150 protein-coding genes and 1 pseudogene (1 of these 151 running past the window's edge) are annotated in these 199,141 nt (G+C 43.4%); 95 read left to right on the top strand and 56 right to left on the bottom strand.

All coding sequences use genetic code 11. The features are described 5' to 3' along the window. From BMX56_RS10180 to BMX56_RS10195, 4 genes are all read left to right on the top strand, one after another. On the top strand, positions 1-706 hold the 3' portion of the coding sequence (locus BMX56_RS10180) for an AGE family epimerase/isomerase (RefSeq protein WP_090645508.1). The gene continues 488 nt to the left of window position 1, outside the view; the window shows 706 of its 1,194 coding nt (coding positions 489-1,194); the start codon falls outside the window, past its left edge; the stop codon is at positions 704-706. A gap of 251 nt (positions 707-957) precedes the next feature. After that, the gene (locus tag BMX56_RS10185) at positions 958-2,235 is read left to right on the top strand and encodes a glycoside hydrolase family 27 protein (protein WP_090645512.1); all 1,278 of its coding nucleotides are present in this window, start codon (positions 958-960) and stop codon (positions 2,233-2,235) included. A 258-nt stretch (positions 2,236-2,493) separates the two neighbouring features. Beyond that, on the top strand, positions 2,494-3,426 hold the full coding sequence (locus BMX56_RS10190) for an Rpn family recombination-promoting nuclease/putative transposase (protein ID WP_090645516.1): 933 nt from the start codon (positions 2,494-2,496) through the stop codon (positions 3,424-3,426). Between the two features lie 5 nt (positions 3,427-3,431). Beyond that, positions 3,432-3,647, top strand: a complete 216-nt coding sequence (locus tag BMX56_RS10195) for a hypothetical protein (protein WP_090645521.1) — start codon at positions 3,432-3,434, stop codon at positions 3,645-3,647. 79 nt (positions 3,648-3,726) lie between these two features. Here the strand turns inward: BMX56_RS10195 and nhaA are convergent, their stop codons facing one another. Together nhaA and BMX56_RS10205 are read right to left on the bottom strand one after the other, a co-directional pair. Then, on the bottom strand, positions 3,727-5,025 hold the full coding sequence (gene nhaA, locus BMX56_RS10200; protein ID WP_090645525.1) for a Na+/H+ antiporter NhaA: 1,299 nt from the start codon (positions 5,023-5,025) through the stop codon (positions 3,727-3,729). A 338-nt stretch (positions 5,026-5,363) separates the two neighbouring features. After that, positions 5,364-7,232 (bottom strand): M1 family metallopeptidase, encoded by a 1,869-nt coding sequence (locus tag BMX56_RS10205; RefSeq protein WP_090645527.1) that lies wholly within the window; start codon positions 7,230-7,232, stop codon positions 5,364-5,366. Between the two features lie 140 nt (positions 7,233-7,372). Between BMX56_RS10205 and BMX56_RS10210 the strand changes: the two genes are divergently transcribed. Then, complete coding sequence (locus BMX56_RS10210) at positions 7,373-7,609, top strand: hypothetical protein (RefSeq protein ID WP_090645531.1); 237 nt, start codon at positions 7,373-7,375, stop codon at positions 7,607-7,609. Positions 7,610-8,053: 444 nt separating this feature from the next. On the opposite strand, the gene BMX56_RS10215 is transcribed toward BMX56_RS10210, so the two are convergent. Continuing rightward, on the bottom strand, positions 8,054-8,815 hold the full coding sequence (locus BMX56_RS10215; RefSeq protein ID WP_090645536.1) for an NUDIX hydrolase: 762 nt from the start codon (positions 8,813-8,815) through the stop codon (positions 8,054-8,056). Between the two features lie 198 nt (positions 8,816-9,013). Here BMX56_RS10215 and bglX point away from each other — a divergent pair, with 198 nt between their 5' ends. From bglX to BMX56_RS10255, 8 genes are all read left to right on the top strand, one after another. Next, the gene (gene bglX / locus BMX56_RS10220; protein WP_090645540.1) at positions 9,014-11,320 is read left to right on the top strand and encodes a beta-glucosidase BglX; all 2,307 of its coding nucleotides are present in this window, start codon (positions 9,014-9,016) and stop codon (positions 11,318-11,320) included. 927 nt (positions 11,321-12,247) lie between these two features. Next, the gene (locus tag BMX56_RS10225; protein ID WP_090645545.1) at positions 12,248-15,415 is read left to right on the top strand and encodes a SusC/RagA family TonB-linked outer membrane protein; all 3,168 of its coding nucleotides are present in this window, start codon (positions 12,248-12,250) and stop codon (positions 15,413-15,415) included. A gap of 24 nt (positions 15,416-15,439) precedes the next feature. Next, a complete protein-coding gene (locus tag BMX56_RS10230; RefSeq protein WP_090645550.1) occupies positions 15,440-17,203 on the top strand; it encodes a RagB/SusD family nutrient uptake outer membrane protein in 1,764 nt (587 codons plus the stop codon). Between the two features lie 82 nt (positions 17,204-17,285). Next, positions 17,286-20,900, top strand: a complete 3,615-nt coding sequence (locus tag BMX56_RS10235) for a VCBS repeat-containing protein (RefSeq protein ID WP_090645554.1) — start codon at positions 17,286-17,288, stop codon at positions 20,898-20,900. Positions 20,901-20,988: 88 nt separating this feature from the next. Continuing rightward, on the top strand, positions 20,989-22,230 hold the full coding sequence (locus tag BMX56_RS10240) for a vanadium-dependent haloperoxidase (RefSeq protein WP_255369815.1): 1,242 nt from the start codon (positions 20,989-20,991) through the stop codon (positions 22,228-22,230). Between the two features lie 18 nt (positions 22,231-22,248). Continuing rightward, on the top strand, positions 22,249-23,805 hold the full coding sequence (locus BMX56_RS10245; protein ID WP_090645563.1) for an FG-GAP repeat domain-containing protein: 1,557 nt from the start codon (positions 22,249-22,251) through the stop codon (positions 23,803-23,805). Between the two features lie 77 nt (positions 23,806-23,882). After that, entirely contained in the window at positions 23,883-25,436 is a 1,554-nt protein-coding gene (locus BMX56_RS10250) for an FG-GAP repeat domain-containing protein (protein WP_090645568.1), read from the top strand. Positions 25,437-25,593: 157 nt separating this feature from the next. Further along, positions 25,594-28,389: a glycoside hydrolase family 2 protein gene (locus BMX56_RS10255; RefSeq protein WP_090645573.1), complete on the top strand. Its 2,796-nt coding sequence runs from the start codon at positions 25,594-25,596 to the stop codon at positions 28,387-28,389. A gap of 195 nt (positions 28,390-28,584) precedes the next feature. Here BMX56_RS10255 and BMX56_RS10260 read toward each other — a convergent pair whose 3' ends face one another. From BMX56_RS10260 to BMX56_RS10270, 3 genes are read right to left on the bottom strand one after another with little or no spacing between them, the layout of a single operon-like run. Next, on the bottom strand, positions 28,585-29,646 hold the full coding sequence (locus BMX56_RS10260; protein ID WP_255369816.1) for an agmatine deiminase family protein: 1,062 nt from the start codon (positions 29,644-29,646) through the stop codon (positions 28,585-28,587). A 33-nt stretch (positions 29,647-29,679) separates the two neighbouring features. Next, positions 29,680-30,033, bottom strand: a complete 354-nt coding sequence (locus tag BMX56_RS10265) for a four helix bundle protein (RefSeq protein ID WP_090645583.1) — start codon at positions 30,031-30,033, stop codon at positions 29,680-29,682. A gap of 40 nt (positions 30,034-30,073) precedes the next feature. Beyond that, positions 30,074-30,943 (bottom strand): carbon-nitrogen hydrolase, encoded by an 870-nt coding sequence (locus tag BMX56_RS10270; protein ID WP_090645586.1) that lies wholly within the window; start codon positions 30,941-30,943, stop codon positions 30,074-30,076. 238 nt (positions 30,944-31,181) lie between these two features. Between BMX56_RS10270 and BMX56_RS10275 the strand changes: the two genes are divergently transcribed. The 4 genes from BMX56_RS10275 (at position 31,182) to BMX56_RS10290 (ending at position 36,341) form a co-directional block, all read left to right on the top strand. Beyond that, positions 31,182-32,144 (top strand): lysylphosphatidylglycerol synthase transmembrane domain-containing protein, encoded by a 963-nt coding sequence (locus BMX56_RS10275; RefSeq protein ID WP_090645589.1) that lies wholly within the window; start codon positions 31,182-31,184, stop codon positions 32,142-32,144. Positions 32,145-32,204: 60 nt separating this feature from the next. Further along, positions 32,205-33,977 (top strand): aromatic amino acid hydroxylase, encoded by a 1,773-nt coding sequence (locus BMX56_RS10280; protein ID WP_090645597.1) that lies wholly within the window; start codon positions 32,205-32,207, stop codon positions 33,975-33,977. Between the two features lie 134 nt (positions 33,978-34,111). Further along, a complete protein-coding gene (locus BMX56_RS10285; RefSeq protein ID WP_090645602.1) occupies positions 34,112-34,816 on the top strand; it encodes an SDR family NAD(P)-dependent oxidoreductase in 705 nt (234 codons plus the stop codon). 67 nt (positions 34,817-34,883) lie between these two features. Beyond that, a complete protein-coding gene (locus BMX56_RS10290; protein ID WP_090645607.1) occupies positions 34,884-36,341 on the top strand; it encodes a PAS domain S-box protein in 1,458 nt (485 codons plus the stop codon). Positions 36,342-36,354: 13 nt separating this feature from the next. Here BMX56_RS10290 and BMX56_RS30665 read toward each other — a convergent pair whose 3' ends face one another. The 3 genes and pseudogenes from BMX56_RS30665 to BMX56_RS10300 all read right to left on the bottom strand — a co-directional run bounded on the left by BMX56_RS30665 (position 36,355) and on the right by BMX56_RS10300 (position 38,851). After that, positions 36,355-36,975, bottom strand: a complete 621-nt coding sequence (locus tag BMX56_RS30665) for a sensor histidine kinase (RefSeq protein ID WP_369829635.1) — start codon at positions 36,973-36,975, stop codon at positions 36,355-36,357. Between the two features lie 57 nt (positions 36,976-37,032). Beyond that, positions 37,033-38,067, bottom strand: a pseudogene (locus BMX56_RS30670) (PAS domain S-box protein); the annotation flags it as partial. 445 nt (positions 38,068-38,512) lie between these two features. Continuing rightward, on the bottom strand, positions 38,513-38,851 hold the full coding sequence (locus tag BMX56_RS10300) for a single-stranded DNA-binding protein (RefSeq protein ID WP_090645614.1): 339 nt from the start codon (positions 38,849-38,851) through the stop codon (positions 38,513-38,515). Positions 38,852-39,001: 150 nt separating this feature from the next. Between BMX56_RS10300 and BMX56_RS10305 the strand changes: the two genes are divergently transcribed. From BMX56_RS10305 to BMX56_RS10320, 4 genes are all read left to right on the top strand, one after another. Continuing rightward, a complete protein-coding gene (locus BMX56_RS10305; protein ID WP_090645618.1) occupies positions 39,002-39,361 on the top strand; it encodes a hypothetical protein in 360 nt (119 codons plus the stop codon). A gap of 264 nt (positions 39,362-39,625) precedes the next feature. Beyond that, positions 39,626-41,155, top strand: a complete 1,530-nt coding sequence (guaA, locus tag BMX56_RS10310) for a glutamine-hydrolyzing GMP synthase (RefSeq protein ID WP_090645621.1) — start codon at positions 39,626-39,628, stop codon at positions 41,153-41,155. Continuing rightward, entirely contained in the window at positions 41,112-42,359 is a 1,248-nt protein-coding gene (locus tag BMX56_RS10315) for an ABC transporter substrate-binding protein (RefSeq protein WP_090645626.1), read from the top strand. The genes guaA and BMX56_RS10315 overlap by 44 nt, the downstream gene beginning before the upstream one ends. After that, the gene (locus tag BMX56_RS10320) at positions 42,356-43,525 is read left to right on the top strand and encodes an RsmB/NOP family class I SAM-dependent RNA methyltransferase (protein WP_090645630.1); all 1,170 of its coding nucleotides are present in this window, start codon (positions 42,356-42,358) and stop codon (positions 43,523-43,525) included. The genes BMX56_RS10315 and BMX56_RS10320 overlap by 4 nt, the downstream gene beginning before the upstream one ends. Before the next feature lie 161 nt (positions 43,526-43,686). Here the strand turns inward: BMX56_RS10320 and BMX56_RS10325 are convergent, their stop codons facing one another. The 6 genes from BMX56_RS10325 to BMX56_RS10355 all read right to left on the bottom strand — a co-directional run bounded on the left by BMX56_RS10325 (position 43,687) and on the right by BMX56_RS10355 (position 49,197). Then, positions 43,687-44,013, bottom strand: coding sequence for a hypothetical protein (locus BMX56_RS10325; protein WP_090645633.1), 327 nt, complete (start codon positions 44,011-44,013; stop codon positions 43,687-43,689). Further along, positions 44,010-44,606, bottom strand: a complete 597-nt coding sequence (locus BMX56_RS10330; RefSeq protein WP_090645637.1) for a hypothetical protein — start codon at positions 44,604-44,606, stop codon at positions 44,010-44,012. The genes BMX56_RS10325 and BMX56_RS10330 overlap by 4 nt, the downstream gene beginning before the upstream one ends. A gap of 64 nt (positions 44,607-44,670) precedes the next feature. Further along, entirely contained in the window at positions 44,671-45,240 is a 570-nt protein-coding gene (locus tag BMX56_RS10335; RefSeq protein WP_090645642.1) for a MarC family protein, read from the bottom strand. Between the two features lie 140 nt (positions 45,241-45,380). Then, entirely contained in the window at positions 45,381-46,937 is a 1,557-nt protein-coding gene (locus tag BMX56_RS10340; RefSeq protein ID WP_090645647.1) for an amino acid permease, read from the bottom strand. Between the two features lie 227 nt (positions 46,938-47,164). Next, on the bottom strand, positions 47,165-47,533 hold the full coding sequence (locus tag BMX56_RS10345) for a hypothetical protein (RefSeq protein WP_090645652.1): 369 nt from the start codon (positions 47,531-47,533) through the stop codon (positions 47,165-47,167). 761 nt (positions 47,534-48,294) lie between these two features. Next, positions 48,295-49,197, bottom strand: a complete 903-nt coding sequence (locus BMX56_RS10355; RefSeq protein WP_090645660.1) for an N-acetylmuramoyl-L-alanine amidase — start codon at positions 49,195-49,197, stop codon at positions 48,295-48,297. A gap of 290 nt (positions 49,198-49,487) precedes the next feature. On the opposite strand from BMX56_RS10355, the gene pxpB reads away from it, so the two are divergent. The 8 genes from pxpB to BMX56_RS10390 all read left to right on the top strand — a co-directional run bounded on the left by pxpB (position 49,488) and on the right by BMX56_RS10390 (position 56,503). Further along, positions 49,488-50,204, top strand: coding sequence for a 5-oxoprolinase subunit PxpB (gene pxpB, locus BMX56_RS10360; RefSeq protein WP_090645664.1), 717 nt, complete (start codon positions 49,488-49,490; stop codon positions 50,202-50,204). Position 50,205: 1 nt separating this feature from the next. Continuing rightward, the gene (locus BMX56_RS10365; RefSeq protein WP_090646216.1) at positions 50,206-51,219 is read left to right on the top strand and encodes a 5-oxoprolinase subunit C family protein; all 1,014 of its coding nucleotides are present in this window, start codon (positions 50,206-50,208) and stop codon (positions 51,217-51,219) included. Between the two features lie 9 nt (positions 51,220-51,228). Beyond that, on the top strand, positions 51,229-51,990 hold the full coding sequence (locus BMX56_RS10370) for a LamB/YcsF family protein (RefSeq protein WP_090645669.1): 762 nt from the start codon (positions 51,229-51,231) through the stop codon (positions 51,988-51,990). Continuing rightward, positions 51,991-53,172 carry an NRAMP family divalent metal transporter gene (locus BMX56_RS10375; protein ID WP_090645673.1) on the top strand — a complete coding sequence of 394 codons (1,182 nt, stop codon included), beginning with the start codon at positions 51,991-51,993 and terminating at the stop codon, positions 53,170-53,172. A gap of 212 nt (positions 53,173-53,384) precedes the next feature. Beyond that, on the top strand, positions 53,385-53,510 hold the full coding sequence (locus BMX56_RS30500) for a hypothetical protein (protein ID WP_255369817.1): 126 nt from the start codon (positions 53,385-53,387) through the stop codon (positions 53,508-53,510). Between the two features lie 99 nt (positions 53,511-53,609). Continuing rightward, a complete protein-coding gene (locus tag BMX56_RS10380; protein ID WP_090645677.1) occupies positions 53,610-54,266 on the top strand; it encodes a putative polyvalent protein kinase domain-containing protein in 657 nt (218 codons plus the stop codon). A 584-nt stretch (positions 54,267-54,850) separates the two neighbouring features. Continuing rightward, positions 54,851-55,402, top strand: a complete 552-nt coding sequence (locus tag BMX56_RS10385; RefSeq protein ID WP_090645681.1) for a hypothetical protein — start codon at positions 54,851-54,853, stop codon at positions 55,400-55,402. 147 nt (positions 55,403-55,549) lie between these two features. After that, entirely contained in the window at positions 55,550-56,503 is a 954-nt protein-coding gene (locus BMX56_RS10390; RefSeq protein ID WP_090645686.1) for an IS4 family transposase, read from the top strand. A 323-nt stretch (positions 56,504-56,826) separates the two neighbouring features. Here BMX56_RS10390 and BMX56_RS10395 read toward each other — a convergent pair whose 3' ends face one another. Then, entirely contained in the window at positions 56,827-58,644 is a 1,818-nt protein-coding gene (locus BMX56_RS10395) for a GAF domain-containing protein (RefSeq protein ID WP_090645691.1), read from the bottom strand. 352 nt (positions 58,645-58,996) lie between these two features. On the opposite strand from BMX56_RS10395, the gene BMX56_RS10400 reads away from it, so the two are divergent. Further along, positions 58,997-61,564: a M1 family metallopeptidase gene (locus BMX56_RS10400; protein ID WP_090645695.1), complete on the top strand. Its 2,568-nt coding sequence runs from the start codon at positions 58,997-58,999 to the stop codon at positions 61,562-61,564. A 95-nt stretch (positions 61,565-61,659) separates the two neighbouring features. Here the strand turns inward: BMX56_RS10400 and BMX56_RS10405 are convergent, their stop codons facing one another. After that, positions 61,660-63,909 (bottom strand): sodium-translocating pyrophosphatase, encoded by a 2,250-nt coding sequence (locus tag BMX56_RS10405; RefSeq protein ID WP_090645699.1) that lies wholly within the window; start codon positions 63,907-63,909, stop codon positions 61,660-61,662. Between the two features lie 272 nt (positions 63,910-64,181). Here BMX56_RS10405 and BMX56_RS10410 point away from each other — a divergent pair, with 272 nt between their 5' ends. The 4 genes from BMX56_RS10410 to BMX56_RS10425 all read left to right on the top strand — a co-directional run bounded on the left by BMX56_RS10410 (position 64,182) and on the right by BMX56_RS10425 (position 68,112). Further along, positions 64,182-65,591, top strand: coding sequence for an APC family permease (locus tag BMX56_RS10410; protein WP_255369818.1), 1,410 nt, complete (start codon positions 64,182-64,184; stop codon positions 65,589-65,591). Continuing rightward, on the top strand, positions 65,569-66,975 hold the full coding sequence (gene dacB / locus BMX56_RS10415) for a D-alanyl-D-alanine carboxypeptidase/D-alanyl-D-alanine endopeptidase (RefSeq protein ID WP_090645708.1): 1,407 nt from the start codon (positions 65,569-65,571) through the stop codon (positions 66,973-66,975). The genes BMX56_RS10410 and dacB overlap by 23 nt, the downstream gene beginning before the upstream one ends. 229 nt (positions 66,976-67,204) lie before the next feature. After that, positions 67,205-67,654, top strand: coding sequence for a hypothetical protein (locus BMX56_RS10420; RefSeq protein ID WP_090645712.1), 450 nt, complete (start codon positions 67,205-67,207; stop codon positions 67,652-67,654). A 56-nt stretch (positions 67,655-67,710) separates the two neighbouring features. Then, positions 67,711-68,112, top strand: coding sequence for a hypothetical protein (locus BMX56_RS10425; protein ID WP_090645716.1), 402 nt, complete (start codon positions 67,711-67,713; stop codon positions 68,110-68,112). 321 nt (positions 68,113-68,433) lie between these two features. Here the strand turns inward: BMX56_RS10425 and BMX56_RS10430 are convergent, their stop codons facing one another. Next, a complete protein-coding gene (locus BMX56_RS10430) occupies positions 68,434-68,853 on the bottom strand; it encodes an OsmC family protein (RefSeq protein ID WP_090646220.1) in 420 nt (139 codons plus the stop codon). Positions 68,854-68,961: 108 nt separating this feature from the next. After that, a complete protein-coding gene (locus BMX56_RS10435) occupies positions 68,962-70,032 on the bottom strand; it encodes an NADH:flavin oxidoreductase/NADH oxidase (protein ID WP_090645720.1) in 1,071 nt (356 codons plus the stop codon). A 205-nt stretch (positions 70,033-70,237) separates the two neighbouring features. Between BMX56_RS10435 and BMX56_RS10440 the strand changes: the two genes are divergently transcribed. Continuing rightward, positions 70,238-70,942 carry a dienelactone hydrolase family protein gene (locus BMX56_RS10440; RefSeq protein WP_090645726.1) on the top strand — a complete coding sequence of 235 codons (705 nt, stop codon included), beginning with the start codon at positions 70,238-70,240 and terminating at the stop codon, positions 70,940-70,942. A gap of 14 nt (positions 70,943-70,956) precedes the next feature. Here BMX56_RS10440 and BMX56_RS10445 read toward each other — a convergent pair whose 3' ends face one another. Beyond that, positions 70,957-71,400 (bottom strand): hypothetical protein, encoded by a 444-nt coding sequence (locus BMX56_RS10445; RefSeq protein ID WP_090645731.1) that lies wholly within the window; start codon positions 71,398-71,400, stop codon positions 70,957-70,959. Positions 71,401-71,549: 149 nt separating this feature from the next. Here BMX56_RS10445 and BMX56_RS10450 point away from each other — a divergent pair, with 149 nt between their 5' ends. The 6 genes from BMX56_RS10450 to BMX56_RS10475 all read left to right on the top strand — a co-directional run bounded on the left by BMX56_RS10450 (position 71,550) and on the right by BMX56_RS10475 (position 76,180). Then, positions 71,550-72,740 carry a cation:proton antiporter domain-containing protein gene (locus BMX56_RS10450; protein WP_090645735.1) on the top strand — a complete coding sequence of 397 codons (1,191 nt, stop codon included), beginning with the start codon at positions 71,550-71,552 and terminating at the stop codon, positions 72,738-72,740. A gap of 136 nt (positions 72,741-72,876) precedes the next feature. Next, positions 72,877-73,731 carry a bifunctional helix-turn-helix domain-containing protein/methylated-DNA--[protein]-cysteine S-methyltransferase gene (locus BMX56_RS10455; RefSeq protein ID WP_090645739.1) on the top strand — a complete coding sequence of 285 codons (855 nt, stop codon included), beginning with the start codon at positions 72,877-72,879 and terminating at the stop codon, positions 73,729-73,731. Between the two features lie 6 nt (positions 73,732-73,737). Beyond that, positions 73,738-74,445: a 2OG-Fe(II) oxygenase gene (locus tag BMX56_RS10460; RefSeq protein WP_090645744.1), complete on the top strand. Its 708-nt coding sequence runs from the start codon at positions 73,738-73,740 to the stop codon at positions 74,443-74,445. A 133-nt stretch (positions 74,446-74,578) separates the two neighbouring features. Next, positions 74,579-75,133, top strand: coding sequence for an RNA polymerase sigma-70 factor (locus BMX56_RS10465; RefSeq protein WP_090645749.1), 555 nt, complete (start codon positions 74,579-74,581; stop codon positions 75,131-75,133). A 137-nt stretch (positions 75,134-75,270) separates the two neighbouring features. Continuing rightward, complete coding sequence (locus BMX56_RS10470) at positions 75,271-75,543, top strand: hypothetical protein (protein ID WP_090645752.1); 273 nt, start codon at positions 75,271-75,273, stop codon at positions 75,541-75,543. Next, the gene (locus BMX56_RS10475; protein ID WP_090645758.1) at positions 75,527-76,180 is read left to right on the top strand and encodes a zeta toxin family protein; all 654 of its coding nucleotides are present in this window, start codon (positions 75,527-75,529) and stop codon (positions 76,178-76,180) included. Before BMX56_RS10470 ends, BMX56_RS10475 begins: the two co-directional genes overlap by 17 nt. Before the next feature lie 54 nt (positions 76,181-76,234). Here BMX56_RS10475 and BMX56_RS30125 read toward each other — a convergent pair whose 3' ends face one another. After that, entirely contained in the window at positions 76,235-76,405 is a 171-nt protein-coding gene (locus tag BMX56_RS30125) for a hypothetical protein (protein WP_177183768.1), read from the bottom strand. Positions 76,406-76,520: 115 nt separating this feature from the next. Between BMX56_RS30125 and BMX56_RS10480 the strand changes: the two genes are divergently transcribed. From BMX56_RS10480 to BMX56_RS10510, 7 genes are all read left to right on the top strand, one after another. Next, positions 76,521-77,684 (top strand): FecR family protein, encoded by a 1,164-nt coding sequence (locus tag BMX56_RS10480; protein ID WP_090645761.1) that lies wholly within the window; start codon positions 76,521-76,523, stop codon positions 77,682-77,684. A 193-nt stretch (positions 77,685-77,877) separates the two neighbouring features. Then, a complete protein-coding gene (locus tag BMX56_RS10485; RefSeq protein WP_090645765.1) occupies positions 77,878-81,267 on the top strand; it encodes a TonB-dependent receptor in 3,390 nt (1,129 codons plus the stop codon). 51 nt (positions 81,268-81,318) lie between these two features. Beyond that, positions 81,319-82,812, top strand: a complete 1,494-nt coding sequence (locus BMX56_RS10490) for a RagB/SusD family nutrient uptake outer membrane protein (protein WP_177183769.1) — start codon at positions 81,319-81,321, stop codon at positions 82,810-82,812. Between the two features lie 150 nt (positions 82,813-82,962). Next, positions 82,963-85,749, top strand: a complete 2,787-nt coding sequence (locus BMX56_RS10495; protein ID WP_090645775.1) for a glycoside hydrolase family 78 protein — start codon at positions 82,963-82,965, stop codon at positions 85,747-85,749. Positions 85,750-85,778: 29 nt separating this feature from the next. Then, positions 85,779-86,930, top strand: coding sequence for an acyltransferase family protein (locus BMX56_RS10500; protein ID WP_090645780.1), 1,152 nt, complete (start codon positions 85,779-85,781; stop codon positions 86,928-86,930). A 16-nt stretch (positions 86,931-86,946) separates the two neighbouring features. Beyond that, entirely contained in the window at positions 86,947-89,223 is a 2,277-nt protein-coding gene (locus tag BMX56_RS10505) for a beta-N-acetylhexosaminidase (RefSeq protein ID WP_090645786.1), read from the top strand. A gap of 9 nt (positions 89,224-89,232) precedes the next feature. Continuing rightward, a complete protein-coding gene (locus BMX56_RS10510) occupies positions 89,233-91,428 on the top strand; it encodes a GH92 family glycosyl hydrolase (RefSeq protein ID WP_090645789.1) in 2,196 nt (731 codons plus the stop codon). Positions 91,429-91,630: 202 nt separating this feature from the next. Here the strand turns inward: BMX56_RS10510 and BMX56_RS10515 are convergent, their stop codons facing one another. Beyond that, on the bottom strand, positions 91,631-92,470 hold the full coding sequence (locus BMX56_RS10515; RefSeq protein ID WP_090645793.1) for an SDR family oxidoreductase: 840 nt from the start codon (positions 92,468-92,470) through the stop codon (positions 91,631-91,633). 105 nt (positions 92,471-92,575) lie between these two features. On the opposite strand from BMX56_RS10515, the gene BMX56_RS10520 reads away from it, so the two are divergent. From BMX56_RS10520 to BMX56_RS10530, 3 genes are all read left to right on the top strand, one after another. Then, positions 92,576-93,121 carry a lipocalin family protein gene (locus tag BMX56_RS10520; RefSeq protein ID WP_090645796.1) on the top strand — a complete coding sequence of 182 codons (546 nt, stop codon included), beginning with the start codon at positions 92,576-92,578 and terminating at the stop codon, positions 93,119-93,121. 461 nt (positions 93,122-93,582) lie between these two features. Next, positions 93,583-96,306 carry an MBG domain-containing protein gene (locus BMX56_RS10525; RefSeq protein ID WP_090645801.1) on the top strand — a complete coding sequence of 908 codons (2,724 nt, stop codon included), beginning with the start codon at positions 93,583-93,585 and terminating at the stop codon, positions 96,304-96,306. Continuing rightward, positions 96,303-96,986: a hypothetical protein gene (locus BMX56_RS10530; RefSeq protein ID WP_143065423.1), complete on the top strand. Its 684-nt coding sequence runs from the start codon at positions 96,303-96,305 to the stop codon at positions 96,984-96,986. The genes BMX56_RS10525 and BMX56_RS10530 overlap by 4 nt, the downstream gene beginning before the upstream one ends. A gap of 445 nt (positions 96,987-97,431) precedes the next feature. Here BMX56_RS10530 and BMX56_RS10535 read toward each other — a convergent pair whose 3' ends face one another. Both BMX56_RS10535 and BMX56_RS10540 read right to left on the bottom strand, forming a co-directional pair. Further along, positions 97,432-98,910 carry an OmpP1/FadL family transporter gene (locus tag BMX56_RS10535; protein ID WP_090645810.1) on the bottom strand — a complete coding sequence of 493 codons (1,479 nt, stop codon included), beginning with the start codon at positions 98,908-98,910 and terminating at the stop codon, positions 97,432-97,434. A gap of 18 nt (positions 98,911-98,928) precedes the next feature. Continuing rightward, a complete protein-coding gene (locus BMX56_RS10540; RefSeq protein WP_090646224.1) occupies positions 98,929-99,849 on the bottom strand; it encodes a hypothetical protein in 921 nt (306 codons plus the stop codon). A 100-nt stretch (positions 99,850-99,949) separates the two neighbouring features. Here BMX56_RS10540 and proS point away from each other — a divergent pair, with 100 nt between their 5' ends. The 3 genes from proS to BMX56_RS10555 all read left to right on the top strand — a co-directional run bounded on the left by proS (position 99,950) and on the right by BMX56_RS10555 (position 103,576). After that, the gene (gene proS, locus BMX56_RS10545; RefSeq protein WP_090645813.1) at positions 99,950-101,422 is read left to right on the top strand and encodes a proline--tRNA ligase; all 1,473 of its coding nucleotides are present in this window, start codon (positions 99,950-99,952) and stop codon (positions 101,420-101,422) included. Positions 101,423-101,525: 103 nt separating this feature from the next. After that, entirely contained in the window at positions 101,526-102,677 is a 1,152-nt protein-coding gene (locus BMX56_RS10550) for a cystathionine gamma-synthase (protein ID WP_090645817.1), read from the top strand. A 20-nt stretch (positions 102,678-102,697) separates the two neighbouring features. Beyond that, positions 102,698-103,576 carry a TIGR02757 family protein gene (locus BMX56_RS10555; protein WP_090645821.1) on the top strand — a complete coding sequence of 293 codons (879 nt, stop codon included), beginning with the start codon at positions 102,698-102,700 and terminating at the stop codon, positions 103,574-103,576. A 9-nt stretch (positions 103,577-103,585) separates the two neighbouring features. On the opposite strand, the gene BMX56_RS10560 is transcribed toward BMX56_RS10555, so the two are convergent. Further along, positions 103,586-104,011: a hypothetical protein gene (locus BMX56_RS10560; protein ID WP_090645825.1), complete on the bottom strand. Its 426-nt coding sequence runs from the start codon at positions 104,009-104,011 to the stop codon at positions 103,586-103,588. A 356-nt stretch (positions 104,012-104,367) separates the two neighbouring features. Here BMX56_RS10560 and BMX56_RS10565 point away from each other — a divergent pair, with 356 nt between their 5' ends. Beyond that, positions 104,368-106,335 carry a KUP/HAK/KT family potassium transporter gene (locus tag BMX56_RS10565; protein ID WP_090645829.1) on the top strand — a complete coding sequence of 656 codons (1,968 nt, stop codon included), beginning with the start codon at positions 104,368-104,370 and terminating at the stop codon, positions 106,333-106,335. A 114-nt stretch (positions 106,336-106,449) separates the two neighbouring features. Here the strand turns inward: BMX56_RS10565 and BMX56_RS10570 are convergent, their stop codons facing one another. After that, on the bottom strand, positions 106,450-107,508 hold the full coding sequence (locus BMX56_RS10570) for a nucleoid-associated protein (protein WP_090645833.1): 1,059 nt from the start codon (positions 107,506-107,508) through the stop codon (positions 106,450-106,452). Positions 107,509-107,665: 157 nt separating this feature from the next. Between BMX56_RS10570 and mnmE the strand changes: the two genes are divergently transcribed. The 5 genes from mnmE to BMX56_RS10595 all read left to right on the top strand — a co-directional run bounded on the left by mnmE (position 107,666) and on the right by BMX56_RS10595 (position 116,271). Beyond that, the gene (mnmE, locus tag BMX56_RS10575; protein WP_090645837.1) at positions 107,666-109,057 is read left to right on the top strand and encodes a tRNA uridine-5-carboxymethylaminomethyl(34) synthesis GTPase MnmE; all 1,392 of its coding nucleotides are present in this window, start codon (positions 107,666-107,668) and stop codon (positions 109,055-109,057) included. A gap of 332 nt (positions 109,058-109,389) precedes the next feature. Continuing rightward, positions 109,390-110,478, top strand: coding sequence for a tetratricopeptide repeat protein (locus BMX56_RS10580; RefSeq protein WP_090645842.1), 1,089 nt, complete (start codon positions 109,390-109,392; stop codon positions 110,476-110,478). A gap of 44 nt (positions 110,479-110,522) precedes the next feature. Beyond that, entirely contained in the window at positions 110,523-111,704 is a 1,182-nt protein-coding gene (locus BMX56_RS10585; protein ID WP_177183770.1) for a sensor histidine kinase, read from the top strand. A gap of 341 nt (positions 111,705-112,045) precedes the next feature. After that, positions 112,046-114,304 carry a tetratricopeptide repeat-containing sensor histidine kinase gene (locus BMX56_RS10590; protein ID WP_090645851.1) on the top strand — a complete coding sequence of 753 codons (2,259 nt, stop codon included), beginning with the start codon at positions 112,046-112,048 and terminating at the stop codon, positions 114,302-114,304. Between the two features lie 17 nt (positions 114,305-114,321). Beyond that, a complete protein-coding gene (locus tag BMX56_RS10595; RefSeq protein ID WP_090645856.1) occupies positions 114,322-116,271 on the top strand; it encodes a sigma 54-interacting transcriptional regulator in 1,950 nt (649 codons plus the stop codon). Between the two features lie 13 nt (positions 116,272-116,284). Here the strand turns inward: BMX56_RS10595 and BMX56_RS10600 are convergent, their stop codons facing one another. Together BMX56_RS10600 and BMX56_RS10605 are read right to left on the bottom strand one after the other, a co-directional pair. Further along, positions 116,285-116,965 (bottom strand): YoaK family protein, encoded by a 681-nt coding sequence (locus tag BMX56_RS10600; RefSeq protein ID WP_090645861.1) that lies wholly within the window; start codon positions 116,963-116,965, stop codon positions 116,285-116,287. Between the two features lie 18 nt (positions 116,966-116,983). After that, a complete protein-coding gene (locus tag BMX56_RS10605) occupies positions 116,984-118,339 on the bottom strand; it encodes an alginate export family protein (protein WP_090645866.1) in 1,356 nt (451 codons plus the stop codon). A 407-nt stretch (positions 118,340-118,746) separates the two neighbouring features. Between BMX56_RS10605 and BMX56_RS30130 the strand changes: the two genes are divergently transcribed. From BMX56_RS30130 to BMX56_RS10640, 8 genes are all read left to right on the top strand, one after another. Further along, positions 118,747-118,887, top strand: coding sequence for a hypothetical protein (locus tag BMX56_RS30130; protein WP_177183771.1), 141 nt, complete (start codon positions 118,747-118,749; stop codon positions 118,885-118,887). Positions 118,888-119,195: 308 nt separating this feature from the next. Beyond that, the gene (locus BMX56_RS10610) at positions 119,196-119,462 is read left to right on the top strand and encodes an SDR family NAD(P)-dependent oxidoreductase (RefSeq protein ID WP_090645870.1); all 267 of its coding nucleotides are present in this window, start codon (positions 119,196-119,198) and stop codon (positions 119,460-119,462) included. 13 nt (positions 119,463-119,475) lie between these two features. Further along, the gene (locus tag BMX56_RS10615; RefSeq protein ID WP_090645875.1) at positions 119,476-120,258 is read left to right on the top strand and encodes an alpha/beta hydrolase; all 783 of its coding nucleotides are present in this window, start codon (positions 119,476-119,478) and stop codon (positions 120,256-120,258) included. Between the two features lie 4 nt (positions 120,259-120,262). Next, a complete protein-coding gene (locus tag BMX56_RS10620) occupies positions 120,263-122,026 on the top strand; it encodes an amidohydrolase (protein ID WP_090645879.1) in 1,764 nt (587 codons plus the stop codon). 19 nt (positions 122,027-122,045) lie between these two features. Beyond that, positions 122,046-123,041: an MBL fold metallo-hydrolase gene (locus BMX56_RS10625; protein ID WP_090645884.1), complete on the top strand. Its 996-nt coding sequence runs from the start codon at positions 122,046-122,048 to the stop codon at positions 123,039-123,041. 38 nt (positions 123,042-123,079) lie between these two features. Beyond that, a complete protein-coding gene (locus BMX56_RS10630; protein ID WP_218152399.1) occupies positions 123,080-124,006 on the top strand; it encodes an alpha/beta fold hydrolase in 927 nt (308 codons plus the stop codon). A gap of 199 nt (positions 124,007-124,205) precedes the next feature. After that, complete coding sequence (locus BMX56_RS10635; RefSeq protein WP_090645888.1) at positions 124,206-125,000, top strand: SDR family NAD(P)-dependent oxidoreductase; 795 nt, start codon at positions 124,206-124,208, stop codon at positions 124,998-125,000. A gap of 1,015 nt (positions 125,001-126,015) precedes the next feature. Then, positions 126,016-126,282 (top strand): hypothetical protein, encoded by a 267-nt coding sequence (locus BMX56_RS10640; protein ID WP_090645892.1) that lies wholly within the window; start codon positions 126,016-126,018, stop codon positions 126,280-126,282. Between the two features lie 424 nt (positions 126,283-126,706). Here BMX56_RS10640 and BMX56_RS10645 read toward each other — a convergent pair whose 3' ends face one another. Continuing rightward, positions 126,707-128,404: a cellulase family glycosylhydrolase gene (locus BMX56_RS10645; protein WP_143065424.1), complete on the bottom strand. Its 1,698-nt coding sequence runs from the start codon at positions 128,402-128,404 to the stop codon at positions 126,707-126,709. Between the two features lie 1,110 nt (positions 128,405-129,514). Between BMX56_RS10645 and BMX56_RS10655 the strand changes: the two genes are divergently transcribed. The 6 genes from BMX56_RS10655 (at position 129,515) to BMX56_RS10680 (ending at position 144,450) form a co-directional block, all read left to right on the top strand. Further along, positions 129,515-133,684 carry a hybrid sensor histidine kinase/response regulator transcription factor gene (locus tag BMX56_RS10655; protein ID WP_090645909.1) on the top strand — a complete coding sequence of 1,390 codons (4,170 nt, stop codon included), beginning with the start codon at positions 129,515-129,517 and terminating at the stop codon, positions 133,682-133,684. A gap of 604 nt (positions 133,685-134,288) precedes the next feature. Next, on the top strand, positions 134,289-137,450 hold the full coding sequence (locus BMX56_RS10660) for a SusC/RagA family TonB-linked outer membrane protein (RefSeq protein WP_090645914.1): 3,162 nt from the start codon (positions 134,289-134,291) through the stop codon (positions 137,448-137,450). Between the two features lie 8 nt (positions 137,451-137,458). After that, complete coding sequence (locus BMX56_RS10665; RefSeq protein WP_218152400.1) at positions 137,459-139,030, top strand: RagB/SusD family nutrient uptake outer membrane protein; 1,572 nt, start codon at positions 137,459-137,461, stop codon at positions 139,028-139,030. Positions 139,031-139,064: 34 nt separating this feature from the next. After that, complete coding sequence (locus tag BMX56_RS10670; RefSeq protein ID WP_090645922.1) at positions 139,065-140,285, top strand: glycan-binding surface protein; 1,221 nt, start codon at positions 139,065-139,067, stop codon at positions 140,283-140,285. Between the two features lie 185 nt (positions 140,286-140,470). Then, positions 140,471-141,931 carry a cellulase family glycosylhydrolase gene (locus BMX56_RS10675; protein ID WP_090645926.1) on the top strand — a complete coding sequence of 487 codons (1,461 nt, stop codon included), beginning with the start codon at positions 140,471-140,473 and terminating at the stop codon, positions 141,929-141,931. A gap of 362 nt (positions 141,932-142,293) precedes the next feature. Beyond that, entirely contained in the window at positions 142,294-144,450 is a 2,157-nt protein-coding gene (locus tag BMX56_RS10680; RefSeq protein ID WP_090645931.1) for a glycoside hydrolase family 3 C-terminal domain-containing protein, read from the top strand. Positions 144,451-144,573: 123 nt separating this feature from the next. Here the strand turns inward: BMX56_RS10680 and BMX56_RS30135 are convergent, their stop codons facing one another. From BMX56_RS30135 to BMX56_RS10700, 5 genes are all read right to left on the bottom strand, one after another. Continuing rightward, positions 144,574-144,717 carry a hypothetical protein gene (locus BMX56_RS30135; protein WP_177183772.1) on the bottom strand — a complete coding sequence of 48 codons (144 nt, stop codon included), beginning with the start codon at positions 144,715-144,717 and terminating at the stop codon, positions 144,574-144,576. 246 nt (positions 144,718-144,963) lie between these two features. Then, a complete protein-coding gene (locus BMX56_RS10685) occupies positions 144,964-145,302 on the bottom strand; it encodes a zinc ribbon domain-containing protein YjdM (protein WP_090645935.1) in 339 nt (112 codons plus the stop codon). A gap of 199 nt (positions 145,303-145,501) precedes the next feature. Further along, complete coding sequence (locus BMX56_RS10690; RefSeq protein ID WP_090646231.1) at positions 145,502-146,212, bottom strand: SDR family NAD(P)-dependent oxidoreductase; 711 nt, start codon at positions 146,210-146,212, stop codon at positions 145,502-145,504. A 330-nt stretch (positions 146,213-146,542) separates the two neighbouring features. Continuing rightward, the gene (locus BMX56_RS10695; protein ID WP_090645939.1) at positions 146,543-147,373 is read right to left on the bottom strand and encodes a helix-turn-helix domain-containing protein; all 831 of its coding nucleotides are present in this window, start codon (positions 147,371-147,373) and stop codon (positions 146,543-146,545) included. Between the two features lie 32 nt (positions 147,374-147,405). Next, complete coding sequence (locus BMX56_RS10700) at positions 147,406-148,428, bottom strand: SDR family NAD(P)-dependent oxidoreductase (protein ID WP_090645943.1); 1,023 nt, start codon at positions 148,426-148,428, stop codon at positions 147,406-147,408. A 984-nt stretch (positions 148,429-149,412) separates the two neighbouring features. Between BMX56_RS10700 and BMX56_RS10710 the strand changes: the two genes are divergently transcribed. From BMX56_RS10710 to BMX56_RS10735, 6 genes are all read left to right on the top strand, one after another. Then, a complete protein-coding gene (locus tag BMX56_RS10710) occupies positions 149,413-150,081 on the top strand; it encodes a BON domain-containing protein (RefSeq protein ID WP_090645950.1) in 669 nt (222 codons plus the stop codon). A 21-nt stretch (positions 150,082-150,102) separates the two neighbouring features. After that, positions 150,103-150,612: a nicotinate-nucleotide adenylyltransferase gene (locus tag BMX56_RS10715; RefSeq protein ID WP_090645954.1), complete on the top strand. Its 510-nt coding sequence runs from the start codon at positions 150,103-150,105 to the stop codon at positions 150,610-150,612. 76 nt (positions 150,613-150,688) lie between these two features. Further along, positions 150,689-151,531: a universal stress protein gene (locus BMX56_RS10720; protein ID WP_143065425.1), complete on the top strand. Its 843-nt coding sequence runs from the start codon at positions 150,689-150,691 to the stop codon at positions 151,529-151,531. Between the two features lie 39 nt (positions 151,532-151,570). Beyond that, positions 151,571-152,407, top strand: coding sequence for a universal stress protein (locus BMX56_RS10725; RefSeq protein WP_090645962.1), 837 nt, complete (start codon positions 151,571-151,573; stop codon positions 152,405-152,407). Positions 152,408-152,419: 12 nt separating this feature from the next. After that, positions 152,420-153,265 carry a universal stress protein gene (locus BMX56_RS10730; protein ID WP_090645965.1) on the top strand — a complete coding sequence of 282 codons (846 nt, stop codon included), beginning with the start codon at positions 152,420-152,422 and terminating at the stop codon, positions 153,263-153,265. Continuing rightward, complete coding sequence (locus tag BMX56_RS10735; protein ID WP_090645971.1) at positions 153,262-155,913, top strand: cation-translocating P-type ATPase; 2,652 nt, start codon at positions 153,262-153,264, stop codon at positions 155,911-155,913. The genes BMX56_RS10730 and BMX56_RS10735 overlap by 4 nt, the downstream gene beginning before the upstream one ends. On the opposite strand, the gene BMX56_RS10740 is transcribed toward BMX56_RS10735, so the two are convergent. Further along, positions 155,910-156,980 carry an AI-2E family transporter gene (locus BMX56_RS10740; protein ID WP_090645976.1) on the bottom strand — a complete coding sequence of 357 codons (1,071 nt, stop codon included), beginning with the start codon at positions 156,978-156,980 and terminating at the stop codon, positions 155,910-155,912. The two genes, BMX56_RS10735 and BMX56_RS10740, sit on opposite strands and share 4 nt — an antisense overlap. Positions 156,981-157,412: 432 nt before the next feature. Here BMX56_RS10740 and BMX56_RS10745 point away from each other — a divergent pair, with 432 nt between their 5' ends. Continuing rightward, positions 157,413-158,906 carry a glycosyl hydrolase family 28 protein gene (locus BMX56_RS10745; protein WP_090645980.1) on the top strand — a complete coding sequence of 498 codons (1,494 nt, stop codon included), beginning with the start codon at positions 157,413-157,415 and terminating at the stop codon, positions 158,904-158,906. A 137-nt stretch (positions 158,907-159,043) separates the two neighbouring features. Here the strand turns inward: BMX56_RS10745 and BMX56_RS10750 are convergent, their stop codons facing one another. From BMX56_RS10750 to BMX56_RS10760, 3 genes are all read right to left on the bottom strand, one after another. Further along, a complete protein-coding gene (locus tag BMX56_RS10750; RefSeq protein ID WP_090645984.1) occupies positions 159,044-159,703 on the bottom strand; it encodes a YdeI/OmpD-associated family protein in 660 nt (219 codons plus the stop codon). A gap of 154 nt (positions 159,704-159,857) precedes the next feature. Next, positions 159,858-160,394: an RNA methyltransferase gene (locus tag BMX56_RS10755; protein ID WP_090646236.1), complete on the bottom strand. Its 537-nt coding sequence runs from the start codon at positions 160,392-160,394 to the stop codon at positions 159,858-159,860. Positions 160,395-160,453: 59 nt separating this feature from the next. Continuing rightward, positions 160,454-161,620 carry a galactokinase gene (locus BMX56_RS10760; RefSeq protein WP_090645989.1) on the bottom strand — a complete coding sequence of 389 codons (1,167 nt, stop codon included), beginning with the start codon at positions 161,618-161,620 and terminating at the stop codon, positions 160,454-160,456. 203 nt (positions 161,621-161,823) lie between these two features. On the opposite strand from BMX56_RS10760, the gene BMX56_RS10765 reads away from it, so the two are divergent. Beyond that, the gene (locus tag BMX56_RS10765; RefSeq protein WP_090645992.1) at positions 161,824-162,114 is read left to right on the top strand and encodes a YciI family protein; all 291 of its coding nucleotides are present in this window, start codon (positions 161,824-161,826) and stop codon (positions 162,112-162,114) included. Positions 162,115-162,217: 103 nt separating this feature from the next. On the opposite strand, the gene BMX56_RS10770 is transcribed toward BMX56_RS10765, so the two are convergent. Then, entirely contained in the window at positions 162,218-162,643 is a 426-nt protein-coding gene (locus BMX56_RS10770; RefSeq protein ID WP_090645997.1) for a hypothetical protein, read from the bottom strand. Between the two features lie 86 nt (positions 162,644-162,729). Then, positions 162,730-163,593, bottom strand: coding sequence for an aldo/keto reductase (locus BMX56_RS10775; protein WP_090646001.1), 864 nt, complete (start codon positions 163,591-163,593; stop codon positions 162,730-162,732). Positions 163,594-164,291: 698 nt separating this feature from the next. Between BMX56_RS10775 and BMX56_RS10780 the strand changes: the two genes are divergently transcribed. Further along, the gene (locus BMX56_RS10780) at positions 164,292-164,723 is read left to right on the top strand and encodes a DUF6526 family protein (protein WP_090646241.1); all 432 of its coding nucleotides are present in this window, start codon (positions 164,292-164,294) and stop codon (positions 164,721-164,723) included. 111 nt (positions 164,724-164,834) lie between these two features. Here the strand turns inward: BMX56_RS10780 and BMX56_RS10785 are convergent, their stop codons facing one another. The 9 genes from BMX56_RS10785 to BMX56_RS10825 form a co-directional block, all read right to left on the bottom strand. Further along, on the bottom strand, positions 164,835-165,239 hold the full coding sequence (locus tag BMX56_RS10785) for a DUF1761 domain-containing protein (RefSeq protein ID WP_090646005.1): 405 nt from the start codon (positions 165,237-165,239) through the stop codon (positions 164,835-164,837). A 787-nt stretch (positions 165,240-166,026) separates the two neighbouring features. Then, positions 166,027-168,654 carry a sigma-54-dependent Fis family transcriptional regulator gene (locus tag BMX56_RS10790; RefSeq protein ID WP_090646009.1) on the bottom strand — a complete coding sequence of 876 codons (2,628 nt, stop codon included), beginning with the start codon at positions 168,652-168,654 and terminating at the stop codon, positions 166,027-166,029. A 165-nt stretch (positions 168,655-168,819) separates the two neighbouring features. Continuing rightward, positions 168,820-169,296, bottom strand: coding sequence for a SixA phosphatase family protein (locus BMX56_RS10795; protein ID WP_090646014.1), 477 nt, complete (start codon positions 169,294-169,296; stop codon positions 168,820-168,822). Positions 169,297-169,380: 84 nt separating this feature from the next. Then, positions 169,381-170,067, bottom strand: a complete 687-nt coding sequence (locus BMX56_RS10800) for a porin family protein (protein WP_090646017.1) — start codon at positions 170,065-170,067, stop codon at positions 169,381-169,383. Positions 170,068-170,121: 54 nt separating this feature from the next. After that, on the bottom strand, positions 170,122-171,090 hold the full coding sequence (locus tag BMX56_RS10805; RefSeq protein ID WP_090646022.1) for a glycosyltransferase family 9 protein: 969 nt from the start codon (positions 171,088-171,090) through the stop codon (positions 170,122-170,124). A 12-nt stretch (positions 171,091-171,102) separates the two neighbouring features. Then, positions 171,103-171,606, bottom strand: a complete 504-nt coding sequence (gene rfaE2 / locus BMX56_RS10810; RefSeq protein ID WP_090646247.1) for a D-glycero-beta-D-manno-heptose 1-phosphate adenylyltransferase — start codon at positions 171,604-171,606, stop codon at positions 171,103-171,105. 43 nt (positions 171,607-171,649) lie between these two features. After that, complete coding sequence (locus tag BMX56_RS10815) at positions 171,650-172,207, bottom strand: D-sedoheptulose 7-phosphate isomerase (protein WP_090646025.1); 558 nt, start codon at positions 172,205-172,207, stop codon at positions 171,650-171,652. Positions 172,208-172,303: 96 nt separating this feature from the next. Further along, positions 172,304-173,302 carry a D-glycero-beta-D-manno-heptose-7-phosphate kinase gene (rfaE1, locus tag BMX56_RS10820; RefSeq protein WP_090646031.1) on the bottom strand — a complete coding sequence of 333 codons (999 nt, stop codon included), beginning with the start codon at positions 173,300-173,302 and terminating at the stop codon, positions 172,304-172,306. A gap of 125 nt (positions 173,303-173,427) precedes the next feature. Further along, on the bottom strand, positions 173,428-175,107 hold the full coding sequence (locus BMX56_RS10825; protein WP_090646035.1) for a DNA polymerase/3'-5' exonuclease PolX: 1,680 nt from the start codon (positions 175,105-175,107) through the stop codon (positions 173,428-173,430). Positions 175,108-175,373: 266 nt separating this feature from the next. Here BMX56_RS10825 and BMX56_RS10830 point away from each other — a divergent pair, with 266 nt between their 5' ends. The 3 genes from BMX56_RS10830 (at position 175,374) to BMX56_RS10845 (ending at position 178,571) form a co-directional block, all read left to right on the top strand. Beyond that, a complete protein-coding gene (locus tag BMX56_RS10830; protein ID WP_090646252.1) occupies positions 175,374-176,123 on the top strand; it encodes an ankyrin repeat domain-containing protein in 750 nt (249 codons plus the stop codon). Between the two features lie 59 nt (positions 176,124-176,182). Beyond that, positions 176,183-176,971 (top strand): carbon-nitrogen hydrolase family protein, encoded by a 789-nt coding sequence (locus BMX56_RS10835; RefSeq protein WP_090646038.1) that lies wholly within the window; start codon positions 176,183-176,185, stop codon positions 176,969-176,971. A gap of 685 nt (positions 176,972-177,656) precedes the next feature. Beyond that, entirely contained in the window at positions 177,657-178,571 is a 915-nt protein-coding gene (locus tag BMX56_RS10845) for a hypothetical protein (protein ID WP_090646047.1), read from the top strand. Between the two features lie 82 nt (positions 178,572-178,653). Here the strand turns inward: BMX56_RS10845 and BMX56_RS10850 are convergent, their stop codons facing one another. Next, the gene (locus BMX56_RS10850) at positions 178,654-179,142 is read right to left on the bottom strand and encodes a hypothetical protein (RefSeq protein ID WP_090646052.1); all 489 of its coding nucleotides are present in this window, start codon (positions 179,140-179,142) and stop codon (positions 178,654-178,656) included. 65 nt (positions 179,143-179,207) lie between these two features. Then, on the bottom strand, positions 179,208-180,980 hold the full coding sequence (sppA, locus tag BMX56_RS10855; RefSeq protein WP_090646056.1) for a signal peptide peptidase SppA: 1,773 nt from the start codon (positions 180,978-180,980) through the stop codon (positions 179,208-179,210). Between the two features lie 87 nt (positions 180,981-181,067). Between sppA and folK the strand changes: the two genes are divergently transcribed. Next, positions 181,068-181,547, top strand: coding sequence for a 2-amino-4-hydroxy-6-hydroxymethyldihydropteridine diphosphokinase (gene folK / locus BMX56_RS10860; protein WP_090646060.1), 480 nt, complete (start codon positions 181,068-181,070; stop codon positions 181,545-181,547). A 24-nt stretch (positions 181,548-181,571) separates the two neighbouring features. Next, positions 181,572-181,949: an Hpt domain-containing protein gene (locus BMX56_RS10865; protein WP_090646064.1), complete on the top strand. Its 378-nt coding sequence runs from the start codon at positions 181,572-181,574 to the stop codon at positions 181,947-181,949. Between the two features lie 239 nt (positions 181,950-182,188). On the opposite strand, the gene purS is transcribed toward BMX56_RS10865, so the two are convergent. The 3 genes from purS to rho all read right to left on the bottom strand — a co-directional run bounded on the left by purS (position 182,189) and on the right by rho (position 184,872). Further along, positions 182,189-182,443 carry a phosphoribosylformylglycinamidine synthase subunit PurS gene (gene purS, locus BMX56_RS10870; protein WP_090646069.1) on the bottom strand — a complete coding sequence of 85 codons (255 nt, stop codon included), beginning with the start codon at positions 182,441-182,443 and terminating at the stop codon, positions 182,189-182,191. Then, the gene (gene pssA / locus BMX56_RS10875; protein WP_090646075.1) at positions 182,424-183,146 is read right to left on the bottom strand and encodes a CDP-diacylglycerol--serine O-phosphatidyltransferase; all 723 of its coding nucleotides are present in this window, start codon (positions 183,144-183,146) and stop codon (positions 182,424-182,426) included. Before pssA ends, purS begins: the two co-directional genes overlap by 20 nt. A gap of 91 nt (positions 183,147-183,237) precedes the next feature. Next, on the bottom strand, positions 183,238-184,872 hold the full coding sequence (gene rho / locus BMX56_RS10880) for a transcription termination factor Rho (RefSeq protein ID WP_090646078.1): 1,635 nt from the start codon (positions 184,870-184,872) through the stop codon (positions 183,238-183,240). A 353-nt stretch (positions 184,873-185,225) separates the two neighbouring features. On the opposite strand from rho, the gene pyrF reads away from it, so the two are divergent. Further along, entirely contained in the window at positions 185,226-186,056 is an 831-nt protein-coding gene (gene pyrF, locus BMX56_RS10885; protein WP_177183775.1) for an orotidine-5'-phosphate decarboxylase, read from the top strand. A 64-nt stretch (positions 186,057-186,120) separates the two neighbouring features. Here the strand turns inward: pyrF and BMX56_RS10890 are convergent, their stop codons facing one another. Further along, entirely contained in the window at positions 186,121-187,536 is a 1,416-nt protein-coding gene (locus BMX56_RS10890) for a B12-binding domain-containing radical SAM protein (protein ID WP_090646087.1), read from the bottom strand. A gap of 288 nt (positions 187,537-187,824) precedes the next feature. Between BMX56_RS10890 and BMX56_RS10895 the strand changes: the two genes are divergently transcribed. From BMX56_RS10895 to BMX56_RS10920, 6 genes are all read left to right on the top strand, one after another. Next, positions 187,825-189,792 (top strand): alpha/beta hydrolase family protein, encoded by a 1,968-nt coding sequence (locus BMX56_RS10895; RefSeq protein WP_090646092.1) that lies wholly within the window; start codon positions 187,825-187,827, stop codon positions 189,790-189,792. Positions 189,793-189,847: 55 nt separating this feature from the next. Further along, positions 189,848-191,839 carry an alpha/beta hydrolase family protein gene (locus BMX56_RS10900; protein WP_090646096.1) on the top strand — a complete coding sequence of 664 codons (1,992 nt, stop codon included), beginning with the start codon at positions 189,848-189,850 and terminating at the stop codon, positions 191,837-191,839. 164 nt (positions 191,840-192,003) lie between these two features. After that, positions 192,004-192,399, top strand: coding sequence for a hypothetical protein (locus BMX56_RS10905; RefSeq protein ID WP_090646101.1), 396 nt, complete (start codon positions 192,004-192,006; stop codon positions 192,397-192,399). A gap of 165 nt (positions 192,400-192,564) precedes the next feature. Next, positions 192,565-193,956 carry a TolC family protein gene (locus tag BMX56_RS10910; protein WP_090646105.1) on the top strand — a complete coding sequence of 464 codons (1,392 nt, stop codon included), beginning with the start codon at positions 192,565-192,567 and terminating at the stop codon, positions 193,954-193,956. A 12-nt stretch (positions 193,957-193,968) separates the two neighbouring features. Next, positions 193,969-197,223, top strand: coding sequence for an efflux RND transporter permease subunit (locus BMX56_RS10915; RefSeq protein WP_255369819.1), 3,255 nt, complete (start codon positions 193,969-193,971; stop codon positions 197,221-197,223). Positions 197,224-197,227: 4 nt separating this feature from the next. After that, complete coding sequence (locus tag BMX56_RS10920) at positions 197,228-198,310, top strand: efflux RND transporter periplasmic adaptor subunit (protein ID WP_090646113.1); 1,083 nt, start codon at positions 197,228-197,230, stop codon at positions 198,308-198,310. A gap of 116 nt (positions 198,311-198,426) precedes the next feature. Here the strand turns inward: BMX56_RS10920 and BMX56_RS10925 are convergent, their stop codons facing one another. Then, positions 198,427-198,963, bottom strand: a complete 537-nt coding sequence (locus BMX56_RS10925) for a pyridoxamine 5'-phosphate oxidase family protein (protein WP_090646118.1) — start codon at positions 198,961-198,963, stop codon at positions 198,427-198,429. Between the last annotated feature and the right edge of the window lie 178 nt (positions 198,964-199,141).

Here is a 199,141-nt window from a genome sequence, read left to right on the forward strand (position 1 = left end):
CGACTGGCAGCCCATTGGCGACCTGCGACTGAGCGCTAAGGATGCCAACGAAAAAAAGACCATGAACACCCATTTGCATGTACTGGAAGCTTACACCAACCTATACCGCATCTGGCCTGATAAGAAGCTGAGGATTCAAATACAAACCTTAATAGGCAATTTTTTCGATCATTTTATCGACCCGGAAACCAATCACCTGGTGTTGTTTTTTGATGAAGACTGGAACTGTAAATCGGACACCATATCGTACGGGCATGATATTGAGGCTACCTGGCTTTTGCTGGAGGCTGCCGAGGTAATAAATGATACTGTATGGGAAGAGGATATTGAAGAAATGTGCATACAGGTAGCCGATGCTACTATAACCGGTTTAGATACAGACGGAGGCTTATGGTATGAATATGAACCAACCGGGGGGCACCTTGTCAAAGAAAAACATTGGTGGGTGCAGGCCGAAGCGATGGTAGGTTTTTTTAATGCGTGGCAAATAAGCCGGGATCAAAAATATCTCGATATCGTTGTAAAAAGCTGGGCTTTTGTAAAGGATAATATCCTTGATCATAAAAAAGGCGAGTGGTTTTGGGGGATAAAAGCCGATGGCAGTATAATGCCCGGCGAAGATAAAGTTGGCCTGTGGAAGTGCCCCTATCACAATAGCAGGGCTTGTATTGAAATTATCAGGAGAATAGGCATGCGGAGCACTTAAAATAAGGAGGCACCTACGGAGCCAAAGGCAGCTTGGTATGTTTTTGCTATAAACACGTTACTCCTCACGGAGTAATAAATTGTGGCCGAACACATGATATGCCCGGGTTGCTATAGTTGCCATAAACAAAATAGAGCCAAGGCTACAGCGTAGCCCCGTGTTTATAGCAAAAAAAAATAAAGTGTATGGCTCCGTAGGTGCCTCCTGCAAAATATAAAAAACAACATCTTATTACAGTAAGAACTAATATTATGAAACTTAATCGGTATAAAAAACTATTCGTTACCGCGTCGATCATTGCATCCGCCTGCCCTAATTTATTAGCCCAAACTACCGATGCCGCGGCCCCTGTCGCGATAGCAAAAGAGGCCTCACCAAACAAGGCTGGTAATTTGGCGCCAACGCCCCCCATGGGTTGGAATACCTGGAACACTTTCCAAACCAATATTGACGAACCCTTGCTGAAAGGCATGGTTGATGCCTATGTATCATCGGGCATGCGCGACGCAGGCTATAAATATTTTGTACTGGATGATGGCTGGATGACCATGGAGCGCGACAAAAACGGCGACCTGGTGGCCGACCCTAAAAAGTTTCCGAACGGAATGAAGGCCTTTGCCGATTATGTACACTCCAAGGGGCTTAAGTTTGGTATTTACAACTGTGCAGGCAGTAAAACCTGCGCGGGCTACCCCGGCAGCCGCGGGCATGAATACCAGGATGCCCGGTTATATGCATCGTACGGCGTCGATTTTTTAAAGTACGATTGGTGTAATACCGATAGCCTGAATGCTCGCGAAGCTTATATCACCATGAGCCAGGCGCTAAAAGCATCGGGCCGGGAAATTACTTTTAGTCTTTGCGAATGGGGCAATCACCAGCCATGGCTTTGGGCAGGCGGCGTGGGCGAGCTTTATCGTACCACCGGCGATATTACCGCCAGTTTTGATAAAGACAAACACAATGGCACCTGGACAGCGCTTAGTGTTATGTCTATAGTTGATAAACAACCCGCCATTGCCAAATATAACGGCCCCAACCACTGGAATGATCCGGACATGCTGGAGGTAGGCAACGGTATGAGTTTTAACGAGGACAAAGCACATTTCTCGCTTTGGTGTATGCTGGCTGCCCCCTTAGCGGCAGGTAACGATCTGCGCAAAATGTCGCCCCAAACACAGTCAATACTGACTAATAAAGCAGCCATAGCTATTGACCAGGATGCATTGGGCATTGCCGCATCACGCATTTACCAGGCCGATAGTTTAGAGGTTTGGGCAAAGCCGCTGGCTAATAATGAGGTTGCCGTTTGTTTGTTAAACAGATCGACATCTGTAAAACAGGTAATCTACAACTGGAACGATCATCCTGTAAAGAACGAAGCCAACAATATCGATATAGATTTTGCAAAAGCATCATACAGGCTGCACGATATTTGGGTGAATAAGGATTTGGGAACTACCAAAAAAGAATTTAAACAAACATTGGTCGGACATAGTGTGATTTTGGTAAGGCTGACGAAGAATTAGATGTGCAGATTTCAGATTATAGATGTACAGATAAACTTCGTTAAGGGCTTCGCCGTTTTAGATGATTGCGTGAACCGGGATTGCTATAGTGTATAGATACAGATGTAATAGTTTACCAGCCAATTGGCCGGCAGTGCTGGTTTTTAGGCCTGTATTGGATAACTTGCTGTTACGGCGAATAAGAAATACGTGATTTAAGTTGCTTATGCTTTACCTTAAAATCGCTCTTTATAACAAAACAATGCTTTATATTTGGCTATGCCTGATTATAAACCGCCTGTCGCCGGGAAATATATTGACCCTTTAGTTGACTTTGCCTTTAAGAAAATATTTGGAAGTGAGCCTAATAAAGATTTGCTGATCGCTTTTTTAAATGAAGTGTTCAGGGGGCGCAAGCATATTGTTGACTTAGTTTATAACAAAAATGAACACCCCGGTGATTTAAGGGACGAAGGGGCAGCTATATTCGATTTGCTCTGTACAGGAGATAAAGGCGAGCGTTTTATAATAGAAGTACAACGGGGCAGGCAAGGCTACTTTAAAGAAAGAGCCCTGTTTTATACCAGCCGGCTCATAAGCGACCTGGCACCCAAAGGTAAACGTAGCGAATGGGCTTACAATCTTACAGAAGTGTACCTGGTTGCCTTACTGGAGGATTTTACGTTGGCAGCAAGCCCTTCACATGAATACCTGCATGATATTTGCCTGTGTAACAGGCATACGGGTGAAATATTTTACGATAAATTAGGCTACACTTATATTGAATTGATTAATTTTGTAAAGACGGAGGCCGAACTGGAAACCGACCTTGATAGATGGCTGTATGTTTTAAAGCATCTTAGCCAAATGAATAAGATCCCGGCTTACCTGCGTAAATCCATATTTGAAAAATTATTCAGTATTGCAGAATATACTAATCTGACAAAGGAGGAAAAAGAGATGTACGATAGCAGCTTAAAATACAAATGGGATAATAAGAATGTGCGGGACTATGCTGTGAAAGAAGGCATGGAAAAAGGCATAGCACAAGGTATAGCACAAGGTATAGCGCAAGGTATGGAAAAAGGCATAGCACAAGGTAAACATGAAGAAGCTATCACCATTGCCCGGGAACTCAAAAAAATTGGAATACGTTTGGAAGATATTGCTAAAGGCACCGGCTTATCTATTGAAGAAATAGAAAAGCTTTAACAACGATGTACGATAGCAGCTTAAAATACAAGTGGGATAATAAGAATGTGTTGGATTACGCTGTGAAAGAAGGCACAGCACAAGGAATAGAAAAAGGTATAGCACAAGGCAGAGTTGAAATAGCTATAGACATCGCCCGCGAATTAAAAAAAACGGGTATGTGTTTAGAAGACATTGCCAAAGGCACTAAACTTTCTATCGAAGAAATAGAAAAACTTTAACGTACTATCGAATAGTTGCTTAACTACAAATAAGGAAAATAAAGTGCCAATCTGGTAGAAACCTTAAATTGTGTTAAATCTATGTTTTTTTCAACGCAATCACCCCCAAAATCCCTGCAAGCAACGAAGCCAACAAGATCCCATACTTCGCCTGGTCAACCATCTCAGCATGCGTAAATGCCAGGCCTGATATAAAAAGCGACATGGTAAAACCAACACCAGCCAGTAACGCTACGCCGGTTATTTGTTTCCAGGTAGAGTTTGCCGGGAGTGGGGCGCCAAACTTTACCATGAGCCAGGTGGCCGATAGTACGCCTATAAATTTGCCTGCTACAAGGCCAATCATCACACCCAGGCTTACCGGGTTTAGTAACGACGAAAAGAAATCAGAACCAATAATGATACCTGCGTTTGAGAGGGCGAACAGTGGCATCACCACAAACGCCACCCAGGGATGCAGCCCATACTCTACCTTTTGCAGCGGGGTTTCAGCATCTGTAGTCATTTTCTTTATTTTTTCGATGGTCTGATGTTGCTCGGGCGTTGTAAGTGTGCTGTTATTGGGGATCTGCGCCTCAAAATCAAACAAAAGTTTGCGCAGGCTTTCGGCATAGTTTTTTTCGTTGATGCGGGTACGTGCAGGAATGGTAAAAGCAACCAATACGCCGGCAATTGTAGCATGCACACCCGAAAGCAAAAAGGCTACCCATACTGCAAAACCTATCACCAGGTAAAAAATAATACTGCGAATGCCCAGTTTATTACCAATAAGCAATATGGTTAACAGACATACGCCAATGGTTAAAGGCGCAAAATCAATATGCGAGCTGTAAAAAATAGCTATTACCAATACCGCACCCAAATCATCGGCCACAGCCAAAGCGGATAGAAACACTTTTACTGATGATGGGATATGCCTGCCTGCAATAGATAACAACGCCAGCGCAAAGGCTATATCTGTAGCCATAGGGATGCCCCAGCCATGTTCGGATGCTGTGCCTTTGTTGATGAAAAAGTATATCAGGGCGGGCACTACCATTCCGCCCAGAGCGGCTACCATGGGCAGGGAAGCTTTTTTTATTGTTGATAGTTCGCCGGCCATAAATTCCCGCTTCAGCTCCAGGCCTATTACAAAGAAAAAGACGGCCATCAGCCCATCGTTTATCCATAAGTGCAGGGAATGATCAAGTACGTGTGCGCCAAAACCAAGCGAAAACTTAATATCCCAAAGTTGATGATACGAGTGTGCAAACGGCGAGTTTACCCATGTTATAGCTGTCAAAACACCTATAAACAGTACAATGCCGCTGGTATGCTCCTGGTGTATGAACTTACTTGCCGGCTCGGTAATTTTATCAATAGGTAGTTTTTTTCGCATCTTTTTTATTAGAATCAAGAATTAAGAGGCAAGAATCAAGATAGCCGCATTTGTTGTTATCGATTTTTACAACACCGTCATTGCGAGGTACGAAGCAATCCCCGACATGCTAAGTCCCACATAGTTCGGGATTGCTTCGTACCTCGCAATGACGGTAGTTTAGTACATTCGTTTAACTATACGCGTTGTATGTCATAACGATTTTTTCAGGTTTTACCTGATAGATACTCGCAATGGCGCGATTTTTCTTTGTTGTTTTTTCTCCCTTCGGAGAGCCATAATTTAGCACTCTATGATGATCAATTCTTAATTCTTGATTATTAATTCTTGACTCTTCCTCACGGTTTCCAGATATTGTTGCTCTTATCTGAATCTACATCGTAAGTGGTGCCTAAAGTTATCTGTTTTATAGCGCCCTTGGCCCCAAAGTTAAGCGTTGTTGTTTTATTGCCCTTTGCCCAGGCTGCTATACTTGTTCCAACTGATTGTTTGCTGCCATCAGCATAAAAAATGGTAAGGTGCACGGGTACAGCTTTGTTACCAATGCTGGTAACGGTAACCGTATATTTTTTTGCCACATGCGCTACCTTGCTGATGGCCAGGTCGGGGATGCCGTTATCAAAGAACCAGTTTTTCCAAAACCAGTTCATGTTAATGCCTGCGCCGGTATTCATGCAATTAAAAAAATCATAGGGCATGGGGTGTTTACCGTGCCACAGGTTAATATAATTGTGCAGCGCTTTGGTAAAAAGTTTGTCGCCCAGCATTTCTTTTACATAAAGGTAGCCAAAGCCGGGTTTAGGGTAATTATCGGTAAAGGCTGCAATGCCTGTAAGCGCCGGGGTAAGCGTCATGATAGGTACATCCTGTTCGCTACCTGCCGAGTTTTCAACGGCAGTGATGCCATATAGGTCTGTTATTTTAGGATCAATATCGGGGCTGATCAGCCATTCGCCAATGGTGGCCCAGCCTTCGTCCATAAAAGCATACTTGGTTTCGTTTATACCCATGTAAAACGGGAACATGGTATGGAAAATTTCATGGTCGGTCAATTCTATCGCATCTTCGCTTTGCTCTAATGGGTTGTCGTTCACCATCATGGGGTATTCCATTTGGGCAAGGCCGTCAAAAACGGTTTCGTGCGGGTAGGGGTAGGGCCATTTAGGGAATTTGTAGCTCATACTCTCTACCGTTTTGCGGGCGTAATCTACCACCTCGTAATAATCCTTATGTGCCGGGTTAAATACCGCATCCACGCGGGTGCGCCTTTGGGTTTTAGGATCAACCACCAGGCTGCTGGCTTTCCAAATGTAATGGTTGCTGGTGGCAAAGGCCAGGTCGGTAACGCTGTCGGCTTCAAATTTCCAGGTGTTGGTAGCATTCTTTTTGGTGATATCGCCTGCGGCTACATCAGCTTCGGTAACAATATCTGTTATTTTATCGGCGCCGTCTGCGGAGGTAATCAGTTTTACATATTGGGGGTTGTAAACTTCATTCGCATTTTTCAGGTTGCCGGTTGCCCAAACCTGGTAATCGCCGGGAACGGTAATCTCGGCATTAAAATGGCAAAAATCGTTGTAAAACTCCTGCGAACCGGTGTACGGGAATTCGTTCCATCCGTCTATATCATCATAAACAGCCACCCGCGGAAAAAAGTAGGCAATGAAAAAAGCCCCCGGATCAACCTGCCCACCGCGTATGTGCGAGGTTTTGTTGAGAATAAAAGAGTAAGCAATATCTAAGTGTACTTTTTGTTTTGGGCTGATAGGTTTAACCCTTAACGACATATTGGTAGCATTAACACGGCGTTTGGTACTATCAACAGGCTGATTATCCAAAGTGATCGACTTTATTTTAACACCATCACTTACATCATTTGGCGAAATGGCGGCATCCCGCGGTGCTCCTTTTTGGTATACATTGGGATATAGCTTAAAGCCAAGTTTTTTAAGTGTATCGGGACTGTTGTTTATATAATCGATACCAACAGTGCCGGTAATTTCGAGGGTCTTAGGATCAAAATTTACTTTTATGGAATAGTCGGCAGTGTTTTGCCAGTAATTTTTACCCGGTGCGCCGCCCCGGGTACGTGTGCCTTTGGTATATGTTTTTTGCAGGGTAGTATTTATGGGTAAAGTTATTTGTGCCGATGCCATTGTGCTGCCAAGGAGTAAAGCCACCGGGAGTAATTTTTTAAGGTTGATCATGAAGGCAGTTTATATCTATATTTGACGTAAATATAATAAACAGGAATATACCCCGGTTAGCATAGCAGCTTTAATGCATAAATATTACATAACTTAAAACTATTTGTGCCCGTTTAAGTAGTACCAATTATAACAACCATATGACCGCAGAAAAAATGATCATTATAACAGGTAAGCAATACCTGGAACTTAAGCAAAGTTTAGAGAGCGGCGAAGGCCTTACTTATAATATAGGCACCGATAAGCACCCCGAAATGGTAAAAATTACCAATATGTACATGGATACCGATCCTGATTTTACGCGCAACTCGGGCCAGTTTGCCAAAATGAGCGAAAGCCTGAATGTACAGGTAAAAATGGAGTATTTGGCAGAGTAGGCTGTTGGGCGAATTCCTGCAAGTGGTTAAACTTGTTTCAAAATTTTACAATTCCAATTTCACTGTCATCCTGAGGTACGAAGGATCTATCAGTTGTGTATACCTGACAGAAAAGTTCGCGAGTAGATCCTTCGTACCTACCCATGACAGTTCTATTTTCGGTGTGTGTGGGCCTATCACCCTGAGCCTGTCGGAAGGGTCGCGCGGAGAGGCCTTTGCCCGCTATGGTTCGACAAGCTCACCATGACAGCCCTTTTCACGATGTCATTCCTCCTTCAGAATTTCGAGAAATTTTATCACTCAGGATGACAGTCTTTTATTTTTGAATGTCATTTCTCCTCCACAGCACCCGGATTTTAACACTCAGCGTTTACATTCGAATAGGGGCTTCCCTAAGGCCCAATTCACTAAATCACTAATTAAGTAATTCAATAATTAAAAAAATCACCATCCTCCTTTGAAGCCCTCAGTCAGCGCATGTTTATATCCTTCCAAATCAAACGAATATAAATAGGGCGCTTTATGGGCGCCTCCCTTACGGGGTTGTTCTGCACGGTTCAGGATGCCAAAGCCCAAAATTCGGCGCTGAAAGTTGCGGCGGTCCAGTTTTTTACCCAGTATGGTTTCATACAGTTTTTGCAACTCGGGCATGGTAAACTCTTTTGGCATCAGGTTGTAGCCAATAGGTTGGTAATTTAACTGAAGGCGTAAGGTATCAAGGGCGGTTTTAAATATCAGTTGATGATCAAGCTCCAATGCTGGCATGTCGTCCAGGTCGCGCCAGGTACATAACTCCGAAAACTTGTCATGTTGTGGGTTAACCTCAAAAAAATCAACCAGCGCATAATATCCTATTGTTAAAAAACGGCCCGAAAACCAGTTCTTTTCAGGTGGCAGCATATTGCTATACATCTCGTTGTGAACTTTCGACCTGTCGGGATCGCCAAATACGTGAAATTGCTGCAAAAATATCTGGTCGAGGCCGGTACGCTCTTTTAAAATGCGGTTGGCAGCCATTTCAATTGGTTCGCGTTTAAGCACAAAGCCACCTGGCAGGTACCATTTTTCTTCTCCTATGTTTTTAAGCAGCAGTATTTTCATCTGGCCTTCGTGAAAGCCAAAAACAACACAATCAATAGAAATATGCTCGAGGTAGTTTTTACGGGCCTCGTCGCTGTACTCAATAAGTTCTTCTCTGGTCAACATTTTTGCTATTCTACAAAAATACTTTGATTATTTAATTATAATAATTACAATTGTGTACTTTATACACAATCATTTTGTTGTTGTGTTATAGCCAATTATAAGCGATGATTTTTAATTAAATAGTTATGTAAGGGCTTAATCGCGCTTTTACCTGTCCAAATTTGGTTAATCATTATCCCTGCAACGTAAATTTAAAAAATGAACAAATATTTTTCAACTCAACTTATAGCCAGGGTTATTCCGCTTTGTGTAGCGTTGTTGCCTTTTAACAGGGTGTTGGCTCAAAACAAAACCGAGGATGCCAAAATGGATGTTTTTGTGAGCGGTTTGATGAAAAAAATGACCCTCGACGAAAAAATCGGCCAGTTAAACCTGGTAACCATTGGTGCCCCAACCACAGGATCGGTAGTTAATAAAGGTGTAGAGGATAAAATAAAAAAGGGCGCTATTGGCGGAGTGTTCGGCATTTGGGGTGTCGATCATACCAAAGAAGTACAGGAAGCGGCTGTTAAAAACTCCCGGCTACATATTCCGTTGATTTTTGGGTTGGATGTTATCCATGGCCATCGCACTATTTTTCCAATTCCGTTGGGCATGTCGGCAACGTGGGACCTGGACCTGATCAAACAGTCGGCACATATTGCAGCAAAAGAAGCAACTGCCGAGGGCTTAAGCTGGGTGTTTTCGCCCATGGTTGATATCGCCCGCGATGCACGCTGGGGCCGGATATCAGAAGGTGCTGGTGAAGACCCATGGTACGGCGGGCAGGTGGCAAAGGCTATGGTACAGGGTTACCAGGGTGCAAGCCTGAAAAATGCCGATGCGGTTATGGCCTGCGTAAAACACTTTGCTTTATATGGCGGCGCCGAAGCAGGCCGCGAATACAATACCGTTGATATGAGCCGTATTAAAATGTACCAGGATTACCTGCCGCCTTACAAAGCGGCCGTTGATGCGGGTGCAGGTAGCTTCATGAGCTCATTTAATACCGTTGACGGTGTACCCGCAACAGGTAACCAATGGCTGCTTACCGATTTGTTGCGCAAGCAATGGGGCTTTAAAGGTTTCGTGGTATCGGACTACACTGCAGTTAACGAAATGGAAGCCCACGGCCTTGGCAATTTGCAAACGGTATCGGCCCTGGCGTTAAAAGCCGGGCTGGATATGGATATGGTTGGCGAAGGCTTTTTAACCACGCTAAAAAAATCATTACAGGAAAAGAAGATAACCCAGTTTGAAATTGACCAGGCTTGCCGCCGGGTGTTGGAGGCCAAATATAAATTGGGTTTGTTTGATAACCCCTACAAATCAATGGATGCCGCGCGCGAAAAAACGGATGTGATGTCTGAGGCGAATCTGTCTGCCGCCAGGGAAATTACCAAACGTTCGTTTGTATTGTTAAAAAACGATAACCAAACGCTGCCGCTTAAAAAAACGGGCAGTATAGCGCTTGTTGGCCCGCTGGCCAATAACCAGCGCGATATGCTGGGCACCTGGATATTAGCCGGCGAATGGCAAAAGTCAATCAGTGTGATGCAGGGCATTAAAAATGTTGTTGGCGATGGTGTTACGATCAATTATGCCAAAGGATCAAACATTACCGAGGATACTGAATTTATAAAACGCCTCAATTTTGGCCCCGGAATGGTTACAATAGATCCTAAACCTGCTGATGAACTTTTGAAGGAAGCTATTGATGCTGCCAATAAATCGGATGTGATTGTGGCGGTGGTAGGGGAGTCGCAAAGTATGTCGGGCGAATCATCAAGCCGGTCGGATATTGATGTCCCGGAGCCGCAAAAAAATATGCTGAAGGCATTGTCTAAATTAGGTAAGCCAATGGTTATTGTGCTGTTTAACGGCCGCCCGCTTACTTTAACCTGGGAAAACGAGCACGCAAGCGCTATATTGGATGTTTGGGCGCCCGGCACCGAAGCAGGCAATGCTATTGCTGATGTTTTATTTGGCCAATACAACCCCGCCGGAAAACTCACAGCAACTTTTCCGCGCAGTGTAGGGCAGATACCTATATATTATAACCACAAAAACACTGGCCGTCCGTACACCAGCGGGCCAACTAAGTTTAAATCAAACTATCTGGATATTTCCAATGATCCGCTTTATCCTTTTGGATATGGGCTAAGCTATACAACTTTTGGCTACAGCGATGTTAAGTTGAGTAAAACCACGCTTAAGGGCAACGAAACGCTAACTGCAACAGTAACAGTTACCAATGCCGGCAAATATGCGGGCGAAGAAGTTGTACAACTATACATTAGCGACCCTGTTGCAAGTATAAGCCGCTCGGTTAAAGAGTTGAAAAATTTTAAGAAAATAAACCTACAGCCAGGCGAGGTTAAAGAGGTTAGCTTTGCCATTACGCCGGAGCAATTGAAGTTTTATAACAGCCAGCTGAAGTACGATTGGGAGCCAGGCAAATTTGTAATTGAGATAGGTACAAACTCAACCGATACCCATGCGGCATCAGTTTGGTGGAACAAATAAAAGCCACACATTTCAGCATGGATTATTATTTAAATAATATATAGCATATGGCCGATGTTCATTGGTTATATAACTAAGTCCATCATATAAAAAGCACCGCGCGTTTTAAAGTGCGGTGCTTTTTTGCTTATAAATAGGTTTTTTTTGACATTGTTTGCACGGGTTTATAAATTAAGAAATGTTGGCATAACACTTATTATTTTATTTATAAATGTTTGTATTACAGTTAAAAACCAATAGAATAATAAATGTTGTAATGACATTTTTGCTAAATCATGATGATATTTTAACACTAAGGTTCACCGGCTTTTGTAACATTATTATAGCATCAATACAGTAAAAAAAATGGAGGTTTAAAGGCAGCTGCATTAAAGATGCGCGATTAGAGCGTTCCTCAATTGCAAATTGTTTGTTGTGTGGTTATTTAACCTTTGCATAATTTTTAAATAATATGAGGTTTTATTAATGATTTATTAATAAAATATTCACAATTTGTAATTTTATTGTCTTTTAGGGTTTATAAATAATTAATTTGTAAATCTTCATTTTTCACTTGTGTAAACAATACACTCTCTTTACATTAGATGCATAGCCAATATAAATTTCTGGAATGCCAGGAACCATACAAATTCTGATAGTATTATAACATTGTTCACGTACACTTAAGTTTTAAGAGGCGTGAAACCAGGGTAACGGGGATAAGTTAAATTTGTTACAGGAAGTTCACATATGATAAGACTTTTACATTCCAACATTTTAAAATCTTCAAATTTCACCTGGCAGCATTATGCTGTCAAGCCTCATGATTTTTTTGTTCTCACCAAAAAAATCATAACGAGGCATGTTATAGTTCAACTGCAAACTTAAAAACACCAAAATCGTCCAAGATCTTAAATCAAATATATTAATCAACTAAATCTCAATCTCATGTTTAAAAGTTTACTCCTAAAAGGAAGAATGCTTGGCGTGCTATTATGCTGCCTGGTTTCTTCATTGGTAGTTACAGCCCAAACAAAGTACAAAGGTAAAGTTATCGGCAGCGATGACAAATTACCGATCATTGGAGCGTCGGTACGCATCCAGGGATCTACTACAGGCGCAGTAACTGATGTTAACGGTGAATTCACCCTTACATTAAGCCCGGGCCAAACGCTCGTGGTATCGTACATTGGCTATCAAAGCCAGGAAGTTAAAGTAGGTGCAGGTACCAGCATCACCGTTACCCTTGTTGCAGGCAGCAATGCGCTGAACGAGGTGGTAGTAACGGGTTACGGTTCGCAACGTAAAAAAGACATCACCGGTTCGGTTGCTGTTGTTAACGTTGCCAACTTAAAAACGGTACCAGGCGGCCAGGCAGCAGCGTTATTGCAAGGTCAGGCGGCAGGTGTTACTGTAATCAATAGTGGTCAGCCAGGTGGTGGTAGTGCTGTGCGCGTGCGTGGTATTACATCAACCGGTAACTCAAGCCCATTGTACGTAATTGATGGTGTGCAAGGAAAGTTTGAAGATATCAACGCTAATGATATTGAATCTATCCAGGTATTGAAAGATGCGGGTTCTGCAGCTATCTATGGTGTGCAAGGTTCAAACGGTGTGGTAGTTATCACAACCAAAAAAGGTAAATCGGGCAGAGCAACCATTACTTACGATGCTTATTATGGAAGTCAAAAACCGCTTAGCGATGGTTTCCGTATGGCAGGTAGCCAGGAATATGCCGATGCGCTCCAAAGATCAGTAGGTAGCGTACAATATCCTGGTACCGGCGGCGCAATATTGAAAGATTATATTACCCCAACTGCAGCCAATGAAGGCGATCCGGGTACAAACCCTGCAACCTATAACATTAACAGCAACCAGATCACCAAAACCAATAAAGTTGGTACAGATTGGTTTCATGAAGTGTTTAAATCTGCACCAAGAACATTCCATAACATCACTGCAAGCGGTGGTGGCGATAAATCGAGTTATTTAATGTCGGTAAATTACCTTAATGAAAAAGGTACGTTGCTTAACACCTATCTTAAGCGTTATGCAATGCGTGTAAATACAAATTTTGCAATTGGTGATCATATCCGCATTGGTGAAAATGCTTACTTATTTCATAAGGATAACCCAACAATTGGTAACCAAAATGAAGGTAATGCTATTTCATACACATATCGCCAGCCGCCTGTAATCCCTGTTTATGATATCATGGGTAACTTTGCAGGTACAAAATCAGCCGGTTTAAGTAACTCATCAAATCCTGTTGCGATACGTACACGCGCGCTGGATAATAAAGGTTATAACTGGACAATGCAGGGAAATATATTTGCCGAAGTTGATTTTCTGAAACATTTTACTGCCCGTACAAGCATTGGTGGTACATTTGAAAATTATTACTACTGGAGCTTTAACCCAACTGCGGTTGAAAACGCTGAGGGTAACACCAACCCTAATACATTCTCAGAGAGCGCCGGCTACGCCAGCACCTGGATCTGGACAAACACGGTTACCTACAATCAGAAATTTGGTAAACACGATGTTAAAATTTTAATTGGTGAAGAAGCCAAAAACTATAACCAAAGAGGTATGCGTGCAGGCAGGTCAAACTATACTGTATCTACCACTCCTGTTTATGTAGATTTGGATACTGGTTCACCTGCAGGCCAAAGCAACCAGAATATTGATATCAATTATTTGAGGCTTTACTCATATTTTGGCAAGTTAGATTATGCCTACAATGATAAGTACCTGTTGAGTGGTACCTTACGTCGTGATGGTGCATCAGTGTTTGCTCCCGCACATCGTTACGGTACATTCTACTCGGTAACTGCTGGCTGGAGGATTTCACAGGAATCTTTCCTGAAGAATGTTAGCTGGTTAAATGACTTAAAACTTCGCGGTGGTTACGGTGGTTTGGGTTCTATCAGTAACATTAATAAATTCAATGCTACTAATTTATTTGCTGCAAACCCACAGAATTCATACTATGACATTAACGGAACCGGTAACAGCGCTGTATTAGGTATTTACCGTTCACAAGTTGGTAACGAATTTACTACCTGGGAAACAGACAAGGTTACCAACGTTGGTTTTGACGCAACAGTGATGAACAATAAACTGGAAATTGGTTTTGAACTTTACAAAAAGGATATCAAAAACCTGCTTTTCCAGCCAAGTGTATCTAACGTAGGCGGTGGTGCTACACCAGCTTTCGTAAATGCCGGTAACATCAGTAACAAAGGTTTCGACCTTAACGTTACCTACCATGGTAATGTTGGCAGGGATTTTAAATTCGATATAACAGGTAACATAACCAGTTATAAAAGCCGGGTTGTCAGCTTACCAGAAGGAAAAAAATACTACGATTTTAATAGTGCCGGCTCAACCCGTATTGGTTCATTTACAAGGTTTCAGCCAGGTCAGCCAATGGGAGAGTTCTTTGGATACGTAGTTCAGGGCTTATTCAGAGATGCAGCCGATGTAAGCAGTTCTCCTACCCAGGAAAGCGCTGCTCCCGGTTTCTTTAAATACAAAGATGTTAATGGCGATGGTAAGATCACGACAGATGACAGAACTTTCTTCGGTAACCCTAACCCGGATTTTACTTATGGTTTTACGCTGAATGCTAACTATAAAAACTTTGATTTTAATGCGTTCTTCTACGGTTCAAAAGGTAACCAGAATATTAACTACGTAAAATACTGGACAGATTTTCCGCAGGTATTTAAAGGTGGTGTTTCAAAGGGAATCTTAGCTAACTCATGGACTCCTTCTAATCAAAATGCCTCAATTCCAGTTTTAACTGCAGCTGCAAACTTTAGCAATACTGCTGTTTTCAATTCATATTATATGGAGAGCGGATCATACCTAAGGTTAAAAACGTTAACTTTGGGCTATAGCATTCCAAATTCACAAGTTAAACAAATAGGTATATCAAGGCTAAGGATCTATTTACAAGGTGCCAACTTGTTTACCATAACAAAATATAAAGGTTTAGATCCTGAGATCCAGCCATCTGACCTGAACAACAACACTAACTTCGGTATTGATTTTGGTAACTATCCGGCTAATCAAAAAACTTACTTAATAGGTGTACAGGCTACGTTTTAACAACTATTTTAATAGATTAAAATCATGAAAAAATTTCAATTTAAATTAATTATACCGCTTTGCCTGCTGTTAATATGTGCAGTATATGCGTGTAAAAAAAGCTTTCTGGATAAGCCGGCATTGGGTCAAATAGATCCAGCTTTGCTCGCTAATAAAGCTGGTGTTGAGAGTTTGTTAATTGGTGCCTACTCCGAACTGGATGGTTATGGTGGTAATGGTGCGGGGCAATCTGCGGCGCCATCAAACTGGATGTTTGGTAGTATTACCGGTGGGGATGCATACAAAGGCTCAGATCCGTCAGATGGTGCAAATGACCAAACCCCGGTAGCTACATTTATTTTACCGGCCACAAATTCATTCATAGTAGGTAAGTATGCCGCGCAATATGATGGTGTTCAACGTGCTAACGATGTTTTGAGAGGAATTCCAAACGCAAAAGATCTTTCGGCTGATGATGTTAAAAGAATAACAGGCGAAGCAAGGTTTTTAAGAGGCTACTTCTATTTTGAATTGCGCCGTAATTTCTTTATGGTACCTTATGCAGACGAAACCGCTACAGATTTCGCAAATATCAAAAACGATAAAGACATTTATCCAATGATAGAAGCGGATTTTAAATTTGCAATGGACAACCTTCCCGAAACTCAGCCTCAAAGAGGTCGTGCTAATAAATATGCTGCAATGGCTTATTTGGCAAAGGTTTATATGGCGCAGTCTAAATACACAGATGCAAAACCTTTGTTAGCTACATTGATGACTTCCGGTAAAACGGCAGGTGGTCAAACATATGCATTGAATGATCACTTTCAGCAAAATTTCAGTCCTGAAGCAGGTCAGAAGAACAGTGCCGAGTCGGTTTTCGCAGTTCAAGCTTCTGTAAACGATGGTTCATTGGGTAATAACAGTAACCAAGGTGATAACTTGAACTTTCCTTATAATGGTGGTCCTGGTGGTTGCTGCGGTTTCTTTAACCCGTCACAATGGTTAGCAAACTCTTATAAAACAGACCCGGTAACTGGCTTACCATTACTTGATGATTTTAACTCAGCACCTGCTGTAACTGATGTTACTTATACTGGTACATTAGATCCTCGTATTGATATTACTATGGGTCGTAAAGGCATTCCTTACCTTGATTGGGGACCACACCCTGGCGATGCCTGGATTCGTAACCCAGGATCAGACGGTCACTTCAGCCCTAAAAAGAATGTGTATTCAAAAAGTGAGGTTGGTACTAACACAAGTACAGAAAATACCTGGACCTCTGCTTTAAGTACATCAAACAATGTTAACCTCATCCGTTATTCTGATATCATTTTATGGGCAGCAGAATGCGAAGTTGAAACAGGTAGCCTTGTAACTGCAATGACTCTTGTAAACAAGGTACGTGCCCGTGCTCAAATTACCAGTGGCTGGGTTTATTTAAATTCACCTTATGACGCTTCTAAATCAATCTATACGGTTCAAACTACACCCGCTGCTAATTATAAAGTTGGTTTGTATACCGTATTCGCGACTCAGGAATATGCACGTAAAGCTGTGCGTTTTGAACGTAAAATTGAACTGGCTATGGAAGGTCACCGTTTCTTCGATTTACAACGTTGGGGTAGTGCTTATCAGGCTGCTGAAATTAATGCGTTCTTTGCGAGCGATAAATCAATTGACATCACATTGAAGGATGCTCATTTTACGCAAAATCAGGATGAGTATCGTCCTATCCCTCAGGCCCAAATTGACATTTCAAATTCAAAAGGCCCAATAGTTTTAAAACAAAATCCTGGTTATTAATTTTTGATAACCGGTTCAATTATTCTAATTTAGGTGGAGATAATTTTCTCCACCTTTTTTTATAGCCTACTGCCCAAAATTCATGAAGTATACCTATATATTTTTCAGCCTGCTTGTGTTTTTATCAGCCTGTAAAAAGTCGGCCCTTTTTCAACAAATACCCTCGTCAGAATCGGGCATTACTTTTAGCAATACCATTGTTGAAGATGATAAAATAAACCCCCTTACCAAGCTCAATCTTTACAATGGCGGCGGGGTAGGTATCGGCGATTTTAACAACGACGGCTTGCAGGATATATATTTTGTTGCCAATACGCTATCAAACAGGCTGTATCTTAACAAAGGCGACATGAAGTTTGAAGATGTAACTGCAAAAGCCGGGGTTGGTGGTAAAGGCGGCTGGGGCAGGGGAGTTGCTGTTGTAGATATTAATAACGACGGCCTTGCCGATATATATGTTTGTAACACTTTGCTCGACGATTCTGTTAAGCGAATCAACCTGTTATACGTAAACCAGGGTGTTGACAAAGATGGCGTACCGGTTTTTAAAGAAATGGGTAAAGAGTATGGCCTGGATATTAACGTGCACTCTACCATGGCATCGTTTTTTGATTATGACAATGATGGCGACCTGGATATGTACGTTACTGTTAACGAAGCGTTAGCAAGCGACAATCAAAGTACCTTTAGGCCTACTATAAAAGATGGCAGTCACAAAAGTACAGGCAGGCTTTATCGTAACGATTGGAATGCCGCGCTTAAGCACCCTGTATTTACCAATGTATCAAAACAGGCGGGCATCACTATTGAAGGTTACGGGCATGCTACAACTATTGTTGATATCAACAAGGATGGTTGGAAGGACATATATGTGACCAATGATTTTTTACCTGATAATATACTGTACATCAACAATGGTGATGGTACTTTTACAGATAGATCGAAAGAATATTTTAAGCATACTTCATTTAGCGCCATGGGGCAGGATTTTGAAGATGTTAACAACGATGGGCTGGTTGATGCATTTGAAGTTGATATGAACCCCGAGGATAACTATCGTAAAAAGATGTTTATGCCCGGTAACAATTACCAGGTATTTCAAAATTTTGATAGATATAACCAACAATACCAATACACACGCAATACCTTACAAATAAATAAGGGCCCGCGCCTGGGCCAGAATGATTCAATAGGCGCACCAATTTTTAGTGAAGTAGCTTTTTTAAGCGGTGTGGGTCAAACCGACTGGAGTTGGGGCCCAATGCTTACCGATTTTGATAACGATGGTTTACGAGATCTGATAGTGACTAATGGTTATCCGCGCGATGTTACCGATCATGACTTTATTACTTTCAGGAACAGCGCTTTTGCAATCGCATCAAACAAACAAATCCTTGACCAGATTCCGATTGTAAAAATACCAAACTATGCATTTAAAAATACCGACGGGCTACAATTTACCGATGTAACTAAAGAATGGGGCCTTGGCACGCCATCGTTTTCAAACGGTGCGGCGTACGCCGATCTGGATAATGACGGCGCTATGGACATGATTATCAATAATATTGATGATGAAGCCTTTATTTACAGGAATACTGCCCGCGATAAAAATAAAACCAACAACAACTATTTACACATACAATTTAAAGGCGGCCCGCAAAACCTTGGCGGCATTGGGGCGTTTGCCAATATTTATTACAATCACGGCCAGCAGCAGGTGTATGAGAACACGCCATACCGTGGCTATTTGTCTACCATCCAAAACATAGCCCATTTTGGCCTTGGTAACGTATCCCAGGTAGACTCTGTTGTAATCAGTTGGGATAACGGAAAAAAACAGGTGCTGAAAAATGTAAAGGCCAACCAAACACTTAAAGTAAGCATGGCAGATGCCCGCGAGCCTTATTCGTTTAAACTCCCGGCCCAAAACACAGGCGCGCTTTTCCGCGAGATAACAAAATCGGCAGGCATTAGTTATAAGCACCAGGAAAAAGATTATATCGATTTTAATGTTCAAAAATTAATACCGCATAAATTATCGCAGTACACGCCGGCAGTAGCCGTTGGCGATGTGGATGGTAATGGTTTTGATGATATGGTAATTGGCGGTACAACTTTGTATCCGGCGCAATTATTATTGCAACAGGCCAGTGGCAAGTTTATTCAGCGCAATTTGCTGCCGCAATCAAAAACAAAGGTCCCAGCTTTAAACCCAATGGATATGGGGGCATATTTGTCGCAGGTTGCTGGTAATAAAGATGAAGGCGTACTATTGTTTGATGCCAATGGAGATGGCCATCCTGATTTATATATCGCCAGTGGCGGATTTGAAACCCAGCCAGGCTCCGTCAATTACCAGGATAGGTTTTACCTGAATGATGGCAAGGGCAATTTTATACTTCAGCCAGATGCTTTGCCCAAAAATCTCACCAGTAAATTGTGTGTAAAGTCTGTTGATTTTGACCATGATGGCAAGCTTGACCTCTTTGTATCGGGCCGGGTTGATCCATGGAATTATCCAAAACCGGTATCCAGCTTTATTTTGCGTAACGACAGTAAAAATGGTGTTATCAAATTTACCGATGTATCTGCTGCGGTGGCGCCCGCTTTAAAAAATATCGGCCTGGTATGTGATGCCACCTTTACCGATTTTAATAACGATGGCTGGCCCGATTTAATACTTACCGGCGAATGGATGCCTATAACCTTTTTGAAAAATGAAAAAGGGGTATTTAAAAACGTCACAAACAACACCGGGGTAGCCGATAAATTAGGCTGGTGGAATACCATTGCCGCAGGCGATTTTGATCATGATGGTGATATCGACTACATTGTAGGCAATACAGGCCTGAATACTTTTTACAAAGCATCAGACCAATATCCTATTTATATAACAGCTAAAGATTTTGATAATAATGACAGTTATGACGCCTTTCCATCGGTTTTTTTAAAAGATCAGGACGGCGTAAGGCAGGAGTTCCCGGCATTTGGGCGCGATGATATTGTAAAGCAAATGATTAGCATGCGTATCAAATTCCAAAACTACCGCTCGTTTGCTGTGGCTCCTATGGATTCGATAATCACCCCGAAAATGCGCGAAGGTGCTATCCGTCTGAAGGTAAACTACCTGCAGTCGTGCTATTTGCGCAACGATGGTGGCGGTAAATTTACAGTGACGCCGTTACCAATTGATGCCCAGCAGTCTGAACTTTGCGGTATCACTGTTGATGATTTTGACGGCGACGGCAACCTTGATGTAGCCCTGAGCGGCAATGATTACGGTACCGAGGTTGCAACAGGTCGCTACGATGCATTTAACGGACTGGTGCTAAAAGGTGATGGCAAAGGTGGTTTTAAACCCTTAAGTATTTTACAAAGCGGTTTATACATACCTGGCGATGGCAAAGGCCTTGTTAAACTAAGAAGCGCCAAAGGGAGTTATATGCTTGCAGCAACCCAAAACCGTGATGCCCTGAAGTTATTTGAGCTAAACCGAAGCGTTAAAACGGTTGCTTTACAGCCGTTGGATGCTTTTGCAACCATCAAATATAAAAATGGAAAAATGACCAGGCAAGAGTTTTATAATGGTAGTTCTTTCTTGTCGCAGTCAGGCAGATTCTTTAATATTGAAAGTAATATGGCATCAGTAACAATAACTGATAGCTATGGCCACCAACGAACCGTACAGCTTAACTAATTACTTGTTTATGAGATGTTTTAAAATACTTTTAGCCGTTGCATGCTTATTTTTGATTTATAGTTGCGGGCAGAAAAAAACAACACCCTTGTTAAAAGACGCGGACGTGTTACATAACAACGTTGATCAGTTAACGCAGGTTATCATTTATGATGTGTTTACACCGCCGGTTGCAAGCCGTATTTACGGCTATACTACGTTGGCGGCTTACGAGGCTGAGCGTTATTCTGATACCAGTTACAATTCTATAGCCGCACAATTAAAGGGTTTTGGCAATCCGCCGAAGCCAAAAAAAGATTTAAAATATAATTTTACGCTGGCTGCAACCAAGGCTTTTTTTACAGTAGCCCACAAAATAACCTTCTCGGTAGATACGCTGCAGAAATATGAAGATAAGGTTTATGCCATGTACAAGGACAACCTTGATGATTCTACTTATGCCCGCTCAATAGCATTTGGCACGCAAATGGGTAAATTCATCCTGAAACGTTCGGCAGTTGATAATTATCCGCAAACCCGTGGCAAACCTCGTTTTTTGGGTAACGATGGCCCTGGTCAATGGCGCCCTACGGCCCCCGATTACCTTGATGGTGTTGAGTTTTGCTGGGGCACTATGCATACTTTTGCTGTTGATACTTCAACTCAATTTAAATTGCCGCCGCCGCCCGCCTTTAGCGACGACAAAAATAGCCCATATTTTAAGCAGGTTGTTGAAGTGTACGAATTAAGCAAACACATAACTCCCGAGCAAACTACTATAGCCCGTTTTTGGGACGATAATCCTTTTGTAATTCAGCATAACGGGCACATGATGTTTGCCAACAAGAAGATAACGCCTGGCGGCCACTGGATTGGCATTGCAGCTATTGCTTGTAAACAAACCCATGCTGATGCTTTAAAAACCGCACAAACTTATGCGCTTACTTCCATAGCCTTGTTTGATGCTTTTATTTGCGGCTGGCAGGTTAAATATGAAACCAACTATATAAGGCCGGTTACGGTTATTAATGATAAAATTGACCATGACTGGCTGCCTATGCTGCAAACACCGCCATTCCCCGAATATCCAAGCGGACATAGCGATATCAGCGCTGCATCGGCAGTAATGCTTACCCACTTGTTTGGCGATAATTTTGCTTACCAGGATACCAGCGATTTAAAATATATAGGAATGCAGCGCCATTTCGATTCGTTTTTAAAAGCGTCCGACGAAACGTCAATAAGTCGTTTTTACGGCGGTATTCATTATCGTAATAGTGTTGACCAGGGAGCTGCACAAGGACGGCAGGTTGGCGAATACATCTGGAAGAAACTTAAACTAAAAAAATAACGGTACTTAACGCTTTATATGCACTTCAAAATAAAATACCTGGCTACTACTTACCTGCTTTTATTTACAGTTTTATTATCGTTTGCTACGTTGATTTATGGCTGCAAACCCAAAACAAATGAGCCCTATAAATTAACCGGTAATGTAAAGTTAGATGGCGAAACCCTGGTACGATTGAAATGTACGAGATGCCATGCATTAACACCGATAAATGCCTTGCCAAAAGATGTCTGGATAAATCACGTACTGGTGAGTATGGCGCCCATGCTCAAAATTTCTACCTACGGAGGGCAGTTTTTTAAACAGGATGCTAAAGATACAACCGGTGCGAGTATAGTGGAGTGGTTGGCTATTGTTAATTATTACAAAACGCTTGCGCCCGATACGCTGTTGCCCGCCAAAAAACCTACGCCGCTGGTTGAAGACTGGGCCGGGTTTACGTTAAAAAAGCCTTTGGCGTTTAGTTCAACCAGTTTTACTACCGCCATAAACTATAACCCGGCTACCAAAAAGCTGTATAGTGCCGATGCCGTTAACGAAAAATTATACAGCTGGGATAGTAATTTAAAAGCCGATTCGCTGGCATCGCTGCCATCAGCGGGCGTTGATATTAGCTTTGATAAAGAAGCTGGCAGTAACATTGGTTTTGTGTCGGCCATTGGTCGCATGGCACCAATTGATTTCCCTAACGGGAAAATTGTGAAGCTTAATCTTGACGCAAAAGATGTTCACGCTTCCGAAACTTATATAGCATCAGATTTGCCCCGGCCGGTGCAAACCATTGTGGGCGATTTTAACAAAGATGGCCTGAACGACGTAGTAGTATGCGGGCAGGGCGATAAGAAGGGCGGTGTTTACCTGTTGGTGCAAAATAAAGACAAAACCTACGCCCAGCAGGTTATTTTGAATAAAGCGGGATCGGTACAGGCTTTAAAAGGCGATTTTAATAAGGATGGCTGGCCCGACCTGATGGTTTTAACAGGAACAGGCGATGAAGGGTTATGGCTTTTAACAAACGATCAAAAAGGTAGCTTTACCACAAAAAAACTGCTTACTTTCCCGCCAACAAATAGTTCAACCAGTTTTCAGTTGGTTGATATGGATCACGATGGTAATCTTGACCTGGTTTATACCTGTGGATATAATTACCATGATTCGCGCATTTTAAAACCCTACCATGGCCTGTATATTTTTACCAACGCGGGCGACTGGAGCTTTAAGCAGAAATATTTTTATCCTATAAATGGCTGTACTAAGGCAATTGCTGCTGATTTTGATGCCGACGGCGATGTTGATATTGCCACAATAGCCTTTTTTGCCGATATGCAAAACACACCACAGGAGGAGTTTATTTACTTTGAACAAAACAAGCCGTTTGATTTTAAACCGCACGCTGTGCCTGTAAGTAAATATGGCCGCTGGATGTGCATGGAAACTGCCGATTTAAATAACGACGGTAAGCTTGATATTATATTGGGTAATTATGCCGACGGGTTTAAATTTATCCATGGCCTGCAACCGCAATGGGACAGAAATTTACCACTGATTGTGCTTGAAAATCATACAAAAAAATAGGTTTTACTATAATAGAGTATAAATAAGCGTCTATCTTCAGGCTTTGAAAACTGCGTCGGAAAACGGGATAAGTGTAAATGATTAATAAACAAAAGTATTTTTTTTTCTATTCATTAATCATAGCGCTATTTGCTTCACTCGCACTGTGCGACAGTTGCAATAGGGATAATGGGCGGGCAGACGATGAAAGGTATATTGAGGAGGGCAAGCAACTGGCTCAAAAGCGTTGTTCCACCTGTCACCAGGCGCCAGATGCATCTTTGCTTGATAAGGCAACATGGGACAAAGGCATTTTGCCTGCCATGGCGGCTAAGTTTGGGGTAAGGCCCTTTATGGGCGACTACCTGGTATACTCATCATCAGCCATATCAAACGCCGATTGGCATAAAATTGTCATGTATTACAAAAGTGCTGCGCCCGATAAATTGGTTATCCCTAAGCCCAATGCGGTGAAAGATTGGGCTATTTTTAGCCTAAAACGACCGGCAAAGACGGATACAGCTGATGGTATAGCCATGACAACCATGGTTGCGTTTAACCCTAATGATAAAAGTTTTTACACCGGGGGGGCGGGCGATAAGCTTTATAAATGGGATAGCGGCCTCAACGCCACAGTTGTCAAAAAATTCCAGTCGCCGGTGGTTGACGCCGAATTTTTTAAAACGGCTGCAAATCCTAATGGCGCGGTTATTACCTGTATCGGAGTATTACCCCCTAATGATCAGCTCAAAGGGAAACTGATCAGCATTAACCTTAATAGTAAATTAAAGGGTAAAGACTCGGTTTTAATTACCGATAGCTTGCCCAGGCCGGTAAAAAGCGCTTACGCCGATTTTAATAAAGACGGTTTAATGGATTATGTATCCTGCGGGTTTGGCCATAATAAAGGTGGCCTATTCCTGGTGCAGCAACAACCGGCACATCAATTCACAAAAAAAATCATCAGGGCAATGCCGGGGCCAAGTCAGCTTTATATAGATGATTACAACAATGACGGCTGGCCCGATATTGTATGCCTGTTTGCCCAGGCTGATGAGGGGGTGTGGTTATTTCTGAATGACAAAAAAGGAGGGTTTACTACGCAAAACCTGGTGCATTTTCCATCCGTGTATGGATCAAGCAGTTTCCAGTTCATTGATTTTAATAACGATGGCAAACCTGATATTTTGTATACTTGTGGCGATAATAATGATTACTCGCCTATATTTAAGCCCTACCACGGGGTATATATTTTTACCAACCAGGGCAACTGGAAGTTTAAACAAACTTATTTTTACCATATCAACGGTTGCTCAAAGGCTATGGCCGCAGATTTTGACCATGACGGCGATCTTGACCTGGCCGTTATCGCTTTCTTCCCCGATTTTAAATACCATCCTTCCGAAGGTTTTACTTACCATGAACAAACAAGCCCGGGTAAATTTAAAGTGCACGAAATCCCGGTTAACCCTTATGGCCGTTGGCTCGCCTTGGATGTGAACGATATTGATGGCGATGGCAACATGGATATAGTTTTGGGTAATTTTTCGGTAGGCGCAAAAGGACTTATCAACCAAAAAGATTACAATCCTAACTGGGACATGTATTCACCCATCACCGTATTGCACAATACCACCAAAAAGAGGCCCTGAAATTTGCATTTGTATCATTTGTATGATAAAATGATAAATAAGTACAATATCAACCTGCCGATTGTTAATTAGTTTTACCGTTGTTAATTATTGCCCAATGGGTGTTTCGATACCTATTCATTGATTGGCCGGCGGGCATCCCTGTTAAAAAATCATTATGATGAAAAAAACTATTAATGCGGTATTTGGTGTTGTTGCAGCCTGTGTTTTGCCCGCCTTTTTGTCGGCTCAAACTGCCCCTGTAAAGCAGGTTAAACTGGTTAACTTTGATTTGCAATCTTCAGCGTTGATTAACGCCAGCGGTGCCGAGTTATCAAGTATCCAATACCATTCGTCCATATACTGGTTTCCGGTTAGGGTACCTTCAACCGTGTTAACGGGGCTGGTGGCCAATAAAATTTATCCCGATCCATACCAGGGATTAAATAATATGCTGATCCCTGATGCATCAGATCAGTTTAATAAAGAATATAACCTGGAGCAATACAGCCATTTACCCAATGATCCTAATCCATGGAAAAAGCCTTACTGGTACCGTACCACATTTAAAGTTTCAGCGACAGATAAAGGCAAGCAATTTCAGCTGATATTTAAGGGGATAAACTACCGCGCAGCAGTGTATTTAAACGGCAAACAAATTGCCGATAGCACCCAAATGGCAGGCATGTTTGCCGAGCACAACCTGGATGTAAGTAAAGCTATAAACGCTGGTGGCGAAAACGCGCTGGCTGTAAAAATTTACCCATTGGATTATGCAGGTTATCCGGCAAAAGAACAGTTAAAGGCCCTTGGCCCATTCTATGAAAACGGTGGCCCTACCGGCGATATTGGTAAAAACGTAACCATGCTGTGCTCCGCCGGCTGGGATTGGATTCCGCCTGTACGCGACAGGAATATGGGTATCTGGCAGCCGGTTTTTTTACGTACTACGGGCGCAGTTACTATAGGCAGGCCAAAATTGGTAACCAATTTACCAAACCTGCCCGATACAGGTATTGCTAAACTATCTTTAAAACTTACTTTATCAAACAATACTTCGGTTGCCAATGCAGGTAAGCTAACCATCAGCATAAAGCCCGAAAACTTTGCAGGGGTGCCTGTGCAGTTTACGCAAGCAGTTTCCGTTCCTGCAAACTCGGGTAAAGCAGTTGATTTAAACGCCGATAATATTAGTCAGCTGATTGTTCATCAGCCTAAACTATGGTGGCCAAATGGCTACGGTAAGGCTAACTTATACCGTATCCGCCTGCAATATGCCGATGCTAAAGGTATAAGCGACGATACTACTTTTGTTTTTGGGGTGCGCACAGTATCATCAAAAGCCGAAAAAGTGAACGGCTTTGTACGCCGCCAGTTTTATGTAAATGGCAAGCTGGTACATTTAGTAGGAGGCGCCTGGGTACCCGATATGATGGTAAACCGCGATTCGGCCCGGTATGATTACGAGATGCACCTTTGCCGCAACGCCAACGTTAACCTGGTACGTATTTGGGGTGGGGGCGTTACTGAACCGGATGCGTTTTGGAATGCAGCCGACAAATATGGCCAGATGGTATGGTCGGATTTTTGGATCACCGGCGATACGCAAGGCGAGTTTAAAGGCTCTCCGGATTGGCCTTTGGAAGGCAATGTATTTACCAAAAATGTTCAGAGTACTATTTACCGTATCCGTAACCACCCAAGCCTGCTGGTTTGGACCGGGGGGAACGAAGGCCATGCCCGTAAGGAGTTGTACGACAAAATGCGCAACGATATCATTGAACTGGATGGCACCCGTCCGTTTATACCAAGTTCATCGGGCTTTGCCAAGCTACCCGAAGGTTGGAAGGGCTCGTGGCCGGATGATATGCCTTCTGGCGTTTATAGCGGTGGCCCATATGCCTGGAAAGATCCTAAAGAATATTACAAACTGGCCAATTTGGCTCATGATTGGGTATTTAAGGACGAAACCGGTTTGCCATCGCAGCCGCCTTATACCACGCTGCCAAAGATAATTCCCAACCTTACCTGGGATAAAACTTTGCCTTTCCCCTTAAATAATACCTGGGGATATCATGATGCTGCCACAGGCGCGGGTCAGTACGATAAGTACTATGACGAAATGGTAAAACGCTATGGCGCACCCAGCAGCATCGTCAACTTTTCGGATAAGATGCAGTTCCTGAACTACATTGGCTACCAGGGAATTTTTGAGGCCGATGGCCATAAGTTGAACGAAACCGGTGGTGTTATGCTTTGGAAACTGAATGCCGCGCTCCCAAGCGTTATCTGGCAAATTTATGACTGGTACCTGGAGCCAAACGCGGGCTACTACAGCATGCAAAACGCCTGCGAGCCGGTGCATATTCAATATAACTACGATAATTCGAGCGTGGCTATCATTAACCGCATGCACCATGCTACAGGTAGTTTAACCGCTACTGCCGATGTTTTTGATATCGATAGTAAACTCATCAAATCTATTAAGTTAGATCATGTTGGTTTGGCTACAAATGGTGTGCAGGAAATCATTCAGCTTAAGGATGTTTTGGCAGGTACACAAGGTGTAAGCTTTGTGATACTTAATTTGAAAACATCGGCAGGCAAAGCGGTATCGCACAATGCTTACTGGCTATCCGCAACAGATGAATTCAAAACGCTTAACGATATGAAACATGCACAAGTAAGCGCCAAAATTATCAAAACCGAAAAAGGTACCGTAGAAAGTAAATGGACCGTTCAATTCACCAACACATCAAATAAACTGGCATTCTTTGTACGCCCGCAACTAATGAAAAACGGCGAAGAAATTATGCCAAGCTACTGGACAAGCAACTATTTTACCCTGGCCCCGCATGAAAGTACAACAGTATCGGTAACCGCCCCGGCTGCCAAATTAGGTGACGTAACCCCAACCATATTACTGGAAGGCTGGAACCTGGATAAGCAAGTGATCAGGTTAGCTTCAAAGTAGTAAAGAAAGTTCCTATAATAGAAAAGCCCTTAAAAAAGGGTTTTTCTATTACCAAAAGTTATAATTGTTGCGGTTTGTAAATTATGACAATTTGTAATGTGTTGATTAATAGTGATATGTGATTTTACAGTGTTTCACCTGTTTCGCAACACAACACTTTTTCATCTGCACATCTGTAATCTGCACACCTGCACATCAAACCGAAGGTTCCTGCTGGCTTAAGCAATGGAAGCTACCCAGCCCCCAAATAATATCTGTCGAATCAATCCCCACAACTTCGCGGCCGGGAAAACATTGCTGGATGATCTGCAACGCTTTATCATCATTTGCTGAACGATAAGTAGGTACTACCACCGCCGAGTTAGCAATGTAAAAATTAGCGTACGATGCCGGCAAACGGGTGTCTTCGTAAATCACCTCGTCGGGCATCGGCAGCTCAACCACGTTAAGTTGTTTACCGTTAAGCAAGCGCATGGTTTTAAGTGCTTCAAGGTTTTCTTGCAGCAGATAGTAGTTATCGTCGTTTTTATTTTCTTCAACAACGGTAACAACAGTATCTTCATTTACAAAACGGGTAATATCGTCGATATGGCCATCGGTATCATCGCCAACAATACCATCTCCCAACCATAAAATTTGTTCGGCACCGTAATAGTTACGCAGGTAGCCTTCAATTTGCTCCTGGTTAAGGTGTGGGTTGCGGTTTTTGTTGAGAAGGCAGGCAGTGGTTGTTAAAATAGTGCCTTTGCCATTAAAATCGACAGAGCCGCCTTCCATGACAATCCCGGGATTAAATACCGGCAAGCCAAAGTGTTGCCCAATTTTAGTAGGGATTACATCATCCAGATCAAACGGCGGATATTTACCACCCCAGGCGTTATAGCCCCAGTCAACAATGGCTTTTTGTTTGGTATCCGGGTTTATCAAAAACGCCGGCCCGTGATCGCGGCACCAGGCATCGTTGGTAGCAAATTCAAATAACTCAATTTTGCTCATATCCACCCCCGCATTTTGCAGCTGGAAGGCTACCGAGGCTTTCATGTTTTCATCAACCACGTTAATGCGCACTAATTCGCCTTTGGTTAGTACTTTAATGAATTCAATGTACGCCGGATAGATCAAGTCTATTTTACCAGGCCATGAGGCTTCCTTGTGTGGCCAGCTCAACCAGGTGGCAGTATGTGGTGCCCACTCGGCTGGGAAATGAAAGCCAAGCGAAGCAGGAGTTTGTATAGTAGAAATTTTTTTATAGTCCATAGTCGATTGTCCATAGTCCATGGTAGGAATATGCTATAATGTTTTTCTTAACGACGTTATCATTTTACATAACGACTGATATTCGTTATATAATTTATCAAAGTCATCTTCCTTGATAATGTTTCTTCTTTTTGCGATAAATAAGCAAGCTACAACTTCTATTGCTGACCTTAACGAATAACCAAGGAAGGTGCTAAAAACAGCATTTGTTTGTCCCGTACATCCTTCCGCAAAATTAAGTACAACAGAATCTGCCGCTCTTTTTATTTGAGAAGTTAATATAAATAATTCTTCTTTTGGAAAGTTGTTTTTGGTTAGCGTATTAATCTCATCAGTTAACTCTAATGCCTTTTGCCAAACCTGAAGATTTTCGAATTTAAATGCCATTGCTTTTGCTATGGTCCATTGTCCATGGACTATCGACCAATTAATCCTCGTCCAGTAGACGCTTTGTTATCGGCTGGTAGCTGTCAATCCTTCTGTCCCTCAAAAAAGGCCAGTGGCTTCTATAGTAATCAGATTTATCCAGATCCAACTCCTGTACTACAACTTCTTCCTGGTCATGTGATGTTTGATGGATAATGGCGCCAAACGGATTGGCAAAAAATGATCCGCCCCAGAATTTTACGCCGGCTTCTTCGCCTACGCGGTTTATGCTTACAACGTGTATACCATTGGCAACAGCGTGCGAGCGCTGGATGGTTTGCCATGCGTTGTATTGTTCAGTATTTGTAGCCTCGTCCTGGGTGGTGGCCCAGCCAATGGCTGTTGGATAAAACAGGATATCGGCACCCATCAACGCAGTAATGCGTGCTGCTTCAGGGTACCACTGGTCCCAGCAGATCAATACACCTAAACGGCCGTATTTGGTATTGAAAACTTTATAGCCCAGGTCGCCGGGGGTAAAGTAAAATTTTTCGTAAAAACCCGGATCATCGGGAATATGCATTTTTCGATATTTGCCAAGGTAGCTACCGTCGGCATCCAATACGGCAGTTGTATTATGGTAGACGCCTTGTGCACGCTTCTCAAAAAGCGATGCAATGATTACTACGTTTAACTCAGCAGCAACTTTTGACAGTTCATCGGTTGATGGGCCGGGGATAGCTTCGGCCAGTTTAAAGTTGTCGTAATCTTCTACATCGCAAAAATAAAGCGAGGTAAATAGTTCCTGTAAGCAAACAATCTGCGCGCCTTTGGCAGCTGCTTCCCTTACTTTAACAATAGCCTTTTGCAGGTTCTGCTGCTTATCTGCAGTACAGCTCATTTGCACAATGCCAACTTTTACTTTGTTCATACCTATAAAAATTTGCGCAAAAATAACAATTGAAATCAGGATTGCGCCGATTTATGTTATTGATTACACTTATTTGAAACTGTTATTACGCTCAGGTTATAATTGATTACAGTGCCTTAACAAGCTAATGCAGGTTAGTTAATATTGGTTTTTAATTTTGTAAAATATTAGTGGCAGCATTTGTTAAATCACAATTCAAATTTAGCTAAATAAAAAAATACACATAGCTTTGCGGCACATGGCAGTAAACGAACAAGAAATACCCGCTCCCAAAACCTTTAAGCAGCAGCTATGGAACGCTGCCAAATTGGTGCTTAAAATTGCAGTTACATCGGGATTACTTTACTGGGTTTTTACCAAGGTAGATTTTAGCAAGGTAAAAGACAGGCTGCTGCATGCCAATTATTGGTGGATGCTGGTTGCCGTTATTTGTTACTTCTGCTCTATGCTGGCATCATCATGGCGTTTGCTTAGCTTTTTTAAATCGATAAAATTAAATTTAAATCCCTGGTATAATTTACGGTTATACTTCCTGGGCCTGTTTTATAACATGCTGTTACCCGGCGGTATCGGCGGCGATGGCTACAAAATATTTATATTAAACAAAGCCCATAAAGTTCCCGGAAAAAAGCTGTTTTGGGCCATAATGTTTGATAGGTTAAGCGGCCTTTGGGCAATAGGTTTAATAACTGTGGGGCTTATCTTTTTAATTCCGCAAATTGATATTCATATTGCCATCCCTGGTAGTATCTTCTTTGCTGCATCGGCTATTTATTATTTTGTAGCCTACAAGTTTTTTAGAGAATACACCACTTATTTTTTCCAGGCGCATTTAAAAGCGCTGATAGTACAGGGTATGCAGTTATTAGCCATTATTTGCGTAATGATTGGCCAGGACTTTACCGGCAAGTACTCGCCTTACCTGTTGTCGTTTTTGATATCGGCCCTGGCATCTATCCTGCCAATTACTGTTGGCGGCGCCGGTGCGCGTGAAGCCATATTTACCAAATTATCGGATATTTTCCCTATGGATAAAGGGCTTGCCGTATTTTTGCCATCCTCTTTTTACCTCATATCACTATTGGTAGCCTTGTTCGGGGTTTATTATGTGATCCGTCCGGCGCGTTTGGAAAAAGGATTAGACAAATCAATTTTTGAGGGCGAAACCGTTGATGAGAATAAATCCGCTGCCGAAAATTAAAGTTTGCGGGTAAACCTAATTAGCTAATTTTACGTTCTGTTTTAAACCAATTAAACGTAAATGAACTTTAATGATTTTAATAATCCGCAGGTTGCGGCATTGCCCGGTCATTTAAAACAATTTATAGTCGACCAACATTACGAGCATTACACGCCTATTGACCACGCGGTTTGGCGCTATGTAATGCGTCAAAATTATAGCTATCTTAAGGATGTAGCCTACTATCCTTACATACCCGGTTTAACCAAAGCCGGCCTTACCATCGAACGGATTCCCGATTTGCAGGAAATGAACGATGCTCTGGCTAAAATAGGCTGGGGAGCCGTTACCGTTGATGGTTTTATACCGCCTGCGGCCTTCATGGAATACCAGGCCTGCAGGGTGCTGGTTATTGCTGCCGATATCCGGCAATCGCGACATATTGAGTATACACCGGCACCCGATATTATACACGAATCGGCAGGGCATGCGCCAATTATTGCCGATAAGGATTACCACGAATATTTGAGCTATTTTGGGTCGATAGGGGCAAAGGCTATGTTTTCGGCACAGGATTTTGAACTTTATGAAGCCATAAGGACTTTATCGATATTAAAAGAAATGCCGGATGCAGACCCCGAGCAGATCAAAAAGGCCGAAGAGTTATTGGCCTACAGGCAGGAAAACATGGGCGAACCATCAGAAATGGCGCTGCTAAGCCGCCTGCATTGGTGGACGGTAGAATATGGCCTGATTGGTACACTCGAAAACCCGAAAATATACGGGGCCGGCCTGCTATCGTCAATAGGCGAGAGTGCCAGCTGTATGACGGCCGGCGTTAAAAAGCTTTGGTATACCATAGATGCCGTAAACTATAGTTATGATATTACCAAAACACAGCCGCAGCTTTTTGTAACGCCAACTTTCCAAAACCTGATAGATGTATTGGAGCAGTTTGCCAATACCATGGCGTTCCGCCGGGGCGGTGCTTATGGTTTAGGCAAGGCTGTCGAAAGTAAAAATACCTGCACCGTAGTTTATAGCTCTGGTCTGCAGGTTTCCGGCACCGTTACCGAATTTAAGTTGGATAGAGACGGCCAGCCCTGTTTTATTAAAATCACCGGGCCTGCTGCTTTGGCAGTAAATAATAAACAGCTAAAGGGGCATGGCAAAACCTATCATCGTAACGGCTTTAGCTCACCGGTTGGCAAGCTGAAAAACTTTGGCCCGATTGAAGATTTGGACGTTGCCGAATTGGAAAGTATCGGCATCAGCATAAACCAAAACGCGGTGCTGAATTTTGAAAGCGGTATTACTGTGAAAGGGAAAGTAAAAGGCATACTGGAAAATGAAGGCAAAACGAGCCTCATTACTTTTGCAGACTGTACGGTAACCGACCACAACGATACAATACTGTTCGACCCATCATGGGGTGTTTATGATATGGCTGTTGGCCAACATGTAACCTCGGTGTTTTGCGGCGCTGCCGATAAAGAAGCTTTTGAGGAGGCTGTTTATAAATCAAAAACGGCAACCCATCATGTGGAATATGATTTTAAAAGTAAAGAACTTCATAAGCTTTACAAACAGGTTCGGGATTGCCGCCAAAAACAAGGCGATTATGGTTTTTTAGGTAATGTTTGGCTCAAACTGCAAAAAGACCATCATGACGACTGGCTTTGTGCCCTGGAAATACTGGAACTTTTGGAGCATGAGGATATTGAGCCACTATTAGCATCCGACATCCGGAATTTTCTGCAACAAAAAGCAAAAGATCAGCCCGAGCTAAAAAAACTGATTGACGATGGTTTTTACCTGATAGCACATCCGGTTGAGCAAAAATTGGTATTTTAGGCCGGGTTTTATTGCTATCGGTGTTGATGCCGCAAAGTAATAAAGGATGGTTTGCGCCCGGTAATCAGTGCTGCAAATAACTCATTTTATATCAAACTATCGTTCCCCCTTCAGGGGGTTAGGGGGCTTAACTTATGAACATCATTATAACAGGCGCCAGCAGCGGCGTAGGATTTGAAGCTGTAATTGAATTGATACTATCCGGTAATCATAAAGTAATAGCCCTTGCGCGATCGCAGGATAAACTGGAGCGTTTGCTGGAAATAGCCAATGGCCTTAACCCCGATTGCCAGTTGTACGCGCTTACATTTGATATCGTACACGATGATTACGAAGGCCTGCTTCAGTTTATTAAAGCCAACTTTGATAACCGGGTTGATATTTTAATTAACAATGCCGGCGTACTCATCAATAAGCCGTTTATGGAATTGCAGGAAACCGACTTTGTAGAAATGCTGCAAAGTAATTTTATAGGACACGTGCGCATAATACAAGCTTTATTGCCCCTGGTACCAGGGGGCGGTCATATTGTAAATATTGGTAGCATGGGCGGCTACCAGGGCAGCGCTAAGTTTCCGGGCCTGGCGGCTTATTCGGCAAGTAAATCGGCATTACACACTTTAACCGAGTGCCTGGCCCAGGAACTGGCCGGCCAGGATATTAAAGTGAATTGCCTGGCATTAGGATCGGCACAAACCGAAATGCTGGAAAAGGCTTTTCCTGGTTATGAATCGCCTGTTTTGGCTTTTGAAATGGGGAAATATGTTGCCGATTTTGCGCTTACCGGTCATCGGTTTTTCAATGGTAAAGTTTTGCCTGTTGCGGTGAGTACGCCCTAAATTAATATTTGATTATTATAAATATTTTATAACTTAGATATAGTAAAATATGCCATAATCATCTGCTATGGATACAAGATTCATATCCTTTTTTACGCATTCAAAAGATATATTTTTTGTAATGGATATGAGCGGTGTAATATTGCACACTAACCCGGCTTTCCAACATTTATTTAATTATACTGAAGCCGAACTGGCTGGAATAAATATTGCCGACATATGCCACCCGGCCGATAAGGAACGCAAAGAAGAATCAGTTGCCAGGTTAGTTGCGGATAAAAAACTAATAGGATATCAAAGCCGTGTTAAAGCCAAGGAGGGTTGTTATTACAACGTTACCTGGTCTATCCTGCTTAACGACGACAACCTTATTTATTCAACAGGGAGCCCTGTTATCGGCATTGTTGACGCTGTAAGCGATGATATAGTGCAGCATACCATCCAAAGTCTTAACGAAGGTTTTATTGTACTTGATGCAGGGTGGAATGTTTTGGCTTTTAATCCGGCTTTTCTGGCAATGACCAATTTAGATGCAGGCCAGGTCGCGTTATCGAGGCTTACAGAGATCGAAAGCCTCGGTTTAACACCCAGGGTAACCGACGAATTTCAGCGGTCGCTGACCAGGAAACAATCATTACAGGTACAGTATTTAAATTCGTTTTCCAGCTCGTGGTTGCGTATGAATGTATATCCATACGATAATAAGTTGGCCGTTTTTATCCGGGACATTACCGAAATTATGATCCAGCAATGGGTTTTAACCCTGGAAAAGAAGGTGTTAGAGTTAAATACTGCATCAAGATACACCCTTGCGCAAACAACCAACGAATTATTAATGGGAATTGAAGGTATTTTTCCGGAAATGATATGCTCGGTTTTGGAGGTTGATGATGCGCAGGAAAAATTACATAATCTTGCTGCCCCGCAGCTACCTAAAGCTTATTGTGATGCAATTGAAAACCTATCGGTAGGCCCACATGTTGGTTCATGTGGTACAGCGGTGTTTCATAGGAGGCAGGTTATAGTAACCGATATTGAAAATGATTTTCTTTGGGCCGATTATGCCGGCCTGGCTAAACAGTTTGGATTAAAAGCATGTTGGTCTACCCCGGTTATCAGTTCAAAAGGATCAAAAGTTTTGGCGGTGTTTGGTATTTATTATAACTGTGTACGTGAACCCAATGATAGCGAACTTCAATTGATTGGGCGCACCGTAAATATTTTGCGGGTTTTGATAGAAAGCAAAAGAAACGAGGAAAATATACTGGATCAAAACAACCGGCTACACTCGATAGCTAATATAAGCTCGCATGAACTCAGGCGGCCGGTGGCTACCATCCTCGGTCTTGTCAATTTATTCGATCGGGATGATATGCTAAACCCTTTGAATAAAGAAATAGTTACCCACCTTGATACCACTGCTCGTGAACTGGACGAAGTGATTCACAATATTGTCGAAAAAACCGTTTATATGCGGGTTAATGATACAGAGATGTATGGCGAAGAAGTAAAAGGGGGAAGGTAAATTCGTTTGATAATTAAATCTCTATCGGAATAGTAAACCAAAAAGTACTTCCTTTCCCCGGTTCGCTTTCAACGCCTATCCGCCCTTCATGTTTTTTAATAATTTCGGCGCTGATATATAATCCTAAGCCTAATCCACCTGTTTGAAAGCCGGCTGTTTCAACCCGGTAATAGCGCTCAAAAATGCGCTTTGCTTCTTCCGGCCGGATACCAGGCCCTTTATCTGTTACGCTAACCCTGGCCATATCGTTTATTTTTTCAATCGATACAATAATATCTTTTGAGCGGGGGGCGTATTTTACCGCGTTGTTAATAAAGTTTACCAACACCTGGTCAATCTGGTGCTCGTCGGCAAATACCTCCAGTTCAAGATCACCTGTTACTATTATTTTATATTCTTCGGCCAGCCGTATTTCGCTGCTGCCGGCGCTTACTATTTTTGAAAGTACAAAGGCCGATTTGGTCAATTGCAGGCGGTCCTGGTTTATTCTGCTTAAGTTTAACAGATCTTCAACAAGGGCTGTTATTTTATGCATACTCCTGCTTGATTGGGCTATCAGCTTAGGCAGCATGGGCGAAGTAAGATTGTTAACCAACCGCTCCAATAATTGCAAAGATCCTTTCAGGCTGGTCATAGGGGTTTTAAGCTCATGACTGGCAATGCTAATAAAGTCGTCTTTTTGCTGTTGCAACTCCTTAAGCTGGTTTATTTCGGTTGCTGTGCCAATCCACATTTCTGTTTCGCCTTCTTCGTTTTTAACCGGTACCATCCTGGTTAAATGCCAGCGAAATTCCCCATCGGTACCTTTAATCCTGTTTTCGAAACCGCCACCATCACTTAAGCCCAATTGCATATCCCTGAATTTGTTAAGGGCTGCTTCCACATCGTCAGGATGCATCGCTTCTTTCCAGCCATATCCTTTACTGGCTTCAAAATCGAGGCCGGTATAGTCGTACCATCTTTTGTTAAAAAAAGTTGCTTCGGCTTTATTATTAACAGTCCATGCCATTTGCGATATGGTTTCAAACATGGTCCTAAAACGGGTTTCACTATCGGCCAAAGCCTTGGTACGCTTTAAAATACGGTCTTCCAATTCGGTATTAAGCAGCTGCAAGCTTTCGCGCGATTGTTCCAGCAGTTCATTTGATGTGTACAACTGTTCGTTTGTAACGGCAAGTTCTTCGTTGGTACAAGCCAATTCTTCATTTACAGCCCGTAGCTCTTCATTAAAGTTTTGCAATTCATTATTGGCGTTGGCAAGTTCTTCGGCCATCTCCAATTCTTTTTTCCTTGATTCTGCCAGGGCCAGTTTATTCAACTCCTGTTCCGTTACATTTTTGGCGATACTTAGCAGGTATGCTACCTTGCCTTCGCTATCAAAAATGGGTGTAATTTCGGTTTGCGCCCAACCCTGAACGGTAGTACCCCCTGGAACAGGAATTTCGAAATAAAGCAATGGGAGCTTAACGTGTTTTTTTTGTTCTACGGCTTCAATGAGCCCGTTTTTTAACAGGTTTAGTTGTTCTTCGCTGTTTGTGTCCCAGGGTTTAAAAACATCAAAGGTATCCTTACCAATCATCGCATCTGCGGGCATAGCGGTTGCATTTATCCGCGCCTCATTCATGGCTATTATAGTAAACCGGGGTATGTTTGGCTCAATAATAGTCAATGGAAAATTAATCTGATTAAATACAGTTTCAAACATGTGGGCTTGTCCGGCATCCATACGGGTAGATATAATTGGACTCAAATATACTATTCAAAACCCAAAGCCACTTATTAGCGTGGCCTATAATATAGGGAAATGTTATTTGAGATATTTAAAATACGAATAAGGCCATTTCTGTAAAAAGGTAACTTATTTTTGGCGCAAGACGTTAAGAAAACCAGCGCCTTTTCTTGAGCCTGTATGCGAAAGACATCAATAATACACACCTCTTACAATCGGCCGGAACGGGAAACAACCATAAGTTTTTTCCCAATCCGGCGTCATGTGGGTAAATGGATGTAATTGACTACAAGCCCCCTCATTTCTCATCGTCCTTGTTTACGGGTGCAACAAACCACCTACCCGAAACCTTTTTTACTTCCCTGGCTTTCTCTTCATCAATACTCGCATCAGGGGCTTTGGGATCTTCGGCCGCCTCGGGTTGGTTTCCGGTTTTTGCTCTTCAGCCTTTCGCGCCTACTTTTAAAAAGTCGTTTACCACAATTTCAGATACGTAGCGTTTAATGCCGTCTTTATCCACGTAATTGCGGTTAGCCAGTTTACCCTCAATAGCTACTTCATCGCCTTTTTTGAGTAAATCTTCGGCACGTTTGGCTGTGGCGTTCCAGAAGACCAGGTTGTGCCAGGTAGTATCGGTTATTTTTTCGCCTTTGTCATTTTTATAACTTTCGTTGGTGGCAAGGGATAACCGCACCATTTTTTTATCGCTGTCAAAAGTTTTTACTTCCGGGTCCATACCTAAGTTGCCTACAAGGCGTACACTGTTTCTTAATGTGTTCATCGTTTTATTTTTTAATGTTTGATATATGTTTTGATAACGATACAAAGGTGCAGCTACACCGAAAATTTAACCGGATAATAACCGTTTACAGTCGATAGTATCCATTTGTAAGCGTTTGCAAACGGATAAATAATTATCTATCTTTATCACATGAACCAGGAAAGAAACTGTTTGGATTGCGGCGAACCCCTGCACGGCCGGGCCGATAAAAAATTCTGTAACGACCTATGCCGAAACAATTACAACAACCAGCTTAATAGCAACAGCTATAACCTGGTGCGCAATATCAATAACATATTACGCCGTAACCGCCGCGTGCTGGAGGAGCTAAACCCCACCGGCAAAACCAAAACCACCCGCAAAAAAATGGCAGCTAAAGGTTTTGATTTTGATCATATTACCAGTGTCTATCAAACCAAAACAGGGTCGACTTATATGTTTTGCTATGAATATGGATATTTGTTATTGGATGGGGATGAGGTGTTGTTGGTGAAGAGGGAAGAGAGTTGATGTGCAGATATGCAGATTTCAGATGTGCAGATGATTTTGTCTGAATCAGAATTGACAGAATTTTATAATTATCAGAATATCGCTTTATTAATTCTGTTCATTCTCTAATTCTGAAAATTCTGATTCAGACAAACGCACGGTTCGGACAAAAATCATCAATTAAAAAAATCGGAAATCCCAATTCCGAATTCCCAAATCAAAACCGCCAATCAAAAATCTCAAATCTCATATCTCACATCTCATATCAAAATCCTATCTTTGCCCATGCAAGAAAAAATCCTCATTCTTGACTTTGGCTCGCAATTCACCCAACTTATAGCGCGCCGTGTCAGGGAGCTCAATATTTACTGTGAGATCCACCCCTTTAATCATTATCCCGAAATTGACAGCAGCGTAAAAGGTATTATCCTTTCCGGCAGCCCGTATTCTGTACGGCAGGAGGATGCACCCCGCTTTGATTTTGACCAGTTTCATAACACCCGCCCAATTTTAGGGGTTTGTTACGGGGCGCAGTACGTGGCGCATTTTCACGGTGGCGAGGTATTGGCATCGAGCACCCGCGAATACGGCCGTGCTAATTTAGATTACGTTAACCGCGAAAACCCGCTGTTTAAAAATATTCCCGAAAATTCGCAGGTGTGGATGTCGCATGCGGATACCATCGCGCGCATTGCCGATAATTTTGAAGTTATTGCCAGTACCGATACCGTGAAGGTTGCGGCTTACCAGGTTACAGGCACCCAAACTTACGGCATCCAGTTTCACCCCGAGGTTACCCACAGTATTGATGGCAAGCAGTTGCTGCAAAACTTTTTGGTTGATATTTGCGGCTGCCACCAGGACTGGACACCCGATTCGTTCATTGAAACTACCATTGCCGCTTTAAAAGAAAAACTGGGCGATGATAAAGTAGTTTTAGGCTTATCAGGTGGCGTTGATTCATCGGTTGCGGCGGTATTGCTGCACCATGCTATTGGTGCAAACCTGCATTGTATTTTTGTTGATAACGGCCTGCTACGTAAAGGCGAGTATGAGCAGGTGCTCGATTCGTACAAACACATGGGCTTAAATATAAAAGGCATTGATGCCAAACAACGCTTTTACGATGCGCTGGCCGGCTTAAATGACCCCGAGAAGAAACGTAAAGCCATTGGCCGTGTATTTATTGAAGTATTTGATGATGCAGCGCACGAGGTGCAGGACGTAAAATGGCTTGGCCAGGGTACCATTTACCCGGATGTTATCGAATCGGTTTCTGTTAAAGGGCCATCGGCTACTATTAAATCGCACCATAACGTTGGCGGACTGCCCGATTTTATGAAGCTGAAAGTAGTTGAACCTTTAAACACCCTGTTTAAAGACGAAGTTAGGCGTGTTGGCAAGGCATTAGGTATCGATCCTAATATTTTAGGCAGGCATCCTTTTCCTGGTCCGGGCCTGGCTATCAGGATATTGGGCGATGTTACACCAGAAAAAGTTGCCATATTACAGGAAGCCGATGCGATTTATATCAACAATTTACGGTCATACGGTGTTTACGATAAAGTTTGGCAGGCAGGCGCCATATTTTTACCGGTACAATCGGTAGGGGTAATGGGCGATGAGCGTACTTACGAGAATGTAATTTGCCTTCGTGCTGTTGAATCGTTGGATGGAATGACCGCCGATTGGTGCCATTTACCGTACGATTTGCTGGCCAAGATCAGCAACGAGATCATTAACAACGTAAAAGGAATTAACCGGGTAGTATATGATATCAGTTCGAAACCACCTGCTACAATTGAGTGGGAATAAATGGTTACTGTTTTTTATAACGGCGCTGGTACTGGCTGCATGTTCGCCAAAAGTGCGGCAGGTAGCGCCTGTTAAAAAACCAACTGACACCGAAGCCGAAAAGCCGAAGGTTGCCGAAAAGCCACCTGTAAAGCCTGTAAGTGCCAGGCCTTTAACCATTGCTATGGTATTGCCGCTGGGCTTAGATCACCTGAAACCCGGCGCCAGGTATACTTCGCCCGGCTTAACCAAGGCCAATATGAGCGTGGAATATTACCAGGGCTTTAAACTTGCCCTGGATTCGCTAACAGCCGGCGGCGCCAATTTTAAACTCCGGCTGTACGATTCAAAGGACGAGGCCGCGCAGGCGCATAGCCTCGGCTTTAATCCCCTCATCAAAAACAGCGACCTGATTGTGGGCCCGGTTTTTCCTGATGGCATGAAAGTTTTTGCTGCAGTGCTTAATACAAAGTCGCCGGTTGTTTCACCGCTTTCGCCTGCATCTCCGGGCACCATCAACAGCGATAATTTAATTACGGTAATGCCCCCCCTGGAGTACCATGGCTGGGGTGCTGCTCAGTACATTAATGATAAGCTAAAACCCAAAAAAATATTTATCCTGCGCTCGGGCTTTAGCCAGGAGCAGGATTATGTACGGGGCTTTAAAAATGCTACGGATAGTTTGAGCAATAAGAAGGTTAAGGTAATTATAGTCACCATTTCAAAGGGCCAGTTAGGTGGATTAATCCCTCAGCTATCTAAAAAGGAACAAAATATATTTGTAGTAGCCGCCACCGACCAGGCTTTTTTAACAGTTACATTAAAATCACTGGATACATTAAACAGGCATTATCCCGTAACCCTGTTTGGCCACCCCAGTTGGGAAAAGTTTAGTTTTTTGAAGATAGATATTTTGCAGCGGCTTAAAACCCATATTACGTCCGGCGATCAGGTTGATTATAAATCGGATGCCAATATGGAATTTGTTAGGGTTTATCACCGCGCGTACCATGTGGAACCTACCGACTTTGCCATTAAGGGCTTTGACGAGGGGATGTACTTTGGCCGCCAATTGATTGATAATAACTTTGCAACATTGGATAAAACCGACTATGTAGGCCTGCACAACCGGTTTCATTTTATTAAGAAAAATGGACTGGGATGGGTAAATACGCATGTAAATGTGTTAATGTATGCTAACTTTGAGCTTAAACAGGTAGAATGAAGGCTATAAACCAGCTTAAAACGTTTCAGCGCATAATAGGGGAGTACCCGGTTGATACGCCCTTAAGTAAATTTTTACCCGGTTTTTACAGGCAAAACAAACAAATGGGCTCAACCGACAGGCGGGTAGCCAGCCGTTTGGTATATAATTACTTTCGCCTGGGGCAGGCATTGCCCAACCTGGCAACTGACGAACGGCTGATAGTTGCCGAGTTTTTATGCAATACCCAAAGCAATTCGTTTTTACTGCATTTTAAGCCCGACTGGGCGGCTTGCATTAATTTTACTATTGATGATAAGCTTATGCTGATAAAGAGCGCCTACCCCGCGTTTAAGCTGGAAGATGTATTCCCCTGGACGTCGCAGATCTCGGTGGGAATTGATAAGGATGCATTCCTGAAATCATTTTTTTGCCAGCCCGATTTGTTTATCCGGGTACGCAACGGCTACGACCACCTGGTTAAAGCAGAACTGAATAAGGCTGGAGTTGTATTTAAAGATGAAGGCAACGGCTGCTACGCTTTGCCTAACGGAACCAGGCTCGAAACCATCTTTGCAAAACAAAACTGGTTCGAGGTGCAGGACCTTTCCTCGCAGCAAACCGGCGATTTTTTTAGGCCACAACGCTGGGACAACTGGTGGGACGCCTGCGCGGCATCGGGCGGTAAGTCGCTATTGTTGCACGAAGACGAACCCAATATTAAGCTGGTTGTATCCGATATCCGCGAATCGGTTTTAGCCAACCTGGATGAGCGCTTCCAATTAGCCGGTCTAACCAAATACCAAAAAAAAGTACTCGACCTTACTACCAATATCGATCAAACCCTGCACGATTACGAGTTTGACGGGATCATCCTCGACGCCCCCTGCAGCGGCTCGGGTACCTGGGGCCGCACCCCCGAAATGATAGCCCAGTTTATGCCGGCTAAAATCGAATTCTTTCAGCGCCTGCAAAAAGGCATCGCCCAAAACGTGGTGAAATACCTTAAGCCCGGCAAACCGCTTATTTACATTACCTGCTCGGCCTTTAAAGGCGAGAATGAAGATGTGGTTGATTACCTGGTTGAAGAGTTGGGCTTGAAGCTGGAAGAAAGTAAGGTGTTAAAGGGGTATGAACATAAGGCGGATACGATGTTTGTGGCAAGATTGAGCCCCCCGGCCCCCTGAAGGGGGAGTGAAAGTCACGAGGTTTGATCTGCTTCAACTCAACCGTCACGAGGTTTAAACTCGTGACAAAGGCGGGTTTCAGCTTAGCTGAACTGCGTAAGCTTACCCCGGTTTACCCACGAGTTGCGCTTCGCTAACCTCGCGGGAGTTGAGCAATTTGACTATTTGGGTTTAAATAAAAACGCAGCTGCAATACCTGTACCTATTAATCCAATGGGTAAATAAACCTGTCCTGGTATCAAAATGGCAGATATAATAGCAAGCAAAATTCCAATTCCTATTTTTATCAGGGCGATGTTAAAGAAAGGCTTGTTCTCTTTAGTTACTTCGACTATTTGTTGAACTGTCAGATTTTTGATCACCTGTTTAATCATTTCCTCAGGTATGCCTTCTTTATCCATCCGCGCTCCGATTACTTCATAATCATACCCTTGTTGCAGTAATCTTGATGCCAAAAGATAGGCCCTCTTTTTTAGTTCTTCGCTCATGATAAACTTTCAATGTGATTTTTGATGTGTTTTAGGGCTGTCGCTTTTCTCTTAACTTCTTCTTCAAAATCATCAACTATTTGAAAATCATTAATCAACCACATAAAATCCTCTTCGCCTAAGTAGCCGGTTAAAGCAATGTTAATAGCTTCCTGTTGAATTTCCCTGTTGCCGTCAAGTTGGGTTATCTTAATATCGATAGCAAAGGTTCCATCATCAAACTGGTATAAAATATATTGCCATGCGCTGGTATCAACTGTTATTTTAATACCTCGTTCGTTTTCCAATTGCACGATACCTTTCCAATCTTTAACCGGTTTGGATGGCAAAAAATGCCAGCCTTTGCAATTTGGAGCTAAGGCAATCACTTGTTGGGTATATTCCAGCAGATCGATGTTTAGGTTGGGTGAAATAGCCAAAAACTGTAGTTCATCTGTCCATGGGCCGATCTCCCAGCTAACAGCACCAAGACGGTTCACCCGATCATCCAACTGGTAAATAAGCGTTTGATTATTGGCGTGATCTAAAAGTGCATCGGATATGGTTTTAAACCAATCCCAAAACTTGTTGATTTTGTTAGCGTCAAATGCCATTTATGAATAAGATAAAGTTTAAGCTAATAGAAAAACTCCCCTTCAGGGGGCCGGGGGGCTTCGCCTAAAGGTGCGTATTGGCCCTAAACAACTTTATCGCTATCGCCAGCAAAATTATCCCAAACGATTTACGCAGTATACTCAACCCAACCGGGCCTAAAAGTTTTTCTATCCATTTCACATTTTTAAGCACAAGGTAAACTACAATGGTGTTTAGCACAATGCCTACAATAATGTTTTGGGTTTGATATTGAGATTTTAAAGATAATAGTGTAGTCATGGTTCCCGCACCCGCTATCAGCGGGAAAGCTATGGGCACTATCGATGCAGAAAGCGGTACCTCTTCCTTAAAAAAGTCGACACCCAATACCATTTCCATGGCGATGATAAAGATCACGAGCGAGCCGGCTATTGCGAAGGAAGAGATATCCAGGCCAATAATGGCCAGCAGTTCATCGCCCACAAATAAAAATACTACCATTAATATCAGTACCGCTATGCTTGCTTTTTCCGATTCGATGTGCCCTACACGCTGGCGTACCTGTATAATTACAGGTATGGCGCCAAGGATGTCAATAATGGCAAACAGGATCATCGTAACAGACAATATTTCCCTGAAAATTAATGGGTGCATGGCTTTAGGGTTTTGTGTTTTTTTAACTTTAACCGGAAACTGAGCAAAGTTGCAATTAAAGCTCCGGTATAAAAAGAACTTAACAAAAAAGGTCCTGAATTTTCAGAACCTTTTTTGTTTGTATTGATATTGTTTATCAGTTACTCAATAAATTTGGGGTTGATAGGGTCAACGGCGGCTTCAACCTTGCCATGCCTTACATGCGAACGTTTGACGCTGTAACCAAAATATACAACAAAGCCTATCAGTAACCAAACAATAAGCCTTGCCCAGTTTTCCCAGCCTTCACTGGCTATCATACATAAGCAAATGATTGCGCCCAGCGGACAAACCACCATATACCATGGCGTTTTAAACGGACGAACAATATTTGGATCGGTTCTTCTTAAAATGAATATACCCAAGCATACCAGCACAAACGCAAACAAGGTACCAATGCTCACCATATCTCCAACATATTTATCCGGAATAAAACCGGCAAATAACGATACGAAAATAAAGAACAACCATTGCGATTTGTAAGGGGTACGGTATTTGGGATGTAATTTTGAAAACACTTTAGGGATTAAACCATCGGTGCTCATGGTATAAAATACACGGGTTTGGCCCATCAGCATCACCAGGATAACTGAAGAGAAACCTGCAAGGATAGATACCGTTACAAATGACGCCAACCATCCATAGCCAGGCATGGCAGTTTTAATGGCATAGCTCACCGATGCTTCTTTACCCTGGATCAGGAAATCTTTATATGATACCAAACCGGTTAATACATGTGAGAACAGGATATATAGAGCTGTACAGATAACCAGTGATATCAGGATCCCTTTTGGCATATCGCGTTGTGGGTTTTTAGCTTCCTGCGCCGCGGTTGATACGGCATCAAAACCAATAAAGGCAAAAAATACTACACTCGCCCCGCGTAATACACCCAGCCAGCCGTGGTTAAAAGTATCGGCATAATCAACAATACCCGCGCTAACTTTAATTTTACCGGCATCGGCAGGAATAGTATAAGGGGTATGGAAAGCCGGATTAATAAAATGCCAGCCTAAGCCGATGATCATTAATACAATAGCTACTTTAATTACAACAATGATGTTATTTACAATTGCCGACTCGGCCGTACCGCGAATTAACAGCAAGGTAAGCAGGAAAAGGATGAGGATAGCGGGCAGATTTACGATACCTCTTGTGCCTAATTCGCCAACGTACATGCCGGCGGTAGTATTTGAGGTTTCCATAAACGAGTGCGACCAGGCGTAGGGAATATGTACATTAAAAAATGTATGCAAAAACTCGTTAAAATACTGCGACCAGCCTATCGAAACAGTAGCAGCGCCCAAAGCATATTCGAGCACCAAATCCCAGCCGATGATCCAGGCGATGAACTCGCCCATGGTGGCGTAAGAGTAGGTGTAGGCTGATCCTGCGATGGGGATCATACTGGCAAATTCTGCGTAACATAAGCCGGCCAATGCGCAACCCGCTGCCGCTATCAGAAATGAAATGGTAACAGCCGGACCGGCATGTTCGCCTGCTGCCGCTGCCGTTCGTACAAAGATACCGGCACCTATAATTGCGCCAATACCCAGTGCTATAAGCGATCCAACGCCTAAAGTTCTTTTAAGCGTTTTCTCCGTTTCTGCCGAAGCAGCCATCAATTGCGCAATAGGTTTTTTAATAAATAACTTCATGTTTAATTAGTAAGATCAGTCGTAAAAAAATTAAAAATTCACATTTCCCCAAACGTACTTAAATTTATTGAAAAGTTAAAGGGCAGAATGTAACAATGGGTGCGAATTAATATCCCAAATTATAGTTTGAAAATGAAGCGTTTACAGTTGGGTTCAAACCATGATTAATACTTTGTTGTTACAATATCGCCGGGTAACACGCGCCACATCAGGCCCTGGTATAGCGATTACTCAAAGTTATGCAGCTTTTTTAATGCTATTAAGCTGTAGGCCGTTGTATAGGTAACCTTCATCGTGTCTGCCTGTATCACATTATTATCAAAAATGTATTGTTTTTCTTCCGACAGCACCGTATCCCCTTTTACTTTACAATCAATATAACCCGTTTGGTCATCATAGGTGCCCAATTTAAGGCTGAAGTTTGCCGAATCGGTAAGGTAGGCGGTAGTGGATGTTTCAAACAAACCCGTGCGGTAAATCTGGATGTACAGGTTGCTGTCTTTAGCTATGGTGTATTTGAACCTGTTTGGGCTTTTGCCGTTTTTGCAGGAGGCGAGGGCAAGGGCCAGTATAAAAGCTAAATACCGATGATTCATTGTTTGAGCGCAAAATAATTTGGAGAGACATCGGTTAATAATTTGAACGAAATCAAAAAAGCGATAATGAACAGGACAGATTTCATGATGCCCAATTTAACTAAAATAGGTTAATAAGATAAAACGCAACTAAAGATTGACTTTCATTCTGTTTATTCTCAAATTCTGCCAATTCTGATTCAGATAAGTGTTAGGGATAGCAGCGGATACCGGCCAGCGTGGTTAAGGCCTGTGCAGTATGAGCGGATAGCCCGGCCGCAGGCAACACCCAATTACGTATAAGTGGTGTTTACCCAAACTCAGGGGCCTTTTGAAAAGATACCCTGAGCGAAGATCATATGGATGGAAATACTTTTTCATTTAGAGGACGGTACAGAAACACCCTAACCTATCGAGAATGCTTATCTCGCGGTAAACTTACTAATGTCGGTAATTATCACTATAGCAAACCCTATCAGTATAACCAGAAAAAACAGGTGCCCTGCAAAATAATACATTCTAAACCTGTTAAAGGGTTCTTTATGTGTGTAACTTTTAATTATATAAAAAAGCCCCATTGGAACAAGTACATAAACTGCTAATACCGGGAGCAGAATGGCAAATGCGCCAATGATTGGATTGATGCCGTTAAATAAGGATGAATATAAAGCAATCCATACGCACGTATAAAATGCCAGCCTATAAAAAAGTCTGGATTTTTTATAGTATTTATAAGCACTGTTACCGGCTTCCATTTAGCTCAAAACTTTTGAATTTAATCTCTACTGACCAGCCTTTAAAGACAATAACGAGCTAAATATCCACCCGATGGTTTTAATGCTTCTTGATTTACCATCTACCTTTTGTAATACCTCGGCCTGGCTGTTTACCAGGTATACTTTACTCCATTGCCCGTTTGTTTCTATCAAGCCCACCTCATAACCTTTTGTTAATTTTTTAAGGACAGGGGCATTAGTAGAAAATGAGTTTCTGAAATTGGTGCCATCGGTATTTACCACATAAATTCTGCCTGTATTGTTCGAATGGCCATACACATTTGTTTTAAATGTATCCCATGGAAATGCTGGTCCGGGATCTGGTTTGCGCGCCGGGGAGATATCGTCATGGCCAACGGCTGCAATCAAATGATAGGTATCAAACAATACTTTGCAAAGCTTGTACAGGGCTTGTAACTGGGCATCCGGAAACGTGCGCCAGTAATGGTTGTTTTTGCCCGTCCAAAATTTATGCTTATGATCAATTTTCATAAACTTATCGCCGTCGGTAGCCGGGTAAATTTTTACACCGTCGTCTGTTACGCGTTTAAAAGTATTATCTGCCAGCTTTTCTGCAAAGCCCGGGTTTACAATTTCGATACCTATGGCATGATAGTTAAAACTATCTACCCCATCCCAGGTGCTGGTACCCGCATGATTTGCCCTGTGATTAAAAGGCACCAGTTGCGTAATGGTGCCATCGGTGTTTAAAACGATATGCGCGGCAATCCTGTCGGGGTTCGAGTGGGTATCAATAAACCAATTTATTGCCGATTGTGCGGTATCGGTGGCGGTATAATGAATTACCAGGTAATCGGGATCAATAGGGTCCCTGGCATTCCCGGATTTAGAAATTTTTATTTTTTCGGCATTCGAGTCGGCTTCTAACCAGTGATTTGTAATTTTCATATAGATGCAGGTAAGGTTTAACTAATTGATTGTGTTTGGGTTATTAAAGGTAGATAGAAATAATAAAATAAAACCACTTTTCAGATCTTTTTTATAATTGATGATGTTGAAGGGGATATAGGCGGGTATTCGCCATATTTATAAAATAATTTTGCCCCGCTTATTATTAAATAAACAGATACTATTATGGGCGTAAAATTTATGGAATCGCGGTATATGATTGCAACTGTAAGCAGTATTGCCGAGATTTATCCAAATAAAATTCAGTTGTTTTACAGCTAAACACAGCGATGCCCAACAAAGCGTTCAAAATTTATTATTTAAGCGAAACAGCGGTTACCGTTGAGTTTGGGCAGCAAATTGCCGAAGAATTGCTAAACGCGGTCAACAGCTTAAACCTGTTGCTTCACCAACAGCCATTTCCGGGTTTTAATACAACGGTGCCGGCCTATTCTACTTTAACTGTTTTTTATGATCCTGTTATAGTGATCAAATCTGATTTACCGGGCGCAGGCTGCTTTGCCAAGGTATCGGGCTACCTGGATGATTTAAAATTTCAAAAGAAAACGGCCAAGCCGGCCGGGGGGGATATTATCACGATCCCGGTATGTTATGGTGGCAGTTTTGGTCCTGATTTGGAAGAGGTTGCCGATTCACACCATATCAGCATAGCCGAGGTAATTAAATTGCACAACGCGGCCACTTATAAAGTTTACATGATAGGTTTTGTTCCCGGCTTTGCTTATTTAGGCGGTATGGATGAACGATTGGCAACACCCCGTAAAGCAGCGCCGCGAAAATTGGTACCGGCAGGGGCAGTGGGTATAGCCGGGCAGCAAACGGGCGTATACCCATTGGATACACCGGGCGGCTGGCAAATTATTGGGCAAACACCCCTCAAAATGTTCGATCGTGATCGCAGGCAGCCATCGCTGCTAAAGGCTGGTGATATGGTTGTTTTTAAAGCTATTGATATACAAGAGTTTAATGAATTATTGGCCGGGTAATATGCAGATCAAAATATTAAAACCCGGCTTAATGAGCACCATACAGGATTTGGGGCGCTACCAATATCTTTCGCAGGCGGTGCCGGTGTCGGGAGCTATGGATACGTTATCGGCCCGTATTGCAAACATGGTCGTTGGTAATGGCGACAACGCCGCCGTAATTGAATTTACCTATGCTGACGCGGAATTTATTGCCGAAACCGACCTGCTGATTGCTTATGCAGGTGAGGGCGCGGTATTTCAATCAGGCGACCAACCATTATCACCGGAGCGTCCTCTTTTTGTCCCATCGGGAGCCATCATAAAATTAATAAATAACCCATCGGGCAGCCGCACTTACCTGGCCATTGCCGGTGGCTGGGATGTGCCCGAAATTTTGGGAAGCAAAAGTACCTGCCTGGTCGCCGGGTTTGGCGGGTTGGAAGGCCGGGTGTTAAAACGCGGTGATGTGCTCATAAATGAGCAAAAATTAACAAGTATTGCACAAGTAATAGTAGAAAAATTCAGAGAAATACAAAAAAGTGTAAAGAAAGATCAGGTTTTTTACCTTCCATGGAGCATTCCCCGGCGCGCGCATTTGCCGGCCGATGGTAAAACAATAAGGGTGGTGCCGGGTAACGAATTTGGCTGGTTTAATGGCCGCAGCATCGCCAATTTTTTGTCGGAACCATACATCATTGGCAGGCAAAGTAACCGCATGGGCTACCATTTGGAGGGCGCAGTGATGGAACGTTTAAAAAAGGATGAATTGTTAAGTACCGCCGTAACACCAGGCACCATACAGGTTACCGGAAACGGCAGCATGGTGCTTTTGATGGCCGATTGCCAAACTACCGGAGGGTATCCGCGAATAGCGCAGGTAGCCGCTGTAGATATGACTTTATGCGCCCAGCTTAAACCCGGCGACGCCATTTATTTTAAAGATATCACCCGGCGTGAAGCAGAAATGCTGTATATTGAACGTGAACAACTATTGCACCAGCTAACCATTGCTGTGCAAAACAAATTTTTATAAAATACTACCATGCAAAGCATAGACCTGAACTGCGATATGGGCGAAGCATTTGGCAACTACCCCATGCCCAACGACGAAACCCTGATGGACTACATTACATCGGCCAACATAGCCTGCGGCTTTCACGCGGGCGACCCGGAGGTAATGCAGCATACCGTTGGCATGGCGGTAAAAAAAGGCGTGGCCATTGGCGCCCATCCCGGCTTGCCCGATTTGCAGGGCTTTGGCAGGCGCGAGATGAAGATATCGGCAAATGAGGCCTACCAGATGACCTTGTACCAGGTAGGTGCCCTATCGGGTTTTGTTAAAGCTGCTTACGGTAAACTTCATCACGTAAAGGCGCATGGGGCATTATACAATATGGCCGCAAAGGATGTTAGCCTGGCCAAAGCCATTGCCGAAGCCGTACACGATTTTGATTCTTCGCTAATATTGTACGGACTGGCCAATAGCGAAATGATTACCTGGGCCAAAAAACTGGGTTTGACAACCGCATCCGAAGTATTTGCCGACCGTACTTACCAGGACGACGGGTCGCTTACCCCGCGTACCCAGAGCAACGCGTTGATAACCGACGAACAGCAATCCATCAGCCAGGTGCTGATGATGGTAAAGCAACAACAGGTGATTTCGGCCAATAACAAAACCATCAGCCTTAAAGCCGAAACGTTATGCTTGCACGGCGATGGCGCATATGCCGTTGAATTTGCCAAAAAGATAAACGAAAAACTGAAAGCCGAAGGCATAAGCATTAAAGCACCGGCGCAATAAATGAAAAAGCAGCGCAACTGGAGTGTTTTAATGGGCGCCGCCTTCCTGATGGCATCATCAGCTATAGGGCCGGGGTTTTTAACGCAAACAGCTGTTTTTACCGCGCAGTTGGGTGCAAGTTTTGGTTTTGTGATATTGCTGTCGGTGGTGCTGGATGCTATTGCTCAACTCAACATCTGGCGTATTATTACCGTGGCCGGTAAACCCGCGCAGGATATTGCCAACCAGCTTTTGCCCGGCCTGGGTTATTTTATTTCGCTGCTGGTGTTTTTGGGTGGTATGGCGTTCAATATCGGCAATATAGCCGGGGCCGGGCTGGGCCTCAATGTGCTGTTTGGTGTGAGCGTAGGGCAGGGGGCTGTCATGAGCGCCATTGTGGCCATTGGCATATTTATTTATAAAGAATCGGGCAAAGCGATGGATTTGTTTGCCAAATGCATGGGCTGCCTCAAAATAGCGCTGGCCTTATACGTTGCTTACATCAGCAACCCGCCGCTGGCCCAGGCGGCCATCAGGGCGGTGAATCCAACGCAGTTTAGCTTTACTGCGGTACTAACCATTGTTGGCGGCACTGTTGGCGGCTACATTACCTTTGCCGGAGCACACCGCCTGCTGGATGCAAAGATCACCGGGCAACAGAATTTGCCGGTGGTTAACCGGGGGGCTTTAAGCGCCATCGGGCTTGCATCGCTGATGCGGTTGTTGTTGTTTATAGCTGCTTTGGGTGTTATAACTGCAGGCGGCAAGCTCGATCCCGCTAATCCGGCGGCTTCCATATTTCAGCTGGCTGCGGGGCAGGTTGGTTATAAGCTTTTCGGGGTTATCATCTGGGCGGCCGGGATCTCTTCGGTGGTGGGCTCGGCTTATACATCGGTTTCGTTTATCAGGAGTTTTAGTCCGCTGATATTGAAATGGAACCGCGAAATTATTATCGGTTTCATTATGATATCCTGCTGTATATTTTTGGCTATAGGCAAACCGGTGAAAATACTATTGGTAGTTGGGGCCATCAACGGCTTTATATTGCCAGTTGCCCTGGGCGTAATGCTGGTTGCGGCTTACTGGTCAAAAATCATCGCATCCTACAAACAGCCTTTATGGCTTACCGTTTTAGGCGTGCTGGTAGTTGGCACCATGACCTGGATGAGCATCGGGGCGATAGGGCAGATGTTGGGGTGGTGAGTAGTGAGTGGTGAGTGGTGAGTTGTGAGTTGTGAGTTGTGAGTTGTGAGTGAGTCAGTTCGCTGTCCGATTCTCTGGTTTCGGATGATTATGCAGATAGTCTCCGACTATCGAATGATCAGGGAAAACGCATTTTGTTGGGTTAACATAACTTAACACATTTCAGATAAAATATTTATAAGTAATTGGTAATCAATATATTGTATTTTATCATGGTTAACACTAAACTGATAGCGCAATTTGGGCGCATCCACATATTTGTGCCTGTTGCTGACCAATACCAGTCCCTTTGGTACCTGTTGCCCGATTCTCTGGATGATTATGCCGATAGTCTGTGACTATCGAATGATAAGGTGATGGATCGGCAATTGAAGCAACATGGATTGCCTATTTTAAAAATTGGTCAAAAAAACTTATTTTTGATCAATTGATCATTAATGAAAAACATCAAAGATGAACTACAAAATATCATTCTCGGAGATGAACCTGCTGGCCAGGCAAATAAACTCAAAAAAGCCCAATGTTTCCTTAGATCAGATGCGGCAGCAGGCTTCGCAGCTAAAAAACAGCAGTACGTCAAAAGTAAAGAAACAGCAAAACTCTTAACTTTCGCCGAAAGGGAGAATCTTTTCTATACTCCGCTAATCCTGCAAAGTGATTTTATCAGCGAAGGCGCCGAACAAAAAGTATACAGGCTTAATGGAACCCACGTTGTTAAAACCAATGCAGGTATCTTTTATGAAAGCTGGCTTGATTATTTCAATAGTCTAATTATTCACAATTACTTTTTCCCAGCTACTGCATATACATTCCTCGGTTTCAAAATAATTAACGATGAGCTTAATGCAGTAGTTATGCAAGAGTTTATAGTTGCTTCCGAGCCAACAGACCTTACTGCCGTTAAAAACTTTTTAGAATTCAATAATTTTCGCAATAATCGCAATAACGATTATATCAACAATAAGCTGGGTTTAATTTTTGAAGATCTGCATGATGAAAATGTGCTCTCTTTCAATGGCGTCCTTTTCTTTATTGACACTATATTTTATTTAACACCAGAATTTTATTTAACACCAGGTTTTTATATTTCCTGAGTTCCTCCGCTGTCCGATTCTCCGACTTCGGATTTAGAATTTACAACACGTTCGCTTGAACGCGGGCTACGACTCACCCGGTCGAGGCTACGCCCGACCACCCTCTCTTCACCTGCGGTGGAAAGATGGTTTTGTATGTAATTATTTTATAATCAGCCATTTAAAAATATATATTTCCACGCCCCTCTTTCCGGCGAAGCCGAAGAGAGGGTGGCGGGCGCAGCCTCGCCGGGTGAGTCTTCGCCGTCACGCGATATGGATCATCGTCCCTTCATTGGAAGCATAAAAACATTGGCAAACCAAATTTAAACAGCCTCTAATAATCCTGTAGTCGGAGAAACAGGCGTAATGGTTCGAAGTCCAGAGAATCGAACAGCGGGAGTATTAAGTCAACAGTACTAAGTCTTAAGTCAACAGTGTTTTTTGGGGCTTAGAGCTTAACACTTTGGGCTAAAGGCTATCCGTCAATGGGTAACTCACCTACTATTTACCATTATTTACAAAGTTTACATTTTTATTTACAATCCAAATTCGTCGCCCCGCAAAATATCAAAGTAGGTTTGCTGAATCAATTTTAACAGGATATGAAAAATAAAAGAAATGTTTTGTACAGTATGGCTATCATGCTGGTTGGCGTAATTTATTTTCCCGCACAGGCTCAACAAAAAAACGGCACTCATCGCGCTGATTTTTCTGGCGAATGGAAATCCAAAGAGTCGATAAGTATGGGTGGAAATATTGTTTGCACATATGATGAGGGTGATCGTATGCTATCTAAAACAATGAAAATAACAGCGCAGGCAGATTTTATGACCATAGAGGTGCCAAACCCGTCTGCTGGCGCAGCGCCTGTTACAAGCCAGGAGAAACTGGCCTTCGACGGTAAAACAAGCGAAATTAATCATGGCCGGGGAAGAGGAAAGAAGTTTACCGTAAAGTTGTCGGCTGATGGACAAACGATGACTGTTAACTCAATTGTATACCTGATGATTGGTCAAAAACAAAAATTTGTTACCGTTATAGAGGTTTGGAAGTTGAGCAATGATGGCAAGTCTATTTCTGTTCAGACCAATGCAAAATCAACCATATTCGACAGCGGGCGTTCCTGGAAGACCGTATTCGATAAAGCCGGTTAGTATTCAAAAACTCCGATAGTTTTAGCGCAAGTCTTGTGCGTTTGGATGTGGGTGGCTGACTTGTGATATGGGGAACTTTTTTAGGACGAGACACTTCATAGAATCAAAACTTTCAGACTAAGAAAGTCACAAGTCCACCATCGCTCAATGTCCACAACACAAGACTTGCGCCAAGGAGGGGTTACTTTTTTTGATGCCACCTACTTGCTACGAAGCCCCCTTTGCAGGTTGAAACAGGGCGTATACTTAGCATGCGGGCCACAAGCCGGGGACGCTTGCGGCAGCGGAGCGCGAGAAGGGCAGCGTAAAAACAGCTTGCTGGAGCGGGGAGACTGGGTAAATATAGAGTTGACCAAGGCTACTCAAAACGATCAAAGTCAGTCTAAAAAGACTTTGGATCGCATTGGCAAAGGTGAGCTGCATATTCGGGATCTTGGATTTGTTACTATGAAGTACCTTGTAAAGGTGATTAAGGAAGGGGCCTTTTTCTTAAACAGGCTGCATCCCCAGTGGAAACCAACTCAATGTGATAATGGCAAAAGAATAGATTGGACATCGCTCTCTAAAAGAATGATCAATAGCAGAGAAAGCCATTTTGAAACTAATGTTAATATAGGAACCGGAGAAAATGCGTTTAGCTGCCGATTGGTAGCGGTTCCCGTTTCTGAACAGGTCTGGACAGAACGAATAAGAAAAGCACAGAAAAAACTTAAAAGCATGGGCTCTGAACTTTCAGACGAGTATAAAGCCCGTTGTCGTTTCAGCATATTCATAACCAATGTAGGTGAGCAACAGTTCAAAACAGCAGATGTGATCCAAGTGTACAGATTAAGGTGGCAAATTGAACTTGTATTTAAATCATGGAAGTCGCTCCTCAGTATTCATAAAGTTAAGGCGGTTAAAAAGGAAAGGTTAGAATGCCAATTGATAGCTAAATTTATTTGGATACTATCAAATTGGAAAATATTTCGATGCATTAACTCCTTTATTCAAAAAACTTCAAAAAGGAATTACGCATGCTCAATGTTGAAATTCTTTAAACAAGCCCGGAGATACAGCCAGGCTTTCAGAGTGGAGATTTCGCTCAATCTGACCATCTGATTCCGGTTTAAAGTGACCACCTGTTCCTGGTTCAAACTGACCAGGGTATTCCGGATCAAACTGACCACCCTTTTTTGGTTTTATGCTTTAAACACTGATTGCCCCGTTTAAATGCTCTATACAGTTGCCGGTTGAACAGGTTTATGTGGAGCCTCATAAACATATACGAAGTTGCTCTGTAACGTCTATTAAAGCAATGAACGGCCATCGCCAGAAGGACATACCTGGTAATTATCCAATTTTCTAAGCTTCTAAAAATATAAAGAGAGATTACAGCTTGAGCGGCGGCAGGCCAAATGGAAATGGGTAAATAATTATCTTTGTTATGCTGCTAAAGCATAAGCTGCATTTCTTTGCCAGCAAAATAGGTGGTCAGTTTGCCACGGAACAGGGTGTAACATATTTCCGAAACATCCAGCTTGACGAGCAAAGCTCTCAACCCTGTCAATGTCAGCTTTGGAGAAACTATTTGCGTGTGGACTTTCGGTATTAAAAACCCCAATAACCTCATCATTTACAATCAAAGGAATTACAAGTTCGCAATTTATCTCAACGCCGGTAAAATTTTGATAGAGACTGGTTAAACCTGAAGCATCGTTCGCAAAATCTGGAATATAAACATAATCTTTTTTAGTAACGGCTAACCCGCTAATGCTGTCGTTAATCTTGTAAGTTTGCCCCTTGAATGCTTTTAGCGAAGCCTCTGCAACGATGGTCAGTTCGTCCCGACTTTTATCCAATAATGCGATGTTGCCGATTTGATTTTTGGCCAGATTTAATGCTTTATCAAGTATGAATTCCAATATGTCTTCCAAATTCCTTTCCTTGCCAGTCATTAACATATCAATATGCATCAGACCATTTAGTAATGATCTACTAAGTGAAAGTTCCTGCACAAGCTGAAAATTTTTAATTGCAGTGGTTGCTTGCGAAACCAAAGCGGACAGTAAATTAATATCAGCTTGGCTAAAAAATCGTTCCTCGTCACTTTCAAACATATAAACCCCTATCGGCTCATCATCTATCAAGACTGGAAAAGATGCCGCGGATAAGACATTCTTATCGACATTAGTTGGGTTTTTCTTAGAAAGGAACGAACTGAACCTTTTGTAATCGGCTTTCTCCCCAATACGATTATTTACTTGCTTTTTCCTTTCTAATACAGCTTTGCCACTCATACCATCTAATATAGAATATTGATATCCGACTTGATTTGAGTAAGCGTCAGAAGTATATTTGATTATTAATGTCCCCTGATTTTGATCAAGGCTGGCGTAATAACCGAGTGGAATGTCAAGCATTGCAAGACACTCTTTTAAAATGGCTTCGAGTATGCTATTTGTCTTTAAATCAGCATCTTGGCCGCTTGTTAGGTCCTTGACATTTAATATCGTGGTCGAAAAAGAAAGCTTCCTCAACAATTTCTCCTCTTCCTTTCGTGCGGCATAACTTGTTGCCCGTATCAATGAAATTGATAGACAGACCAATATGCCAGTTTTCGCCACCAAGCCTATCGCAAAGCCTACATTGTCAATTTTCATTAAGATATTTGCAGCGTCGGGCTGTTCGCCCTGCAAAATCCATAGAAATTGGATAGACGCATACAGCAATGCGAAACCATACAGTATTTTTTTTCGGTGCAATTTCTGTGTGAAATTCTTGAAATATATCGCGAGTGTTACAAGTGCACCAAAATCAAATAGAGCTGCTGGAATATATCGTAAATGTATGAGTGGAACCAAATGGAGTGATCCAGGGATTGATTTGGCGACACAAGCAATAATCCCTATGAGGTAAATCAACCAATTGGGTACCTTCTTCAGTTTATAAAGAAATCCTTTTTCAAAAGTATCTTTAACTGCAAAAAGGAAGAACGACATGCACACAATGTCTAAAAAGGTTCTTGTAGGAACACTAATGATGGGATCGATTTTCAATTTTCTCATTAAAGCGTTCACGAAAAGATAACCAGCATTAATGCACCATCCTATACAGATAAGTTTAAAAGCTTTAAAGTTAAGACGGTAGGCTTGGAAGCTTTGTATAGCAAGACAAAGGACAATCGGGATTTGAATAAGCGTTAAATAATAATTAAGCTTCGGGTCAAAGAGGATGGATTTTAGAAAAAATACTATTGACATTGGGATAGGTTGGGTTTATTAAAGTATTAATTTTCTGTTAATTATAAAAAATAAAATTCATATTTCCTAATACAGAAGATGACACGCCGCCCCACGAGATATTTTTATTCCGAGCTGATTGGGTAACAAAGATGTAATGGGTTTTAATCTGTCTAAAGTCGGAGACTTCGGATGACTATGCCGATAGTTAAAGACAGTGGTTTGAGAACTGAAGACCGAATAGAAGTTTTGGATTTAAAAGTTAATAAAGACAGGCTTTGCTTACCCCAAATTTGCTAATGACTAAATGAATCGCCAACTTGAGGCAGCGATTTGCGACTTGTTGTAAAACAACCACAAAACAACCAACCATATGAAATTATATAAACTGATCCTGTTTTTATTGAGCTTAAATGTTGTGGTATATGCCCAGCAGCATGTTAAACCTGTACCTGTTGAAACGGGGGTATCGTACAGGTTGGCGCAGTACAGGCATTCGGTAATCAGTAATGTGGAATATGACCTGTCGTTTTTGGTGCCGTTGAAACGGGCTGATGATATCGCCGGTGTGGCGCATATCGCATTTGATTTAAAAAATGCCGGCCAGCCGCTGCAAATTGATTTTAAGCAGGACGCACAGCACATTAAAAATGTACGGTTGGCCCAGGGGCGGGTAATCCCTTTTGAGGCGAAGGACGAACATATCATTATAGATACTAAATATTTAAAGGCCGGGCGTAATGATATCACTGTTGATTTTGTGGCCGGTAACGGATCATTAAACCGTAACGACGATTATTTGTATGCGCTATTTGTGCCCGACCGCGCCCGTACTGTTTTCCCTTGTTTTGATCAGCCTAATTTGAAAGCTACTTTCAAATTAGGCCTGAGGGTACCCAAGGAATGGAAGGCATTGGCCAATGGCAGCATAAAGGATGTAACTGATGAGGGCGACTTTAAGCGTTATGTTTTTAATACCAGCGATAAATTGCCCACCTACCTGTTTTCTTTCACCGCGGGGGCGTATGCTGATGTAAGGCAGTTGATAGGCGGGCGCAGTGTCGAGTTTTTGCACAGGGAAACAGATTCGACCCAGATCAGGTTGAGTGTCGATTCGATATTTAAAGCCCACCGGGATGCCATTAGCTTTTTAGAAAACTGGACGGGCATACCTTACCCTTTTCAAAAAGTAGGCTTTGTGGCCATACCCGATTTTCAGTTCGGCGGCATGGAGCACCCGGGCGAGATGCAGTACAAGGCCTCGGGTTTGTTTTTGGATGAGGGAGCTACCAAAGATCAGTTCATCGCCCGGTCGAACGTAATCTCGCACGAGACAGCGCACATGTGGTTTGGCGATATGGTGACGATGGAGTGGTTTAACGATGTGTGGATGAAGGAGGTGTTTGCCAATTTTATGGCCGATAAGGTGACCGAAAAACTAATGGGCGCCGAAACCTTTAACCTTAAATTTTTGCAGGACCATTACTCGGCAGCTTACGGAATTGACCGCACCATGGGTGCCAATCCAATTAGGCAGCAGCTGGATAATTTGCAGGATGCGGGCTCGCTTTACGGCAATATTATTTACCACAAAGCCCCCATTATGATGCGTCAGCTGGAAAGCCTGATGGGGAAGGCCAATTTTCAGAAAGGCATTCGCGAATACCTGAAAAAGTATGCTTACGGCAACGCTACCTGGCCGCAGCTGATTGCTATCCTGCGCAAATACAGCACCGCCAACCTGTACACCTGGAACAGAGTTTGGGTAAGCCAGCCCGGCAGGCCGGTGTTTGATTATAAAGTGAGTTACAACGATGGTAAAATCGGCGCTTTTACCATCAGCCAGCATCCCGAAGTTGGCGCGCCACGCATATGGCCGCAGGTGTTTAATATTACGTTGGTGTATCCGGGTTATAGCAAAAACATCCCGGTGAATATGAACGCGCGGCAGATTGTACTAAAGGCGGCTGCGGATTTGGCGAAGCCGCTGTTCATTTTATTTAATGCGGACGGGATGGGCTATGGATTGTTCCCGGCGGATAAGGCGATGACAGCCAGTCTGTTTAATTTAGAAAGCCCGCTGCAACGGGCTTCGGCTTATATTAACGGGTACGAGAATATGCTGGCCGGGCGTGCTTTTAAACCGGCTGAACTGTTAAAGCTTTACCTGCACGGCATCAGTATCGAGAAAAATGAAATGAACCTGCGCCTGCTTACCGGCTATATTACCAGCATATTCTGGACGTTCACCTTGCCAAAAGACCGGCTCATTATAAGCACCGAGTTGGAGCACACCCTATGGCAGGCCATGGAAAAACAAACCGCCGCGAATAACAAGAAAATACTGTTTGGCGCTTACCAAAACACCTGCTTAAGTGCCGAAGCTAAAAGCCGCATTTACCAGGTATGGCTAACCCAAAAGTCACCGGCCGGTGTTAAACTGGCCGAGGATGATTATACCGGTATGGCCCTTTCCATAGCCCTGAAAAGCGATACCCTCACATCTGTACTAAAACAACAGCAAGCCCGGATAAGCAACCCCGAACGCAAAAACAGGCTGGCTTTCCTGGCGCCCGCCCTCTCGCTGAATGTGCAGGAACGCGACGCCTTTTTCAACAGCCTGGCCGAACGAAAAAACAGGGCAAAAGAAGCCTGGGTTACCACAGGGCTGAGTTATTTAAATCATCCGTTAAGACAAAGCACCTCCATCAAATACCTGCCCAAAAGTTTAGATTTGGTTGAAGAGATCCAGTGCACCGGCGATGTGTTCTTCCCGCAATCGTGGCTGAGCGCGGTATTTGGGAGTTATCAAACCAAAGAAGCTTATCAAATTGTGCGCGAATTCCTGCAACGGCATCCTGGTTATAATCCTAAGTTGAGGGATAAAATATTGCAGGCTACTGATAATTTGTATAGGGCGCAGGGGATATTGGGGCGGTGATTTATTCTGTCAATTCCATTAATTTGAGTAATCCTGATTCAGACAAAAAAAGCCACCCTCAACAGGTGGCTTTTCCTAAATATCCTAAAAAGTAATTATCCTTTTTTATCAATCTTAGTCACGGGAGATACATAAGCCTGTACGATAACATGTTTTATAACCTCCTGTTTCATAGCGGTTGGCGCAACATGGTTCGCATTTAAATGCGGCGCGATAACCAGCGAAACTATCGACATCAGCTTGATCAGGATGTTCATCGACGGGCCCGAAGTATCCTTAAACGGATCGCCTACGGTATCGCCGGTTACGGATGCTTTATGTGGTTCTGATTTTTTGTAGTACATCTCGCCATTGATCAGGCAGCCTTTTTCGAACGATTTTTTGGCGTTGTCCCATGCACCGCCGGCGTTGCTCTGGAAGATACCCATCAACACGCCCGATACGGTTACACCGGCCAATAAACCTCCCAATACTTCGGGGCCAAAAGCAAAGCCGATAATGATTGGGGTGATCAGCGCGATTAAACCAGGGGCAACCATTTCGCGGATGGATGCTTTGGTTGAGATAGCCACGCACTTTTCGTATTCGGGCTTGCCTTCATAGGTCATAATACCCGGAATTTCGCGGAACTGGCGTCTAACCTCTTCAACCATGGCCATGGCAGCACGGCCTACTGCCGAGATACACAATGCCGAGAAGATGAAAGGGATCATACCACCCACAAATAAGCCAGCCAAAACATCGGCCTTATAAATATCAATATGCTCGATACCTGCAACACCCACAAAAGCAGCAAATAAAGCCAGTGAGGTTAACGCAGCCGATGCAATGGCAAAACCCTTGCCAGTAGCGGCGGTAGTGTTACCTACAGCATCTAAATTGTCTGTACGGTGGCGAACTTCTTCGGGCAGGCGGCTCATTTCGGCAATACCACCAGCGTTATCGGCAATTGGTCCAAAGGCGTCAATAGCTAATTGCATAGCTGTTGTTGCCATCATACCTGCGGCCGCTATAGCTACCCCGTATAAACCCGCAAAATGGTACGAGCCATAAATGCCCGACGCCAAAACCAGGATCGGTAACACGGTTGATTCCATTCCTATAGATAAGCCACCGATAATGTTGGTAGCGTGGCCTGTAGATGACTGGCGGATGATGCTCAATACCGGGCGCTTACCCATGGCAGTATAATATTCGGTAATGATGGACATCAAAGTACCCACAACCAAACCTACTACTATCGACATAAACACGCCGTTTTTGGTAAACGGAATTATACCCGCTTTAACAGCTCCGTTAACTTCATCGCGTACCATGTGAAATTCGCCCTCGGGCAGCATCCATTGTACTACAAAATAAGTGGCTATCGCGGTTAAAATGATAGATGCCCAGTTGCCTATGTTCAGTGCTTTTTGCACACTGTCTGTTTCGCTTTTAATCCTCACCATGGCAGCGCCAACGATCGAGAATATCAAACCTAAACCGGCTATAACCATAGGCAACAGGATAGGGGCAATACCCCCAAAAGCATCATGAGACACAATTTCGCGGCCCAGCACCATGGTAGCCAGCATTGTAGCCACGTATGATCCGAATAAATCGGCGCCCATACCGGCAACGTCGCCTACGTTATCGCCTACGTTATCGGCAATGGTGGCAGGGTTACGCACGTCGTCCTCGGGGATGCCCGCTTCTACTTTACCCACAAGGTCGGCGCCCACGTCGGCAGCTTTGGTATATATACCGCCGCCAACACGCGCAAACAATGCGATCGACTCGGCACCTAACGAAAAACCGGCCAAAACATCAAGGGCTTTTGCCATAGCCTCGCCGTTTACGGTGCTGCCTGCAACATTAACTACATAAAACTGGTAAAATAATATAAACAGCGACCCTAAACCAATGATGGCCAAACCGGCCACACCGAGTCCCATTACAGTACCGCCGGTAAATGATACTTTTAATGCCTGCGCCAAACTGGTACGGGCTGCCTGTGTAGTGCGCACATTGGCTTTGGTTGCAATGCGCATGCCCAGGTAACCGGCAAAGGCCGATAAAAATGCTCCTATGATAAATGATACGGCAATTACCGGGCTTGATGTGGCCACGGTAGTACCACTCCAGGCCAACAGCAGGGCTGCTACGGCAACAAAGCCGCCAAGTACTTTCCACTCGGCGCGTAAAAATGCCATTGCTCCATCGGCAATGTAGCCGGCCAGCGTAACCATATCGCCATCGCCGGCATCTTGTTTGGTAACCCAGGCGGCTTTAACAGCCATAACGGCAATGCCGATGAGCCCAAACACCGGAATTAAGTAAATTAAGTAAGAGTTCAAAAAGTCCATAGTAACAATTTTGGTTTTATTAAGTAAGTTGCTAAGTCACGAAGTCTTCAGTCGCAAGTCAAAAGTTTTATTCCTTTTTCTTTTAGTACTTAAGACTACTGACTTAAGACTAACGACTCAATACTACACTGGCTATAGCGGGGTTTAATTGGTGCTTGCAAAATAGTAAATTTATTTTCTTTACAATAGCCTCTCAATATTAAAGTTTTTTGAATAGTTTAGGGCTTTAAACCCTTTTTTAATTTATGGCAAAAGATTCCGGACAACCAAAAATGAAACATGAACTTGGCCTGCTTGATGGCACCATGCTGGTAGCAGGCTCGATGATAGGCTCAGGTATATTTATAGTTGCTGCCGACATTGTACGCAATGTGGGCTCAGCAGGTTGGCTGATAGCCATTTGGCTCATCACCGGTTTTATGACATTGACAGCAGCATTAAGTTACGGCGAGCTGAGCGGCATGTACCCCAAAGCAGGCGGACAGTACGTTTACCTCAAGGAAGCCTACAATAAACTTATAGCGTTTTTATATGGCTGGAGTTTTTTCGCGGTGATACAAACCGGCACTATAGCTGCAGTTGGGGTGGCTTTTTCAAAATTTACAGCATATTTGATCCCGGCGGTAAGTGAAGATAATATTCTTTTTCAGCAGGGCTTTATAAAAATCAGCGCGGCACAGCTTGTTTCTATCGGTGTTATTTTAATATTAACATTTATAAATACCCGCGGTGTTAAAAGCGGCAAACTGATACAAACTACTTTTACATTAACCAAACTGTTAAGTTTATTCGGGTTGATTATTTTTGGTTTCGTAGCCCTGAAGCCGGATGTATGGCATGCCAACTGGAGTAATGCCTGGGATTTACACAACCTGAATAAAGATGGCACTTTCACAAAATTGGGCCTTGGGGCTGCATTGGGGGCAGTAGCTTCGGCCATGGTAGGTTCGATATTCAGCAGCGATTCGTGGAATAACGTAACTTTTATAGCGGGCGAAATGCGTAATCCCAAGCGTGATGTAGCATTGAGCTTGTTTTTGGGTACCATGATAGTTACGATTATTTATGTAGCTGCCAACGTTGTTTACACAGGCGTATTACCGTTGCATGAGATTGCTACAGCCGAAAAGGACAGGGTTGCGGTAACTGCATCGCATGTTATTTTTGGAGATATTGGTACTAAACTGATTGCTGTGATGATTATGATATCAACCTTTGGCTGCAACAACGGTTTAATTATGGCGGGAGCAAGAGTGTATTATACCATGGCAAAGGACGGTTTGTTTTTTAAGAGGACAGGTGAGTTAAATAAGTCTGCAGTGCCTGAGTTTGGTTTGTGGATACAGGCTGCGCTCGCATCGGTACTTTGCTTAAGCGGACGTTATGGCGATTTGCTGGATATGATATCATTGGTAGTGGTAATATTTTATGTGCTTACCATTATTGGTATTTACATTTTGCGTGTGAAGAAACCCGGGTTAGACCGTCCTTATAAAGCTTTTGGATACCCTGTGTTGCCTGCCATTTATATTTTAATGGGAATTGCGTTTTGTATCCTGTTGCTTATTTACAAAAGCACCTATTCGGTATTTGGCCTGGGTATAGTGTTGATTGGTATCCCGATATATTATTTGACCAAGGGGAACGTTAAAGAGCAGGATGAAGCGGCTATTGATAGTTAGTTTATTTTTAATTACCGGGCAGGCTTATGCCCAGGACCTTCAATCAAGATTATCGGCGGCATTTGGCCGGTTACAGGCCGATAGCCAGTGCCGTTATGCATCGCTTTCGCTAACTGTTTTGGATGCCAAAACCGGCGAACAGGTATTTGCCGCCAACCCCAATATGGGGCTGGCTACGGCATCAACCCTGAAAACTATTACCAGCATTACAGCCTTTAATGTTTTAGGGGCCGATTTCAGATACCAGACCCAATTGGGCTACAACGGCGAAATTGCTGCTGACGGTACGTTGAACGGCGATATCATCATCAAAGGCTCGGGCGACCCAACCCTGGGCAGCTGGCGGTATGAGCAAACCAAAGAAGCACATGTGCTGGCCTTAATGGTTGATGCACTTAAAACTGCCGGCATCAAAAAAATAAACGGGCGCGTTATTGGCGACGATAGCATCTTTGGCACCCAATCTATCCCCGAAGGCTGGATTTGGCAGGATATTGGCAACTACTATGGTGCCGGAACATCGGGCCTTTGCTGGCGCGAAAACCAGTTTGATATTAAGCTGCGCACCGGCGCTGTGGGCAATCCTATTGGCGTTTCGTACACCGTGCCCAACGTATCGTACCTTACTTTTAAAAGTGAATTGGTTAACGGCCCCGCGGGCAGCGGCGATAATGCTTACGCCTTTTTGCCCGTTGGCAGTAAAGTAATGTACCTGCGCGGCAGTTACGCTATTGATAAAGATAAAAAAAGTATTTCGGCCGCCATACCCGACGCGGCCTACGATGCGGCCCTACGATTGTCGGATACGCTGAAAAAATTAGGTATCGCGGCGGGGTTCGACCCCGAATCTGTTGCAACTTTAACCGCGAAAGGCTTAAAAGCGCCTTCAATCTCCAAAAATCTCACCGCAATTCAATCGCCGCCATTAAGCCGGATCATTTACTGGCTCAATCAAAAAAGTATTAACCTGTATGCCGAGCAACTGCTTAAAACTATCGCCTGGAAACAGGGCCGTAAACCTACCACAACAAATGGGGTAGAGGAGGTACAAAAATTCTGGCAGGCCCGGGGGATAGATGCCAATAGTATGAACACCTACGATGGCAGTGGCCTGTCGCCCGGCGATAGGGTAAGCACCAATACCATGACCCGCATTTTGCAATCGGCCAAAAAAGAAAGCTGGTTTCCTGATTTTTACGAAAGCCTGCCCGTTTACAACGACATGAAAATGAAAAGCGGCAGTATCAACAGCGTGCTTTGCTATGCAGGTTACCAAACCCACAACGGCCGCGAGCTTTGTTTTTCCATCATGGTTAACAACTTCAGCGGATCGGGCAGGGGGATAAAGGAAAAGATGTTCAGGGTGTTGGATGTGTTGAAGTAGGAGGCCCCTAACCCCCTGAAGGGGGGACTTTTTGATTGGTGTGATTGTATTCAGGTTGTGAGAAATAAATAGAGCGTGAGAATGTGCGATTCCTTACCTTGGGGAAGGAGGAGGTAGGGGTTTAGCCACCTGTTATTAGTCTTTTCAATTCACCGTTTTTAGTTATAATTTACTGCTCTGTAATTCGTTATGTGTTGATATTAGCCTAATTTGTTTTTAAACCTGAATCATGAAAATATTAACCTTAACCCCGCGCAAACCCATTGTTTACTCACCCGGAATGATCAGCCTTGTATTGTTGCCATTATTTTGCCTGGTTTATTTAAAGCAGCACAAAGCATTTGTGCGTTACAGTGCCATGGATATAGCGGTATGGAGTCCTGAATGGAACAGCCGGTTACCAAAGCGGCTTCAACGGGATTTTCCGCCGGTTAGAAACTATCTCAGAATAAATTTAGATGGCAACGAAATTGGCGATAAGGCCCGCCTCGATTTCGCCCGCCTTGAAATCAGAAAAATGCTGGCTTCGGGAGATACTGAAAGGGGTATAGATTTTCATTTCTGGAATACCGCGAAATACCAGGCATTTATTACCGCTATTGATATTTGCCAAACGGAGAATGCCGGCATTTATATTCCTTATAAAGACGATATTTACGTAATAGTTCCAAAACGATAGTTTTAAAAAAGCCGGATTATACCGGCCGTCCTAAGTAATTTACAAATCAATATATTATGAAAAAATTAAACACGGTGATAATCCTTTTTGTGTTTTTTGCCTTGTCGGCCTGCAAATCCAAACCCAACCCTGCCGACGCCGTTCAAAGCATCCGCTTTAAGTTTACGGAGCTGGGCCGCGAAACACAGTTCAGGATCCCCTGTGATAAATTCAGCTATTATTTTCCGGCAAGCAGGATTAAGATTTTTACAAAACCCACAGCCATTGATAGTGTGATGCACTTGCTCGATGGCATGAAACCGGCCGGCGAAGGCGTTCAGCCCGATGTACGGGGGCAGATTCTCATTACCCATGTGGGCAATGCCATAGATACTGTATGTGTAGGGGTAAAGGCCCTTGAATATAAGGGTGCCACTTACGAAACGCCGCAGGAGTTATTGGTGTTGATACAGAAATAAAAACTCGGAAGAATGTGTCATCGCGAGCGTAGCGCGGCGATCGCGGACATTGCAGGTCATTCACGCGTAACTAAGAGATCGCCACGTCGTTCCTCACTATAATGGCGTGTTTGTAAGTTTATTGATTACCAGTATAGAAAACCGTCATTGCGAGGTACGAAGCAATCCCTGATATGCTAAGTCCCACATAGTTCGGGATTGCTTCGTACCTCGCAATGACGGAGGTTTAGGACATCAATTTAATTATATTTTGTTGTGCGTCATAACGTTTTTTTTAATTTTTACCTGATCGGTACACGCAATGACATGATGAAATATTACTTACGCGTAAGTAACATTCAAAGTAAATGGTACGCTCAGCGCTTTTGATATAATGCAATTTGCTTTTGCATCTTCGGCGATGGCTTTAAATTTAGCTTCATCAACACCGTCAATAACCGATGCTTTCAGTTCTAAATGAATACCGGTGATGCTCAGGGCCTGCATATCCAGGTCAAGAATGGCATCGGTGGTCAGGTCGCCAGGGGTAAAGCCGGCTTGTGACAGGGCAGCGCCAACAGCCATGGTAAAGCAGCCTGCATGAGCGGCGGCAATCAGCTCTTCGGGATTGGTGCCAATGCCATCGGCAAAGCGGGTTTTAAATGAGTATTGAGTTTTGTTAAGCACGGTGCTTTGCGTAGTGATTTCTCCGCTGCCGGCCTGTAAAGTGCCGTTCCAATGGGCGTTTGCTGTACGTTTCATAGTTTGTGGTTTTTGTTTGTCCATGGTCCATAGTCGATGGTCCATGGTATTGTTGTGATTAATTGATTCTAAATGCATGTCTATGGACTATCGACCATAGACTATCGGCTAATTCCATTTCGCCCGAACGTACTGCTCCGGCCATTCTACTTCATGCCCCAGCTCATGAGCGGCACGTAAAGCAAAATGCGGGTCGCGCAGCATTTCGCGGGCTATAAATACAACATCGGCTTCGCCTTCCTGTATAATTTCATCAGCCTGGTGCGGTTTGGTTATTAAGCCTACTGCTCCGGTAAGTATACCGCTTTCTTTTTTAACTTTCTCGGCAAATTCAACCTGGTAACCTGGTTTTAACGCTATTTTAACCCCGGCAATGTTGCCGCCGGTCGAGCAGTCAATAAGGTCGATACCTTTATCTTTTAATATTTTGGCAAGCGCTACCGAGTCATCAGCCGCCCAGGCGCCTTCCGTCCATTCGGTTGCCGATATGCGCACAAACAGCGGGTTTTCGGCAGGCCAGGCTTCCTGTACACTTTCAATTACTTCCAGTAAAAAACGGATCCGGTTCCCGAACGGGCCTCCGTATTCATCTGTACGTTTATTACTTGCCGGCGATAAAAACTCGTGCAATAAATAACCGTGCGCGCCATGTAGTTCAATTACGTCAAAACCTGCGGCCAAAGCCCTGGCAGCGGCGGCTTTAAAATCAGCTTTAATTTTGTCGATGCCGGCTTTATCCAGTTCTAAAGGCGCCTCTTCACTGTCGATAAAAGCGATTGGGCTTGGCGCGTATGATTTCCACCCGTTAGGTTCATTGGATGGCACCTGCTTGCCCCCCAGCCAAGGCTGCAGGTGGCTGGCCTTGCGGCCGGCATGTGCCAGCTGTGTGCCTGCATACGCGCCATGAGCGTGCAAAAAATCGGTGATTTGTTTTAATTTGGTAATATGTTCGTCCTTATAAAGGCCAAGGTCGGCAGATGAAATGCGGCCTTCGGGCGATACGGCGGTGGCTTCGGTGATAATTAAAGCAGCACCGCCAACGGCCATGCTGCCCAGGTGTACCAGGTGCCAGTCGTTAGCGAAACCGTCTTCGCTGGAATACTCACACATGGGCGATACCACGATGCGGTTTTTAAGTTCGATGTTCTTTATTTTAAGCGGTGAGAATAGATGCGGCATATGTTTTTGTTTGGTACAAATATGGTAAGTAACATTGATTGTAACCACACTGTTTTGTAAAATAGATATAAGCTGAAAGCCAAAGGCCTAAAACAGAAAGCTAATTGCCGGAAAAAAGTTTTTAGCACCGGGACCTGGTTTTATGCCTTTCCGTCGCGCGTAAATTCTTTAGCTTTGAAAATCATCGGAGATTGCTCAACCAGTTATGGATAACAAAAAATATATCGAACTAACAGTTGCTGACGGAAGTACAATGGCTGTTTACATAGCTGTTCCCGAAGACAATAAGCCGAGCACGCCAGCTATTATTGTATTGCAGGAGGCATTTGGCGTAAATAACCATATTCGACAAGTTGCCGAAAGATTTGCAGCCGCGGGCTATGTAGCGGTGGCTCCTGAGCTTTTCCATCGTACGGCCCCAAAAGGTTTTGCAGGTGATTATGCCGATTTTAGTACGGTAACACCACACACATCAAAACTAACTAATGATGGTTTTAAGGCCGACCTGGAAGCTACCTGGGGATGGCTAAATACGCAAACCAATGTAGATATAAGCCGGGTTTATGCCATTGGTTACTGCATGGGCGGTCGGGTAGCTTTTATAGCCAATGCCTTACTGCCCCTAAAAGCTGCTGTATCCTATTATGGCGGCGGGCTTGATAAAGTTGCGCACATGGCGCCCAACCTGCATGGCAAACACTTGTTTATTTGGGGTGGTAAGGATGCGCATATTAAGGATGACAACATCAATGTTGTTATAGGTGCAGTTGAAGCTGCCGGCAATGATTACATGAACGTAAAAATATCTTATGCCGACCACGGTTTTAACTGCAACGAGCGGTCAAGTTATCATGAAGCTGCATCCAAAGAAGCCTGGGCTTTAGTTATGGCTTTTTTGGAAGGGGCTTAAAATAGCGGGTTGTTTCAGGATGCAGTTTCTTCTTCTTCCTCGTCCTCATACCTTTCATCTTCCAAATCCAGCCGGCAAATCCAAACCCCCAACAACAAAGGGAGTAAAAATGGCAGCAGCATGGCCGATAGTTCAAATGGCGAATAGGCGTTTTTAGCCGCTGATGCGCCAAGAAATACCAAAATAACAACAATACCTAAGGCAACCGACACCCGTTGTTTAACAGCAATTACGGTTGAATTCCTGGTCATTCGTGGGATAATAAAAGTAAGCAACGCGCCCAGCGGGCAGGTAAATACCATTAACACGCCAACCGATAAGGGATATTCTTTAATAAAGGCGATGGATAGTATACTCCCGGTGTGAAAGAAAAACTGGCTGATAAGAATTTGCAGCACAGGCGCTATGATCACCATAGTTAACCACACCTTAAAACTGTAAAATTGCGCCGGATCCATAGGCTGTTATTGTTAAAAAAGTAAATATAAAAGATATCAGCTTTCAAACAAGGGATGCGCCGTACGCGGCAAAAAATAATGCGAAACAATGCTTAAGTTTGAAATGTTAAGGCTGATTTATGTACTCACACTGTTAAATAATTGGTAATTTGACTACATATACAACCCTGATTATTTTAAGCGGACTGGTCATTTTCTCGTACCTGTTCGATTTGATAGCCGGTAAAACCAAAATCCCTTCGGTTATTTTATTGCTGATGCTTGGCATCGCGATACATTTTACTGTTGATTATTTTGGGGTGAAAATGATCAATTTTAAGGTGATTCTGCCTACGCTTGGCACGTTGGGCCTTATCCTTATTGTATTTGAGGGAGCGCTGGAACTGCGGTACAACAGCGATAAAAATGCCATCATCAAAAAAGCGTTCTTTTCGGCATTTGCCATTTTATTGGTTAGCGCTTTTGCCATTACATTTATCATCAGGTATTTAACAGGGCAAAGCTTTTATCTGTGCTTTGTAAATGCCATACCTTATTGCGTGGTCAGTTCGGCAGTGGCTATTCCATCGGCATCCAATCTTGGTAAAAACAAAAAGGAATTCATTATTTACGAGTCTTCTTTCTCGGATATCCTTACCGTGGTGCTGTTTAACTTTATAGTTCGTAACCAGCAAATTGATGTGGTATCGTTTATAAAACTCGGCGCCGAACTTACAGGCATTATTATTGCAGCCATTATATCCTGCCTGCTGTTGCTTTACCTTATTGGCCGGTTAACGCATCACATCAAATCGTTCCTTATTATCGCGTTGCTCATATTGGTTTATTCGGTAGGGCAATCGTTCCATTTATCGGCATTGATAATTGTACTGGCACTGGGCCTGTTCCTGAATAATGCAAACCAAATCAGTTTTCCGTGGTTCAGGAAACTGTTTATCTATCCAACCTTTCAACACGATATCAAACAGCTTTTCCAGCTATCTGCCGAGAGCGCTTTTTTAATGCGCACGTTCTTTTTCATAGTATTTGGTTATACCATGGATATTTATGAATTGCAGGATATTACCTTGCTGGCAACCGGCGGTGCCGTACTGGTATCCATTTACCTGGTCCGCTTTTTATACATCAAATTCGTATCCAAAACCGACCTGATGCCCGAGTTAGTAATAGTACCCCGGGGGCTAATCAGCGTACTGCTGTATTATAACCTGCCGGATAATTTGAAGATACCGCAGGTTGGTACGGGGCTGTTGTTTATTGTAGTATTGGGTACAAGTTTGATATTGAGTTTAGGGTTGTTTGCGACGAGGAGGAATCTGAATCAGAATTTACAGGATTAAAGAATTTGCAGAATATTCGATGCATACATTCTGTTCATTTTAAAATTCTGTAAATTCAGATTCAGACTTTAGCAAGTTCCGGGTTTTATCGCATCCGCTATCAGCCTACATTTGTTTATAAATAACAAATAATATTATGAACACACAGGAAAATATTAATTACGACCGTATTGCCGAGGCAATAAATTACATAAAACTCAATTTTAAAACCCAGCCAAATTTAGATGAAGTTGCCGAAAAGGTTAACCTCAGCCCCTTTCATTTTCAGCGTTTGTTTACCGATTGGGTGGGCATCAGCCCTAAAAAGTTTTTGCAATACTTAAGCCTGGAATATGCCAAAGGTATTTTAAAAGATAAGCAGGCAACCTTGTTTGATACCGCCTATGAAACGGGCCTGTCGGGTACCGGGCGTTTGCACGACCTGTTCATCAACATTGAAGGCATGACCCCTGCGGAGTACAAAAACGGCGGCAAAGAGTTGAGCATAAACTACAGCTTCGCCCAAAGCCCCTTTGGCAATATCATAGTGGCATCAACCCCCAAAGGTATTTGCTATATGGCCTTTGCCGACGACCATGCCGACGCTTTAGATCAACTTAAACAGCATTTCCCTAACGCGGCCTACACACAGGTAGTTGATATGATGCAACAGGATGTTTTACATATCTTTAAAAAAGACTGGTCGCAATTGCCGGCAATTAAATTGCACTTAAAGGGCAGTAGTTTTCAATTAAAGGTGTGGGATGCCTTGTTAAAAATACCTATGGGGGGCTTATGCAGCTATGGCGATGTTTCGCAAAAAATACAATTGCCAAATGCCAGCCGGGCAGTAGGCAGCGCCATAGGGGCCAATCCGGTAGCGTTTTTGATCCCTTGCCATAGGGTCATCCGGTCGACAGGCGAATCAGGGCAATACCATTGGGGGGCAACCCGTAAATCGGCAATTATAGGCTGGGAGGCAGCAATGGTTAATCAACCGGTATCAATATAAAAGGTGATGGAAATTAAAGAGCGAATTGATAATTTAAATTGGGCTGATATTAAAGCCGGTATGGATGCCCGTGGATATGCCATTGTAAAAAACGTTTTAGCTGCGGATGAATGCGCCGCTCTGGCTAATCAATATATTGATGATGGGCTTTACCGCAAAACCGTTGTGATGGAACGCCACCATTACGGCCGGGGCGAGTATAAATATTTCAAATATCCATTGCCGGCAATCATTCAACAGTTACGGGAGCATGTTTATCTAAAGCTTGCACCTATCGCCAATAACTGGATGGAATTGCTAAATAAGCCCACGCGTTTTGCTGATACTTTAGATGAATTGCTGCAGTATTGCCATCAGCATGAACAATTGCGGCCAACTCCGTTGATACTGCAATACACCGAAGGCGGTTACAATGCCATGCACCAGGATTTGTATGGCGAGGTGTTTTTTCCCATTCAATCGGTTTTTATTTTGGATGAACCCGGCATAGATTACGAGGGAGGCGAATTCATTTTGCTGGAACAAAGACCGCGCGAACAATCAAGGGCGATGGTGTTAAAACCCGGCAAGGGTGATATGATATTATTTACCACCAGTTACCGGCCTGCAAAAGGCAGCAAAGGGTACCATCGGGTAAATATGAAACACGGCATAGCCGAGATTACCAATGGTCGGCGGCACAGTATGGGCATTATTTTTCATGATGCCAAATAACTGTTGCAACCCTGAATTTGATGTGAAACAAAGCTTTACAACTCCTGCGATTGCGATTGATTTATGCCATAAATTACATCAATAGTTAATTTTTGCTAAATTTATCGCAATTCTATGTTAACCCCCTTTCAGGATGGCAGAAAAGGTAGCTATAAGCGATGTGCAATTGATCGACCGGTTAAAATCGGGCGATGAAAGTGCGTTGACCGCTATCTACAAAAAATACTGGCAGCAATTGTTCCTGTCGGCCTACAATGTTTTAAAAGATAAGCAGGCCTGCGAAGATGTTATCCAGGAACTGTTCATCAAGCTTTGGAATAGCAGGGATAATATCCAAATAGCCGTATCGTTAAAAGCATACCTGTATGCATCCATCCGTTATGAAGTTTACAGGCAAATCCGTGCCGGGGTTGCAACAAGCGATGTGTTTGATGCCCTTGCCAACAGTTTGCAAAGCCCTGACACCCATGAAAATTTAGAATACAAAGAGCTGGTTTCACAGGTAAATTCGGTAGTTGAAACGCTACCCGAAAAATGCCGCGAAGTTTACAAGCTTAGCCGCGAAGAGTACCTAACCCATAAGCAAATTGCATCAAGGCTCAATATATCTACCAAAACAGTCGAAAATCATTTAACCAAAGCGCTTAAGCATTTGCGTACTTCGTTGGGGACTTTGTTTTTGTTGTAGATTGGGGTGTTTTCTGTTGTGGATGGGTGAAAAAGATGTGTTATTGCAGGAGTTCAAAAATGCCGACCGATGTTCAATTGATTAGTTATGGCATTTATCGTAACTTTATACTTAATTAAAAATATACGGAAGTGAAAATGAAGCCTAAAAACGATCAACAGGATAACCGCTTATTTGCCATGCAGCAGGTTATAAAAAAACTCAGGAATGATGATCTGAACCAGGGACATTGCTTTATGATTTTTGATGATGAATTGCCTGATGATGAAGCCTACTATGAATACCCAGATGGCCAGATAAAAGTAGAAAGATTGGATAAAAGTAATTTAGATGCCCCGCGCGAAGTGATCAAGGTACTCACAAAAAGTGAAATTGCTGCCGTAAAGGAAAAACATGAAGTTTTCCATTAAGCCTAAACTATTTATTATTACTGGGAGCAACGGTGCCGGCAAGTCTACCTACAAACAAACGTTGATCCCATCCGAATTTGCTGATCTCGATATATTTGATGGAGATGTTTTTTACACACAAAAAAGCATTGAGTTTTATAAAATAAATAAATCGTCAAAAGAGTCAAGAAAGCTTGCGGAAGAAGCACTTGAACAAGAATTTCTTCGTCTTGTTAACTTAAATATTGAGAACAAAGCTAACTTTGCCTATGAGGGGCACTTTACAGGCCCAGGTGCTTGGGCAATCCCAAAGAGATTTAAAGAAGCTGGTTTTGAAACCCATTTAATTTTCTGCGGGCTAAATACTTTAACAAGATCAATCCAAAGGGTAGAAATGCGTGTTAAAAAAGGAGGTTTCCATGTTCCCCCACTTGCAATCGAGAACAACTATTGGGGAAATATGGAAATGCTCGATAAGAATTTCCCGATGTTTGATTCTGTTGAACTAATTGATACGTCACTAAAAATGATTTCTATTGCTAAACTTCTAAATGGAAACGTCGGAAGATCCATACCTCCAGATCAGGTACCAGAATGGTTAAAAAGCGGAATGCCAATTATGTTTGAACTAATCAAGAAGTTTTACAATGTTGCATGATTTCTGCCATCATTCATCGTGAGAAAGAAGTATATAGCATAACTGTATTTTCAGCTATGCTATATATGCTATATTGTATTGATGTTTGCTCTGAAAAAAAGCATCCAAAGCTTTCTTTTCATCAAAGTCAATTGGAAGTTTAACACAGCCTGCTATCCTTTTTAATTTTGGGGATAATTTCTTTATACTTGTTTCTTCCGCCACTAACTTCTGCTTCGTTTTCATAATATTTTGCCTGTAAAACAAATTCACTTATCCGGACAATCTTCCCAATTTTATTTTTTTTCTTCCCAGATAGGGGATACCCCTGTTTTTATACTCTTACTATAAAAACCAGGTTGTGCAAAAGCAGGAATTTCAACAATTGATTGATAAATACCTTAACGGGCAGGCTACTGCCGATGAGGTGCAGCTGTTAATGGAATTGTTTGACAACGCCCAAACCAATAATGATTGGGACGAGCAAACCCTGGGCGTGAAGCAAGACCTGGAAGATAAAATGCTGCAACGTTTGCAATCGGCAGTTCAGCAATCGTCAGCAAAGCATCAACCTAAAGTATTCAAAATCTTTGCTTCCAGGAATGTAGCTGCGGCGGTAATCGGCCTTATGATTATTAGCGCCGGTGTGTATTACGGTACGCGGCACACGGCAAAAGAGGTAGCTCTGGCAAAAAACAAAACGGTGGTTAAGCACGATGCCGACCCCGGTAAAAATGAAGCAGTCCTAACCTTAGATAATGGCGAAAAAGTGGTGCTCGATTCTGCAAGGATCGGCACCCTTGCCAAAAAAGGCAACATCAGCATTAAAAAAACTAAAGATGGGCAACTGGTTTACCAGGTTGAAGAAGGCAAGGCTTCAGCGGCAAATGGCCCTGTAGCTTATAATACCATCAGCACACCACGTGGAGGTCAGTACCAGGTTATATTGCCCGATGGTAGCAAAATTTGGCTCAACGCGGCATCATCGCTCAAATTCCCCACGGCATTTACCGGCAGCCAACGTGATGTGGAGCTAACCGGCGAGGCCTATTTTGAAGTGGCTAAAAATCCGTCGAAGCCATTCATGGTAAATGTTAATGCGCTTAAAGTAAAGGTATTGGGCACCCATTTTAACATTAATGCCTATGCCGACGAGGACGATATTAAAACAACTTTGCTGGAAGGATTGGTACAATTAACCAGCGGCAATAACCATAACTTGCTAAAACCAGATGAGCAGGGTATTGTTAAAGGCGATAATATCCAGGTTGTTGAGGTAGATGCCGAAAGGGCCGTGGCCTGGAAAAACGGTTTTTTTGATTTTAACCGGGCCAGTATCAGGGATATCATGAAACAACTATCGCGATGGTACAACATCGAAGTGGTTTACAACGGAAAAGTATCTGACGACGAATTTATGGGCAGAATTGAACGAAATGTGAAGCTATCGCAGGTACTGCACGTTCTGGAGCTTAGCCATGTGCATTTTAAAGTTGAAGATAAAAAGATAACAGTATCACCTTAACCATATCCGTTTTTACATTAACCTTTAAAAAACATCTACCTATGAAAAAAAACATACATCTCCATTAACGCCCTACAACTACCTTACCCATGAAAAACGCCGGGAGTACTGCAATACTCCCGGCTTAAATGTATGGGCTAAGCTTTTACTGAGTTTCCTTAACAGACACATTCACCCAAAACACGACGAAGTTATGCAATTAAACTTTAGGGGTAAAGTATTTTATGTACCCCAAACATCAACCTCCAAACTGTTTTTGACAATGAAGTTAACGGTTATCCTGATTATGATTGGCTGTTTACAGCTTAGCGCCAAAAGTTACTCGCAAACCATAACGCTAAGCACCAGCAATACCGCTATTGATAAAGTATTTACCGCTATTGAAAAGCAAAGCGGTTTTTATTTTTTTTACAAATACAATGAAATTAAGCATGCCAAACCCGTTACAATTTCTTTAAAAAATGCCACGCTTGAACAAGCCTTACACGAGTGTTTTAAAGACGAACCTTTTACCTATACCATTGATAACAAAACCATTATTGTAAATAAAAAGGAAGAGCAGTTGGTTATACCCGATAAAATAACCGTTAGCGGGCAGGTTCTTGACAATACCAAACAGCCATTGCCCGGTGTAAGCATCACCATTAAAGGTTCAAATACCGGGGTAATAAGCGGAATCGATGGTAAATACAGCATCCAGGTTGATGATAACGCGGTGCTGGTTTTCAGGTTTGTAGGATTTAAAACAAGGGAAGAGCCTGTTAACAAACGTGCGGTTATCAATGTGTCCCTTGATGAAGATAACCAGCAAATGAGCGAGGTTGTAGTAGTGGGATATGGTAACCAGGAACGTAAAAACGTTACCGGTGCGGTTGGAACCGTAAAAATGGCCAATATTAAAGAGATAAAAGCTGCCAGCCTTGATCTGAAACTGGCAGGGCAACTGGCCGGCGTTACAGTAAACCAGGTTACAGGCACGCCGGGTGGCGGTGTTGCGGTTAACATCCGCGGCGCCGGTTCAGTGGGCGCCGGTGACAACCCGCTGTATGTGGTAGATGGTTTTCCACTCTCGCCTGGTTTCGATCAATATTCGAACCCCCTGAGCACCATTAACCCCGATGATATTGAAAATATAAGCGTACTTAAAGATGCTGCTTCAACCGCAATATATGGTTCGCGCGGTGCAAATGGGGTTATCATGATAACTACCAAGCGGGCAAAAAAAGGGGAGTCGTCTGTTACGGTAAATACTTCAACCGGTCTGCAATCGGTATTGCCTAAAAGCAAACTTAAAATGATGACGGCGACCGAATTTGCCCAATGGCGTACAGAAGCTATCCAGGATGCAAACGCGGTTAATGGTACCAATAACCCCATACCCAACGAGTATAAAAACCCTCAATCGCTTGGCAAAGGCACCGGTTGGTTTGATGCTGTAACCCGTGTTGCGCCGATGCAAAATTACGATGTTACCATAGCTGACGGTACAGAAAAAGTACGGTCGTTGTTTTCATTAGGATACTTTGATCAGCAGGGTACTGTGCTTAATACGGCTTTTAAGCGCTATTCGTTAAAAGCTACAATTGATGCAGATATAGCTAAAGGCTTGACCGTAGGGTTAAATATAGCGCCCACTTACAGCTTCAGGAATTTACAGGAAACAGACGGCCACTTTCTTTCGGCAGCATTAAGCCAGGCCTACCTGGAAAGCCCGCTTGTGCCGGTGAAACAACCTGATGGCTCGTATACCAACGTTGTCGGGTCGCCAGGTACTTTTCAAAATAATAACCCGGTAAGTTCCCTTGTAAATACAACCAACAAGCGCAACGAATTCAGGGCCCTTGCCAACACTTATATTGATTATGAAGTTGTTAAAGGGCTGAACATAAAATCAACGTTTGGGGTCGACTATCAAACCAAATCACAGGATTACTACAGGCCATCGTACCTGGGCGGGTTTAATGTCCCAAACCGCGATGGTAACCAGCAAAAAGCAGTAGCTTCATTCACCTCGCAAAATGTTTTTAACTGGCTCAACGAAAACAGCATCAACTACAAAAAAAACTGGGGCAGCCATACATTAACTGTATTGGCCGATTACTCCATACAACAGGAAAACTCACATGATCGTTTTACTTTCGGCACCGGCTTTCCTGATGATGCCATACGGTCTGTTGCCAATGCAACCATCATTACTGCTGATGCCGGCGACGCCGAGTGGCGTTTACAATCGTTAATTGGCCGGGTAAATTATGCCTATAAAGATAAATACCTGTTAAGTGGCTCTATTCGCCGCGATGGCTCATCAAGGTTTGCACCCGGGCACCGTTGGGGCACTTTCCCGTCGGTATCAGGCGGATGGCGCATTTCCGACGAATCTTTTTTTCCTAAAACGGCGGCAATTGACCAGGTTAAGTTTACCGCCAGCTACGGCCTTGCCGGTAATAACGATGTAGGGAACTATGATTACATTCCCGTTGTTGATGTAGCCAATTATACATTTGGCGGCGGGCTTGCACCGGGGGCTTCAATAACCGACCAGATTGGCAATACCGAGCTTGGCTGGGAAACCACCAAACAGCTGGATATAGGTATGGATGTATCGCTGCTAAAAGGCCGCGTTTATTTAATTGCCGAATATTATAACCGGTATACCCAACGGATGCTGCAGTATATCCCGATTCCTATCGTATCGGGCTATGGTTATGCTTTATCAAATGTGGGTAATGTACGTAACCGCGGATGGGAGTTTACGTTAACCACAAAAAATATAGTGGAGCGTAACTTCAACTGGTCAACCGATCTTAACATATCATTTAACCGCAATAAGGTGCTTGATTTAGGCCCTACACCATACATTTACGATGCACCTAAAAACGACAACCCTACAAGTATTACCAAAGTAGGCCTGCCCTTAGGCCAGTTTTATGGTTATATTTTTGAAGGTATATTTCAAAACCAGGCCGAGCTTGATAAATACTCTCATTTTGACGGCGAACAGGTTGGCAATGTCAGGTATAAAGATGTTAATGGCGATGGCGTAATTGACGGTAACGACCAAACCAATATAGGCAACCCCTGGCCCAAATTTACATTTGGTTTCAGCAATCATTTTTCGTACAAAAAGTTTGATCTGAATATCATTACAGCAGGATCGGTTGGCGGGCACGTGTTTGATATGTACAAGCAGTTTACAACCAATTTAGATGGGGTTTTTAATGTCGAGGAATCGGTTATTCATCGCTGGCGGTCTGCAAGCAATCCAGGAGCTGGAATATTGCCAACCACCGTTTCAAACACCAATCTTGCGCGTGATTATTACCCATCGTACTGGGTTGAAAGTAACTCGTATCTGTCGGTTAAAAACATTGATTTTGGATACAACTTTAAAACAAAGTTCACCAGGAATTTCAGGGTCTATTTCAGTGCCCAAAACGCCATCCTCCTAACCGGTTATAAAGGCGGTAACCCCGAGGTAGGGATTGAAGGGCAGCAGGGCAACAGGTCGCTGTCGCCCAACGTAAATTTTACGGGCTATCCTGTTTCGGCAGTTTACACGTTGGGGTGTAACGTGACATTTTAATTGAAAATGAGTATTCAAACTAACGATGGTGAAACCATAACAACAGAAATCATGAAAAAATACATATATGTTTTCCTGGTACTTATTGCATGTGGCACGTGGAGCTGTAAAAAGGATTATCTTAACCTTCAGCCTGCCGATACTCAAAATACAACCAATTTTTTCAAGACAAAGGCACAGTTTATACAGGCGGTTAACGGAGCTTATGCACCGTTACAAGGGCTGTATAACGGCAGTTTTTGGGCAATGGGCGAAATGCGGTCTGACAATACATCATACGAGTTTGATCCTTATGACCGCTCCGGTACCAACAAAGAGGAAATAGATGAGTTTAGGGAGTTGAACAATAACGATATGGTAGGCGCTTTTTTTGAGGCCAGCTATACAGGCATTGGCCGTTGCAATGCTATTTTAGCACGTTTGCCCGCGGCCAAACTTGATGTGGCAGTTGCCGATACCATTGCGGGGCAAGCCAGCTTTTTACGCGCATTCAACTATTTTAACCTGGTGCGTATGTTTGGCCGGGTGCCGCTGGTACTTAACGAGGTAGCATCGGTAAGCGAGGCTTACAAGGTAGCAACAAAGGCCGAGGTAGATGCTGTTTACGCGGCTATTATTGCCGATGCGCAGGTTGCAGTTGCCAAACTGCCGGTAACCTATGCCGGCGCCGCAAATAAAGGCCGGGTAACCAAGGGAACTGCCGAAACCATGCTTGCCGAGGTGTACATGACCCGGAAAAAATTTGACCTGGCCATTCCCTTGCTGCGGAATATTATTGCATTAAATGCTTATCATCTGAATACAGATTATGCCGATAACTTTGATAATAATAAAGAGAACGGCCCCGAGTCTATTTTCGAAATACAATACATTGAGGGTTCAAACGGACTGGGCAGCGATTTTGTAGATACTTTTATCCCCTGGGATTATTATGACTCGGATGTAACCGGTTTTGAGATAGCCAACGGCGCGCAAAACGGCTGGAATATTCCAACCCAGGACCTGGTTAACGCCTACGAGGATGGCGATAACCGTAAGGATGCCTCGTTAATTGAATTTACATCTGATGAGTACGGCGTGGATTTGCCGTTTATTAAAAAGTTTGCAACCACCAGCGCCGTGCAGGGTGTAACCGGCAAAAATTTCCCGGTGTACCGCTATGCCGATGTTTACCTGATGCTGGCCGAATGCCTTAACGAGCAGGGATTTGTGGGTGGCGGCGATGCTTTTAAATATTTAAACATGGTACGCGAACGGGCCGGCCTGGCCGCTAAATCCGCCGGGAATGATGACCCTGCTTTAAATGTTTCGGGCCAGGATGCCTTTCGCGATGCCATTGCGCATGAAAGGCAGGTCGAATTGGCGTTTGAAAATCACCGCTGGTTTGATCTTTTACGTACCGGTAAGGCCGTTGCTGTAATGACAGCCCACGGCGCCCGCGAAAAAGCCTTTAAAAAACCTTACTGGAATGTTAACTCGGCTGCATACTCAAATATCCGCCTGCTTTTTCAATACCCGTTAACCGAAGGCACCCTGGAACATTAGCCCGTGGGACCTACCGGTCCCCGCGAAACTTTTGCGGGGCCATTTTCGTTTACTGATAGATATTGCAATTACCACATCATTTTTACTTGTTTTATAGCTAAATATGTACGGTACTTAAAACAAAAATCGTTCTAAAGCTATATTTAATGCATGAATTATATTCAACAAGTAAGCGTGCTCAAAAAAGGATGCTTCAGTATCGTTTTATTATTTTCTGTTTCCCTAAGCTGTTTCTGCCAGGTTAAGTCATTACCACCACCCATCACGGTTGATAACCTTATTTGTGAGTATAAAACCAACCCCATATCGGTTGCAGTTGCTAATCCGCGTTTGAGCTGGAAACTGGTATGCCCCGAGCGTGGCATTCAGCAAACATCCTACGAAATAAGAGTTGGAAGCAATGCGGTATCGTTAACCAAAGGCAAGGATATCATTTGGGGCACCGGCCGTATTTATTCCGATCAGTCCATCCAGATTTACTATGGCGGGCCTATGCTTGCTTCGCGCCAAAAAGTTTACTGGCAGGTTAGGGTATGGGACAATAAAAACAGGGTAAGCCCCTGGTGCATGGTCAACTTTTGGAAAATGGGTTTGCTAAATCGTGCCGACTGGTCGGCCAAATGGATCCAGGATACTTATGTATCCGATACCACAGGTGGCCCGGCGCCCATGTTCCGTAAAAGTTTTAAGTTAGATAAAAAGGTACGTGCTGCACATTTATACATTACAGCGCACGGCGTTTTTGAAGCGCAAATAAACGGCAAGCGCGTTGGCAACGATTATTTTGCACCGGGCTGGACGAGTTATAACAAACGCATTCAATACAATGTATATGATGTTACCGCCAATATGCTAAAAGGCGATAATGCCATTGGCGTAACCGTTGGCGATGGCTGGTACAGGGGCTATACTTATAACCGTAAAAAAAATATATATGGCAGCAAACTGGCCCTGCTTTGCCAGTTGGAATTAGTATATACTAATGGTAAACGGGAGATTATTAATTCTGATAAAAGCTGGAAAGTGGCCTACGGCGCGATACGCTCGTCCTCATTTTTTGATGGCGAGGTTTATGATGCCCGAAAAGAAAAAATCGGATGGACAAATCCGGGTTATAAAGATATGACCTGGGATACGGTTAAAACCGATTCGACTATTAAAGATAACTTGATTGCCACCGCCGGCCAGACTGTAAAAAAACACGAGAAGTTTTTACCGCTTAAGGTATTTACCACACCAGCGGGCGAGCGGGTAGTTGACTTTGGACAAAACCTGGTAGGCTGGGTGCAATTTAAACTGAAAGCAAAGGCAGGCGATACCGTCAGGCTTTACCATGCCGAAGTGCTGGATCAAAAAGGAAATTTTTACACCAAAAACCTGCGTACCGCCAAACAGGAAATTACCTATATTTTTAAAGATGACAGCCTTGCCACTTTCGAACCTCATTTTACCTTCCAGGGGTTCAGGTTTTTAAAGGTGGTGGGTTATACCGGCCCGCTGGATTCCACAAATCTGGCTGCTTATGCCGTTTACTCGGATATGGCACAAACAGGCAAATTTTCCACTTCAAACCCATTAGTTAACCAGTTACAACATAATATTCAATGGGGGCAAAAAGGAAATTTTATTGATGTGCCTACCGATTGCCCGCAGCGCGATGAGCGCATGGGCTGGACGGGCGATGCACAGGCCTTTTGCCGTACCGCCACTTTTAATATGGATGTGGCAGGCTTTTATACCAAATGGCTAAAAGATTTAACAGTCGATCAGCATAAAGATGGCGCGGTGCCTTACGTGATACCCAATATGCTGGATAGCGCTTCGTCTGCCGCATCCGGCTGGAGCGACGTGGCCACCATAGCCCCATGGAATATTTACCTGGCCTATAACGATAAGCAGGTGTTGCAGCAGCAGTACGAAAGTATGAAGGCATGGGTGGGCTACATTCAGCTGCATAGCCGCAATTACCTATGGGATACAGGCAACCACTTTGGCGACTGGCTGTTTTATGCCGGTACCAATTACGAAGATGGTGCCGCACTAACCGACAAAAACCTGATAGCACAGGCTTTTTATGCCCACTCAACGCAATTGCTCATCAATGCAGCCAAAATATTGGGTAAAAGCGATGATGTACAAAAATATTCGCAACTGTTGTATAATATCAAAAAAGCTTTTAACAGCGAGTATGTAACACCCAACGGGCGCATGATATCGGGTACGCAAACATCCTACGTACTGGCATTAAATTTCGATTTACTGCCCGAGAACCTGAGGGTATCGGCAGCAAAAAGGCTGGTAAAAAATATTGATGATTACGACGAGCATATCACTACCGGCTTTTTAGGCACACCCTATATTTGCCATGTTTTGAGCCGCTTTGGCTTTACAGATATTGCTTACGACCTGCTGATGAAAGAATCGTACCCATCGTGGTTATACCCGGTTAAAAACGGCGCTACCACCATTTGGGAACGCTGGGATGGCATTAAGCCCGATGGCAGCTTTGAAGATCCCGAAATGAACTCCTTTAACCATTATGCCTATGGCGCCATAGGCGATTGGATGTACCGGGTAATTGCCGGCATTAATACTGACGAGGCTGATCCGGGGTTCCACAAAATTATTATTTCGCCAAAGCCGGGCGGTAAATTAACCAGCGCGCAGGCCGAACTGGAAACCCTGTACGGCAAAATAAAATCGGCATGGAGTATTGATAATGGCATATTCACGCTGGATATTGTAGTGCCACCAAACACTACTGCGCATGTTATTTTGCCATCGGTAACCGATCAGATTACCGAAAGCGGGCTGGATATTAACAACGAAGAAGAGATTACCGAAATAAAAAAGGTTGGCAACGATGAACAGATGAACGTAGTATCGGGCACTTACCATTTTGTATATACGCTTAAGCTTCCGGGGAAAAAAAGCTGACAACCGGACGATTTATGGAATAATAAAGCATGGCAAATACAATAGTTGGCGATAAGGCCACCAGTACCAGCAGGCCGCGACTACTTTCGCTCGATTTTTTTCGCGGCTTTACCGTTGCGGCTATGATCCTGGTAAATGATCCCGGCGATTGGGGGCATATTTACTGGCCGCTGGAACACTCTAAATGGAATGGATGCACCCCCACCGACCTGGTGTTTCCTTTCTTCCTTTTTATGGTGGGGGTATCCATCGTTTATGCCACGCAGGGCAAAAAGTCAGATGAAGCAAATCATGGTAAAGCTATCGTTTCTATACTGCGACGCACATTAATCATCGTTGCATTAGGCGTTTGCCTGCCATTGATCAGCGATTTTCAGTTTGCGCATCTGCGCTTACCCGGCGTATTACAGCGCATAGGGGTGGTGTTTGGCATTACTGCCATTATGTACCTGAAAACGAATACCCGAACACAAATTATGATAGCTGTGAGTTGTTTAATTGGCTATTATTTAATCATGACTTTTGTGCCGGTGCCTGGCGTAACTCACCCCAACCTTGAAAAGGAGACCAATTTGGGCGCTTACATTGATAGGATGGTTTTTACCACCAATCACCTTTGGCAAGCCTCTAAAACATGGGACCCCGAAGGGTTGTTGGGTACCGTACCCGCTATTGGTACCTGTTTGTTAGGCGTATTTACAGGCACCTGGCTTAAAAGCGACCGGCTTAAAAACGGCAACGAAATTTTTAAACTTACCGGCGCGGGTGTGTTGCTGGTTATACTTGGCTTAATATGGAACACGTTTTTCCCTATCAATAAACAATTGTGGACAAGCTCATTCGTGCTGTTTACCGCCGGGCTGGCTATTATTATCCTGTCGTTATCGTACTGGCTTATCGATGTAAAAGGCTATAAGAAAATCCTGCCGCCATTCCTTGCCTTCGGCCGCAATGCCATAGCCGCCTATGTTTTAGCCGATGTAATCCCGGAAATACTATCCATTATTCAGGTTACGGACAACGGGCATAAAACAAATGTCTGGTCGTACATGTACTTTCACCTCCTTACGCCCAATTTTTCGCCAAAGAATGCGTCGCTGATATCGGCCATACTTACGGTTATCATTATATTTATCCCTGTTTGGATATTGTACGTCAAAAAAATCACCGTAAAAATTTAAGCCCCCCTTACATTACATGAACAACATCAGCATAAAGTATTTAGCCGCGGTTTTTATAGTTACTTGCATCAGTTTACAGGTAAGGGCGCAACTACACATTATACCCCAGCCTTTGCACTTAACCGAACAAAAAGGCAGCTTTGTTTTAAGCAGTAAAGCAGTTATCGGGGTTGATAAAGAAAGTGAGGCTGTAGGTAAATACCTGCAAACCTATCTCGCTACGTATTATAAGCTTAATTTAAAGCTGAAAGTTTACCCTAAAATTCCGGCTGCTGCGGCAATAAAATTGGTAACCGCGGTAACCAATAAAGAAGGTGCTTATAACCTGGATGTAACTCCCGGCACTGTAAAAATATCGGGTAATGGAGCCGGCGTGTTCTATGGGGTACAATCATTTATTCAATTATTACCTGGGCGGGCTATTGCTCCTTTAAAATTAGCGGCATGCCGTATTGCCGATGAGCCCCGCTTTCAGTGGCGTGGGTTAAGCCTGGATGTAAGTCGCCATTTTTTTACAGTTGATGAGGTTAAAAGGTATATTGATGTAATGGCCCATTACAAGCTGAATGTATTTCACTGGCATTTAACGGATGATGAAGGCTGGCGCATCCAGATTAATAAGTATCCAAAACTGACCGAAATAGGTGCTAAGATTACCTATTATGAAAAACAAGGGAAATTTCGCAAGCTGGATAATTTGATAGATGGTGGTGGCAAGGATGGGTTTTATACCCAGGCCGAGATTAAAGAAGTGGTAAAATACGCGCAGGACAGGTTTGTAACCATCCTGCCCGAAATTGAGATGCCCGGCCACAGCGAGGCGGCCATATTTGCCTATCCCGAATTAGGCTGCCAGGATTCAACCGGCGCCAAACACCGTGTACGCATGCTGGATCCAAGCGAATATACTTTTACCTTTATGGAAAACGTGCTTACGGAAGTGATGGCATTGTTCCCTAACCAATACATTCACATTGGCGGCGATGAAGCCGAAATGGAGGCCTGGCTGAAAAGCCCGACAGCCGTTGCCCTAATGAAAAAAGAGGGCTTGAAAAGTGAAAAGGAAGTACAAAGCTATTTTATCAAACGCATAGAAAAATTCCTGCTCTCCAAAAATAAAAGATTGGTAGGGTGGGACGAGATATTGCAGGGTGGCCTGGCCGAATCGGCCACGGTAATGAGCTGGCAGGGCGAAGCGGGCGGCATAGCGGCGGCAAAAATGCACCACCATGTGGTGATGACACCATTGCCTTATATGTATTTTGATGCTCCGCAGGCCGCCGAGGATTTGGAACCGGTGGGATGGAACCCAACGGTAACCTGGCAAATGGTGTACAACTACGAACCCATGTCTAAAGAGCTTAACGCCGAAGAGGCAAAATACATTTTAGGTGCCCAGGGTAATATTTGGGCCGAGAAAGTGCCCACTGCCACACATCTGCAATACATGGTTTATCCGCGTGCTTTAGCTGTAGCCGAACTCACCTGGTCGGCAGCGGAAAATAAAGATATAGATAGATTTGCCTACAAAATGAAACAGCAATACGGCTACTTCAAACTCTGGAACTGGAATGCCCGCCTGCCCGATATTGTAGGTATGGACAATATTGTAACCAACAGCAACCAGTTTGGGCTGGTGCTTAAATACCCGCTGTTAGGCGCGCAGGTACGTTATTCGCTTAACGGCAAAATGCCCGATAGCACCGCTAAACCACAATCGTTCCCCGTAAAAATCAATACCATGCTCCGGGATACCTTCAGTATTAAAACTTATACCACCTGGACACTAAATAAGCAGCATATTTTGCAGGAGGCCATGATCAGGCATGTGGATATTAAGCCCGTTATTATCGACCAGGCGGCGTTTACCCCCGGCTTCAGCTACCGGCTGATTAAGAGCAAGGAATACAATATTGATAAAGTGGATACCACACAGGTGGTGACAACTGCTATCATTAATTCGGCTACGCCGATGGTGCTGCCGGTAACAGACGGAAACCTCACCTGGGTAAAAGTAAACGGCTTTATCCGGATTAATGCCGATGGTGATTACCAGGTTACTTCGGGCTTTTTAGTTAGTCCGGCGCTGTTTATCAATGGCGAGCAGATCATATACCGGGGTAAGGATAAGTACGCGCAGCCGCAAAAAGGGATGCTGCATCTAAAAAAAGGTGCTTACGCCCTTAGTGGTCATTATATTGCCGATAACACTAACCGTAACGAGGATTTGCTGATCATCAAAGCTGCCGATGGTAAGGTGATAGATCCTCAGGTTTATATGTTCTATCAATAAGCGTTTAATATGAGGTTATCCTGGTGGCCGAAAGTTGTTTTGTTGCTATTTTGCCTTGTTGCGGGTAGTACAGCCTATGCCCAAACATATGGTAAATATGTAAACCCTTTTATTGGCACATCGGCAACCGGTCATACATTTCCCGGCGCTACCGTTCCCTTCGGATTGGTGCAGCTAAGTCCCGAGACCGGCAACTTTGGCTGGAATTATTGCTCGGGCTATCGTTATGAAGATAGCGTGATTACCGGTTTTGCCCATACCCATTTAAGCGGCACCGGCGGTGTTGATTTGGGCGATGTATTATTCTTTCCATTCCAGGGGAATGCCCCCCCAAAATTCACGAGCAAATTCTCGCACCAGACAGAAAAAGCATCCCCGGGGTACTATGAGGTTGTTTTAAGCGATCACAACATCAAGGCACAGCTTACAGCCACAGCACATGCCGGTTTGCACCGTTATACATTTAGCAAACCCGGCAAGGCGCATTTGCTCATTGATATGCAAAGTGGCCTGGTTGAGGATGCAGAACAATTAAAAGAGCATGTATCTGAAGGTAGCATTACCGTCAACAGTAAAAACAATATCAGCGGGTATGCTTATACCAGTCAATGGGTTGAGAAGAAGGTATTTTTTACCGCTACGTTCGGTAAAGCCTTTACCGGCTATCATTTTATCGATGACGACGCCCACCGCCGCCTGGTTGTTGATTTTGACACCCAGCCCGGTGAAACTATTGAAGCCAGGGTTGCCATATCCACGGTGAGTATAGATGGAGCCCGTAAAAATCTTGCTGTCGAAATAGGCAATAAAACCTTTGCACAGGTTAAAGCCGGGGCGGCCAAAGTTTGGGAAAACTATTTTTCCCGGTTGAAGGCCGAGGGAGGAGACGAGCAGAAAACAGCCTTTTATACCAGTGTTTACCATGCCCTCATCCAGCCCAATAATATTGCCGATGTAGATGGTAAATACCGCGGAGCTGATGGCTTAGTGCATCAGTCTGCCGATAAGGTTTATTATTCTACGCTATCGCTATGGGATACCTACCGGGCCGCTCATCCACTGTATACACTCATCTGTCCTGATAAAGACGGGCAGATGGTTGAGACGATGCTGCAACACTTTAACGTAGCTAAATTATTGCCTGTATGGACATTGTTTGGCAAAGAAAGCTACGCCATGATAGCCAATCACGCCATTCCGGTTATTGTGGATGCCAGCCTGAAAGGGATTAAGGGCTTTGATAAGGAACAGGCATTTGCGGCCATTAAAGCTACGCTTACCACCAATAAAAACCCTAAATACAATTGGGATTTGTACATGAAGTGTGGCTACCTGCCGTCTGATTCGGTAAAGCGCGAGGCGGTATCACGTACGTTAGAGGCTGCTTATGATGATTGGTGCGCCGCTCAGTTAGCCAAATTGCTGGGCAAAATAGCAGATTATAATTACTTCAGTAAACGGTCTTCCTTCTACAAAAACCTGTTCGATAAATCAACAAACCTGATGCGGGGCAAACTGGCTGATGGCAATTGGGTACAGCCCTTTGCCAACCTCGATAGCGGGCAGCTGGCCATCGGTGGTGACTATACCGAAGGGAACGCCTGGCAATACACCTGGCAGGTACAACAGGACATTCCGGGGTTAATCAACTTAATGGGAGGGAAAAAGGCTTTCTTAATCAAGCTCGATTCCCTGTTCAGTATGGATTCCAAAGTTTTTGGTAAAGGCTCAACACTGGATGTTACCGGGTTGATAGGGCAGTATGCGCATGGCAACGAGCCTAACCATCACATAGCTTACCTGTACACGCTCGCCGGCGATCCTGCCAAAACGCAACGGCTGGTAAGGCAAATTGCCGATCAGTTTTATCAGAACAAGCCCGACGGCTTATCGGGGAATGATGATTGCGGGCAAATGTCGGCATGGTATATTTTTACAGCCATGGGCTTTTACCCGGTTAACCCGGCCGATGGCAAATATGTGTTTGGTGCACCCCAGTTGAGTAAGGTTAGCCTGGCATTACCCGGTAATAAAAGTTTCCTTATCGAGGCCAGAGGCCTGTCGGTAACCAATAAATACGTGCAGAGTATCAGCCTGAATGGGAGGCCTTATCTGAAGAACTACATCAGCCATAAAGATATTTTGAAAGGCGGGAAGCTGCTTTTTGTGATGGGGGATAAGGGAAACGAGGCCTTAAAAAAATGAAGGCTTGCACTGTTGGGTCAAACGCATCTAATTGGGTTAACATAACTTAACATATTTCAGATAAATATTTATAAGTATTTAATAATCAATATTTTATAATTTATCATGGTTAACACTAAACTAATGTATTGCGCAATTTCGGCGCATCCAAATATTGGTGCCTGTTGTTGGCCGATACAGGTGCCGGATCTTTTTACCCAGATTAGGCAAATGTATCAGAGCTTCTCAAATGCTGCTTAAATTGATATTCCAGGATAGCTTCCAAATTCACGCTCTTTACAATTTTCCACTCTTTCAATTCATCTATAAAGTCGGGCTTATCAAGTCCGGAATTTACGGCTGCCTGGGTATAGAACGCCGATTTTACAGGATGATCTGGTGCACATCCGTTAAAAAGATATCCAAAGGCATGGTGGCCAATAATAGCTTTTGTTAGTCCTATGCAATCATCCAGGTGAATGAGGTTAACCGGCGCATTCCCATTTGGGATATTTTTTTTACCCGCAAAGAACCGTCCGGGATTTCGGCCGGGGCCGATTAATCCCGCGAAGCGGATAATGGTTGTTTTAAATGCCGGGTCATTTTTGAACAAGTTTTCGGCTTCCAGCAGAATTTTGCCCGATTCTGTATCCGGCAACGGAGGGGTGCGCTCATCTACCTCGCAGTTCAAATCGGCATATACTCCCGTCGAACTTATAAAAACAACCTTTTTTACACTATGCCGCTCAATAGCGCTTATAATGCGCTGTATTTTAGGAATAAATTCGGCACCGGCGCCCGATCTGGCTTTTGGGGGTATCGCGATAAAAAGTACTTCGCAATCAAAGAAATCAGCGTTATAGGTTTCGTCATCTGCGGAGAAATTGACCAGGTATGGCTCAATTCCTTCATCAGCCAGCAAAGCTATTTTTTGCTCCGATGTGGTTGACCCTTTTACCTTTATCCCATCGTTAATCAGCGCTTTTGCTAATGCCAGGCCATACCAGCCGCAGCCTAATATACTGATGGTGTTTTTGTGCTGAAATGCGGTTGTACTCTCCAAATTTAATACTTTGTGACAAAGGTAATTAAATATTTCAGGGCGTTTAATAACATAAATATCTGTACCGGGGTTAAACTTTTTGCCAGACCTAATCGTTATTGGAGTATGAAGAAAGAAATCTTGGCAACTTCTGTAGTATTGGGTTTGGCCGCTGCTGCTGCTTTGGCATTGCAACAGGCAAAAGAAAAACCTTTGGAAACCGTAAATTACGTCGACATAAAAAAATACCTGGGCACCTGGTTCGAGGTAGCCGCTTTTGAGCAGCCTTTTGAAAAAGGATGTTCCTGTACATCGGCAACCTATGGCCTAAATAAGGATGGCAGCATCATTGTTAAAAACAGGTGTATAAAAGGCAATAAACTTAAAGTAACCGAGGGGCGGGCTACCGTGACCGATAGAGGCGTTAACTCCAAACTTGACGTGCAGTTTTTTTGGCCTTTTAAAGGAAAGTATTGGATTATCGACCTGGCTAAAGATTACAGCTATGCTATGGTTGGACACCCTAATCGCAAATTTTTGTGGATTTTGAGCCGCAGGCCAACGCTGGATGACCAAACTTATAACCAACTAATGGTGCGTGCTGCAAACAAAGGATTTGACATACGGCGGCTGGTAAAAACCGAGCAAATAGGGGATCTGTCGGGGATATAAATAGTAGTAAGTAGTAAGTATCAAGTAACAAGATTTTTTGATTTCGGATAACGAATTTTTGAACTTGAAACCTTGCTTAAAGTCTTACTACTTGATTATAATCAGCTATTGGTACGTGCCGCAAATAAAGGGTTTGACATACGGCGGCTGGTAAAAACCGAGCAGACAGGCGATCTTTCGGGGATATAATAACTGATTTTTAATATCTGCAATGGCTTAATCAAAAATGGTTAGGCCATTGCTGTTTTTAGTGCAACAGGTTTGATGTTAGTTTATGTAATAAAGTGCTGATTGAAAATTAACTTAATGATAATGTTGTAATAACCTATCTAAATAAAATATAGGTTATTAATATCTTTTAAATAAACAGTTCATAACTATTTGGTACTTATCGCAATTTTTGATAATTTTCCGTAAAATTTTTAACTCAAACATTCTTTAAAATTCCTAAACCGATATTAATGAGGAAACTTTACCTTATCGCTATTTGCTTTATCCTGTTGTTTTTTTCAGAACACATTTATGGCCAGGCTCCCGCAATCAGTTACAGCGGTGCAGTGAAATTTACAGTAGGCACAAAAGCAACCCTGGCAGCGCCAAGGAATACAGGCGGTGCAATACCCAAAGAAATTTATTCAAAAGTTAGTACATTGGCCGGCAGCGGATACTATGGCTACAAAGACACCCTGGTTAAGTATGCCAGGTTTGAAAATCCTACCAGCCTGGCTTTTGATAGTAAAGGAAACATGTTTATAACAGATGCCAATTTAAACATGGTAAGGAAAATTTCGGTTAATGGTGTAGTAAGTACATTTGCGGGCAATCCCAAAAAAGGTGTGAAAAACGGTCAGGATACCGCCGCAAGGTTTAACTACCCAACCGGTGTTATTGTAGATAAAAACGACAATGTTTATGTTGCCGATTTTGGCAATAACATGATCAGGAAGATTACGCCCAAGGGTTTGGTAAGTACTTTTGCCGGTGGTGTTAATGATGGCTACAAGGACGCTAATGGTACTGATGCCCGTTTTAGCCATCCATATGGACTGGCTTTAGATCCTTTGTCCGGTGGTATCATAGTTGCCGATACTTATAACAATAGGATAAGGATGATTTCATCGACAGGAGATGTTATAACTCTTGTGGGAACGGGTGCACCGGGCAGGAAAGATGGGTATCCCGGGCAGGCAACGTTTTATGTGCCGTATGCAGTTGCGACAGATAAGAAAGGGAATATTTATGTTGCCGACCAGGGCAATAATTGCATCAGGAAAATTTCCAACTACACAACTGTCTCCACTTTTTCTGATACCACTTACACATCGGCTTATGGCATCGCCGTAGACAACACGAACCGTGTATATCTTTCAACCGTGGAAGCATTTAGCATTATTCAGTTTGACAATACCGGTAAGCAAACCAGCCCGCTGCCATTTTCAGGCGGCTCTTATAAAACTTATAATGATGCTACCGATACGCTGAGCAGTTACCGGGGCAGCATGGGCTTAACGTTTGATGGCCAAAATAATATCATTGTTGCGGACGCGGGTAACGGCCGTATTCGTAAAGTGGCTGTAAACGGTTACACTGTTCATCCGCGTTTGCCGGCGGGCCTTGGCATTGATAGCACGGGGGTAATTAGTGGGGTACCTTTATCTATATCGCCTGCAACAGATTATACCGTTACGGCCTATAATAGCTCGGGCTCGTCAAGTGCAAAAGTAAATATTACGGTCGGTATCGGCTCGCAAACTATTACATTTAATAAACTACAGGCTGTTACCTACGGTGCTGTTGATTATAGCCCCCTTGCCACAAGTACCGATACCGTGATCAAGATTCGTTACAGCAGCAGTGATACCGCTGTGGCAACCATTGTTAAAGACAAAATACATATTAAGGGCGCGGGTACAACCACCATAACGGCCAACCAGGATGGGAATGCCAATTATAAGGCCGCCTTGCCTGTTAGCCAGCCCTTAACAGTTAATAAAGCGGTTTTAACGGTTACTGCAGATGATAAAATAAAAACCATACTGAAAGACAATCCGCCTTTAACAGTTAGCTATAAAGGGTTTGTTTATGGGCAGGATACAACTGTACTTGTTACCAGGCCTTCAATCAGTACCACTGCAACCACAAATTCGGCAGCGGGTTCTTACCCTATAACGGCAAAAGGGGCCACTGCAAAAAATTACACATTTAATTACGTGGCCGGCAAGCTGATTGTGGCACCTGTGCCTGTAATTACAGCTACAGGGTCAACAACTATCGTTAAGGGTGGCAGTGTTACGCTGTCGGCTTCCCCATCAACCGGCTATACCTATCAATGGGCGGTTGACGGGAAGGAAATAACCGGAGCCACAACTAATTCCTATATAGCTACCAAAACAGGGGCTTATACAGTTGCCATCACCGCAAATAATTACACTACCTATTCCTTATATATCAGTGTTTTATCGCAGCTGCAACTGCCGCCCAATAATTTCAATATCAGCGTTGTAAGTGCAACCTGTAAGGGAAGTAACAATGGGCTCATCCATATAGCGGCATTGCAAAAACTTAAATATACTGCGGCATTAACAGGAAACGGGCTGAGCAAATCTTATCCCTTTACCGATTCATTAACGGTGAACAACCTGTCGCCAGGCGAGTACAGTATTTGTTTTTCGGTTGACGGCGAAATTTTCAGCCAGTGCTTCCAGCTAAAAGTTACCGAACCGAAGGACTTGTCGGTTTACTCCACTGTTGATCCAAAGCTTAATAATTTGAATTTACAGCTGGATGGCGGTACATCGTTCCAAATAGTATTGAATAGCGTAACGTATAATACTACACAAAAGGAAATTAGTCTTCCGCTGTCTGCCGGTTACAATAAACTCAGCATAACAACAGATAACCTATGCCAGGGCATAATTGAAAAAGTTATTATAGTTGCCGATAAGGTTGTACCATTTCCCAATCCGTTTCAAAATGTGCTTAATGTTAATATTGGTAACCAAACTATTAATAACGTGGGTGTAAACGTGATTAATACCATGAGCGGTAAAACTGTGTTGAATAGCAAATACACCAATCAATCGGGCGTAATACAGCTTGATATGTCGGCCCTTCCAAATGGGGTGTATTATCTTAATTTAAACCTGGATAACAATAAATCCGGCTATAAAATTGTAAAAAAATGATGAAGCGTATTTTAAGTGCAGTAGCAATATTGGTTATCGTATCGTGCGGAAAAAAAGCGCCAGCGCCTGCGCCGGGTATAGCAACTTTATCCGCGCCGCTAAAAGATCAGCCCTGCCTTACCGGTACAGTACTATCGGCCACAGAAAGTTCGGTGTCTTTTTCATGGAACGCATCTTCGAACACAAACCAATACGATTTAACGATTACAAACCTGCTAACCAAAGCGGCAACAACGCAAACCACATCTGCAACCAGTGCAACGGTAAAACTGCTCCGCAACACTCCTTATTCCTGGTACATCGGTTCCAAATCGAATAAATCTTCGGTTGTAACCAAAAGTGATACCTGGAAATTTTACAACGCAGGGCCAGGAGTTGTAACTTATGCACCCTTCCCTGCCGAAATTACAGCACCTGCATTTGGCGCCGTTTTAAGTGCCGGTACAACCAAAGTAAACCTTACATGGAAAGGAAGCTCGGTAAGTTCAAATATTGTAGCTTACGACGTGTATTTTGGCCCATCGGGTAATCCTGATTTGTTCAGGAACCACATTACGGATACTTTTGTTAATGATGTAACGGTAGGAGCAAATACCACTTATTACTGGCGTGTAGTTACTATAGATGCCAACGGTAATATCTCCGATTCAGGGACATACAATTTCTTTGTTCAGAAATAACAGAACTGTAAACGAGAGCTTAGAGGTCTGTCTAAATTGGGTTCGCTAATGTTTTTGATACAGCTAATGAAGAGACAATGACGTATATGGCATGGCGGCGACGACTCACCCCGGCTACGCTGCGCTGGCCGACCCTCTCTCCGGCTGAAGCTGCAAAGAGGGTTTATTATTTAAAGAAGTTTTATAGTCAGGCATTTACATCGGAATGGTTTCCCAAACCCTCTTTGCGGCTTCAGCCGGAGAGAGGGTGGTCGGGCGTAGCCTCGACCGGGTGAGTTGTAGCCTGCGTTCAAACGAATGTTTATGTAAATTCCGATACGTTATTGGTGGGTATGAAGCAATGACGTTTTTTTATTTTTCAGACAGCTTATTTCAGACAGCTTATTAAAAGAAAACGTCGCCTCATTATAAAAATGCAGGCGGCGTTTGCTATATATTACATTTCTTAAAACGCGTAACCCAATGTCAGGAATGCGTTATTGTTGGTCTTTTTCAAATTGGCTCCGGGGCTGCCTGTACCTATTTCATAGGGGTAAACTGTTTGGTTGCCGCTTAAATGCGCATAAGTGGCATCAACATAATAGCTACCAAAGCGTACACCAATACCACCAGTTACGGTTTTAATATCGCTGCCGTTGGTTTTTAGCGGGCTACCTTGTATGCCATAACCGCCGCGCAGGTAAAACATGCTGTTCAGGCGTGCCTCGGCGCCTATATGCGCGTTTACAGTTGAGCGGTACAAGGCTTTTATATTGCTGTTATCAAAATCGGCGCTATAGCTGTCGTTGCTGCTGATGTGGGTAGTAGTGTAATCAATATAATCCACATCGCCCGATATGAAGCCGTATTTGCCTATAAAAATGGCAGCACCGCCGGTTAATTTTAAGGGAGAGCGCATGTTATAGGATAGAGGATACTCTACCGGGCCGTTTTTAAAGCTGCTGTTATTGGCAAAGTTGGTGTTTAGGCCTTCGGAGTACGAGTCGTCAATGGTATAATAGGTAGGTGATGTAAAGGTAAAGCCCAAACGTAAGGCGTTAACAGGTTTATAAATTACCCCCAGCTTAACATTAGCGCCAGAGCCCTTGGTAACCTGGTCTTGAACAAAATTGGAATTAAAGCCAACATTTGTGCCTATATTGTTAACCAGAATATTTGCTGTACCTGTTTCGTTGAACACGTTATAGGAATTGTAACGGATGTCGGAAAAAGATACTCCCAATCCCAAATATAGCTTGTTGCTGTAGTTGGCGCCAAATGCCAGGTTAACTTCCGATTGCCCGCCGGTACGGATGGTGTTATTTAATTGATTTACAGTTCCAAATGCATTTCTGCGATATTCGCTGCCGCCGCCGGTGGTGGCATAGCTATCTATCAGGTTTTGTTGGTAGGCCCAGTCATCCAACCCACTATCGCTTAGCTGGCCGTTTGAATTGGCAATTCCCGCGTAATAGTCGCCTATGGAGTTGCTTGTGTTTTTACCGCCGTAGGTAATGTTTTCATAAAAATTATTGGTACGGCTGTATGCTGCGCCGTAGTTGATACTTAGCCATCCTTTGGTTTTATCACGGCCTTTTGGCGTGCTCAGCCGCTGGTAAATTACAACCGAGGCGTTGCTGAAATTCAGGTTGCTTTTGCTATCGGTATTAAACTGGGCAAGGTAGGTTGAATTTACTTTCGACCCATCAAACTCAGGCGTAATGCTTGCCTCAGAGTGGGTAAAAAAGCCCAAACCTGCAGGGTTACCGCTGATAGAGCTCAAATCGCCGCCAATAGCTGTCCCCGCGTTCCCTATTCCTTTGATGCGTGATGTTGAACCTGTTTGAAAGGTGCTGAAGCGAATAGCATCCTGCGAATATTGCGCAAAACTATCTTTAGTAATTGCTACTATAGCAATCACACTAAGTAAATATTTAATCTTCATAGATTTAAGCTGATAAAATTATGGTCTAACTGGTCTGCCGCCGCCACCGCCGCCGCCACTGTTACCGCCGCCACCTGAACTTGAAGATGATGGCGATGGGGCAGGAGATGGTGAAGAGCGCTCAACACTTTGGGTTTGTGGCCTGGTATCTTGTTGCCTTACAGGGCGTGAATCGCGCGAGTAACTGGTATTGCTGTTGTTTGAATTGCCGCGGGTAATAGTACCATCGGTTGTTCTGTTTGCACGGCCGCCAGGTATATAACCAATACCGGTACGCGTAGGCGAGCCTGCACCTACCGGACGGGCAGTACGGGTAAATGAACTTGGCGTGTAACCACGGCCGCTAAACGGACTGCCGGTACCGCGCACAGGGCGCGGCGTACCTGATGAAGCATAACCCCCACGGCCATAACCGCTGCCGTATCCATAACCGCCGCCATAAAGGCCACCGTATCCATAACCGCCGCCGAAACCGCCGTAACCATAACCGTACGGGTAGCCATAACCTAAACCGAGGCCCCAGCCGCCACCGTATCCATAACCGAGACCCCACCCGCCGTAGGCGTAGGGAGAGTAACCATAACCATAAGGGCCATAATTAAAGCCCAAGCTAAAACCGCCGTTGTAATAGGGGTTGCTGTAGCCGTAATATAAATTATCATAATAACTAAACGGAGAGTAATAACTGAAACGGTTTATCCGCGATGCATAATCATCGTAGTAAAAATAATCGTCGTCATCTTCCTGCTGCACTTGTTGGTTATCAGCATCAGTTTGGTTGTAAACAGGCTGCACGGCATAAATAGGCTCATCTCCTGCCTTCGCATTCGAAAAGTATACATCGTCGTTACTGGCAGTGGTGGCGAGTTTTTGAGTGGAGCAGGAACTCAGTGCCAGGGCGCTGATGAGAAAAATTCCTATTGCAATATTCCGTTTCATATGCAGGTTTGTAAAAGTTCGGGTTCGAATAAGTTTTAAATTTATAAATTTGGGCGCAATATACAATAATTGCAAAGTCAAAAATTCTATTCCAATCAATATGAGCAAAGGTGTTATCAGTAAAGACGAAGATTATTCGCAATGGTTTAACGACTTAGTAATTAAATCTGACATGGCCGAATATTCGCCGGTTAGGGGCTGCATGATCATTAAACCGTACGGCTATTCTATATGGGAAAAAATACAGGCCGTGCTTGACGGCATGTTTAAAGATACAGGGCATAGCAATGCCTATTTTCCGCTGTTAATACCCAAATCCTTTTTCAGCAAAGAGGCCAGCCACGTTGATGGTTTTGCCAAGGAGTGCGCTGTTGTTACCCACTACCGCCTTAAAAACGATGGTAATGGCAATATTATAGTTGATGAGGACGCTAAGCTCGAAGAAGAGCTGATCATTCGCCCTACGTCAGAAACCATTATCTGGAATACTTACAAAGGCTGGATCCAGTCATACCGCGATTTGCCTATCCTGGTTAACCAATGGGCCAACGTAATGCGCTGGGAAATGCGTACCCGTTTGTTTTTGCGCACCAGCGAGTTTTTATGGCAGGAAGGCCACACCGCCCACGCTACAGCCGAGGAAGCGATAGCCGAAACCGAGCAAATGCTGAACGTATATGCCGATTTTGCCGAAAACTGGATGGCGCTACCGGTAGTAAAAGGCCGTAAAACAGCTAACGAGCGTTTTGCAGGTGCTTTAGATACTTATTGCATTGAGGCTTTGATGCAGGATGGTAAGGCCTTACAAGCAGGTACATCGCACTTTTTAGGGCAGAATTTTGCCAAGGCTTTTGATGTAAAATTTACCACCCGCGATAACAAACAGGATTTTGTTTGGGCAACCTCATGGGGGGTGTCAACCCGTTTGATAGGGGCTTTAATTATGGCCCATAGTGACGATGCCGGGCTGGTATTGCCACCAAAGCTGGCGCCTATACAAGTTGTAGTTGTGCCTATTTACAAGCACCAGGAAGAGCTTGACAATATATCGGCTTATGTAGATTCTTTAAAGAAAGAACTAAAGGCCAAAGGTATTTCTGTGAAGTTTGATAACCGCGATACCCATCGCCCCGGAGCAAAATTTGCCGAGTACGAGTTGAAGGGCGTTCCCTTGCGCGTAGCCATTGGCAGCCGCGATATGACAAACGGAACCGTTGAACTGGCCCGCCGCGACACCAAAACCAAGAATACCGTTAACCAGGAAGGTTTGGCCCAGCATATTGAAGCTTTGTTAGAAGAAATTCAGAACAATATCTATAAAAAAGCTTTTGATTTCCGCGCCGAAAACATGACCGAGGTTGATACCTACGACGAGTTTAAACGCATGCTGGATGAACAACCAGGCTTTTTAAGCGCCCACTGGGACGGAACACCGGAGACCGAGCAAAAAATAAAAGAGGAAACTAAAGCGACAATCCGTTGCATACCTTTGGATAATAAACAGGAAGAGGGGAAGTGTATCCTTACCGGTAAGCCCTCTACGCAACGAGTTTTGTTTGCCCGGGCATATTAGAAGAGTCCATAGTCGATGGTCGATAGTCCATAGCTATGAAATAATTTAATTTTTACTATGGTCCATAGACTATCGACTATGGACTGTGCTTACAGCACACACCATGAAATTCGCAACTAAAGCAATACACGCAGGGCAGGAGCCCGATCCAACCACCGGTGCTATCATGACGCCGATATACCAGACATCTACCTATTGGCAAAAATCGCCGGGGGATAATAAGGGATATGAATACTCGCGTGGTACCAACCCAACCCGTAAAGCGCTTGAGGGCTGTTTGGCCGCATTGGAAAATGTCGAATTTGGCCTGGCTTTTTCAAGCGGAATGGGCGCCACAGACGCCGTGATGAAATTATTACAGCCCGGCGACGAGGTGATTACCGGGAATGACCTGTATGGAGGCTCGTACCGGATTTTTACAAAAATTTATGCTCACTATGGCATTAAGTTTCATTTTTTGGATCTGTCTGATCCCGAAATTGTTGCTGAGTACACCAACTCATACACCAAACTGGTTTGGATAGAAACGCCTACCAACCCAACTATGCAAATTGTGGATATTGAGGCTATAGGCAAAATAACCAAAGAGAAAAATTTGCTGTTTGTGGTAGATAATACCTTTGCCTCGCCATACCTGCAAAACCCTATCGACCTTGGGGCCGACCTGGTAATGCACTCTGTAACCAAATATATTGGCGGCCACAGCGATGTGGTAATGGGTGCCCTGATGACGAACGACGAGGACCTGTACAAAAGGCTTTGGTTTATTTACAACGCCTGTGGTGCCACACCCGGCCCAATGGACAGTTTCCTGGTGCTCAGGGGTATTAAAACCCTACACCTGCGCATGAAGGCACATTGTGAAAATGGTCGCCTGGTGGCCGAGTTTCTGAAAACACACCCCAAAGTCGAGAAAATTTACTGGCCGGGCTTTACCGACCATCCAAATCATGAAGTTGCCAAAAAGCAGATGCGCGATTTTGGCGGCATGATCTCTATTGTACTGAAAGATGCCGACCTGCAGGAAACTTTCCGTATTGCTTCATCATTTAAAGTATTTGCCCTTGCCGAGTCATTAGGCGGTGTAGAGTCCCTGATTAACCACCCCGTAAGCATGACGCACGGTTCTATCCCCAAAGCCGAACGCGAAAAAGCCGGCGTGGTTGATAACCTGCTGCGTTTAAGCGTAGGGGTTGAGGATATTGAAGATTTACTGGAAGACATAAAGCAGGCGCTTAGCCCCCTAACCCCCTAAAGGGGGAACGATAGTTCGGTATGTTAGATCAATTAAAAGCATCCCCTTTAGGGGACGGGAGGGGCTTGGAGGCTTTGCAATCCTTCCTCGACGCTAAAGTTGCCCAGTACAACCGCCCCGAATTTATTGAGAACGACCCTATAGTTATCCCGCATATGTTCAGCAAAAAGCAGGATATCGAGATCATGGGTTTTTGGGCAGCTACCCTGGCCTGGGGGCAGCGGGTTACCATCATCAAAAAGTGTCGGGAACTAATAACCTTGATGGATGGGGCACCCTATGATTTTATCATCAACCACGAAGAGCCCGATCTTAAAAAGCTGCTGAGCTTTAAGCACCGCACTTTTAACGATATCGATACACTGTACTTCATCAGCTTTTTTAGGTATCATTATGAAAATTTTGATTCGCTGGAGGATGCATTTATGCCGAAGCCCCCTAACCCCCTGAAGGGGGAACAAGCGGCTAAATTTCCTAATCAAGGAACTCCCCCTTCAGGGGGCTGGGGGGCCGAAGATCATCTCAATCACTTCCGTTCCTATTTCTTTTCGCTGCCCGATTATCCGCATCGCACAAAAAAGCATGTATCCTCGCCTTCGCAAAAATCAACCTGTAAAAGGATCAATATGTTTTTGCGTTGGATGGTTCGTAAAGACGACAACGGTGTGGATTTCGGCATCTGGAACCGTATCAAACCTGCCGACCTGATTTGTCCGCTCGATCTGCATGTAGACAGGGTTTCCCGCAAACTGCTGCTCATCACCAGAAAACAAACCGATTGGCAAACCGCGCTTGAACTAACAGAACGATTGAGGGAGTTTGATCCGCTCGACCCGGTGAAGTATGATTTTGCCCTGTTTGGTTTGGGCATTGAGGAACGGTGGGGCGTGCAGTTTTAAGCCCTCATTTTAATTCGCCGCCTTTTTGATCCCAAAATCTATCAAGGTTATCTCGTCTCTTCTTATCTTTCTGCCTTTTAATTCCTCATAAAAACCGATGATGTCGCTTTTTTTGATGCCTGATTTACTAAGCGCATATGCCCATTTTATAACTGCAATTTCCCGGTTGGTAGCATAAATGTTATCTTTTGTACTTGCACCCGTTTGAATCCTTTGGCCATCATATTCATGGCCTTTTATAGGTGTCCAAAAATCAAACCTGCCACCATCTTTTGATTCGGCTAAAATTTTGCTTTTAACGTCTGCAGTAATAGTTGTAGAAGTATCCGTGTCATTTGTTTGGGCAAAAGCCGTTGTTATGGTTGTTAAAAGACCAATGGTAACGATTGTTTTCAGGAGGTGTTTAAATATCACCTTTTTATGGATGTTACTCATACTGCTTAGTTTTTAAAATACAAAGTTAAATACAATCTAACGGTTGTGGCAATGCGATTTTATTGATTTTAACGAGTTAATTTTCTTGCTATCATTCTGATAAAACCTATCAAAATGATAGGTTTTTCGATATTTATAAATTCGTATATTTTACAGTTAATTATCTGTAATACAGATTTTTAGTTTTTATAATCGCCCTGTAGGCATATGTTTTGAATACGAGGGTTCGTTATTAAAAACAGTTTATGGCGATAGTATTTCTTTGTTGCGGCGGTCAATATTCAAAGTGGCTGCAAAAAAAATTCCTGGCAACAGTATTGTCACCTTTTCAATCCCCTAATTTTTTTATTTATTAAATGAACTCACACGTTAAGCACCTCACATTTGCGGGCATGATTGTTACGCTCGGTATCATTTTTGGCGATATCGGTACCTCCCCGCTATATGTATTTCAAACCCTGCTGGTTGAAGGCGGGAAAGTAAATCCGGCCCTGGTTTTAGGCTCCATTTCTTGCATCTTTTGGACGCTTACCTTGCAAACCACCTTTAAATACATTGTGATAACCCTACAGGCCGACAATAAGGGCGAGGGTGGCATTTTCTCTTTGTATGCCCTGGTAAGGCGCTACGGCAAGTGGCTGGCTATCCCGGCTATTATAGGCGCAGGCACCTTGCTTGCTGACGGTATAATTACGCCACCAATATCTGTAACTTCAGCTATTGAAGGATTGAACCTGGTACCTTATTTTTCGGATGTTATCATTCCTGGTAATAACCTTATTTTGATTATAGTAATTGCGATAATTATACTGCTTTTCTTTTTCCAACAGTTTGGCACCAAAGTGGTTGGTTCGGCTTTTGGTCCTATTATGCTAATGTGGTTTTTGATGCTTGGCATTTTAGGCAGCATCCAGGTGATGCATTCTCCTGGTATATTCAAAGCGTTGAATCCTTACTATGGTGCGCGCTTACTAATGGATCATCCCAAAGGGTTTTGGTTATTGGGCGCGGTTTTTTTGTGTACCACTGGTGCCGAAGCTTTATACTCCGATTTGGGCCATTGTGGTCGCAAAAATATCCAGGTAAGCTGGATATTTGTTAAAACCACGCTGGTTATTAACTACCTTGGTCAGGGTGCATGGGTATTGGCGCAGGCACCAAACAAGAATTTTACAGGCGTAAATCCATTCTTCGAGATAGTGCCTCACCAGTTCCTGATCCCGAGTATTGCATTAGCTACTATGGCTACTATTATTGCCAGCCAGGCTTTAATCAGCGGGTCGTTTACACTAATCAGCGAGGCGGTGAGCATGAACTTCTGGCCGCGCATTACTATCAAATATCCATCTAACATTCGCGGACAGATTTATATCCCCAGCATCAACTGGATACTTTGTGTAGGTTGTATCCTGGTATCGTTGTATTTTAAAACATCAAGTGCCATGACCGCTGCTTACGGCTTTAGTATCACCATTGCAATGCTAAGTACTACCGTTTTAATGTACTATTTTATGCGCTATGTTAAACACTGGCCGGTGTGGTTGGTCACTATTATTTTGTGTCTGTTTTTAACCGTTGAGTTCTCGTTTTTTGTAGCCAATGCGGTTAAAATAGTTAAAAGGTTATTCTTTGTAGGCTTTGAAGTTGGGTTGATATTTACCATGTATGTTTGGTTCAGGGCGAGGAAGATTAATAACCGTTTCCTGCATTTTGTAGATATTAAAGAAAAATTACCCCTGTTAAATGCACTTAGTGCCGATACTACCGTAAATAAATACGCTACACATTTAATCTATCTAACTAAAGCTAATAACAGCAAACAGATAGAAGAAAAGATCATTTACTCCATTATGAGCCGCCGCCCTAAACGTGCTGATACCTATTGGTTTGTGCACATTGAACGTACAGACGAGCCATACACCATGGAGTATAGTGTTGACCATATTGAGCCCGGTAAGGTTATTCGTATCGAATATCGTTTAGGTTTCAGGATTCAGCCGCGGGTAAATGTGCTGTTCCGCAACGTGGTTGAGGATATGGTGAAACGTAAGGAAATTGATATTGCCAGCAAGTACCCATCCCTTAACGAATATCATATCCCGGCCGATTTCAGGTTTGTAATTATGGAAAAATTCCTGAGCTATAATAACCTGTTCAGCGTGAGCGAAGGGTTTATCCTGAACAGCTACTTCGCCATTAAAAAGCTGGCCCAGTCAGAAGCCAAAGCCTTTGGTTTGGATACCAGCGAAACCCGCATTGAAAAAATACCGCTGGTGGTTAAGCCGGTGAGTAATTTGCATTTGAAGAGGGTAGAGGCGGTATAGGTTTTTTGGTGGAGTGGTTGATTGAGTTGATTAGGTGAGTGGTTGATTAAGTTTAAAATGCTGATCATCTGTCAACCACTTAACCCAATCAACCACTCACTTAATCAACCAACCCTACGCCTCTTCCTTAAAATAAACCTTATAAAAGTTCATCGCTTTATCATTGTCAAAACCTTTTTCGATGAGTTGTTTATCCCCATGGATATAGATGTGGAAGTTTTTGTCCAGCTTTAAAACGCTTTTGTAGTCGCGGGCTTGTTTTTTTACGGCATTGCCGGATATTTCGAAGGTGTTGCCAATGGGGCTGTCAAACTCCTGTTCGTATTGGTTTTTGAAGGTTTTGAATGATTCGATGGCTTCAGGGTTACCTATTACCTCGTTGCCAAATTCGTCCATATCAAAAGTTTCCTTTTCTTTAAAGTACCTCATCGACCGGTTAAGCAGGTCTATCTTATCGGCCTTACTCATTTCAAACTGATCGTCGAGTTTTTGGGTAACAAAGTTTTTGTAAATGCCCAGGGTATTGTTGGTTTGGTTAAAACTATCGTTACGGATCTTGAGCTGTAAAAAATCGTCTTTCCAGTATACGGCCGCATCCTGGCCTCCGTTGGTTTTATCAACCACCACTACTTTATAACCGTTTTCTTTCTCGATGTTAAAGATAAGCACCCCTTTATCCAGCTTGTTAATGTTGATGGCGTCCTGCTCATAATCAACCTGGAAACCACCTTTATCCGGGTAAACTTTCAGGTAGGTTTCTTTATTTTCCGATTTAAATATGCCAATGGTATCCAACGGGTTACCTTCAATTTGTACGCTGTTAAAGTAAACCACGTACAGCTCGCCACCTTTAATGTTGGGGTGTGTGGTAACCTTAAACAGGTGTTTGGCAATTTTTTCTGATGCTTCGTGAAATTTTTCCTGATCCTCAAACACCTGGGTAGCAAAGTTATGCAACTCGTTAAGCGCCAGGTCGCCGCTGCTGTGTGTCAGGTGATAAACTTCGTTAACCTTTTCAAAGGGCTTTAAAAAGTACTGCATCAGCAGGTTAGGAATAATCTCATCCTTCAATTCCAACGGACTATCCGACAAGGCGTATAACTCATCCTGCAAAGGATTACCAACATGATGTACCGAAATAGTATCGAGCGAAGCTTCAAAAAAAGTTACCATAGTGGCGGCAAAGGTAGTTTTTTTAGTCCATAGACCATGGACGATGGTCCATAGTTAGGTTACAAATGGATGATAGGAAGATTGATCTTAAATTGCGACTTTTGTGCTTTGGTCCTTTTACCATGGGCTATCGACCATCGACTATTGACCACCGACTATGAACACTCACCACTCACCACTCACCACTCACCACGAAGATACCATCGTTGCCCTTGCTACCCCAAACGGGATTGGCGCTATTGCGGTTATCCGCCTTTCGGGGCCGGATGCCATAGCTATTGCCAATAGTGTGTGGAAGGGTAAGGATTTAACCAAACAGGCCTCGCATACCATCCACTTCGGCCATATTGTTGATGGCGACCTGGTGTTGGATGAAGTACTGGCGTCGCTGTTTGTTGCCCCACGGTCATACACGCGCGAGAATGTTGTAGAGATAAGTTGCCATGCCTCGGGCTATATCATTGAATCTATCATAAAGCTATTTATCAAAAAGGGAGCACGATCGGCCAAACCGGGCGAGTTTACCCTCCGGGCTTTCCTGAACGGGCAGCTTGACCTATCGCAGGCCGAAGCTGTTGCCGATTTGATAGCCTCCAATTCCAAAGCATCACAGCAGGTAGCTTTACAACAATTGCGTGGAGGCTTTAGTACCCAGCTGCAAGCCCTGCGCGAGCAACTGGTAAATTTTGCATCACTAATTGAATTGGAACTTGATTTTGCAGAAGAGGATGTAGAGTTTGCCAACCGCGACCAGCTGAAAAACCTCATTCATGAGATAACCAAAATAGTTGGCAGGTTAATCCAGTCATTCGAACTGGGTAATGCCATCAAGAACGGTGTAAATACAGTTATAGCCGGCCGGCCCAACGCTGGTAAGTCGACGCTGCTGAATGCGCTCCTGAACGAGGAAAGGGCCATTGTAAGCCATATCCCTGGTACCACCCGTGATACTATTGAAGAGGTGCTTAATATCCAGGGCATCAATTTCCGGTTGATAGATACCGCCGGTATCCGCGAGGCCACTGATGCTATTGAGCAGATAGGGGTACAGCGTACAATGGAAAAAATAAGCCAGTCGGCATTGCTGGTTTACGTGTTTGATGCCGCTGAAATTACTACCGAAGAATTGAACAACGACATTGAAAGCCTGCAAAAGCCAGGAATTTCCATGCTGCTGGTAGCCAATAAAGCCGATTTGCTTACCGATGCCCAGCTAACAGCCCTACCGCATGGCGATAAGCTGACCATCATATCAGCTAAAGAAAAACAACATATCGATGAGTTGAAACAACGCATCTATTCCTCATCCATTAAAGACCAGCTAAGCGGCGATGAAACCATGGTAACCAACATTCGCCACCTGGAGGCACTACAAAAAACAGAGGAGGCCCTTGTACGGGTGCTTGGTGGGATAGACGGGAGTATAACATCCGATTTTCTGTCGATGGATATTAAACAAGCGCTTCATTACCTTGGCGAGATTACCGGTGTAGTTACTACGGATGATCTGCTGGAAAATATATTTAGTAAGTTCTGTATCGGCAAGTAGGCCGTAAAAAAAATAAATTCAATCTATCTTAGGTTTCTTAATTACAGTAAATTTCCTGGTTTTTTGCCCGCTTATTATTTTGTGATGATGATTGACTTTTTTAAATCATCACGAAGAACGATTTTATTTTTTTTAAAAATTATTGGTTGATAATCAATAAAATATATGAATATGCTGTTATTGGTTAGCGGTATGCTATAAATCGATTTTTTGAATCACGTGATATATTTCTTATGACGCCCGGAAACAAAAATGTTTATATTGGTATGCTATTTGGGTAAGCACGTTCGCCACCAACTCATTAACGACTTAACTTTCAGAAAATAAATTCGATGGGTCATCAGTTACCAGGCCTTGCCAAACAAGAAGGCAGAGAGGCGAATAGCCCCAAAAACTGCTGGCTAACTGTGGCTGTCGATAGCAAATATGTTAAACTCCTGATAGCAATTTTATTGCTGATTTTACCAGAGTTTTGCCCCGCCCAGGAGATAAAGGAGCAACTGTACACGCAGCCAGCTCATCACCAGGTTGACACATCGCATATTAATGCTTTATACCGATTGGGCCTTTACTATTTATCGCATTATAATCAAAAAAATCATTTAGATAGTGCGCAGTTCTATTTAAACAAAGCACTCGTGATGGCTAAAGTAGCATACCGAAGCACAGATGCAAGCAGATATAATTTGCAATTGGGTAATGTGTACCTGGCACGCAATAATATGCCTGTTGCAGAAAAATATTACGCCCTGGTCGCACAGGCACATGAAGCAAAGCTGGAAACTACTAAGCAGGCCCAAACCTGGGTAAAATTCGGTGCAAATGTGTTAAATAAAATGACAGATACAGGTAAAAGAAATTCTGAATCAGCAGCCGAAACTGCAGAATTGTATTTTAATCGCGGTATAAAGATACTGCAATCCGTGAGAGATACTGCGGCTCTTATTAAGATGGAGATTTATATAACTATGTCTTATCATGACGGAGGCTATCGTCAGCGTTATAGGAAAAGATTTATAGATATCATTAAAAAATTTGAAAACTCCCGTTTTGCTGAAGTTAATATACTGTATGCAAATTTATCGGTGGTTTACAGGAATGAAGGTAATAATAATATGTCGCTTTTTTATTTGCTGAAAGCGATGAACCGCATGGAACGGTTACGCGATACAGTTAATAAAGATGTGCTATATGGCGAACTGGCACTGATTTATGACGAACTGGGCCAAACAGATCAAAGCATACAATGGTATAAAAAAACATTAGCGTTACGTGAAAATATACCTAACACATCACCGGCGGGTTTATATCGTACGGTTGGTTTTTTGGTGCTTAACCTCAACAAACAGGGGCGCAGTTCCGAAGGGCTCAGCTACATTATAGATCTGGAAAAAAGCATCCGCCTAAAGATGGTAATGTAAAGGGTATGGCCGCCCAGGTAAAAGCCTATTGTTATGATGGGCTTATGCAATATAAGTTAGCCGAGAAATACTTCCTCCTAATGATGGCTTATTACAGAAACTCCGATGTTCCTTACCTTCCGGCCTATGGCATGTACGATATTGCCAATTTTTATGTACAACAAAAAAAATACAGCAAGGCGGCTTATTACCTGAAAGATTTGCACGAGGGGAATTTTAATTTATCCCGAGAAAGGGATATCAATTTGATGCGTTTTAAAATTGATTCTGCTGCTGGGAAAACCTGGTCTGCTATTAAATATTTTCAGCAGTATAAACGGTTGAACGATTCGATTTTTAATGCCACAAAAAGCGGGCAAATAGAAGAATTGCAAATAAAATATGCCACCGAGCAGAAAGAGCGCGACCTTGCATTTGTTACCAAAGACCGGCAATTACAGTATGAAAAGGCGAACCACGCCACCAACGCACGCAATATTACATTGATAGGCATAGGTATGCTTTTAATAGTTGTTGGTTTACTTTACAATAGTTACCGCATAAACCAAAAAAAGACTATTGAGATAGATCGTAAGAATAAAGAACTGAGCCAATTAGTGAGCGAAAAAGATAGTTTATTAGAAGAAAAAGAATGGCTGATAAAAGAGGTTCATCACCGGGTGAAAAACAACCTGCAAATAGTAATGAGCCTGCTTCAGCGACAATCATCATTTATTAATAATAAAGAGGCGCTGGCAGCTATTCGCAATAGCGAACATCGCATGCATTCAATAGCCCTTATACACCAAAAGTTATATCAGTCAGATAGTTTAATGCTGGTCAACATGAATGATTACATAAATGATATGGTTGGGTACCTGCAGGAATGCTTTGATTTGGGCAACCGCATCAGGTTTGAGAAATTAGTTGCCGATATTAACTTTGAAGTAAATGTAGCAGTACCTATGGGACTTATTCTGAACGAAGCTATTACCAATTCAATCAAATATGCTTTTAATGGTCATCGGGATGGTTATATAAGGATAGCCCTTGAGCAAACCGGGGAAAACGATTATTTATTGGCAATAGCCGACAATGGGCGGGGCCTTGCTGTTGACATTGACCTTGAGAAAATGAATTCGATGGGGTTTAATCTCATGCGGGGGTTAAGCAAACAACTTGGTGGGAAATTATCGGTGTCAAATGATCATGGACTGGTTATAATAATAGCAGTTCGTACACGCTAAAATTATAAAACAACACCTGTTAAACAACGATATATCGTTGTTTAACAGCTAAATATCGCTGCCATCGTTACACGGTAACATATTTTACGTAGGCCGCGAAATAAAAATACATCTCAATTTATAATTGTGTTTGCTAATAAAAATCCGGCGGCTATCACGCTCAGTTGTGGCAAGGTTTATGAATAAGCATTGCCGTCCGTTATAACTTGCCGCCGGAACGGCAATAATTATCGAGGTAATGGATTTTAAATTTTAAATTATAGCCAGGTTTAATAGCAGATCCGGGAAACTTCATCAACAAGTTGCCGGATGCAGAAGCAATTGGCTATTAACAATAAATTATGTTTAAAGCGACGGTTCTTCTGTCATTATTTATTGCTGCAACCTATCCATGCTTTTCCCAAACGGCGCCTAAGGATAAGGTAAGCAACCTGCTTGCCCAATTACGTACGGCAAGGCCGGATACCAATCAACTAAACATGCTTCACCAACTTGGCAGCTATTACCTTGAGCGGCACTTCAGGTTAAACAAGCCCGATCTCGACAGCGCTTTCGTTTTTTTTAAAAGAGAGAACAGCTTAAGTACAAAGCTACATGTGGAGGCTGGGTCTGGCCGCTTAGAAAGCCTGTGCAGTTTAGGTACAGTTTACCTCTCGAAGAATATGCTCGATAGCGGAAAGGCATGTTTTATGCAAGCAGTAGATTTTTATAAAAAAAACGGCAACAAACAACAGGAAGCAAAAACATGGGAAAGGTTTGGTAAAACAACCGAATTGGCAAACTGGCCCCTTGTGCCCGCAAATTTAGTAACGGAAATAATTGGCGCGTATAACAACGCTATTACTTTATTTATAGCTACCAATGACAGGCAGCGTGAAATTATGGCCCGATACAATCTGGCCCATGGACATTTTAAATTCGGCCTTATATATTTGGCCGAAAAAGATTGCATACAAGCCATTGAGAAATATGGGAATAGCTCATTTAGCAATATGGGGGCCATTTACTTTATCCTGGCCCATATAAACAGGTACCGTGGCAATATGAATAAAGCCCTGCTTTATATTTTAGAAAGTATAAGGCGGATAGATAAAAGCCATGATACCACCAACATTCGTGTAAGGCAAGCTTCTATGTTTGGCGAATTGGCCGAGGTGTACGATGCGCTTGGGCAAACCGATAACAGTGTTGCCTGGTATAAAAAAACACTGGCACTGCGCGAAAACCTAAATTTACCACTCCAGCAAAAATACAGGACAGCCGGGTTTATTGTTAAAGGGTTAATAAAGCAGAAAAGGTATTCGGAAGCGCTTGCCCTTACAATTGGCATCGAAAAAAGACACCCGCCGGATGACAATTACGATAAAGCTATTATTACACAAATAAAGGCTTATTGTTACGAAGCTTTGAAAGACTATAAAAATGCAGAGGTTGCCTACGTTGAAATGATGAGGCTGTACCCCAAGACCACAGCAGACGAGATTGTTTCTTTGGCCAAGTATGATATTGCCAAATTTTATATAACACAAAAAAAATTTGAAAGAGCTGCATTTTATCTTGATGAAGAAATTTCGAAAAGTGCTGCTGTTACACGGTCGAGGGACTTTTATTTTATAAAGTATAAAATTGATTCGGCAAAAGGGAACTATTTATTGGCACTACAGCATCAATATTTATTTAAGCAGTTTAGCGATTCTATTTTTAATAGTAATAAAAGCAAGGAAATTCAGGAGCTGCAGATTAAGTATGAAACTGACCAAAAGGAACGCAATATCAAATTCTTAACAAAAGAAGGCCTGCTGCAACATGAAAAGGCGGTACGGGCCAACAATACACGCAACCTTACCCTGGCAATTAGCGTGCTGCTTATTTTTTTGATGTGCTTGATTTTTAATAGTTACAGGATAAAACAGCGAACCAACGTGGCGCTGAACGCACTTGTAAATGAAAAAGACAAGTTATTGGCAGAAAAGCAATGGCTACTAAAAGAGATCCATCACAGGGTAAAAAATAATCTGCAAATAGTAATGGGGCTGTTGCAGCGGCAATCGGCTTATATTGATAATGACGAGGCGCTGGCCGCCATACAGAATAGCGAAAATAGGATGCACTCCATTGCGCTGATTCACCAGAAACTTTACCAGTCCGAAAATCTCGACCTGATTTGTATGCAGGAGTATATTGATGAAATGATCGGTTATTTAAAAGACAGTTGCGGCCTTTATAACCGCATTTTGTTTGAAAAACAAATAGATGAACTTTACTTGGACGTGGCGCAGGCAGTACCGCTTGGTTTAATACTGAACGAAGCCATCACAAATTCCATTAAATACGCTTACAAGCCCGATGAGGCCGGTACTATTTATATTTCACTGGTTAGTAAAGCTGACGGGAACAACCAGTTAACTATAGCCGATAACGGGCCTGGCCTGCCTGCTGCCTTTAATATAAATAAAGTTGAATCGTTAGGTATAAATTTAATGCGGGGATTGGCCAAGCAACTGGGCGGAAGTTTTGATATCATCAGCGAACAGGGATGTATAATAAATATTGATTTTAAAACAGAAATATTTAACAGGGTTACAGCAAAACAGAAATAACACTAACTTAGAATGTCATGAATCGGAAAAAAATTCTTGTTGTTGAGGACGAGTTTATTATTGCAGATGTATTAAGCAATATTTTAAAAACTGCAGGCTACGACGTTTGCGGTATTGCCGACAGCGTGCCAGAAGCGCTGGAAATGATTGATGAATTTGCGCCGGGATTTGTATTGCTGGATATTTATTTAAAAGGGAAGCTTACAGGTATAGATCTGGCACATCGTTTAACCGAAATGAATACCCCGTTTATTTATATTTCGGCCAACTCCAACCAAAAGGTACTTGAGGCCGCAAAGATTACCAATCCGTATGGGTTTGTGATTAAGCCATTCCGCGAAAAAGATGTATTGATTGCCTTGGATATAGCAATGTACCGCTATGAAAACCAACTGGAGAATGGCCTGCGTCAAATTGCAGTATTACAAAAAAAAGCTGCCGAAATACTGGCTTCAACAATTGGCTGGGAGCATAAAATATTGCAGATGGGCAAAACTTTACAACCCTATATTCCCTTTGAATTTTTGTCGGTGGGTATGAAACAGGAGGATACCGGGAGTTTTTATGAAATCGGCTTTTCGAGGATAGGTTTTGATGAATACCAACTGATAGGCGGTACAGAACTGATGATTGTTACCAACCACAAGCAGCATGAACTGGCCAAACTAAAGGCTAATGACCTAACCGACCTGATAGCAACCTGGTATGACGAAAATGAATTAGAAGTTTTGCTGAAAAAACCTTCGTTAAAAAAATTGTTTGCCGATACGTACAACTTAAAGTCGCATTTGTCAATGCCTATTTCATTAAGCAATGGCAAAGTGTGTTATTTTAATTTTTATAGCCGCCGACCAGACGCATACCAGGCCGATCACTTAGTGCTATGCAATAGGTTGCAGCTTATGTTAACCAGTTTTATGGAAAGCATGCAGCATGCTCCTAACAGTCCACTGATTAACAAGCCGGGTAATTATACGCCAAACCCGCAGGTTAAAACAACAGAACAGCCAAATCCCTTCAGTGGTATTATTGGCAGCAGCCATTTGTTGTTAACGGTGTTTGATAATGTCGTCCAGGTATCTAAATCAAATTCATCGGTACTTATTTTGGGCGAAAGCGGTACCGGCAAAGAAAAAATAGCAGAGCGTATTCATTCACTATCACTGCGAAAAGACAAACCTTTCATCAGGATAAATTGCGCGGCTTTACCCACGTCGTTAATTGATTCTGAACTATTCGGCCATGAAAAAGGTGCATTTACAGGTGCCCACGAAAGAAAAATAGGGCGGTTTGAACAGGCACATACCGGCACTATATTTTTGGATGAAATAGGCGAATTGCCGCTGGAATCGCAATCAAAATTGCTTAGGGTATTGCAGGAAAAAGAAATAGAACGCATTGGTGGTCGTGTTACCATCAAAACTGATGTACGGATTATTGCGGCTACCAACCGTAATTTGGATAAAGAAGTGGCCGAGGGTCGTTTCAGACTCGATCTTTTTTACCGCATCAATGTTTTTCCTATACTAATGCCCCCGTTGCGCGAACGAAAAGAGGATATTGCCGACCTGGCCAGGCATTTTTTAAACATCTACGCCCGTAAAACCGGTAAAACTGTGCGCGGTATATCCCCGCAGGTTTTGGAGAGTATGAAACGTTACCATTGGCCGGGCAATATCCGCGAACTGGAAAATTTAATAGAGCGTAATGTACTGCTAACACGCGATGACATGATCAATAGCATGGTGTTGCCCACCCAGTTAGAGCAACCTATAGCTGTTATGCCTGCCGAAACCGTGGTTACCACCATGGTTGAAGGAGAACGTGCCCACATACTGGCAGCGCTGAAAAAGTGTAATGGCAAAATATGGGGAGAAGGCGGAGCGGCCGGTTTATTGAATATCCCCCCAACCACGCTCAACTCTAAAATGAAAAAGCTGGGAATTCGGAAAGATTTTGGTACGTAGGCAGGGAGCAAAATCAGGCCGCTTTTTGTTTAAACAGATTATTTGCTCCCAGCCAGGCCAGCATCATTGCGCCCGGCAGCAAAACCGAAACCAACCCGTAGTGTTTAGCCATAAGCGCACCTGCAAAACATCCTGCTAAAAAGCCAATAATTAAAGTAGCCTGTTTTTTGAAGCTTATCCATGTTTCGGCATCTGCCGGGCGGGTGGTTATGCCTTTTATCAAATTAAGGGAAGCCTGGGTTACGTTGCCGGTCATTACTGTTGTTAAACCATAGGTAGCTTTGCTATACAGCTTGCCAAACGTATTTTGAAACGCCATAGCCGTTACAAGGGGTATTACAATTAGTTGTACCTGCCAGCCCGTATTTTGCCCGCCGCTTATCAACAGCGCCGATAGTATGCCGCTAATAAGTAGCAGCAGTCCTTCCAAAATTATCAGCGTGTACATATTAGCCGATTTTTTGCCTATACGGCCGCCCAGCATTACGGCCAGCACAAAAACAGGAAAGGTGAGCAGCTTTTGCCAGTCATGCGGGTTATTATGCTTAATAAGGTCGTAAGCAAACACAATAAAGTTGCCGGTAACATGGGCCGAAGATAATTCGCCTGCGGCAACAAAAGTAAGCGTATCACAAAACCCGGCTGCAAAGCATAATAGCAACGTTGTATTCCTAACCAATTTTTCAGTTTCCATCTTATTAATATTACCGGCTCAAAATTTCAGCGTAATGGTGCTGCCCGCCATTAAAATATCTTTACCGAGCCCGGCTTCTTTCAGGAAGTCGCCGGCGCTAAACCATGTTATTTCCTGCCGTAAATACAGGTACTTGTTTATGGTATATTCCAGCGCGCCCCCAAGCTGGCGGCCTATCTGCTTTGAACTACCTGCTTTACCGCTATAGATGACCTTGCCATTTACCGCATAAAGCCCGTCGTTACGGTTCATGCGCCAAAATAAATCGTAATCTGCCGAAAATACCAATTTTTTAGTCAGGTTAACCTGAAAGTATGGGTGAGCATCCAGTAAGTTGTAGGGCCCGATCAATGCTGCAAGACCAAAATAAGCACCTTTGGGAAATAATGGATTGAACGTATTTAACCTGCCGTCGCCATAATTTTTATCCCCGCTGATAGCTTCCGTTTTTAACCCTATTTGTGGCTTTAGCTTGGTTTGATAAAATGTGTGCGAAATATTTGCTGATAGGGTCCAGGCCGAAATAGCGCCAGCTGCAAAATTACCAAACTGATAGAGGCTTTCCAGGTCATATTGCCAGTAAGGTGTAGTTCTCCATATTCGTGTACCTATGGAGTGGCGGGTTTCGGCCCCTTTCCCGTCATCAAACGTAGCCGCCTTTTTATGGATGCCGAGGTAATAAATGTCGAAATTTTTGACTACAGGTATTTGGGTAAAGGCCCCGTAAGCGCCCCAAAACTGCGTTCCGTTGTTAAAGCCATCATCAAATATATTTGGTTTGGCAGGCACATAGTACGAGTAAAATACATCGAGTTTGAGATTTTTGCTGCAATACATCAGTTTAGCTGCATCAAATGCCTGCCTATTGTTTGGCGCTTCGCGTACCGCTATCAGGCGCTGCGATCCGTAAGATAATTCCTGCCTGCCAAGTCTAAGCGTTAAGTCCTTAGTCATCACATCAACAAAGGCCTGGTGCAGATCAAGTAGGTTTTGATCTACCGGCGACGGTTTTTCTGCCTCGCCGCTGGCCAAACTGCTCTGTAGCTGCACAAACGTACGAAAGTGCTTGCCGGCATGAAAATCCACATGCCCCAGGTACCGGGTTAAAATAAAGCCGTCTTTATCCGCTGGTGCGGCTCCCCAGTCCTGGTTGTCAAAATGAAAATATTGGTAGCGTACCTCGCCACCGAAACTGAGGTAAGCAGCTTTATGTTGAGACACAGGCTGAAATTTTAACCGGTTGTACCAATTGGCTGATGTGTCTTTTGCGAGATAGGTGTAATTTTCATCGTATCGCAATTGTTTAAAGGAAGTTTCCTGCGCCAGGCAGGTGCAGGAAACTATACTGAAAAATAGGGCTGCAATGGCTTTCATAGGTGTAAGGATATAGAGCGGTTTGAGCGATGAATTTAGAAATAGCTAATTTTTGTTATTCATTGTTCGCTAAAGAATCAATAGTAGTGCCTTGTTGGTAATTATTTAAAAATCAATTGTTTGTGTTTTGACACTGTGGAGGTTATCGCTTTATTTCGGAGTCTGTCCGGTTTTTCTACGAAATAGCGTTGTTGCCCAAGGCAATATTGAGTTAGCAGATAACCATCAGGTTATCAGTTAATTTAACTACATATCGTTAAGAGGGGACGGAAATTGCGACATGTCGTTTTTTTATTGGCAGTTGTAATGTTGTAAGTATTTGATTTTTAGTTATTTAAATAGGTGGAATAGCGCTTGTCATTGATAAAGGAAATAATTATGACATGAAAAAGCACTCTCTTAAAAAAATGAACTCATCCCTAACCAACTGGGTGATCCGCCTCCATCAAATTGGATACACCGACGATTTTTTACCATTAAAAAGCGGCGAGGTACAATGCGCCCAAAACGGTGAGAACTTTGCCATCAACGACCGCGCGTCAGTTTGATTGATTGTAGTTATGACATGCTTACCGGTTCCTATCAATATATCCATACCATTGATACCCAGGTTGGCTATCGGGGGGTGTTAATTACCAACAGAATATTAGGACTAAGCAGTTAACATATGATGATAGCCGGCAAACCTACTAACGGCAAAATGGATTGTGTTACCTTATTTCGTTGCAAAACATGGGCATTTTAACGACATACCGCCAATGAGATATGTTGACATGAAATAAGTTGTTGATTTTTAGAGTGTTAGATAAGTGGCTTTTGGATTGCACCAGGTGGTTCATAACAAATATCATAAATCATGAACACGTTAAACCAAAAAATAGCTATCGTCGCTGGCGCGGACAGCGGCATGGGTTATGCTACGGCAAAACTATTTAAAGCAAAAGATGCAACCGTTTTAGTTACCGGCAGAAATTCGTCGACGATTAACAAGGTAACATCAGCGTTAGCGGTAACCGGTTATAAATCACGCCACCGAGATCTAAACTCCCGTAACTCTTCTTTTATCACAGGTACAAAAATCCCCATTAACGATGGTTTACTTGTCAACCCGGTAGTGCAATAAATCTAAACCAATCATGAAAAAAATTAATTCAAAAACCGTGGTATTTATTACCGGCGCCTTTGTGAGTAGTGATTGCTGGGCCGAATGGAAAAGCTATTTTGAAGAACGAGGCTATCAAACATTTGCACCGGCCTGGCCATACAAAGATGCCCCCGCGTGCACATTGCGCCAGCTACACCCCGATGCCGATGTTGCCAGCCAGCGCCTGGATAAGCTGACTTCTTATTTCAGGGACTTTGTGAAGTCACTGCCGGAAAAACCCATCCTGATTGGCCACTCTATGGGCGGCCTTATCACCCAGTTATTGTTGCAAAACGGGCTGGCAGCAGCGGGTATCGCCATTCATTCGCTTCAGCCGCAGGGCATATTTACTTTCAAGTTCTCCTTTTATAAAGCCGGGTGGCCTGCGTTGGGTTTTTTTACCGATACAAGTAAAACCTACCTGATGTCTTTCCCCGAATGGCAATATGCTTTCACAAATGGTATGCCTTACGAAGTGCAAAAGGATGCTTATTACAAACTATTGGTGCCGGAGTCGAAGCTGCTGGTGCGCGATGCCACAACGCCTGCTGCCAAGGTGGATTTTGCAAAGCCGCACGCACCACTCCTTTTTCTCTCCGGTAGCCAAGACAATTTCATTCCGGCCTCGCTCAACTATACAAACTATAAAAAATACAGCCATGCCCAGTCTGTGGCCGATTACAAGGAATTCCCCGGGCGAAACCATTTTGTGTTGGGCCAGCCGGGCTGGCAGGAGATAGCAGAATATATTTTAAACTGGTTAACAAAAAAATAAGACCATGAAAAAATTATTAACCTTATTGTTCCTGGTAACGTTGCTAACAGCTGCAGCTCAGCAAAAAGCCGACCTGATAGTTTACAACGGAAAAATAGCGACGATGGCCGGTCCGGGCGAATTTAAACAAGCGATTGCTGTAAAAAATGGCTTAATCCTGGCGACAGGTAGTACCCAGGCTATCTTTAAAACCTATAAAAGTAATTCAACTAAGCTGGTTAATGCTGCCGGCAAAACCGTTATTCCGGGACTGAATGACAGTCATATGCATGCAATCAGGGAAGGCCTGAACTTTAATATGGAGCTGCGATGGGACGGCATTAAAACGCTTAAACGCGCCATGGAAATGCTGAAGGAGCAAGCCGCCAGGACACCGCCCGGCGCCTGGGTAAAAGTAGTTGGCGGCTGGAACGAATTTCAGTTTGCCGAAAAAAGACAGCCTACTATAGACGAGATCAATGCGGCGGTGCCGGATAAGCCCGTATTTATCACTTACTTGTATGGCAAAGCTTTTTTAAATAAAAAAGGCATTGAAGTGTTGGGTTATGATAAAAACACCAGCTATCCCGGCAGTATAGTTGAACTGGACAAGGATGGCAACCCTACGGGGCTTTTGTATGCCAAAGAAACCCCGATGGCTATTTACCGCACGCTTGCCCTAACGGGGACACTGACAGCCGAAGAAAGGATCAATAGCTCTGAACAATTCTATCGCGAGATAAACAGCTTCGGTATCACCAGTGTTATAGACGCCGCCGGCGGATCACAGAATTATGATGCCGATTACCATGCCTCATTAGCGCTGGCCAAGGCCGGGAAGCTAACTGTACGCACCGCCTATTATTTATTTGCGCAACAAAAAGGTAAGGAATTAGCCGATTACGAAAAATGGATAGGGCAAACTTATCCAAATAAGAATGATCATATCCTTATGGCCAATGGCTATGCGATGGAAGGAGCCGGTGAAAACCTCATCGCCTCGGGTGCCGACTTTGAGAACTTTCTGGAACCGCGCATAATACTGGCCCCGGAAATGGAAAGCGACCTGGAGCCGGTTATCCGGTTATTGGTTAAAAACCGTTGGCCATTTAGGCTGCATGCTACCTACGGCGAATCCATTGACCGTATGCTAAAAGTGTTTGAAAAAGTAAATAAAGATACGCCTTTTAATGGCCTGCGCTGGTTCTTTGACCATGCCGAAACCATCACTGATACTGAACTGGCCCGTGTAAAAGCGTTGGGCGGGGGGATAGCCGTACAGTTCCGCATGTATTATCAGGGCGAACTATATAACAAAATGTACGGGCAGCCTAAAACCCAGTTGCCGCCCATCAAAAAAATGCTGGCTATGGGCATCCCTGTGGGTATGGGTACCGACGCGCCTCGTATTTCAACCTATAACCCATGGATGGCCTTGCATTGGTTGCTAACCGGTAAAACCATTGGAGGTATGCAGTTTTGGCCAAAAGACCAGGTGCTGGATAAGTTCACTGCCCTAAAACTTTATACCTCAGGCAGCGCATGGTGCTCGGGCGAGCAGGACGTTAAAGGCAAACTTGTGAAAGGTATGTATGCCGATATGGTCATTCTTTCTGACGATTATTTTAGTGCAACTCCAGAAAAGGTAAAGCATATTTCGTCGCTGATAACCATTGTTAACGGCAACATAGTATACGCTGCTGGTAAATATGCCGCGCGGTGCCCACCAATAGCGCGCGCAATTCCAGATTGGTCGCCAATTAATTATTACGGAGCTTACCAAAGATAAAAACCAAGTTCAAATCAATATGAAAACAACATTTATCAGATTGTTAACGGCCTGCCTGGTGCTCAGCAGCAGCGTTTTTGCCCAAATGCCGCCCGTGGTGCCTATCTGGGACGCCAATAAAGTCACCCTCGGCCTGCACAAAGTGGCAACGGATATTTACGCTATCATCCCGACTACTGCAGAAACAGAAACAACTAAAGGTATTCCTCAGGCTACTACAGGTGGTTTTATCGTCGGAGATAAAGGGGTGCTGCTGATCGAGGTGATGATGACTAAGCGGCTTTACGACCAGGAAGTGAAACTCATCCGATCGGTGACGGATAAGCCCATTATCTATGCGGTTAACACCAGCGATCATGGCGATCATTGTTTCAGTAATTACTTACTTCCTCCTTCTACCCGCATCATTCAAAATGAATTTGCCAGGAATAACCTTTCAAAAAACTATGATGGCATTAAAACATTTATGGTCGGGCTTTTCGGCACCGGCAGGGAAATTGAAAATACTATTTTCCGGACGGCGGATATCGTGATCCCGAAGAACAGTGATCTTAAGGTAGATATGGGCGGTGGCAAGATTGTTGAACTTCTGAACATTAGCCCTGCGCAGTCTCAGGCCGATTTGTTTGTGTGGATGCCCAATCAAAAGATATTCTGGGCCGGTAACCCCTTCATCGCTGAAAGTCCTGCTATCCCCTGGTTATTCGATGGTGTCTTTTTGGAGCCTGTCGTTAACCTCAAAAAAGTATACGACTTTTTACCTGACGATGCCACTATTATTCCCGGCCATGGCCGCATTACCAATAAAGCCGGTATTAAATATACGATTGATTACGTCGAAAAATTAAAAAGCGAAGTGGAAGCGGCGGTTGACAAAGACTTGAGTCTGGAACAAACCAAAACGGCGGTGCCGATGAAAGAGTTCGATAAAGGTTATGTGCTGTTCAATTGGCTGCACTACAATTTCAACCTCCCTAATGCCTATAAAGACATTAGCAATAACAAGAATAAATAATCATAATTCCATATCAAAAACAATAAAACTATAAAACTATGAAAATCAAAACAACAATGAAGCAGCTGTTAGTCACCCTGCTGTTCACCGCTTTAATGGGTAATGTTTTTGCGGTTAGCCCGGCTAATCCGCCATTAAATTTTAAACACCAATACGCTACTGTAAACAATGTAAAAATTCACTACGTGATAGGTGGTAGGGGCGAACCCTTGTTGCTGATACACGGGTTTGGCCAAAATTGGTATATGTGGAACAGGCTGCTGCCCGAGTTATCAAAACACTATACCGTTATCGCACCCGATATGCGCGGCGTTGGTGAATCGGGTAAGCCAGCCGGTGGTTACGATAAAAAGAATATGGCAGTGGATATGCATGAACTGATGAAAAAATTGGGCTATCAGCATATTAACCTCGCCGGTCATGACATCGGATTGATGGTGGCTTATGCTTATGCAGCCCAGTATCCAGGTGATATAAAAAAACTGGTTTTGATGGATGCATTGTTACCCGGCATTGAGCCTGTTTGGAGCCAGGTTAAAGCCCAGGCCTGGTGGTTTGGTTTTTTTGCACAGTCGCATGCGGGAGAATTGGTTTCCGGTAAAGTCGGCGTATTTTTTACCGACTTCTGGCCCGTTGTAGGTTTTCAAAAAAACGCTTTTACCAAGGCAGAGACAGCTGAATTTATCAGGGCCTATTCTGCACCCGGCGCTACCACCGGTGCATTCCATTGGTTTGGGTATTTTAACCAGGACGCCAAAGACAATGTTGAATTTGCCAAGAAAAAACTGCCGATGCCTGTGCTGGCTATGGGTTCAGATCATTTTGCCGGAGCGTTCCTGGCAACACACATCAGCTTGGTGGCTACTAACGTGCAGGAATCTGTCATCAAAGATTCGGGCCACTGGGTGGTGCAGGAAAACACACCGCAGGTTCAAAAAGACCTGCTGGCATTTTTAATGAAGTAATTATTAAGCCCGGGCTTCAACAATTGGGCCTATGTAGCTGTTAAACAGGCGGCAGTTATCACAATACGGGCGTACAATAAGAAGGTTCAAACCAATTCAACGATGTTGAGCATGGCAAGCATAGGCCGGATACATCTGGCTTATGTTTTCTCAGGTAAATAACAATATTAGTTTTATATCGCATTAATTTTTAAACATTATGGATCTGCAGTTACAAAACAAAAAAGCGCTGGTCACTGGCTCTACCGCCGGTATAGGTTATGCCATTGCTCTTCAATTAGCTAAGGAAGGCACCGAAGTTATTGTCAATGGTCGCACTACAGAACGGGTGGATAAAGCAGTAGCACAAATTAAAACCGAAAGCGCCAATGATAAGGTAAGCGGCATAACTGCTGATTTTAAGAGCCTCGAATCTATTAACAATTTGATTAGTCAATTACCACAGGTAGACATCCTGATCAATAATGTAGCCATTTTTGAGCCCAAAGCTTTCGCCGATATTACCGATGAAGACTGGCTGCGCTTCTACGAAATAAATGTACTGAGCGGTATCCGTTTGTCCCGTGCTTATTTCGGTCAAATGCTAAATAATGGCTGGGGACGGATCATTTTTATATCGAGCGAATCGGCCGTGCAGATTCCCGAAGAAATGATACATTATGGAATGACCAAAACCGCCCAGTTGGCAGTTGCCCGCGGCCTGGCTGAATTAACCAAAGGTACCGCGGTTACTGTAAACTCTGTGCTGCCGGGGCCCACATTATCAGAAGGCGTTGGCGGCTTTATTGATAACCTGGCCAAAGATCAAAACAAAACTATTGCACAGGTGGAAGCAGATTTCTTTAAAACTATCCGGCCCACTTCCATTATCCAGCGGTTCCTGAGCACCGACGAAGTGGCAAACATGGTCACTTACCTAGCCAGTCCGCTGGCCTCGGCTACCAATGGTGCTGCCATTAGGGCCGAAGGTGGTTTGTTAAAAGGCGCTGTTTAAGGTTAGTCAGTATATTTTGCTATTCGTTATAGAAAAAGCTGTAGGGTACTCCACGGCTTTTTCTGTGTCATTTAATTAAACCTTTGCTACCAAATATCTGAACTGTCAGATATTTTTTCTTCGGGTGCGGTGATAACATAAATGATCGCGGCCAGGCAAATCAATAACACAATTCGGGTGACAATGTAAACAATGAATTCCATGGAAATTTAATTTATTTACCGTCGCGATTCAAAGAAAATCCCAGTATTTTAATATTCTTATTTATAGGTAGTTGCGAATAAGTTCCTTTTTTTTATTATGATATTTCGTAATACTTGTTTGATTAAGACGATATTCCGTTAATGTCAGATCGAATTCTTTAAACGGTATCGGCGAAACCTGATATCATTTTGATCAAAGTAGCAATAACCTGAGAACCCTATCTAAATAGCCTCCAGTTCAAAATCTTATAGAAAAGTGCTTATCGGAAAGAAACAAGCGGGTACGAAATACAGCTTATAGTTTGATAGCTTAGCAACCTATTAACCATCAATAAAAAATTATGAGTTATTAACATTTTATTCTATATTATGTCTTTGTTACCCCTTTGTAACTTAAAATTTATAAATAATTGATAATCAATGCTTTGTTGTTTTATGTATTGGGCAGGTATCAGATATAACTAATTGATTATTAATTAGTTGAAATTTAAAACAGAAAGTAAAAATCGCCATTTTGTTTTACTAAATATCATGATATCAGGTTTTTTATAAATAAAACCAATGGGTATATTTATGCTTTTTATTACTATTATAAAGTAATTTCGTTGCTTTTGGGCTTCTGAAATTATCTTTTGTTTCTCATTTTTAGGCTACTTAAAATCGTTGTAACTATCGGTAAATAAATAGCACTAAACGATACTAAATGCCACAGAATACTACAATTTAAGGAGAAACAACAACGGATATCGTTACAGTGATTTTCTTGGAGAGAGTGTTAATGTGGATAATTAGATTGTGGAAATTTAAAATACATGAGTTCAAATTTCACGATCCAAAGAAAACGTGTGCATTGTAAACAAACATTCAATGCCAAGACCACTGTCACTCGATTTTGTGGCAAGCTGCGTAATAAACGGTTTAACGCTACAAAACAGAGAAATGAAAAGACTGAAGCGGAAAGTCTGGGCCTTTCTGTTTCAACTGTTGCCCAACAACTACAGTTTAGCGATCAGCTTTCTTTAGTAAATTTTTCAAAACACACACGGGCGTTAATCCAAGCAAGTATAAAGGCGCAATAAAATAAACCAGGATGCTCAATAATTCGGGCCTATCGGTAACGCTATGGTTTGCATCGTGTTGCGTGCTAGCCGGGTTTTGTTATATCTGCCGTTATTAGTTCGCGGTAATTCACGATTATTATTAAAAATTAAAACGTTTAAAAATTTTTATGCAAATTATAGCTGAGTTTTTGATGTTCCTATTATCGCGGAAACGATGGTGGCTTTGGTCTTTATTTGTTTTTGTTTATCCTGAACCTGTTTTTGTTTCTGGCCCAGGTATCGGTGCTCTGTTTTAATCCTTATTTCAGACCATTTTGGGGTCAACCGAATTAAGCCGTCAGCATCTAATATTAAAAAAATCTCTAATACCTCATTTAAAACAGAGGCATTAGAGATTTTTGGCGATTGGTGAAATAACTTAATTGATCGCTTTGTATTTATCTTATATTTTCACAAATCCCCATTGTTGATTACGGCCTCCGGAATAGGTCCATTGGTCAAGCGCGCCGCCGTTATTGAGCGAAGATGCTGCAACATCCAATGCCTTTCCGCTATTTGCGTTGATGATTTTATAATATCCGTTGTCGGTTATCTGAATTGACCATTTTTGGTTTGCACCGGCGTTGTAGTCCCATAAATCCACCTGCCCACCATTACTGGTATTCCAGCCATACATTTCCAAGCATTTTCCGGTGGCATGCATCGGGGTTAACCGATAGTAACCTCCTCCGGCATCTTCTATTTTAAATTGCTGGTTTGCACCGGCTAAATAATCCCATTGGTCGGCCAGTGTTTGATTTGCAGTACCCCAGCCGGCAAACTCCAAAGCTTTAAAACTGTTCCTGTTATAAATCTGGTAAACCTGTCCAACCTGGATGGTTGAGGATGTACCGTTTTGCGCGCCTTGTACTGCAGCGGCTAAACCTTGCTGATCGGCAACTCCGTTAGTTTGCCTGTTAATAATTCTGAATGCATTATTCCCCGTCGAGCCATCATCAAAATAAAATGGGCGCAAGCCGTATTGCAAAGCCTGGTGTGTTATATAATTAATATAGTAAGCCCTGCCGGCCTCATGTAATGTTAATGCATCTCCCGAAAGCGTTTGCAGCCTGCGGATAGCTCCATATTCTCCCAATATAACCGGAATGCCCTTGTCAATGAACTTTGTTTTCATCTTCGGAAACTCTGCAGTGGCATCCGACTCCTCGCCCCAGGTGGCATTTCGTGAAGCATCGGTTGTAGAGTGGTATCCATTACCCCAATAATAAAACATATTACCCCAGTTTGCATCCGCGCTTAAACCGGCAAAATTAAAGGGAGTGTAATAGTGCACTTCAACCATCAGGCGATTGGAGGCCGGATCGGTGGGAAGGGTATTCATTAAAGTATTTGAGTAGTCGATACTTGTAGATGGCCCCTGGATAAGCAGCACCCGGTAGCTATTGTGCCCGCCTGTCGATCTTACTGCGTTTACAAACGTTTGATGATAAGAAAGCAGCACTCCCATCCCTGTAGCATCTGATACGGCGGGTTCGTTGGCGCTCGCAAAAATAACATGTTCGTCAAAACCACGCATTTGAGTAGCAATCTGCTCCCAAAAAGCCTTTTGTTTGGCGTTAACGGCTGCCTGTGCGCTGGTAGTGCAATTGTTCTCCAGCCATCCGCCGTCCCAGTGTATATTTAATATTACGTACAAACCGTCGTTAACGCAGTACTGAACAACCTGCTTCACCCTGTCAAGCCATGTTTGCTGAATTTGAGCCGTGGTTGCGTTAGCAAACTGGTCCCAACTGCAAGGGATACGCACCGCGGTGAAACCACTTCTTTTAACCTGATCAATAAGCGCCTGGGTTACTGTAGGATTGCCCCATGCGGTTTCGCCGCCTGTTGCCTCCAGTGTGTTGCCAATATTCCAACCTAACTGGAACTTTGCAGCAAGCTGAGTTGCCGTACTTGCAACACCGGTTTGATCGGGGGGAAGCGGCGAAATATTATAACTGGGATAGCTGGTGGCGGTCAGCTTTTTGGTGCTCGTTTTAACGAGCGGCATAACATCAGGAGAAACGTTTTTTTGCTTCGTGCACCTTGTAAATGCCGGAATTGCGAGAATGCATAAAAAATAACTTAAAGTGTTCTTCATAAAAAAATGGTTAAACTGGGCGGCATATAAATTTGCCGCTATTAATAAATTGGTTAATTGCATCTGAAAGTGTTAAACAGCCAGGTAAAGCAAGGATATATATCGTTTTGCCTTTACGGTTTATATGGATAGTGTTATAAATAGTTGTATTTATAAATACCTTCAGCCAGTAGGGTATTAAAAAAGCTAATAATAAAGCAGTTGACATTCCGCATAAGGCAGAGTTTAACAGTAGTTTCATTTTTCGATAGGATAAAACGGGTCCGAACCGGTTTATTTGTTTAATTGGTTAAATCTTGTTTTTCCGAAGCAGGTAGATAATTAATGAAAACAATACAATCAAAGTCAACAAAACACAGCCGTTGGAATAACAGGTATATTTTATTTAGCAATATTTGAATTGTTAACAGGTTTATTAATTGAGTAGTAAAACTACAGAAGAAATAAATGAATGATGGGGGCACAAAAGTTAGAAAATAGGGCGCTCAATGTTAATTTGTCAAAAAGAATATGGAGTCTGTAAGGATTTTGGCTAAATAGCCACCTTAGCTGAAAGAAAAATGATAAAACGGTATCGAAAATGAGTGTCTATCGTCTTTCGATAACCATATTAGGAAGCCTAATAATACTTAAAGTGAATATTCCTTGAGGCTGAAGATCAGGGTAACTACAACATATTGTTCATTTTTAAAGTGATGGTTAGCAACTGAGACTTTTATCTCCAGGGCAAACACATGTAATTGGGTTAACACAACTTAACACATTTTAAGTAAAATATCTATAAATATTTGATAATTAATGCTTTGTGTTTCAATATGGTTAACACTAAACTGATAGCACAATTTAGGCGCATCCTGATACTTATGTCTGTTTTTGGCCAATATAAGTCCCTTCGGCAGGTGGATAATTAACCACAATCAGCCGATAAAAAAAGGTGTCGTTTGATGTTTAATCGTACCGACGACATAAGCTCATTCCATTATCTATTTTGATGCTTTTGCCCTGCTTTTATCCCTTTAATTACAACTTTATCTTACTTTTATACTACCTTAGTATACCGGCTTGCTAAAGGGCCAGGTTCCCGATTTCGAAGATTTCAACTAATTTTTAATGCGCGTAAAACTTTATATTGTCGTTTCAGCATTGTTTTTTGCTTACACCAACAATTTTGCACAAAACAGCCAATACCAGTTTTCGCGGCTCAATATAAGTAACGGACTATCTCACAACCAGGTTAATTGCATATTTAAAGACCCCAAGGGCTTCATGTGGTTCGGTACGGCTTCGGGCCTTAACCGTTATGACGGTTATACTTTTAAAGTATTTAAGCACGATGTAAATAACAAATACTCCATTAATGATGATTATGTAACTAATATTTGTGAAGGGCCTGGAAAAAAATTATGGATAACAACCCGGGCCGGATATTCCTTTTATGACCCCGAAACGGAGCAGTTTAACAATGAGGTATGGTCAGTAGTCTATCCCTTCAAACTTCCGGGGTATCCGATAGTTTCCAAAACACTTCACAATGGGAATGGCGACTTCTGGTTTTTATGCCCCGATTCGGGCCTTTACAGGTATAATGAGCTGAAAAAAACTGCCACGCGTTATTATCATCACCAAAATTCCAGCCCATCATTATATTCAAATTTCGTTACAGACATTGTGCAGGATGCAAGCGGCAATATATGGCTTGCATATAACGATGGTGAAGTAGAGCTATTTGACATAAAACGCAATGCAATTACGTATCATACCGATATTTTTAGAAAGGCAGCTAATAATAAGGGTAGAAATTACTCAATAACTATTGACAGTGACGGCGATCTTTGGGTATTTAACCCAAATATAGACTCCCGCGCCTATTATTACAGCCCCCGGACGGGACGGTTCCGGCAGATTGCAAAAGAATCGTCAGAGACACCACTTACATCGAACATCATTACAAATATTATCCAGGCCGACGACGGACTCATGTGGATCTCCACTGATCATGGCGGGATAAACATATTGGATAAAAAAAGTGGCAAAATCACTTATTTATTGAACAGGGAAGATGATGCAAAATCATTGGCACAAAACACTGCATCTGTTTACAAGGACAATACAGGCATTATGTGGGCCCGTACTCTTAGGGAAGGAGTAAGTTATTATCATAAAAATATTATCAGGTTCCCGTTATACAGACACTTTGCCTCAGATTCCCGGAGTGTTACTTTTGAAGATGTTAACAAATTTGTTGAGGATAAAAACGGTAATTTATGGATTGGGACCAATGGAGGCGGTTTAATTTATTTTGATCGCAAAACAGGCAAGTTTATCCAGTATAAGCACGATCCGGGAGCCCCGAATAGCCTTAGCAGTGATATTATTGTAAGCTTATGTATCGACCATGATCAGCAACTATGGATCGGTACGTATTTTGGCGGGCTGGACCATTTTGACGGAAAAAAATTTATTCACTACAAACATAATGACAAGGTTCCCACAAGCATTGCCGATGACCGGGTGTGGAATATCCTGGAAGATTCATCAAACCGGTTATGGATAGGCACTTTTGATAACGGTTTGGAAATTTTTGACCGCTCGAAAAATATATTTTATCATCCGTTCGGCCAAACCGAAATCAGGTGCCCGTATACAGCCGCTTTGTTTGAGGATAAGCGGGGAGACATTTGGGTGGCGGGATATTTTGGGATAGATAAAATATTAAAAAATGGACATGGCGTTATACATTATAATAAAAAGAACAACGACCCTAACAGTTTGATTGGCGATAACATCAATAGTATCACTCAGGATAGCCGCGGCCTGATGTGGATAGCAACAAGGGACGGACTGAGCATATTGAACCCTGAAACCAACCGTTTTATTTCGCTGACGAAAAAGGATGGGTTGCCCGACAATCAGGTTTTGAATGTATTGGAGGATAACAGGGGGGCCATGTGGCTAAGTACATCAAAGGGGCTTGGCCGGATAACACTGCAACCTGGCAATGGAACCTATAAGTTTGAATTTGAAAACTTTGATGAAACAGATGGCCTGCAGGGCAGAGAGTTCAGCATAAATGCAGCCTTAAAAACCAATAAAGGGGAATTGGTATTTGGCGGCTCGCATGGCTTTAATATTTTCGACCCACTGAGTATACATCCGAATATAGATGAGCCTAAATTAATTTTCACCGGTTTTCAGCTATTCAACAAAAGTATAGCAGCCAATGAAATAGTTGATGGCCATATCATATTATCTAAAGCCATCTCGGCCACGCAAGAGATAACGCTGAATCACAGCGAAAATGTGTTTACGATTGAATTTGCCGCCTTAAATTTCTTTAACCCCAATAAAATAACGCACCAGTATATGATGGAAGGTTTTGATAAAGGGTGGCTTACCGCAGACAATGCTACCCGGAAAGCTACCTATACCAACCTTGATGCGGGCAATTATACTTTTAATGTAAGGGCTATTGGCCAGGAGGGAAAATGGAAACCCATACATATAAAATTAAAAATTAAGGTATTGCCCCCGTTCTGGAAATCTACTTTAGCTTACGTCATTTACCTGTTCCTGATAGCCGGAACGCTTCTTTTTATACGCCGGCGCGGAATACAAAAAATAAGAAGGGAATTTATAGCCGAAAAAGAAAAACAGGAAGCAAAGCTGTTAATTGAACAGGAACGGCAGGAGGTTAAGCGTATGCTGGAGCTTGATCAGTTGAAAACTAAATTTTTAACCAATGTAAGTCATGAGTTCAGGACTCCATTATCATTAATTATGGCACCTGTTGATAAAATGCTTATTGATGCCGATAAAGAGCGGGGCGAGCAATTGAATATGATAAGGCGAAACGCTAAAAGGTTGTTAAACCTTGTAAACCAACTGCTTGATTTTCGGAAGATGGAAGTGCAGGAACTGAGGTTACATGCCCGGAGCGGCGATATCGTGAGCTTTATTAAGGATATGTCTTATTCCTTCTCAGACATTGCCGAAAAAAAACATATCGGGTTTGTGTTCGACTCGGAAATTGAAAACCTGGTGATCAATTTTGACCACGATAAAATAGAACGTATCATATTTAACCTCCTTTCCAACGCATTTAAATTTACACCCGAAGGCGGGCACGTTAGTGTATTATTATCAACCAAACAAACACCCGGGCAGCAAATGCTCGAAATAAAGGTTATTGATACAGGCATAGGTATTCCCACCGATAAAAAGGATAAAATTTTTGAACGTTTTTTTCAAAACGATATTCCCGGATCTATGGTTAACCAGGGTAGCGGTATTGGCCTGTCAATAACAAAGGAATTTGTAAAGCTGCATAATGGTGAAATATATGTAGAAAGCGAACCCGGGCAGGGAAGTTATTTTACCATTTTACTGCCTGTGCACCTAACGGCCGAGGCAGAAGGACAATGGCCCGATGACGGGCTTAGCCTGGCAGAACTTTCAGGGACCGACGAACAAGCCTTGCAACAACCCGGGGCTGTTGCTGCTGCTAAAAAACTGACTGTTTTACTGGTTGAAGATAATGAGGACTTCCGGTTTTATTTAAAAGACAACTTAAACGATTTTTTTCATATTGTTGAGGCCGCAAACGGCAAGGAAGGCTGGCAAAAAACGCTGGCCCTGCACCCCAACCTGGTAGTTAGCGATATAAGTATGCCCGAAATGAATGGGATAGACCTTTGCCGCAAAATACGTAACGACAAACGGACATCGCACATACCGGTTGTTTTACTTACCGCTATAACCGGCGAAGAGCAACAGTTAAAGGGCCTCGAAACTGGCGCCAATGATTACCTCACCAAACCTTTCAACTTCGAGATACTGCTATCCAAACTGAAAAACATACTGGCCATACAGCAGGATATGCGCAAAACCTATCAAAAGCAGCTTGACGCCAAGCCAACAGACGTGGTGCCCGAGTCGTTCGATGAGGCTTTTATTAAAAAAGCCTTATTGATTATCGAAAAAAATATTGATAATGCCGATTTCTCCGTAGAAGAACTCAGTAGCGAATTATGTGTGAGCCGTGTTACGCTATATAAAAGGGCGCTCACCTTAACCGGAAAGTCTCCGGTTGAATTGGTCAGGTCTATCCGTTTAAAGCGTGCCGCGCAGTTGCTTGAGAACTCGCAGTTAACCATATCCCAGATATCATACAAGGTAGGCTTTAAAAGCCAGAAGTATTTTGTGCGATCCTTTAAAGCTGAATTCAATTGTCTTCCGTCGGCGTATCAGCAAAAAAGTAGGCAACAGGCTGATAAAGCCTGATAATTGCGGCGCATAGCCCTCAATTTCTCCTCTCTTTTGGCCCATTTTGTTAATCTTCCTGCCGGTATTTTTCTGATTTTTTACCATTAAATCAATATTTTTTATATTAACTATCTGAAAATAAGTTAGTTAAAATGATTTAACATTTGTGCCCCTATTTTTAAACAATCGATTGCGCCACCCCTTGTAGTTTTAACCTATACAAAGCGGTATAAATTCAACATAGCTGCCGCAGGCCTGTCATTATGTAATGATGCAGGCACATAACCAATTTTAATAATAACCTGATTAAACTGAGCATTATGCCAAAACGTGTACTTATTAGCGCCTGTTATTTGCCTGTCTGGCAGTTACCAAAAATCGTTCGGGAGCCATCAGTAATACCCCACATACATCGGGCAGCGTAGGCTGTTGCAACAATAACGGGCTTTTTACATGAATTATCTTATTTGATCTGAGTGTTAGCAGTGTGCCATTCGGCCATTGCACGCAGGTAATAAATTCAATTTAACAATAAATACGATGGGAGGAAAACAATGCAGGGAAGCTAACCAATAACCAAATAAACAAACCAATTATCAATTAATTATGAACCCCAATTAACATGGAAAAAAATTTACGAAAAAGATTAAGACATGGTGCATTGCTGCTAATGGCTATGCTGTTGCTAAGCCTCACGGGCTATGCGCAAACCATAAAAATTACAGGTAAAATTACCAGCGCCGATAATACCGGACCATTGCCCGGTGTAACCGTTAAAGTAAAGAATGCAGCAACCGGCACTTTATCTGGTGTTGATGGCAGCTATGCCATTAATGCAAAACCCGGCGATGTGCTGGTATTTAGTTTTTTAAGCTTTACTACCCAGCAAATATTTGTAGGCTCATCTTCGGTTATCAACGTAGTGCTTAAACCATCAACCAACGATTTGAACGAGGTTGTGGTAATTGGCTATGGCACCAAAAGGCGAAGCGACCTTACCGGATCTATATCGTCAATTACATCGGCCGATCTTCTTAAAACCCAGCCAACAACCTTTGATCAGGCCATGCAGGGCAAGGTTGCAGGTGTTGTAATACAGCAGGTATCTGGCCAGCCGGGTGGTGATGTAAACGTGCAGATCCGCGGTTTGGGCGGTTTCTTAGGCGCGCCGCCATTATACGTTATCGATGGTGTGCAAATACCGCCCAACGGACAGTCGGCTATACCGGGCAACGGTACCAATCCGCTATCCAGCATAAACCCTTCGGATATTGCCTCTATCGATGTGTTAAAAGATGCTTCGGCCACAGCTATTTATGGTTCACAGGCATCCAATGGTGTTATTATTATTACCACAAAAAAGGGAGCCTCCGGGCCGCCGCTTATCAGCTATGATGGTTACCAGGGCTGGCAAAAATTACCCAAGTATTATGATGCAATGGATTTGCGGCAATACGCCACTTTCATGAATGAAAAGAGCGACATCATCGGTTACGATAAACGGCCGCAGTTTGCCAATCCGCAATACCTGGGGGTAGGTACCAACTGGCAAAAAGCCCTGTACCGTACAGCGCCAATGCTAAACCATAATATAGCTATCAGCGGCGGTGATGACCGGACAAAATATTATTTATCGGGTACCTATTTTTCACAGCAGGGGATTGCGCTGGGCTCTGATTTTAAAAGAACTTCTATAAAGGCAAACATCGATAACAAAACCACCAACTGGTTAAAGGTTGGCGTAAACCTGAATATGGCGCACGTGGCCGAAAATGTGGCTACTTCCAATACCGGGGTAATTTTACAGGCCCTTAACCAAACCCCGGATGTAAATGTAGTAAACCCCGATGGCACATGGGGCGGCAATGATCCTAACATTTATGGCGCAACCGGTACCAATCCCTTTGCGATAGCTACTATTGTAAAGGATTTTAAAAGCCGTTACCAATTAATGGGTAATGCTTATGCCGAAATACAATTTACCCGTGAACTTACCCTGCGCAATGAAGTAGCCGGAAACTTTGACTTTGCCACTGAGGATTATTTCAATCCATCGTATGTTATGGGTGCTTACTCCAAAACCACCAATAGCGGCACGGCAACAAGCGCGCAAAATTTTTACAATTCAATCTCCAATTATTTAACTTACCAGCATACGTTTGCCAAAAAATACTATGTTAACGTAGTGGCGGGCCACGAAGCCCAATTGCTCAAAAGCAGCGGTGTTTCGGGTACGCGCACCAATTTTGCAAGTAATAACGTGCAAACGATAAGCAGCGGCGATGCAACAACCGCTACCAATACCGGTGTAAAAGGGCAGGGATCTTTAGAAGCCTATTTTGGCCGGGCCAACTTTACCTATGATGACCGGTATTTGTTAACGGCTACGGTACGTCATGACGGCTCATCAAAATTTGCCGAAGCACACCGGTGGAATACTACTTACTCTGGCGCGCTGGCATGGAAGATAAACCACGAGAGCTTTCTTAAAGGTGTAAGGGCTATTAATGATCTTAAACTTAGGGTTGGTTATGGCCTGGTAAACAATCAAAATATCGCCGAATATGCTTATGGTTCAACATTAAGCACAATCCCCACCGGCTTGTCGGGCAACTCGCAGATAACCAGCACAACGGGTAATCCTGATATCAAGTGGGAAACTACAAGATCGTACAACGTTGGTCTGGATGCGTCTGTGCTAAACGGGCGGATAGGATTTTCTGTCGACGCGTACTACCGCAAAACAAATAACCTGTTACTAAGCCTTACCATGCCTTACTACTCCGGCACATTCGCTTCGGGCGGATTTTCGCCGGGAGCAGTGCAGGCGCCTTACGTAAATATAGGCGCGGTGGGCAACCGGGGATTTGAGTTTACATTGTCGACCCAAAACGTGAGATCAAAAAACTTTAACTGGAACACCAATATTAACTTTTCCAGGAATGTGAACAAAGTACTCGCTTTGGTTGATGGTACCCCCGCAATAAACGGCTCAGTAACCAAAACTGTAGTTGGCCGGTCAATCGGCGAGTTTTACGGTTACCAGGTATTGGGCATTTACAAAAACGCCGCCGACTTTACTAAATATCCGGCGCTATCCCAAAACGGAGGCGGCTCCATACCTATAACTCCCGGATCGGGCGGTGTTTGGGTAGGTGATGTTATTTTTAAGGATATTAATGGCGACGGGATAATTGACGCCCGTGACCAAACCTTTTTAGGATCGCCTTTACCCAAGTTCCAGTTCGGGATCAATAACGGCATTAACTATAAAAATTTCGACCTGAATGTTTTTATGGTGGGCAATTACGGCAATAAAGTTTATAACCAGATAAAGGTAAACGGCGAGAATCCTAACCAAAATTTTGGCTATTTCCCTTCTGTGCTCAACTATGCCAAGATCGGGCTGATTGACCCGACCGGCTCTGCATCGGATATTAACAACGTATATATCACAAACCCATCTACCAATATTATGCGGATAAGCCAGAGCAGTGGTAACGACAATCAGCGTTTTTCTGACAAATACATCGAAAATGGGTCGTTTTTAAAATGTAAAAGTATCGCCTTGGGGTACAGCTTTTCAAACAACATTTTAAATAAGATCAAACTACGGTCATTACGGGTGTATGTTAACGTTACCAATGTTTTCACCATTACCAAATATAGTGGCTATGACCCGGAAATTGGTTCCTGGAACCCTTTAGCTGCAGGTATTGATAACGGATATTATGCTCAGCCGCGTGTTTACACAGTTGGTCTTAACGTATCGCTAAATAATTAAAATTCAAGATGATGAAACTCATAAAAATAAATATGGTACTGCTGTTTATCGTCATGATAAGCAGCTGTAAAAAGGATTACCTTAACAGGCCGCCTTTAACCGGCATAACCAAAGATAACTTTTATAAAAGTGGCTCGGATTTAAGATTGGCTACTGCGGCGCTTTATGCCCAGCCCTGGGCTAACTGGAACAATTTTCCATTGCTTGGTGTTGGCGATATCATGAGCGGCAATATGTTGCAGCCTTATAACGCCGATCTGGTTCAGTTTACTACCTTTTCTATTACAAGTCAAAACTCTTATATCACCCAGTCATGGCAGTCTTTTTACGATATAGTTGCCCATTGCAACATCAATATAAAGGCCATTAACACCAGCCTTCCGGATAGTGTGGCTGCAAGCAGTAAAAAAGGCGCGCTTGGCGAGTTGAAGTTTATAAGGGCAACGTCTTATTTCTTTATCGCCCAATTATGGGGTGCTGTGCCAATTATTGAAGATAATGATAAGCTGATAGCAAATCCGCTGGTGCCCCGTCATAAGCTTACCGACGTTTATAAATTCATTATAAATGATTTAAGATATGCTGCAGCTAATTTGCCAAGAGCAGATCAGCCAGGACGCGTAACTACATGGTCGGCACAGGGCTTGCTGGCAAAGGTATATTTAACCAGGGCAGGTTTAGGCCAAAACGGCACCCGCAAACAATCTGACCTTGATAGTGCCGCGTATTACGCCGGCAATGTTTGCAACACCAGTGGTTTAACGTTGTTACCAAGCTATTACAACCTTTTCAGGACCCAGTATAATGATAACCCCGAATCATTATTTGCTTTTCAATGGGCGCCAGGTGTAGGCTATGGGCAAGGTAACGCTATACAGGCTCAATTTGCCCCCAGCGGCAGCCTGGTTACCGGCGGCGGTGGCTGGGGCGGCGCCATTGGCCCAACCCTTGATTTGGCTAACGAGTACAGCATGGATGACTCCGTGCGCCGCAAAGCCACATATATGCTTACCGGCGATAAATATCCTGAGCTTAACGCCGCAAATGGCGGGTATACCGCTACGGGTGTAAATGTTAAAAAACACATTGTTGGTACTGCTGCAGATAATAATTCGCCTACTATGGACCTATGGTCGTCCATCGAGCATAACACCGTTTTACGCCTGGCCGATGTATACCTGGTATATGCCGAAGCCTTGTTAGGCAACAACGCTTCTACTGCTAACCAGCAGGCGCTACAATATTTTAATGCTGTACGCAGCAGGGCCGGGGTAAGCACGGTTACGAGTATTACGCCAGATATGATCTGGAAAGAACGGCGGATTGAACTGGCATTTGAAGGCCAGTACTGGTTTGATTTAGTTCGTTTATCTTACTATAAACCGCAGGCAGCCATTAATTCTCTTAACGGTCAAAAAAGGCAACAGTTTACCTACAGTCAAGCTACAGGCGTAAAAACGCCGTCGCCTAACGGATTGATCATCACCCCGGCCACAGTTGCAACATTTACGCTGCCTATACCGGCAAATGATCAAACCGCCGATCCCAAGCTGCTGGAGGAACCTGTAGCTTATTATTAACAGTATTCTTGATCATTGATATAATTTAAACATCATGAAAAAATTAATTTATCATATTAAAGGCTGCCTGGTGCTTGCCTTGCTTGCCGCGGTGGTTGTTATGCAGCCGGGCTGTAAAAAGGATGCTTCACCATCAAAAGGCACCCCGGTAATTACCGCTATACGCAATTATGTAGCCCATCCCGGTGATTCGCTTTTAAGCAGCGTAGGCACGGGCCAGTGGGTTGTAATTTCAGGTAAAAATTTAAAAGGTGCGCTCGCTATTAATTTTGACGGGGTAAAAGGCTCTTTTAACGATGCCTGGTTTTCAGATACCAGTGCAATCGTCTTAATCCCGGCGGTTATCGCGTTCCCTTCGGTACCTTCAGATAAGCTGAATACTATTCAGTACGTTACCAACCATGGGCAAACTACGTTTTCGTTCCCTATTGTTGCACCAGCGCCTACAATTACCGGCGTTTCTAATGAAGATGCCAACCCTGGCGACTCGGTTAAAATCAACGGCCTAAGCTTTTTCTTTATAAAAAGCGTTACCTATGCCGGGATTAATATTACCAGTTATAAATCATCAAATGATGGTACCAGTATCAGCCTGGCAGTACCTGCGGGTGTTACGCAAACAGGCGGTATTGTAAGTGTTACAACAAAATCAGGTTCGGCCACCTCTGTTTATAAGGTGCATGACTTTGTAACAGGCGTGTTGAATAATTATGATAATGTAAATAACTTTTCATGGGGATCGGGCACGTCTAACAGCTCTGCAGCCTATCCTGGTAATAATGGCTATTATGGGCTATTGCAATCAACTAACATTCCCGCGGGAGACGGATCCTGGTGGAATGGCGGGCGGTCCATCAATACAAATGGGGCGCAGTGGGTACCTAAAGCCAGCTTAAAGGATACAGTGGACCATTATGCTTTAAAGTTTGAAGTATCTGTAACTACGCCATGGTCGGCCGGTGCTATCCAGATTGTTAAAGATTACTCCTGGACATATTCGGCCATTTATCGCCCCTGGAAGAATGCCAACGGTTCAACAACGCAGTTTACTACAAAGGGCTGGCAAACGGTAACCATACCACTATCAGAGTTCAGAACAAATAATGGTACGGGAATCCCAGCCGCCAGCCTGACGGAGTTGCTTGGGGCCGAGGGGGCGGGTGCTATCAATGTTACATTTATTAACGACGGCACAACTACCATCAAAACTTCTGAGATAGCTGTTGACAATATCAGGGTAGTAAGAATAAAATAAGAAGAGAGTTTTAGTTGAATATAAGTGGATGCCTGGGGCCTTTACCGAGAGGTCCCGGCATTTTTTTAGGCCTCATCGGCTCAGCACTTTCTCAGACGGGTGTCGTCCTTATTTGTTTGGTCATAAATAGTCTGAAAAGTGCGCAAAATGTGTGGTTCTGCTAAAAGGGCTTAAATATTATAAAAATGAAAACATTGAATTTTTTAAGAGTATTATTTTTTGTTGCGATTGCTTCTTTTTTTTCCTGTAAAAAGGCGAATAATCCAGCCGCAGAATTAACAGTTAATCAGTCCGTAATTACATTTACGCCCGAAGGCGGAACGCAGGACTTTTCTGTTGCAAGCAATGCCACATGGAACATCAGCAATCCGGGTTCTTCGTGGCTGCAATTGAATACAACATCTGGTAACAGCGGCAGTACTGTCATTCATGTAACAACGCTGTCGCAAAATGCCACAGGGCTAACACGCTCCATCGTTTTAGAAGTTAGTTCGTCTAATGGCCAGTCAAGAAGGGTAACGGTGTCGCAGGCAACCACTATCTATCCAACTTATAATACCTCGCCAAAAGCAGCTGACGCAACGGGAATGAGCAGTAATGCTGTTCAGTTGGCCGCTAAAATAAAATTAGGATGGAATATCGGTAATACCCTGGAAGCTTCTGGTGGCGAAACAGGCTGGGGCAATCCGCTTATCACCGAAGATTATGTAAAATTTGTAAAACAGCAGGGCTTTAACGCTATACGCCTTCCATGTGCCTGGAACATGGGCCATCTAAGTAACCAGGCAACTGCACAAATAGACGCCAACTGGCTTAACAGGGTGAAAGAAGTGGTGGGGTATTGCGTAAAAAATGATATGTATGTCTTACTCAATATACATTGGGATGGCGGCTGGCTTGAAAATAACATTACCAAGGTAAAGCAAGATTCTGTTAACGCTAAACAAAAGGCACTATGGGAACAAATTGCAACGGCCATGCGCGATTTTGACGAACACCTGATGTTTGCCAGCGCCAATGAGCCGGCTGCAGATGATGCCGCGGCAACAGCAATACTTTCTACCTATCATCAAACCTTTATTAACGCAGTCAGATCAACCGGCGGTAAAAACGCTTATCGGATATTGGTGCTTCAGGGCCCTTCTACCAACATGGAAAAAACAAGTGATTATATGACATCCCTTCCGCAGGACCAGGCGGCAGCCCGGTTGATGGTTGAGGTGCATTATTACTCGCCGTTTCAATTCTGCTGCCTGCTGGACAATGATGCCAGCTGGGGTAAAATGTTTTATTATTGGGGTGCGGGGCACCATTCAACTATCGAACCTGAACGAAATGCCACCTGGGGCGAAGAAAGTGATGTTGATGCCTCTTTCAATAGAATGAAGACAAAATTTGTCGACAAGGGAATTCCCGTCCTTTTAGGGGAGTATGGCGCCTACAGGCGTGACAATAGCGCGCATGTTCCTTTAGATCTGCCAACGCACGAGGGCGCAGTAGATTATTGGAATACCTATGTTACGAAGCAAGCGAAATCCAACGGCATGCTGCCATTTTTTTGGGATACAGGCGGCGCTTTAGACAGACGAAATTATACAGTAAAAGATCAGCGTACTATTGTTGCCATCAAGGCAGGCGCCAATTAAATGAATGCCTGTGGCTTTTACCAAAAGGCCCGGGCATTTTTTACACCACACCGGTTTTATTTATCAGCATAACCAATGCAGGCTGGTAGTTTACAATAGAAAGTTTAAGGGAAATTGATAAGAAAAAAATTCCCGACGGTGCAGGGTGGAGCCATCAAATTATTCAAAGCTTACTGCCAGTTCGGGATGGAAAAAATAATCACATGTTAATATAGCAGCAACAGCGCTCTTGGTAATTATCTCCACATTATCTGTAGCAACAATATTCATGGTAAAGCAATATCGCGGGGGTTAAAAGCATCTGCTGTCGAATCACAGCTGCAGATAAATAGCACCGACAAGAAGAAAAGAAATAACATTTTATGAAATATACCATTGCCTGTTTTATGGCATTTTTCGTGGCCGGCGGAGTTTCGGCACAAAACAAAAGCGAGGTTGCACTTAAAGGGAAGATCAACAGCATCGTCAGTAAAATGACATTGAAAGAAAAAATAGACATGCTTCACGGCAACGCGTTATTTTCTTCGGCAGGCGTAAGCCGTTTAGGTATTCCGGAGCTTACCTGCGATGACGGCCCCCTGGGTGTACGTGAAGAAATAAAACGCTTTGACTGGGCATCGGCTAACTGGACAACCGATTCTGCCACGTTTTTACCAAATGGTTCGGCAATTGCAGCCACCTGGAACCCCATAATGGCCAACCGGTACGGTGTGGTTATAGGCGAGGAAGCCAATGCCCGTAAAAAGATTGTAATGCTTGCACCTGCATTCAATATTTGCAGAATGCCCCTATGCGGCCGCACCTATGAATATTATTCGGAAGATCCTTATTTAAACAGCCAATTGGCTGTTCAATCAGTAAAAGGGATTCAAAGCCAGCATGTAGCAGCCTGTATAAAACATTTTGCTGCCAATAACCAGGAACTTAACCGCGATAGCGTAAACACCATAGTCGATGAAAGGGCTTTACGCGAAATTTATTTCCCGGCATTTAAAGCAGCCGTACAGCAGGGTAATGCCTACACCATTATGTCGGCCTACAATAAGCTGAACGGCTATTGGTGTTCCGAGAATGATTTTTTATTAAATAAAGTGCTAAAAAACGAATGGGGCTTTAAAGGATTGGTCATGTCAGATTGGTCGGGGACGCATCATACCGTTGCAGCGGCCAACAACGGGCTGGATATTGAAATGGGATCAAGCGGACCGTATGATCAGTGGTATTTTGCCCAACCCTTACTAAAAGCTGTTAAGGAAGGCCAGGTTCCGGTAAAAACAATTGATGATAAAGTGCGCAGGATTTTGTGGGTAATGTACCACACCTCCATGAGTACTAACCATCCTAAAGGGTCTATCGCTACACCGGCGCATGCCAAAGCCGCCTATGATATTGCCTCGGAATCCATCGTGTTGTTAAAAAACGACAACCATTTGTTGCCTTTAAAAACGGGTAACATTAAAAGTATTGCTGTCATCGGCGATAATGCTACCCGCACATTTGCTTTAGGCGGTTATGGGGCCGGCGTAAAAGCGCAACACGAGATAACAGCATTAGACGGTATAAAATCAAGGTTTGGTAAAACGGCCGGTATCAGCTTTGCCCAGGGCTACAAAGCAAACTACCTGGCAAGTAATAGTGATGAACAAAACCGCGGTTATGACCAACCCGATCAAAAACTGATTGATGAGGCAGTAGCGCTTGCGAAAGTTAGCGATGTAGCCATTTTATGCATCGGTTCCAATCGTGAATATGAAAGTGAAGCCCATGACCGTAAAAACCTGGAACTGCCTTTTGGCGAGCAGGCCTTGGTTAACGCGGTTACCGCAGCCAACCCCAATACTATTATTGTAATCATGGCCGGCGCTCCGTATAATCTGAATGAAATCAAAAAATCCAACCATGCAGTTGTTTGGTCGTGGTTTAACGGTTCAGAGGCCGGTAATGCACTGGCCGATGTATTAAAAGGTGTTGTAAACCCGTCAGGCAAATTGCCATTTACTTTTCCGGTATCGTTAAAAGATTCCCCTGCTTTCGCTTTAAATACTTATCCGGGTAAAGACGCTACGGCCGAATATAAAGAGGGTATACTGGTTGGGTACCGCTGGTACGACACCAAGAAAATTCAACCGCAGTTTCCATTTGGTTATGGGCTTTCCTATACTGAATTTTCTGTCAGCAAACTTTCTACAGATAAATCAAGCTACGGGAAAAATGAAACCATCCGTGCAAAATTTACCATCAAAAATACAGGCAACCGTTATGGCGCCGAAGTTGCGCAATTGTATGTAAGCGACCCGGTTTGTTCGGTTCTGCGTCCTGAAAAAGAGCTTAAAGGTTTTAAAAAGATATTTTTAAAGCCCCGTGAAACAAAAACCGTCGAACTGGATGTAAAGGTTGGCGATCTGGCTTTTTATGACGAAACAAAAAAAGGATGGAATGCAGAAGCCGGAGAATACATCCTTCAGTTAGGTAATTCGTCGCGTAACATCATCCAGAAAGTGAAAGTATCGGTTAAATAAATATTGGATGGGGTCACAACTAAGTGTCTTATTCTATAATTCAAAAACACGCTCATTTTTATGAAAGTGATATTGATGACCTTTTTTTGTTTTGGCCGGCACCGTTTTTAGTCTTGCTCAAAATCAAGGGTGGTATTGAACGAAAATAATTATTTTATCGCAAATGATCCGGAATGCGTCACTATCTTCAATAATAATTGTAGCCATAGCGTTGTCCCATACGCCGGCACCTGGCGTAGCCAGGCATCCATCGCTTGATCCAATCAAGCGATTTTAACCGTCGGCTATAATTTCAAAACCAGGCGTGCAGCACCACCACCAAAGAGGCTTATAATTTAATGGAAGGCCCTGCTGCGCACAAACAATTGGAGAACCCCGAAAGCACCTACAACCGGCTATTACATCATTCAAACTCCGTTTACCTCTTCAAGCGAGCCATTGGGAAATGTGCCAGGTAAGGCGCCAATAAATTGAGCGGAACGATGAGCTCCTATTGGCTACAGGAAACAGTGATCAGGCTTTTTTAACGAATTCTGATTTTAGCGCCATCGCGCCGAAACCCTCGATCTTACAGTCGATATTGTGATCGCTGTCTACCAAACGAATGTTTTTGACCTTCGTGCCGGCTTTGATAGTTTGGGAGGTACCTTTTACAGGGAGGTTTTTAATTGTCACCACCGTATCGCCATCCTGCAGCGTATTACCGTTACTGTCTCTTACTACAAAGGATTCCTCAACTGGAAGCTCTCCCGAAGAACTCCACTCATGCCCGCATTCGGGACATACGAGTAAGCTCTCTTGTTCATAAGTATAAGGGGATTGGCAGATCGGACAAGGTGCAAGTTCAGTCATAGCTATTCAATATATTGAAAGCCCAAAGGTAACAATTAACGCCCAAACATTTACTGGTAATGAACAGGCAAAGGACGAAACCATCCAGGAGGCGGATACGCTCCTGACCATACCGAATGCTTTTGAGTGGAACGCAAATGTTCATGCGCTGTCGGCTATTTTAGAATACATTGACCCGGGTCGGTTGGTGATAAGCCGGTTAAAGGGAAATACCTGTCAACCGGGCACAATTGACCAGCAGTTCATCCTGCCTGCCGGCATCATCCGCCGAACGGTTATAAGGTGCCTGTTTTTGGTGGTGAAAGTATTGCCCGCTGACCAGTGCGCCTGGTTCATTGCTTGCAGCCAGCCAAACCTGCGTTTGATAGCCTTGTTCCAGGTCATCAGGTGCACCTGCACCGCCCATCCTGGTGGGTACCCAGCCCGGATCGACGGCATTGGCCTTCAACCCCGGCCATTTTCTGGCCAACGCTTTGGCTAACATGAGCACATGCAGTTTGGTATCGGCATAGGAAGGCTTAGCTGTCCATTCCGGGTGACCTGATAAATGCATTCCTGAACTTAAATAAATCAGCCGTTCAGGCTTGTGCATCAAAGCAGTTAATATATACGGTGCCAGCGTATTTACATGTAACAATTGTTGTGCACTGGTTTGGTAAATGCCTGCGTTATGAATTACCGCATCAAAAGTCCCCAATGCATTAGCGTTTTCGGCCAATGTCTTCATGGCCTCCATATCTGCTAAGTCTGCTATAAGTATATCAATAGCGCCGGGCAAGTTTTCCAGCGCCTCTTGCCCTCTTTTTTCATTACGGGCATGCAGCACCACTTCATGTCCCTGTTTTACTAATTCCCTGGCCGCCAGCTGGCCCAAACCATCCGCGGAACCTGTGATAAATATCTTTGCCATTGTATTTGACAACAAAGCTAAATTATCTTTGTTGCGATGAAAAGGCCAATGCCTTTTTTCTGGATTTATTAAACCTACTACAGCTATTTTGAGGGCGAGATGGTCCCCGTCTTCCGCAAGGTCAATAAAAACCGCAATATAATGAGGTCTGTATTGCCACCTGGCGGGAAGATCATGCCAGTTTAAAAACGGAAATTCCTGCGGTAGCTGATAGGTTTTTGAAGTCAACTAAATCCAACTCCAGGATACCCGTGAAGGGTTTGAAGAAGCGGCAGGGTGGTTGTGAATTAATCTCCAGCCGCGACAAACAACCCTGCCAAGCTGCCCGGCTTACCTGTATACGCGCGGAACGCTTTTTATCAATAGGGCGTTAGGCGAGTAACCAAACTGATTTTTAAAAGCATAAGAGAAATGCGACAGGTTTTCAAAGCCTGCTTCCATATATACATCGCTGGCTTTGCGCTGCTTTTCCGATAACTGGTAATGCGCCAGCTCCAGCCTTTTTTTGGTGAGCCAGTTTTGCGGTGTGGCATTGAATGACTTCTTAAAATCCCGACGGAAAGTGGCCAGGCTACGCCCGGTCAGGTAGGCAAATCTATCCAAGGTCATATTGAACATATAATGCCGCTCCATAAAATCCGTCAGGTTTATTTTACCAGGCGGTTCGAAGTCAGCCAGTAAACCGTCGACATTTTTATCCACCGATCTTAATATTCGAATGGCTTCTTCAATTTTCAGCTCAGCTATATCCGGCGGCAGATTTTCACCCAAGTCAAAATAAGGGATCAGGGATGCCAGGCAGCTTTCCAACAAGGGATGTTTTGAAAAACTATAGATTTTTTTAAAAGGCTCCGCTCTGCCGACCGCCTGATGCCTGGCGTAAAAATCCTTTAACCGCTCCTGGGTCAGGTGCATCGCTACCGCCGCGTGTGATCGCCCGTCCTTTGGATAATTAATAACAGTAGCCAACTGGTTACGGGGTATTAAAAAAATATCACCGGCATTAAACACTTGCGTTGCGTCAGCTTGTATGATCTTTGTTTCGCCGGATAAGAACCAAACCAGGATATGGTGCTCAAACATCACTTCGGTTTTAAAGAGTTTACCTTTAAATTCCGAAAGCTTAATGTCAGCCGTAATATATTTGGTTTCAAATGTCATACTTAAGTGTAAATCTACAAATTAAAAAAACGTCACTTAACCGGAAACCGTACCGCGGTCATTTCTTCCGTCAATGTCCACAACTTTTGCGCGTTTTCCGCATCAACGGAATAGGGCTGCACCCCTCTCAGGGATGAAGGGTCATTATAATGATGTTCAATATTTCCTTTATCCAGCTCGGCTACATCTGAATTTTCACAATAAACGCCGCCAATGCCGTTCAATTGCGGGCTGGTAGCGCACCAAACCGATGTGGCGGCCCCTTGAGCAACATTTTTTAGTTTGGCCGCTACATCAGGAAATAGATTTCCATTTTGATCATGGGTACCCATTTGCTGAAATAAAGTGACCGGCGCAACACGCGCAAGGTCGGTACCGATCACAGCACCGGGGTGCACGGAAAAGGCCCTGACATTAAATTCTTTCCCGCGATAGTCAAGTTCTACGGCGAAAAGGTTATTGGCCGTTTTGGATTGCCCGTAACCCTGTAAAGTTTCGTACGGGCGATGAATAAAATTGGGGTCTTCGAAATTGAACGGAGCTATCTGATGCCCGAAGGAAGACACATTTATCACGCGCGCGCCATTGGCTTCCTTTAAAGCTGGCCAAAGTTCCGCGGTAAGCTGAAAATGGCCGAAATGATTGGTAGATAATTGTGATTCATTTCCATCCTTATCGCGCAGCAGCGGCACCCACATAATACCGGCATTATTGATAAGGATATGAAGGGCATCATTCGCTGCCATGAACCGCCCGGCAAAGGCCGTTATAGATTTAGCATCCATCAGGTCCATTTGTTCGATGGTTACATTATTCATACCTGCTAAATTGTTTGCGGCCTTATTACTATCGCGGGCCGGTATAATTACTTTAGCGCCGGCCGCCACAAGGGTTTTCACCGTTTCAAGCCCTATACCTGCGTAGCCACCGGTAACAATGGCCGTTTTACCATTCAAATCAATTCCTTTGATAACATCCCGGGCGGTGGAGGCAATGCCAAACCCGGAATGAAGGGATTGCTGCAGGGCTCCGTTGTAATTGTCGTTTAATTTCATTTTCGCTGTTTTTATAAGACAAAAGTAGCTGTCCATGCATCAGCCTGTTTTGTTTAAAGCGTCAAATTACTTTGTTCAAAACGTCAATTATATCTTGACTTTTCGTCAACACATTTTTTTGCATTGTGCTTAAATTTGAATGTTAAAGATTTTTATATTCCTTTTCTACCGCAGGCAATCGGCTACCTGCTGGCTTTTTTTGAAAAAGTTTGCCACACAAAGCCGGCCGGCTGCTCCGCAGATAATCAGTCATCAGCGTGAAGGATTGACCTCACTTGAATTGCTAAGCGTAAAAGCTCCGCGAAACTATTGGGAGCATCTGATAAGAGCAGCAGTTAGTTATCTCGCCAAATTTCGTTTGTTATTGCGGCAAGGTTATAAGCAAGACTTATTGACGACTGATCTTTTTCGGGTGGTAGATGAAGGTTTAAAATTAACACCAGGTAAAAATTCCAGGCATTGCTTCGGGCACTTTGGCTATTCCCCAGGCTGTGCCGCCCGAAAGTTTTAGTCGACCGGTACCAATGCCAGAGGTTTTCCCCTATACGCCTTATACATCACAGATTTATGCAGAGGATTGCACCGGATGCAATCTTTTTGCAGAAGTGTGCCCGGTTATCGTTAATACTGATAACGACAGGAAAGCCATCAACTTCGGCAAAAAGACAAATCACACTGAAATAAGGGATAATATTAGCTTTTTTGAGCAAATCCCGATAAATGAGTGCTCCTCTGTAGATTTTTCGTCGGTGCGACGGGGACAATTTCTCGAATCATTGTTTGAATTTTCTGGAGCAAAGTTCCTGTTGTAGGAAACTGTCCCCGGTTATTCCGGTTCCTGATCAGCCTCTGCAAGTAGGCTCGGCTTTAAAGCAACCAACGTGACCAGGATCATACCCGATACTGACCGTCATCATGTTCTTTACCACTGGTTTAGTCGTTATTTGACTTTATGATTTACATCTTTTATTAATTATTGAAGTTATGAAAACAGATATTCAAATTCAAAAAGACGTGATGGATGAACTGAAATGGCAGCCATTTTTAAATTCATCAGAAATTGGCGTTGCCGTTAAGAACGGCATAGTGACCCTGTCAGGGACCTTGGATTCCTACGCCAAAAAGTTAGATGCCGAAAGAGCGGCAAAAAAAGTAGCCGGTGTTAAGGCGATAGCCGAAGATATCCGGATTGGCGTATCGCCCGGCGCCGGTAAAACAGATGCGGAGATTGCCGAGGCGGTTTTTAACACCCTTAAATGGCATTCTGCCGTGCCGGAAGAAAAAATTAAAATAAAGGTAGAAGATGGCATCGTAACGATGGAAGGTGAGCTGGAGTGGGAATATCAGCGGGTGAATGCCAAAACGGCCATTCAATCTCTTTCTGGCGTGCGTTCGGTAATTAACCTGATCACGATTAAACCGAAGTTAAACGCATTTGACATGGAACAAAAAATCATGGCTGCCTTTCGCAGAAACGCCACTGTTGATGCCAGCAAAGTAAACGTTAGCACAATTGGCAACAAGGTTGTTTTGACGGGTAAAGTGCGCTCATTTGCCGAAAGCGAAGATGCGGAAGACGTAGCCTGGGCGGCACCCGGCGTTTATCACGTTGAAAACAAACTGACCGTTGAAGAGCCTGAATATGCATTTTAATTCACCATTAAATTAAAGATCATGAAACGATTTAAAATAGCACTTATACTGGCAACGCTCTTAACCGGCGCTGCCGTGCGGTCATTCGCACAAGTTATCCTCCCCGAAGTGAAGATTATCGCATCAACTTATAAATATCTGAATGCAACTGATAACCGCGAGATGGCGCAACCTGTGAGGATGCTGGAGTTTAAGGCGGCGGCTTACGATGTGAAAAAGTCGGAATTTTATGACGATGATTATGACGGATATTATATATCTTTTTTTATCCCCGATGGAAAGATTCTGGCTGCCTACGATAAAAATGGCAAACTGCTGCGCACCGCGGAAAAATTCAAGAACACCAAGCTGCCCGCTGCAGTAAAGGACGCCGTTACCCAACGGTTCCCTAACTGGCATATTTCGGAGGACGTTTACCAGGTTCATTATTTTGACCAGAAAGAGAAAGCAGATAAAACCTTTAAGCTGCTGCTGCAAAACGGCGATAAGCGCATGAAAGTAAAATTGAATGGAGAAGGAAAATTCATTTAACCCTTAACGGAAACCAAACAATCAAACAGCTTTCGTGAACAACGTTCGCGAAAGCTGCCTCTTAAATATAGAAGATATGAAAAAGATCATGATCGCACTCGGCGCAGAAAAAACAGAGCAGCAAAGTACCGCCTTTGCATGTTACCTGGCACGGCTAACCGGCTCCCGGCTAACAGGAGTTTTCCTGGAAGATTTACCCACAGAAGATGTTCCAGGGGTAAAATTTGCCTACGGCAGCGTGTTTGTGGAAACCATTGACACGGGCAACGTACCTGAAACAGAATTTAAGGGCCGGGCTGTTGCCGAAAATATTAGCGCATTTAAAAGGTACTGCGAAGAACAGGGTGTTGACTGCCAGATACACCGCGATCAGGGTGTTCCTGATGCGGAACTGATAGGCGAGAGCCGATATGCAGACATTATTATTACCCCGCCTGGATTGTTTGCATCCTCGCCGCTTGAGGTGCCTGCCGGTTTAGTAAAGGAGTTGCTGGCGAAGTCTGAATGCCCGGTTATGATCGCTCCGCACCATGCCGAACCGGTCAATAAGATCCTGTTCGCCTATGACGGAAATGCGTCATCGGTATTTGCGATTAAGCAATTCACTTATTTATTCCCCGAATTAAAAGACGCCGAAATCACCGTATTGCAAGCGAACAAGGATGCCGTATTCAGCGGGGATCAGAAAGAAAAACTGTACGAATACCTGAAAGAACATTATCACCGTATCGATTTTAAAGACCTTCGCGGTAAACCGGAAGATGAGCTGTTTGATTATACACTGCGGCAGCGTAGTGCCTGCCTGGTCATGGGTGCCTTTGGCCGCAATTGGTTATCAAGGTTGTTTAAAGCCAGTACGGCCGACCTGCTGATCAAGATCAACAACCTGCCGGTTTTTATTGCCCATCCTATGGTTTAATAAAATTAAGTAACACACATCTGCATTAATTCCAAAATCATGAAAAAAATAAGCGCAGTATTTGATGGATTAAAATTCGCGGATAGTACGCTGGCTTACGCTATAAAACTGGCCGAAAGCAGCAGGGCGCTTCTCTCTGGTGTATTCCTGGAGTCATTGCTGTATAACAGTTACCGGCTGGATGACCTCATCGGGAGCAGCGGGCTGTCTGAAGTGAAAATTAAACATCTTTTGGAAAAGGATAAAGCTACCCGGGATAAATCGGTCGGTATCTTTGAACAGGCCTGCAAAAAAACACATATCAGCTATGCTATACATCGCGATCAAGGTTTTTCTTTACAGGAAGTACTTAAAGAAAGTATTTATAGCGACCTGCTGCTAATTAACGTAGAAGAAACGTTCAGCCATGTGCGTGTCCAGCCTCCTACACATTTTATCCGGGAGCTGCTTGCAGCAACGCAATGCCCGGTCTTTATTACACCCCGGGATTACCAGGAGATTGAAAAAGTAGTGCTGCTTTATGATGGCAAGCCGCCGGCTGTATATGCAATAAAGATGTTCAACTATATGATGCCCTGGCTGCGCGGTAAACCAATTGAAGTAGTTTCGGTAGCCGATGACGGCGATGTGGCCGAACTTCCTGATGAAGCTTTGGTTAAGGAATTTATTGCCTGTCATTATCCGGCGGCAAGCTATGCCTTGTTGAACGGTAACCCTGAGGAAGAGCTGACCACCTTTCTTAAAAGCCGTAATAAACATACCCTTGTTGTGTTAGGGGCCTATCAGCGCGGAGGTGTTTCCCGCTGGTTTAAATCCAGTATGGCCGACAAACTTATAAAAGATATAGAAGCGCCCTTGTTTATAGCTCACCACTAACCCCCAAAACTCATGGAAAAGATACTCGTGACTACCGACCAATCCGCTAATTCAAAAGCGGCAATTCGCTTTGCTATTAAGCTGGCCAAACAACGCCAGGCTGAATTAGTTATTCTGCATGTTTACCATCTTTTAAAACCTTTCAAATGGACAGCGGAAGCCTTTGATCAATATATTGTGCAATTCAGAGAAAAAACGATTGAAGAACTATCCTCATTTATTGCCGAAATTTATAAGGCGATAGAAGAGCCCGAAATCACTTACCAATTGGCCCTGGTATCCAACGTTGATGTGGTGGATGGGATCAGGGATTATGCCAGTAAGCACAGTTGTGACTATGTATGCATCAGTACCCGCGGCGCAGGCACGCTAACTAAAATATTCGGTACACATACCGCCAAACTGATTAGCAGTTCTGCAGTACCTGTTTTGTGCATACCAAGTTCTTATCATTTAAAAGAATTAAAACACATTCTTTATGCATCGGATATGACCGATTACGAAAACGAATTGAAAAAGGTAGTTGATTTTGCGAAGCCCCTTGGGGCCAGTGTAGCCATGATGCATATTTCATACCCCTATGAATTTGCGTTTGATAAGGAACTTGCGGAAGCCACGCTACAAAAAAAAGCATCCTATCCAGTGAGTTTGTTAACCCCCAAAAGAGACATCAACCATGCTTTGCTGGAAGATATGGACCAGGCCATCAAGGCCAGCAAACCATCACTCCTTGTATTATTTACCCATCAGTCAAGGTCAATGTTTGAGAAATTATTCTTTCCATCCAATGCTGAAGAATATTCTTTTTACGGCAAAATTCCATTACTTACTTTTAATAAAAGCGAAGAAAGTAAATGAAATACCCAATAGATCACCCCTTTTCTTTAACGGCAACGGAGGTGGTCGGGTTGGCTCAAACAAATAGCAATACAGGGATTTCTGAACATGAGGCCACGAAACGCCGTAAAGCCTATGGCCCCAATGCTTACCAAACGCAAAAACTAAAAAGCCGATGGATGATATTACTGGCCCAGTTCAGGAGCCCCATTGTTTATCTTCTGGTTTTTGGCGCAGCCGTTTCGCTGTACTTTAAAGACCGGTTAGAAACCATGTCTATCCTGGCGGTTATCATCATTAATGCCATGATTGGTTTTTTTATGGAAATGCAGGCACGCAGTTCAATGAACGCCCTGAAAAAAATGGAGGTGATACGGGCCAAAGTGATTCGCAACGGCGAAGCCAGGCCGATTCCGGCTGATGAGCTGGTGCCCGGCGACCTGGTTTTGCTTGAGGCTGGAGATATGATCCCTGCAGATGGACGCCTGGTTGCTGTAAGCAGGCTACAATGCGATGAATCTCCGCTAACCGGTGAATCACTTCCGTCTGATAAAATAACAGAACGGCTAAAGGAAGATAGCAGTATTGGTGACCAGCGAAACATGGCTTTTAAAGGCACTTCTGTAATGAACGGAAACGGGAAAATGGTGATTACCGGGATAGGCGCAAATACACAGTTAGGTGTCATTACCGCTTTGGTTGAAAGTTCGGCCGAAACGATTACCCCGCTGGATAAAAAGCTGAACAAGTTAAGCCGGAAACTAATCTGGATTACCCTGACCATGACCGTTATTTTTGCGGTAACAGGGTTTATACAAGGCAAAGCTTTCCTGACTATTATAGAAACCTCCATTGCGCTGGCTGTTGCTGCGATACCTGAGGGCTTGCCAATTGTAGCGACTGTTGCCTTGGCATACGGGATGTTGCTGATGGCCAGGCGAAATGCCATTGTAAAGAAAATATCCGCCGTAGAAACGCTGGGCAGTACCGGGGTGATCCTGACGGACAAGACCGGCACCCTGACCGAAAACAAGATACATGTGGATACGTTTGCGTTTCCGGAGGAAAGTGTTAAGGTTCATATCGAAAATAACCTCCTGAAATTTCCGGGTGGCACTATCAAGTTGAGCGCCGAAAACTTGGATAAACTCTTATTAGCTGGGATTCTGTGCAATAACGCTGATGAAACGACAGGGGATCCCGTGGAAGTGGCATTAATGCAGATAGCCATAGCTACGGGGTTAGATACCGACGAATTAATTAAGCAATACGTACGGATTGGCGAGGTGCCATTTAACTCGGAAATTATGATGATGTGCACCCTGCACCAAACGCCGTCCGGATATTTTGCCGCGGCTAAAGGTTCGGTTGAACGGCTGTTAGAAAAATGCAGCCAAATACAATCGGGGGCATTTTTCAAGGCTCTTGACAACGAATCCCGTAATGCCATACTTTTAAAATCTGAGAAGATGGCTGCCAGCGGCCTGCGGGTGTTGGCATTTGCCTACCGGCTGGACGATGCGCTTACCAGGCATAACTATTTGAATGATCTGATTTATATTGGTATGGCTGGTTTTATTGACCCGCCCCGGATAGACATCAAAGGAGCAATCCTGGCTTGTAGAAATGCAGGCATTAAAGTGGTGATGATTACAGGCGACCATCCGCAAACCGCATTAAACATTGCCCGTAAGGTAGGTTTGATTGATGGTAACAGCAAAGACGTAATCACCGGAAAAGAACTGCCTGAAAATGCTTCCCTGACTAAAGCATGGAGACATCGGGTATTGGGCACTTCTGTTTTTGCACGCACTTCCCCCAGGCAAAAATTGGAAATAGCGGAGGTCTTCCAACAGGCCGGATTTGTAGTTGCCATGACAGGTGATGGTGTAAACGATGCGCCAGCGTTAAAAAAAGCAGATGTAAGTATTGCCATGGGCCAGCGGGGAACACAGGTGGCTAAAGAAACAGCCAGTATCATATTGAAAGACGATTCGTTCACTTCCATCGCCCGGGCAGTTGCACACGGCCGCGAGATATTTCAAAACATACAAAAGTTTGTGGTATACCTGGTGTCCTGTAACCTGAGCGAGATATTTATAGTTACTATTTTAGGTGTTATCACTCCCGCAGCTACCTTATTGCCGCTACAGATCCTTTTCTTAAATATGGTGACCGACATCTTCCCTGCACTTGCACTGGGTTTGGGTACGGGCGATACTACCGTAATGCTGCGGCCCCCGCGCGATCCCCAAAAAGATATCATCACCAACAAAAAATGGCGGGTTATAGCGCTATACGCAGCTGTTGTTGCCTCTACGGTCATCCTTGCGGTTGTTTATGCCAGTAAAGTGCTGCACAGCGATGATAGTACCTGCAATAATGTAGCGTTTATTACTCTTACCTTCGCCCAGTTATTTCATGTGTTCAACATGTCATCGAAAGGTTCCGGCTTTTTGAATAATGAGATCACGAGGAACAAATGGATATGGATTGCTATTTTGCTCTGCAGCGGCCTTATCCTGATGGTTTATGCTGTGCCTGGCCTGCGGTTGGTTTTAGGGCTTTCTGTACTTCCTTTTAAAGTGTGGCTGACCGCTATATGTGTTAGCCTGTTGCCGTTAGCTATTTTTCAGGTTCATAAAGCTATCCAAAAAATGGTACACTAAATTTGCAGCTCGCTTTTTATCGGCCGTTCGTCGCCCAGTAGTACACCCCATTGCTTATAATTTTCAGTACGGTCAAACATGATTTTTAAAATAGAAAGCACCGGCATTGCCAGGAACATCCCCGACAAGCCCGCCATAACACCGCCAACGATAATACCAACGATAGAAACAAGCGGGTTGATTTTTACCTGCGAACCCACAATACGCGGCATGAGGATATTATTGTCCAGAAATTGTACTGCTGTAATGGCTCCTAATACGATCAGCACATCCAAAAGGCTCTCTGATGAAGCCAGGGTAAGGAGTACGCTCAAAATATTGCCAATTAATGCACCAAGGTAGGGTATCAGGTTTAGAAAAGCGAAGATGATACCAATGAGTAAGGCGTTGCGGATACCGAAAAGCCACAATGTGCCCCCTAAAAGAACAATGATGTAGGTAATCTGTATCAACAATCCCACCAGGTAGCTTTTAATCATTTTTTCGGTCTGCCGTACAATCTCTTCTACATTTTGGTATTCATCTTTTTTAAACCACATCAGCAGGAACTTTAAAAAAAGGTTCCGGTACAGGATGATAAAGTAGATATAAATAGGCAGTAAGCCTATAAATATAATGATGCCCGATAAAGATCCGGCTGCACCACTCAATACGCCGCCCAACGAACTGAATAGTTTTTTGCTCTGCTCATTAATGAATTTAACTTGCTCTGCCGGGGAATAGCCAAATGAACGGCTTATCCAGATACTCAGGTCATCCAGGTGCTTGGCCACGGTACGTTGGATCTGCGGAAAATCATCCAACAAGGCCCCCAGTTGACTTGAGAACAGCCAAATGATTAACACCACCACGATGGTTAATAATAAAATTGGTAAAAAAACAGCTACCACTTCAGGTACCCTTATTTTTTTAAAAAACCGGAATACAGGCAAAAGTACCAAACTGAAAAAAAAAGCCATTAATAAGGGCATGATGATAGTATTCCCAACAACTACGATCGTTCCTAAAACAAACAGACCAATGAGTTCTATGGCCCGTTTCACGGATTCCGGCATTACTTTTACCATGGGGTGCAGTTTTTGCGCTCTTGCGGGGATTAGCCGGTTTACGAGCTTTTCGACTTAATATTTTCTTACCAAATGTCATCATTTGCAGGTGCTATTTTGCCAACTGGCATCAGGTGAAATAATGATCATAATCATTATTTACGGCAAAACCAGCTGTACAGGGCAATTGGCAACGGGGGCAAATAGATTGGCATTTTCAAGCTAATAATTGTCATTCAGGCTATTTTATATTGAAACGCATGCAGATAAAGCATTTTTTTCGTTTGGGATAAACATTTATTAAATATACCCCCTGTATTTGACCCCATAACCGCCTTTCTCTCCGTTTTTTTCGGGCGACTTTTATGGCTTCTTCAAAGGCAATAATTATTGACGTAATGGAGGGCTGCCCCGGTGTCAGGTACACGCCGCAAGTTTTAACTTTTATATTTAATGAAAAAAAGAATTATTAAACTGTTTTTATTGTTGCTTTGTATTGTAAGCCATGTAAATGCCCAACTTATTACTTACAAAGCTCCTGTTGGCGCTGCCTTAACTACCGATTTTATAGTAAAAGTAAGGCAAAAGGGAGGTGAATGGAAAACACTGCCTACATATAAGGCTACAGTTACCAATATAGTTAACACCAAAAGTGAACATCAGACTACCTCTTTTGCATATTTTGATTTTTCGGGTATTGTAGAGGTTGCTGTTACTTACAATAAAGGTACCGTTGAACAAGCCAGGGTGAGACCATTGGGCTTTGGTATAGTCCCCAGGATACAATTTAACACACTCTCCTTTTTTCTGGATAAGCCCCGTAATCTTTCCGTTGAAATAAATGGGGATATACTTCATAACCTCCAGTTATTCGCAAACCCGGTTGAAACTTTCCATCCGTCACCAGCCGACACCAATATAACCTATTTTGGCCCTGGGATACACCAGGTAGGTGTTCTTAAGGCGCGGTCAAATCAAACCATCTACCTGGCAGGCGGTGCTATTGTACAGGGGCAAATACTTATCAGTAAAGCCGAGAACGTTCGTATTTTGGGACGCGGAATATTAACTCAGCTGCCCGTTTTTCAGAAGCAAAATGCCGCCAAAGCCGAGCTTCCGACCGTACAGAGCTCCCGTAACGACCAGTTGACTGTAGCGTTTTCAAAAAATGTTGAAGTGGATGGTATCATCGTTTTGCCACATAAGTATAGTATACTTATCGGCCAGTCGGCAGGTGTGAAGATCAGTAATTTTAAGTCAATCAGCTTTGAAGGCAATGCCGATGGTATTGACGTTTTTTGCAGCTCGGACGTTGCCATCAGCGATATTTTTATGAGAAACTCAGACGATTGCATAGCTATTTACGGTCATAGGTGGAATTATTATGGCAATACCAGGAATATCTCAGTTTCCAATGCTACACTTTGGGCAGATGTTGCCCACCCCGTACTGATTGGCACTCATGGCGATACCGACAAGCCGGACACACTTGAAAATATGACTTTTAAGAATATTGACGTTCTGGAACAGCACGAGCACCAGATAGATTACCAGGGTTGTATTGCGCTGAATGCCGGAGACAGCAACCTGTTAAACCAATTGCGTTTCGAAAATATCAGGGTCGAAGATTTCAGAGAAGGGCAACTTGTTAATATCAGGGTAATGTTTAATCACTATTACAATACTTCGCCGGGCAGAGGAATACAAAATGTATATTTTAAAAATGTTGATTTCAATGGACATCACTCCAATATTTCGGTCGTCGCGGGCTACGATAATGAACGCCGGATAAAAAATGTTGTATTTGAAAATTTAAAGATCAACGGGGTAAGCATAGCAGATGATATGCCAGGGAAGCCAGGTTATTATAAAACAGGGGATATGGCGAATATCCTTATCGGGGAACATACCGATGGCATTCGCTTTATTGCGACTAAGGACAAATAGTTAAATTAAGCCGGAAAGTATATATCATCATACATTCTGCTGCCAGTTCATAGGAAGTTCGGGCAATAGATTGGCACATTCAAAAAATGTCAATATATAAGTTAGTAATGCCCGGAAAATCGAATTAAACAAAAGACCTATTTATCCGCCGGGTTTTTCTTTTTATTTGCCAACATGTCCATCATTTTTAATAAACGTTCGTTCCTGGTTTTTTCCTGTTTGGCGGTCAGTATCCAAAGCACGTACTCTTTTTTATTGCTGTACGATAGCTGTTGGTACCAGGCCATAGCCGCGGGTTGTTGTTCAAGGGTGGTTTTTATATAGTGCGGAAGGGTAATAACTTTGTTGTCAACGTCAATATAAGCGTTATGCTCATTATTACGGATGCCGTCGTTTCTTCCTTCGGATACTTTTACCTTATCGTGGGGGCGGAAACGTAACGCAGTCCAGGTTTCATTTACGGCGGCAGATGCAACCGGGCGCAGACCATAAACGGCAGGTTCGGTCCAGCTGCTCATCATCTCCAGATCGGTGGCGATTTTAGAAGTTTTTTTTGGGTAGATGATCCAGAAAACAGCATCGTCATTTAATACCGGGATAATTACTTTCAGCTCTGATGCCAATTCCTGGCTGTTGATGATAAATAAAAGTATCCCGTTAAAACTGCCGACGCTATTAAAAACAATTTCGGCATCATCGGGTAGCGGCAATAAGCTATCCAGAAAATTAGCAGGTGCGTTATGCAACAACCAGCGTGAATTGGGTTTTATCTGGAGTTTTTTTGTTAAGGCGTTCATTTTTGTTCATGGTTCATAGATCATAGTTAATAGTTCATGATTCATGGGGGAGCAAGTTATAAACTTTAAAAGAAACTTTGAACTATAGCGATGATCGGGTTTATCCGAATAAGTTAAAAACGCAAAAAGAAAACTATGAACCATCAACCATGATCTATGAACCAGCTACCAGCTTGGCAAAAAAGTCCCACAGTACAATGCCGGCGGATACTACAATATTAAAAGAGTGTTTGGTGCCAAACTGGGGGATTTCGATACAGGCGTCTATGGATTGCATAACCTCGTCGCTTACGCCGTTTACCTCGTTGCCAAATATGAGGGCGTACTTTTGGGCAGGATCGGGAACGAATTCATTGAGCATGGTGCTGTTTTCGGCTTGCTCAACGGCAATAATCTGGTAGCCCTCACTGCGCAATTGTTCAACAGCCTGTAACGGTGTTTCGTAATAGGTCCAGTTTACAGATAGGGTGGCGCCGAGCGCGGTTTTTTCAATTTCGCGGTGTGGCGGCTGGGCGGTGATTCCGCAAAGGCAAATTTGCTCAACCGCAAAACCATCTGAAGTACGAAAAATGGAACCGATATTGTGCATGCTACGCACATTATCCAATACTACAGCAACCGGCAGTTTGGCTTGTTCTTTAAATTCATCAACCGAAGCCCGGTTTAGCTCATCTAACTTTAGTTTACGCATTTTTTTATTTGTCCATAGTCTATGGTCCATAGACCATGGACAAAAGTATAAAAAGAGAATTAAATAGCCACTTCGTTTAACAGGCCCACGCCATTGCCTATTAGCGAGCTGTACACCGATGGGGCGTAACCTATTTTGCTGGTATAGTATTCGGTAACGCCTTTGCTATAGTCTTCAAAGGCATCGCCTTTTACCAAAGCTATGGCGCAGCCGCCAAAACCTGCCCCTGTCATGCGGGCACCGGCTACGTTGGGGTTGGTTTTACTGTATTCGGCAACGGTATCAAGTTCAATGCCGCTTACCTCGTATAAATCGCGCAATGAATCATGCGAAGCGTACATCAGCCTGCCAAATTCATCAAGGTTATTGCCGGCCAATGCTTTGGCAGCAAGTTTTACCCGGTCGTTCTCTTCAATAACGTGTTTGGCGCGTTTAAGTACTGTAGGATTGGTAATCAGGTGCTGGTATTTGCCGAAGGTTTCGGCATCAATATCGCATAAGTAATTGATATCCAATTCCTGCTGTAATGCTTTCAAAGCGGTTTGGCATTCTTCTACACGTTCATTGTATTTTGATTCGGCCAGTTTGCGGGGCTTGTTGGTGTTGATAATGGCCAGCACATATTCGCCCAGGTTGCTGTCAACTGCTTCGTAATCAAGTGTGTCGCAGTTTAGCATCAGGGCTTTGTTTTTTTCGCCAAAGGCAACAGCAAACTGGTCCATAATGCCGCAGTTTACACCAATAAAGTTATTCTCCACCGACTTAGATAGCTTAACCAAATCAAGTTTGCTATAACCGCTGTTAAAAATATCATTCAACGCAAAAGAGGTAACCACCTCGATAGAGGCCGACGACGACAGGCCCGAACCGATGGGGATATCGCCGTAAAAAAGCATGTCAAGTCCTTTCAAATCATGGCCTTCCTGTATAAAGCTGTTGATTACACCGATTGGGAAATTAAACCAGGTTTCGCCAACTTTTTCATATGATGCCTGTAAAGGGGTATCTTGCTGCTCATTGAAATTTAAGCTCCTGAAACGGAAAACACCATCCTCATTAGGCGATGTTAACAGGTAAGTGCCAAAAGTGATGGCGCAGGGCATAACCAGCCCCCCGTTATAATCGATATGTTCGCCGATAAGGTTTACGCGTCCTGGTGAGAAGTAGGCGTTGTCGGCTTCTTTATTAAAGATGTTGATAAATTCCTTGTGCAGATTATTCTTCATTATTCGGTTTATATTACAATTGGAAAACAAATATTGTAAAAATTGTCAAGTTTACATTTATAAAATTAAATTAATTTCAAAAAACATCAAATTTTAGGTAAGAAAATAGAAGTTTCGCCTGGATTTTTAATTTTATAGCTTTACATCTATCAAAAACATAAATTAACCCTATAAGTTAAATTACGACAATCAAATTTTAAACTATGAAACAATACCTGGTTACCGGCTACGATTATACCGACGAAGGTGCCCTTGAACGCCGTATGAATACACGTGCACATCATCTTGATGGGGTGAAAGCGCTTAAAGCCAATGGCAATTTTATTGCTGCCGCGGCCTTTTTAAACGAAGAAGGTAATATGATAGGTTCGGTAATGATGCTGCAATTTGAATCGGAAGAAGAATTAAATGCCTGGAAACTGGCCGAGCCCTATGTTACCCAAAGCGTTTGGGAATCTGTAGATGTGAAACCTATTAAAGTGGCGGTTATTTAGGTAGTATCAAGTAGTAAGTATCAAGTAGTAAGACTGCTGCAACGCGCAGCTAATTTAAATAGCTTCATCTGAACGTGAAAATCTTGATACTTACTACTAAGAACTATTCCCTTCCAACTCTCCAACGGACCATTTGCCAGTAGCCGTCGGCATCTTTGGTGTAAAATGCGGTATAGCCAATGCCCATCATATTAAAATCAAAGGCAAACTCGGTTACGGTGGGGTCATCGGGTAAAAAATTGGGGAGTACACTATCGGCAACTAAAGCTATTTGTTCGCTTAATTCGTCTTTATCGTTCTTAACAACTTTAATTTCGGTGCTTTTTATATAATCTTCCAGGTTTTTAAACTGGTAATTGGGCGTTGGGGCAAATTCATCCTTAAGCTTGCGGGCGGCATTGAATGCGTCTGCAAGGCTTTGCTGTTTATAAGCTTCCATGGCTTTCAGTAAATCGGGAGCTGATATTTCGGACACGCCATCGGCGCCGGTGGTGTAAAAGCTGTTTAGTATTTCTTCTTTAGTTTTCATGTGCAGGGTATCACTTTAATACAAAACAAAAGGATGCAGTAAAATTAACCACATCCTGTCGCTTTTAGCCTTAAATAGCAAATTAATTACAATTGGCCAAGACTGTTCAGCACGTCCATATCGTCTTCTGATAATTGAATATCGGCTGTTTTCATATTTTCTTCCAGGTGTTTAACGCTCGAGGTACCCGGTATCAGCAGTATATTTGGCGAATGGTGCAGCAACCAGCTTAAGGCAATTTGATGGATGGTGGCACCATGTTTACCGGCCACGCGTTTTAGTACATCTTCGCCTTTTACGTTACCGCCGCCAAGCGGGAACCAGGGGATAAATGCAATGTTATGCTCGCGGGTATATTCGAGTTCCGCTTCCCATTTGCGGTTATCAACGCTGTACATATTTTGTACCGATACCACTTCGAAGTATTGTTGTGCCAGTTTTATATCCTGCACACTCACTTCAGATAAGCCGATATGTTTAATTTTGCCATCCTGTTGTGCCTTTTGCAATACCTCAAATGATTTTTCGGCCGGCACTTTCGGGTCAATGCGGTGCAATTGGTACAGGTCAATCCTTTGCAGTTTAAGGCGTTTAAGGCTTCCTTCAAGGGCCTGGTTTAAATGCGCCGGCGACGAATCAATTGGCCATTCGTTTGGGCCGGTACGTAACAGGCCCCCTTTTGTTCCAATAACCAGGTCGGCGGGGTAGGGTACAAGCGCTTCGGCAATCAACTCCTCTGACACAAAGGGGCCATAGCTATCGGCAGTATCAATAAAATTTACGCCCAGTTCAACAGCGCGTTTCAACACACGAATGCACTCTTTTTTATCGTTGGGCGGTCCCCAAATACCCTGGCCGGTAATGCGCATGGCGCCATATCCCAGGCGGTTTATTTTGAAACCGCCGCCTAAAATGAAAGTTTTTTCAAATGAACTTGTTGTTGTAGCCATATTGTTAATATTGATTATAAGTTGAACTCAAATACTGCGGTATTGTTTGGTTTAGTGAGTAGTGAGTAGTGAGTAGTGAGTAGTGAGTTGTGAGTTGTGAGTTGTGAGTAGGTGAGTGGTGAGTTGTGAGTTGTGAGTTGTGAGTTGTGAGTTGTGAGTTGTGAGTTGTGAGTAGGTGAGTTGTGAGTAGTGAGTTGTGAGTAGTGAGTGGTGAGTAGTGAGTGGTGAGTAGTGAGTAGTGAGTTGTGAGTAGTGAGTAGTGAGTTGTGAGTAGGTGAGTGGTGAGTGGTGAGTGGTGAGTGGTGAGTTGTGAGTTGTGAGTTGTGAGTTGTGAGTTGTGAGTTGTGAGTTGTGAGTTGTGAGTTGTGAGTTGTGAGTTGTGAGTAAAATAGCCGTTAAGATAATCAAAATCCAAAAAATCTGACAAATCTGTTTAATCCGAGTTCAGACAAATTTTGCGTTAGGGCTCGGCGCGGATACCGGCCACGTGAATAAGGCCTGTGCAGTATGAGCATAGAGCCCGGCCGCAGGCAACGCCCTGGTTAGTATCAAGTATCAAGATTTTGATTGCCGGGTGACAAGCCATTCCTGCTGATAGATATAATGCCGGCGGCTTGCTACTTGATACCAAAAAGCAGCAGTCTTGCTACTTGATACTCGCTACTAAAAACCTATCTTTCCACAAAAAAACAACCGCCATGACCGATCAGAATTTTACCAATCACAAGCGCTTTGCTCCGGGCTATCACTATGTATTAAGCTTTTTAGTTTTAACAGGAACTATATCGGCCGCTGTAAATGTTGTAATGCAATGGGGCACCGGTGGATTAATGACCTCGCTGCTTATACTATTGCTGTTTACCTGTTTATTTTTTATTTTTATTATGATGCGCACTTTTCCGTTAAAAGCGCAAGACAGGGCCATACGTGCCGAAGAAAGCCTGCGTTACTTTGTACTTACGCGCCAACCATTAAGCAGAAACCTTAGTATAGGCCAAATAGCGGCGCTGCGTTTTGCAGCCGATGAGGAAATGGTGCAGCTTGTTGAAAAAACACTGGCAGAAAACCTTAAACCCAACGAGATAAAAAAAGCAATCCAAACCTGGAGGGCCGACCATCATAGGGTATAGGGTTAAATTCTAAACCCCAAACTCTAAAACCTAAATCCAAAGATTGGAAGCCGGGATATTAAAAGACTGACTTTTAGGATTTAGATTTTAGGATTTAGAATTTTTCTCCCCTTATCTCCAGGCTCCCAAAATAGCGCCCATCAGCGTTAGGGATACTAAACTGTAACCGCCATTAATAAATATCAGTCGCCAGCTTTTAAGTTCAAAAAGGCTCATGGTGGCAATGGCACTAAATGTCCAGATACCGGCAAGGGCGCCTGCTTCGGTGCCCCAGGCCAGGTCGGTTTTTGCATCGGCTAAAAAGGCAGCCAGGTTTGCGGCCATAATAAGCGAAAAAATGGCGGTCATCCCGAATATTTTGAGCTTGTTGCCGGCTTTTAAGTCGGCCTCATCAAGTTTGTTATCGGCTACCCAGGCTTTGGCAAACAGTACAGGCGAATACCAGATACCGCCAACTAAAAATGAGGAGAGAGCAGCCACCACAACGGCAGCCCAGTTGATTAATTTAGGATCCATGATGATAAGTTTATGTGTAATTAAAGTTATCTGTTTTTGGATTAAAGAGCAAAGTTTTTTTGTGGAATAAAGAGGATTGATTAGGTGTGTGGGGGGAACAAAATTAGGCGTCCGGTTTGTCAGTCCTGATAGCTGTGGGCATGGTTGAAGCAAGTTATCTACATGGTGTTGTGAAACCCAGACTTGAAGTTTCAAAAACTTCTTGAGTCTTTCGCCGTCATATCAATCCTCGTTCACAGCTTCGGGATCTTGCTACTACCCATGAGGTGTTTGGTTTTACACAAACATCAGCTTTGAACGCGGGCTAAGACTCACCAGGCCGACGTTGCGCTGGGCCACTCTCTATGACTGCGGTGGCCGTTGCACAACGAAGTATTTAAGCCCCTGCGTTTGAAATACTGTCGATCAGCCTTCCGAGATTTTAATATTCAACTATTGCCAAAAGCAAGTTAGTCAGTATTCAAATCTCGGGGCGTCAAACGACCATAAAACATGCGCTTTTTTTGTACCTTAGTTGTGTAACGGTCACCTGTGGTGAAAAGAGGGTGTCTATTGTTAATTGTTTGATAGTTAGTTATTTAATAGTAATTTCCAAAGCCCTCTTTGCGGATACAGCCGGAGAGAGATTCAGCGCAGCGTAGCCGGGGCGAGTTGTAACCACCATGCGATATACGTCATTGCCCCTTCAGAATTTCGCGGAATTTTATCACTCACAACGATGCGTGGAGATGTGCTTCATGAAAAGTATAAAAATATTAATAAGCCAAATTTAGCCCCTAAGAATTTATCAGGCAAAATAATCGCTCTTGCTGATGCCTAATTTTTTCATTTTGGAGTGTAAAGTATTGCCGGGAATTTTCAAAATTTCGGCGGCGCCGCCTGCACCTGAAATTTTGCCGGAACACCGTTTCAATGCTTCAATAATATAACTACGTTCAACTTCCTCCAGCGAGCGGTTTAAGAGATCAGCCTCGTCTTGCTTTTCTGAATTCATATTCCTGGGTATATATACATCTTGCAATATACCGTCGGTTGTTAATAATATACTGCGTTCCAGTAAATGTTCCAATTCGCGTACATTGCCCGGCCAGGTGTAGCTGCGTAACTGCTGTATTACTTTTGGTGCAATTTTCCTGATCCTGCGGCCGGTATTTCTGCTGTGTTTCTTTACAAAAAAATGGGTAAGGGCTTCAATATCCTCCAATCTGTCACGAAGAGGGGGGAGGCTGATGGGAAATACATTTAGCCGAAAATACAGATCTGAGCGAAAACGGCCGGCCTTTACCTCTTCTTCCAGGTTGCGGTTAGTTGCGGCAATCAGCCTTACATCTATCTTTATTGTTTGCTTACCTCCAATTCGTTCCAGTTCACGTTCTTGTATTACACGCAGCAATTTAGCCTGTGCTTCAAGCGGCAGTTCGCCAATTTCATCAAGGAACAACGTACTGTTATTGGCCAGCTCAAATTTACCTATGCGCCGGTCAATGGCCCCGGTAAAGGCACCCTTTTCATGACCAAACAATTCGCTCTCAATAAGATTTGCCGGCAACGCGGCGCAATTGACCTTTACCATCAGCTTATCGCGGCGCGGCGATGCGTTGTGAATGGCTCTTCCAATCAACTCCTTTCCTGTTCCTGTTTCGCCCGATACCATCACAGTAGTATTGGAATCGGCCACCAATGACATCAGGCGATATACTTTTTGCATCTGGTCGCCATTGCCAATTATTTCCGAGAAGTTGTAAATGGTTTTGATCTGTTCTTTCAGATAATCATTTTCTACTTCCAGCTGTTTTTTGTAGGCCAGCAATTTTTCATTAGCCTGTATATTGGCAACAGCAACAGCTATTTGGGCACATATCCCTTTCAGCAGCAACTGGCTCAGCCGGTTTGCCAGCAGCCAGATGGTGCCTATGCTTTTGTCGCCCACACGTAATGGCAGGGCGTACATATTTCTCAGGCCGGTTGTTTGCCACAGCTTCGCGTATGTATTACCGGTTTTTAATTCTTCTTCTACATTAAACACCAATCCATCCTTACTTGCAAGCACCTGCGCCGTGTAGGTTTCTTCAATGGTGACCCGGTTGGCCAGGCTTTTACCGTAATAGGTTTGGGCTTTGTCAAACAATGTACCGTCAAACATAAATGGGCTCAGGTGAAAGCCGTCATCATCTATCACCCGCAGCATGGCGAGTTTTGTTTGCATTGTTTTATCCAACACCCTGAAAATGGCATTTTGCAAATCCAGCTTCGTTCTCGACTGTGTAATATCGTTGCTGAAATTCAGCAAAAAGGCCTGCTCTTCCTGTTTTTTATTGATTTGCTCATGCGCCAGAATATTAGCCATAGCGATGGATATTTGTGCGCAAATACCTTGCAACAGCTGCACATTGATCTCCCCGATGTCGAGGAACAAAATTCCAAGGTTGGTTTCCCCGTTGCGCAACCGGATACCTACAATGTCCTTAAACCCCATCTGCTTCCAATATTGTAAATAAGGTGAGGTGATGCCGCGTTGTATTTCCCTGTCTATGTTAAATAGCAAAGGGATTGAGTTATTTAATACACGATTTTGAAGTCCGTCATTGATGAGGTACCGGGCTTGCTCAAGCGCACTCACTATTTTGGGATCTTGTGCCTTTTGAAGATCGTACACATAAGGGCTCATTGTCGTCTGATCTTCATTGATCCGGCGAATGACAAAGCCTCCCGGTGGATTTAACTTGCCTAATGACGTGCGGACGGCGCGGGCAAGCTCTTCCTTCGTCCTTACGGTTACGATATCGCTGCTAAAGTCAAGAAGGAATGATTTTTCTTTTTCCTTATCAAGCAGCTCCTCATTTTTGATAATATTAGATACGGCGCTCGACAACTGGGGTATAATGCCTTTAATAATGCTCCTGAATTCGCTGCTAAAACTGCCGGGTTTATCTGAATAAATATGAATAAAGCCCATGGGCTTTCCTTCTTTCATAAGCCGCGTCATTAAAATTTCTCTTACGCCTTCTTCGTAATTAACGCGGAGAAAAGCGGGGCTTTGCGGCTTGTCCATTATATCTTCTAGCAGAAAAGATACAGGTTCTTCTGCCTCCAATACCGTCTGGATAAAGGGCTCGTTCAAGGAAAAATGAGACTTCACCATTTCCTGGTATCTTGGATGCGACCGGATGGGAGAGCCTTCATTGTCAAGCAGGAAAGGGACGTATATTTCGTCCTTATAGTCAATAAGGGTAACAATCGTATGAGTAAAGTAAAATAACCCTTTGATCCTTTTTTTAAAAAGTACAATAAGATCATTCTTGTCCCGAACCCGGGTAATATCGTTCCCCAGTTCCAGCAAGATACTTCTTTCCTGCTCAAGGCCGGCCATTGAGGGGGCCGGCAAATTTGATTCGGAAAGTTTTGTCTTTTTCATGATGGCAATTTATGGAAATTACAGGCAGATGTTTCCGCGTGGTTGCTGTTCTTCAAATATGCATACAGCTTATCATTAAACCAAAGCGCTCCACATTTTAATGTGAAACGTCGGTGTGCGTTCTCCCAGAAATTCAGCAATCCTTCCCCCGAACATGCACTCGGATCACCCCTTCGGCGAATCAAAAAAAGTTAAGTGGCCATCTTCGCCGCTGATGGATTCCCAGGTGTCGTTATCAAAAGTGATTAGGGCAATGGCGCAGGTTGGCAAATCGCGGTACTGGCCGGTAAGGTAATATAATACCTGGCTGATGCCGGGGTTATGGCCTACAATACCAATGAAATCATATTCGTTTGGCAGTCCGTTAATCACTTTTACCCAGGTGTATTCGTTGGCTTCGTAAATTCTTTTATCGGTGCCGGCATTGGGTAGCTGTAGTTGCGCGGTAAAAATATCTGCTGTGGTTTGCGTACGCAGCGCCGGGCTGGTTACTATTATTTGCGGTATAATGGATTGCCCTTTCAGTATCGACGCCATAAGCACGGCGTCCTCTTTGCCCACCTGCTTTAATGGTCGGTCAAAATCAGCGTAGCCACTTTCATGTGTGGCTTTGGCATGGCGGATGAGCAGCAATTTTTTCATAACAAAACGGATTTTCCGGGTATTTTAAGTTTGGTTTATTAAGTATTAACGTTGCTTTTTGTTTGTTGTTTTGCAGTAGAAATGTTAAAAAACAAAGCCTACGGAAGCACCGAAAACATGGTTTTTGAATGTGTTACCAGCCTGGTTTGGCGCTACGTTTGATAGGCCCATGTCGTAATTCAGGTTGAAGAGCAGTCCGCCTTTCAGTTTGATGCCCGCGACGGCGCCGGCGCCATACTCATCCGATCTGATATCGCCGTTATCACCAAACGTAATTTTATCGCTGCTGGATATGGCGGTAGGTGTACCATTATTATTGTTATCGGCCGATAGATTTTTTCGGCCATAAACACCCATGCCCACAAAAGGGCCTGCGCCAATATAAAATTCGCCTACCACAAAAGAGATATAGTAAACTATATTAACGGGGACCTGCACATAATATAAATTGTATTTTGTACTAACCTGGCTTACAGAGCCATTTGGAAGTGTACCGGTAAAACCATTGAATGTGCCGCCTTTGCCGGTAAAATTAACAGCCGGCTGCAATGAAAAATGCCCAAGTTTAACATCGACAAAAACGCCGAAATTAAAAGATGTTACCATGCCGCTGTTGGCAATGGTGTTGGTGCCGGCAACTACATTGGCCTGCGTGCCCGATGCCTGCATGGTTGCAAAATTTACACCGCCCTTAATGCCAATAGCAGGCAGTTGCGCGAAGGCGGCTAATGACGAGCAGGATAAAAGCAAGAAATATAAAAGTATTTTCATTGGGACATCCTTAGGTTGCCGGTAAGCAAATGTAAATAATTTGGTGATTTGACGTTACGTCTTATTTACAAATCCGACGATATCATCCTCAGGCATATCATTCATGCATTTAAAATGCCCCAGCGGGCATTTCTCCAACCCGAATTTTGAGCATGGGCGGCAATCCAGGTCGATGCCGGCAACCAGTACATCTTTAACCATATAGGGTTGTACGCCAAGCAGCTCGGGTACGGTGCCGCCCCAAACAGATACAATGGGTTTGTTAAAAGCTTCGGCAATGTGGGTAAGGCCGGTGTCAAAACCTATGATACTTTCGGCTTTGGATACCAGGTAAACCGATTCGTCCAGAGTGGTTAGCCCGCAGGCATTATAGATATGAGTACCGATGGCAGCGGCGACGATATCGCCATTAGCTTTAACATCATTACCGCCCAATAGCACAACAGGCAATTTAAGCTGACTGCAAATACTGATGATTTTTTCATTCGGCATCCGTTTGGTGAAATGCGTGGCGCCTATTACAAAGGCGATATAGCCGTTTTGATGCGACGGGGGAAGTAGTTTACTTAGCTGATGCTCGGCTTTAACGTAGTAATCAATGGGCTGGCCATCGTTGGTAACGCCCAATGGTTTTGCGGCTTCCAGGTACCTGTCAACCAGGTGGGTAGGGGCGATAAGCTTTAATTTAAATTTTAAGCTGAGCCATTTCCTTATGGGTTGCTTTTTGTAGGTTGTGGCTTTTATGCCCGTGCGCAGTTTAATAATTGCGGTGCGCAGGTTGTTATGTAAATCGACAATATGATCGTATTTTTCGGCCTTAATGTCGTTAATAGTATCTGAAAGCGAAGGTTTTAGCAGCAGTAGTTTATCAATATACGGATTGTTGTCATAAATATACTTAAACGCAGGCTTTGTTAAAAAGTGAACTTCGGCGTTGGGAACCTGCTTTTTAATACAACGTACAATGGGGGTTGTATATATAATATCACCCATCGAACTAAAGCGGATTACCAGTATCTTCATGTTGCTGCCGTATCAGGAAATTTGGTTCCTGATTTTGTTGATTATCGACGTTGAGGAATAGCCTTCTACAAAATTAATGGTTTTAACCTCGCCGCCGTTGGCTATTACTTCTTTGGCCCCAACTATATTCTCTACTGAATAATCGGCGCCTTTTACCAAATAGTCGGGTAGCAGGGTACTGATTAAATTTAGCGGTGTATCTTCCTCAAACACAACTATGCCATCTACAAAAAACAATGCCGCTAATATTGCTGCGCGGCTATTTTGGTCGTTAACCGGCCTGCTTTCGCCCTTGATGCGTCTCACAGAGCTATCGGCATTAAGCCCGATGATCAGTTTATCGCCCAGTTCGGCAGCTTTGGCCAGGTAGGTAATGTGGCCAATATGCAATAAATCGAACACGCCATTGGTAAATACCACTTTTTTTCCTTCGCTTTGCCAGCTTTGTACCAGGGTTTTAAGCGATGACAAATCATTAATTTTTCCGGTAAGTGTTTTTTCGAGGTCGATTCTCATTATCTTGCTTTTGGGTAGAGGGTTTGTTGTGTCTTTATATTTTTTAATCAAACATGTTATCAACCGCCTGGCACATGATATGGCCTATCAGGATATGCATTTCCTGGATGCGGGCTGTGGTATTTGATGGTACAACAATGTTTAAATCGCAATTGCCATTCATTTTACCGCCATCCCTGCCCGATAACCCTAAAGTTTTGCAGCCATATTGCGCAGCAGTTTCAAAGGCATTTAAAATTCCCTGGCTATTGCCGCTGGTAGATATGCCGATAAACAGATCGCCCGGTTTGGCATATGCCTCAACCTGGCGTGCAAATACCCTATCGTAATGGTAATCATTGGCAATAGCCGTTATAGCCGAAGTGTCGACGGTTAAAGCAATCCCAGGAAAAGCTTTTCGTTCCTTTACAAACCGGCCGGTTAATTCGGCCGCAAGGTGCTGTGCGTCTGCCGCACTGCCGCCATTACCGGCAAATAATACCTTGTTGCCATTTTTTAAAGTAGTGGTCATCATTTCACAGGCTGTTTCAATATCACCCTGCAGGGTGTCAATTACCCGTTGTATCGTGTTTTGATGATCTATAAGTTCTTTTAAAACCATTTTATAGTTTTGGGTTTTGTGTTGTCAGTTTGGAATTTTTTTTTGAACTGGTTTTACCTTGTTCAAAAAAAGCTTTCTGCTTTAAGCCTTCGGCTTTCAGCTCATTCCCATATCCTCAATAATTTCGTCGATAGTTGTTGTGGCGCTGCCTACGTGGCGTATCACTATTGCTGCCGCGTGGTTTGCTAACTCACATGCTTCTTCAACAGATAATCCGGAGGCGATAAAATAGGTCATGGTTGCCAAAACCGTATCACCGGCACCGGTTACGTCAAACACTTCGGTGGCTTTTACAGGCAAGGCTGTGTACTCCGTTTCGCTTAATATCACCATCCCTTCTTCCGATAGAGTAACCACGATGTATTCAGAGCCCGTTTGTCCAAAAATAACTTTCGATGCCTCCTGCAGGCTTTCAATCGAATTTATCTTTTCTACTTTAGCTGCTTCGGCCAGTTCCTTACGGTTTGGTTTGATAATAAATGCACCTTTATACTTTTCGTAATTGAGTCCCTTCGGGTCAATTACCACTTTTTTACCCTGCTTGGTAGCCTCGATGATAACTCTTTGGGTTAACGATGGCGAAAAAAGGCCTTTGTTGTAATCAGACAATATTACCATATCGGCCTGTTCAATATATTTGCCTAATTTGCCAATCAATTCATCTTCAATAGCTGCAGAAACGGTATCTGTTACCTCCCTATCCACCCGCACCAGTTGGTGACTGCCTGCCAATACCCTGGTTTTAACCGTAGTGGGGCGGCTGCTATCCTTAATAATACTGAGTGTTTGTACCCCTTCGTTAGCCAGGATATCAAATACCTGTATTGCTGCAGCATCATCACCAATTACGCCGGCTACAGAAACGCCGGCGCCAAGGGATACCAGGTTTTGCACTACGTTACCAGCACCGCCAAGGGTGTAGGTTTCTTTTTTTACGTTCACAATGGGCACCGGAGCCTCTGGCGAAAGCCTTGTGGCTCCGCCTATTATATAATGGTCAACCATCAAATCTCCTATAACGAGTATTTTCGGTTTTACTCCTGATGATTGTATGGCGTGTACTTTATTCTTTAAGCTCATTAGTTCATTAGTCATTTCGCTGCGCTGTCATTAGTCATTCGCTTCGCTGTCATTGGTCATTCGCTGCGCTTGTCATTGGTCATTCGCTGCGCTGTCATTAGTCAATTGGCTTTTACGTTTTGCCTTTCACCTTTTACCTTTTACCTTTCGCCTCTCTTCTTATCAAAGGCTTTTGTAATCTCTGGTAACGATAACGCATTTAGGCACATTTCCTTATATAAGCCGCCTTTTCGCGCTGCCAAAATACCGTAATGCATATCCAGGTGGCCATCCAGGCGGTGGGCATCCGGATTGATTGATAGCATAACACCTTTTTCAAGGGCGTATTGGTGCCAGCGCCAGTCGAGGTCGAGTCTTAACGGGTTGGCGTTTATTTCAATTACCACATTGTTGGCGGCACAGGCGTCAATTACCTTTTTATAATCAATAGGGTAACCTTTACGGCTTAATAGCAATCTGCCGGTAGGGTGGCCCAATATGGTGGTGTATGGATTTTCAATGGCTGTTATCAGCCTCGATGTAGCCTTGGCCTCATCCATTTTTAATATAGAGTGCACCGACGCTACGATAAAATCGAATTTTTTCAATATCTCATCCGGGTAATCCAGTGAGCCATCGTACAAAATATCCGATTCGATACCTTTAAATATATGAAAGCCATCCAGCTTTTTGTTCAGGTGGTCAATTTCTTCCTGTTGTTGCAGTACGCGTTCTATGGTCAGGCCTTTGGCATAAAAAGCGCTTTTACTGTGGTCGCACATACCCAGGTATTCCAGCTTCAGGGTATCGCGGCAGTATAGGGCCATTTCTTCAACCGTGTTTACTCCATCGCTCCAGGTACTGTGGTTATGCAGGCTGCCTTTTAAATCGTGCCAGTTTATAAGTACCGGCAGCGTGTTTGTTTCGGCCTTTTCAATAAACATGGTGCCTTCGCGTAGTTCGGGCTGCATCCAGGCCAGGCCGGCTTTGGTGTATATGAGTTCTTCAGTCTCGGGCTGTTGAAGCGGGGTGTTAATGCGGTCCAAAACGGCCTGTACATGATCGTCGGTACCGGTATTTTTAAATAGCTCTAAATAGTAATCACCTTTTTCTACACAAACAATATCAACCAGCAAGCCGTTCTTCAACTCGCCCGAAATATGATTTTCATTCTGAGCTATATTTTGCAATATGTCCGATGCTAAAAAAGCATCGTAGGCAATCTTTTGGTCAATACTGCCAATCACAATCACAATTTCGGTAATGATTTCATTTAGCCTCCTGAATTCACCGGCGAAATGCTTTAAGGCACCCGGGAAAACAGCTTTTACCATGTCCATCAGCTCGTTAGCTTCTTTTTCAACCTGGGCAAACAGGAACTTGCCGTTACTGGCCATCCTGAATTCAATAGCCTTACGGATCTCTTCCTGTGTTTTCAGCCCGAAGCCTTTGGCCTCAATCAGGCGGTTTTCGTTACAGGCGTAAAAAAGTTCCCCCGTGTTTTCAATCCCCAGCTCCTTCCATATAATAGCAACTTTTTTGGGGCCGATGCCTTTAATGTGCATCATCTCTACCACGCCCTCTGGGGTTTGGGCAAGCATTTCTTCCATTTCGGCCATAGTACCGGTTTCAAAAAGCTCGATGATTTTGCCGGCTATGCTTTTGCCAATGCCGTCAACCTTTTCCAGTTCGGCCAGTGTTTTACCGGCAATAGGGAAGGGGAGCTTATCAACCTTAAAAGCAGCATTAGCTATCGACTTAATTTTAAAAGGGTTAACCTCATGTAACTCCATGAGTTGCGATAGTAATCGAAGTTTGCGGGCTATGGGTTTGTTTTCCATAATTAAATTGAGCGGTAAAAATACAAAAAGCCATTGTAAAGACAGTGTTGCGGGATGGTTTGTTTTGGGCATTGAATTTATAAATAAACCAATACCTGTTTTTCGGGCGGATACGGAACCTATTTAAAATAAATTTGCCTTGGAGCGATGGTTCATGAAGTATGGAAAACTTTGTAAGTTTGGGTTGCAATGAATTTGAACTAACGCCAGTCCCTCTTTGCGCGATGGGACACGACATTATTAATAGTCAGATAATTTCAGATACCATGCCCGATTACAATCAAATCCTTTACGCCACCGAAGTACATTCTGTTGAAGGAATTAAGCAATATTTCAGTGACGGAGGAAATCCAAACGAAGTTCATGGCGGCGTGCCACTTTTTACCACGATGGTAGAGATGTATTACCGCAGCCCCCAATTTAAAGATTGTATCCGGGCATTTATTGATGCCGGTTTGGAGTTTGAAGATCAGGCGCTTTTGGCCGTACTGGCGCATGATGCCGAAAAGTTAGAATCGTGTATTATTGACGATCCACAAATAACTGTTAAAACATATGCAATACACAAAAATACCTATACACCGCTTACCGGCGCAACTTTAATGCATTACTGCGCCGAATATAATAGCCTTGCCTGCGCCCAGGTACTGTTGCAGCACGGGGCTGACTTAAACGCCAGTGCAGCCCTTGACGAATATGGTTTTGGCGGCCATACACCAATATTCCATGCTGTAAATCAAAACGGCAATAGCTCAATTGATATGCTCCACTTCCTGCTGCAAAATGGTGCCGATTTATCAATCACGGTTAAAGGACTTATTTGGGGGAAAGGGTATGAGTGGGAAACGCTGATGCCCGCCGTTAACCCGTTAAGTTACGCTATGATGGGCTTGCTGCCACAGGTTCACCGTAAAGAGGTTACGGTAATGGAAACAGTAAGTTTGTTATTGAAACATGCTTACGGGATTGATTACTTGCCAAATAATGTACCGAATGTTTATTTAAAAAGGGGATAGGCTTAAAGTATGTGGTACACATTGTTGGATTTGGTAATTTTGTGATATAATTTAGAAAAATGAAAATTGCCATAGCTTCGCCACCAATGCCGGCATCTATTAAAGAGGGACTGCAACAGGCCGAATTTTTGATCCAGGAAGCTGCAAATCAACAGGCCGAGATCATCTGTTTTCCCGAATCCTATCTCCCGGGTTACCCTGCTGAAGAATTTGGGGTAGAAACAAGTTCGCCCGAAAAAATGCGTTTGGCTTTAGAAGAAGTAAGCGCCATGGCGGCGAAAAATTCAATAGCTATTATTATGCCCATGGATTGGTATACCATTGGCGGTGTTTTAAACGTAGCCCATGTAATATCAAAAACAGGCGAAATTTTAGGCTATCAAACCAAAAATCAGTTAGATCCATCTGAAGATAACATCTGGATACCCGGAACGGAGCGCCATATTTTTGACGTAAACGGTGTTAAGTTTGGTATCACCATATGTCATGAAGGTTTCCGCTACCCCGAATCTGTACGATGGGCGGCCCGCAATGATGCTAAAATTGTATTTCATCCGCATTGTACAGGCAGTAATGTGCAGGGAGTCGAGCTTACCGAGTGGGGCAGCAAGGATAATCCCTACTATGAAAAGGCCATTATGCTAAGGGCGATGGAAAATACCATCTATTTTGCCAGTTCGAACTACGCGTTTAAATACCCGGATTCGGCCAGCTGTATAATTGCGCCTGATGGCACATGCATAGCTCACGAAACCTACGGTAAAATCGGTGTGATTATAACCGATATTGATCCTGGTTTAGCTACAGGCCTGCTGGCCAGAAGATTTAAACCTCAACTCTACGTTTAAGAATACTATCTCCCGTTATATAATAGTGCACTATTGCCAATAGTGTTTTTTGGGGCTCTATGACGTTTTGTATGGGTTGTTCGATTTCAATTAGCTTCCACATAACTCTCTTCTTAAGGGCCATCGGCCCGATACATATTGTAGCCACGGGTTTCAACCCGTGGATGATTGGTCAAAGGACAACAAGAGTGCCATCGGCACGGCACATATTGGGGTGTAAATCCAGCTATTTTCAATTTGTTCAAGCGATATATACGCGTTGATAATATGTGCCGAACCTACAGTTGATAATATGTGCCGAACCTACAGTTCTCAATCGTTTTCTTCGTTTTTTTCCATGGGTTAAAACCCGTGGCTACAAGATTGGCCGAGGCTACGCCTCTATTCGTGTTGAAACAAGCCCCGATGTGTCAACAAAATATATCTTTAGAAACTAATCAGCAATAGCGTCTGTATTACCCACACAAACCGTCATAGAACCTTTTTTTTGCCCAAAATGTCTTCTGGTAATTCTACCTAAAAAAGCAAGCATTTATACGCGATGCAAAACAGGTAATAACACGTTCGCGTTTGCGTGAATCTCCTGATAGATTTTTTTCGGCGCCTGCCGACTTTAGCCTCTGATTAAACAATAAAGAAATTTTGTTTCAATCAGCTAAAATTTATTTATTAAAAATCTATCCACATGAAAAAAATCTATTTATTACAGTTACTGGCGGTTGTTGTATTGGCAATAACTTCTTGCGGTAAAGACGGAGCAGTAGGCCCTGCCGGGCCTGCCGGTACACAAGGTGCAGCCGGGGCAGTTGGCGCAACAGGTGCCGATGGAACCAAAATTTACTCGGGTACAACAGCCCCGGCTACAACGCTTGGTATCAATGGCGATTTTTACATCAACATCGCAACCAGCGGCTTCTACGGCCCAAAAACAGCTGCCGGCTGGGGTTCGCCTTTTAGTTTAAAGGGTGCTACCGGGGCTACTGGCGCCACCGGCGCTGCCGGTGCCGACGGTTCGACCATTAAAAGCGGCAATGTTGCACCAAGTGCAGCTGTAGGTGCCAATGGCGATTATTACCTGAACACTGCCACCTACTTATTTTATGGGCCAAAAATTGGCGGTACATGGCCAGCCCCAATTAACCTGAAAGGGCCAAAAGGCGATCCCGGTACTGCAAATGTTATTTACTCTGATTGGTTTACACCGTCATCGTATGTGAAAACAACCGTTTTTAGTACAAGCACGTTTACTTTCGACGTAGCCGAACCCAAAATAACACAGGATATATTAGATAAAGGCGTTGTTGTGGTTTATGGCAAATTAAATGGCTACAACCCGGTAATTTGGCCAACAGACCAGGTGGCTCCATTGCCCATCGTAATTAACTACTTAAGCGGTACCACTCCCGAAATTGATACCTGGTCGGGCCTTTATAGCCTCGGGAATGTACAAATCAGCATGAAAAACAATAACAATGTGTACTCTAATATTTCAAATGCCCATAGCTACAGGTACGTAATTATACCGGGCGGGGTACACATAGCTGCTGTTAAACTTAAAAATTATAATGAATTGAAAGCGGCGTTGCATATTCAGGATTAAATCATCCCTGTTTATCAGCTTTTTAAACCACTGTATGAAGATGCTTATCTTTCATATGGTGGTTTTTGTTCAATTAGGTCATTTATATTATCCCGGTGATACACGATTTATAAATCCTGATAATCCGTTCGCCAATAGCTTTGGTATCTGTAGTTGCTGGTAGGGAAGACTTAATGATAATATCGTTATCTGCAATTGTTTCACCCTCAATATTTATGAAAATATTACCGGCGTTTATGCCATCGATCCCTATTTTAAAATAGAGCGTTTCAAAGGCTTTAACCGTTTTTAGCTTGCTGTGAATAAAAGCAGGCCATTCCTTAAGTTTTTGGTCGCGAAGATTTTTGTCTTGTACCTTAAAAAGATGGAAGTTTTTTATCACTTCGTCTCCTAAAATCGTTGCATCAGTTGGGAACTTCAATACAGAACATTTTTCCTGTTCGTAGTAAATTCCCGCGTTGTTTTTATACAGTGGCGCAATAATAATTTTTTTCTCCTGTTCAGAAATGTATAACGAAACGCGCTTTACGTGACCGTTATTGACAGATTTTTTGTTGAAAAAGGCTAACATCCAATAAAATTAACAAAAAAAGCCACCCTTTCGGGCAGCTCTTCTTTCAAAATATAACATAAAACTTACTTGATCACAATTTCATAGGGCAGCCTGGCCTGCGGGCTGCGCATTATTTGGGTAAGGCCTTTTATTTGTTCGTACACGCGGTAATTATCACCTAATTCTGATTTTAGCATTTTAGTTTTCATCTGGCCGGTTACATCACTATCCAGCTGTTTAAAAAAGCTTTTTTGCTCGGGGTAGCTTACCAGGTTATAGTTTTTAAGTTTGGCCTTTTTAGCAGCCGAAGCAATAGCATCATTAATATTGCCTAAGCGGTCAACCAATCCAATTTTTATAGCCTGTGCGCCGGTCCAAACGCGGCCCTGCCCAATGCTGTTGATGTAGGCTTGTGTTTTGCCGCGGCCTGCTGCTACTGCTTTGGTAAAATCGTCATAACCATGGTTCACGTTGTTTTGCAGTATTGCCCTTTCTTCTGGAGTTAATGGCCGGCTCACGTCGCCCAGGTCGGCATATTTTCCGGTTTTTACACCGTCAAAAGTAACGCCCAGCTTGTCGTTAAACAGCTTTTGCATGTTAGGCAACACGGCAAAAATACCTATTGAGCCGGTTATGGTATTAGGTTCGGCAAATATCGAATCGGCAGCGCAACTGATATAGTAGCCACCCGAGGCGGCATAGTCGCCCATCGAAACAATAATAGGTTTTACTTTTTTGGTAAGCGCAACTTCGCGCCATATCACATCAGATGCTAACGAGCTGCCGCCGGGTGAGTTAACCCGTAATACAACAGCCTTTACTTTATTATCTAAACGTACTTTACGGATTGCTTTTGAGATTCTTTCAGATCCGATGCTGTTATCATCGCCCTGGCCGCCGGTGATATCACCGCTGGCATAAACAATAGCTATGCGGTTTTTTGACGAATTATCGTCATCTGTATTACCATCGGTTTTGCTTTTGGTATATTCGTCAAGATCAACGCTGGCAATATCTTCTTTTTTGCCCTTACCGGTACGTTTTCTAAGCTCGTCTAAAAGTTCGTCCTTATATTTTAAACCATCTATCAGCTTCAGTTTCAATGCGTCTTCGGGGAATTGAATGCGGCCATTATTTGCATAATTAAACAACGAATCTTTATTAATGCCACGGCTTTTGCTGATGCCGGTTAAAAAATGATTGTATAACGATCCCAAATAGGAGGTAACCTGCAAACGGTTAGGCTCGCTCATTTTGGTGAGGAATAAAGGCTCAACTGCACTTTTGTAGGTGCCTACTTTAATAATTTGTACCTCGATGCCCAGTTTATCAAGCGCGCCTTTCAGGAAAGTAACTTGCTGGCTAAAACCGGTAAACTCAAAAATGCCTTTGGGGTTCATGTATACTTTATCGGCAACCGATGCCAGGTAGTAAAAGCCCTGGGTGTAAATTTCTGAATAGGCAATAACAAACTTACCCGATTTTTTAAAGTTGATTAACGCGTTACGGATTTCTTCGGTGGTGGCCTGGCCCGATGTCATATAGCTTTCGTCTAAAAAGATACCTTTGATGTTGGGGTCGGTTTTTGCTTTTTTAATGTTGGCCAAAATATCATTTAAGCCGGTTGATTTATCGCTGTTTAATCCCAAAAAGCTTAACCCGGCAAGCGGGTTATTTGGTGTACGCTCGGTTATTGGTGTGGTAAACGCCATGTGCAATACCGAGTTGGGTTCAACTTCTACCTCTTTTTCGCTGCTGGCGGCAACTATTATACCTACAATCACAAAAGCCAGTACCACTGTTGTTAATACTACCCCCAGCATGGTGGCAAAAACGAATTTGAAGAATTGTTTCATTAATGTTATAAATCTGTTTAACTATGCAAACTTAGTAATTCAATACCGTATAGTGGTAAGAGCCTGTTCTATAATATTTGTTACAACATGATTGATGTTTTTTTACTTTTGGGCAGCAACCTTGGCAATAGAAAATTGCTGCTGAATGAGGCAATTGAGCGCATTGAAGCTGCTGTAGCGCCGGTATTACAGGCTTCATCAGTTTATGAAACACAATCATGGGGCAAAACAGATGCTCCCGATTATTTGAACCAGGTGCTGCTGCTGCAAACTGATTTAACAGCGCGGGAAGTGCTCGGGAAAATATTGGCAATTGAGCTGTTAATGGGACGCAGGCGCGAAGAAAAATGGGGCTCGCGGACGATTGATATTGATATTTTGTTTTACGGCGATGCTATTATTGATGAGCCCGATTTGAAAATACCACACCCCGAAATGCATAAACGGAGGTTTACCTTAGCGCCTTTGGCCGAACTGGTGCCTGAATTTGAACACCCCCTAATAAAAAAAAATATTTTGCAGCTAAAAAATGAACTTATTGATGACTTGGTCGTAAAAAAAGTATAATTTTGAATATTCATAAATCTTTATATGTCAGATATTTCACCCGAACAAGACTTTGATCTTTCTTTCCTATATGAAATTGCCGATGGCAGCGATGAATTTATTGTGGAATCAATTGGTATGTTTCTGGAGCAAACACCTCAATTATTGGGTATGATAACTGTTGCCCTTGAATCGGGCGACTGGGCTGAAGCCGGTAAAGCATCGCATAAATTGAAACCCAATCTTGGCTTTTTTGGTATGCCGATAAGCCAGGCTACTATCCAGGAAGTTGAATTGGCTTGTAAAGCAGGCGGCCAAAACCCGGCAGAAATTTTTGCCAAATTTAACCAGGTAAAAGCAACTGTTAATGCTAATTTGATTACCCTGCAGCAAATTAAAGCCGAAAAAGAAGCCAGTCTTTAAGGAGGTAAAAGGTTAAAGGCGAAAGGTAAAAGGTTTTTTGCTTAAAATATAAAAGAGGCCATCCTTAAAAGGGTGGCCTCTTTGCATTCTATGTCCTTATAAATTGAACAAAAAAAGAGGCTACCTCTCTGTGAGATAGCCTCTTTTTATATTTTAGAGTGTTAAAGCCTTTCGCCTTTTATAGAGTTGTTAAAACCTTTCGCCTTTAACCTTTTTCCTTTCACCTTTTCCGTCAAAAACTAAACTTCTACTACCTTAAAAGTATAGCTTTCCATAATAAGGTTGGCCAATAAGTTTTTGCAGGCTTCGTCTACTTTGCTGTGTGCTGTTTCGGCGCTGTCGGCTTCAAGTTCAAGGGTGATATGCTTGCCAATACGTACGTTTTGAATTTCGGCTAAACCGAGGTTTTTCATGCTTCCTGTTACTGCTTTTCCTTGCGGGTCAAGAATTTCTTTTTTGGGCATTACGTCAATTTCAGCCTGGAACTTTGTCATTAGTTATTTTAGTTTGAATTAAAGATAAGGTGATGTACATAAATATAACCACCGGAACTGCCACAAATTTAAAAAATAGAATCAGTATTGCCGAAAACATGAGCAGTAAATAACGGAAAATGTTTTTATTGAAGTCGCGGTTCTTGAATTTAAGCGACATCAGCGGCAATTCGGACACCAGCAGGGTACACATGATAACTATCAGTACAGTTAACGTATACGGATTTAGGATAAAGCGGGCCAAAACCTCGTACTGGTCAATAATTAATGGCAACGATGCTATAAATATAGCATTGGCAGGTGTTGGCAAACCAATAAAGCTATCTGATTGACGGGTATCATTATTGAATTTGGCCAGGCGCAAAGCCGAAAACACAGTTATTAAAAACGCAACGTAACACAAATAGTCGCTTACGTGATTAATTTGCGGAGCCTTTAAAAACAGCTCATACAATATAGCCGACGGCAAAAAGCCAAAGCTTACCATATCGGCCAATGAATCCAGGTCTTTACCTATAAACGAGTAGGAGTTAAGTACCCTGGATGCAAAGCCATCAAAAAAATCAAAAATGGCGGCAAGAAAAATAGCGTAGGAAGCAATTAATAAATTACCCTGAAAGGCAAACACTATCCCTATACAGCCGCTAAACAGGTTGGCGCAGGTTATGGTATTGGGCAGGTGTTTTCTAACGCGTCTCTTCATTTTGTGTTACGAAGTTATCAGGATTTTATTAAGTAATAATGAAGTTACAAATAATATTTACATTAAATATAACTTCATTACCACTAAAATATTACGAATTCATCGAAATCAGGAATTCTTCGTTTGTTTTGGTACCCCTTATTTGTGCCTGTAAAAACTCCATTGATTCTTGCGAGTTCATGTCGGCCAGGTGGTTACGCAATATCCAGATGCGTTGCAGTGTTTCGCGATCAAGCAACAGATCGTCGCGGCGGGTACTTGATGCAGTGATGTCTATAGCAGGGAAAATACGTTTGTTTGAAAGTTTACGATCCAACTGTAACTCCATGTTACCGGTACCTTTAAACTCTTCAAAAATAACCTCATCCATTTTTGATCCGGTTTCTGTAAGTGCAGTAGCGATGATGGTTAATGAACCGCCATCTTCAATATTACGGGCCGCGCCAAAAAAGCGTTTTGGTTTGTGTAATGCGTTGGCATCAACACCACCCGATAGTATTTTACCGGATGCCGGTGCTACAGTGTTATAAGCACGGGCCAGGCGGGTAATTGAATCTAAAAGGATTACCACATCATGACCACATTCTACCATACGCTTTGCTTTCTCCAAAACAATATTGGCAATTTTCACGTGGCGCTCGGCAGGCTCATCAAATGTTGATGATACCACCTCGGCGCGTACGCTGCGGGCCATATCGGTTACCTCTTCGGGGCGCTCGTCAATCAGTAAAATAATCAGGTAAACTTCGGGGTGGTTACGGGCAATAGCATTGGCCACATCCTTTAATAACATGGTTTTACCTGTTTTAGGCTGCGCCACGATTAACCCACGCTGACCTTTACCGATAGGCGAGAACAAATCCATAATACGGGTTGAATAATTACCCGGATCGGTAAACAAACTCAGTTTCTCGGATGGGAAAAGCGGTGTTAAGTGATCAAAAGGAACGCGGTCACGAACTTCGGCAGGTATACGGCCGTTAATAGCTTCAACACGTACCAAAGGAAAGTATTTTTCGCCTTCTTTTGGTGGACGGATGCTACCGCGAACGGTATCACCTGTTTTTAAGCCGAAAAGTTTTATTTGCGATTGTGATACGTAAATATCATCGGGAGAAGTAAGGTAGTTATAATCAGACGATCTTAAAAAGCCATAACCATCGGGCATAATTTCCAATACACCTTCGTTTACAATAACATTGTCAAAATCAAGGTTTATTGGTGGCTCCTGGGCTTTTTGCTGGTTAGGGTTGCCATTTGGCTGGCGCCTGTCAAATTTTTGCGGGCGGCCTTCGGCCACAACGGCTTCGGGTTTTGGTGCCGATTCTCCGGGTTGGTTATCAGGGGTTTCGCCTGTTACGGGCGCCGGCAGGGTTGTATCATTAACAGCATCTGCGTTGTTTTGATCGTCCTCTTCCTGGTCAAACAGGTTGGTATCGTCCAAAGGCACTTCAACACGGGGCTGCGTTTTTGGTTTTAACACGCGGGTACGTTTGCGTGTTTTTTCACCGGCTTCTTCGGCTACAGGCTCGGCTGTAATTGGTGCATAATTTTGTTCAACAATGTTCTGTTGTACCCTTGCGGCCTCAATTAATTGTTGTTGTTCAATAATACGTGCAATTAGCTGAGCTTTACGTAGTTCGTCGGCCTCAGCAATACCTAAATTTTTTGCAATTTCGCGCAACTCTGAAACGAGTTTGTCGTTCAATTCGATTTTATCAGACATGATATGAATTATAGTTCAAAGGGATTTTTAATATCGTAAATAGTTTTCAAATGGTTATAAAACTTCCATGTGCATTTTGGCTTATACGTTGTTACACACGGGGTGTTATAGTAAGAAATTGATCTTGAAGCATTGATTAAATAAACATCCAAACCCACTCAAAACATTAGTTAATAAATATTGTGGGGTTTTAAATTGTTTCTTTGGTGCAAGAAAAAATTCAAAGGAAAACGATGCAATTGTAAACAATTATTTCTTAATATCAAATTAATTAAATAAATATCTCCACTGGTATAACGTTTAAGCTAAATTTTTAGTTTTTTTGCCATCCGAATATTTAACCCCTCCCTATGATATCGCGCAGGCAGCTAATAGACCAGATCAAGCAAAAAAAATCCTTTTTATGTGTAGGCCTTGATACCGACATTGATAAGATACCCGAATTTTTAAAGGAATATCCCGATCCCATCCTTGAGTTTAATAAACGCATTATTGACGCCACTAAAGACCTTTGCATATCCTACAAACCCAATGCCGCTTTTTACGAGGCGCGGGGTATAAAAGGCCTGCAAAGCCTGATAGATACCTGGAAATACCTGCCAACAGATACCTTAAATATAATAGATGCTAAAAGGGGCGATATCGGTAACACATCTGATAAATACGCTACCGCTTTTTTTAATGAAGATGCATCGGGCATGAGCTTTGATGCTATCACCATAACCCCCTATATGGGGAATGACAGTGTTACGCCTTACCTTAAATATGATGGTAAATGGATTATTATCCTGGCGCTCACGTCATCAGTAGGCAGTAAGGATTTTCAGTACCTGGAAACCGGCGACGGTTATTTGTACGAAACCGTAATCCAAAAAGCCAATACCTGGGCAGGGGCTGATAGGATCATGTATGTGGTAGGTGCCACCAAAAGCACCGAATTTACCAATATCCGCAAATACGCGCCAGATAACTTTCTGCTGGTTCCCGGAGTTGGCGCGCAGGGAGGCAGCCTGGAAGAAGTTTGCAAATACGGCATTACCAAAGATTGCGGCCTGATTGTAAATGCGTCCCGCTCCATCATCTATGCGGGCAACGATGAAAACTTTGCCGAAGCCGCCCGCGCCGAAGCATTACGCATGCAGCAGCAAATGGAGGTGGAATTGGAGAAGGCGGGGGTTATTTAGATAGTATCAAGTAGTTAGTATCAAGTAGCAAGATTTTTAAGTGAATGGTTAGTGGTTGATCAGGTTAAGCTTCGGGTAAATAAAAGGGCATTGGTTCGGCTTCTTTTTCATGTTTATTGCCGAAGTTGATTTTTGATAACACGGTTTCGAGGGCCGGCAGCGTATTGTTGAGGTGTTTTGTTTTGATGAGGAAATTCCACACCGGTTCAAATTTTTTCCAGCCGCCGGCATAAAAAAAGTGTTTGAGCTTGTGCGTATGCGATTGGTGCCGAATGCTGGCCTTGAAGATGTTATTCCACTTATAAAATTCTTTATAGGCCCACCAATAGCCATCTTCCAGCTCTTGCGCGCTTAGCCCAATAGTTTGGTAAACCACTTTTCTGGTATCATACAAATCCCAGTTTTTGGTAATTATCCTTCCCTGTCTTTCCATGCTTTTAAACAATTCGGTACCCGGGTAAGGGGTTAACACATGATAGGTTGATGTAGTAATAGAATGTTTTACGCCCCAATCAACCGTTCGCTTGAAAACATCTTTGTCATCATCATCCAACCCAAAAACAAAACTGCCATTTATCATGATGCCAAGGCTGTGGAGCCTGTTTACGGCTTTTACATAATCTTTTTCGAGGTTTTGCTTTTTATTACTTTGTTTAAGGTTTTGCGGCGAAAATGTTTCGAAACCTACAAATAAACTCCTTAACCCGGCTTCGGCAGCCTTTTCAACAAGGTTTCCCCTTAATATCGAATCTACAGTTGCGGCCCCCTGGAAAACGCGGTTCATGCCCTTCATCCCCTCAAAAAGGGCTCCCGAAAACTTGGTGTTTCCTAATAAGTGATCGTCTAAAAAATATAAATGCCTGCCGGGCAGCCTGTCAATTTCGGCAAGGGCATCGTCAACCTCCTGGGTGTAAAAAGTACGGCCTCCTTCAAAAAAAGCATCCTTATAACAAAAGCTGCAATGATGCGGGCAGCCCCTGGTAACTACAATAGAGTTGGGTACAAGGTACAAGTGCCTTTTGATGAGGTCCCGGCGGATGGGCGGAACCTTTTCTAAGGTGCGGATGGTTGAATTATATATTTTTTGAGGACAGCGATTTTTAAAATCCAACAAAAACTTGGGGAATGTATCTTCTCCAGGGCCTGTAAAAATACTGTCGGCATGCGGTGCGGCTTCAAACGGCAGCGAGGTAACGTGCAGGCCGCCAAGAATAACGTAAGCTCCTTTTGCGCGGTAATGGTCGGCAATTTTGTAGGCGCGGTAAGCATTGGTGATGTACACCTGTATAACCACCAGGTCGGGGTTATCATCTAAATTAAGTTTCTCTACATGTTGATCCTGCAAATCTATTTCATCATCGGGGGATAGGTATGCAGCCAGCGTGGCCAAACCTAAAGGAGGAAACAGGGAATATTTTATCGGCCTCCAAAACGGACTTTCGGCTTCGGTTAAGGCTGGAAGGATCATTTTAACTTTCATAGATAGTGAAACAAAAGTACTTTGATATACAAAGTAAATGAATTGAATTTAATTAAACAAACAATCTGTGTTATAAATTTGGTGTGCAGCCTAAATTGCACGATACATCAATTTAGTGTTAACAATGTTAAAATATAATATATTGATTATTAAATAATTACAAATATTTTATCTGAAATGTGTTAAGTTATGTTAACCCAATTAGATACGTTTGTCTTGTCTTGATTCTTGCCTCTTGATTCTTCTTATCGCAAAAATTCCTAACTTACCGCCTCGTAAGTTGACGCTATGAAAAAAACACTACTCTCGCTTTTTGCGCTATCCTGTGCGTTGTATGCTACTGCTCAAACAAAACCATTTAAACCAGCCGATTTTTATAAAATTCCTACAGTAAGTGACCCGCAGCTTTCGCCCGATGGCAAGTGGGTGGCCTATAGCGTATCTGAAGTTGATACGGCAAAGGATAAACGGGTATCGCACCTGTGGATGCAAAGCTGGGACGGTAAGGAATCAATAGAGTTAACGCATGGCGACGAAGCAGCTTCGGCGCCGCGATGGTCGCCGGATGGTAAGTATTTGTCGTTTGTCTCGTCCCGCGATTCAAAAAAGGGCGGTCAGATTTGGCTGATGGACAGGCGCGGAGGCGAAGGCGTGAAGCTGACAGACATTAAAGGCGATGTAGGCGAATATGCCTGGTCGCCGGATGGTAAAAAACTGGTAATTGTTATTGGCGACCCTGAAAATAAAGGTAAAGAAGAGCCCAAAACGCCTAAACCCATTGTTATCGACCGTTATCATTTTAAACAGGATATAGAAGGCTACCTGCAGCACCTGCACAAGCATTTGTACCTGTTTGATGTTGCAGCAAAAAAGCTTGATACCTTAACCAAGGGAGATAAGGATGAAAGCTCGCCGGTATGGTCGCCGGATGGTAAAACGATAGCTTTTGTGAGCAACCGCAGTGCCGACCCCGATAAAAATGAGAATACAGATATTTTTACCATTGATGCCCGGCCGAATGCCAGTATGCTCCAGATTACTTCGTGGAAAGGCCCAGATACAAACCCGCAGTGGAGCCCTGACGGGAAACTAATAGCCTTTTTGCGCTCTACCAGTGATGCTGATTATATGATGTACGATCAAAATATGTTGTGCACCATGGATGTGGTTGGCTCCAATAAAAAGATACTAACACAGCAGCTTGATAGGCCAGTGACCGACCTGGCCTGGGCAAAAGACAGTAAAAATATCTCGTTTTTAGTTGTTGACGACCGTGAACGCTATGTGGCCAGCGTGAACATAAACAATGGTAAAATAAGTACGGTTAATAAAGGCGCCTACAGCATTGCGGATATAGCTACCAGCATAAGTGGCAACTGGGTTGTTCAAAAAACCGATCCTTATACCCCTGCCGAGTTATTCGCATTGGAAGGGGGGAAACTGCGCCGCTTAACCTTCCATCAGCAGGCATGGTTATCCAATGTTAAACTGGCCCATGTAGAAGGTTTTGAATCTGCCAGTGCAGATGGTACTTTGGTTAATGGTATTGTTTTAACGCCCGATAGTAATGCCAAAAAGTTACCTTTTATTTTATTTATACACGGCGGCCCCGTTGGGCAGGATGAATATGCCTTTGATGCTGTACGGCAGGTTTTGGCCTGCGCGGGTTATGCCGTTGCCGGTGTAAATTATAGGGGTAGCAACGGCCGTGGCCTTGACTATTGCAAAGCCATTTATGCCGACTGGGGCAACAAAGAAGTAAAAGACCTGCTGGGCGCGGTAGATAAACTGGAAAAATTAGGTATTGCCGATCCCGACCATTTAGGCATAGGCGGATGGAGCTACGGCGGCATCCTTACCGATTATACCATCGTATCTGATACCCGCTTTAAAGCTGCGGCCAGCGGCGCCGGCAGTGCCTTGCAATTAGCAGTTTATGGCAGCGATCAGTATGTTTTACAATATGAAAACGAAATTGGTGTGCCCTGGAAAAATGCCGATAAGTGGATTGCCTTATCGTACCCATTTTTTCATGCTGATAAAATCAAAACTCCTGTATTATATATGTCCGGTTTGAAGGACTTCAATGTACCAACAATCGGCAGCGAACAGATGTACCAGGCTCTGCGGTCGCAAGGGATACCTACGGAGTTAATACTTTATCCAAACTCGTTCCATGGCATCACCAAGCCAAGCTACCAGGTTGACAGGCTGCGGCGGTATGTGGATTGGTATGATAAGTATTTGAAGAAGTAAATGTCATTTATACATTGGGTAATTTGCTAAAACTATTGATTCTTGTTCCATTGCTATGAATAAAAATGTACTAATGTTTGTCGCCATATTTGCTTTTACAGGCATCGCGGCACAAACGGCAAAGCGCCCTTTAAAACCGTCTGACGTAAATAATATTCCCACACTTGCCGATCCGCAATTATCGCCCGATGGTAAGTGGCTAGCTTATAGCGTTTCGGACGTGGATACGGCAAAGGATAATCGGGTATCGCATTTGTGGATGCAAAGTGTTGACGGCAAGCAGTCTATTCAACTCACTTATGGTGCCGAACCGGCTTCTTCACCAAAATGGACGCCGGATGGTAAATTTTTGTCATTTGTATCAGCGCGCGAATCAAAAAACGGCGGACAGATTTGGCTGATGGACCGCAGGGGAGGTGAGGGGCATAAACTAACAGACCTAAAAAAGGGCAGCCTGGAAGATTATGCATGGTCGCCGGATAGTAAAAAGCTGGCACTGGTAATTAAAGATCCTGAGTATGATGGTAAGGAACCAAAAACAATACCGCCTGTAAAGATTGACCGCTACCATTTTAAACAGGACATTGATGGGTACCTGCAACACCGGCACACGCATTTGTACCTGTATGATATTGAAAGCAAAAAGCTGGATAGATTGACTACTGGCTACAGGGACGATCAATCGCCGGTGTGGAGCCCGGATGGCAAATACATCGCTTTTGTAAGCAACCATACGAATGATCCCGATAGGAACGAAAATTCGGATATTTTTACTGTTGAAGCCAAAGATGATGGAGAGATTAAGCAGCTTACTACTTTTACCGGCCACGATATTCAGCCGCTTTGGAGCCCGGATGGTAAGCACATTGCCTACCTGCGATCGACGAGTGATGCCGACTATTATATTTACCAGCATGATTTGTTGTGCATGATGGATGCCGACGGCAAAAATAACCGGGTACTTACCGAGGCACTGGACAGGCCAGTAAGTAATGTAGCCTGGAGTCGCGATAGCAAAAATATTGGTTACCTGGTTAGCAACGACCGTACCAGGTTTGTGGCTCAATACAACTTGTTGCTCCGTAAATCAACTACAGTATATAAAGGCACCGAGTGCAGTTTTGAAAACGTTATTGGCGCAGCGCCTGGCGTGTGGATTGCTAAAATGACTACTCCCTATATGCCTCATGAACTTGTTGCTATCGAAAACGGCAAAATCAGGCGGCTTACCTTTCACCAGGACAAGTGGCTAACTGGGGTAAAACTGGCTCACGTAAAAGGTTTTCAATCTTTTAGTGCCGATGGTACGCTGGTATCGGGAATTTTATATACCCCCGATAGCGTCGTAAATAAAAAGCTGCCATTCATCCTGTATATCCACGGCGGCCCTACTGACCAGGACGAGTTTGAATTTGATATGATCCGTCAAACTTTAGCTTCGGCTGGGTATGCTGTGGCCGCGGTAAACTATCGGGGGAGCACAGGCCGCGGATTGGAATTTACCAAAGCCATTTATGCCGATTGGGGCAATAAAGAAGTTCAGGATTTGTTGGGCGCGGTAGACGAACTGGTGAAGTTTGGCATAGCCGACCGCGACCGGTTAGGTATAGGCGGCTGGAGCTATGGTGGTATTTTGACAGATTATACCATTGCAACCGATCCGCGTTTTAAAGCAGCATCGAGCGGGGCGGGCAGCGCTATGCAGCTGGCCATTTACGGCAGCGACCAATGGGTTGTGCAATATGACAATGAATTGGGTGCACCCTGGAAAAACCCGGAAAAATATATCAAGTTATCGTATCCGTTTTTCCATGCAGATAAAATTAAAACGCCTACGCAGTTTATGTCGGGATTGAAGGATTTTAATGTGCCAACCGGTGGTACCGAGCAAATGTACCAGGCGCTTAAATCGCAGGGCGTGCCTGCTCAAATGGTGCTTTACCCCGGCCAGTTTCACGGTATCACCATACCAAGCTACCAGGTAGACAGACTGCAGCGTTATATTGATTGGTATGATAAGTATTTGAAAGGCTCGCCAGCCCCCTGAAGGAGTTTTTTTGAGCCCCGGTATAATTTGATTGATTAATTTTATTTATTTCGGTTTATGTAGAATTGATGAAGATTGCTCTTGCCGACGCAATTGCAACAATACTTTTGCAGAAAAACATATTTTTTATTTAGATGTTTGCATCCAAAAGAATACCGTTTACGATGTTGAGTGAAAAAAATGGTGTAGTTAAAGATTTAAAAGTGCTGCTTGTGGCGGCCTGTTATGTCTTTATAGCTGTTTCGCATGTTTTTTTGCTTCCCAAACTTACTCAACAGGCCGGCCGGCCGCCTTCTGGCCACAATTCTATTTTTAAAAGAAAACTCGATAATTTGACGCTGAACGCTGTGCATTGGAATTTTATTCAGCGCACAGATAAGGTGGTGATTAATGATAAAAAATCGGTGATCGACCTCCTGAAGGCGGTTATCAGCAGTTTTATCCTGCTTTTCTTTGGCCTGCAGATTTGGAGAATGCGACCCGTTTGGCAACCGCTTTCCCGTGTTCTGTTTAGTGATTACCGGTATTCATACCTTTCTTTCTGTTCCTTCCGCATTTGATGTGATGGCCTGTTACGGGCATCCGCCTAAGCTATCCTGCTTTAGGCATTCATTTAAATCTATTTAAATTATTTACCGGTATTAACCAGGTTTGCCATGTAGTGTTTTTACGTGGTTTTCTGTACGGCCCGATTGTACCGGTACATCAAATTCCAGGAAACGTATATGCAACTCATAAAACGAAATGTATTCATACTGACGGGCCTGCTCATCAGCCTGAATACTTTTGCACAACAAAATATAACACCTATTGGCCTTAAAACCCTGCTGAACCAGGTAAATGCCAATGCGCCAACGTTAATTACAGATTCGGCGGCAATAGGTATCCGCCAGGCGCAGGCAGCCGAAACACACAGCAATTGGCTGCCTAATTTAAAGCTTAATTACCAGGCCGATATTGGCACAAATAATAACGTAGCGGGGCCTTATTTTGGCTTCGGCATCATTCCATCCGATTCACGAGGCGTACGCACTACTAACAATACAACCGCAGTATCTGCCAATGTAGGCGTAGCGGCCCTGGATTGGGAAGTATATAATTTTGGCGCTTACGGTGCCCAAAATAAGGTGGCTAATTCCGATATCCGGATGCAACAAAGCCAGTTTGCCAACTCAAAATATCAATTACAGGCTTACACCATTGGCAATTATTTACTGCTGATGAGGTTGCAAAACTTTTTGGATATTCAGTCACGAAACATTCAGCGTAATGTGGAGATCAGACGATCTGTACAATCATTGGCCAAAAGCGGCGTAAGGGCAGGGGTAGATACCAGCATTGCCGAAGCCGAACTATCCAAAGCCAGGTTAAACTATATCGAACTGGCCAACCAGGTAAAACAGGTACAATTACAGCTTTCGGCAGTTAGTGGCTTACCATATCAATCTATTGTGCCAGATACCGCCGCCGAAACCGCGTTGATAGCTCAGCCTGCATCATTACAGTCAATTGATCAGGATACCGTTAACCATCCGCTTATTAACTATTACAGATCGGTGTATCAAAACAGCCTGCAGCGGGAAAATCTGGTTAAAAAAAGCTATAATCCTAAAATTATGTTAGAGGGTGCCGTGTGGGGCAGGGGATCGAGCGTTGATGCTAATGATCATTTTAACAGCCTGTCTACCGGCTGGGGTTTCGACCGCAACAATTATCTTGTGGGTGTGGGTATCAGCTATAATTTGTTCGACCTGCGCCGCAGGCAGCTAAAACTCCGCACCCAAAAGGCCGAAACCAGCTATAACGCTCATAAGCTACAGGAGCAAAAACAACTGCTTGCAGTAAATGCTAACCAGGCCGATGTGGAGTTGGAAACCGCCCGCCAGCGCCTGCAGGAAATTCCGCACCAGTTGAGGGCCGCTAATGACGGATACCGGCAAAAGTTGTCGCTTTATAAAAACGGCCTTACCGATATCATTGAATTAAACGCGGCGCTCAATATCCTTTACCGCGCCGAAACCGATTACGCGCAGGCAAAATACAGTTATTCAAGCGCGTTGTTCCAAAAAGCGGTTACCGATAACCAGGTAAACGCAGTTTTAAACCTTTTAAAATAAGTAAATATGTCAATGGTCACATCCGCACTAAAAAGGCCTATTACCACGGTGGTTATCACCATGAGCCTTTTGCTTTTTGCAGTGCTTAGTGCAATAAAAATACCTATCGATATTTTCCCGCAGTTAAACCTGCCCACCATATATGTAATTGAATCGTACGGCGGCATGTCGCCACAGCAAATGGAGGGCTTTTTCTCCACCCGCCTGCAAGATCAGTTTCTGTATGTAAACGGGATAAAAAGCATCACCAGTAAAAACATCCAAGGTTTAACCCTCATCAAGCTCTCGTTTTATGAAACCACCAACATGGCCGAAGCATCGGCCCAGGTGGCTTTGCAGGTAAACAGGGCAACCGCTTTTTTTCCGCCGGGAGCATTGCCGCCGCAGGTAATCCGGTTTGATGCTTCCTCATTGCCCGTTGGCCAGCTGGTTTTCTCCAGCCCTACACGTAGCTTAAAAGATATTTATGATCTGGCTGCTACCAAAATACGGCCCATGTTTGCAACTATACCAGGGCTTTCGGCGCCGCCGCCATTTGGTGCAAACGCGCGGTCAATTACAGTAAGTGTTGATCCCGATAAGCTGCGCAGTTATAATTTAACGCCAGATGAGGTAGTTGAAGCATTATCTAAATTTAATGTGATGTCGCCATCGGGCAATCTCCGGTTAGATAACACCATGTTTTTAACCACCATGAACTCGCTGATTAAAAGCCCGGATAACTTTGGCGATATACCCGTAAAAACGCAGAATGGAGTACCCATATTTATAAAAGATGTAGCCCGGGTTGCTGATGCTGCGGATGTTACAGTTGATTATGCGCTTATTAATGGCAAGCGTTCGGTTTATATCCCGGTGGTAAAAACAGCCGATGCTTCTACCTGGACGGTAGTACAAACCCTTAAAAGTAAATTGCCCGAAATGCAAAGCCTGCTGCCGGATGACGTAAAGGTGAGCTATGCCTTTGATCAGTCGGTATTTGTGGTTAACGCGGTTAAAAGTTTAATGACCGAGGGTGGGCTGGGCGCCCTGCTTACCGGCTTAATGGTGCTGCTGTTTTTGCGCGATTGGCGAAGCAGCCTTATTGTAGTAATAACCATCCCGGTTTCTATACTGATAGGGGTGTTATTACTGAGCCTGTTTGGGCAAACCATCAACATCATGACATTGAGCGGGTTGGCGCTGGCTATCGGTATCCTTGTAGACCAGGCTACGGTAACCATCGAAAATATCCACCAGCACCTGGAGATGGGTAAATCAAAAAAGCAGGCAATTTATGATGCCTGTGAAGAAATTTCGTTCCCGCTGCTGTTGATATTGTTGTGTATCCTGGCGGTATTCGCGCCATCGTTCATGATGTCGGGCGTGCCTAAAGCGATGTTTTTACCGCTTTCTTTGTCAATAGGTTTGACCATGATCGTATCGTACATACTTGCCCAAACAGGTGTGCCGATATTGAGTAACTGGCTTATTAAAGCCGAACGCTATCAACACTATCACCACGGGGAAGTACACGCCCATGCCGGCGAATCATTGGATGATAGGGAGGAAAAACAAGTCGAAAAACACCTGCAAAACGAGCAGGAGCATCCCGAAAACAACGACCTGTTTGAAAAGGTAAAGCTCTGGCTTATTAATGCCCTTAATAATTCTATGCCCCGAAAGCGGCTTATCGTGTCTGTTTATTTAGGCGTGGTTATCATTTTAGCGGGGTTATGCTTTGTTTTTATTGGTAAGGATATGATGCCAAAAATCAATAACGGGCAGTTTCAGATCAGGATTAAAGAGCCGGACGGCACCCGGTTGGAACGTACCGAGGATGCCTTTAAACAAGTATTGCAGGTTATCAATCAAACGGTAAATAACCATGTAGAAATTACATCGGGCTACGTGGGGCTAATACCCAGCAGTTATGGTACAAGTAACCTATACATTTTTAATACAGGTACCCAGGAAGCCGTATTACAGGTAAACCTTGATGAAAACTACAAGGTGAATATGGACGAATTGAAAGATGCGCTGCGCAAAAACATCCATTATAAACTCCCCGAACTGCAAATAACCTTTGAGCCGATAGATATGACCGAAAAGATCATGAGCCAGGGGGCCTCATCGCCTATTGAAGTACAGGTAGCCGGTAAGGATATGCAGCAAATTGAAGGTTACGCCAATAAGGTAGTAACCAAGCTAAAGAATATCAGTTATTTGCGCGACGTACAAATAGAGCAACCTTTAAAGTTCTCGGTAATAAAGATCACTTTGGATAGGTTAAAAGCGGCTCAGTTAGGGTTGAATATTAAAGATATTGCCCGCTCGGTTACGGCAAGTACATCGTCCAGCCGTTTTACTGATAAAAACTTGTGGCTTGATGAAAAAGGCGCCTATACCTACCAGGTGCAGGTGCAAATTCCCGAGTATGTTATGAACACGATGGATCAGCTTAAGGAGGTGCCGCTGGTAAAAGGGCAAAGCAGCCCGGTTTTAAGCGATATAGCCACATTTACTACAACCTATGTTCCTGGCGAGTATGACAGGGCCGGGCCCAGGCGGTTTTTGACTATCAGCGCCAACATTTATAAAACCGATTTGGGTACTGCCACTACAGATGTGCAAAAAGCGCTGAACTCGATAGGCGCACCGCCAAAAGGGTTGATTGCCAACATGGGAGGAATGTCGACCCTGTTAACAGATACATTGGGCAGTTTACAAAACGGACTAATGCTTGCCATTGTAGTTATCTTTTTATTGTTGGCTGCCAACTATCAGTCTTTTAAAGTATCGCTTGCCGTACTATCAACAGTGCCTGCCGTTATTTTGGGATCGCTGCTGATGTTGCTGCTTACAGGATCGACCTTAAACCTCCAATCATATATGGGGATGATCATGTCGACGGGGGTATCCGTGGCCAATGCCATTTTGATTGTAACGAATGCCGAAAAATTGCGGATTGATTATAAGGATGCTAAAAAAGCGGCTATAACCAGTGCATCTATCCGGTTGCGGCCCATCCTGATGACCAGCCTGGCCATGATAGCAGGTATGATCCCTATGGCTTCGGGCATGGGCGAGGCAGGCGAGCAGTCGGCACCTTTAGGGCGTGCGGTTATTGGTGGTTTGTTTGCATCAACCCTTGCGGCCTTATTCATTTTGCCCCAGGTATTTGTGTGGGTACAGCAAAAAACAGATTTTTTATCGCCTTCGCTAATGCCTGGTGCAACCGACGAACAATCAGCTAAAATAACAGAACCAGAAACCTCCATAGTTTAAAATCATGAAATTTCAATCAATTATATTAATAGCAGCCGTAAGCCTATTTGCTGCATGCGGTGGCAATCAAAAGCCGGTAGATATTTCGGCCCCGGCTGCAAAAAGTAAAGCGGTCACCGAAACAGGTATTGTAACCGAAAAAGCCTTGTCAAGTAACGCCCGCCTGCCCGGCCAGCTTAAGCCTTACAACGAAGTAAATATTTTCCCGAAGGTAAACGGCTTCGTGAAAAATATGTATGTAGATAGGGGTACCATTGTAAAAAAAGGACAATTATTGGTCACCCTTGAGGCACCCGAAATGGAATCGCAGCTACAGGCAGCCAATTCAAGGTATCTGCAAGCACAGGAAAATGCCGTTGCCAGTAAAGAAAAATACCAGCGGTTAAATGAAGCCGCCAAAGAGCCCGGTTCGGTATCGCCGCTCGACCTGGATAACGCGTCGGCCAAAATGAGGGCCGATGAAGCCATGGCAAAATCAGAGCAATCCAACGTGGCATCGGTACGTACCATGCAGGATTATTTGAATATCAGGGCACCGTTTGACGGAATGATTGTTCAGCGTAATGTGTCGCCGGGGGCGCTGGTTTCGCCGGGTAAAGGAACAGACCAGCCAATGTTAATCTTGCAGGATATTAGCAAATTGCGTTTAGAGGTTTTTATCCCCGAAGATTATGTGGATAAGGTAGATTTGACCAGGCCGGTGAATTTTACCTATAATTCTATGCCTGGTACACAGCAAACGGCCAGGATCAGCCGGTCGGCAAATGCGTTGGGCAGTATGCGGTCTGAGGCTATTGAGATAGATGTTCAGAACAAAAACGGCAATCTAAAACCGGGTATGTATGCCGAGGTGCATATCCCGATGTTATCGGGTGCCAAGTCATTACTGGTGCCTAACCAAGCCATCGTCCGGTCGACAGAGCGCGAATATGTGATTGTGGTGAAAGATGGGAAGGCCCAATTACAGGATATTAAAGAAGGGCTTTCCCGGAACGACTCGACCGAAGTATTCGGTAATTTAAAGGCCGGCGATACAATTGTAAAACATGCCAGCGACGAGATGCGGCAAGGTGATGCAATAAATTAATAGTTGATCATTAAACCTTGCCAGGTTTCTAAAACGTCGTAACATTTAAAAAGCCATGCAGAAAATCAACTGCATGGCTTTTGTCCATTAAGGACATCTTTCCCCCTTAAAAGTAGTTATACGTTTATTTTGCCTTCAATCGAATCATCGAAGGTTTTGCCTATAGCCGCGCCGGCCAGCATTTTTACAAAAGCTATGGCATTGCCATGCTTGTTGTCCCAGTAATAGCTTTCGGTAGGTTCAACTTTTATTACCGAGATGCGCGGGTCGTCGATGCCATCGGTGAACCAGACCTTTAGTATTGGTTCCCAAAGCTCTTTAATTTTTTCCTTGTCTTCGCTCACGGTGGCTATACCATAAACATTCAGGAAGTCGGAATGTGCAGATCCCTGGAATAAAAGGTGGACCATAGGGTCTTTCTGCAGATCTTCATTCTTGTGGCTGTCATTGGCACTCAGAAACCAAAGGTTGCCCTCGTCATCCACTTGTTGAACAGACATCGGGCGAACATTTGCCGGGATGCCGGTTTTAATATTGGTTAAAAAGAAGCAGCTTTTAGCGCTATCGACCATGTCTTTTAATTTAGCGATGGCCTCTGGTCCGCCAAGGTCCTGATAATTATCTTCCGGTTGTTGTTGATTAATGCTATCCATTATTTAAAGTTTTTGTTGGTAAATGTTATAGAATAACCAATCAAAATCTTTATTGTGTTAATAAAATTAACTTTTAGGATAAAGTGGTGAGTGGTGAGTGGTGAGTGGTGAGTGGTGAGTGGTGAGTGGTGAGTGGTGAGTGGTGAGTGGTGAGTGGTGAGTGGTGAGTGGTGAGTGG

Source organism: Mucilaginibacter sp. OK283 (genome assembly GCF_900110415.1).
In the GTDB taxonomy this organism is placed as follows: domain Bacteria; phylum Bacteroidota; class Bacteroidia; order Sphingobacteriales; family Sphingobacteriaceae; genus Mucilaginibacter.

Coding starts and splice junctions, on each gene's coding strand:
- BMX56_RS10440 (WP_090645726.1), top strand. CDS start 70,238: ATGGATAACAAAAAATATATCGAACTAACAGTTGCTGACGGAAGTACA.
- BMX56_RS10500 (WP_090645780.1), top strand. CDS start 85,779: ATGGCAAATACAATAGTTGGCGATAAGGCCACCAGTACCAGCAGGCCG.
- BMX56_RS30125 (WP_177183768.1), bottom strand. CDS start 76,405: ATGAAAACGAAGCAGAAGTTAGTGGCGGAAGAAACAAGTATAAAGAAA.
- BMX56_RS10380 (WP_090645677.1), top strand. CDS start 53,610: ATGAAAAACATCAAAGATGAACTACAAAATATCATTCTCGGAGATGAA.
- BMX56_RS10590 (WP_090645851.1), top strand. CDS start 112,046: ATGTTTAAAGCGACGGTTCTTCTGTCATTATTTATTGCTGCAACCTAT.
- rfaE1 (WP_090646031.1), bottom strand. CDS start 173,302: ATGACTAATGAACTAATGAGCTTAAAGAATAAAGTACACGCCATACAA.
- BMX56_RS10460 (WP_090645744.1), top strand. CDS start 73,738: ATGGAAATTAAAGAGCGAATTGATAATTTAAATTGGGCTGATATTAAA.
- BMX56_RS10255 (WP_090645573.1), top strand. CDS start 25,594: ATGATGAAAAAAACTATTAATGCGGTATTTGGTGTTGTTGCAGCCTGT.
- proS (WP_090645813.1), top strand. CDS start 99,950: ATGAGCAAAGGTGTTATCAGTAAAGACGAAGATTATTCGCAATGGTTT.
- BMX56_RS10225 (WP_090645545.1), top strand. CDS start 12,248: ATGTTTAAAAGTTTACTCCTAAAAGGAAGAATGCTTGGCGTGCTATTA.
- BMX56_RS10660 (WP_090645914.1), top strand. CDS start 134,289: ATGGAAAAAAATTTACGAAAAAGATTAAGACATGGTGCATTGCTGCTA.
- BMX56_RS10320 (WP_090645630.1), top strand. CDS start 42,356: ATGAAGGCTATAAACCAGCTTAAAACGTTTCAGCGCATAATAGGGGAG.
- BMX56_RS10675 (WP_090645926.1), top strand. CDS start 140,471: ATGAAAACATTGAATTTTTTAAGAGTATTATTTTTTGTTGCGATTGCT.
- BMX56_RS10620 (WP_090645879.1), top strand. CDS start 120,263: ATGAAAAAATTATTAACCTTATTGTTCCTGGTAACGTTGCTAACAGCT.
- BMX56_RS10595 (WP_090645856.1), top strand. CDS start 114,322: ATGAATCGGAAAAAAATTCTTGTTGTTGAGGACGAGTTTATTATTGCA.
- BMX56_RS10190 (WP_090645516.1), top strand. CDS start 2,494: ATGCCTGATTATAAACCGCCTGTCGCCGGGAAATATATTGACCCTTTA.
- BMX56_RS10640 (WP_090645892.1), top strand. CDS start 126,016: ATGAGTTCAAATTTCACGATCCAAAGAAAACGTGTGCATTGTAAACAA.
- BMX56_RS10210 (WP_090645531.1), top strand. CDS start 7,373: ATGACCGCAGAAAAAATGATCATTATAACAGGTAAGCAATACCTGGAA.
- BMX56_RS10725 (WP_090645962.1), top strand. CDS start 151,571: ATGAAAAAAATAAGCGCAGTATTTGATGGATTAAAATTCGCGGATAGT.
- BMX56_RS10290 (WP_090645607.1), top strand. CDS start 34,884: ATGGATACAAGATTCATATCCTTTTTTACGCATTCAAAAGATATATTT.
- BMX56_RS10525 (WP_090645801.1), top strand. CDS start 93,583: ATGAGGAAACTTTACCTTATCGCTATTTGCTTTATCCTGTTGTTTTTT.
- BMX56_RS10445 (WP_090645731.1), bottom strand. CDS start 71,400: ATGGATCCGGCGCAATTTTACAGTTTTAAGGTGTGGTTAACTATGGTG.
- BMX56_RS10430 (WP_090646220.1), bottom strand. CDS start 68,853: ATGAAACGTACAGCAAACGCCCATTGGAACGGCACTTTACAGGCCGGC.
- BMX56_RS10495 (WP_090645775.1), top strand. CDS start 82,963: ATGAATTATATTCAACAAGTAAGCGTGCTCAAAAAAGGATGCTTCAGT.
- BMX56_RS10915 (WP_255369819.1), top strand. CDS start 193,969: ATGGTCACATCCGCACTAAAAAGGCCTATTACCACGGTGGTTATCACC.
- rfaE2 (WP_090646247.1), bottom strand. CDS start 171,606: ATGAGAATCGACCTCGAAAAAACACTTACCGGAAAAATTAATGATTTG.
- BMX56_RS10340 (WP_090645647.1), bottom strand. CDS start 46,937: ATGAAGTTATTTATTAAAAAACCTATTGCGCAATTGATGGCTGCTTCG.
- BMX56_RS10370 (WP_090645669.1), top strand. CDS start 51,229: ATGCAAAGCATAGACCTGAACTGCGATATGGGCGAAGCATTTGGCAAC.
- pssA (WP_090646075.1), bottom strand. CDS start 183,146: ATGAAGAGACGCGTTAGAAAACACCTGCCCAATACCATAACCTGCGCC.
- BMX56_RS10375 (WP_090645673.1), top strand. CDS start 51,991: ATGAAAAAGCAGCGCAACTGGAGTGTTTTAATGGGCGCCGCCTTCCTG.
- BMX56_RS10520 (WP_090645796.1), top strand. CDS start 92,576: ATGAAGAAAGAAATCTTGGCAACTTCTGTAGTATTGGGTTTGGCCGCT.
- BMX56_RS10400 (WP_090645695.1), top strand. CDS start 58,997: ATGAAATTATATAAACTGATCCTGTTTTTATTGAGCTTAAATGTTGTG.
- BMX56_RS10535 (WP_090645810.1), bottom strand. CDS start 98,910: ATGAAGATTAAATATTTACTTAGTGTGATTGCTATAGTAGCAATTACT.
- BMX56_RS10405 (WP_090645699.1), bottom strand. CDS start 63,909: ATGGACTTTTTGAACTCTTACTTAATTTACTTAATTCCGGTGTTTGGG.
- BMX56_RS10665 (WP_218152400.1), top strand. CDS start 137,459: ATGATGAAACTCATAAAAATAAATATGGTACTGCTGTTTATCGTCATG.
- BMX56_RS10720 (WP_143065425.1), top strand. CDS start 150,689: ATGAAAAAGATCATGATCGCACTCGGCGCAGAAAAAACAGAGCAGCAA.
- BMX56_RS10815 (WP_090646025.1), bottom strand. CDS start 172,207: ATGGTTTTAAAAGAACTTATAGATCATCAAAACACGATACAACGGGTA.
- BMX56_RS10585 (WP_177183770.1), top strand. CDS start 110,523: ATGCAATATAAGTTAGCCGAGAAATACTTCCTCCTAATGATGGCTTAT.
- BMX56_RS10365 (WP_090646216.1), top strand. CDS start 50,206: ATGCAGATCAAAATATTAAAACCCGGCTTAATGAGCACCATACAGGAT.
- BMX56_RS10900 (WP_090646096.1), top strand. CDS start 189,848: ATGAATAAAAATGTACTAATGTTTGTCGCCATATTTGCTTTTACAGGC.
- purS (WP_090646069.1), bottom strand. CDS start 182,443: ATGACAAAGTTCCAGGCTGAAATTGACGTAATGCCCAAAAAAGAAATT.
- BMX56_RS10560 (WP_090645825.1), bottom strand. CDS start 104,011: ATGAGTAACATCCATAAAAAGGTGATATTTAAACACCTCCTGAAAACA.
- BMX56_RS10270 (WP_090645586.1), bottom strand. CDS start 30,943: ATGAACAAAGTAAAAGTTGGCATTGTGCAAATGAGCTGTACTGCAGAT.
- BMX56_RS10505 (WP_090645786.1), top strand. CDS start 86,947: ATGAACAACATCAGCATAAAGTATTTAGCCGCGGTTTTTATAGTTACT.
- BMX56_RS10455 (WP_090645739.1), top strand. CDS start 72,877: ATGAACACACAGGAAAATATTAATTACGACCGTATTGCCGAGGCAATA.
- BMX56_RS10610 (WP_090645870.1), top strand. CDS start 119,196: ATGAACACGTTAAACCAAAAAATAGCTATCGTCGCTGGCGCGGACAGC.
- BMX56_RS10785 (WP_090646005.1), bottom strand. CDS start 165,239: ATGGATCCTAAATTAATCAACTGGGCTGCCGTTGTGGTGGCTGCTCTC.
- BMX56_RS10645 (WP_143065424.1), bottom strand. CDS start 128,404: ATGAAGAACACTTTAAGTTATTTTTTATGCATTCTCGCAATTCCGGCA.
- BMX56_RS10800 (WP_090646017.1), bottom strand. CDS start 170,067: ATGAAAATACTTTTATATTTCTTGCTTTTATCCTGCTCGTCATTAGCC.
- BMX56_RS10565 (WP_090645829.1), top strand. CDS start 104,368: ATGAACTCACACGTTAAGCACCTCACATTTGCGGGCATGATTGTTACG.
- BMX56_RS10685 (WP_090645935.1), bottom strand. CDS start 145,302: ATGACTGAACTTGCACCTTGTCCGATCTGCCAATCCCCTTATACTTAT.
- BMX56_RS10550 (WP_090645817.1), top strand. CDS start 101,526: ATGAAATTCGCAACTAAAGCAATACACGCAGGGCAGGAGCCCGATCCA.
- BMX56_RS10745 (WP_090645980.1), top strand. CDS start 157,413: ATGAAAAAAAGAATTATTAAACTGTTTTTATTGTTGCTTTGTATTGTA.
- BMX56_RS10825 (WP_090646035.1), bottom strand. CDS start 175,107: ATGGAAAACAAACCCATAGCCCGCAAACTTCGATTACTATCGCAACTC.
- BMX56_RS10325 (WP_090645633.1), bottom strand. CDS start 44,013: ATGAGCGAAGAACTAAAAAAGAGGGCCTATCTTTTGGCATCAAGATTA.
- BMX56_RS10420 (WP_090645712.1), top strand. CDS start 67,205: ATGAAAATATTAACCTTAACCCCGCGCAAACCCATTGTTTACTCACCC.
- BMX56_RS10275 (WP_090645589.1), top strand. CDS start 31,182: ATGGCAGTAAACGAACAAGAAATACCCGCTCCCAAAACCTTTAAGCAG.
- BMX56_RS10465 (WP_090645749.1), top strand. CDS start 74,579: ATGGCAGAAAAGGTAGCTATAAGCGATGTGCAATTGATCGACCGGTTA.
- BMX56_RS10330 (WP_090645637.1), bottom strand. CDS start 44,606: ATGGCATTTGACGCTAACAAAATCAACAAGTTTTGGGATTGGTTTAAA.
- BMX56_RS10235 (WP_090645554.1), top strand. CDS start 17,286: ATGAAGTATACCTATATATTTTTCAGCCTGCTTGTGTTTTTATCAGCC.
- BMX56_RS10625 (WP_090645884.1), top strand. CDS start 122,046: ATGAAAACAACATTTATCAGATTGTTAACGGCCTGCCTGGTGCTCAGC.
- BMX56_RS10485 (WP_090645765.1), top strand. CDS start 77,878: ATGCAATTAAACTTTAGGGGTAAAGTATTTTATGTACCCCAAACATCA.
- BMX56_RS10635 (WP_090645888.1), top strand. CDS start 124,206: ATGGATCTGCAGTTACAAAACAAAAAAGCGCTGGTCACTGGCTCTACC.
- BMX56_RS10600 (WP_090645861.1), bottom strand. CDS start 116,965: ATGGAAACTGAAAAATTGGTTAGGAATACAACGTTGCTATTATGCTTT.
- BMX56_RS10315 (WP_090645626.1), top strand. CDS start 41,112: ATGATATCAGTTCGAAACCACCTGCTACAATTGAGTGGGAATAAATGG.
- BMX56_RS10215 (WP_090645536.1), bottom strand. CDS start 8,815: ATGTTGACCAGAGAAGAACTTATTGAGTACAGCGACGAGGCCCGTAAA.
- BMX56_RS10905 (WP_090646101.1), top strand. CDS start 192,004: ATGTTGAGTGAAAAAAATGGTGTAGTTAAAGATTTAAAAGTGCTGCTT.
- rho (WP_090646078.1), bottom strand. CDS start 184,872: ATGTCTGATAAAATCGAATTGAACGACAAACTCGTTTCAGAGTTGCGC.
- BMX56_RS10395 (WP_090645691.1), bottom strand. CDS start 58,644: ATGTCAATAGTATTTTTTCTAAAATCCATCCTCTTTGACCCGAAGCTT.
- BMX56_RS10410 (WP_255369818.1), top strand. CDS start 64,182: ATGAAACATGAACTTGGCCTGCTTGATGGCACCATGCTGGTAGCAGGC.
- BMX56_RS10835 (WP_090646038.1), top strand. CDS start 176,183: ATGAAAATTGCCATAGCTTCGCCACCAATGCCGGCATCTATTAAAGAG.
- BMX56_RS30500 (WP_255369817.1), top strand. CDS start 53,385: ATGGTTAACACTAAACTGATAGCGCAATTTGGGCGCATCCACATATTT.
- BMX56_RS10345 (WP_090645652.1), bottom strand. CDS start 47,533: ATGAATCATCGGTATTTAGCTTTTATACTGGCCCTTGCCCTCGCCTCC.
- BMX56_RS10730 (WP_090645965.1), top strand. CDS start 152,420: ATGGAAAAGATACTCGTGACTACCGACCAATCCGCTAATTCAAAAGCG.
- BMX56_RS10805 (WP_090646022.1), bottom strand. CDS start 171,090: ATGAAGATACTGGTAATCCGCTTTAGTTCGATGGGTGATATTATATAT.
- BMX56_RS10750 (WP_090645984.1), bottom strand. CDS start 159,703: ATGAACGCCTTAACAAAAAAACTCCAGATAAAACCCAATTCACGCTGG.
- BMX56_RS10740 (WP_090645976.1), bottom strand. CDS start 156,980: ATGGTAAAAGTAATGCCGGAATCCGTGAAACGGGCCATAGAACTCATT.
- BMX56_RS10260 (WP_255369816.1), bottom strand. CDS start 29,646: ATGGACTATAAAAAAATTTCTACTATACAAACTCCTGCTTCGCTTGGC.
- BMX56_RS10305 (WP_090645618.1), top strand. CDS start 39,002: ATGAACCAGGAAAGAAACTGTTTGGATTGCGGCGAACCCCTGCACGGC.
- BMX56_RS10540 (WP_090646224.1), bottom strand. CDS start 99,849: ATGAAACGGAATATTGCAATAGGAATTTTTCTCATCAGCGCCCTGGCA.
- BMX56_RS10490 (WP_177183769.1), top strand. CDS start 81,319: ATGAAAAAATACATATATGTTTTCCTGGTACTTATTGCATGTGGCACG.
- BMX56_RS10285 (WP_090645602.1), top strand. CDS start 34,112: ATGAACATCATTATAACAGGCGCCAGCAGCGGCGTAGGATTTGAAGCT.
- BMX56_RS30130 (WP_177183771.1), top strand. CDS start 118,747: ATGAACTCATCCCTAACCAACTGGGTGATCCGCCTCCATCAAATTGGA.
- BMX56_RS30665 (WP_369829635.1), bottom strand. CDS start 36,975: ATGACCAGCCTGAAAGGATCTTTGCAATTATTGGAGCGGTTGGTTAAC.
- BMX56_RS10710 (WP_090645950.1), top strand. CDS start 149,413: ATGAAAACAGATATTCAAATTCAAAAAGACGTGATGGATGAACTGAAA.
- BMX56_RS10250 (WP_090645568.1), top strand. CDS start 23,883: ATGATTAATAAACAAAAGTATTTTTTTTTCTATTCATTAATCATAGCG.
- BMX56_RS10795 (WP_090646014.1), bottom strand. CDS start 169,296: ATGAAAAAATTGCTGCTCATCCGCCATGCCAAAGCCACACATGAAAGT.
- folK (WP_090646060.1), top strand. CDS start 181,068: ATGATTGATGTTTTTTTACTTTTGGGCAGCAACCTTGGCAATAGAAAA.
- BMX56_RS10475 (WP_090645758.1), top strand. CDS start 75,527: ATGAAGTTTTCCATTAAGCCTAAACTATTTATTATTACTGGGAGCAAC.
- BMX56_RS10850 (WP_090646052.1), bottom strand. CDS start 179,142: ATGTTAGCCTTTTTCAACAAAAAATCTGTCAATAACGGTCACGTAAAG.
- BMX56_RS10390 (WP_090645686.1), top strand. CDS start 55,550: ATGTCCACAACACAAGACTTGCGCCAAGGAGGGGTTACTTTTTTTGAT.
- BMX56_RS10510 (WP_090645789.1), top strand. CDS start 89,233: ATGAGGTTATCCTGGTGGCCGAAAGTTGTTTTGTTGCTATTTTGCCTT.
- guaA (WP_090645621.1), top strand. CDS start 39,626: ATGCAAGAAAAAATCCTCATTCTTGACTTTGGCTCGCAATTCACCCAA.
- BMX56_RS10910 (WP_090646105.1), top strand. CDS start 192,565: ATGCAACTCATAAAACGAAATGTATTCATACTGACGGGCCTGCTCATC.
- BMX56_RS10735 (WP_090645971.1), top strand. CDS start 153,262: ATGAAATACCCAATAGATCACCCCTTTTCTTTAACGGCAACGGAGGTG.
- BMX56_RS10280 (WP_090645597.1), top strand. CDS start 32,205: ATGAACTTTAATGATTTTAATAATCCGCAGGTTGCGGCATTGCCCGGT.
- BMX56_RS10845 (WP_090646047.1), top strand. CDS start 177,657: ATGAAAAAAATCTATTTATTACAGTTACTGGCGGTTGTTGTATTGGCA.
- BMX56_RS10865 (WP_090646064.1), top strand. CDS start 181,572: ATGTCAGATATTTCACCCGAACAAGACTTTGATCTTTCTTTCCTATAT.
- BMX56_RS10630 (WP_218152399.1), top strand. CDS start 123,080: ATGAAAATCAAAACAACAATGAAGCAGCTGTTAGTCACCCTGCTGTTC.
- BMX56_RS10780 (WP_090646241.1), top strand. CDS start 164,292: ATGACCGATCAGAATTTTACCAATCACAAGCGCTTTGCTCCGGGCTAT.
- BMX56_RS10760 (WP_090645989.1), bottom strand. CDS start 161,620: ATGAAGAATAATCTGCACAAGGAATTTATCAACATCTTTAATAAAGAA.
- BMX56_RS10530 (WP_143065423.1), top strand. CDS start 96,303: ATGATGAAGCGTATTTTAAGTGCAGTAGCAATATTGGTTATCGTATCG.
- BMX56_RS10605 (WP_090645866.1), bottom strand. CDS start 118,339: ATGAAAGCCATTGCAGCCCTATTTTTCAGTATAGTTTCCTGCACCTGC.
- BMX56_RS10205 (WP_090645527.1), bottom strand. CDS start 7,232: ATGATCAACCTTAAAAAATTACTCCCGGTGGCTTTACTCCTTGGCAGC.
- BMX56_RS10195 (WP_090645521.1), top strand. CDS start 3,432: ATGTACGATAGCAGCTTAAAATACAAGTGGGATAATAAGAATGTGTTG.
- BMX56_RS10765 (WP_090645992.1), top strand. CDS start 161,824: ATGAAACAATACCTGGTTACCGGCTACGATTATACCGACGAAGGTGCC.
- BMX56_RS10755 (WP_090646236.1), bottom strand. CDS start 160,394: ATGCGTAAACTAAAGTTAGATGAGCTAAACCGGGCTTCGGTTGATGAA.
- BMX56_RS10770 (WP_090645997.1), bottom strand. CDS start 162,643: ATGAAAACTAAAGAAGAAATACTAAACAGCTTTTACACCACCGGCGCC.
- sppA (WP_090646056.1), bottom strand. CDS start 180,980: ATGAAACAATTCTTCAAATTCGTTTTTGCCACCATGCTGGGGGTAGTA.
- BMX56_RS10920 (WP_090646113.1), top strand. CDS start 197,228: ATGAAATTTCAATCAATTATATTAATAGCAGCCGTAAGCCTATTTGCT.
- BMX56_RS10300 (WP_090645614.1), bottom strand. CDS start 38,851: ATGAACACATTAAGAAACAGTGTACGCCTTGTAGGCAACTTAGGTATG.
- BMX56_RS10895 (WP_090646092.1), top strand. CDS start 187,825: ATGAAAAAAACACTACTCTCGCTTTTTGCGCTATCCTGTGCGTTGTAT.
- BMX56_RS10775 (WP_090646001.1), bottom strand. CDS start 163,593: ATGGCTACAACAACAAGTTCATTTGAAAAAACTTTCATTTTAGGCGGC.
- BMX56_RS10580 (WP_090645842.1), top strand. CDS start 109,390: ATGGGTCATCAGTTACCAGGCCTTGCCAAACAAGAAGGCAGAGAGGCG.
- nhaA (WP_090645525.1), bottom strand. CDS start 5,025: ATGCGAAAAAAACTACCTATTGATAAAATTACCGAGCCGGCAAGTAAG.
- BMX56_RS10230 (WP_090645550.1), top strand. CDS start 15,440: ATGAAAAAATTTCAATTTAAATTAATTATACCGCTTTGCCTGCTGTTA.
- BMX56_RS10655 (WP_090645909.1), top strand. CDS start 129,515: ATGCGCGTAAAACTTTATATTGTCGTTTCAGCATTGTTTTTTGCTTAC.
- BMX56_RS10925 (WP_090646118.1), bottom strand. CDS start 198,963: ATGGATAGCATTAATCAACAACAACCGGAAGATAATTATCAGGACCTT.
- mnmE (WP_090645837.1), top strand. CDS start 107,666: ATGAACACTCACCACTCACCACTCACCACTCACCACGAAGATACCATC.
- BMX56_RS10830 (WP_090646252.1), top strand. CDS start 175,374: ATGCCCGATTACAATCAAATCCTTTACGCCACCGAAGTACATTCTGTT.
- BMX56_RS10670 (WP_090645922.1), top strand. CDS start 139,065: ATGAAAAAATTAATTTATCATATTAAAGGCTGCCTGGTGCTTGCCTTG.
- pxpB (WP_090645664.1), top strand. CDS start 49,488: ATGCCCAACAAAGCGTTCAAAATTTATTATTTAAGCGAAACAGCGGTT.
- bglX (WP_090645540.1), top strand. CDS start 9,014: ATGAACAAATATTTTTCAACTCAACTTATAGCCAGGGTTATTCCGCTT.
- BMX56_RS10790 (WP_090646009.1), bottom strand. CDS start 168,654: ATGAAAAAGACAAAACTTTCCGAATCAAATTTGCCGGCCCCCTCAATG.
- BMX56_RS10335 (WP_090645642.1), bottom strand. CDS start 45,240: ATGCACCCATTAATTTTCAGGGAAATATTGTCTGTTACGATGATCCTG.
- BMX56_RS10615 (WP_090645875.1), top strand. CDS start 119,476: ATGAAAAAAATTAATTCAAAAACCGTGGTATTTATTACCGGCGCCTTT.
- BMX56_RS10890 (WP_090646087.1), bottom strand. CDS start 187,536: ATGAAAGTTAAAATGATCCTTCCAGCCTTAACCGAAGCCGAAAGTCCG.
- BMX56_RS10680 (WP_090645931.1), top strand. CDS start 142,294: ATGAAATATACCATTGCCTGTTTTATGGCATTTTTCGTGGCCGGCGGA.
- BMX56_RS10245 (WP_090645563.1), top strand. CDS start 22,249: ATGCACTTCAAAATAAAATACCTGGCTACTACTTACCTGCTTTTATTT.
- BMX56_RS10695 (WP_090645939.1), bottom strand. CDS start 147,373: ATGACATTTGAAACCAAATATATTACGGCTGACATTAAGCTTTCGGAA.
- BMX56_RS10690 (WP_090646231.1), bottom strand. CDS start 146,212: ATGGCAAAGATATTTATCACAGGTTCCGCGGATGGTTTGGGCCAGCTG.
- BMX56_RS10570 (WP_090645833.1), bottom strand. CDS start 107,508: ATGGTAACTTTTTTTGAAGCTTCGCTCGATACTATTTCGGTACATCAT.
- BMX56_RS10265 (WP_090645583.1), bottom strand. CDS start 30,033: ATGGCATTTAAATTCGAAAATCTTCAGGTTTGGCAAAAGGCATTAGAG.
- BMX56_RS10355 (WP_090645660.1), bottom strand. CDS start 49,197: ATGAAAATTACAAATCACTGGTTAGAAGCCGACTCGAATGCCGAAAAA.
- dacB (WP_090645708.1), top strand. CDS start 65,569: ATGAAGCGGCTATTGATAGTTAGTTTATTTTTAATTACCGGGCAGGCT.
- BMX56_RS10555 (WP_090645821.1), top strand. CDS start 102,698: ATGTTAGATCAATTAAAAGCATCCCCTTTAGGGGACGGGAGGGGCTTG.
- BMX56_RS10385 (WP_090645681.1), top strand. CDS start 54,851: ATGAAAAATAAAAGAAATGTTTTGTACAGTATGGCTATCATGCTGGTT.
- BMX56_RS10185 (WP_090645512.1), top strand. CDS start 958: ATGAAACTTAATCGGTATAAAAAACTATTCGTTACCGCGTCGATCATT.
- BMX56_RS10425 (WP_090645716.1), top strand. CDS start 67,711: ATGAAAAAATTAAACACGGTGATAATCCTTTTTGTGTTTTTTGCCTTG.
- BMX56_RS10435 (WP_090645720.1), bottom strand. CDS start 70,032: ATGCCGCATCTATTCTCACCGCTTAAAATAAAGAACATCGAACTTAAA.
- BMX56_RS10700 (WP_090645943.1), bottom strand. CDS start 148,428: ATGAAATTAAACGACAATTACAACGGAGCCCTGCAGCAATCCCTTCAT.
- BMX56_RS10715 (WP_090645954.1), top strand. CDS start 150,103: ATGAAACGATTTAAAATAGCACTTATACTGGCAACGCTCTTAACCGGC.
- BMX56_RS10470 (WP_090645752.1), top strand. CDS start 75,271: ATGAAGCCTAAAAACGATCAACAGGATAACCGCTTATTTGCCATGCAG.